Source organism: Qipengyuania sp. R86523, from assembly GCF_044596365.1.
Taxonomy (GTDB): domain Bacteria; phylum Pseudomonadota; class Alphaproteobacteria; order Sphingomonadales; family Sphingomonadaceae; genus Qipengyuania; species Qipengyuania citrea.
Map to the genome: position 1 here is coordinate 1,126,429 of NZ_CP138997.1, position 222,201 is coordinate 1,348,629.

Consider the following 222,201-nt stretch of genomic DNA (forward strand, 5'->3'; position numbering starts at 1 on the left):
TGGCGAAGGCGAATGGACCTTCGCCGATCCGGAAAATGTCTGCGTCGGTTAAGACGCGATAAACCCCAAGTCAGGACATAGATCATGGCCACCGCACCCGTACTCAACAAATCGCCCAACGGCACCATCAGCCAGGTTATCGGCGCCGTCGTCGACGTGCAGTTCGAAGGCGAACTGCCCGCCATCCTGACCGCGCTCGAAACGAAGAACGGCGACAACACGCTGGTCCTCGAAGTGGCGCAGCACCTCGGTGAAAACACCGTTCGCACGATCGCCATGGACGGCACCGACGGCCTCGTCCGCGGCCAGGAAGTCGTCAACACCGGCGCGCAGATCTCGGTCCCGGTCGGTCCGAAGACGCTTGGCCGCATCATGAACGTCATCGGCGAGCCGATCGACGAACGCGGCCCGGTCGGCGCCGACCAGACGATGCCGATCCACGCCGAGGCCCCGCTGTTCGTCGACCAGTCGACCGACGCGGCCATCCTCGTCACCGGGATCAAGGTCATCGACCTGCTCGCGCCCTATGCACGCGGCGGCAAGATCGGCCTGTTCGGCGGTGCCGGCGTCGGCAAGACCGTGCTGATCCAGGAACTGATCAACAACATCGCCAAGGGCCATGGCGGCGTGTCCGTCTTCGCCGGTGTCGGTGAACGGACCCGCGAGGGTAACGACCTCTATCACGAATTCCTCGACGCCGGCGTTATCGCCAAGGACGCCGACGGCAATGCCATCTCGGAAGGTTCGAAGGTTGCGCTGGTGTTCGGCCAGATGAACGAACCGCCGGGCGCACGTGCCCGCGTCGCACTGTCGGGCCTGACCATGGCGGAATACTTCCGCGACGTCGAAGGCCAGGACGTGCTGTTCTTCGTCGACAACATCTTCCGCTTCACGCAGGCGGGTTCGGAAGTGTCGGCACTGCTCGGCCGCATTCCTTCGGCCGTGGGTTACCAGCCGACGCTGTCGACCGACATGGGTAACCTGCAGGAACGCATCACCTCGACCAACAAGGGTTCGATCACCTCGGTCCAGGCCATCTACGTTCCCGCCGACGACCTTACCGACCCGGCCCCGGCCACCTCGTTCGCCCACCTCGACGCGACCACCACGCTCAACCGTGCGATCTCGGAACTGGGTATCTACCCGGCCGTCGACCCGCTCGACTCGACCAGCCGCGTGCTCGAACCGCGCGTTGTCGGCGAGGAGCATTACAACACCGCCCGCCGCGTCCAGGAAACGCTGCAGAAGTACAAGAGCCTCCAGGACATCATCGCCATCCTGGGCATGGACGAGCTGTCGGAAGAAGATAAGCTGACCGTGGCCCGTGCGCGCAAGATCCAGAAGTTCCTGTCGCAGCCGTTCCACGTCGCCGAGGTGTTCACCAACATTCCCGGCCAGTTCGTCCAGCTCGAAGACACGGTCGCCTCGTTCAAGGCGGTGGTCGACGGCGAATACGATCACCTGCCCGAAGCGGCCTTCTACATGGTCGGCGGCATCGACCAGGCGGTCGAAAAGGCCAAGAAGCTGGCCGAGGAATCGTAAGCACATGGCTCTCCGCTTCGAACTCGTCACACCGGCGAAGCTGGTCCGTTCCGAGGATGTCCACATGGTGGTCGTCCCCGGCTCGGAAGGCGAATTCGGTGTGCTCGAAGGCCATGCGCCGCTGATGTCAACGATCCGCGACGGCGCAGTGCAGGTCTACAAGACCGAAGGCGCCGAACCCGAGACGATCGAAGTCCGCGGCGGCTTTGCCGAGGTCGGCGAAAACGGGCTGACGGTCCTCGCCGAACACGTCGAAGGCTGAGATCGTTCGCACTTTCAATTCCCGCCCGCGTAAGCTTTTCAGACGAAAGCGCGTCGATCGGGATCGCTGCGTCCTGCAGGCTTTCCGCGCGCCGCTGCGCCGTCACGATGATCGTATTCAGGCCGCCCGGGACGCCTTCCGTTTCCGACAGTTCGGCTTCACGTTCAGCTTCCGTTTGCGTGGCCATGTCCTGCGCCATGGCAGGACTGGCGACCGCAACCGCGGCTATGGCACCGACAGCGCTTCCCAGCAGATAAACCTTCCGCATCCTCAATCTCCCAAATTTCATCTTTTGTTATTACCCGGCAGACTGCGCCTCACCTTATCATCAGTCCAATTTTTTGTTTTTCTGAATTGCTATCGATGATAGCGATGCATGATGCGGCTGGACAATTTCGATCTCAATCTGCTCGTCGCGTTCGAGGTTCTGCTCGAGGAGCGTAGCGTGACGCGTGCGGCCAAGCGCCTCAATGTGACGCAATCCGCGATGAGCGCCGCACTCAAGCGACTGCGGGAGAGTTTTCAGGATGAACTCCTGATCCTCCATGGCAAGAAGATGATCCCCACACAGCATGCGCTGACGCTGGCGCCCGAGGTCAGCACGACCTTGATGCGGCTCAAAACGCTCATCGCCACGGGCACCGGTTTCGATCCGGCGACATCGAAGCGGCGTTTCCAGATCAACGCATCGGATTACATCACCACGGTCTTGCTTGTGCCGCTGATCGAACATCTGCAGATCGAAGCGCCCGAAATCCGCCTGAACCTGTCACTACCCAGTGCGCAGAGTGCCCGGCGGCTCGAAGCAGGCGAAATCGACCTGTTGATGACACCCAACGAGTTCCTCGAAACCGATCACCCGCGCGAGCTGTTGTTCGAGGAACGCCATGTCGTCGTCGGCGCCAGGGACAATCCGTTCCTGCAAGGCCCCCTGTCGATCGAACAGTTCAACGAATGCGGCCATGTGGTCGTGCGCATATCGAACCAGGATACCTATATCGAGGCGATCCTGCGCAAGCTCGCCCCCGACCGGCGGATCGACGTGGCGGCGCAATCCTTCATCCAGGTGCCCTGGCTGCTGCGCGGGACGAACCGCCTGGCCGTTATGCACGAACGCCTCGCGCGCGTAACCCAGCCCGTCTTCGACCTCGCGATCGTCGACCTCCCCTACGACCTGTCGCCCATGCGCGAAATGATGCAGCACCACGTATCGCGTACGCGCGATGCGGGATTGACCTGGCTACGCCAGAAGATCCTGCAATTCGCGAAGGACAGTTGAACGGGGCGAAGGGCGGCGATGGCGCGCCCGAACGGCGCAACGCAGCGTCGCGTTCAATCGAACGCGATGCTGATCTTGATACTGCCGGGCGCGACGCCGAGTTCGTCTGCCATCGACTGGCGATGGCGCTCGACGACCTGGTTGAGCGATGGCTGAACCTTCCCGACCGGTTCGTCGTCTTCGGCGCGCGCTGCACCGTCGCCCATTTCCATTTGCAAGGCCTGCTTGAGATTGGCCAGGTTCTCTTTCGTCGGGCGGCTTTTTCCCGTTTCCCACGACCAGAGAGTGGGTCTGCTGACGCCAGCGCGCCGGGCGAGCTCGGCAGCGGAGAGGCCCGCGCTGCTGCGCGCGGCCCTTATCGCGATTGGCAGCTGGTCCGCCGACGCCCCGTCGATCGCCTCGCCGATCAGCCTTGGAACGGTCCAGAGCCGCGCTTCCTCGACGATGGTTTCGGGTATGGGCTGGAAAAACTGGCACCCGTACAGCGCGTTGCCGCCCCAAATGATCTTCGCCTTGTACCGCAGCTCGGGGTTCTCGTAGAATTCGATCTGGAGCGTTTCGCCCAGCTCAATGCGCCGTTCCGCTTCGATAAGGCACCCGTTCTCCGAAAGATCGAGGACCAGCGCATTCGAGGTTTCGTTCTCGAATGCGAGGTCGACGGGCAACACCAGGCGGTGACGCGGGCTCCGGCGAAGATCGACGCCCCGTCTTTGCTCCGGGTGATCCTCCCGATCCGATCCCATCACCGCGCTCCCGTGTTCGGCGTTCCAAAAGCCATACCCTGTACGCATCCCACCTCCTGTTCAAGTTAACGCCCCGAGGCGGAGGCCGGTATCAGCCGTCGACCTGAAAGGTGATCGTCAGGACATCCGAATACGTCCCGGCGGCCGCACCGTAATTCGGCTCGACCTCGATGCGGAACGGGACGATCGTTCGGTTCGAAAGATCCCCTGCGATCGCCTGGGTGAGTCGGTTGCTCGAGAGATCTATCCGATTGCCGCCGACCACCAGGCTGTACGGGATACCGGGCGCACTCGCCTGATGCGCCAGAAATCCCTTGTTCTGCGAGTTCGCACCGACGCGTATCGGGGCGTTGCTGCGCAGACTGAAATCGAGCACGCGGACGACGCCCGGAGCCAGATTGCCGAGGTCGATCTTCAGGGTATTGGCACCCGGGCCGGCATCGATACTATCGACCTCCAGCGTATCGGCCACCGGCGCCGTAATCGCGAAGGACGCCTGATCCATCAATTCGGGCGAACCGAAATGGTCGGCAAAAACGCGCAGCTGGACCTGGTCGGAATAGATCCCCCCGCCGACGTTCTGTTCGGGCGGGATCGCCACGTAAAGCACATATTGCTGCGCCCCGGCCCCATCCGGAAAGCGCCCATGAAGGCGTGTCAGTTCGTTGCCGGCGTAGTCAGGCGAGAGAAGCGATGGCCCGCTCGGTTGCCGCAGGACGTCATAGGCCAATGCGCCATAGGGCCCTGTGAGCAGATTCTCGTTGCCGCCCTCCTGGGGCATTCCGGTGAGGAAATAGTCACACGCCTGCCCTTGGTGGCGGACCACGACGCTGACCACCTCGTACAATTCTTCCCCGCTGAAAACCTCGTACCCCCGCCCCAGCTGGCCGCGCCAGTCGACGTTGTTGTCGACGGACAGCTCGAGCAGGCATTCGGGACCGCCTGCGGTTTCCTGCGCGAAGAGCGGAGGCGTGGCGACGCCAGCAGCCACGCTGCCTATCAAAAGCTTGTGAAGTAAACTCATTGCACTTCTCCCGGTGACAAGTCTCGCGGCCCGATGACTTCTGGATCTTCCAGCCGAAGTATCCCGACGGTTCCTTCGGGGATCGGCACGACCGTCTCGATGGTTTCGTCTTCGCGGCTGATAGTAAGTCGATAACTTGCCCCCGCGACCACGCCCTCGAGGAAGAACCGGCCCGAACCATTGGTAAACAGCGGAATTGGCGCATCCTCGTTCGAGCCGACGCGGACGGCTTCCCCGATACCGAAAACGATCGGTTCGCCATCCTGGTCTATCAGAGTTCCGAGCAGCGCGGCATTCGCTTCGCTGCCGACCTCTAGATGGTAGCCGCTACGGTATCCCGGTTTGATCGCGAAGACCTGCCCACCGAGCGAGATCCCCGCAGGCGCATCAGGGGCATCGACCTGCAGGCTGCGATTGAAATAGGGGGTGAGCGTAGGCACCACCGCGGGCCCCATCCAGTCGCTGTAGGCCGAATAGAGCGTCTTGCTGGAACCGAAGCCCGTCCTGGGTTCTACCGCGATACGATAGTCTTTGGCCTGTTCGTTCACGCTTACGATCGCGAAGCTGTTCGAAATCGGCCGGCCGACGGCCACGACGCCGTCCGCCATGGCCAGCGAACTGCCGAAGGTCAGCCGGGTCCTGAGATCGTGAAACCCGTCCGCGCCGGTTGCGCGCGCCTGCTCGACACCCGTTTCGAACCGGTTCCCGATGTAGGACAACCTGGCATACTGGCGATCGAAGTCGTCGCGCCGCTCGATCCCGGCGGCGGCGCCGATCGACCCTACGCCAAGCGCGGCGAGCCTGGTGTATTCGGCACGGGCGGCATTGTCCTGCGATGTGTAATTGGCGGACAGGTTCCCCGATCCGAGCGGCATCGAATAGGACAAGCGCACGACAGGACCCGAATCCTCGGGCGATTTCTGGTATTCGGCCCCGAAGGACAGCGTTCCGAAATCGAACTGGTGGGAAAGGTTGATCCCTGCGTAATACCGCTCTCCGAACGCGCGCGCTTCCTCGTATCCGGCATAGGCTTGACCGCGCCATTTCGGGCCGAATGACTGTCCGGCGCGAAACTGGCCGGACAGCTTCACGTTGTTGCCGCCGAAGATCCGGTTGAGGGTCTGATAGTCCTCGCCGGTCATCACGACCTGTGCGTCGATGGTCCTGCTCCGCGCGCGGTCGGTATCGCGCCACGAATACTGCAGCGCGAGACGGCTGCTCGACGGTTTGGGGTTCCGGATATTGGTGGCCGAATTGATCGCGAAGGAGCCGATCGGCGACGCCCATACAGCGTCGAACCCCACGGTATCGAAATCGCGATTGCCTTCCCACGTAAGGCCGGCTGTGAGCGTCGGACTCAAGCCTTTGCGGACGTAGCCGATGACGTTGTAATCGCCGTCGTCATAGACCCGCCGCCCATCTTCGTCGCGATAGGACACGCCCGCATTGAACCCGAAATCGACGAGACCCGGCTCGAGCAGTTCGATGTCGTAAAAAGCGGGGAAGGCCAGCACTTCGACGCGCCCGCTGGCATAGGTCAGGCGCAGTTCCACGTCGTTTGCCGCGGAGGGGACAAGCGGGATATCGCGCAGATTGTAACGCCCGCTGCCCAGTTCGTAGGTCCGCACCGGAGCACCGTTCAGATAGACATCCACCCGGGCGGGTTCATCGAGCTGGAACCCCTGCTCCGACACTGGGCGAATGTTACGATAGGGATCGATCGGGAATTCGCGATAGGCCGAGATGCCCGCGATCCTGGGGGCCAGTTGGAACGGCCGCCTGCCGACGCTCAGATCACCCAGTTCGTAGCGAATTTGACGCTCGACGTCGTCGTACGTCAATCGGACATCGCGGCGACTGAATTTGCGGGCCCGGCGCTCGTCATACCGAAACCGGCCCTGCAGCGCCACGCCGCCAATATTGACCCCCGTATCGATGTCGGCGACAAACCCTCTGAACCCTTCGCGCTGCGACGTCGACCTTTCCACCAGATCGAGTCCCGCGCGCACCGAAACGAAGGCGGAAGTGTCGGCCTGCCCCGCGAATTCCTGCGTCGCACGATTCCGCGCGCCTCGCAGAACCAACTGACGCGCATCGCGCCGTTCTGGTGGAATAGCCACGCGAAGGACCAGTTGTCCGGGGTCGAAATTGACCGCCATGTCCAGTGACCGAAGCTCGTCGAAGGACACGCGGGGTTGTTCCGCCAGGCGGCGAAGCGCCGCTTCGGTCTCGTCGATCGCGATCGGTATCAGCGCGGCGACCAGCAGGCGAGCGTCGACCGAACCTCCGTCGCGCTCCGGATCCATCCGGTATTCGCCGACATTGATGTTGTCGACGATGACGGAGTAGTCCCCGGCGGGCGTCAACGGCCGTTCCTTGCCGAAAACCTGCCGATAGATGCTGTCGGCATCGCGGTTTTCGGGCGCAATATATGCCGGGCTCCCGGGACGGTCCGCTTCTTCGGTGGCGACCTCCCCTTCCGGTTCGGTCCTCTTTCCTACCTCGTCCTGCACTTGCGCAGGGTCGGGTTGCTCGTCATCCCCGGCGATGGGGACATCCTGGGCGAGCAATGCACCCGCATGGGGCACGCCGGCGATGATACCGGTGGCGAAGCATCCCACGGCCGCTCTTCTGAAATTTTTCACGGAGCCGCCACCCTTACTGGAGAATGATGTAGCGGGTTTCCAACGTGCCAGTGAGTGGCCCGGCGAATAATTGCTGCGGGAGGGGGATTTGAACGCGGCGCTCGGCGCCAGGCAGGACGTTCAGCCCTTGTAGAGCCGCCGCCTCTTCTCCTTCGATCGTGTACGTGCTGCCGTCGCTGCCCGACAGGATGACGGAAGGTTCGTCCAGAATTGCGCGCATCGTGCCGTTGGATGCAATAGCCAGTTCCAGGAACTCGCTGCCATCTTCGCCCGTCACGCGGCTGACCGAAGTGAGCGCGGCATCAGGCTCCGCGCCATCCGGCATGATATAGAGGGCCGCTTCGTAGCGGTAGCGGACGGTCACGTCCGCAGTGCGTTCCCCGGCGGACTTCTTCTCGAACTTGATCGGCAACTGTTCGGTAACGATCCGGAACGCCAGTTCCCTGTCGACCACCGGTTCGCCGACCCAGCGTACCTGGAAACTCTGGCTGGTCTCGGGTGGGAGGACCATCTGCGGCGGGTAGATGAGCAGGTCCTCGTCCTCGGGCGTCAGTTCATCGTCGCCCGATGGCAGTTGCTTCCTGCGGAAAGCCTTGACCTCGATGGCAATGGGCACCGTGTGCGTGTTCGAAATGACCATTGTCTGGCTCGACCCCGGCCCGCTGGGCTCGAGTTGAACTACGATCGGTTTGAGATCGTAGGCCCACAGGCCAACAGGTGCCGATGCCAAGACCAGCGATCCGATCGCTGCGGCGCTCTTAAAGAATTTCAAAAACATTCCAGATCCCCCATCTGAAACCCCGCCCAAATGGTGAACCGGAGGAGCGAGAGCCCCTCCGGTTCTGACGCAAACACTTAGGCCGGGGAAGCTTAGTAGTTTGCGGCGAGTTCGATCGTCAGTTCGTCTTCATAGGTGCCGGCAACGGCATATTCGCTCAGCGAATTGAACGAGAGGTCGAGGTTGCCGGTGCGGGTGCCGCCGTTGACGAGGATGTTGGCCCAGTCATTGTCGGTGACGATCACGACCGGGCTGGCCTGCATCGATGCCGAGTTGGTCGAGGTCGCACCGAGACCGATACCCAGGAAGCTTGCTTCCACGTCGTAGTCGATCACGACCGCACCGCCGCTTTCGCTGTGGCGCATGCCGCCGTTCAGCGACTGCAGCGACACGGTGTAGGGCGAGTTGCACGAATAAGCGATCGTGAGGGCACCCTGGTTGCCGGTTTCGAGCATGTCGACGGCGAAGCTGCCGCTTCCTTCGGGAACGAGTTCGCAGTTGCTGTCGACCGAACCCGACAGGGCGAGTGTGAAGCTTTCAGCGTCCTGTGCGGCAACGGGAGCAGCGGCGAACAGTGCAGGAATGGTGGCTGCAGCTGCGAGTTTTGCAAAGGTATTCATTGTAATTCTCCATAGTCGATACTTCGAGACAATAGAGACCGTGCCAGCTGCAGGCAGACCGAACTTCGCTATAATACAATTGCGAATTCGTTTTACTGCGGCAGGCGTGCCCTCCGACAACAAGAATAGTCGGACCGAGGCGCATGACCAGCGCACTTAAGGCACCGAATCAGGGTTAAAAAGATGTTAAGAAAAGCGATTCCGTGACTCGCAAGCGCTAGATAGCGCCTCGTGAGCACGCAAAGGATTCTGTTTCCCAACTAAAGTTGCTGCGGCTTACCTAACGTTGTCTAAACGCATAATTTGTCGCTTTGTCGCCTCCCTACAATCCCGCTCTAGGACAGAGGCGTTAAACAAATGTTGTTGGCAGGCCGAATCGTTTAGACGGCGTTAGCCATACGGAAGCCGGGGGATGAAGAATGAACAGCTCGATCGAGGTGGTCGTCGTGTGCGTCACCGGGATGGTATGTGATGCCATCGCCGATGCTTTGGAATGCGATTCCATAAAAGTAAAAACGCGCGCCAGTACAATAGCCGATATCGACGCCGCCCAATTGAGGGATACGGTCGTCATCTATATCTGGGGGGGCGGTGATGACGAATTCGCAGCCGACGAGGCCACACTCATGGCCGATTGCGACGTCAAATCGTGGATCGTTCTCAGCCAAGACCTCGATAATCCCATCATCGAGAACCTGATTGCCGCGGAACGGCCGGTCTGCACCGCGCCCATTTCGATCTGCCGGGATGACCTGCGTCATCTTATCTGCCTGGCAGAGCGCAACGCGCGGGTGTGCATCGGCCCGGTTTCATACGAAAAGAACGCGCTGGCTACGCAAATGCTCAAGAACGCCAATCTCGGCCCTGATCATGTGACACTGCTGCGTTACCTGTCCGACGGATTGTCGAACAAGGAGATCGCGCGCGCGAAGGACTGCACCGAGGGTACGGTCAAGGTCCACATCCGCCAATTGATGCTGAAACTCGGCGTGGCCAACCGGACGCAGGCAGCCGTTCTCGCCGTCCGCGCCGGATTGTCGAGCGGGACCGCTTTCATCGACAGGATCGCCGGTTCCGCCCAGAAGTCCATGAACCGCGTCGATAGCAAATTCGAAGATCGCCCCTTCGCCGCCTCGCGTACGGCAAACTGGGAACGCAGCGCACCGCCGACGCTCAAATCGTTCGACAGAGGCCGGAAGGTTTCTGCTGGCGGGACCGCGCAGTCCGACGAGTATTAAGACGGCTTCCACCACCTTCGCGCCCCCCCTACCCAGTTTCTTTCTCTACAGCACAAGCTGGTCACCCCCGAAGGCTTGGCCGAACTCGGCAGTCCACAGCTCCCTGAAACTCTGGATGATCCGCTCAAGTTTCGGTTGCAGCATGCAACCTTCTTGCTAGGCATGGCGGTGAGAGGAGAGCGAGCGTGACCGAGCAGGATCCAGAGACCATTCCCGTTATTATCGGTGTTGGCCAGATCAACGATCGGCCCGAACAGCCGGGTGACGGCCTGGACCCCGTCGGGTTGATGGCCGAAGCGCTGCGGCGCGCGGATGCCGATGCGGGTGGCGGCGTACTCGAGGACTGCGATTCGCTGGCGGTTGTCGCGCAGCTGGCGTGGCCGCAACTCAATCCGGTGGATGGCAAGGTCGCCGAGGCGCTCGGCATCGATCCGTCGCATTGCATGCAGACGGCCATGCCCAACGGCGACAGCCCGATCCTGCTACTCAACGAGGCTGCCAATCGCATCGGTCGGGGAGAATCCCGGATTTGCGCGGTTACCGGGGGCGAGGCGCTGCGGACTGCGGGTCAGCTGGCTGCACTCAAGGCCCGCGATGGCGGCGAGAAACCCAATGCGCTGCGCGACGCATCGCACCGCGTGCGCAAGGGCTATGCGCAAAGCTATGGGCTTACGGTCCCGACCGATGTCTATCCGCTGTACGAGAACGCCGGCCGCGCGGCCTATGGCCAGACGCTCGCACAGGGGCAGGCCGAAAGCGGGACCATCTGGGAGGGCATGAGCGAAGTCGCGGCTGCTGGCGAGGGTGCGTGGATTACCAAGCCGGTGAGCGCGGAGGACGTCATCACGCCATCCGATCGCAACCGCCCGATCGCCTTTCCCTATACCAAGCTGCAGGTGGCCAATTCCTCGGTCAATCAGGGCGCGGGCTTTCTCGTAACTTCGCTCGCGGAAGCACGGCGGCGCGGGATCCCGGACGAGGCGCTGGTCTTCATCGGCTATGGCGCAGCGGCGCATGAAAGCGACAATTTCCTCGACCGGGACCGCTACGATGCTTCACCCAGCCTCGCGACATCGATCGAACGCGCGATGCAGTCGAACGCGGTCGGCACCGAAGATCTGGCCCATGTCGAACTTTACAGCTGCTTTCCCTGTGTCCCGAAAATGGCTCGCCGGGTGCTTGATTGGCCCCTCGATCGGCCGACGACGGTGTTTGGCGGACTAACCTTCGGAGGCGGCCCGATCGGCAATTACATGAGCCATGCGGTCGTCGCCATGGTGCAGAAGCTGCGCGGGACCGGGGATAGGGGCCTGCTGTTCGCCAATGGCGGCTATGCAACGCACAATCATACTATCCTGCTTGCGGGGACGCCCACCGGCGCTGCCTTCCCGCACGACTTCGACTATCAGGCCGAAGCCGACGCGCGCCGCGGCGCTGTCCCCCCGCTCGACCGGACCTACGAGGGGCCGGCGACGATCGAGAGCTATACGGTCCATTATGGCCGCGACGGTTCGCCCAAATCGGGTGTGATCGTGGCACTCACCCCTTCGCGCAGCCGCACCCTTGCCGGCGTCGCAGGAGACGATACCGCCATGATCGCGTTCCTGACGGACGGCATTCATGAACCGGTAGGCAGTGCCGGCAATGTGACCCGCGGCGACGGCGACCTGTCAATGTGGGTGCGCGGCTAGCCACCCGTTCAGAACAGCAGAGCGGATACCGTATTGCCTGCTTCCAAGCCGTCCTGGCCGGATGGGCAGCGGATCAGCCAGTCGGCGCGGGCGAGGCCGCCCTGCACTCCGCTGTCCTGGTTGCCCAGTACTTCGAGGCCTGCCTGGCCCCAATGCGCCCTGGCGAAGGTCTCGCGGTCACCCGTCGCAGGCAGCGGCGTGGCCAGCGGCATGTCGCGCCAGGCATGATACCCCTCGCCGCCCTGCAAGCGCTCGAGAATCGGAACGAGGAACAGCCGCGCGGCCACCATGGCCGAACTGGGATTGCCCGGGAGTCCGAGAACGAGCCGTGCGCCAGCCCGCCCGAGCCACACCGGCTTGCCCGGCTTGATCGCCAGCCTGTCGAAGACCAGCGCGAGCCCATGCGGGGCGAACATGGGTTTGGCGAAATCACGATCGCCGACCGATGCTCCGCCGATGACAATCACGATATCGGCACTCTCCAGCAATTCGCCCGCCTGTCGCTCGAGCGCGGGCAAATCGTCCTGTGCGCGGCACCGCGAAGTTACGCGGGCACCGGCATCTTGCGCCAGCGACGCGATTGCCAGCGAGGTCGTGTCCGGAATGGCGTAGGGTGCCAACTGCGCGGATCCCGGTTCGGCCAATTCGTCCCCGGTGGCGATGATCGCAATCGCTGGCTGACGATGCACGGTGATCTCGGCGACATCGGCGGCCGCTGCCGCCACCAGCGTCTTCGCATCAAGGCGGGCGCCCCTGCGCAGCAGGACTGCGCCTTCCTCAAAATCGCTGCCACGCTGCCGCACGTGTTTCGCAGGGCCGAACCCCGCGGCGAACCGTACCATGTCCGCATCGCGCTTCGCATATTCCTGCATGATCACGCAATCGGCACCGTCGGGAAGCGGTGCGCCCGTGAAGATGCGAACCGCCTCTCCCGCCGGCAGGACGCCGGCGAAAGGGGCGCCGGGCCGCGCTTCGCCCGCGACCTGGGCGGGTTCACCCCCAGCGATATCGCTTTCGCGCACCGCATAGCCATCCATCGCTGAAACGCTGTGCCGCGGAGACGGAATCGCCGCGCGAATATCTGCAGCCAGCACGCGCCCGGCGCCTGCGCTCAGAGGGACGGTTTCGATTTCCAGCGGCGCGACATGGGACGCGATCAGCGCCGACGCTTCACCGAATGTCTTCATAGCAGCCCTCATCGCGGGAGCTGCCAGGCGCCCGAAGCGCCGCCCTCCTTCTCGGTCACGCGGATTTCGCCGATGGTCATGCCCTTGTCGGCTGCCTTGAGCATATCGAACAGCGTAAGGCAGGCGACCGATACTGCAGTCAGCGCCTCCATTTCGACCCCGGTTCGCCCCTCGGTACGGACTACGGCTTCAACGATAAATCCGGGCAGGCTCAGGTCCATGGCGATCGCGACGTCGATCTTGCTGAGCGGCAAGGGATGGCACAGCGGGATCAGATCCGCCGTGCGCTTGGCAGCCATTACCCCGGCCAACTCAGCCGTTGCGATCACGCTGCCCTTGGGGGCCTTGCCTTCCTCTACCAACGCCAGCGTTTCGGCAGAACACGACAAGCGACCCTGCGCCCGCGCGCGCCGCGCGGTGACCGGCTTGTCCCCCACATCAACCATTCGTGCACGACCGTCCTGATCGAGATGCGATAGCTTGGGCAAATGCGGATCCTTGTCGGGTGAAGAAGAGTACCGCCGCTCTATCGCGTGAGTGTATCCGGCGACAACCCATCTCGCTGGGGAGAATTACCGCGATACGGACCATAGGACCTATATCTCAAGCAAGCTTTACCTTTGGAAAAGTGATGAGCCACTCTGACGGGCTCGCTGCAAAAATGAATGATGTGATGGCACGTGCGAGCGAGATGTCCCGAGCCCAACGCCGCCTGTTCGGCGGTGCTATTTCTCGCGCGTCAGCGGAAGCGGCCGCGCGGACGGTGCCAGCGCTTCCTGCCGGTCGAGTTCCCAGTTTGCGAGGCTGCGCACTTTCGTGCTGTGCGGCCAATGGTACTGTGCCAGCAGGTCCCGCGTGCCCTCTTCGTCGAGCGGATAGCCGAGGTGATAGCCCTGCCCGAACTCGGCACCAAGCTCGCGCGCGGTTTCCCGGTCGCCCGAAGTAGCGATGAATTCGGCGACGCTTTCGAGCTTCATCGCGGCAATCATCTTCACCACCCCGCGCAGCATGTCGCGCCCCTGAGGATGGCGCGCCCGCTTGATCAACGACCCGTCGATCTTGACCTTGTCGAAGCGAATTTCGCGCAGATAGACCAGCGAGGCGAAACCGGCGCCGAAATCGTCCAGCGCCACCCGACATCCGGCCTCGCGCAGCATGTCGACATTGCGCCTGGCGGTAGCGAAATCGACCAGCATGGCGGTCTCGGTGATTTCCAGTTGCAGGCGCTCGGCCGGGTAATTCTTCTGCTTGATCAGGGCGACGATTTCGCTCGCCGCGTCGCCGCCGCAAATATGCGCTGCGCTTAGATTGAACGACAGACGGCACGATGCCGGCCATTCGGCAGCGAAGTCCACTGCGCGCGAAAGCAATGCGAGAGTGATCGGCCGGATGCAGCCGATCCGCTCCGCGATCGGAATGAACTGCCCCGGGGATATATTGCCGAGCACCGGGTGCTCCCAGCGCGCCAGCGCTTCGAACGACGAGAGCTGTCCGGTCCGCAGGTTGAAGATCGGCTGGTAGGCCAGCGAAAGCTGATCCAGCGCGCCCTCCTCGAGCAGCGCGGTCTCGATCGCGTGGAGACGCTTGTTCTTGTCGCGAATCTCTGCGTCGAACAGCTTCGTCTCGATCATATCGTTGCGTTTGGCAAAATAAAGCGCTGCATCGGCATCGCGCAGTGCCTGGTCGACATCCGGGGCGTCCTCGCCAAGCAAGCGAGCGCCAGCGCACGCCCCGATGCTGACCTGCGCATTCGCCAGACGCATTGGTTTGCACAACTGCCTTAGCGCCTTGTCACACACATCGACCAATTCCCCCAGTTCGGCGAGGCAGGAAGATCCCGCGATGAATACGCCAAACTCGTCGCCGCCCAGACGGCCCACGACCGTTCCCTGGGGCAGAACGCGCTGAAGTCGAAGCGCGACCTGACGCAAGACTATGTCGCCCGCATGGTGGCCGTACAGATCGTTGATCGGTTTGAACCGGTCGAGATCGATCACCGCCAGCAGGCCGCACTGCCCACCGTCGAGCTTCGCCTCGATGTCGTGGATGAAGGCCAGCCGGCTACGCAATCCGGTAAGATTGTCGGTTTCCGCCTGATATTGCGCGTTGCGCCGCGCATCGGCCAACTCGGTATTGGTGCGCTCCATTCGCAGCAACGCCGCGTCCGCATCGTATTGGGCCTGGAACAGCCGCAACTGCGTCCGGTGACTGGTTTCGGCAATATAGAAATTGACGGCCGTAAGGACGACCGTCGCGACCGAAGCCGGGATATTGGATGCAGCGAAAAGATAGAGAACCGCGGCGACGACCGGCATGACGAAGCAGAAGAAAATCACCCTTGAGGCGAAAATGATCCCGGTGAGTGCGGCACCCTGCGTCAGTGCGGCTAGCAAACCCAGCGCAAGGATGGGCAACCAGCTCGGCGTGCCGCCGGCCATGCCGTCGAGATCGAAGGCAAGCGTAAGGTAGAACGCGGCCTGTGTGCAGGACAACAGCACCACCATAAAACCGGTCAGCCGGGCGGCGTTGCGATTGACGTCCTCGGTTTTCCCTTCGGGTACCGGAAGCATCCAGTGCCGGAAACGAAACGCGACGGCCAGCGCCAGAATGCACGCCACGATCCGGGTGACGAGGTGATCCCATGTTACCCAAGCCAGCCCGGCGTAAGGAGCAAGTATGGTGAGGTAGTAATAGTGAATTGTTTCGCGGACCGACTTAACGCGTTCGCGGCTGAACCTGTCAGCAATCTCGTCGTCGGATTCGAATCCGATCAACCTGTCGATGTGCTGCAACAATTTCACCCGATCCTCGATCATTCGGTCGCAGTGCCATGCACAGCCCAAATGATGGTTAAGTGATAGTCAGGGAAACTACTGTGCCACGTGACCTTCGATGTCATTCCCCGGTTCCCGAGCCTTTCCGAGTTTCGAACTCGCTCTACCATTGACTCATGTCCTTGGTGCTTTTCGCGGCTCGGCGAATAGGAAAAGGGGCCCCGCCGCTCACGCGGCAGGGCCCCTTTCTCATGGTTGCAGCGATGGCGCAGCGTTACCGCGATTAGCCGACGCTTTCCATATGGAGCACCTTGCCGACCCATTCCGGCGATTCCGCCGCATCGGCGAGCAATTTGGCGACATCCCCCCGGGCAGCCTCGCCCTTGGGGTCGACATTCTCGCCCAGGCGGACCTCGCCGGTCCCGCTTTCATCGGTCAGCGCGACCGGCCGCAGGATCGCATATTCGAGATCGGTCGCCTTGAGGTGTTCGTCCGCCTCGTGCTTCGCCTGCAAATAATGGCCCAGCTCGTGGTCGGGATCAGGGTCGCCCGCGCCGATACTGCTGAGCATGACGAACCGGCGCACGCCGTTCGCCACCGACAGGTCGATCAGCTTCTTCGCCCCGTCGCGGTCGACCTTGTCGGTCATTTCGGCCGAAGTGTCGCCGCCCGAACCGGCGGCAAACACGACGACGTCGCAGCCTTCGGTGACGTCGTCGGACAGGTCGGTGAGATCCGCCTGGCGCTGGACGACACCCTCGGGCAGGCCCGAGGTGTCCGAGCTTTCGCGGACCATTGCGACGGGGTTGAGCCCGCGCTCGTGCAGTTCGCGGACGAGGCGCTGGCCGGTGTTACCGGTTGCACCGGCTACCAGTACTTGCATCATAATTCTCCGAATTCCTTTTTGGGCGTGCGGGCGATTTACTGCTCAGGAAGGCAGGAAGATCGCCTTCGCATTGACGAATTCCTTCATGCCGAAGCCGCCGTGTTCGCGGCCGTAACCGGAATCCTTCACGCCGCCGAAAGGCATGTTCGGGTCGGCCGCGCCGAACGAGTTGATCCGGACCATGCCGGTGTCGAAATGGTCGCGGGCCAGGCGGACCGCTTTGTCTTCGTCCTTGGTAAAGATGCCTCCGCCGAGGCCGTAACGGCTGTCATTGGCAATCCGCATCGCGTCTTCGTCGTCCTTGGCGCGGATGACCGATGCGACCGGGCCGAAAAGTTCATCGTCATAAGCGGGCATGCCGGGCTTGCAGTCGGCGAGTACGGTGGCGGGGTAATAGCAACCGGCATCGTCTGCGGGATCTCCGCCGCAAAGCAGCGTGGCGCCCTGGTCGACGCTTTTGGAAACCTGCTCGACGATGGTGTCGAACTGTTCCTTGCTGGAAAGCGGCCCGAGCTGCGTGTCGTCCTTGGTCGGATCGCCCATGGTCACGCCCTTCATCCGTTCGACGAAGGCGGAAACGAATTCGTCATAGACCGCGTCGGTCACGATGAAGCGCTTGGCCGAGACGCAGGTTTCGCCATTGTTGTACAGTCGGCCCATGACGCAGGTCTTGACCGCGGTTTCGATATCGGCGTCTTCGAGCACGAGATAGGCGTCGTTCGAGCCGAGCTCGAGCACCGTTTTCTTGAGGTTCTTGGATGCCAGTTCGCCGATATGGCTGCCGGCGCCGTCGCTGCCGGTCATGGTCACCGCGCGGATGAGCTTGTGTTCGATCACCTTGTCCGACAGGTCATGACCGACGATGATGACATCGAACAAGCCCTTGGGCAGGCCGGCTTCCTCGCAAAGATCCCGCAGCAGCAGCCCACTACCGGTACAGATCGAGGCATGCTTGAGGATTACCGAATTGCCCGCGATCAGATTGGCAGCAAGCACACGGACCGGCTGGTAGAGCGGGAAATTCCACGGCTGCACGCTGTAGATCACGCCGATCGGCGAGAAGGTCACGATACCGCGCTTCTTGCCGCCGCTATGCGTCCGCTCCTGGTCGGCCAGCTCTTCCGGCCCCTTGTCGGCAGCATATTCGAACAAGCGCGCGCAAAGCTCGACTTCAGTCTTTCCGTCGCGCAGCAGCTTGCCCATCTCGCGCGTCATCAGTTCAGAGAAACGCTCCGAATTGTCGCGCAGCACTCCGGCGATCTTGCGGAGATAGGGTGCGCGCTCTTCATGCGACTTGCTTCGCCAGTCGAGGAACGCTTGATGCGCGTTGTCGATCTTGGCGAACACTTCCTGTTCGCTCATCACCTCATAGGTTTCGAGCACTTCGCCGGTGGCCGGGTTGCGGGTCTGTATCTGGGACATGGGGGGCCTTCTCGCTTGCATAGCGCCAACCCGCCCGGCGGATCCGGACGGCTGGCGCTGCTGATTGCATGTTCACCAGACTAACGGGACCCCCGCCCCGCCGTTCCTGTGTGACACGAGGAATGCCGCTCAGCGCGCCAGAGCGTGTGGGAAGCAGGACGGTGGCCGCAGGCGCGGCGTACGGTCAGGCGGTCTGCCGGCCGACAAGCTCGGGCGGAAGCACCACGCTCGCGGTGTTCTCGCCCCCCATCCGCCGCAGCAGGAGGTCGGCGAGGCGCGCGGCGCCCGCAGCGATATCCTGCCGGATGGTGGTCAGCGCCGGCCGGGTCTGCGAGGCAATGGGCAGATCGTCGAACCCGACGAGCTTCATCCCCCCGGGCACATCGATCCCGCGCTTCTGCAATTCGGTCATACAGGCAATCGCGAGCATGTCCGAGGCAGCGAATATTCCATCGATACCCGCCATATCGCTCGCCAGATGCGCTGCAATCTCGTCGGCGGCGTGTTCGGGGCTGAGATGGGTCGGCAGCGCACGGATCGGGACGCCCTTGTCATCGGCAACAGACTTCGCCCCCGCGTAACGGGCGGCAAATTCGATCGGGTCGGTTGATCCCAGAAAGCCGATCGTGCTGGCCCCCGCGGCGATCAGGCGTTCGGCGGCCAGCCGCCCACCGGCAAAATTGTCGGTCCCGACTACGCAATGGCGCTGGCCTTCCTGATGGTTGCCCCACACCACCATGGGCAGGAAGCGCGCCGCGGCAGCTTCTATTCGCTCGAACTGGTCCGACTGGCCGATCACGATAACCCCATCGACCATGCCCGACCCGACGAAGCGATCGAGCCAGTCCCCGTCGCGATCGGGGATGACCCGGCGCAGCATGAGGTCATAGCCGCGTTCGGTAAGCTCGTCCGCCAGATAACCGAGCAGCGTCATGAAGAACGCGTCCGAAATATGCTGCCGGCGGTCGTGTCCGAGCGGGATGGCGACGCCGATGACGCCGGTCTTCTGCCGTCGCAACCGGCTCGCCATCTGGTTGAGGCGAAAGCCATGTTCGCGCGCCAGCGCCTCGATCCGCTCGCGGGTCTTGGCGTTGACCAGGCTCTTGCCCGCAAGCGCGCGCGACACCGTACCGGGCGATACACCGGCAATCCTGGCGAGATCGGTGATCGTGCGCGCGCGCTCGGGCGGCGGCGCGAGCTCCTGCGCGGTTTCGTGCGTGGGTTCGGACATCGGGTTCTAGTTCGCCTCCGGCCGCAGGCTTTTGGGCACCGGGCGGCCCGCGTCAACGAACATTGTCGCGACCGCACCGACCAGCATCAGCACTCCGCCGAGCAGCAGCACATTGCGCGGATCGCTGCCGAGCAGCGGTTCGTAGAACAGCGGCATGGTCAGCGTCTGGATAAGCATCGGAATCACGATGAACATGTTGAAAATACCCATGTAAATGCCGTTGCGTTCGGGGGGGATGACATCGGCCAACATGACGTAGGTGTTGCCCATCATGCCTGCCCAGCCGATGCCGATACCCAGCATCAGCACGAACAGCGCGGCGGGTGTCTCGACCCCGGGGATGAGCAGCATCGCCGCGCCCGACGCGGTCAGGCAGATGGCATGCACCAGCCGCGCGCCCAGTTTGCGCACGATCGGGATCAGCAGGAGCGCGCCGAGGAAGGCGATGAAATTGTAGAGCGCCCCGGCCTGCTGCGTCGTCAGCGTCGCGTCCCTGAACGCCGCGCTGGAGGGATCGGAGGTATCGTAAATCGAACGGCCGACCGCGAAAGTGATGTACTGCCAATAGGCGAACATCGCATACCACTGGCACAGCATCGCCACCGACAGCTGCCGCATCGCCCTGGGCATGTCCTTGATCGCGCTGCCGATTTCACCAAGCGTCGCCTTGACGGTCATGGGCTTGCCGACAAGGTCCGCCTTTTCCTGCGCCGTCATCGGCAATTCGGGTACCCGCCAGACTGACCAGACAATAGTGCTTATCGAGAGGATCGCGCCGATGATGAAGGCAATCTTCACGATGACGGGAATGCCATTCGCATCGAGCACGTCCTTGGCAACGAAAGCAGTCAGCAGCGTCGGCGCAAGATAGGACAGGGTCTGCGCCAGGCCGGTAAACGCGCTCTGGGTCAGGAAGCCGGTGGCGCGCTGATCGGGCACCAGCCGGTCGGCGACATAGGCGCGGTAGGGTTCCATCGTGATGTTGTTGCCGGCGTCGAGGATCCACAGCAGGCTGGCGGCCATCCACAGCGCGCTGGAATAGGGCATCAGGAACAGGCTTATCGAACAGATGATTGCGCCGATCAGGAAATAGGGCGTGCGCCGGCCCCAGCGCGACTGGGTGCGGTCGCTCATTGCCCCGATGATAGGTTGCACCAGCAGGCCGGTCATCGGTCCGGCGAGCCACAGCAGCGGCATCGTCGCCTCGTCCGCGCCGAGGAAGCCGTAGATCGGCCCCATGTTCGCCTGCTGCAGACCGAAACTGAACTGCAAGCCGAAGAAGCCGACGTTCATCTCGATGATTCGTAGCAGCGAAAGCCGCGGTTTTCCTGTGACTTGCATATCCGGTACTCTCTCCCAGCCCCACCTGTAGCAGCGACGTCGAGCAAGTTGGTGTCACAAACAACGCCCGATTGCAAACGTTTGCATTTTAGTATTGCAAACGTTTGCACCAGCGGTATGTCTAAGGGGCGAATCGAAAGAATTCCATCTGGGAGAGCAATGATGAAACTTCGCAACGTGCTTGCTGCCGGGGTCGCGCTGTCGGCGATATCCGCCCCCGCCTTCGCTCAGGAAGGCGCACCCGCTGCCGATGGCGACCCCGTCCTCGGTGACAATGTCATCATCGTCACCGCGGTCGCACAGGGCCAGAACCGTCTGGAAAGCTCGGTCTCGGTCAGCGCGCTCGACGCGGAATTGATCGCCGATCTCAACCCCAGCTCTTCCGCCGATCTCATCCGCCAGATCCCCGGCATCCGTTCGGAAGCCTCGGGCGGCGAAGGCAATGCCAATATCGCGGTTCGCGGCATTCCGGTCTCGACCGGCGGCGCGCGCTATATCCAGCTGCAGGAAGACGGGCTCCCGGTCCTCGAATTCGGCGATATCGTGTTCGGCAATGCCGACAATTTCGTGCGCGCCGATCGCAATGTCGGCCGTGTCGAGGCGGTCCGCGGCGGCTCGGCCTCGACCTTTGCCTCGAACTCGCCGGGCGGGGTGATCAACTTCATCTCGAAGACCGGGCTCGAAGAAGGCGGCGCGGTTGCCGGCACGATCGGCATCGATCACGAAACCTACCGGCTCGACTTCGATTACGGCGGCGCGCTCGACGCAACCAGCTATTTCCATGTCGGCGGTTTCTACCGCACCGGCGAAGGCGTTCGCGACACCGGTTTCAACGGCAAGGAAGGCGGCCAGATCAAGGCCAACCTCACCACCGAATTCGACGGCGGCTACATCCGCGTACACGGCAAGTATCTCGACGACAGCACGCCGACGATCCTGCCGCAGCCGGTGGCCGTGACCGGGACCGACAGCGATCCGGATTATACCGCGATCGCCAATTTCGACCCGCGCACCGCGTCGCTCTACAGCCGGTACATCCCGGCGGCGCGGACGCTCGATGGCGACAACAACCCGACGACTTACGACATCCACGACGGCCTGTCGGTCAAGAGCGCTGCATTCGGCGTCGAGGCGGAAGTCGAGTTCGCCCCCGGCTGGACGCTGACCAACCGCTTTCGCTACGCCGACAACAACGGCAGCTTCGTTTCGCCCTTCCCCGCCAGCGTGGGCGATGCGCAGACGATTGCCGACGGGATCGGCGGCGCCGGTTCGAGCATCGTTCTGGCCAGCGGCCCCGATGCGGGCCAGACGGTCGCCAACCCGGCGACCCTGGGCGGCAACGGCCTGCTGACCAATGTCGTATTGTTCAACGTCCGCCTGAACGATCTCGACTACCTGGTAAACGATCTGCGGGTCGCCAAGGATTTCGATGTCGGCAGCGGCAGCGCGACCTTCACCGCGGGCTTCTATGGCAGCCGCCAGGACATCGACACCGACTGGCTGTGGACGTCCTATGTCCAGACGGTCGAAGGTGACGGCAATTCGGTGCTCGTCGATATCGTCGATGCCGGCGGCAACGTCGTCACCGATACGGGCGTGGCCGGTTACAGCGCCAGCTTCTTCGGCAATTGCTGCCGCCGCAATTACGATGTGCGCTACGACACCTATGCGCCCTTCGCCTCGCTGGCCTTCGATTTCGATCGTGTGACCTTCGACGCCAGCATCCGCTACGATTTCGGCAGCGCCAAGGGCACGATCACCGGCTCGGATACCGGTTTCGGTGCTGGCGTGACCGCATTCGACTTCGACAATGACGGGGTTATCAGCCCCGCCGAAGCGCAGACCGGCGTGCTCCCGCTCGGCAACGCCCGCCCGGTCGATTACGATTACGACTATTTCTCCTTCTCGGTCGGCGCCAGCTACCTGCTGACCTACGACCTGTCGCTGTTCGCCCGCTACAGCCAGGGTGGCCGCCATACGGCAGACCGCAGCCTGTTCTCCCCCGCGATCAGCGCGGTGGACGGCAGCCTGCCGGGCGACGACGACAACGGCGTGATTGCCTCGGTCGACCAGCTCGAAGGCGGGCTGAAATACCAGGGCGGCAATGTCGATCTCTACGCGACCGCCTTCTATGCCGAGACCGCCGAAACCAATGTCGAAATCGCCCCGCTGCGGCTGACCGACAACACCTATGAAGCCTTCGGCCTCGAACTCGAGGGAAGCTATTCGGTGGGTCCCTTCTCGCTGTCGGCCGGTGCCACCTGGACCGATGCGGAGATCAAGGAATCGCTCAACGCCGCGGTGATCGGCAACACGCCGCGGCGCCAGGCCGATCTCGTCTTCCAGGGGACCGCGCAGTACGAGAACGATGTCTTCACCGTCGGCCTCAACGCGATCGGCACCACGGACAGCTACACGCAGGACAACAACCAGCTGAAGCTGCCCGGCTATACGCAGGTCAATGCCTTCGTCGCCGTGCGTCCGATGGACCGGCTCGAACTGTCGCTCAATGCCAGCAATCTGTTCGACGTCTACGGTTACACCGAAGCCGAAGAAGGTACGATCCCGGGCAATGGCCTGGTCCGCGCCCGTTCGATTGCCGGACGCAGCATTCTCGCTTCCGCCCGTATCGACTTCTGACCCAGTGTCAGGACACCGGGCCGGCCGGGTCCCCTACCCCCGGTCGGCCCACCCTTTCCTCCCATCTGTGGACGCTGAGATGACAAGCGTATGGACACGCGAAGACGCCAGCAGGATCGACCCGCGTCCTGAGAACCGGATTTCCGAAATTACCCGGCCGCGCCGGAGCGACCTCGACCGCGACCGCGTCTATTGGGACATGTGGCCGATCCAGGACCGCGACGGGTGGATCGCCGATTGCCGCGGCCGCGAATTATGGATGGCGCTGACTGCACCCGATCGGGGCGATCCCAGCCTGCGCCATTTCGAAGCCAAGATCCGCCTGCTCGAACGCAAGCCGGACGGCTGGACCGATCTCGGCGACGTGCTGCCCGATCGCGCAGTGCCTTACGAACGCGAATGGGCGGGTTCGGCCGTTACCGATGGCACGACCGTCAGCCTGTACTTCACCGCCGCAGGCACTGCCGAGAAGCCCGGCGGTTACCAGCAAGCGCTCTATGAAACGCATGCGCGGATGCGCGAGGACGGGCTGCCGGTCGACTGGTCGGTTCCCGCCCCGTCGGTGCCGGTGATCACCGATGACTACCAGCCTGCCGACGCGCACGAAGGCGAGGCCGGGAAGATCAAGGCGTTCCGCGACCCCGCCTATTTCCGCGACCCCGCCGATGGCCGCGAGTATCTGGTCTTCACCGCCTCGCTCGCCAATGCGCAGAGCGAATTCAACGGCGCAGTGGGCATTGCCCGCAAGGATGGGGCGCAGTGGAACCTGTTGCCGCCGCTGGTCCATGCCGATGGCGTCAACAACGAGCTCGAGCGCGCGCATGTGGTGTTCCACGACGGGCGCTATCACCTGTTCTGGGTAACGCAGAGTTCGACCTTCGCCCCGGGTCTGCGGCATGCCCCCAACGGGATGTACGGCATGGTCGCAGACAGCCTGTTCGGCCCCTACCGCCCGCTGAACCACAGCGGCCTGGTGCTGGCCAATCCCAGCGACGAGCCGATGCAGAGCTACAGCTGGTTCGCCTCGCGCGAACTGATCGTGTCGAGCTTCGTCGATTTCTGGGGCATGGACGGGCGCGAATTGCCGCGCGACCATTCCCAGGTGGCCGACCGCTTCGGCGGCGTCCCCGCGCCGCTGCTGCAGTTGACGATCAAGCAGGACCGCTGCGAATTGTTGCAGACGATGGACGCATGACCGGCGCGCGGCCGCTGTTCGGCGGGATCGAGGCGGGCGGGACCAAGTTCGTCCTTGCAGTCGGCCATTCGCCTACCGAAATCCTCGCGCGCCACGCCCTCCCCACGCGCGCGCCCGAGGCCACGCTGCGCCAGACCGAAGCATGGTTTCGCGAACAGGGCCCGCTGGCCGCGCTCGGCATCGCCAGTTTCGGCCCGGCGGTGGTCGATCGGGCTGACGGCAGCTGGGGCCATATCGGGACCACGCCCAAGCCCGGCTGGTCGGGCTGCGACCTTGCCGGCCATTTCGCGCACGCATTCGATGTTCCGGTCGGCTTCGATACCGATGTGAATGGCGCCGCTCTGGCGGAAAGCGCTTTCGGGGCCGGCCGCGAGCTGACCTCGCTCGCCTATGTCACCGTGGGCACCGGGATCGGCGGCGGGCTGGTTGTCGATGGCCGGGCTCTGCACGGCGCGGCGCATCCCGAAATGGGGCACCTGTTCCCGCGGCGGCATCCTGCAGACGGCGACTTTGAAGGGATCTGTCCTGCGCATGGCGATTGCCTCGAAGGGCTGGCCTGCGGGCCGGCGATCATGCAGCGCTGGGGGGCCTCGCTGTCCGACCTGCCCGACGACCACGAAGCGCACGCGGTCATTGCGTCCTATCTCGGCCAGCTGTGCCACGCGATCTTCGCCATGACCGCCGCCGAAATCGTCGTGCTGGGCGGCGGGGTAATGCACACCCCCGGCCTGCTGGAGCGCACGCGTGAAGCGGCAGCGCGCCTCGATCGGGGTTACCTGCCCGGCGGGGCCCGCCACGCGATCGTGGCACCGGCGCTCGGCCCCAATGCGGGAATTGCCGGGGCGATCCTGCTTGCGCAGGCGGCCCGCGCGGAAAACAGCTAGGCGCCCACCGCACGCAGGCGGCGGGCGCCTTGACGCGCTTATTTCGCCTACGGCGTTCCGACCATCGCGGCCACGGCCTCATTGCCCTGTGCCAGCGCGACCGAAGCCGCGGTGTTGCCCTGGAGATCGACCACCCCGGCATCCGCGCCCGCCGCCAGCAGCAGTTCGATCTGACGTTCGCGGCCGAACATCGCCGCCATCATCAGCGCGGTCTGGCCCATCGCATTGGTCGCGTTGATATCGCAGCCGGTGGCGATCAGCTGGCTGGCGATCGCATCATGGCCGCGGAAGGCGACACCCATCAGCGCCGTATTGCCGCGTGCATCGCCGGGCTTGCAGGGATCCGCGCCGGCTTCGACCAGTGCCGAAACCATTTCGCCGTGACCGGCATAGGCCGCGAGGATCAGCGGGGTGAAGCCCTGCTCGTTCGTCGCGTCGAGATCGGCGCCCAGCTTGACGAGGCCGTCGACCAGATCGACCCGATTGAGCCGCGCGGCATCGAACAGCAACGCCTGCGCGCGATCCGGTCCGGGAAGTTCGGCCGAAGCCGCGGGTGCGCCCTCTTCCGCGGGCTGGGGGTGTTCATGCCCGTGGGCATGGGCGTGCGCATGTTCCTGCGCTTGCAGCGGCATCGCCGCGCAGGCCAGCGCCGCCAGCGGCAGCAGCCGCGTCGTGAATGTCATCATGGAATTGGTCTTTCGTGGAGGGAGGTGTGGCGGCACCGCGCCTGCCCGGAGAGGCCGGACGCGGTGCCGCGAGGTCTGGCGTCAGGGGCTCGGGAAGGTCTGCGGCGCCGCGGCGTTGAATTCGGCCACGGCCTGCATCACGTCCGGCATGGCCACATCGACCGCTCCGGCCAGCCGCGTGCCGTATTCGGGATCGGCCTGGTAGAAATAGCTCACCATGATCGTCCGCGTGCGGTCCGACACGACCTGGCCGAGGTCGCCCGACAGATTGGCGATGAGCTGCGCCTTGTCGGCTTCCGACAGCGACCGCCAGAAGATGCCGGGCTGCTCGAAATCGGGCGTCTTCTCGATCTGCTTCTGATCGACCATCGCCATGATCTCGTAATTCGAATAGCGCGCCCGCGCCGGGGTCTGCTTGGGAGCCATCGCCGAGGGGAAGTAGTTGACGTGGCTTTCGCGGCCCGAACGGTTGAGCTGGCCGTTCTGGTTGTTGTTGAGCGGCCCGTCGCCGGCCTCGGCCACGCGCGGCGCGTTCACTTCGAGATCGAACAGGTTGGCACCCACCCGGTAGCGCTGCGTATCGGCATAGGAGAACAGCCGGCCCTGCAGCATGCGATCGGGCGAAGGCTCGATACCCGGGACCATGTTGCTCGGCGCGAAAGCCGATTGCTCGGTCCATTCGAAGAAGTTCTCCGGCACCTCGTCGAGCGTCATCTCGCCGATCTTCATCCAGGGACGGTCGAGCCATTCCTTGGTGTCGTCGAACGGATTGTAGTCGAGCGACCCGATTTCGGCGACGGGGAGGACCTGCATCATCAGGTTCCAGCTCGGGTGGTCACCGCGCGAGATCGCGCCGTAGAGATCGTCGGTCAGGTAATTGAAGCCCGCTTCCTTGGCTTGCGCCGCGGTATAGTTCTTCACGCCCTGGTCGCTGATCCAGCGGAACTTGGCGAACACCTGCTCGCCCTCGTCGTTGACGAGGCGGAAGGCGTGCACGCCATTGCCGTCCATCTCGCGGTATGACGCGGGCGTGCCGAGATTGGTGTAGAGATGCGTCAGCATGTTCGTCGCTTCGGGAACATGGCTGAAGAAATCGAAGAAACGGTTGGGATCCTGCCGGTTGGTCACCGGGTCGGGCTTGAGCGAATGGACCATGTCGGGGAACTGCATGGCATCGCGGATGAAGAACACCGGCAGGTTGTTGCCCACCAGGTCCCAATTGCCCTCGTCGGTGTAGAACTTGGTCGCGAAGCCATGCGGATCGCGCAGATATTCCGGGCTCAGATGGCCGTGGATGACGCTGGAAAAGCGCACGAACACAGGCGTTTCCTTACCCGGCTGGAACAGGCTGGCCATGCTGTAGTCGGAAATGTCTGCAGTGGCACGGAACATGCCCTTGGCGCCCGTACCGCGGGCGTGGACCACGCGCTCCGGCACGCGCTCGCGGTCGAACCGCGCCAGCTTCTCGATCAGATGCGCGTCTTCGAGCAGCACCGGCCCCATGTCGCCGGCGGTCTTCGAATTGCGGTTGTCACCCACCGGCGCGCCATTGTCGCGGCGGTAGATCGGGGCCGCGCCCGTCGGCGTCTCGATCACGCTCATGGGGACGACTTCGACGCGCTCGGCGGTCTGCATGCGCGATGCGACCTGCGCCTGCTGCGGCGCGAGCTGCTGCGCGGCGGCGGCCGTGGCCAGCGACGAGATCCCCGCCAGCAGGGCGGTGCAACGTGCGAATGTAATGGAAGCAGTCTTGGCGGACATTCATTTTCCCTTTTACCCGCGGCGCACCAGCGCGCCGCTCGATTGAACTGTGTCGCGGGCTGGTGGCAGCAGAAGGGAAGAGAACGAAACGCGGAATATCGTTCACGACAATCGATATAATTGAATATGTTAGACGGGCACGCCGTCAATTGCGCGCCAACGCGGGGCACGGCGGCCGCCATGACACCCGCGTCCCCGCGCCGCGAAATGCGGATCACATGGCGCGCCCAGAGCATGCGGGGCGGGACCCGGCCTGGCCCCCGCGCGGCACCAATTCTCGCCGATGGCCCGCCGCCGGGAAGGAGCCCTCCCCCTCCCCGCCGCAGCGGCCGCGGGGTTCGTCAGAGGCTCTGCAGCGCCTTGTCCAGATCGGCGATGATATCGTCGACATGTTCGATGCCGACCGAGACGCGCACCACGTCCGGCCCTGCTCCCGCGGCGACCAGCTCGGCCTCGCCCAGCTGGCTGTGCGTGGTCGAGGCGGGATGGATGATCAGCGAGCGCGTATCGCCGATATTGGCGAGATGGCTGAACAACTCGACCTGCGAGACCAGCTTCACCCCGGCGTCGTAGCCACCCTTCAGCCCGAAGGTGAACACCGCCCCGCCCTTGCCGCCGAGATATCTGTCGGCGAGCGGCTTGTAGGCATTGGTCTCGAGCCCGGCATAGGACACCCATGCCACCTGCTCGTGGTTCTCCAGCCATTCGGCCACGGCGAGCGCGTTGGCGCAGTGCCGTTCCATGCGCAGCGCGAGCGTTTCCATCCCGGTCAGCGCCAGCCATGCGTTCTGCGGGGCCATGGCCGGCCCCAGGTCACGCAGGCCAAGCACGCGGCAGGCCGTGATGAAGGCGATCGGCCCGATGGGCTCCAGCGCATCGACGAGCACGGCCCCGTGATAGGATCCGTTGGGCTGCGTCAGGCTGGGAAACTTGTCCCCCGCCGCCTTCCAGTCGAACTTGCCCGAATCCACGATCACCCCGCCGACCGCATTGCCGTGACCGTTGAGGAACTTGGTCGTCGAATGCGTCACGATGTCCGCGCCGTGTTCGAACGGACGGCACAGCATCGGCGTGGCCATCGTGTTGTCGACGATCAGCGGGACGCCGTGATCATGCGCGACATCGGCAATCGCCGCGATGTCGGTGACCACGCCGCCCGGATTGGCGAGGCTCTCGACGAAGACGCAGCGCGTCTTGTCGTCCATCGCCGCGCGGACGTTGGCGGGATCGTCAGCATCGACAAAACGCGTTTCCCAGCCGAACTTGCGGAATGCCTCGCCCATCTGGTTGAGCGAGCCGCCATAGAGCTTCTTCGCCGCGACGATGTTGCACCCCGGTTCCATCAGCGTGTGGAAGGCGACCAACTGCGCCGCATGGCCGCTGGCAACGCCCAGCGCGCCGACCCCGCCCTCCAGCGCCGCGATCTTCTTCTCGAGCGCATCGTTGGTGGGGTTCATGATCCGCGAATAGATGTTGCCGAACTGCTTGAGCGCAAACAGGTCCGCGGCATGCTCGGCGCTGTCGAAGACGTAGCTGGCCGTCTGGTAGATCGGCGTGATCCGCGCATTGGTCGCGGGGTCGGGCTCGCACCCGGCATGCACGGTGAGCAATTCGAGTTTCAGATCTGTCATGGGGCATCCTGTCCGGTGGAATTGCCCCGAAGGGAGCAGCTAAGCCCGCCCCCCGTCAACCGCATTCTCATGCTCAGCGAAGCTTGCATTCGCATGGTCGGGACCTGTTCGCCGTCGCGCAAACTCAGCACCTCGACCCTGTCCGCGGTCATGGTAACCGAATGCTCGAATAGTGCAGACAGCTTTGCGTCCGCGGTGACCACAGCCCACCGATCGCATTTCCCCTGCTGACTAACGCGACTTAAGCAACTCACCGCAGGATGGGATGGGAGTGATCGCGTAGCTGCACCGTCGGCGCGCCTGATATGGCCCACTACTATTAACTTCGCCGGCCTGCGATACAGCAACCATATCGGGAAAATGGTAGCGGAGGAGGGACTTGAACCCCCGACACGCGGATTATGATTCCGCTGCTCTAACCACCTGAGCTACTCCGCCCCAAAGAGGCATGCCGGGGCAATAGCCCGCTCGGCAGGCGGCGCGTTTAGGGCGGTCGGGGCATGCGGTCAACCGCGCAAATGCGTATTGTCCGTGATTTCTTCAGGCGGTCGCGTTCGGGGGCCTGCGGGGCGCCGTTTGCCGCCGATGGACAGCGCATCGAACAGGCCGGGCAGCGCGCCATTTCCGGGGTGCCGCCGACACCTGACGCGCACCACCTGAGCGGCGATCGGCGGGCACGCTTAGGGTGCGGCGGTGCCGCGAAAGGCGAAGTCCCGCACCCGCTCCCACGGGCCGCCGCGGTAGCGAAACAGTTCGAGGCCGCGAAAGGCGAACGGCGCCGGGGCGATCGTCCCCGCCAGCTGCGCCTGCAGCGCCTTCGCTTCCTTGCCCGTGACCTTGTTCTGGATCGTGACATGCAGGCGCGGACGCTGCTGGTCCTGCTGCGTCAGCAATCCGTGGAAGTGATCGGCAATGATGCCGCGCAGATCGAGCATGGCGGGCGCAGAAAGCTTTATCGCGGTGCCCCGCCCCAGCGACATCAGCCCTTCGACCTGCCCCGGCACCGGCGCGAATTCCGCCGCCATGCGCTTGAGAACGCTGCAGGCTTCCGCCTCGCACATCGCCGGCAATGCGTGGAACAGCGTGACATGCGCTTCGAGATAATTGCGTTCGGGCGGGAAATGGGCAGTGCGCAGCGCGGTGAAACGCGCATGTAGATCGCGCGGGAGCTGCGCGGTGAGGATCAGCGGGGCGTCTTCCCCGCTCACATTTCCCCGCGCTGACGGCGGATTTCGAACCACTTGGCGACGTTGCGGTTATGCTCTTCCAGCGTCTCCGCAAAGGCATGGCCACCGGTACCATCGGCAACCATGTAGCGCGCGCTCGTTTCCGCCGGGTCCAGCACCGCCGCGATCGCCTCGCGCCCGGGATTGGTGATCGGACCCTTGGGCAGGCCGACCATCGTATAGGTGTTGTAGTCGTTGATCGCGGCGATTTCGGACTGGCGGATGCGCCGGCCCAGCGGCTTGCCCTTGGTCAGCGGGTAGATGATGGTGGGATCGGCCTGCAGCAGCATGCCGTCCTTGACTCGGTTCGAATACAGACCGGCGACCATCCTGCGTTCCCGTGCGACGCCGGTTTCCTTTTCCACGATCGATGCGAGGATCACGGCCTTCTGGACGCTGTCGACCGCAATATCGTCCGCGCGCTTGGGCCAGGCTTCGGCGAGATAGTTCTGCATCGCCGCCTGCATCCGCGCAAGCACTGCGCTGCGCGCCTCGCCGCGTTCGAAATCATAGGTATCGGGCAGCACCGAGCCTTCGACCGGCACCGGGATTTCGCCGGTCAGGTGATCTTCCGCCATCAGCCGTTCGTGGACGAGGATCGACGGCAGGCCTTCGGGGATGGTGACGAAGCGGCGGATCACCTCGCCATGCTGGAACGTGTCGAGGATCGCGGCGCTGCTGGCCCCGGCGGGGAGCAGGAATTCGCCGGCCAAGATCGGATCCGAGGAGCCGAGGATCTTGGCGCGCAGCAGGAATCCCTGCGGATCGGCGATCACGCCTTCCTCAGCCAGCTTTTCGGCGACCGAGGTCAGGCTCGCACCCGAGGGGACGATGAAATTCGTATCCTCCTCGATCTCGGCACTGCCCCACCAGCCCGAGACGAACCAGATCGCCGCGACGGCAAGGACCAGCGAGAGGACGCCTGCGAGGAGGCACCCGGCCTTTTTCACGTCAATCGACCTTCTGGACGATCAGCGAGGCATTGGTGCCGCCGAATCCGAAGCTGTTGTTCAGCGCGGCGCGCACTTCGCGCTGCTTGGCTTGCTTGGGCACGAGATCGACGCCTTCGGTGCCTTCGTCCGGATTGTCGAGATTGAGCGTGGGCGGCACGATCTGGTCGCGGATCGCGAGGATGCAGAAAATCGCCTCGACCGCGCCGGCGCCGCCGAGCAGGTGCCCGATCGCCGATTTGGTGCTGCTCATCGACGCGCCGCTGAGATCGTCGCCCAGCACGCGCTTGACCGCGCCGAGCTCGATCGTGTCGGCCATGGTCGACGTGCCATGCGCGTTGACGTAATCGATATCGCCGGGCGCGAGACCGGCCTTCTTCAACGCCATGCGCATCGCCAGTTCGGCACCCTTGCCCTCGGGATGCGGCGCGGTGACGTGATAGGCATCGCCCGACAGGCCGTAACCGGTGACTTCGGCGTAGATCGTCGCGCCACGCGCCTTGGCGTGTTCGTATTCCTCGAGCACCACCACGCCCGCGCCTTCGCCCATGACGAAACCGTCGCGGTCCTTGTCGTAGGGGCGGCTGGCCTCGGTCGGCCGGTCGTTCATGCTCATGTTGAGCGCGCGGGCCTGCGCGAAGCCGGCCACGCCCAGCGGGTTGATGGTGCCCTCGGCCCCGCCCGCCAGCATGACGTCGGCATCGTCGAGTGCGATCATCCGCGCGGCATCGCCGATCGAATGCGCGCCGGTCGAACAGGCTGTCACCACCGCGTGATTGGGGCCCATCAGGCCGTATTTGATCGAGACTTGGCCCGAGATGAGATTGATCAGCCGCCCGTGGACGAAATGCGGCAACACGCGGCCGGGACCGCGTTCGTGCAGCACGATGCTTTCCTTCTCGATCCCCGGCAACCCGCCGATGCCCGAGCCGATCGAGACACCGGTGCGTAGCTTGAGCTCGTCGTCCATGTCGACAAGACCCGCATCCTCGAGCGCCTGGCCCGCCGCGTCGATGCCATAGACGATGAACGGATCGACCTGCCGCTGGACCTTGTGATCGACGCGCTTGTCGGGATCGAAGCCGAATTCATGGTCCTTGGGCTTCACCTCGCAGGCGATGGTGCATTTCTGCCCTTCGGTGTCGAAGCGCGTGATTTGCGCGGCTCCGCTCTTGCCCGCGATCAGGTTCTTCCAAGAAGTCTCCACGTCCCCGCCGAGGGGGGTGACGAGGCCAAGTCCGGTTACGACCACACGACGCATGTAATTCTCCGCAGATAAGACAACAGGCCCGGCCCGCTATGGGGTCGGGCCTGTCCGGTCCCGCATATAGTGCAGGATTCGAAAAGCGCGAGCCTTAGCCCTTGTGCTCTTCGATATACTTGGTCGCGTCGCCGACGGTGGTGATCTTCTCGGCCGCATCGTCGGGGATTTCGACGCCGAATTCCTCTTCGAAGGCCATGACCAGCTCGACGATGTCGAGGCTGTCCGCACCGAGATCGTCGATGAAGCTGGCTTCCTGGGTGACCTTGTCGGCCTCGACGCCGAGGTGCTCGACGACAATTTTCTGCACGCGGTCGGCAGTATCGCTCATTTGTATCCCTCTCGAATTTGGGGGTTTCTGAATTGCCAATCGCCCTAATCAACGGAGCGGCGCAGCGCAAGGGCAACTCGCCGTGTACCCCGGACCCAAACGCGTTGCGGTTGATTTCCCCTGCATAGCACACACTGCAAAAAGGGAAATAAAACAATGGCTAGCACCGTTTTCAAGAGCCTCACCGACACCACTTTCAATTCCGTCGAAGGCTATCGCCAGGCGGCCGAAACCGCCAACAATCCGCAGCTGACGCAGGCCCTGCAGCAGCGCGGCCAGGAGCGCGGCCAGACGTTGCAGCAGATGAATGCCGAACTGCAGCGCCAGGGCGAGGAACTGGTCACCAAGGGCACGCTGACCGGCGAAGCGCACCAGATGTGGCAGAGCGTGACCGCCGCCTTCGAGAACAACGACGAAGCGGCCGCCGAGCGCGTCGAGGAAGGCGAGGACTACATCAAGAGCAAGTTCCAGCAGGCGCTCGAGAGCGACCAGCTCGAAGTGCAGGAGCGCGCGGTCGTCCAGCAGGCATATAGCGAGATTTGTGCCGGCGAACGCTTCGGCAACTTCGCCGCGACGCAGTTCGACTGACATATCGCTGAATAACGAAGAAAGGGCGCGGGATCCGGTCCCGCGCCCTTTTTCGTTCGCGCTGCGCGGCTTGTCGCCCTGCGCTTGCCGGTCAGTCGCCCGCGCGGTCGACGCGGGTCGCCTCTGCCCCCTGCGGCTTGGGCGCATCGACGGTCCGGATATGGACATCGCGCAACTGGCGCGGACTGACGAGGCTGGGTGCACCCATCATCAGGTCCTGCGCCTTCTGGTTGAGCGGGAAGGCAATCACTTCGCGGATATTGGGTTCGTCCGCCAGCAGCATCACGATCCGGTCGATCCCCGGGGCCGAACCGCCATGCGGCGGGGCGCCGAGCTTGAACGCCTCGATCATGCCGCTGAAGTTCTCGTCGACATCGGCCTGGCTGTATCCGGCCAGTTCGAAAGCCTTGTACATGATGTCCGGGCGGTGGTTCCGGATCGCGCCCGAGGACAGCTCGTAGCCGTTGCAGACGATGTCGTACTGCCACGCGAGGATGTCGAGCGGGTCCTTGGTTTCCAGCGCTTCCATCTCGCCCTGCGGCATCGAGAAGGGGTTGTGGCTGAAATCGATTTTCTTCTGTTCTTCGTCATATTCGAACATCGGGAAATCGACGATCCAGCAGAACTTGAAGCAGCCTTCCTCGATAAGGCCGAGTTCCTCGGCCACGCGGGTACGCGCGGCGCCGGCCAGCTTGGCGGCGTCCTTTTCCTTGCCCGCGGCGAAGAACAGGCCGTCGTTTTCGCCCAGCCCCAGCTCGGCATAGAGCTTTTCCATGCCTTCGGTGCCGTGGTTCTTAGCGATCGGCCCGCCGAACTCGCCGCCCTTGCGGGTGACATAGCCGAGCCCGGCAAAACCTTCGCGGCGTGCCCAGTCGTTCATTTCGTCGAAGAACTTGCGGCTCTTCTCATGCGTGCTCGGTGCGGGGATCACCCGGACCCGGCCGCCGCCGCCCACGATCTTCTCGAACAGGCCGAAGCCGGAGGTTTCGAAATGTTCGGTCACGTCCGAGATGATCAGCGGATTGCGTAGGTCGGGCTTGTCGCTGCCGTATTTGAGCATCGCTTCGGCATAGGGGATGCGCGGGAACTCGCCCGCGGGCGTGACGCTCTTGCCGCCCGAGAATTCCTCGAACACGCCGGCCAGCACGGGCTCGATCGTCTGGAAGACGTCTTCCTGCGTGACGAAGCTCATCTCGAAATCGAGCTGGTAGAATTCGGGGCTGCGGTCGGCGCGCAGGTCTTCGTCGCGGAAGCATGGCGCGATCTGGAAGTACCGGTCGAAGCCCGCCACCATCAACAGCTGCTTGAACATCTGCGGAGCCTGCGGAAGCGCATAGAAATGGCCGGGATGCAGGCGGCTGGGGACCAGATAGTCGCGCGCGCCTTCGGGGCTCGATGCGCCGAGGATCGGGGTCTGGAACTCGCTGAAGCCCTGCTCGATCATCCGGCGGCGCAGCGAGGTAATGACCCGGTTGCGCAGCATGATATTAGCGTGGACACGCTCGCGGCGCAGGTCGACGAAACGGTATTTCAGGCGCGTTTCCTCGGGATAGTCCTCTGCCGAATTGACGATCAGCGGCAGGTCATCGGCACGGCTCTGGACATTGACCGAGCGCGCGAAGACCTCGATTTCGCCGGTCGGCAGGTTGGCGTTGACCGCAGCGCCGTCGCGGGCCTTAACCACGCCGTCGATGGTGACCACCAATTCCAGCTTCATCTTGTCGAGGATCGGCAGTGCCTCGCTGTCCTCGTCGGCTACGATCTGGGTGATGCCGTAATGGTCGCGCAGATCGACGAACAGCACGCCGCCATGGTCGCGCTTGTTGTGGACCCAACCCGACAGGCGAACGGTTTCGCCGACATTGTCCTTGGTCAGCTGGGCGCAGGTATGGGTGCGGTAGGCGTGCATGAAAAGCTCGATCTTTCTGCCGGAATCGGATGGGACCGCGCGCGCATCCGGGCGCGGCGCGAAAGCGCGCCCCTAACAGCCATCGAGGGCTGTTTTGTCAAGATTTGTCTGGTCTGGAAGGTCAGGCAATTCGCGCGCGCCGCAGCGCCCGCAGCGCGGCCGCACGCAGCCAGGGTCGCGCCCCCGGCGCCGGCAAGCGCACGCGGTAGCGGCCAAGCAGGCCGTTCAGGGCCCAGGCATCGTCCTGCATCAGGCTGCTGTGCGAGCGCCAGGTTACTGAGAGCGAGATCGACGGTTCGGCCCCGACCGTGACCGTGTGCGGGGCCTTGAAGGGAACGTGGAGCGCATCGCCCGGGGCAAGGTCGAAGGGCCAGCCCTGAGCCGCCAGTTCGGGCCGCCAGTCGAGCAGATTGTCGCCGCTGCGATGGAAGCGTTCATTGTCCGACCGGGACGGCAGGCCGCAGGATGGCGGCAGGATCGTGAACCGTTTGCGGCCGGAGATCTGGAACAGGATATTGTATTCCGGATCGAAATGCAGCGGGGTGACAAGCCCCGGCGAACTGATGAACAGGAAGGCGGTGGGTTTGACGATCGCGCCGGTACGCGTTTCGACCACCGGCGCGACTGCCTGCAGGATATCGGCGACGAGCGGCGCGAAATCGGGCCATCTGTCCAGCTCGCGCAGCATGATCCAGCGCTTCGTGCCGTCGAGCCCATGCACCAGCGCCCGTAGATCCGCCGGGTGTTCGGGCAAAACGCGAAAGCGCTGCTGCGGCGTATCCTCGCGTATCTCGATCAGCGCGCGATCGGCTACCGCGATGGTATCGGCCAGCCGCGACCAGTCGAAGCACGGCTCGATGTCGAGCCTGTGCGAAAGCAAGTGCGCGGCTTCGGGATAGGCCCGCCACAGCGGGGCGCGGTCGAAGCCGGGCGTGCCTGCGACTGCATCGAAAGCATGCTGGAATTCCATGCGGGACATGGGGTGTACCATGGCACGCAAGCGTTAAGACCGCCTTGACCCGGCCCCGTGCAGGTCTAAAGCGGCGCGCATCGCGACGGTGCATAGCTGCATGGCCGCGATTGCAGGCAGCGCGCACAGCCCGCTAGCCTGCCCTTGCGGGATGACCCCGCGCATTCATGGGCCCCGGCCCGGGGGCGGTACTCCGCCCGACAGAAACGAAAAGATACGATGAAAATCCACGAACTTATAACCGAAACCGAACCGCTGGCGGAACTGTGCGAGCGGCTGGGCCAACACGAATTCGTGTGCGTCGACACCGAATTCATGCGCGAGAACACCTTCTGGCCCGAACTCTGCCTCGTGCAGATCGGCAATGGTGAAGAAGCCGCTGCGATCGACCCGCTCGCACCCGGGATCGACCTGGCCCCGCTGTGGGACCTGCTGTGCGACAATGACGACGTGCTCAAGGTCTTCCATGCAGGCGGACAGGACGTCGAGATCGTCTACAATTTCACCGGCAAGACGCCGCAGCCGATCTTCGACACGCAGATCGCGATGATGGCGATCAGCCAGTCCGAACAGATCGGCTATGCCAATCTGGTCGAAAGCTGGCTGGGACTGACGATCGACAAAGGTGCGCGCTTTACCGACTGGAGCCGCCGCCCGCTCACCGATCGGCAGATCGAATATGCGATCGGCGACGTGACGCATCTGGCGGACATCTTCCCGCGGATCCTCAAGAAGCTGATCAAGACCGGCCGCGGCGCATGGCTCGATGCCGAGATGGAGAAGCTGGCCGATCCGCAGAATTATGCCAACGATGCCGATCTCGCCTGGAAACGGATCCGATCATCGGGCCGCAATCCCGCAGTTCTAGGCCGCCTGAAGGCGCTCGCCGCCTGGCGCGAGAGCGAAGCGCAGCACAAGAACATCCCGCGCGGCCGGATCATGCGCGACGAAACGCTGGCCGATATCGCCAGCCATCCGCCCAAGCAGCAACCCGATCTCGCCAAGGTGCGCGGCTTGTCGAATGCGTGGAAAGACAACGATATCGGCAAGCGCCTGATGAAAGTACTCGAAAAGGCCGAACCGCTGCCGAAGGATGAAATGCCCGACAAACCCAAACGCGGTGCGCCGCTCGGCAAGGAAGGCGCACTCGTCGCCGACCTGCTCAAGCTGCTGCTCAAGATCCGTGCCCGCGAGATCGACGTCGCCTCGCGGCTGCTGACCCGCGCCGACGAAATGGAAGCGCTGGCCGCGGGCGCGCGCGACCTGAGCATCCTCAAGGGCTGGCGCTACGACGTGTTCGGCAAGGACGCGCTCGAACTGGTCGAAGGCCGCCTCGCCTTCGCCGTCAAGGACGGGCGGCTGCTGATGACCCATGTCGATGAACTGCACGCCGGCATGGTCGAAGCCCAAGCCGCCGAATAGCAGCCGGGCAGGAACCGAACCGCCATGTCGACCTATCTCCCCACCATCAAGCAGCTGCAGTATCTCGTGGCGCTGCACGAACACGGCCATTTCGGCCGCGCTGCCGAGGCGAGCTTCGTTTCGCAATCCACCCTATCGGCAGGCATCCGCGAGCTGGAATCGCTGCTCGGCGTGACCTTGGTCGAACGCAGCCGCCGCGTGGTGCGGTTCACACCGCTCGGCAATACGGTGGTCGAGAAAGCGCACCGCCTGCTGCGCGAGGCGGAAGAGCTGTCCGACCTCGTCCTCGCCGCCGGCAAGCCGCTGTCGGGCGAGCTGCGGATGAGCGTCATACCGACGATCGCGCCCTTCCTGCTGCCGCGGATCCTGCCCCGCCTGCGCGAGGAACGCCCCCAGCTGAAGCTGTTCCTGCGCGAGGAGACCACCGATCACGCGCTGGAATCGCTGCATCACGGCCGCGCCGACTGCGTGCTGATGGCGCTGCCCTTCGCCACCGGCGATGTCGCCAAGGCGACGATCCGCGAAGATGCGCTGTATGTCGCTTTTCCCAAAGACGATCCGCGCGATCCGCCCGCCGTCATTCCCGCCAGCATGATCGACCAGGGGCGGCTGCTGCTGCTCGAGGACGGGCATTGCCTCAAGGAACATGCGCTGGCGGCCTGCAACCGGCCCGAATTGCGCGCCAGCGCGACAATGATCGGGACCAGCCTGCACACGATGGTGCAGATGGTCGACAATGGCCTCGGCCTGACGATGCTGCCCGAAATGGCGATCGAAGCGGGCATCCTTCACGGCACCGATGTCGTGGCGCGCCCGCTCAAGGGCGACAACACCAGCCGCGAGATCGCGCTGATCTGGCGCACGAATTCGCCGCGCGAAGAGGAATTCAAGCTGCTGGCGGAAGAGCTGCGCGCAGGCTGATTTCGCCTGAGCCGCTGATGCCGAGCCGGCGCAAAGGCCTTCTCGCGCGCGTCAGTCCATGTGCTTGAGGCCGACGCGCAGATAATCCCAGCCGGTAATGACCGTCAGGATCGCCGCGCCCCACAGCGTCACCAGGCCGACCAGATGCGGGATATTGTGCAGCACCCCGCCCGCTGCGAAGTTCCATCCGGGCAGGCCCTGGCCGAGGATGAGTGAGCCCAGCGAGACCATCTGCAGCGTGGTCTTCCACTTGGCGAGCTTGCTCACCGGCACCGAGACCTGCAGCGGCCCGAGAAATTCGCGCAGGCCCGACACGGCGATTTCGCGCATCAATATGACCAGCCCGGCAACCACATGCATGTCGCCGACATAGGGTCCGCGCAGCACGCCTTGCGCCGCCAGCACCAGGATGACCGCCGCCACCATGATCTTGTCCGCGATTGGATCGAGAAAAATGCCGAGCTTGGACACCGTGCCGCTGGTCCGCGCGAGATAGCCGTCGAAATAGTCGGTGATCCCCATCAGGCAGTAGAGCCCGAAAGCGAGCAGGTAGCCCGCCGCCCAGCCCGGCCACCAGAGGAAATAGGCCAGCAGCGGAATCGCGAAAATGCGCGACAACGTCAGGATGTTGGGCAGCGTCAGCATGATGCCCGACTGCCTAGCGATATTCGGCCCATCGCAAAAGCCGCTCAATTCCCTTGTCCGCCATCACGATAGCTCTAAACTCGCGCGGGAGAATGGGTTTCGCCCGGGGGGTCATGCTTACATCCACGCATCTGCTGCGACGCAGGCAATTCCTGCCGCTGTTCGTCACGCAGTTGTTCAACGCGTTCAACGACAATCTCTACAAGACCACGATGGTCCTGTTCGTGGTCTACGCGGTCTACAATGACGAAAGCACGGAAGCTGCCTTCAGCGGGCTGGCATCGGGGCTGTTCATCCTGCCGTTCTTCCTGCTGTCCGCACTGGCCGGACAGCTTGCCGACATGCGCGACAAGGCGCGGATCATCCGCACCGTCAAGCTGTGCGAAATCGGCCTGATGACGATCGGCGCGGCAGGGCTCTACATGGCTTGGCAAGGCATATTGGTGCAAACGGTCGCCATCCCGCTGCTGCTGCTGGCGCTGTTCCTGACCGGGGTGCAATCGACCTTCCTCGGCCCGATCAAATACGCCATCCTGCCCCAGCACCTGAAACAGGACGAGGTCCTGGCCGGGACCGGGCTGGTCGAAGCCGGCACCTATATCGCGATCCTCGCCGGGACGATCCTGGCGGGGCCGCTGGCGGTCGAACACACCGGCTGGGCTGCGATCGGGATCATCGTGATCGCCTGTATCGGCTATCTGGTCAGCCGGCAGGTGCCCGCTGCCCCGCCCATGGGCGAGGTCGAGAAACTCGACTGGCACATTCTGCGCGCCTCGGTGAAACTGGTGCGCGACACGATGCACAACGCCGAAGTCTATTACGCCATCCTGGCGATCAGCTTCTTCTGGACGATCGGCGCGGTCCTGTTCATCCAGTTCCCGCCGCTGGCCAAGAACACCATCATGGCCAGCCCCGAAGTCGCCAGCCTGTTCCTCGTCGTTTTCTCCATCGGCGTGGCGATCGGGTCGGTGGCCATCAACGCGCTGCTGAAAGGTCGCGTCTCGGCGCGCTATTCGCCGGTTTCGGTGATCGTCATGGGCGCATTCGTGGTCGCCTTCTATGTCGTGGCGAAGCTGTGGGAAGCGGACCAGCCGCAAAGCCTGCTCGGCGTGGGCGCGTTCCTCGCCTGGCCGATGGCGACCGTGCTGCTCGGCTGCCTGCTGGGGATCGCGATTGCGGGCGGGATGTTCGTCGTCCCGCTTTACGCCTTTCTCACCACCCGCGTCGCGCCGCACAAGGCTTCGCGCACGATTGCCGCGAACAATATCGTCAATTCGGGCGCAATGGTGGCCGGATCGCTGGTCGCCATGGCGATGAGCGCAATCGGCATTCCGATCACCGAACAGGTGCTGCTGTGCGCGGCGATGTGCCTGGTGTCCGCCTGGCTCGGCAAGCGGCTGGTTGCCGCCGAGAACGAGGCCGCCGACCTCGCCGCGGCAATGCGCATCTAGACGATAAAGGCGAGCACGGCGGCGAGCGTGGCGAAATAGGTCGAGGCGGCACCGCGGACGTCCTGCGCGGTCAGGCGCCAGTCGACCGGGGCAACGGGAGCGATATCGGCGAATGCGCGGCGGCGCTGCGGCAGGCTGGCGCGGAACCAGTGGCGGCGGGACTCGGTCGAGAGGACTAGGGAGCGTCGCATAGGAAACGGTTAACGAATTCTTAAGGATGTTGTCTCCTGCTCCGGGGCGGTTGTCCCCCGCTGGTACGCCTCATTCCATGTCCGGCATTGCGCGGCGCCCTCGCGCGGCGCGATTGCACCCCGCGACCAGCCGGGCTAACCGCTGCAGCATGCAAGCGCCCGATACGCCCGCCGCCGCCAAACTCCTCATCGATTGCCTGGCCGAGCAGGGGTGCGACCGCATCTTCACCGTTCCCGGTGAAAGCTTTCTCCAGGTCCTCGACGGCCTTGGTCGGCAGGACGCCATCGACGTGGTGACGTGCCGTCAGGAAGGCGGGGTCAGTTTCATGGCCTGCGCCGATGGCGCGATGACGGGGCGTCCCGGAGTGGCCTTCGTCACCCGCGGACCTGGCGCCACCAATGCGAGCATCGGCGTCCATGTCGCGAAGCAGGATTCGCAGCCGATGATCCTGTTCGTCGGCGATGTCGACAGCGAGATGCGCGACCGCGAAGGCTTCCAGGAAGTCGATTTCGCTGCCTTCTTCGGCCCGATTGCCAAGTGGGCCGCGCGGATCAATTCCGCCGATCGCATCCCCGAGTATGTCGCGCGGGCCTATGCCACCGCGATCTCGGGACGCCCCGGCCCGGTCGTACTGGCCCTGCCCGAGGACATGCTCGGCCGCGAGACCGCCGCGACCCCGCGCGCACGGGTAGAACGCCCCGCGCAGGCCCCCTGCCCCGATGCCATGCAGGCGATGATGGCGCTGATCGGCAACGCCGCCGCACCGCTCGCCATAATCGGCGGCGCGGGCTGGAATGCGCGGGCACGCGCGCATTTCCAGGTGTTCGCCGAGCGGCTCGGTCTGCCGGTTGCAACCGCTTTTCGCCGCCAGGATGCAATCTCACCTTCAAGTAAGGTTTATGCCGGCAATCAGGGCTATGGCCCCAATCCCAAGCTGGTCGAGCGCGTCAAACAGGCCGACCTGATCCTGGCGATCGGCGCGCGGCTGGGCGAGGCGACGACCGATGGCTATACCGTCCCGCCCCCGACCGCGCCCGACAGGCAGCTGGTCCATGTCCATCCCGATGCGGACGAACTCAACCGCGTCTATCCCGCCGACCTCGCGATTTGCGCCAGCATGGACGAATTCGCCGAAAGCGCCGCGCTGTGGGATGATGGCGCGGTCGTCGATTTCGACGCCGGGGCCGAAGCGCATCGCGAGTGGGAGGAATGGGCCACCGCGTATCCCAATGGCCACAGGCTCGACTTGGGCCAGGCCGTGCAGTTCATGCGCGATACGCTGCCTGCCGACACCATCATCTGCAACGGCGCCGGCAATTTTGCCGGCTGGTGGCACCGCTACTGGCGCTATGAAGGCTTCCCCACCCAGTTGGCCCCGACCTGCGGGGCGATGGGCTATGGCGTGCCCGCGGCGGTCGCTGCCGCGCTGCGCCACCCCGACCGCACGGTCGTTGCCGTGGCGGGCGATGGCGATTTCCTGATGAACGGACAGGAACTGGCCACTGCCGCCCAGCATGGGGCGCAGATGATCGTCATCGTGGTCGACAATTCCGCTTACGGGACGATCCGCATGCACCAGGAACGCGAGTTTCCAGGCGAGGACCGGATCAGTGCGACCCGGCTCGCCAATCCCGACTTCGCCGCGCTGGCCGAGGCCTATGGCGCATGGTCGGCGCACGCTGCCACCACCGACGAGTTCAAGGACGCGCTCGTCGCCGCGCAGGGGCGCAGCGGCTTGCGCCTGATCCACTGCACGATCGATATCGAGCAATTGGCTGCCAGCGGTGCCAGCGTGAGCGGTTTGCGCGGGGCCTAGGCGGCGAGGCGGGTCAGATCCCCGCCATGGCGCAGATCACCGACCATTCGTCAGGCTTGATCTCTGCCACCGACAGGCGTGACAGCTTGACGAGTTCGCAATCGGCCAACTTGGGTTCGGCCTTGATCTGCTTGAGCGTGACAGGATGCGGCAGCTTGGTCTTCGGCTTGACCTTGACCGCGGCCCATTTGCCTTCGGGGTCGGTGGGATCCATGATCCCGGCCACGCTGACTTCGCAGATGCCGACGATCTCGAGCCCTTCGCGCGAGTGGTAGAAGAACACCTGGTCGCCCACTTCCATCGCCGCGAGGTTGTTCTTGGCCCGGTGGTTGCGCACGCCGTCCCAGGTCCCCTCCTCTTCTGCGACGAGATCGTCCCAGCTGTATTTGAAGGGTTCCGATTTCATCAGCCAGTAACGCATCGCGTAACCATCTCCATCTACTCATTCGCGTGCCTGCGCCGTTAGCCGCTGCAGCGAGAGCTGACCACCCTGCGCAGCGCCGGGTCCCCGCCTTGCGCGGTTAACCTGTTTTTAGGCGGCGCGCCTTAAGCAAGCGGAACTCAGCCAAGCCAGGGGGCGGGATTGACCGCGAACAAGACCACGACCAAGGACGCCCGATCCCCGCGAAAGGGCGTCCAGACGCGCCGCCGCGACCATGATGTCGTGACGCTGGGGATCGCTTTTGCGGCGATCATCCTGTTCGTGGGCACGGCCGGCGTGGTGCTGCCCAACCTGATCGAGGCATGGACGGGCGACAACCCCTCGCCAAATTCGGCGCTGACCAATGCCCTCCTGCTCAACATTGCGCTGATCCTGCTCGGCTGGCATCGCTACAAGGCGCTCACCGAGGAACTCAATTCGCGCCGCGAATCCGAGGAAGAGGCCCGCCGCCTCGCCGATATCGACCACCTCACCGGATGTCAGAACCGCCGCAGTTTCACCACTGCGCTGGGCGATCTTCTGCACGATCTGGAACGCCGCGAGGAAGCGCTGGCGGCGATCGCGGTGGATCTCGACAATTTCAAGCAGGTCAACGACCTCCACGGCCACCAGGCAGGCGACGAAGTGCTGCGCGTTACTGCCGGACGGATCCAGCGCCTGCTGCCCGAAGGCGGCATTCTGGCCCGGCTCGGCGGCGATGAATTCGTCTGCGTCGTCCCCTATCACCCGCAGGTGCCCGACCGGGTCGACCAACTGGCAACGCGGATGGTCGAGAACGTCGCGCGGCCGGTCGAATATGGCGACATGCCGGTGGATGTGACGATGTCGATCGGGATCGCCTCGAGCACGCAGATGGACAATGTGCGCGACGGGACCGCTGCCGCCCAGACGCTGATGCACAAGGCGGACATCGCCATGTATCACGCCAAGAAGCAGGGCAAGAACCGCTTCTACTGGTTCGAACCGCAGATGGAAAACGAATTGCGCTTCCGCAACGAACTGGAAGCGGGCATCCGGCGCGGCATCGTGAACGGCGAATTCCTGCCCTATTACGAACAGCAGATCGATCTCGACAGCGGCAAGCTGGTCGGCTTCGAAATGCTCGCCCGGTGGGAATCCCCCGAAATGGGCGTGGTCGGACCCGATATCTTCATCCCCATCGCCGAGGAAATCGGCGTGATCGGCGAAATGAGCGAGGCGCTGATCACGCGCGCGTTCGAAGATGCCAAGAAATGGGATTCGGACCTCTCGCTTTCGGTCAATATCTCGCCGGTCCAGATGCGCGACCCCTGGTTCGCCCAGAAGCTGCTCAAGCTGCTGGTACGCCACAATTTCCCCGCCAACCGCTTGGACATCGAGATCACCGAGAGCTGCCTGCACGAAAACGTCGGCATGGTTCGGTCGATGATTTCGAGCCTGCGCAACCAGGGCGTGAAGATCAGCCTCGACGATTTCGGCACCGGCTATTCGAGCCTGTCGCAATTGCGCGCGCTGCCGTTCGACCGGATCAAGATCGACCGTGCGTTCATTTCCGAACTCAAGCAGGAAGAGCACGGGGCCAAGCTCGTCGATGCGATCCTGACGATGAGCGACGGGCTGAACCTGCCGGTCACCGCCGAGGGGATCGAGAACGAAGTCGTGCTCGAAACGCTCAAGCGGATGGGAAAGATGAAGGGCCAAGGCTATCATTACGGCCGCCCGGAACCCGCCGCCAAGGTGCTCGAACGGCTCGACCAGCAGAACCTGCTGGCCAAGGACCGGCTCGACAATGTGACCGAAGTCGACTTCACCGCGCAGGAACATCGCCCCGGCGGCGGCAAACGCGCCGGCTGATCCGCACTGGACGCTCTGCGGGCGAATGCATAGATGCGCTGCACAATGCGCGTCGATTTCGTAAAAATGCATGGCTTGGGCAACGACTTCGTCGTGCTCGATGCGCGTGCGCAGGCCTTGCCGCCGCTTGGCGAGGGCATGGCGAGCGCGTTGGCCGACCGCCGCAGCGGCATCGGCTGCGACCAGCTGATCCTGCTCGAACCCAGCGGCGCTGCCGATTTCCGCATGCGGATCTTCAACGCTGACGGCAGCGAAGTGGGCGCCTGCGGCAATGCCAGCCGCGCGGTCGCCCTGCTTCATGGCAAGCCTGCGCGGGTCGAAACGGGCGGCGGCATAATTGCGGTCGAACCGCGCGGCAACGGGGCCAGCGTCGACATGGGCGAACCGCGCTTCGACTGGCAGGATATTCCGCTGGCCTATGGCATGGACACCGCGCTGATGCCGGTGAGCTGGGAGGGCCTGGACCAGCCGGGTGCAGTCAATGTCGGAAACCCGCATGTCATCTTTTTCGTCGCGGATTGCGATGCCGTACCGCTCGACCGGATTGGCCCCGAGATCGAAACCGATCCGCTGTTTCCCGAGCGCGTGAACGTCAACGTCGCGAGCGTGACCGACCGTGGGCACATCCGGCTGCGCGTGTGGGAACGCGGCGCCGGCCTCACCCGGGCCTGCGGCACCGGCGCCTGCGCCACCGCGGTCCATGCCATGCGCCGCGGCCTTGTCAAACGCGATGTGGCCGTGGCCCTCCCCGGCGGAACGCTGACGATCGCCTGGGGCGAGGACAACCGGATCCGCATGACCGGACCCGCGACCGAGGCCTATCGCGGCAGCTTCGAATGGGGCGATTTCGCGTGAGCGGCACGCAGGTCATCACGCTGGGTTGCCGGCTCAACCTGTCCGAAAGCGAACAGATCCGCGCGATGCTGGCACGCGAGGACGATCTCGTCGTGGTCAACAGCTGCGCCGTAACGAGCGAAGCGGTGCGCCAGACGCGCCAGGCGATCCGCCGCGCCCGCCGCGCCAATCCCGATGCGCGCCTGCTGGTGACCGGCTGCGCGGGCGATATCGAGCGCGACCAGCTGGCCGCGATGCCCGAAGTCGACGGTTTCGTCGCCAATACGCAAAAGCTCGATCCGCGCGCGTGGAACGCCCCGGCCAACGTACCGCCCACCCCGCAGGACCGCACGCGCGCCTTCATCGCCGTCCAGAACGGCTGCGACCATGCCTGCACCTTCTGCGTCATTCCGCAGGGACGCGGGCCGAGCCGCTCGCTGACCATAGGGCAAGTGCTGGGCGAGGTCGAACGCCATCTCGATCACGGTGCAGCCGAAGTGGTGCTGACCGGTGTCGACGTGACGTCCTGGGGGCATGACCTGCCCGACACTCCGCCGCTGGGCGCGCTGGTCGAGGCGGTACTGCGCCGCTTCCCGCAGCTCGAGCGGCTGCGCATGTCCTCGCTCGACGGGATCGAGATCGATCCGCTGCTGTTCGAGCTGTTCGCCGGCGAGCGGCGGCTGATGCCGCACCTGCACCTGTCACTGCAGCACGGGCATGACCTCATCCTCAAGCGCATGAAGCGCCGCCATTCGCGCGCCGACGCGATCGATCTGGTTACCCGGCTGGCAGCGCGGCGCCCCGACCTTGCCGTCGGCGCCGATCTGATCGCGGGCTTTCCGACCGAAACCGAAGAGCACCACGCGGCCAATCTGGCGATCATCCGCGAACTGCGGATCGTCCACGCGCATGTCTTCCCCTATTCGCCCCGCCCGGACACGCCAGCCGCGCGCATGCCGCAGGTCGATCGCGCCACGATCAAGCGGCGCGCTGCCGATCTGCGCGATACCGCGCGCACGACACGCGACGCGTGGCTATCCACGCTCGTCGAAAAGCCGCATGCGGTCCTCGCCGAACGCGATGGTACCGGCTACACCCCGCATTTCGCACGCGTCGCGCTGCCCGGCACGGTACCCGCGGGCACGATCACCACGGTGACGCCGTCCAAGCATGAGAATGGCCTTCTAGAATGACCGAGAAGCAGAGCTGGAGCGACCGGCTGTTCGGCGGGTTTCGCAAGACCTCCGAGAAACTGACCAGCAATCTGACCGAAGTGGTCGGCACGGCAAAGCTCGACGATGCCACGCTCGACGACGTCGAGGACGCGCTGATCCTGTCGGACCTCGGACCGGCCGCGGCTGCACGAATTCGTGCGAAACTATCCGAAAAGCGGTTCGGGCTGGAGATTACCGAGCAGGAACTGAAGGAAGCGGTCGCCGAAGAAATCGCCGCAATCCTGCGGCCGGTGGCCAAACCGCTCGAGATCACCGCCTTTCCGCGCCCGCAGGTGCTGCTGGTGATCGGCGTCAACGGCAGCGGCAAGACCACGACGATCGCCAAGCTGGCACACCTGTTCCAGGAAGACGATTACGCCGTCATGCTGGCGGCCGGCGATACGTTCCGCGCGGCGGCCATCGGCCAGCTGGCGACGTGGGCCGACCGTGTCGGCGTGCCGCTGGTGCGCGGACCCGAAGGCGGCGATCCTGCCTCGATCGTGTTCGACGCGGTGAAGAAGGCGACCGAAGCCGGCACCGACGCACTGATCGTCGACACCGCCGGACGGCTGCAGAACAAGCGCGAGCTGATGGACGAACTTGCGAAGATCCGCAAAGTCCTCGGCCGGCTCAACCCCGAGGCCCCGCATGACGTGGTGCTCGTCCTCGATGCGACCAACGGCCAGAACGCACTGTCCCAGATCGATGTGTTCAAGGAAGTTGCCGGGGTCACCGGTCTCGTGATGACGAAGCTCGACGGAACCGCGCGCGGCGGCGTGCTGGTCCAGGCGGCCGAACAATACAGCCTGCCCATCCACGCGATCGGCGTGGGCGAGAAAATCGACGACTTGCGGCCCTTCGATCCCGATCTGGTGGCGCGCGTGATTGCAGGAGTAGCCTGATGACCGAGAGTGCCAAACCCAAGCCAAAGACCGGCTGGCTCAACATCCTCGTCGATTATGGGCCGCTCCTCGTCTTCCTTGGCGTGTACAAGTTCTACCAGCCGCCCGAGACCTCGACCTTCGGGGAAATCGCGGCGGTTATCTACGGGACGATCGCCTTCATGATCGCGGCGGTCGCCGCGCTGGTCTTCAGCAAATTCAAATTCGGTCATGTCAGCCCGATGCTGATCCTCTCGACGGCACTGATCGTGGGGTTCGGCGGGCTGACCATCTGGCTGCAGGATGAAAAGTTCATCCAGATCAAGCCGACCGCGATCTACCTCTTGTTCGGCGTGCTGCTGATCGGCGGCTGGCTGCGCGGCAAGGCGTTACTCCAGATCCTGCTCGAGGCAGCTTTCGAAGGATTGAGCCGCGAGGGATGGCTCAAGCTGTCGCGCAACTGGGGCATTTTCTTCTTCTTCATGGCCGCCCTCAACGAAGCGCTGCGCCTGCAGCTGAGCTTCGAGAGCTGGCTCTGGGCCAAGCTCTGGGTCTTTATGCCGCTGAGCTTCCTGTTTACCTTCACACAGATCCCGATGCTGCTGAAACATGGCCTGGCGCTGGAGGAAAAGGACGAGGTGGTGACGGACGAGCCGCCGACGGCTTGAATTCTCTAAGCAGGGGCGACCCTGGCTAGCAGGACGATCGCGCACAGGGTCGCGACCACCCCCGCGTAGGTAGCGTTGATATTACTGGCGTACCGATAAGCCGAACCTATGGCCAAACCGGGCCGGATAAGCCCCAGATTGGCCACCAGAAGGGCAAGGAGATACCCTCCAAGCGTTAGGATGCCCCTAGTAGTTCCGGCCTCGACCAAGGCCATTGGCAGAAGCAACGTGGCGAAACTCGCGTTGCCCAACACAACACCCTTGGCGAACTCGCCTTCCCGTCTCTTGTTCTCACGCCTGACCTGAAGCCACTCAGGTTCGTTTTCGCGTTCTGGCGGAAGCTGCACTGGGCCTAAATTTCCACCTGGCTCCCGAGCTCGACCACGCGATTGGTGGGCAGACGGAAGAAGTCCATCGCAGTCGCGGCGTTGCGCAGCATCCAGGCGAAGATCTTCTCGCGCCAGATCGGCATGCCGGGCTTGTCGCTGGCAAGCAGCGTCTGGCGGCTCAGGAAGAAGCTGGTGTGCATCATGTCGAACTCGCCGCCACAGCGCTCCATCTCCTTCAGCCCCTGCGGAACATTGGTTTCCTGCATGAAGCCGTAATGCAGCACCGCACGGTAGAAACCATCGCCCAGATCGTGGATCTCGCACCGCTTGTCGCTGTCGACATAGGGACTGTCGGCAATCAGCACGGTGAGGATCACCACGCGTTCGTGCAGCACCTTGTTGTGCTTGATATTGTGCAGCAATGCGCTCGGCACGCCGGCGGTCTGGCTGGCCATGAAGATCGCGGTGCCCGGCACGCGGGTCGCCGAATTCTTCGCGCTCTTGGCGAAAATCTCGATCGGCAGCGCGGTCTCGCTCATCCGGTCGCGCATCAATTTGCGCCCGCGCGCCCAGGTCGTGAGCAGCGTGAATGCCACGAGACCGACCACCAGCGGGAACCAGCCGCCATCGGGGACCTTGGCCAGATTGGCCGCGAAATAGGCGCCGTCGACGATCAGGAAGAAGGCCACCACCGGCAATGCGATGAACCATTTCCATTTCCACACGCCGACGAACAGCACGCCCATCAGCAGCGTATCGATCGTCACCGCGCCGGTCACCGCGATGCCATAGGCTGCCGCGAGGTTCGACGAGGTCTGGAAGGTCAGCACCAGGATGATCACCGCGACCATCAGCGCCCAGTTGACCACCGGAATGTAGATCTGGCCCGCCTCGGTTTCGCTGGTGTGGCGGATCGACAGACGCGGCATGAAGCCCAGTTGCATGGCCTGGTGGGTAATGCTGAAGGCGCCCGAGATGACCGCCTGGCTGGCGATGAAGGTCGCCACGGTCGCCAGGATGACCAGCGGCAGGCGGAACTCTTCGCTGGCGAGCAGGAAGAACGGGTTGCGCACCACTTCGGCGGCCTGTTCGGGCGGAAGGCCAGCGATCATCGCGCCCTGTCCGAAATAGTTGAGCAGCAGGCACGGCATCACGAAGCCGAACCACGACAGACGCATCGGCCCGCGACCGAAATGGCCCATATCCGAATAGAGCGCTTCGGACCCCGTCACCGCCAGCACCACGGCGCCAAGCGCGAAGAAGGCCACCGCACCGTCGGTGACGAAGAACATCACCGCGTAATAGGGGTTCAGCGCCCACAGGATATCGGGGTTCTGGATGATCTGGTTGAGGCCGAGCCCAGCGATGGTGATGAAATAGACGATCATCACCGGCGCGAAGAGCGCCCCCACCTTGGCCGTACCCCGGCTCTGCAGCAGGAACAGGAAGATAAGCAGGACCAGCGCGATGGGGATCACGAGCGGGTCGAGCCCCGGATTGACCACGGTAAGCCCTTCGACCGCGGACAACACCGAAATCGCCGGCGTGATCATGCTGTCGCCGTAGAATAGCGAAGTCGCAAACACCCCGAGCAGGACGACCAACCAGCCATAGCTCGACTTGCCGATATGGCGGCTGAGCAGTGCAACGAGCGCGAGGCTGCCTCCCTGCCCCTTGTTGTCCGCGCGCATCAAAATTGTGACATACTGGATCGAGACGACGATGAGCATCGACCAGAAGATCAGGCTGACGACGCCCAGGACGTGCAGCCGGTCGATCGCAATATTCGCTGCCCCGGCGAAGGTTTCGCGAAAGGCGTATAACGGACTGGTGCCGATGTCGCCGAAGACCACGCCGACCGCGCCGACAGCCAGCGCCGTGCGCGAGCCGCTGTGGCGGTGGCCATGGCCGTCTTTCGACGGCACACCCTCGGGAACCGGGTCTTGCGCTAAGGCAGTATCGTTCATGTGGGATCGGTTTCCGACAACATCGTGTCACTTGGCCTGCATGGCGAAGTTGCGGGCGTTAGCAGCATCGCTTCGCACCCGCAACAAGCCGTACAAGCGCTTGTTTAATCGGGACTTTGCACGGCGCCGCCTACCGGTCCGGCGGCAAGGATAGCTTCCAGCCTGTCGAGTCGGGCGGCCAGCGGGGCGCGCCACTCCGCCTGTTCGGGAGCCGATTGCAGCAATTCGCGCCACAGCTCCAGCGTCCGTCCGGGCTCGCCGCCGCGCAAAAAGGCGAGTCCGAGGAAATAGGTCGGTGCCGGATTGTCGGGTGCCACCGCCTCAGCCTGCGAATAGGCGTAAAGCGCCGCGGCTGTCAGCTGGCCATCTGCATGTTCGACCAAGGCATTGCCCAGCGCCAGCCAGGCTTCGCTGTCAGCGGGGTTTTCCGCGACGGCGTTGCGCAGGAAATTCGCCGCCTGTTCGTGCTGGCCGCGCCGGGTGAAAGCATCGGCGGTGACCACGAAGCGCGAGGGGAGCCGGCCTTCGGGATAGAATTCGCGCCGCGCCACGACCATCATTTCACCCGTCTGCGCGGTCTCGTCGACCACCGGGTCGGCAGGCGCGCCGGGCTGTCCCGGATTACCATGCATGGCATAGCCGGCGAGGCCGAACAGCAGCGCCGAACCGAACAGCATCCACAGCGCGCGGGGCAGCTTGAGCAAATAGACCGCGAGCGTGAAGACCAGCGCGGCAAGCGCGATGATGGGAAGCCAGCTCATGCGCGTTTCCGGAACCGGCGCAGCAGGATCGCCCCCGCCACCGCGATCAGCAGCATCGGGATGGCGAACAGCGGCCAGGTCGTGGCGCTGACTGCCGGCTTATAGCTGACATAATCGCCATAGCGCTGGATCAGCCAGCTGCGGATCTCGTCGGGGCTCTCTCCCGCCGCCACCCGGATGCGCACCTGGTGGCGCATGTCGCCGGCCATCGGCGCGTCGCTGTCCGCGATCGATTGCGACTGGCACTTGAGGCAGCGCAAGGTCTCCATCAGCTCCTGCGCCGCCGCTTCCTGGGCGGGATCTTCGAGCTGGCGATAGGCGAAGGGCGCGGGCGGCATGGTTTGCTGCGCCGCCAGCGGCATGGCGAACGCGAGGCAGAAAGCGGCAAGTACGGGACGCGTCATCGGGCCTTCTCCAGCTCATCCAGCAGGATCGGCACGTCCCGTGCCCGGATATCGCCGATATGCTGGTAGCGGATGACGCCCTGCCCATCGATCACGAAGGTTTCAGGCACCCCCGAAGACCCGATCGCCAGCTGCACTTCGGACAGATCGTCGCGTCCGATATGGGTGTAGGGATTGCCATGCTGCGCGAGGAAGCCGGCAACATCCTCGGGGCGGTCGCGAATGGCGATGCCTACTATCTTCGCTCCCTGCTGCTCGAGGCTTTCGAGCTGCGGCGCCTCGGCGATGCAGGGCAGGCACCAGCTGGCCCAGATATTGAGCAGCCGCAACTCACCATCGGCAAAGGTGCCGCTCGCGACCCCTTCCACGCCGTCAATCGCCGGCGGAAGGTCGAAATAAGGCAGCGGCTGGCCGACCATCCCGCTCTGGACGAAATCGTCCTTCGGCTGGGTAAGCTGATAGGCTGCCAGACCGACAAAGGCGGCAAAGGCGAACAGCGGAACCCACAGACGCCAGCTCATGCCAGTGCCTCCCGGTCGGCGCGCCGTTCGGCGATGCGGGCGGCCAAGCGACGGTGGCGAAGGTCGGTCAGCACCCGGCCGATCAGCGCGAGCAATCCGCCCAGCGCGATCAGCAGGCCGCCGTACCAGATCAGCGTGACGAAGGGTTTCCACCACAGCCGCAGCTGCCAGCGACCGTCAGGCGACCGATCGCCGACCACGGCGTAGAGCTGGCCGTTCCAGCGTGTCGCCAGCGCGCTTTCGGTGGTCTGCTGCGGCGGAGCCCAGAAATTGCGCGACTGCGGTGTCAGCTCGCGCGCTTCGCCATCTCCATAGCGCGCGGAAAGACGGGCCTGGACCGCGGTCCAGTTCGGTCCGGCCACCGGTTCGACCCCTTCCAGGACGACGGTCCAAGGGCCCACCGTGGCGGTATCGCCCTGTTCGATCGCGGCGAGCCGTTCCTTGGTGAAGGCGCTTTCGCTGGCCATGCCGATCAGCGCGACCGCAATGCCGAAATGGGCGACGACCATGCCCCAGGTCGCCAGCGGTGTGCGTGCCAGGTTGCGCCCGCGCAACGGCAGCCAGCTGGCCACCGCCAGTCCGATCCCGAAAGCCAGTCCGAGCAGCGGCAGCAGACCGATTTCCGTCAGCAGGCTGGTCAGGACCAGCGCGGCCACCACCAGCGCCGCGGTCAGCGCCACTTCCTTGCCGATCCGGTCGATGCGATCCTCGCGCCAGCGCAGCAGCGGACCCACGGCCATCACCGCGAACATCGGAATGGCGAAGATTGCCCCCACCGGATTGAAATATGGCGGCCCCACCGACACGCGGACATCGAAGGCTTCGGTCAGCAGCGGGTACAGCGTGCCTAGCAGGACGATCGCCAGAATGGCACTGAGCATGACGTTGTTGAACACCAGCGCGCCCTCGCGGCTTGCCAGCGCAAACCGTTCGCCTTCGCTGATCGTGTTGGCGCGCAGGGCGAACAGCAGCAGCGCGCCGCCGATGAAGATGCCCAGCAAGACGAGGATGAACGTGCCGCGTTCGGGATCGACCGCGAAGGCATGGACGCTGGTCAGGATGCCCGACCGCACGAGGAAGGTCCCCACCATGCTCATCGAAAAGGCGACCACGCCCAGCATGATCGTCCATGTCCGCAAGGCGTCGCGGCTGGCGAGGACGCTGGCCGAATGCAGCAGCGCGGTGGCCGCCAGCCATGGCATGAGCGAGGCGTTCTCGACCGGGTCCCAGAACCACCAGCCACCCCAGCCAAGCTCGTAATAGGCCCAATAGCTGCCGGCAGTGATGCCGATCGTCAGCATGATCCAGGCGGCCAGCACCCAGGGCCGCATTGCGCGCGCGAAATCGGGAGTTACCTGCCGGGTCAGCAACGCGCCCACCGCGAAGCTGAAAGCGACCGACAGCCCAACATAGCCAAGATAGAGCGTGGGCGGGTGGAAGGCGAGACCGATATCCTGCAGCAGGGGGTTGAGGCCCATTCCCTCTGCCGCGGGGACCGGTAGCCGCTCGAAGGGGTTCGAACTGAGCAGCAGAAAGGCATAGAAGCCGAGCGAGACAACGCCCTGCGCCGCGAGCGTTGCGTTCATCGTCCGCTCGGGCAGGCGCCGTTCCACCAGTGCGATCAGCGCCCCCGCCAGGCCCATCACCATGACCCACAGCAGCATCGAACCTTCGTGATTGCCCCAGGTGCCCGATAATTTGAACACCAGCGGCTTCAGCGAGTGCGAATTCGATGCCACCAGCTTGACCGACAGATCGGTGATGGCAAACAGCCAGACGAGCATGGCGAAGGAGAAGGTCACCAGCACGCCCTGGACGATCGCCGCGGGGCGGATCAGCGCGGCCAGTTCACTCGCATTACCGGCGCGCAGAGCCAGGAAACCAGCGATCATCTGGAGCGCGGCAAGCGCGGCGGCAAGCCACAGGGCCGCAAGACCGAGCTCAGCGATCATTCGAGACCTACCGTCGTTTCTTCGGCCATTTCGGCAGCGCGGTGCTGCTCCATTTCCTGCAGCTCGCGCGGGACGTAGTTCTCGTCGTGCTTGGCCAGCAAATTATCCGCGATAAAGGTCCCGCCGGGACCGAGCCGCCCCTCCGCAACCACACCCGAACCCTCGACGAACAGATCGGGCGCAATACCGCTGAACCGGACAGGAACGCGCGCGCCATCGTTGCCCGTTACCGCGAATGTCAGCGTGACGCCGTCCGCCGCAGTCTGCAACGACCCCTCTTCGACCATGCCGCCGAGTCGCACCGCCTGGCCGGGTTCGGGCGGGTTTGCGAGCATCTGTTCGGGCAGGTAGAAATAGCTTGCCTGATTGCGCAGCGCATAAGCCGCCAGCAGTCCCGCCCCGATCAGCGCGACCAGCGCCAGGACGACAAGCACGAGCCGCTGGTGTTTGGGTTTCATCGCGCTCATTTCCTGCGGCTTTCGTCACGGCGCTTCTCGGCGCGTTGCATATCGAACCAGGCCCAGGCGACCATGCCAAGCGTGCCGATGACACCCACCGCATAAGCCGCGACGACGAAGTCCCATTGGTCGAGCGCTTCACGCATCACACAGCCTCCATCGCACGGCGGCGCAAGCGGGCTTCCGCCTGGATATCAGCAAGCAAGGCGCGCATCCGGGCCAGCACGACACCGCCGAACAGCAGCGAAAAGCCGAACACTGCGACCAGCAGGGGAATGAGGAATTCGGCATCGATCGCGCTCTTGCCAACGGTGATGCTGGGTGGCTGGTGCAGCGAATTCCACCATACCACGCTGCGGTTGATGATCGGGATATTGATTGCGCCCAAGAGCCCGAACAGCGCGGGAATGCGCGGTGACAGCCCTTCGCGCTGCGCGGCCTGCGCCAACGCGATATAGGCGGCATAGAGGAAAGCGAGCACCAGCATGCTGGTCAGCCGTCCGTCCCACACCCACCAGGTGCCCCAGGTCGGACGTCCCCAGATCGAACCGGTGGCCAGGCAGATGATCGTGAAGGCAAGGCCCGGAAGCGCCGCGGCGCGTGCCGCCAGCGCGGCCAGTGGATGACGCCAGACGAGAAACGCGAGACTGGACAATGCAATCGCCATCCAGCCCCCCATTCCCAGCCACGCGGCAGGAACGTGCAGGAACAATATGCGGACCGTTTCGCCCATCAACCGATCGGGCGGCACCTGGAACAGGCCCCAATACAGCGCCGCAGCACTCGTCAGGAGGCCGCCGATCAGCAGCGCCGGCGTAAGCCAGGCTGCAAGCGACAGGAACCGTTTGGGATTGGCGAAGCCATGCATTGAAATTTACCGTCCGGCACCGCTTTGGCAGCGCTCATCAGGCGTCGCAAGACCGCAGTTCAACGACCGATCAGTTCCTGCGCCATGCGGTCGGCAACCTGGTCGGGCGATACGCCGGTTTCGTCGCTCTGCCGCCAGATCTGTTCGAGCCGACCGGGGATCAGCGCGATACGCTTGCGCACTTCGTTGATGTCGCAAGGGGCATTGTCGCGGCGGCACAGATATTCGAGCGTTACCGAGATGATCCCGCCCGCGTTGATGACGTAATCGGGAGCGTAGAGAATACCGCGTTGCGCCAGCATCGGCCCGTGTTCGGGCCGCTTGAGCTGGTTGTTCGCGCCGCCGGCCACGATCTGGCAATCGAGCCGCGCAATTCCTTCGTCGTCGAGCACCGCGCCCAGCGCATTGGGGCTGAAGACATCGCAGGCGATCGACATCACCGCATCGGGAGCCGCGGTTTCGGCGCCGAGTTCGGCGGCCAATGCGGCCGCGCGGTCTTCGTGGATGTCGGACAGCGTCAGCCGGGCGCCATCCTTGGCCAGCAGCCGCGCGACGCCGCCGCCAACGCTGCCGGTGCCCTGCACCGCGACATGGACGCCAGCGACGCTATCCTTGCCCAGCTTGTGCTTGATCGCGGCCTTGATGCCCAGAAAGATGCCCAGCGCGGTAAACGGGCCCGGGTCACCCCCGGCAGCGCCCTCGCCTTCAACCGGAAGCCCCGAAACATGCTGGGTGCGCTGCGCGACCGCGGCCATGTCGGCTTCCGAGATGCCGACGTCTTCGGCCGTGACGTAGCGCCCGCCAAGCGCATCGACGGCATCGGCGAAGGCCGCGAGCAGTTCGGGAGACTTGGTCTTGTCCTTGTCCGCCAGGATGACGGCCTTGCCGCCGCCCATGGGCAGTCCGGCCATGGCGTTCTTGTAGCTCATGCCGCGCGACAGCCGCAGCGCATCGCGCATCGCATCGGCGGGATCGGCATAGTGCCAAAAGCGCGTGCCCCCGGCACCGGGGCCGAGATGCGTTGAATGCAGCGCGATAATCGCGGTCAGCCCGCTCTTGGCATCGCGCACCACATGAACCAGTTCATGGTCATCGAAATCCGCTTCGGTCCAGAAAGCCGTCATGCGTGCGCGCCCCATATGCTTAGGTGGACGGCTGGAAAACGGGCAAAATGGGGCGATCGACGGGGTTCGAACCCGCGACCTCCGGTACCACAAACCGGCGCTCTAACCAACTGAGCTACGATCGCCATATGCCCCCGGAACCGCCCGGGAAGGGGGCCTGATACGCATGCGGGTAACAGCGTCAAGCCGCCCTGCGCAACGGCGCGTGCCTGTTGCACAATGAAGTGCATATGGGAAGCGAAAATCGCAAGCCGGCGTCATACACGCAATTTTCTTTCGCGGTTGTGGTCGGGTCTTCGCGCGCTATCGTGTTACCCATGATCCGACCGGGCAAATCTTCAGCCGATACCCTGTTGAACCACCGCGGCATTCAGCGCGTGCCGAGCGATCGGATCGAGCTGTTCCAGTTGCGCGAGTTCATTGACGGCGACTTGCGCACCGAGCTGATCCGCCTGATCGAACAGGACCGCCGTCCTTCGACGCTCGCCGATGCCGGCGAAGACCGGTATTTCCGGACCAGCGAAACCTGTGACCTCGACGCCGGCGAACCCTGTGTGCGTGCGCTCGAGGACAAACTCGCCGCACTCAACGGCATCGATCCGGCGTATGGCGAACCGCTTCAGGGCCAGCGTTACGACGTCGGGCAGGAATTCAAGCCGCATTGCGACTATTTCAATCGCGGCGGAACGGACTGGGATAAATACTGTTCGGTCGCGGGGCAGCGCACCTGGACGTTCATGATCTATCTGAATGATGTCGAGGCAGGCGGTGCAACGCGGTTCAGGGTCATCGGCAAGACCTTCCAGCCCGAAGCGGGAAAGCTGCTATGCTGGAACAACCGCCGCCCTGACGGGACCGAAAACCCGTCCACGCTGCATCACGGCATGAAAGTCCGCAAAGGGCGCAAATACGTGATCACCAAATGGTACCGCGAGAAGCCCTGGGGCTGGTAAGCGAGCCCCGCGCAGAGTGTGGCGCAAACGCAAAAGGGCGGCCCCGCGGGACCGCCCTTGCATAAGCCTTGTGGCTCGCTGCGCTCAGTTCTTCTTGAGCGACAGACCGCCGAAGCGCTTGTTGAAGGCTGCGACCCGGCCGCCTTCCTGAAGCTGCTTGGTGCCACCGGTCCAGGCCGGGTGGCTAGTCGGATCGATTTCGAGCGCCAGCGTATCGCCTTCGCTGCCCCAGGTGGAGCGCGTCTGGAATTCGGTACCATCGGTCATCTTGACCGTGATCATGTGGTAATCGGGGTGACCTTCGGCCTTCATGATTTGCGTCCTTTGAGCTTCGGAGCGGTTCCGACCGATCCAGCTGTTTGTGGGAAAGGCGCGCGCCTAATCGGATTCCCTGCCAAAAGCAAGCCCGATCACGCGGCGCCGCTTGCGCCGTTCAGGCCGCGAAGGATCGCCCGCAGGCACACTCCGCAGCCGGATGCGGATCAGTCCGCCGGAGCGTCGGCGATCATGGCGGTGAACTGGACTTCGCAGGTCACCTTGCCGTCAACCGAAGCCTCGCCCGCGAACTTGCAGACCCGCGCGCGTTTCTGGACGAAACTGGCCTTGAGATCAAGCAGGACGCCGGGCGTCACCGGGCTGCGGAACTTGGCGTTTTCAATCGCCATGAAATATACCAGCTTGCCCGATCCGGCGAGCCCGAGGCTGTCGACTGCGAGCACGCCGGCGGCCTGTGCCAGCGCTTCGATCTGCAACACACCGGGCATGATCGGCGCGCCGGGGAAATGCCCCTGGAAGAAGTCCTCGTTGAAGCTGACCGCCTTCACCGCATGGATCCGCTCGTCGGGCACGAGCTCCTTCACGCGGTCGACAAGCAGCAGGGGATAGCGATGCGGCAAGCGCTTCAGCACCTCGACGACGTCGAAACCCGTATCGCTCATCACCCTGCTCCTTCGTTCAGGCTCAGCGGCCGGCCGGCTGCGCAGCGGGCTGCTGCTGCTGCGCCTGTTGCTGGGCGGCCTGCTGCTGCGCGACATTCATCAGGACCTGCGAGACGGTCTGCTGCGCGGCGAGAGAATCCTGGCGCGGGCGCCAGCCTTCGGGGGGCGTGATCTGGACGGTCGGCACGCGCTGGTCGAGCACGGCGACCAGATCGTCGGTCACGTTGACCGCTTCGGGGGCCCACTGGATCGCATCGGGGGTGAGCAGCAGCTGGATGTTCTTCTGCTGGACCACCTGCTGGCGGACGTTCTGGTAGTCGTTGATCAGCTGTTCGATGGCATAGGTCTGCGCCAGCACGATCGGCTGCGAAGCCTGGCCAAGCTGCTGTTCCTTCTGCTGGATCTGCTGGACCACGCCGGGGTTCGCCTGCAGTTCGGCCTGGCTCAGCTGGCCATTGCTGTCGGTGTCGAGGCTCTGCTGCAGCGTCTGCATTTCCTGGCGGAGCGTGCGGATCTGGCCGATCTGCGCCGCGAATTGCTGGTCGATCTGCTGATAGGCAGCGATCCGCGCCTGGCTGCGCACGATCACCGCTTCGGGGCTGCTGGTGGCGATGCCGGCCACCTGGGCTGCGGCGGGGGTGGCGATGGCCGCGGTGCCCGTGAGTGCGGCTGCGGCGATGGTCTTGGTGAAAAGTTTCATCAGAATTGCGTTCCTACGTTGAAGGAGAAGGTTTTGGTGTCGTCACCGACCTGCTTCTTGAGCACGCGAGACACGTCGATCCGGAACGGACCGAAGGGCGAGTTCCAGTTCACGCCTACACCGACCGAGATACGCGGCGCCGGGCTGTCACCGACGAAGACTTCCTTGAAGAAGGTCCCGGGAATGACGTTGCGTTCATTCTCGGTACCGTCGGGAGCAAAACGGTTGGTCACCGCCTGGATGATATCATTGCCCTGGTCGTCGACACCGGGCTGGAGATACAGCAGATTGCCGTTGCCGTCGGTGGCCTGCAGGCCATTGGGATAATCCTGCAACACCGGCTGGGTCACGCTGAACAGCGAACCCACGTCGAGGAAGATCGACGGGCGCAGGCCCATTTCGCGGGCCCCGCTGCCGAGCGGGATTTCGAGTTCGGCACGGCCGAGGTAATAGGCCTTGCCGCCCAGCGCATCGTCGACGCGCTGGTCGCTGGCGAGCGCTTCTTCGATCGTCTGCGGGACCAGCGGCGTCGCATCGTCGCCATCGTCGTTGAGGTACTGCAGGCGAACGATGCGGGGGCCGACACCGCGAATGTCGAAGCCGCGCATCTGCGGTTCACCGAGGAAATAGCGGTCGGTCAGGCGGACATCGTCCTGCCCGGCGACCGAATTGTCCTCGAGGCTGCGGATCCAGCCGCCTTCGCCGGTTACCGAGAAGATGAACCCGGCACCGACCGGCCAGTATTTCGCGGCACGCGCACGCGACCGGACATATTTCACGTCGCCGCCCAGACCGGCGAATTCGGTGGTCCAGCTGACGGTTTCGCCGCGCGATGGGCGCAGGCGGCTATTGAGCGTGTCGTAATTGAACGTCAGACCGACGATCGAGCTCGTGCGCTCGCCGATTGCTTCGCAGAGATAGCGGCTGGCAAGGATCGGATCGCAAGTGGCGATGCCGTCCCCATCGCGGTCGGAGAAATACAGCCCTTCGTCGAGCGACACATCGTCATAATTGAAGGTGTAGCTGCCGATCGCCGAAACATATTCGGTCAGCGGAACGCCGGCACGCACCTGCAGACCGGTGGTCGACTGTTCGAAGGTGGTGTTGCGTTCGTTGTTGCGGAAATTGAAGCTGTTGGTGTCGCGGCGATAGATATCGACCCCGGCAGAGATGTTCCGATCGAAGACATAGGGCTCCGAAAAGCTCACCTGCGCCGATTTCGAGTAGCGCGAATAATTGAGGCTCAGGCCCACGGTCTGGCCGCGCCCGCGGAAATTGCGCTGGCGGATCGAGCCGGCCAGGATGAAGCTTTCGAGGCTGGAGAAGCCGGCCGACAGCTGCAGTTCGCCGGTCGCCTGTTCCTCGACATTGGCTTCGAGCACGATCCGGTCGGGCGCGCTGCCCTCGACCTGGTTGATCTCGAAGTTTTCCTGGAAATAGCCCAGCGAATTGATGCGCGCGGTCGACCGCGCGACCGACAGCGAATTGAAGGCATCACCTTCGGCCAGACGAAATTCGCGGCGGATCACTTTGTCCTGCGTCAGCGTGTTGCCGTTCACGTCGATCCGCTCGACATAGACACGCGGCGCCTCGCGCAGGACGAAGCTCACGTCCATCGTCAGGCTGTCCTGGTTGCGGCTGAATTCGGGCGCGACATCGGCAAAGGCGTAGCCGAACGTGCCGGCCAGCTCGCTCAGCTGCTCGACCGTGTCCTCGACCTGCTTGGCGTCGTACCAATCGCCGCCCTGCATCGGCAGGCGAGCGGTCATCGAGGCGTCGTCGAAATCGCGGATCTGCGATTCGACATCGACTTCGCCGAATTTGTAGCGCTCGCCTTCCTCGACCACGTAGGTGATGATGAAATCGCGCTTGTCGGGCGTCAGTTCGGCCACTGCCGAAACCACGCGGAAATCCGCATAGCCTTCGGTGAGGTAGAACTGGCGCAGCTTCTGCTGGTCGAACGCCAGGCGATCGGGATCGTAGCTGGTGTTGGAGCTGAAGAAGCTGGTCAGCCGCGCCTGCTTGGTCAGCATTTCGCCGCGCAGCTCGCCATCGGAAAACGCATCATTGCCGATGATGTTGATCTGGCGGACCTTGGACTTGGGCCCTTCGCTGATCTCGAAGACGATATCGACGCGGTTCTGCGACAGCTGCACCATCTTCGGTTCGACCGTGGCGGCGAAGCGTCCCTGCCGCTTGTACAGCTCGATGATGCGAGCAACGTCGGCGCGAACCTTCGAACGCGTGAATATCTGCCGCGGCGAAAGCCGGATTTCGGGCAGGATCTTGTCGTTCTTGATCCGCTTGTTGCCCTCGAGGATGATCCGGTTGATGACCGGGTTCTCGACGATGGTGATGACGACATTGCCGTCGCGGTTGACGACGCTGGCGTTCGAGAACAGCTCGGTTGCGTAGAGGTCCTTGAGAACCGCGTCGCCCGCCGCCTGCGTCCACGTGTCGCCCGGACGAAGCTTGATATAGGACAGGATCGTCTGCGGCTCGAGCCGCTGCGCACCGCTTACCGCGATGGTGCGAACCACATCGGCTTGCACCGCTGCGGCAGACGCAGCCTCGGTCGCGGTTTCTTCCTGTGCGAAAGCGGCGACCGGAACACCGGCGAGCATGGTACCGGCCAAGAGGCCCACCGCCAGCCGTGTGGCGGAATTCCTGCGTCGCGAGGCGGCAAAAGCAAAATCAGTCATCGACAAGGAGTTTCCCGTCCTCGTTATACATACAACGTACCCGGCTGGTGGCGCCCCGATCCGGCAGAGGGTCGCAGCATGCGGGACGACCCTGCCGTCCCCTGCCCCAAGCGCCTGCGCCGATCAAGCTTTGCCACCGTATATCGCCGGTTTCCCGCTCCCTTTCCCCGGCTAATTCCCGAAAACGGGCAAGCTTACGAGGTCGTTGATCGTGACGAACACCATCAGCATGAGCACGAGGGCCACGCCGGCGCGGTACGCCACTTCGGTTCCACGGGGACCCACCGGCTTCCGACGGACAGCTTCTGCCGCGTAGAAAGCCAGGTGCCCGCCGTCGAGCGCCGGGATTGGCAGCAGGTTGATGAATGCCAAGTTAAGCGAAATGAGTGCGGCGAAATTGATGAATGCCATGGCGCCCAGGCTCAGCTGTTCGCCCGAAAACTTGGCAATCTTGACCGGCCCGCCCAGTTCCTGGACCGAGCGTTCGCCGGTGAAAATCTGGCCGATCCCGGTGACCATCATGTCGATGATACCGAGCGAGTGGTCGACCGCCAGACCGAGCGAGGCGATCATGCCCTGCGGTTCGAAATCGAAAGACGATGCGCCCGACGCGATCCCGATCAGACCGACTTTCGAGACGTTGCCGAAGCGGTCTTCCATCTCGACGCTGCGCACGGGCACCGCGAAGGTGCGTTCTGCCCCGTCACGGTCCACCGTGATGTCGAGCGTGCGGCCGGGGTAAAGCAGGATCGAATCCTGCACGTCGCGGAAATCCTCCATCCGCTCGCCCTCGACCGCAACGATCCGGTCGCCGATTTCAATTCCCGCGGCCCGCGCCGGCGAGACCTCGGCAAATTCGGCCACCGTCATCTGCTGCGCCGCATCGGCGGGAACCGGCTTGCCGTAAAGGGCGAAGAAGCCGGCGAAAATCGCCAGGGTCAGCAGGATATTTGTGGCTGGGCCAGCAAACACGATCAGCGCGCGTTTCCACAGCGCCGCATGATGGAAACTTCCGATCCGGTCCTCGTCGCTTGCCAGCGCAGCGGCATCGGCATCGGGAATGCTCGCGGGGTTCATATCGCCCTTGAACTGGACATAGCCGCCCAGCGGCAGCGCGCTGAGTTTCCAGCGCGTCCCGCGCCGGTCGGTGAAGCCCGCGATTTCCTTGCCGAAGCCGACCGAGAACGCCTCGGCATGGACACCGAACCAGCGCCCGACGAGGTAATGGCCCAGCTCGTGGATCGTGATCAGCGGCCCGAGCAACAGCGGGAAACCGAGCACGTAATACAGCCAGAGAGGAAGGTTCAATTCCACGGGTCAGGCAGGCTCCAATATGCGCGTCGCGCGACTGCGGGCATCCTCGTCCACCCGCAGCACATCTTCGAGCGTGCGGGGAGCTTCGGGCAATTCGCCTTGGTTGAGGACATCCTCCACCACTACGGCAATCCGGCTGAACGCAATCTTACGGTCGAGAAAGGCGGCCACGGCAATCTCGTTGGCTGCATTCAGCACCGCTGGCGCGGCTCCGCCCGCCTCCGCCGCCTCACGCGCGAGACGCGTGGCCGGAAAACGCGTTTCGTCCGGGGCGAAGAAGGACATCTCGCCGATTGCGGGCAGGTCGAGCGGTGCCATCGGCGTATCCATCCGCGCGGGCCAGGCGAGGCACGAGGCGATCGGCACACGCATGTCCGACGGTCCGAGCTGCGCCAATGTCGAGCCGTCGCGGTATTCAACCATCGAATGGATCACGCTCTGCGGGTGCACCACGATACGGATGCGATCGAGCCCGACAGGAAACAGGTGATGCGCCTCGATCAGTTCGAGGCCCTTGTTGAACATCGTCGCGCTGTCGACGCTGATCTTGGCGCCCATGTCCCAGTTGGGATGCGCGATCGCCTGTTCGGGCGTGACCGCGGAAAGGTCATCCACCGTTCGCAGCGGGCCGCCACTGGCCGTGAGCGTGATCGACCGGACATCCTCGATCCTGCCGCCGGCGAGGCACTGGAAGATCGCATTGTGTTCGCTGTCCACCGGCAACAGCGTTGCCCCGTGGCGGGCGACTGCGGCGGTCATCACTTCGCCCGCGGAAACCAGCGCTTCCTTGTTGGCCAGCGCGATTGTCCCGCCCTGTTCGATGGCAGCCATGACCGGTCCGAGACCGGCGCAGCCGACGATCGCAGCCACGGTCATGTCGACCGGGCGCGAAGCCGCTTCGCACAGGGCACCCCGCCCCGCGGCCGCTTCGATCCCGCTTCCGGCCAGCGCATCACGCAGCTCGCCGAGCCGGCTTTCGTCCGCCACCACCGCAACCTGTGCACCGAATTCGCGCGCCGAGGCTGCCAGGGCCGCGACGTTGCTGTTGGCCGTAAGCGCGACCACGTTCCACTCGGCCGGATTGCGGCGAACGAGATCAAGCGTCTGTTCGCCCACCGAGCCAGTGGCGCCGAGGATCGATATCGAACGCATCAGCGTGCCGCCCCGAGCAGGATACCGGCCAGCAGCACGACGGGGATCATCCCGTCCGTCCGGTCGAATACGCCGCCATGACCGGGGATCAGCCTGGAACTGTCCTTCACTCCGGCCTTGCGCTTGAGCCAGCTCTGCAGGAAATCGCCCGCCTGAGCGACGACGGCAACCGCCGCGCCCAAGCCCAGGATCTGGCCCGCTTCGGAGAGGTCGAAGAACATCGTCGTCTCGCCCGCAACGCTGCGCGCCACAACGTAGATCCAACCCGCAATCCAGACGGTCGCACCGACAATTCCGCCAAGCAGCCCCGCCCAGGTTTTCGACGGGCTGATTGCCGGCGCGATCTTCGGACCGCCCAGCGTGCGTCCGAAGAGATAGGCAAAACTGTCCACGAAAATGACCGCGCCGATCACCCCGACGACAATCGGCAGCGGGAAACGCGACAGCATGTAGCCGGCAACGCCAATGTAGATCGTGCCGGCAAGGATGCCCGCCAGGCGATAGGATATATTGGGTGTCGCCTTGACGACGAGCAGGACGAACTCGACCAGCGTGGCCAGAACCACGGCCAGCACGAACCAGCCGAACCACGGTTCGCCCGCGACCAGCGCGCCCACCGACAGCGCGATCATCACCAGCGCGGAAACGATCCGTACCGGCAAATCGGCATTCTTGCGCGCGGCTACGCCCGCTCCAGTCTCAGCGTCCACCAAATCGCCTCTCCCTCTCCGCGAACTCGGCCAGCGCCCCGGTTAGGTGGTCCGGGGTGAAATCCGGCCATAGCACATCGAGGAAGAGCATTTCCGCGTATGCTGCCTGCCACAAGAGGAAATTCGACAACCGCACTTCGCCGCTGGTCCGGATCAGCAAGTCGAGCGGCGGCAGATCGGCGCTGAACAGATGGCGTTCGATCAATTCCTGCGAGATTTCCCCTTCGGCCGCCGCCTTGCGCGCGGCTTGCGTGATTTCCGCATGCGCGCCGTAATTGAGCGCGACTGCCAGCGTGCGCGATCCTTGCGCGGTCTGCGCCAACGCATCCTCGAGCATCTCGACGATGTCCGGTGCCAGCGAACGCCAGTCGCCGAGGATATGCAGCCTGACGTCATTGGCGATGAATTCGGGCAGGTCCGATTTGATGAACTTGCGCATCAGATTCATCAGATCGTCGACCTCTTCCTCGGGCCGCTTCCAGTTCTCCGAACTGAAGGCATAGAGCGTGAGGCATTCGACCGGCGTATCCTTCAGGCTGCGCACCAGTTCGCGCACGGCCTCCACGCCCTTCCTGTGCCCCATTGCGCGGGGCAGGTGCCGGCGTTTGGCCCAGCGGCCGTTGCCGTCCATGATGATGGCAACGTGCCGCGCAGCTTTGTCAGGGGTGGTCACGAGTTCGTCCGATAGTGGCGGGCGCTGCAGGCGTGCGCGCGCGAACCGAAGGTCCGGCATCGCCCGCAGCGTACACAGATGCGGCGCGGGCCGCTCACTGCGTGAGGATTTCCTTTTCCTTCTGCGCGGCGACCGTATCGCATTCGGCGACATATTTGTCGGTCAGCTTCTGCACTTCGTCCTCGCCGCGCTTGCGCTCGTCTTCGGAAATTTCCTTCTTCTTTTCGTCTTCCTTGAGCGCTTCCATGCCATCGCGGCGCACATTGCGGATCGCGATCTTGGCCTGTTCGGCATATTGGCCTGCCAGCTTCGCCAGCTCCTTGCGACGTTCCTGCGTCAGGTCGGGCATCGGCAGGCGGACGTTCTGCCCGTCGATCATCGGATTGAGACCGAGGTTGGCCTTGGCGATACCCTTTTCGACAGCGGTGACATTGGCCTTGTCCCACACCTGCACGCTGAGCATGCGGGGTTCGGGCGCGCTTACCGTGGCGACCTGGTTGAGCGGCATCATCGAGCCGTAGACCTCGACCATCACGGGATCGAGCAGGCTGGTGTTGGCGCGACCCGTGCGCAATCCGCCAAGATCGCTCTTCAGGCTCTCGACCGCGCCGTTCATACGGCGTTCGATATCGGCTTTGTCATACTTGGCCATGGCGGCTTCCTCTGTCTTTTCGTTCAGTTCCTGACGATCGTCTGCACGCCCTGACCGCTCAGCACGCGGGCCAGATTGCCTTTCTCGCGGATCGAGAAAACGACGATCGGAATATTGTTGTCGCGGCACAATGCAACCGCGCTGGCATCCATGACCTTGAGATCATCGGCCAACACCTTGCCGTAACTTACGGTATCGAAACGCTTGGCGCCGGCATTCTTCTTCGGGTCACTGTCATAGACGCCATCGACGCTGGTGCCCTTGAGCAGCGCATCGCAATTCATTTCCGCGGCACGCAGGGCTGCGCCGCTATCGGTGGTGAAGTAAGGCGCGCCCACGCCGGCCGCGAAAATGACGATACGGCCCTTTTCGAGATGCCGCTCCGCGCGGCGCCGGATCACCGGTTCGCAGACCTGGTCCATCTGCACCGCGCTCTGCACACGGGTCTGCACGCCGAGCTGTTCGAGCGCGCTCTGCATGGCCAGCGCATTCATCACCGTGGCGAGCATGCCCATATAGTCGGCCTGCGCGCGGTCCATCCCCTGCGCCGCGCCCGCCATCCCCCGAAAGATGTTGCCACCGCCGATGACCAGGCAGATCTCGAGCCCGGTCTCCTTGGCTGTTTTCACTTCTCGCGCCAGTTCCATCACGAATGCCGGATCGATGCCGAACTGCTGATCGCCCATCAGCACTTCACCCGAAAGTTTCAGGAGGACACGTTTCATCGTCGAAAGGGGCATGGATTCTCGCTCGGCAGAAGTTGGCGCGGCTTTAGAGCGCATGAAGGGCGCTGCCAAGTGCGCGGGAGGTTTTGGAACACCAATGGGATACGCGGCCTTCCGGCCAGCGCGTGATTTGGCGCAGCGCTCCACGCGGGTTGCTTGCGCAGAATCACTGGCGTCCAATGGAAAGCGGCCGCCGAACCGAAGCCCGACGACCGCCCCCGAATACGGGTATTTCCTAGTAAGCGCAGGAAAAGGCTTTGTTCCAGCCTCTTACTGCGGCTCATGCACAGAATTATCCGGCAGCTGCAGCCGCAACTTCCGCGGCGAAGTCGGATTCTTCCTTCTCGATGCCCTCGCCCAGCTGGAAGCGGACATAGTCCACCAGCTCGACCTTGGCACCGACGTCCTTGCCGGCCTGCTCGACGACCTGCGCGATGGGGGTCTTGTTGTCCATCACGAAGACCTGGCTGAGCAGCGCGTTTTCCTTGGCGTACTTGCCGATTGCCCCTTCGACCATCTTTTCCTGGACGGCTTCGGGCTTGCCGCTTTCGGCAGCCTTTTCCTTGGCGATCGCGCGTTCGCGTTCGATCACTTCGGCGTCGAGGCCGTCAGCGGTCAGCGCCTGCGGGAAAGCGGCGGCGATGTGCATGGCCAGCTTCTTGCCCAGTTCCTCGAGCTTGGCGGCGTCGCCTTCGCTCTCGAGCGCGACGAGCACGCCGATCTTGCCGAGGTCGGGCGCCACAGCGTTGTGCATGTAGGGCACGATCACGCCATTGGTGACCGAAACGGTCTTCATGCGGCGGACCTGCTGGTTCTCGCCGATGGTCGCGACATTGTTCGTCAGCTTGTCGGCAACGCTGCCGCCATCGGGATAGTCAGCCGCCTTGAGCGCTTCGACATCGTCGGCCGAGGCTTTGAGCGCGACCTGCGTGGTCTTGCGGACGAAGTCCTGGAACTGGTCGTTCTTCGCGACGAAGTCGGTTTCCGAGTTCACTTCGACGGCAACGCCCTTGGTGCCTTCGACGGCAACGCCGACGAGACCTTCGGCAGCGGTCCGGCTCGACTTCTTCTGGGCAGTGGCGAGACCCTTGGCGCGCAGCGCGTCGACTGCGGCTTCGATATCGCCGTCCGCAGCTTCGAGAGCCTTCTTGGCGTCCATCATGCCTGCGCCGGTCTTTTCGCGCAGAGCCTTTACGTCAGCAGCAGTGAATGCAGCCATGGTGTTTTCCTTCTCGATATGATGTGCGGGCACCGGGCCAGCTAGGGAGCGGCCCGGCGCGTAACTCCGCTATATGACGGGCGCATGATGGCGCCCGTCAATGGAGGGCTCAGGCCCCGACGGTTTCCTCGGGCGGATTTTCCATCGCGCCGACATCGGCACCCGAATCCTGCACGCCGTCGCCCTTGCCGCTCTTGGCCGCATTGGCGACCGCTTCGCAGTAGAGGCGGATGGCGCGGGCAGCGTCGTCATTGCCCGGGATCGGGAAGGCGATGCCCTCGGGGTCGACATTGGTGTCGAGCACGGCAACCACGGGGATGCCGAGAACGTTGGCTTCCTTGATCGCCAGATCTTCCATGTTGGCGTCGATCACGAACATCACGTCGGGAATACCGCCCATGTCGCGGATGCCGCCCAGCGAAAGTTCGAGCTTGTCCCGCTTGCGGGTCAGGTCGAGGACTTCCTTCTTGGTCAGACCGGCAGTGTCGCCCGACAGGCGTTCGTCAAGCGACTTGAGATACTTGATGCGTTCGCTGATCGTCTTCCAGTTGGTCAGCATGCCGCCGAGCCAGCGATGGTTGACGAAGTGCTGGCCCGAAGCGAGCGCGGCTTCGCGGATCGCGTCCTGCGCCTGGCGCTTGGTCCCGACGAACAGCACCTTGCCGCCCGAACGGGCCGTCTGCTGGACGAAGTCGAGCGCGCGCGCAAACAGCGGCACGGTCTGCGACAGGTCGATGATGTGGATGCCGTTGCGCGCGCCGAAGATGTACGGCTTCATGCGCGGGTTCCAGCGGTGGGTCTGGTGGCCGAAATGCGATCCGGCCTCGATCAGTTCCTGCATCGTGACGGTAGGAGCCGCCATAGTAGAATTCCTTTCCGGTTATGCCTCTGGAAAGCTGGAACCCGAATGCGGTCATGTCCCGCGGCGGGCACCGGTATGTGCGCCTTCCATGTGGATTTGCCCGCAGCGCAACGACCGGGAATCGCCCGAATGCGTTGCAGACCGCGCGCCCCTAGCGCTGCGGCCGGACAAAATCCAGCATCAATTCCGGATGCGAGACGGAATTTACACGTCAGTTACCGCTTGACAGCGCAGAACAAAAAGAGAACAAATGTTCCAGCAATGGAACAGCCGCGTTGCAATGCTGGTTTTCCACACGGCTGGGCCCGGTCTGTCAACAGGTTTGTCGACAGGCATCTAGGGAGATTTAGAGATGTTCGCACTGGTCCTGATCACGTTGTTTGCCGGCATGACCGCGGCGACCGCGGCTGTTCTGGCCGACAGCGCGCTGCGCTGGTGGTCGGCTTTTTCAACTCTGCGCCGCGAACTCCCTGGCCAGGCGGACGGCGCCCTTCCCGCGCTGCGTCCGACCCCCGGCGCAGCGCGTCCCGCATTGCTCCGCCCTGCTGCACTGCGGACAGCGAACCGCGGCATCAGCCGCGCCGCTTGAAACGGGAGTAGCGCAGTAGCGAATAGGGTAGCAGCAGCAGGTAGCCGGCACAGATCGCGCTGAGCGTCCACCATGGCTCGACAAGCAGTGCGGCGAACAGGAGACCCACGAAAGCCAGCACCTCGAGCCTGATTCCCCTCCGCGGGCGCAGCGAGGTCCAGCTGGGAGTGGCGATGTTGGAGATCATGAGAACGGCTATCGTAGCCAGCCATATGCCGACGAGAATGGGATTGCGCAGCTCTTCCATTCCCGTTGCCATCCACAGATAGAACGGCGCGAAAGCGAGACCCGCCCCGATCGGCGCGGGCACGCCGGTGAGGAAGCCGAGCGATTTATGCGGCTGGTCCTCCACATCGATCTGCGCATTGAACCGCGCGAGGCGCAGCGCACAGCAGATCGCGAAAGCGAGCGCGGCAAACCAGCCGAGCCGCGGCTCCGCCGACAGCGACCACAGGAAGATTATGATTGCGGGCGCGGTGCCGAAGCTGAGCGAATTGGCCAGGCTGTCAAGCTCGGCCCCGAAGCGCGACTGCGCCTTCAGCGCACGCGCGACCCGGCCATCAACCCCGTCGAGCACGCCGGCAAGGATGACGGCGACGACCGCGGCACCCCAGTTCTCGTCGATCGCGAAGCGGATGCCGGTCAGTCCGGAACACAGCGCGGCGGCGGTAACCGCATTGGGGATCATCGCGCGCAAGGTCAGCGCGCGCGTGTGGATCTCGGCGGGCGGTTCGTCCTCGGTCGCTTTCGGCCCCAGGCGGACAGCCTTATCGTGTTCGGTCATTGTGCTACACCCTCAAGCAATTGCTGCGATCCGATTTCGGCCAGCACGGTTTCACCTGCGACGACTTTCTGGCCCAGCAGGACCTTGGGATCGGTTCCGGCAGGAAGATAGACATCGACCCGGCTGCCGAAGCGGATCAGCCCGATCCGCTGCCCCACGCCGACCGTGTCTCCGGGCTTGACGAAGGGTACGATCCGCCGTGCGATCAGGCCCGCAATTTGCGTGAAGCCGATCTTCAGCCCATCGGTCCTCTCGATCAGCAAGTGCTGCCGTTCGTTCTGCTCGCTCGCCTTGTCGAGACCCGCGTCGAAGAACTCGCCGGGGATATAGACAACCCGGCGAACCGTGCCCGCGATCGGTGCCCGGTTGATATGCACGTCGAAGACCGACATGAAAATCGAAATGCGTGTCACCTGCCCCGGGGTAAGCCCGGGATGGCCGGTGCCGTCGTCGACCATCATTTCCTCGGGCGGGTCGACCTGCGCGATCAGCGAAACGAGCCCGTCGGCGGGGGACAGGATCACCCGGTCATCCTGCGGCACCACGCGCTCGGGATCGCGAAAGAAAGCGAAGACGCCGAGCGAGAGGAGCAGGAGCGGCCAGCCGATGATCTCCCAGTCGAAACCGATCAGGAACACGAGGCTGACGAGCACCGCGACCGCGCCGAACTTGCGGCCTTCGGGATGAATCGGCGGCCATGACCAGCGCACGTCGCCGCGGCCACGATTGTCGAGAAGATCACCTGCCATCGCAAACACCTAGGGCCTGGGCCCCACGGTCACAAGGTGTCATCCCACCTTGCGCACGAACACCGCCCCCGCCGAGTATCCGGCGCCGAAGCTGCAGATCAGCCCCGTATCGCCGGCCGACAGATCTTCGTGGTGCTTGTGAAAGGCAATGATCGACCCGGCGCTGGAAGTGTTGGCATAGGTATCGAGTACCGTAGGGCTTTCGTCCGCACTGGCTTCGTGCCCCAGCACCCGCTGCGCGATCAGCCGGTTCATGCCCGCATTGGCCTGATGCAGCCACAGCCGGCGCAGCGCCTGCGGATCGATGCCAAGCCGCTCCGCTTCGGTCACGATCATTTCGGCGACCATCGGCACGACCTCCTTGAAGACCTTGCGGCCTTCCTGGACGAACAGCTTGTCCGGCTTCCCCTCGCCTTCGGGTGAAGCGCGGTTGAGGAAGCCGAAATTGTTGCGGATGTTGTTCGAGAATACGGTCTTGAGCCGCGTACCGAGGATATCCCAATGCTCTGCCGGGGCCATTTCGGCATCCTCGACAAGGACGGCGGTCGCCACATCGCCGAAGATGAAGTGGCTGTCGCGATCGCGCCAGTTGAGGTGGCCGCTGGTGACTTCGGGACTGACCACCAGCACGCTGCGCGCATTGCCCGCGCGGATGTAATCGGCAGCGGTCTGGATGCCGAAGGTCGCGGACGAGCATGCGACATTCATGTCGAAGGCGAAACCGTCGATCCCCAACTCCTGCTGGATCTCGATTGCCATCGCCGGATAGGCGCGCTCCATGTTGGACGCCGCGCACAGCACCGCGTCGACATCGGCCACGTCACGGCCTGCCCGCTCGAGCGCATCGCGCGCCGCCTTGACGCCGATCTCCGCCATCACCGAAGGTTCGTCGTTCGACCGTTCGCGCATCCGCGGCGCCATGGTTTCCGGGTCGAGGATCGGCGCCTTGGTCATTACGTGGCGCGCCTTGATCCCGCTCGCCTTTTCGATGAACTCTACCGAACTGGGCTGCAGTTCCGCGACTTCGCCCGCCGCAATCGCCTGCGCGTTGTCGGCATTGAATATCTCGACGTAGCGATTGTAGCTTTCGACGAGTTCTTCATTGGTTATGGTTTCGCCGGGCGTGAACAGCCCGGTGGAGGAGATGACCGCGCGCCCGGCCGAATTCTGGTTCTGGCTCATTGCGGCTGGTTAGTCTCGCTCAGATTTTCTCGCAACCGTCTAACCTGCCCCGCCCTGCCGTCCGGCCGCTGCGCCGCGAGACGCCGCAGGCCAGACCGATGCCCCCCCTTGGCAATGACACGGCGACTCGATACCGCAGCCGCATGCCCGAACTGTCCCTCAGCCGTCCGACCAGCTTCTGCGATGCCTGCGCGATCCGCAATCGTGCGATTTGTGCCGATCTCGATGATCGCGAGATCGGCCTGCTCAACGGCATTGGCCGGCGGCGCCATTTGGTCGCGGGCGAGCAGCTGATGTGGGAAGGCGACGAGGCCGTGCTGGTGGCCAACGTCATCGAAGGCATGCTCAAGCTCTCGACGCATCTGTCCGATGGCAAGGAACAGATCCTCGGGCTCGTCTATCCCTCGGATTTCCTCGGCCGGCCTTTCGGCGAAACCTCGCCCTATGGAGTTGAGGCGCTGACCGACACGGTCATCTGCGTCTTCGAACGGAAGGATTTCGAACGCTTCGCCAGGGATCACCCCCGGCTCGAACACAAATTGCTCGAACGAACGCTGACCGAACTCGATCGCAGCCGGCGCTGGATGTTGCTGCTGGGGCGGATGACTGCCGAACAGAAGGTCGCCAGCTTCCTCCTGGAGATCGGCGAACGGCTGGGCAACGCCAAAGCCCGCGCAGGCACCCACGTCCCGCTGCCGCTTTCTCGGCAGCAGATCGCCGATGTGCTGGGCCTGACCATCGAAACGGTGAGCCGGCAACTGACCCGGCTGCGCAATGCGGGCGTCATCGACTTGCCCTCGCGCCGCGAAATCGTCCTGCAGGATCTACCCGACCTCGAGGCGCGCGCGAGCTGACCGCCGAGCCCCGCGGGCCGGTTTGTCATTTAGTAGAGGGTGGCGGTGGTGGACAGGGCTGGATTGCTAAATTGTCCACGTAAAGCTTTTTAAAACAAGGGCTTATTTTTCCGACTGTGTGGCATTGTGTAGCATAAAAGTGCCGACACCCCAAACTATCTCGTTCAGACCTTGTCCTGCTCGGCGACTTCTTCGGAGATTATCCTCCAACTACCCCTGTGGACGGGAATTCGGCGCTCAATAAGAATTCTATCGACCGTGTCGAAGCTAGGGAAGTTGGGTGGATAGACTTCAGGAGGACGGCCGTCGGCAGCTTTGAGAAGCTTTCTGCCTTCTCGCACTATCTCTTTTCCAATCTCTGGGTCGCGGACGCTTCGCTCCTTCTGACTTCGCCAGTCCTTATCTCGTTTATCCCAAAGCATGCTGACTATGCCGTTGTGGTCGCGGGGGGGCTCTTTTACCAACGTAAAAATGCCTTGGGCACGCTGCTCCTCCGGGAGCTGTTGAAACCGGTCATTGAGAGTTGTGAGGTCCTTCTTGAGCTCCGGCCCCCACACAAAGGTTTGGTCAGATTCGGTAAAGAGCGGAACAGAGGCGCGGTGGAGTTTGTCGTTTGAAACGAACACACTCGCGAACGGCAGATAATAGAGATAGCCTATGTCCACCTTGTTGCTGGCGCGTTGGTCCGAGATAATGCCGTTCGATATCGCCAAATAGAAGTAGAACTCCACCTCAAGACAGAACGCGGTGTATTGGGCAAATTGAGGGAGTGGAGGAAATCCCGCTTTCTTCCATCGCTGCAAAATGGCTTTCTGGTCTTCTGCTGAAATATCAAACACTGCGAATGCCAACCTAACGGCTTGGATATTCTTGCCGCTGGACCACACAAAGGCCCTTGCCATTTCTCTTGCCTGTTGGTGGTTCTTCGGAAGGTCAGTCTTAGAAAGTGCGGCTTTGAAGGTCTTAGCCATTGAAGCCAAATCCAGTTTCCCCAAGTGGTCACGCCATGAAGCGGAGATTATTCGTTCAATCTCAGAGAACTCTCCGTCCTGCCACCGGGAAAACGCTTCATTCTCTGGCCCCTGCTTGAAAACAATCCCAGACTTTCCCTCCGACTGCACTGGTATACCCCCCGGCAAAGCGGGCCTACGCCTCATTTCGGTGGGCATGCCCAATAGCTCATTGACGATAAGACGACGGTGAAAAGCATTGGGATAGCTGTGAGCAATGGGCGACTTTTCAGCTAAGGAAGCGACTACGGCTTCTGGCCGCCTTCGGCCCGAGGATGCCTTAGCCAAGCCTCCTAGCGTCTCCGCAAAGAACAACGGAGTGATGATGCAGGTAAAGAGTTGGTCGAGAATTACCGCCTCATCAAGATTGAGGCTCTGCAAGAACGATTTATCAAAGAGGAGAGAGGGGCCCATCCCATTACAATAGCGATCTCTCCCCGCACAGCACCGAGTGCAACTTATCCAATCCCCAGAAAAAAGCAGGGCCTCAAGGCACCACGCATTATTTCAACGCTTCGTAAACACTACTGCGAGCAATGCCGAGCTCCTTGGCAATCGCACTTGCTCCCTTGCCCTCCGCCTTCATCTCGCGAACCCGGCCGACGGGCACAGAAGGCTTGCGGCCCTTGTAGACGCCCTTCGCCTTGGCTTTGGCTATCCCTTCAAGCTGACGCTCACGGCGGATGGCAGTCTCAAACTCTGCAAAGACGCCGAGCATTTGTAGGAACGCCCGCCCTGCCGGGGTTGAAGTGTCGATGGGTTGCTCCGTGGCCCTGAGGTGCGCGCCCTTCTCCCGCAGTTCCCCGACGATTTTCTCAAGGTCACCTAGAGACCGGGCGAGGCGGTCGATGCGGGTGACTAGGAGCGTGTCACCTTCTCGCAGGAAATCGAGGACAGTGGCGAGCTCTGTTCGACCCTTGGTGCTCGTGCCGCTCTTCCGCTCGCTGCGGATAAGGCCGGCACCGGCCGCCACCAGCGCCTCTTCTTGAATAGCGCAGTCCTGGTCCTCGGTGCTGACGCGGGCATATCCGATGATCTGAGACATAGTGCATTCCTGTCCGAATAGGGTCTAGAGACTCACCGACTAATGTCCGAAAAACCTACAGTCAATCCTAAATGCACAGAAACAGTGTCCGGCTATCGTGTCCGCTAGGAGTTTACCCAAAATGGAAAATCTTCGGTAAGCAATTGTTCGTCACCTGATGCTAACCGATATCAACCCGCACAGCGAACGCTCGCGGCCAAGCGCAAAAGGGCTCACCTACGCGGGTTTGTTTGAAGGGCAGCCAGTATGGATGAGCAACAAAAAGCGCGCCTGAGCAAGGCATACAAGGCGCAGAGAAAACGTGCCCGGCAACGAGAAATAGGCTGGCTGTTCACTTGGGAACAGTGGTTCTCTTTTTGGAAGAAAGGCGGACGTTGGAAGAAACGGGGTACTGGCCGCGATGATCTGGTTATGTCACGAAAAGGCGACAAAGGCCCCTATTGCCCTTCCAACGTTGTGTGCCAGACCCAGCGGAATAACGGACTAGAAGCCGCGGCCAAACGCGCTCGGGAAACATAGGGCCTGCGTCCCTCTCCACCCCCGCGGGGGACTGCGGCTATTGCGTTCTACGTTAACCCGCTTCAGATTTTCGCAGAAAATCAAACGGACCTACGCGGCGAACCAATGCGGTCTCCGCCGGACATACCTAAGGAGCTCTGCCGGCGGTAGGCGGTGCAGCGTCCGGCTCGCATTCACGAACCTCTGACGAAGCTCTGGGCACGTGATTGAGGCCGCTTGGCTAGCGAAGGGGTAGCAAGGCACTGTCGACCTCCTGCGGCAATTCTAGGGGCAGTGGAGGGGACCTGCGGGCCTGTTCCTCCAGCGCAGTCCAATGAGCGTAGCGGCGGCGGGCGTTCACCCGCTGCTCTTGCTTCTGAATGGCATGGCAGGAGCGACAGCGGGACTGCCGCACCGTCCGACCCCGGGAGGACCGCTTGGCAAACCTATCTAGCGGCAGCGCAGCGTCACAGCCGTGGCACCACTTGAGACCGGCGGGGACCGGGGGGGAGACCTTGTTTGCCATAGCGGGCTCCTTGGGTTAGCTTGTTATGTTCGGGGAAGTAGGGTGCCGATGGTAATGACTGTGAGGTCGCCATCGGTTTGCGAGTGCTCCCGCGTTCGCTCGGCAAAGTGAGCACTGCCGGGTCGGTAGGGGTTCGCGGGAGACGGGCGGGGCTTGCGACCCCGCCTTCTTCTCATCGCTCCGTTTCCTCAAACTTTCGGTATGCGTTAGCACGGTCGGCAACGCGGGCGGCGCGCACATCGGCCTTTGCCTGTGCTTGGGCCTCACGGTCGATTGCGGCTTCTTCTTGCAGCTTTTTAGCGTCCTGAACGGCCTGCCACTCAGCCCTTTGCAAGCGGCGCTGGCCTTCGGAGCCCTGCAAGAGCGCGATGCGCTGGCGAAGCTCCGACGCCTCGTACTCTGCCGCTGACCGGGCAGTACCTCCCAGCCGAAAGACCGGCTCGTCGTATTCTTCCCCGGTGCTCTCATCAACCTTGCGGTCGTGCCGAACAATTTCTTGAAGTGCGGTCAGACGCTCCGAGAGCTTGCGCTGCGCATCGAAGATTTCATGCTCGACGAGGAAGCGTTCTTGCTGAAAGGCGTTTGCGTTCGGACCGGGGCCACCCCAGACGCGGACGGCGTAGGCATACTGTTCCGCTTCTTCGAGGATGACGCGTTCCTCGGCAGCGGCGCGATTGACCTCGGGAAAGTCTGCTAGGCGCGCATCGACCCTTGCGCGCACATCGGTAGGCAGCATTTCGCGTGTAATTTTCTCAGGGAGCTTCACGGCTCCGACCACCGAGACCGGACCGGACAGGTCTCGAATAGGGTCTTGGTTTACTAGGCTGTCGGCAAGGTCCCGGTCTTCGGGAGCAATGTCGTAGCTCTTGGGGGTGTAGTTGGAGGAGCCGTCGCTTTCGAGCGCGGCGGGGGGAGTAGAATTGTCAGACACAGTGTGTCCTTTCGTTTGAGTGAGGTGCGGACATGCCGCGGCGGTTGCCCATGCGGGCGCTTCCGTGCCTCGCCGGTCATCGGCAGGAGCATCGAAACTGAGGAAGTGTGGCGGGGGCCAAGTCGCGTCCGACCGGCTTACCCCGCCACGGGCCTGCAAGCTGCGGTCAGTCAGCGAGGCCAAAAAAATGGGTTGGTAGATGGGAGCGCGTAGGAGCGGCGCGCTGCATAGGGATGGCGGGCGTGTATTGCCTCCACGTCCCGCTTTCGACCGATGTTCCATCTACCAAGAGAGGGCAGTAATAAGAGACTCGCACGGCGGGCCATAACTCTCACCGCGACTTCTCATCCAAAGGTGCACAGTAATTATCCGGCCCGGGCTGCAAGGATGTTTCCTACCCCAAAGATGGGCACTAATTGCGGATGGCCGGCAGGACCTCCCGCGTCACCCAGTCCTGAAACTTGCGGGCTTCCGGTTTGTCGGAGCGCATGATGAGCTTGTAGAGGCCGCTTTCACTAATGGCGGTTAGCTGAACCTCCGAGCCTTCAAACAAGCCTCCGCAATCTGGCAGGGGGATGGTCTGCCGCGTAAAGAGACGCCGCTCGTCGTCAGCCAGCTTCTTCAAGTGACGCCCCGCGCCGCCGTGTATGTCAAGGTTGAGGATACGGCACGCGTCCACCGCGACGAACCACGGGGTCCCGTCGAGGTCGATGGTGCGGAGGGATGCTTATGCTTCCTAGTAAGTACAGATGCGCGGTGCGGTTACCGAATGCGCTTACCGGATAACCGGTTCATCCACCTCCACACACACCCCACCCATGACCTCCTGATATGCCTTGGTCATGGAGAGGCGAAGGGTGCCGGAGTGGGATGATGGGACAAGAAAGCTGTCATGGACCGGCAGGCAACAGACGTCTCTCTCGGCCATGTCCAACAGCACTCGCTCAGCAATGTCGCTGTCGAGCCGCTGCAACTCCAGCCCCCGTCCCGAGCGAAACCAATCGCCGATGCGGCTGTGATGTTGCTCAACGGCGTCGAGGACATCCTTCCACCTCCTGCCCCGTATCCGCTGCAGGTTCTCTGGCCGTGTCCGGCGCATTTTAGGTCCAGCGTTCAACAGCCGGACCAATGCCTCCTTCACCCAAGCCCGACACTCGTCCCCCGTCCATCTTTCGACCTCATACGGGTCATCCTCCGGCTCCAGCGGCAGCCCCTCGATGGCGTAGATCATTCGGGGATGGAGGCTGCCGAAGTCCAGCTCCGTCACCGTCTCACCGTCTATTAACAGCTCAGCCCGCTCTCGCTTCGGCATGGCAATCCACGGCCCTCCGTAAAAGCGACCGCCGTGGCCGAAACTGCCACGATTAAATACGCGATAGAGGCGGAACGGGGGGAGCGGAATATATCCGCCACCATCGGCTGGCTCGGAAACCTGATAGAGCTGGAGAGCCTCATTGATGCGCTTGAGGTTCTCGCGCATCCGCAGGGTCTCCGCCGTATCCTTATACTCCAACCTCCGCCCCGACCTCTCGCCGGGCTCCTTCCCGTCTCGTAGGATGATGGTTTCGGTCCTGTCGCTGTAACCCACGTCCTGCGAACTCATGCCGAGCTCTGCTAGCCGCTCCACAAGCTTCGCGGTCGCGCCGATGCGAGCCATCTGGCCGGAACCACCGGGGCCGCCAAAGGGGTTCTTCTCGAAGTAGCCGCCCTGCCCCTCCGCATAGCCAGAAGCGAGAAGCCAATCTGCGACAGTAGTGACGGCCTTCAACGACACGCTCCCGGGGCGGTTGTAGCGGGAGAGGCCGGGATAATGGTCTCGTCCCCTGCTGTAGCTCCGCCAGCCCCCTTTCGGGTCGGTGGAGGCCGCGAAAAGCGCACAGACCATCGCCTCCATTGCGTTCTCCAGCCGTTCCCTGTCGGCGGGCTTGCGGACTCGCTTTCGGTCCTCGGACGCCTCCAGCGCATTTACTAGGTCGCATAGGGCTAGCCGTGCGGCCGCTGTGAGAGGAACGCGAGTCCACTCAAGCGGCGGTGCTTCACTGACAGCGCGCATGGATGGGCTCACGGGTAAAGGTGCGACAGGTCGAGGCCGGGGTAGGCAATTTTGGCAATCGCCTCTGCCTTGAGGCGCGCTGACAGCCCGGCCCCATAAACCTTGCCGGACCCCGGCTCTCCTCGCCTAGCCAAAGCAAGCGCGGTCCTCTCGGGAAGCTCAGCCTCGCGCAAGCGGTCCTCAAAGCAATGGCGGAACGAGTGCATCCCCAGCTTGCGACCTTCCAAGCCCAGCCGCTTCACCAGCTTGCTAAACCGCTCGCCGATTTTCGCTCCCACTTGCCCCCGGCTATTCATTGCTCCCTCTGGAAACAGCAATTCCTTCCCGGTCCCGCGCCGAACTTCCACATATCGCAGGAAGCCTAGCCGGACCAACTCGGGGTGTAGAGCGAGCGTGCCCCGGCTTCCCTTTGTCTTGAGTTTGCGGGTTCCGTAAGGCTGGAGCCGGATGACGTGGATGCCTTCCTCTTCACCCACATCCTCCACTCTCAGCCCTGCCGCCTCGCCATTGCGGAGACCGTGAAATAGGCAAAGGAGGGGGACCCAATAGTCACCCGCCTTGCCCTTCCCTTCCCTCCAAGGCTCTTGCCAAGCTGCGGAGGTGAACACCGTTTGTAGTTGCGAGACCGTGAAAGGGTCCCGGCGGTCTTCATCGTCTACTGGGTCGAAGACCGACAGGCCTTCGAAAGGATTGGCGGAGACCCATTGCTCCTTCCGGGCCCAATTGAAGAGGGAAGCGATGTGGAGGAGATAGCCGTCATTAATGGTCTTGGGCTTGATGGTCGGCAGCCCTAGCTTGGCGGCCTTCTTCACGGCCTCGGGCACCGTCATCCCCTCCAGCGCCTTCTTTCTGCCCATGTTCACGGGCAGGCCCTCCAGCAGCGTCACCACCCCACGCGCCTCCTCACGGGTGATGCTGTCGACCCCCCTGCCGGGGAACACGTCTCGCACGAGGCGAAAGACGGGTCTCACGGCCTTCTTGGTCGACCCGCTCCACCCCGGCGCCTTGTCCGCCTCATATCTATCTATCAGCTGCTCGACCGTGCGGGAGGCAGGAGCTCCCTCGGGGGCCGCGGGAACTTCGCGGATTACTGGGTCACGCGGAGTGTAGCCGGGATTGCCCGACAGGTTCGCCGCCGCGACCTCGTGGAGCTCCACAAAGGCGCGCATGAGCATTCGGTGGAGAGGCTCCCAAGCTGGCGCGTCATCTGGCAGCGAGAGCCCCGCCTGACTAGCGAGGACCTCCGCAACCCCGGCAACCGGCGAAAAGTCATTGCGGCCCAGCATGGCCCGCGCGGTCTCAAGGCTACTGCGGGTCTCGGCTAGGAGACGTTTGTGGTCTGCGGGGTGGACCGGGCGGCTAACGATGTAGCGCGGCAGCATATCTCGATAAAACTCGGCAGCCATCCGGTGCGCTTCTGCTTCAGAAAGTTCCTCCCTCGGAGCTTCTGCGAGCTTGGCGCGGGCCTCTGCCACTAGCCGCTCATATTCGGCCGCCATGAAAGGGAGTTTGGCCTGAGCGGCCTTTCTGTCCTCCTCCCCCGTCGATTTCACGAACCCCTCACCTCGGAGGATAGGAGCGACATCGGACGGCCAACGCTTGCGCACCTGCCATCTGGCGGAGCCCTTTCGCCGGGTGAGTTTGAACATCGTTTCCATGCCTTCCGTGTAGCAACTCTGTGTTACAGTCGGAAGGTGAAAACCCCTGTTTCTCAATGATTTCCGGGGCCTAAGTGGCGGTGGTGGACAGGGCTGGATTCGAACCAGCGTACGCTTGCGCGGGCAGATTTACAGTCTGCTGCCTTTAACCACTCGGCCACCTGTCCACACGGGCCATTTCACTGAGGAAATCGAGGGATCGGATAGTCCGACCCCGTGCCGAGAGGCGCCCCTTTGGCGAAGCGGCGCTTGCCTGTCAATGCCCTCGCTGGCACAGGCCCATGCAAAGTTACAGACAGGACGTATTCGATGGCTAAAGGCGAACGCAAACGCGCACTCAGGGGCCGTGCGGGCCGAATGAAGGGCGGCCGGGGCAGCGGCCGCGCGGGATCGGGGCAGGTGCGCCTGTGGGGCCGGCACGCGGTGGAAGCCGCGCTCAAGAACCCCGACCGGGTGCATCGCAAGCTGTGGGCGACGCGCGATGCGATCGATACGCTCGATGGCGAATTGCCGGCGGATTTCCCTCTCGAATACGCCGAAGCGACCGATCTGGCGCGGCTGGTGGCCAAGGATGCCCCGCACCAGGGACTCGTGCTCGAATGCGCGCCGCTGGAAGACACGCATCTCGACGAGGTACTGGACGGAGACCCGGCGCGCCCGATCGTGGTGCTCGACCAGGTCACCGATCCGCACAATGTCGGCGCCATCATGCGTTCCGCGGCCGCATTCGGCGCCGCCGCGCTTGTCACACAGGATCGCCATGCCCCGCCCGAAGGCGGCGTGATCGGCAAATCGGCCTCCGGCGCACTCGAAGTGCTGCCCTGGGTCCGCGTCGTCAATCTGGCACGCGCGCTCGAGCAGATCGCCGAGGCGGGATACTGGCGCATCGGTCTGACCGGCACTGCCGATGCGACGCTGGGCGAAACGCTGGCCGCAGGACCCATCGCGCTGGTGCTCGGGGCCGAAGGCGAAGGCATGCGGCAGAATATCGAATCGCATTGCGACGTGCTCGCGAAACTGCCGATCGGAGACCAGATCGAGAGCCTCAACGTGTCCAACGCGGGAGCGATAGCGCTCTACGCGGTCGCCACGCGCTAGCCCACTTCAACACGGGGGAACCGACATGAACCGCATCCTTATCGCGCTGTCCGCATCGTTCGCGCTCGGCGGATGCCTGTTGTCGCCGGGGACGTTCAGCAGCGAGCTGCATCTGTATTCCGACGAAAGGTTCTCCTTCGCTTATGACGGCGAGATCGAGATGCTCGCCCTCAGCCAGCTGGCACAGATGAGCCGGGCGAGCGAAGAGCGCTTCGAAGCCGAATGCTATGACGAGGATTACGAGGTCCGCGACTGCAGCGAGGCCGAGATCGCTGCGCAGCGCGCGGAATGGGAAGAGACTGCCGGCGAACGCGCGGCAGAGCGCGTACGCGAAGCGGAAATGCTGCGCCAGTTCGTCGGCAGTATCGATCCGTCCGACCCCCAGGCCGCGCAGGAGATCGCTACGCGGCTGGAACGCCAGCGGGGCTGGGAAAAGGTCGAGTATCGGGGTGACGGCCTCTTTGATGTGAGCTTCGTCACTGCCGGGACACTGACGCACGATTTCGTCTTTCCCACGGTCGAAGGGATGCCGGGGGCCAATGCCTTCGTGAGCATCAACCTGCGCGACGGCGGCGAAGTGCGCGTCGATGCCCCCGCCTTTGCTGCAGGCAAGGAAGAACCGTCTTGGGGCACGGCGTCTTTCGCCGCCCTTGCTGCCATGGCACAGGCCGAGGAAAGCGGCGAAGCCCCGCGAATTGTCGTGCCCCAGGGCACATTCACGATCGTCACCGATGGACGGATCTTGGCGAACAACACCGATGAAGGCCCCAAGCCGCACGCACGCGGGCAGTCGCTGAGGTGGAATGTAGGGCCGTCGACGCAGCAGCCGCCCACCGCGCTGGTGGCATTCGACTGAACGATACGAAAACGCCGCGCCTCCCGGGATGGAAAGCGCGGCGCAGTTCGGTTCCATCCGCGCGTCAAGCGCGCGGATGCGGAAATCGTGCTTAGTTCACGGCGTCCTTGAGGCCCTTGCCGGCCTTGAACTTGGGCTGGTTCGAAGCCTTGATCGTCATCGGCTCGCCAGTGCGCGGGTTACGACCGGTCGAGGCCTTGCGCTTGGCGACCGAAAACGTGCCAAAGCCCACCAGGCGCACTTCGTCGCCGCTCGACAGCGACTTGGTGATGGCGTCGAAAACGCCTTCGACCGCGCTCGAAGCGTCGCTCTTGGAAAGGCCGCTGGAGTCGGAGACTGCGGTGATCAGGTCGTTCTTGTTCATTCTGGGAAACCCCCTTGTTTTGTCTTCGGGTGGGAATGGCTGAATCGCCTCGGCGAAGACGGAGGAATTGAGAGTTTTTTAGGCGCGCTGTCAAAGGCATTTTTGGCTGAAAACAGCGGATTTCAGGGCAAGACAGCGGAAAACTAGGGTGAACCGCGAATTCACCAATCAATCTGGCGAGTGGTCACGCGACATGGTCCGCGAAACCGAGTCCGCGGACCATGCGAGTTGCTGCAATGCAGCACATCAATTGTTAATGCGCAGTCTGTGATGCCACTCTTTGTGCGTGGTCGGGCTGGGCTGCGAGATCGTCGGCTTCGGTCCATTCGATCGGGTCCGGCACGCTGCACAGCGCATGCGCGAGCACTTCGTCGACATGGGCCACCGGAACGATTTCCAGCCCGTCCTTCACATTCGCGGGGATTTCCGCGAGGTCCTTGACGTTTTCCTCGGGGATCAGGACTTTGCCGATCCCGCCGCGCAGTGCGGCGAGGAGCTTTTCCTTCAACCCGCCGATGGCGAGAACGCGGCCCCGCAGCGTGACCTCGCCGGTCATGGCGACATCGGGCCGTACCGAGATCCCCGACAGCGTCGAGACGATCGAGGTGACCATCCCCACGCCAGCGCTAGGGCCATCCTTCGGGACTGCCCCTTCGGGCAAGTGAATGTGGATGTTGCGGCGCTGGAACAGGCTCGGCTTGATCCCGTAATGCGGCGCGCGCGCCTTCACGAAACTGAACGCCGCGGCGACGCTTTCATTCATCACTTCGCCGAGCTTGCCGGTGGTCTTGATCTCGCCCTTGCCCGGCGTGGTGACGCTTTCGATCGTCAGCAGTTCGCCGCCGACCTCGGTCCAGGCGAGCCCGGTCACTGCACCGACCTGAGGTTCTTCCTCGCTCATGCCGTGCTTGAACTTGCGCACCCCGGCAAACTCGCTGAGGTTGTCAGGCGTAATCGTGACGCTTTCGACCTCGTTTTCGAGGATCTTGCGCAGGCTCTTGCGAGCCAGCCGGGCGAGTTCCCGCTCCAGCGTGCGCACGCCCGCCTCGCGGGTGTAATAGCGGATCAGGTCGCGCAAACCTTCTTCGGTCAGCTCGAATTCGCCTTCCTTGAGGCCATGTTCCTCGATCTGCTTGGCAAGCAGGTGGCGCTGGGCGATTTCGACCTTTTCGTCCTCGGTATAGCCTTCGAGCCGGATGATCTCCATCCGGTCGAGCAAGGGCTGCGGCAGGTTCAGGCTGTTCGCCGTCGTCACGAACATGATGTCCGACAGGTCGAGGTCGAGTTCCAGATAGTGGTCCTGGAACTTGCTGTTCTGTTCGGGGTCGAGCACTTCGAGCAGCGCCGAAGCGGGATCGCCGCGGAAGTCCTGGCCCAGCTTGTCGATCTCGTCGAGCAGGAACAGCGGGTTGATCTTGCCCGCCTTCTTGAGGTTGGTGACGATTTTGCCCGGGAGCGAGCCGATATAGGTGCGCCGGTGCCCGCGGATTTCCGCTTCGTCCCGCACGCCGCCGAGCGACTGGCGCACGAATTCGCGTCCCGTCGCCTTGGCGATGCTCTTGCCCAGCGAGGTCTTGCCGACGCCCGGCGGGCCGACGAGGCACAGGATCGGCCCCTTCAGCTTGCGCGTGCGCGCCTGCACCGCGAGATATTCGATGATCCGGTCCTTGACCTTCTCGAGCCCGTAGTGATCGGCATCGAGCACCTGCTGCGCCTTACCGATGTCTTTCTTGACCTTGCTCTTCTTGCCCCAGGGCAGGTCGAGCAGCACGTCCAGATAATTGCGGATGACCGTCGCTTCGGCGCTCATGGGCTGCATGGCCTTGAGCTTCTTGAGCTCGGCTTCGGCCTTTTCGCGGGCTTCCTTGCTGAGCTTGGTCTTGGCGATCTTTTCGGTCAGTTCGGCGATTTCGTCGCTCGCGTCGTCGTCGCCGCCCAGCTCGTTCTGGATCGCCTTGAGCTGTTCGTTGAGATAGTATTCGCGCTGGGTCTTTTCCATCTGCCGCTTCACGCGGCCACGGATCCGGCGCTCCACCTGCAGCACCGACAGCTCGCCTTCCATGAAGGACATGACCATTTCGAGCCGCTTGAGCGGGTCGCGCTCGACCAGCAGCGCCTGCTTGTCCGACACCTTGGCGTTGATCGCTGCGGCAATCGTATCCGCGAGCTCGCCGGCATCGTCGATATCGCCCAGCTGGTCCGCCGCGTCCTCGCCCAACTTCTTGTTGAGCTTGGCATATTCGCCGAATTGTTCGACCACCTGCCGCATCATCGCGACCACTTCATTGCCCGAAGCGGTTACCAGATCGCTCGACGAAACCACCGCTTCGACGAATTCGCCGCGTGGTTCGAGCGCTTCGAGCGATGCCCGCGCCGCCCCCTGAACCAGCACACGGACGGTGCCGTCGGGCAGCTTGAGCAGCTGCAGGACCTGCGCCACCACGCCGACATCGAACAGATCGTCGCGCTCGGGATCGTCGCAGCCCGGGTCGAGCTGCGCGAGCAGGAAGATGTCCTTGCTTCCTTCCATCGCCAATTCGAGCGCGGCGACCGATTTGTCACGTCCCACGAACAGCGGCACCACCATGCCGGGGAACACCACGATGTCACGCAGGGGAAGAAGGGGGTAGCTCTGGGTCATCAATCAATTCCATTGGGGCCATTGTCGGCCGTTCCCGAGGAATATGGTGAGCCATGTCCCGCAACGCAACGCCGCCGGTCAAAGTCATGTGGATGGCTGGTGACGCGCTTCACACGCGTTTAATGTCGCTTAACCATACACCGACTCGGTGCCAAGACGCGTTCTGCAGTGGGAGGGCTAGCGATGCTGGGTTCAATGGTCTGCAAAATCCGCGGCCATCGCGTGAACCGTCGCCATGTCTGGGACGATGGGATGAATTTCCGGACGAATTGCGCGCGGTGCGACGCGGCTTTGATCCGTGACCGCGAGGGCTGGCGCACCTTCGACAACAACCGCGATCTGGACGAACGGCGACGACCGCATCCTCGGCAGGACTGATATGCCATGGCCGGAGCGCTTCTGAAACGCCCCGGCCAGGGAAGTGCACATTGGCGGAAAGGCCGTGTTTGGCCCGCTGAGAGCGCGCACCGACCCGGCGCGCACCCCGATCTTACATTCCGGGCAGCTTGAACCCGGCGGGAAGGCCGGCGCCCTGCTGGATCTTGTCCATTTCCTGACCCGATACGCGATCGGCGCGATCGCGCGCGTCGTTGAACGCCGCCGTCACCAGATCCTCGAGCATCTGCTTTTCTTCGGGCTTCATCAGGCTGTCGTCGATCGCAACGCCAACGATCCGGCCCCGCGCGGTCGCGCGCACCTTCACGAGGCCGCCGCCGGCCGATCCTTCGACTTCGATTTCGTCGAGCTTGGCCTGGGCATCGCTCATCTGCTTCTGGATCGTTTCCGCGGCTTTCTGCGCCTGCGCGAGCATTTCTTCCATGTTCATGCTTTTCTACTCCAAGGGATTTCGCGGCGCTGGGAGGATGCGCCGCCGTCTTCAATCAATTCCGCTTCGGGGAAGGTGTCGAGCGCAGCCCTGACGAGCGGATGCGCGCGTGTTGCTGCGGCGGCCGCATCACGCTCGGCCTCGGCCACTTCGACCAGCGAGGGCGCGCCGTCCCCGCCCGGCACTTCCTCGACCGTCCAGCGCTTGCCGGTATGGCGGTGCAATGTCTCGCGCAGGACCGGCGCGATATCTTCGGAATATTTCGCATCGCGCCCGTAGCGCAGGGTACCGTCGGTGAACTCGACCACCCGCACCTGCAGGCGCATGACGCTGGCCTGCTGCATCATCCCCGAAGCGTCGATCGCATCGACCGTTTCCTTCCAGTCCAGCGCCGCCTGCGGGGCCGCCTCGCCCCCGCCTTCCGGTGCGGGGGGAGATGCTGGCGCAGGTCCACGCTCGGAAAAGGTTTCGAGCTTCCTGGCCAGCTTGCCCGGATCGGGCATCTGTCCGGCATGCAGGGTGCGCAGCAGCGCCATGCGCAGCGCAACCAGCGGATCGGGCGCAAGCCGGACTTCCTCGTGCCCCTTGAGCAGCAATTGCCACAGACGGTGCAACTGGCCGGTGGGAATCCGCGCAGCCCATTCCGTCAGCTGCTCGCGCTCGTCCGCGCTTACCCCTTCGGGCTCGTTGCCGGAAACCTGTGCCACCGTGATCCGGTGGGCCACATCCATCTGCGCACGCAGCAGCGCCAACGGCTCTACGCCCAGTGCATATTGTTCGTCGACCGCCTCGAGCAGGGCCTTGCCCTCGCCCTCCAGCATGTGGCCGAACAGGCGCCGCTGTGCGCTCTTGTCGGCCAGGCCCAGCATGTCGCGAAGCCGCGCTGCGGTCACCTTGCTGTTGGTATCGAGATCGGCATGCGCGATGGCCTGGTCGAGGATCGACAAGCCGTCGCGAACCGATCCCTCTGCCGCGTTGGCAACGATGTGCAGCGCCTCGGCTTCCGCCTCGACGCCTTCCTTTTCGCAGATCGACGCAAAATGCGCTTCGAGCAGTTCGGAAGGGATGCGCCGCAGATCGAACCGCTGCGTGCGGCTGAGCACTGTCACCGGAAGCTTTTCGACCTCGGTGGTGGCGAACAGGAACTTCACATGTGCGGGCGGTTCTTCCAGCGTCTTGAGCAAGGCGTTGAAAGCGTTGCGCGACAACATGTGGACTTCGTCGATAATGTAGATCTTGTAGCGCGCCGAAACCGCCGCGTAGCGCACCGCTTCGATGATCTCGCGCACATCGTCGACGCCGGTATGGCTGGCGGCGTCCATCTCGATCACGTCGATATGGCGCCCCTCGGCAATCGCGCGGCAGGGTTCGCACACGCCGCAGGGGCTGATGGTCGGGCCGCCCTGCCCGTCGGGTCCGACGCAGTTCAGGGCCTTCGCGATAAGCCGGGCGGTCGATGTCTTGCCCACCCCGCGAACGCCCGTCATCAGGAAGGCATGCGCCAGCCGGTTGCGCGCGATCGCATTGGCCAGCGTACGCACCATCGCTTCCTGCCCGATGAGTTCGGCGAAGGTCTGCGGCCGGTACTTGCGCGCGAGAACGCGGTAGGGCTGTGCGGGATCGACCGGCGCCGGATTGGCGGCATTTACAGTTGGCGGAGGCGATGCTTCTGCCGGGCCATCGGCATGCGGCGCCGCAGGCGCGGCAGGCTGCGGTGCAGCACCGCCGAACATCTCGTTCCTGCCCCGCTTCCTCGAGATCCGCCGCACTGGGCGTATCGACCTCTTGCGCGGCGCCGTCCCACGGGGGGCTGTCAGGATTGTCCGGTGAATCACCCATCGCCGACTAGGTAGGCACTACCGCGGCAAAAGTCATGCCGTCACGATTACGAATTGTGGGTGAAAGAGGAGCCGGCCGACCCGCCGCAATTCACCTGGGCTGCTTCCTTCCGGACCTGACCCGGTGAGCGAACGCAAACGTCCGACCGACTCCCGGCGCGCCATATGGTGAGGTTGGCGGGTTTTGTCCAGCCCCTAGGCCGGGCATTCGCGGCAGCGCTATCAGCCAATGGTTATCCCGCTGAAGGACGAACTGCGCTCAGCGAAAATTGTCGGCGTAGGCCTGCAGTTTGAGGCTCTTGGGCGGCGTAGCATGGACGCGGGCAACGATATCGTATTTGCGCGCATAGGCCTGCGCCTCTTCCTTTGTCGGAAAAGTCAGCTGAACCTGCGCCTGCGTATCGCCGCTGCCGGTCCACCCCATCAGCGGATCGGGACGCCGCGCCTCGGACTGCTCGAATTCGAGCACCCATTCATCGGTCCGGGCCCTGCCCGACTGCATGGCGTTCTTCGGTCGCTGATAAATTCGTGCTGCCATGGGTGCGCCCTTAAGTCAGCCGCTGGTTTTTGAAAAGGCGTTCTTGGTTTTCAAACTCGGCTTTTCCGCCCAGGGCTGCTCGGGCCAGCGGTGCTTGGGGTAACGGCCCTTCATGTCCTTGCGCACGTCGGCCCAGCTCCCCCGCCAGAACCCCGGCAGGTCGCGCGTCGACTGGATCGGACGCCCCGCGGGACTCGTCAGCTTGAGCAGCAAGGGCGTGCGTCCGACCAGCGGATGGCGTTCCAGCCCGAACAATGCCTGTACGCGCACTTCGACGCTCGGTGCATCGTCCCCCGTATAGTCGATCGCATGCGTCGTGCCTGCAGGCGACGCAAATACGCGGGGAGCTGCGCTGTCGAGCGTCTGGCGGCTATCCCAATCGAGCTGGCCCAGCACCGCATCGACCAGTCTGCCCTTCGGTATGTTCAGATCGCGCCGCCCCTCGACCAGCGGCAGCAGCCAGAGGTCTGCGGTCTGCGCCAGGGCCTCGGGTGAAAGCGCTTCGATCCCGGCATAGCTTGCACGCGCAAGCAGATCCGCAGGAAGGAGTTTTGCTGGATCCCGGCGCGCCTTTTCCAGCAGCAGCGTAGCGATGGCCTGTGGGTCCGGCGAAGGGTCGGGTCCGCGCGCGAGAGTGACCGCGCCGAGCCTGCGCTCGAGCAGGGCCTCGACCCGTTCCCCATTCCATCGCAGGACCTGCCGGCGTTCGATCCGCTCGGGCAACCAGCGTTCGATATCGCTTTCGGCCAGCGCGATTGCCGAAGTGATCCGCGCCCCCTTGGCCTGCCCCTGCGCATCACCGATGACGAGATAGTCGGCGCGTGCGAGCGGCGATGCCGGGTCGAGGACGAAACCGCGCCCGCCGGCGGCGATCCAGCTCTCTCCACTCGCATCGCGGCGCCGGGCAATGAATTCGGGTCGTCCGGCTGCGAGGAGGATGCCGGATGGGGGCCGGTTGGCATCCGCGCTCGCCGAAACGAGGTTGCGTGCGGTTTTCGCCCAGCGGCCCGCCAGCCTGCGGTTCGCTTCCGCACGCGCGCCCCGGTCCGCGTTCCAGCGAGCGAGACGCGCTTCCAGATCTTCGCCCTGCCCGCCGAGCCCTCGTTCCTGGAGCAACAGGGCGAGCCGCGCCGCATCTTCTGCTACGCCGTGTTCGGCACCGAACAGCACGCACGCCGCTCCCTGCGGGTCGAGAGGGAGCTTGGCGAGCTTGCTTCCCGTCTCGGTAATGCGCCCTTCGGCATCGAGTGCCCCCAGTGCTGCCAATGTGCTGCGTGCCGCGGCGATCGAAGCGGCAGGCGGCGGATCGAGCCATGCCAGTTCGCCGGGATCGCCCGTGCCCCATTGCGCCAGCGCCAGCACCAGTGGAGCAAGATCGGCGGTTTCCATTTCGGGCGGATCGAATGCGGGACGGCCCGCGTGACCGGCTTCTTCCCATAGCCGGTAGGCGACACCCGGGCCCTGCCGCGCGGCGCGGCCTGCCCGCTGCGCGGCAGCCGCTTGGCTCGCGCGATGTGTGACCAGCCGCGTGGTCCCGGCCGCGCGGTCGAATTCCGCGCGGCGGGACAGGCCAGCATCGACGACGACCGAGACGCCGTCGAGCGTGAGCGATGTCTCGGCGATGGCAGTTGCCAGCACGATCCGCCGACGCCCCTCGGGATCGCGCCGGATCGCGGCGCGCTGGCCCGCCGGATCGACTTGCCCGTGCAGCGGGAGGACGAGCGCATTCGGCAAGCGGCCTTCCAGCCGTTCGCGCGTGCACTCGATCTCGCGCACGCCTGGCAGGAAGGCAAGGATGTCGCCCGCCTGTTCGCGCCAGGCCGTGCCGATCGCCTTGGCGACCGCGTCTTCCACCGGGATTTGCGGCATCGCGCCCAGCCATTCGATCTGCAGCGGGTGCGCGCGCCCCGCGCTTTCGATCATGCGCGCATCGTCACCGAGCAGCGTGCGGAAGCGCGCGCCGTCGATGGTCGCCGACATGACCAGCACGCGCAAATCCTCGCGCAGCACCGCCCGGCTTTCGAGCGCGAGCGCAAGCCCCAGGTCGCTGTCGAGGTGCCTTTCGTGCGCTTCGTCGAACAGTACCGCCGAAACGCCTGCCAACTCGGGATCAGCAAGCACGGTGTTGACGAAAATCGCCTCGGTCATGACCAGCACGCGCGTTCGTGCGGATCGCTTCGTGTCGAGCCGGGTCAGATAACCGATCGTTTCGCCGGGCTTTTCCCCCAGCGCCTGCGCCATCCGCTCGGCCGCGGCCCGCGCTGCAACGCGTCGGGGCGAAGTGAGGATCACGGTGCCATTGCACCACGGCTGGTCCAGCAGTGCGGGCGCCACCGCGGTCGTCTTGCCTGCGCCCGGCGGCGCGACCAGCACGGCCCCGCTCTGCATGCGCAGCGCGTCAAGCAGATCGGGCAGGACCGCGTGGATGGGTAGATCGCTCACGCCCTGCCCCTAACCCCGTCGTCCGCATGAAGTCGAGACGGCTTGGGCAACCGCTGCCCGGCCAGACCCATCCGGATGTGGTCGTTAGCCTGAAGCCGCTCAGTACCCGCGTGCGACAGAGAACAGCGCAGCCTGCGTCATCGCCTGCCGCGCGGTACCGTCGGGAAAAATCGACAGTGCATCGATCGCGCACTGCGCAAAGTGACGCGCACGTGCCTTCGTGTCCGCCACCGCATTGTGCCGATCGATCAGTTCGATCGCATGGTCGAGATCCGCATCGCTGGTCTTGAAGCCGCCGATGGCTGCCTTCCAGAATTCACGCTCTTCCGCGCTACCCCGCGCATAGGCCAGAATGACCGGCAGCGTCATCTTGCCTTCGCGGAAATCGTCGCCGCGGTCCTTGCCCATGGCGGCCGCATTCGAATCGTAATCCATCGCATCGTCGACGAGCTGGAATGCCACCCCGAGATTGCGGCCATATTCGTCGAGTGCCTGCTCCTGTTCCTCGCTGCACTCCGCGACCACGGCCGCTATGCGGCTGGCCGCGGCGAACAGCGCGGCGGTCTTCGCGCGAATGATATGGAGGTAGCGTTCCTCGCTCGTGTCGATCTTGCGCTGCGCGGTGAGCTGGTCGACTTCGCCTTCGGCAATGATCGCCGATGCGCCCGACAGGATCTTGAGAACCTTGAGACTGCCGTCTTCGGTCATCAGTTCGAACGAGCGGCTGAAGAGGAAATCGCCCACCAGCACGGTCGCCGGGTTGCCGTAGATGATATTGGCGGCCGCCTTGCCGCGCCGCAGGTCGCTGCCGTCGACGACGTCGTCGTGGAGCAGCGTCGCGGTGTGGATGAACTCTACCGCCGCGGCGAGCTTGTGCTGCCGGTTGCCCGTGTAACCGACCAGCTCCGCACCCGCGAGCGTCAGCATCGGGCGCAGGCGCTTGCCGCCGCCCGAAATCAGGTGACCCGCAAGCGCCGGGATCAACGGCACCTCGCTTTGCATCCGGTCAAGGATGACCTGATTGACCTGATTCATGCCCGGAGCGGTGAGAGCCAGCATCGGCTCGATCGATCCTTCGGGCTCCTTGCGCGGCAGGGTAAGTACGTCGGCAGACATTTCGGCTTGGCCATGGTCTGCGCAAGCTTTCTTGGCAAGCGTACATTTCTTGTTAGCGTACCCAGAATGTCCGATAACGCCCCGCCCGATCCCGTGCTCGCCGGCTTTCGCAAGAGCATCGACAACATCGACGCCGCCCTGATCCACATGCTGGCCGAACGGTTCCGCATCACTCAGGCCGTGGGCGAATACAAGGCGAAGGCCACGCTGCCGCCCGCCGATCCCTCGCGCGAACAGGCGCAGATCGCACGGCTGCGGAACCTGGCCGAGGAAAGCGAACTGGACCCCGAATTCAGCGAGAAATTCCTGCGCTTCATCATCGATGAGGTCATCCGCCACCACGAACGCGCTGCCGGCCGCTAACTGGCAGCCGCGCGCTACGGCGCACTGCGCGGCAGCGTCAGGCGAACCAGCAAGCCGCCCAGGTCCTCGCTTTCGCCGAGATCCACCGAACCGCCGTAGATCTGGACGACATCGCGGACGATGGCGAGGCCGAGCCCCGTGCCGGGCTTGCCCGTGTCGAGCCGTGCACCGCGGTCGAAGATTTTCGCGCGCGCGCTTTCGGGGATGCCCATACCGTCATCCTCGATCCAGATCGTGCAGTCCTTCGCCGCGCGCACGGCATCGATCGTCACAAACACGCTGCCACCTCCGTATTTGGCAGCGTTCTCGATCAGATTGCCCAGTATCTCGTCGAGATCCTGCCGTTCCATCGCGACTGCGGCATCGCGGTTGCCATCGAGGTCGAACCGGGTGTCCTCGTAAATCCGGGTTACGGCGCGCAGCACGCTTTCCGCGCTCGGCCAGACTTCGGCGCGCGCATGGCCGCTGGCCCGCCGGCCCACGGCACGCGCACGGGCTAGATGATGCTCGACATGGCGCTGCATCGTCTTGGTTTCGCGGCACACCAGATCGGACAGGCGCGGATCGTGCGCTGTCGCGGCGTTGGTCAGGACGGTGAGCGGGGTCTTGAGCGCATGCGCCAGATTGCCGGCATGCATGCGGGCTTCCTCGGCCTGCTGCTCGGTATGGGCCAGCAGCGCGTTGATTTCATCGACCAGCGGTTCGACCTCGAGCGGGAGCGGCGCGGTGATCCGGTTGGTGCCATGTGTCCGCATCGCTAGGATCGCCTCGCGCACCCGGCGCAGCGGCGACAGGCCGTACCAGCTCTGCAGCATCGCCATCGTCAGCAAACCAAGCCCGAGCGCGGCGAAACTCCAGACCAGGATCGAACGGATCCGCGTGATCTGGTAATCGAGCTCGTCGCGAGCCGAGGCCACCGCGAAGGTCCAGCGCGTGTCGCTGTCGGGCAGGATGACCGTGCGTTCGACGATCCGCAGCGGTTCGTCTTCGAACTGGTCCGAATCGTAGAAATGGGGTTCGTTGTCGAAGTGATCGCCCTGTACCGTCAGGTTGCGATCCCACAGGCTGCGACTGGGGAACGGCTGGTGCCCTTCGCCGGTCACCTGCCAGTAAACCCCGCTATTGGGTTCGAGGAACCGCTGGTCGCCGAGAGAGCGATACAGCTGCACATCCCCGAAGCTGTCGATTTCGGCCGAAGTGATCAGCGCGGTCTGCACATATTCGAGCTGTTCGTCGAAATTGTCCTCGACCAACCGGACCAGCGTCCGATCGAGCGCGAAACCGCCGCCGAGCAGCAGCACGCCGATCCACAGCGCGGCAATCGCCATCATCCGCCGCGCCAGGCTGCGTTTGGCGGGCGGCGGCGTGGCCACGGTCACCGGATTTTCGGCGGCAGGATTCGCCGGCGGGGATTTCCCGACCTTCGCAACCGCGCCGGACGCCCCGTCAGGCGCGCGGCTGGTCGGCGGGGTCGTCGAGGCTGTACCCGAGTCCACGGATCGTCGTAATCACTTCCGCACCCAGCTTCTTGCGAATGCGGGTGACGAAGACCTCGATCGTGTTCGAATCGCGGTCGAAATCCTGATCGTAGATATGCTCGATCAGTTCGGTGCGGCTGACGACCTTGCCCTTGTGGTGCATCAGGTAGCTCAGCAGCTTGTATTCCTGCGCGGTCAGCTTGACCGGTTCGCCCTGCAGCGTCACCCGGCCCGACCGCGTATCGAGGCGGACCGCACCGGCAGTCAGCTCGCTCGACGTATTGCCCGAAGCACGGCGGATGAGCGCGCGCAGGCGGGCAATCAGCTCTTCGGTCTGGAACGGCTTGGCAAGGTAATCGTCGGCTCCTGCGTCGAGGCCGGCGACCTTGTCGGACCAGCTGTCGCGCGCGGTCAGCACCAGGACGGGGAACTTGCGGCCTTCCTTGCGCCACATGCCGAGCACGGTCAGCCCATCGATTTCGGGCAGGCCGAGATCGAGGATCACTGCATCGTAATCCTCGGTGCTGCCGAGAAAATGGCCGTCTTCGCCATCGGTGGACAGATCCACCGCATAGCCATTCTGTTCGAGCGTCGATTTCAGCTGCTCGCCCAGCGTGGGCTCGTCCTCGACGATCAGGATACGCATATAAGTCCGTCCTCGGATAGTTTACGCCGCGTTTCGTTCATGTCGGTTAACGCGTCAACCGCGCCCGCGTTTCGGCGCCCGGTCAGCGGCTGCGCCGCAGCACCTTGCCGGTGCGCGCATCGACATCGACATACATCACGCGGCCATCCTTGATGAACTTGAGCCGGTAGGCCATCGCAGTCGAATCGTATGCGGGCCCGAGATATTCGGCCCCGCGCATCGACGGCAGGATACGCGCCTCGATATCGCGCAATTCGAGGATGTTGCCGGCGCTCATCTCGCGCCGCGCCTCGCCCTGTTCGGAACGGCGCTGCTGCGCAGAAGCAGACTCGGCCAGAACGGGGCCCGCAACGAGCCCGGCGGCCAGCAATAAGGTCAGAATGCGTGACATGATGCGTGTCTGCCTAGCCGCAGGGCATTGAACAAGGGGTGAATGTGCGCGGAAGCGATGGTTCGACCTAGCGCGTCATCTCGAATTTCACCGTCAGTGAAACCCGCGTGCCGACCAGCCCCGGCTCGACGGGGGTCGGCGCATCGGCAACCTTCATCGCCTGCCGCCCGGCCGATTCCTCGAAGGCGATCGGCGAGCCGGCGGCCACGGATTCGCTCACTTCGAGCAGCCGTACGCTGGTGAAGCCCGACCACTGGGCATATTGCTGCGCCTGCGAGCGCGCATTGTCGAACGCGACCTTGCGGGCCTGCGCGCGCGCGGCATTGTCATCGTCCAGCGAGAAGCGGGGACCGCCGACGTTGTTTGCCCCGGCTGCAACCAGCGCATCGAGCACTTCACCGGCGCGGTCGACATCGCGCAGCGTCACGCTGACGCGATTGGAGGCCTGATAGCCGCGAAAGACCTGTTCGCGCGTCTCCTGGTCGTAGTCGTACTGCGCATTGAGATCGATGCCCGCGGTCTGGATATCGTCCGCGTCCACGCCCAGCGCCTTGATCCGGTCGATCACGGCGGTCATCTCACGCGCGTTGATCCGCATGGCCTCGACCGCGGTGCGCGCCTGGCTGGTCACGCCCGCGCTCAGATCGACGATATCGGGCTTGGCGTCGACCACTTCGCTAACGGTGAGTTCGACGACCGGGCCCTGCGCCTGGATCTGGACTTCGGCGGCCTGCGCAGCGGAAGCGAAGGTGGCTGCCGCTAGGGCGGGAATTGCGAAACGGATCATGGCTTTGCTCCTCATAGGTCGAACGGATTATCCGTTTGGCTGCTTTACGGCTTGCTGAACGGGAATGTTCCCGCTTTCCTCGGACCGTGGCAGCCGCTAGCCACCGTCGCGGACTTCAGGGGGTATCTATGAAAGCTTGGACATTGGCACTCGCGGCGCTTGCCGGACTGGGGGGGCAGCCGCTCGCCGCGCAGATGGAGCGCGTGCCCGATCGTCCCGCCGGCGAAGGCGAAGGCCCCTTCGACAGACTGCTTATCCGCGGGGCTACCGTGATCGAGGGCAGCGGCGCGCCGCCTGCCGGACCGGTCGATATCGTCGTCGAAGGCAACCGCATTGCCGCACTCTATCCCGGCGGGGCCCCGGCCGCAGAGGCGCAAACTGCCCAGCGCGTGGTCGATGCGCAGGGCATGTACGTCCTCCCCGGTTTCGTCGATGTCCATGGCCATAATGGCGATGCGTCGAAGGCGCCGCAGCCATCCTATGGCTACAAGCTGTGGCTTGCGCATGGCGTGACGACGGTCCGCGGCGTCAGCTTCTACTTCGGTCCCGATACGCCCGATATCAGCGACACGCGGCGCAGCGCCGCCAACACCATCACCGCGCCGCGCCTGATCCCCTATGCCGTGTTCGGCAACAAATGGGGCCGCGGCACCCCCGAAACGCCTGCCGCTGCGCGCGAATGGGTGCGCTGGGCGAAGGCGCAGGGATACTGGGGGGTGAAGTTCTTCAACGGCTATTCCCCCGCAGTCTTCCAAGCGGCTTTCGACGAAGCCGAGAAGCTGCAGATGGGCACTGTCGCCCATCTGGCGCAGACGGGCGTTGCCGAAGTCAACGCGCGCACTGCGGTCGAGCTTGGCCTCGACGACGTCACGCATTTCTACGGCCACTTCGAAAGCCTGCTCAAGGCCGGGCTGCCGCACTATCCCGGTGACTACAACTACTTCGACGAGCAGTCGCGCTTCGCCTGGGTGGCACGCCTGGCCCCGCAGGCGGTCGAGCCGGGTAGCGAGAAGTGGGAAGACTATGTCGACCTGCTGATTGACGAGGACATGACGCTCAGCCCGACCTTCAACATTTATGCCGCGAGCCGCGATGTCATGCGAGCGCGCGGTTTCGACTGGCACGCCAAGTACACGCTCCCCTCGCTCGGCGATTTCTACGCCCCCAGCGCGACCAATCACGGCAGCTATTACAAGGACTGGACCAGCGAGGACGAGGTCGCGTGGCGGAACTTCTACGCCAAGTGGTTCGAACTGACGAAGGACTTCCACGACCGCGGCGGGCGCGTCACCGCAGGCTCTGACCCTGGGTACATCTACCAGACCTGGGGCTTCGCCTATATCGGCGAGCTCGAGATGCTGCGCGAAGCGGGCCTGTCGCCGCTGGCGGTCATTCGCGCCGCGACGCTCGACGGCGCGCGCTCCTTGTACGAACCGCTCGGGCAGGAACCGCCGATGGGGCGCATCGCGGTGGGGCAGCTCGCCGATCTCGTGATCGTGCCCGAGAACCCGCTCGCCAATCTCAAGGTCCTCTATGGCACCGGGCATACGCGGCTGAACCGGGAAACCGGGGCGATCGAGCAGGTCGGCGGAGTGCGCTGGACGATCAAGGACGGGATCGTCTTCGATGCCCATGCGCTGCTCGCCGATGTCGCGCGGATGGTCGAAGAGCAGCGCCAGGCCCGCTGACGGCTTGCGGCGGGGGCCAAGCGCGCCTACCTCGCGCGGCCTATGGCACAGCCCCCCATCCTCAGCCTTGAAGGCATCGCCCTGCAGCAGGGCGGCAAGTGGCTGTTCGGCGGGCCCGACCACGAGCCGCTGGACCTGCACGTCGGCCCGCGCGACCGGATCGCGCTGATCGGACGCAATGGCGTGGGCAAGACCACGCTGTTCCGGATGATCGACGGCCAGGTCGAAACCGATGCCGGCGAGCGCAAGATCAAGCCGGGCACGCGGATCGTGGTGCTCGAGCAGGACCCCGACCTGACCGGTCATGCCACGCTGATGGATTGGGCGCTGGCCGGTGCCGGCGCCCCGCAGGAACACGAGGTCGACGCCATCGCGGGCCAGCTCGGCATCGACATGACGCGCGCCACCGAAGGCGCGAGCGGCGGCGAGAAGCGCCGTGCGGCCATCGCGCGTGCGCTGGCGCAGGACCCCGACCTCCTGCTGATGGACGAGCCGACCAACCACCTCGACCTGGGCGCGATCGACTGGCTCGAAGGCTGGCTCGAACGCTACAAGGGCGCCTTCCTGGTCATCAGCCACGACCGCACCTTCCTCAAGCGGCTGACGCGCGCGACGCTGTGGCTCGACCGGGGGATCCTGCGCCGCAAGGAAGTGGGCTTCGGCGGCTACGAGGCGTGGGAAGAGCAGGTCTATGCCGAAGAGGCCCGGGCCGCGGACAAGCTCGACGCCAAGCTCAAGCTCGAAGCACACTGGCTCGAACGCGGCGTCACCGCACGGCGCAAGCGCAACCAGGGCCGGCTCGAGAAGCTCTACCAGATGCGCGAACAGCGCGCCTCGATGATCACCGCGGGCGGCACGGCCAAGCTGCAGCTCGCGACCGAGGCTTCGTTCAAGTCCAAATCGGTCATCGTCGCCGACGGGATCAGCAAGAGCTATGGCGAACGCACGATCATCAAGCCCTTCAGCCTGCGCATCCAGCGGGGCGACCGCATCGGTATCGTCGGCGCCAATGGCGCGGGCAAGACCACGCTGCTGAACATGCTCACCGGCGAGCTCGAACCCGACAGCGGCAGCGTCGAGATCGCCAAGACGCTGACGGGCGTGATGATCGACCAGCAGCGCCAGCTGCTCACTGCCGACAAGACCGTCCGGCAGGTGCTGGCCGAAGGCGGCGACTGGATCGACGTGCGCGGCAATCGCAAGCATGTGCAGGCCTATCTCAAGGACTTCCTGTTCGACCCCAAGATCGTCGACATGAAGGTCAGCGTGCTGTCGGGCGGTGAACGCAGCCGCCTGCTGCTGGCGCGCGAGTTCGCCAAGGCGAGCAACCTGCTGGTGCTCGACGAGCCGACCAACGACCTCGACCTCGAAACGCTCGACCTGCTGCAGGAGGTCATCGCCGACTACGAGGGCACGGTGCTGATCGTCAGCCACGATCGCGACTTCCTCGACCGGACGGTGACGATCACGCTCGGGCTCGACGGGACCGGGAGGGTCGACGTGGTCGCGGGCGGTTACGAGGACTGGCAGCGCAAGCGCCGCCAGACCATCGCCAGCAAGGCAAGGGCGGACAAGCCGGGCGGCAAGGCTCCGTCCGCGCCCCCGCCCCCGCCGCCTGCAAGGCCCGCCAAGCTGTCCTACAAGGACCAGCGCGACCTCGAGCTCCTGCCGGCGCGAATCGAGGAGCTCGAAGCGGCGATCGCCAAGGGCGAGGCGATCCTGTCCGATCCCACGCTCTACACCGCCGATCCGCAACGCTTCGCCAACATCTCGCAAGGCATCGAGAATGCCCGCGCCGAGAAGGATGCCGCCGAGGAACGCTGGCTGGAGCTCGCCGAGCAAGCCGAAGCGTGAGCCCCGAGGCAGAGCTGCGCGCGGCGATCGCCAGCTGCCGCACCTGCGCGGCGCATCTGCCGCATGGTGTGCGCCCGGTGACGGGGTTTTCGGCAACCGCGCGGTTGCTTATCATTGGCCAGGCACCCGGGTCGAAGGTCCATGCCAGCGGAATCCCGTGGGACGATGCCAGCGGCGACCGGCTGCGCGAATGGACCGGGCTGACCAAGCAGCAGATGTACGACCCTGCGCAGGTGGCGCTGGTGCCGATGGGCTTCTGCTATCCCGGCAAGGCGAGCGGCGGCGACAAGCCCCCGCGCCGCGAATGCGCGCCGCAATGGCACCATCGCATCCTCGACCTGCTGCCCGAAGACCGGCTGACCCTGCTGGTGGGGACCTATGCGCAGGGCCATTACCTGCCCGGTGCGCGCAGGCTGTCGATGACCGAGCGCGTGCGCCGATACCGCGAATTCCTGCCGCACTTCTTCCCGCTGCCGCATCCCGCTTGGCGTTCGACGATCTGGATGCGGCAGAACCCGTGGTTCGAGGCCGAAGTCCTGCCCGAACTGCGCGAAGCGATTGGCCGCCATATCTAGGATTGCCCCGGCACCATCCCGACAGCATGCGGGAGACATGGACCGCATGGACCACGGTCCTGAGCGAAAAAGCCCGAGCATACGCAGCATCAACTAAGGCGATAGAAATCGGCCACTCGGTCGAGCGCCATGCCGAGCACCAGCTTGCCGCTGCGCGCGGGCCAGGCCAGCGCCTTTTCCGCCGCCGGCACGCCCTCACCCCAACAGGCGACACGCCAGAGGATATCGTTCAGCCCCTGCCCTGCCGCCGCCATCGCACCATCGAAGCGCGCTTTCGCCGCAAGCTGCCGCTCGCTTGGCGTGAGCCCGTCCCCGCCGCTTCCTGCGCAATCGACCCGCACCGGATTCCACCGCATCGTGACCGACGGCGCCAGCTGCGCCTTTTCGTAATCCAGCCGCAACCGCTCGGCGGCATCGAACCGGCGGTCGGACAAATGTCCACGCGCATGCAGCCAGGACAGCGGGCTTTCCGCCAGATTGACCGTCACGCTGCGCCGTGCGGGCCGTGCCCCCCTGCCACGGCGCGGGCCTTCCTCGGTAAGTTCACGTTCGACAAGCTTGCGGCGCATCGGCATTTCTCCTGCGGTGGGTGGGAGTTTGCCCTTGCTTCCATCTGGTTCCTGTAGGAAAGATGGAAAACCAATTTGGTTATTCCGGGAATTGGGCAGTGATCAACCGCATCCGCGATATCCGCCGCCAGAAGGGACTGACGCTGGCCGATCTGGCTGCTGCGTGCGAGCCGCCCACCACTCCGCAAACGGTGGGCCGGCTGGAAACGGGCATGCGCAACCTGTCGCTCAAATGGATGGAACGGATTGCCGCGGCGCTGGGGGTCGAACCCGAAATGCTGGTGCGCAGCGAAAGCGGCGATCACCCGCAAGTCGTTGCGACGCTCGAACAGGCGGGGCCGGAAGCGCGGGCCGCCCCGCGCGACGCCATCCTCGCCACCGATCTCGGCGGGGGCGGATCGCTGATGGTGCTCGATATCGCATTCCCGCATGGCGAATACCGACCCGGGGACCAGTTGTGGCTGCGCCGGATCGCGCCCGAGGAGGCTGCCCGCGCCATCAACCGCGACGTGCTGGTGCCCCGCAAGGGTGGGCGCTTCGCGTTCGGGCGGCTGATCGACCGACAGGGCAGCATGGTTGGGCTGTTGCCTCCCGGGCATGGCGAAAAGCAGCAGGTGGTCGACAATCCGGCGTGGATCGCGGTGGCGGAAATGCTGGTACGGCGGCTGTGACCGTGGCGAAAACCCGCCGGGTCCTGTCGCTGTCGACCCTGTTCCCCAACACGGCGCAGCCGCGCTTCGGGATCTTCGTGGCCAAGTCGCTCGAAGCGCTCCAGCGCGACACGCATTGGGACACGGCGGTCATCAACCCCATCGGCCTGCCGCCGCTGGCGCTGGGCCGCTATCGCGTGCTGTCGGAGGCTGCTTGCGACACGCAGGAATTCGGCATGACCGTGCATCGACCGGTATTCCGCCTGCTTCCCAAAATCGGCGGGCGGCTCAATCCGGGGCTGATCGCCAGGGCGGTCCTGCCGCTCGCGCGCGAACTTCACGCGCAGCAGCCGTTCGATCTGGTCGATGCGCAGTTCTTCTATCCCGACGGTCCCGCCGCAATGGCCGTCGCGCGCGATCTGGGCCTGCCATTCTCGGTCAAGGCGCGCGGCGCGGACATCCATTTCTGGGGCGCGCGCGCCTATGGCCGCGATGCCCTGCTGGAAACCGCCGACGCCGCCGCAGGCGTGCTGGCCGTGTGCGAGACGCTGGCCGACGACATGGCAGAGCTGGGAATGGCGCGCGACAAGATCACGGTGCATTACACCGGGCTCGACCGCGACCTGTTTCGCCCGATGGATCACGTGGGCCTGAAAAAGCGCCTCGGCGAAAGCTTCGGCATCCCGCTGGCCGCGTCGGACACGGTGCTGGTCACGGTGGGCGCGCTGATCGAACGCAAGGGGCAGGCCTTCGTGATCAAGGCGCTGGCCGATCTGCCGAATGCACGTTTGCTGCTGGTCGGTGCGGGGGCGGATAAAACCAGCCTGCGCGGACTGGCGAGGCAGGTGGGCGTGGCCGACCGCGTGCATTTCCTCGGCAGCCTCGAACCTGCGTTGCTCCCCCCCATCCTGAGCGCGGCCGATGCCATGGTACTGCCGTCCGCCAGCGAAGGCCTCGCCAATGCCTGGATCGAGGCGCTGGCCTGCGGCACGCCGATCGTCATCACCGATGCGGGCGGCGCGCGCGAGGTGGTCACCTCACCCGCGGCGGGCGTCATCGTAGCGCGGACGTGCCGTGCGGTGCGCGAAGGGATCGACGAGGTGACGCGCAACCCGCGCCCGCCCCAGGCGGTGGCGGCGACGGTGGAGCGGTTCAGCTGGACAGCGAACGCCGCCGCGCTCGCCGCCCATTACGACGCGGTCGCCTAGACCAGGCCGCGCGCCTTCTTTTCCTGTTCGTCGGCGACGCTTTCGGTCGGCACGAAACTGTCGCTGGTCACGCCCAGCCAGACCAGGATCGGCGCTGCCGAATAGACCGAGCTGTAAGTACCCACGAAGAGGCCCAGCGTGATCGCGGCGACCATGCCGAACAGGCTGGCGGGGCCGAACAGCAGCAGCGGCAACAGCGCCACCAGCAGCGTGAGCGAGGTCATCACCGTCCGCGCCAGCGTTTCGTTGACCGACAGGTCGAGCAGCGCGGGAAGTTCCATCTTGCGGTATTTCTTCAAATTCTCGCGGATGCGGTCGTAGATGACGATCGTGTCGTTGAGCGAATAGCCGATGATGGCAAGGATCGCGGCGATGATCTGGAGGCTGAATTCCAGCTGGAACAGCGCGAACATGCCCAGCGTCAGGCTGACGTCGTGGAACAGCGCGAACAGCGCGCCCACACCGAACTGCCATTCGAACCGGATCCAGATGTAGAGCGCGATCGCCCCCATCGCGGCCAGCAATGCATAAAGCGCGGTCTGGCGGAATTCGCCCGAGACCTTGCCCGACACATTGTCGTTCCCGTCGAGCCGGAAATCGTCATATTCGGCCTGCAGCGTGTCGACGATATCGTTGGCCGCCTGCTGCGCGGCTTCCTTGTCGGCGGAAACCTCGTCGGGCAGGCGCACGCGGATCGAAACCTGGTTGTCTTCGCCGAAGCGCTGCACCACCGGCGATCCGTAGCCGAGCGCTTCGACCTGGTCGCGCAGCTCCACCACCGGCGCTTCCTCGCTTTGCGTGAAGGTGGCGCGCACTTCGAGACCGCCGGCGAAATCGACGCCGTAATTGAGGCCCTTGGTCAGCACCAGCGCCCAGCTGACCGCAATCAGCAGAACGCTGATGGCGAAGAAGGGCACGCGCCACTTGAGGAAGCTGATATTGGTGTCGTCGGGGACGAGCTTGAGCAGTTTCATATCGTCGCCCTCCTTACAGTACGATGTCTTTGGGCTTGGCCTTGCGCAGCCAGCCGGCGACCCACATGCGGGTCAGGGTAACGGCGGTGAAGACGCTGGTGAACAGGCCGATGATCAGCACCACGGCAAAGCCGCGGATCGGACCCGAGCCAAACAGGAACAGCAGCACACCGGCGATGAAGTTGGTGATGTTGGCGTCGTAGATCGCGCGGCTGGCTTCGTGATAGCCGTTCTCCACCGCGGCGATGACCCGGCGCCCGCGTTTGCGTTCCTCGCGGATGCGTTCGTTGATCAGCACGTTGGCGTCGACCGCCGCACCGATGGTCAGCACGAAGCCCGCGATGCCCGGCAGCGTCAGCGTGGTGTTGAGCGCGGCCATGATGCCCAGCAGCATCGCCACGTTGATCCCCAGCGCCGCGGTCGCATAGACGCCGAAACGGCCATAGCTGACGATCATCAGCGCGATGACGAGCAGCGAACCGACACCCAGCGCGAGCATGCCGCGCTTGATCGAATCGGCGCCCAGATCGGGCCCGACGGTGCGTTCCTCGATCACGGCGAGATCGACCGGCAGCGCACCCGAACGCAGCGAGATCGCCAGCTGGTTCGCGGTTTCGACCGAGAAGCTGCCCGAAATCTGCGCGGAGCCGCCGCGAATGGGTTCGTTGATATTGGGCGCGGACAGGACCTTGTCGTCGAGAATGATGGCGAAGGGCTTGCCGACATTGTCGGTGGTCAGCTTGGCGAAGCGGCGTCCGCCGTCGCTGTCGAACTGGATATTGACGACCGGTTCGTTGGTCTGCGGATCGAAGCTCTGCTGCGCCCCGGTCAGATTGTCGCCGCGGATACCGCCGAGCCGGCGGACCGCCAGCGAGGTGCCTGCGAAATCGGAGGTATCGACATAGGGGAAGATTTCCGATCCCGGCGGGGCGAGGCCCTGTTGCACATCGCTGGGCAGCGCGTTCTGGTCGACGAGCTTGAATTCGAGCTTGGCGGTCTGGCCGAGCAGCGCCTTGAGCTGGTCGGGATCCTGCAGGCCGGGCACCTGCACCACGATCCGCGTATCGCCCTGGCGGATGATCGTCGGTTCGCGCGTGCCCAGTTCGTCGATCCGCTTGCGGACCACTTCGGTGGCGCTTTCCATCGCATCGCTGACAGCCTGGTCGGTGCCTTCCTGCGTGGGGGTGAGGACCATGCGGTTGCCGTCCTCGACCGCCATGTTCCATTCGCGCACCAGCCCGGTGCCGTTCATCGCGGGAAGCAGCAGTTCGCGGGCGCGGTCCACCTGGCCGGGATCGTCGAGCATGAAGCTGAGCCGGCCGTCGCGAGTGGAAACGTCGCCGATGCGGATTCGCGGATCGGCGCTGCGCATGGTGTTGCGCACGTTTTCTTCCATGTTCTCGAGCCGCTGCGCAGCGACCTGCGCGGCATCCGCTTCAAGCAGGATATGGCTCCCGCCGGCGAGATCGAGGCCGAGATTGACCATCGGCTGCGGCAGGGCATCGGGCCAGCGGATGCTGGTGGCCGACAGCAGCGAGGGCAGCGCGGCAAAGACGCACAGGCCGGCGATCAGCCATAGCCAGATCTTACGCCAGGTGGGGAAATCGAGCATGAAGTGGTGCGCCCCGTCCTAGTCGTTTGCGGCAGGCTTGTCGCGCGACGACAGCACTTCGCCGATCGTGTTGCGCACCGCCTTGACGGTCATGCCCTTGGTCAGTTCGACATGGACGTAGTGGTCTTCGACCTTGGTGATCTTGCCGACCAGTCCGCCGGCCGTGACCACTTCGTCGCCCTTGGCGAGACCCGCGACGCGTTCGCGGTGCTGCTTCTGCTGGCGCATCTGCGGGCGCAGGATGAGGAACCACAGGATCAGCAGCATGCCCAGCGGCAGGACCCAGCCCGTCCATGCGGGCGGCTCGGCTGCGGCGCTACCGGCGGCGGCGAGAAGATCGATCATCGATGAAATACCTGTCGGAAATTGGCGTTGTGTCGAATTCGCAATTGGAGCGCGCGGGCGCCGTGTTCAAGCCGCCTGCACCACCCTTCTTGCGAAAGTGCGGCGCGGTTAGCAGCAATGCGATGCCGGGGCAACGAATTGCCTGCGAACTGTGCTTGCCATGCTCAAACACCCGCCCTATAGGGCCGCCTCCACTGGTTTCGGGATGTAGCGCAGCCTGGTAGCGCACCATACTGGGGGTGTGGGGGTCGCTGGTTCGAATCCAGTCATCCCGACCAGTGGACTTCCCTCATATCGCAGCAGCCATGACGATCCGCGCGGTCCCGCGCCGACAGTCACGCGCCGACGTTCGCGTTTTCCTACACGAACCATTCTGGTTATCCGATTCGGTCTCACCAACCGGAGACGCCCCATGCCGTTCATCGAATCGCTTATCGGCCCGCTTGCCTCGATCATCGACAAGGTGATCCCCGACAAGGACGCACGGGCGAGGGCGAAGCTCGAACTGCTCGCGCTCGAAGGCACGCAGGAATTGAAGCAGATCGAGGCGCGCCTGTCCGCCATCGTCGCCGAAGCGCAAAGCGCCGACCCCTGGACCAGCCGCGCCCGCCCGAGCTTTCTTTACGTCATGTATGCGCTGATCCTGTTCAGCGTGCCGATGGGCGTGATCGCCGCTTTCGACCCCATCACTGCGCGCGCCATCGGCGAAGGCATGACCCGCTACCTCGCCGCGCTTCCCGAAGCACTCTACGCGCTCTTCGGCACCGGCTACCTCGGCTACACCGCGGCGCGCCAATGGGGTAAGGTCAAGGGCGTGGATCAGTAGGTCTCACGGAGAGAGCGTTCTCAGCCCGCGTCGGCTTTCTGGCGCCAGGGCAGGCGCCCTTCGATTTCCGTCTCGAGACTGAAGCTCAGGAAGGTTCGGATCAAAACGATTCCCGCCAGAACGGCAACGCTTTCCAATGTCGGTTCGATGGCGACCGTGTTGATGATGTCGGCCGCGACGAGGAATTCGAGCCCCAGCAGGATGGCCCGGCCGAGGCTGGATCGCAATTTCTGCACGGCCTCGTTGCGGTCGTACCCGCAGACCAGCCGGTACATGAACAGGGCCAATGTGGCGAAGCCGCCGATCGTAATGATGGCGATCCCGGTCAGCTCGATGATCCGGGTGGCGTGATTGGCAATTTCGATCGCGAGAGTGTCTAGCATACGCGGGACCTCCTTTCCCCTGACACAAGACCCTCGAACGGCCAGAGCTGTTCCGAAAACCTCGCTCAATACGCCAAGCATCGCGGCCCTTCCGCGGCCTGCCGATTGCCGCTAACCCTTTCCCCATGACCGACACCGTCTTCGTCCTGAACGGCCCCAATCTCAACCTGCTCGGCACGCGCGAGCCGGAGATCTACGGCTCCGATACGCTCGCCGATATCGAGGCGATGCTGGGCGAGAAGGCGCGCGAGCTCGGCCTCGAGATCGACTTTCGCCAGACCAATCACGAAGGCGTGCTGGTCGACTGGCTGCACGAGGCGCGCAGCACCGGAGCGAAGGCGGTGCTGCTCAACGCCGCGGCGTATACGCACACTTCGGTCGCGCTGCTCGATGCGATCAAGGCGATCGGGGTGCCGGTGATCGAAGTGCACCTGTCCGACCCCGCGACACGCGAGGGTTTCCGCCATCTTTCCTATGTCGGCATGGCCGCAGTTGACGAGGTGAAAGGCCTAGGAGCGCGCGGCTATGCCGTAGCGTTGGAGAAAGCCGCCGCGCTCTAATTTGCGCCCTCACCCCTTGCCCAAACGCCGCGCGGGTAGCATAGGCGGCGCAAACAATACGCAAGGGGTTCCATGGCCGATCGTAAAGGCAGCACCGGCAAGTCCGGTATGAATGTCGACACCGCTCTCGTTCGCGAGCTCGCCGAAATGCTGGGCGACACCGGACTGACCGAAATCGAAGTCGAAGATGGCGAACGCAAGATCCGCGTTGCGCGCGGCGGCGTGGCGATGGCTGCGGCACCGGCCGCGGCGCCCGTCCCTGCGGCAGCGCCCGCCCCGAGCGCCGCGGCACCGACGCCCGAGGCATCCGCTGCCGACATCGATACCGCCGGCGCGGTCAAGTCGCCGATGGTCGGCACGGTCTACCTCGCATCCGAACCCGGCGCGGCGAATTTCGTCAAGCCGGGGGACAGCGTGAGCGAAGGGCAGACGCTGCTGATCGTCGAGGCGATGAAGGTGATGAACCCGATCACCGCCGACAAGGCCGGGACGGTCAAGTCGATCCTGGTCGAGAACGCCCAGCCGGTCGAATTCGACCAGCCGCTCGTCGTCATCGGCTGAGCGCGCCCGTGAGTATCTCCCGCATCCTGATCGCCAATCGCGGCGAAATCGCGCTGCGCATCCACCGCGCCGCCCATGAAATGGGTATCGAGACGGTGGCGGTGCATTCCACCGCCGATGCCGATGCCATGCATGTGCGACTGGCCGACCACGCAGTCTGCATCGGCCCGCCCAGCGCGACCGACAGCTATCTCAACGTGGCCAACATCATTTCGGCTGCCGAAGTCAGCCATGCCGACGCGATCCATCCCGGCTACGGCTTCCTGTCCGAAAACGCCAAGTTCGCCGAGATCGTCGAAGCGCACGACATCGCCTGGATCGGGCCCAAGCCCGAACATATCCGCACGATGGGCGACAAGGTCGCCGCCAAGCGGACCGCGGGCGCGCTGGGCCTGCCGCTCGTTCCCGGGAGCGACGGCGCGGTCAGCGAGATCGGCGAAGCCCGCGCGATCGCCGCCCAAATCGGCTACCCCGTCATCATCAAGGCTGCCAGCGGCGGCGGCGGGCGCGGGATGAAGGTCTGCGAAAGCGAAGACCAGCTCGAAACGCTGATGCAGCAGGCCGGCAACGAGGCGAAAGCAGCCTTCGGCGATGCCACCGTCTATATCGAGAAATACCTCGGCAACCCGCGCCATATCGAGTTCCAGGTATTCGGCGATGGCAAGGGCAACGCCATCCACCTGGGCGAACGCGACTGTTCGCTCCAGCGGCGCCACCAGAAGGTGCTCGAGGAAGCCCCCTCCCCCGTGCTGGGCGAGGAAGACCGCATGCGGATGGGCGAGGTCTGCTCGAAGGCGATGCGCGACATGGGCTATCGCGGTGCCGGCACGATCGAATTCCTGTGGGAAAACGGCGAGTTCTATTTCATCGAGATGAACACCCGCCTGCAGGTCGAACACCCGGTCACCGAAATGATTACCGGGATCGACCTCGTCCGCGAACAGATCCGTATCGCAGCGGGCAAGCCGCTGTCGGTTACGCAGGACGAAGTCGAGTTCAAGGGCCACGCGATCGAATGCCGGATCAACGCCGAAGACCCGTTCGATTTCACGCCCAGCCCCGGCAAGATCACCTATTACCACGCGGCCGGCGGGATGCATGTCCGGGTCGATAGCGGGCTGTACGCCGGCTATTCGATCCCGCCCTATTACGACAGCATGATCGCCAAGCTGATCGTCTACGGCCGCGACCGCGAACGCTGCATGATGCGGCTCAAGCGCGCGCTCGAGGAAATGGTGGTCGAAGGCGTGAAGACGAGCATTCCGCTGCACCAGGAACTGCTCCAGCAGGACGATGTGAAGAGCGGCAACTACTCGATCAAATGGCTCGAGGAATGGCTCAAGACGCGCGACGCCTAACAGAAGTTCGGCCAGTTTCGGTATAATCGGCAGGTTCGCGACTGCTCGGTGGGTTCAGCGCCTAGGTTTCGTCGCTCATGGCCGCAAATCGCGCGACCAGCGCCCGTACCTCGTCGTGATCGCACGGGGTGATCCGAAACCGCTTCCCGGCCACCGTGCGGATGTGCAGTTGCATCGCACCGAACCGCTATTCCGCACGGATGTGGCGAACTTCGTCCCAGCCCAGCGGATCTTTCCTGATGGAGGGGTGAAACCGCAATCCCTCGTCATCGGCCAGCACCGCGGTTTCATCGATCCAGCGACGGGCCATTTGACCGAGATTGTAGGTGACCGCCGCGGCGAAGAGCACCAGCGGTATGCTGATGCCCTCCCAACGGAATTGGGCGAGATACGCAATCACCTCGCTGCCCCGGGCCGAGGACGGTTCCACTTCGATTGCCGGGATCAGCGCGATCAGCGCCACGGAGATCGCGCCTACAGCCCCTGCCAGCATCACGATGGCCAGGTATCCGCCGGAGAACCGAACTCTGGTTGGTGGCACGCGGCGACGTCCGTCAGTTGAATTTGAAACCCGCCGCCTCGGCCTCGGCGATCACCTCGGCGCCGGTCTGGCGGGGGTGGTCGCCTTCGATGCGGCACCAGTCGGCGCGTTCGTCGACGAAAATTTCCTTCTCGATCGCATGTTTGGCAGCGGCATCGAACAGGCCCGCGGAGAAGCTGCGGCCCCCCGTAGGCAGGAAGCGGAACCACAGATTGCTGCCGCAATGAGCGCAGAAAGCGCGTTCGGCCCATTCGCTCGAGCGGTAGATGGTGGCACTGTCCTCGCCCGAGATGCGGACGGATTTGCCGGTCTGCGCGCTGTAGAACGAACCCGCCCAGCGGCGGCACATGTTACACTGGCAGATCTCGATATGCTGCGCCGGATTGTCGAGCGCGATGGTGACCGCGCCGCACAGGCAATGGCCCTCGATCCGCGCGGCACCGCTCACAGCGGGACGCCGGGCTCGAGCTTGCTGGTGCGGATGGTGAGCGAGGTTTTCACGCTTTCGACATTGGGTGCCGGGGTCAGCTTGCTGGTCAGGAACTCCTGGAAGCTCTGCAGATCTTCGCTGACGATCTTGATGATGAAGTCGATTTCACCGTTGAGCATGTGGACTTCGCGCACTTCGGGCAGGTCGCGCATCGCCACTTCGAATTCGCGCAGCGCGTCCTCGGCCTGGCTCTTGAGGCTGACCATCGCGAAGACGGTGATCGAGAAGCCCAGCTTGGACGGATCGAGCTCGGCATGGTAGCCGCGGATCACGCCCTCTTCTTCCAGCGCGCGGACGCGCCGCAGGCAAGGCGGGGCCGTCAACCCGACCCGGTGTGCCAGTTCGACATTGGTGATTCGTCCTTCGGACTGGAGTTCCCCCAGCAGCCGCCGGTCGATATCGTCGAGATTGGCCATACTCATTGCCCCTGCTACCCTTACGCCGCGATGTGGCATCGCGAAACTTCCACGAAATGTTAACAACGCGACACAGGCGTCTTGGCTAACATTATTAGTCTTGCCAGCAATTGTCCCGCTTTGCAACGCGCTGGCAACTTTCCGTTCATTGTAAGTTTTACAGCGGTAGAAACCCTGGCCTGCTATGGGGTAACTGTCGCAAACCCTCGCCACCCCCGGAGAATCCATGCATTTCGACGATCGCCTTGCCACTGTGCTGCGCCACCGCGCCGCCGGCGAGCGCGCGGCGAAGACGCAGTTCCGGCAGTTGCTCGACCTGCTGGGTGAACGGCCGCAGGGTGGCGGCGACCCCGCGCTCAAGGCGGCGGCCTATCTCCGGCTGATCGCGCTGGCCGACATGATCCCGACTGCCGAACGCGCCGCGATCGTGGGCGAAAACGGCTGGCGGTTCCGCAATCCCGAACTGGTCCGCTGGTTCGGCGAGGCGCATCCCGCGATCGCCGCGGCGGCTTTGCAGCGCGCCGATCTCACGGGCGAGGAATGGGCCGGGATCATTCCCACGCTGCCGATCCGGACGCGCGGCTTCCTGCGGCATCGCCGCGACCTGCCGTCGGCTGCCGTGCGTGTGCTCGACCGGCTGGGCGTATCCGACCGCGCGCTGCCGATGCCGAAGACCGTGGCTGCGGAAGAGCCCGCAGCACTGCCCGCGGAAGCCGAGGGGCCCGCGGACACCGGCGCTGGCATGCATGGTCCCGCGCCCTTCACGCTGCGTCCGGCGCAGGCGCAGGCGCCGGACCCCGCGCCGCCCCCGACCGAAGCGGCCGAGCCCACCAGGCCCGTCGAACCCGAAGGGCCGCCGGTCGCCCCCGAACTTGGCGAGCCCGTCGGTCCTGTCGAACCCGTGCCTGCTCCCGCCGCGCAGGATCCCGACAAGTCCGACGGCATTCGCGCGCTGGTCGAACGGATCGAAACCTTTCGCAAGGCGCGTGCGCCGCGCACCGCCCCAGGCGATGCGCCGACCCTGCCAATGGCCGAGCTCGAGCAGCCGGTTGCCCGCAAACCGATCAATTCCTTCAATTTCGGCACTAATTCCGAGGGCCGGATCGACTGGGCCGAACCCGCGATTGCCCCGCTGGTGGTCGGGATCGACCTGTCGCAGCGCCGCGCCCATGCGCCGCTGGGCGGCGATTTCGCCGCCGGTTTCGCCAATCGCCAGCCGCTGCGCGACATGCCGATCACGCTGCGCGGGGCCGAGGCGATCGAGGGAGACTGGATCGTCGATGCCGCGCCGCGCTTCACCCGCGGCGACGGGCGCTTCCATGGCTATGTCGGTCGCTTCCGCCGCGCGATTGCGGCGGTCGACGACCGCGCCCAGCGCGGTGCCGACCGACTGCGCCAGCTGCTCCACGAACTGCGCACGCCGGTCAATGCGATGCAGGGCTATGCCGAAGTCATCCAGCAGCAGGTGTTCGGCCCGACCCCGCATGAGTACCGCGCGCTGGCCGCCTCGATCGCGGGCGACTCGGCGCGCATCCTCGCGGGTTTCGACGAGCTCGACCGGCTGGCGCGGCTCGAGACCGGCGCGCTCGATCTCGAGGCGGGCGAAAGCGATTTCGCCGCCATCGTCCGTGCCCAGGTCGACCAGTTGCAGAGCGTCCTCAGCCCGCGCGTGTCCCGCTTCGAAGCAGAGCTTGCCGCCGATACCGCACCATTGGCGCTGGCCCGCGAGGAAGCCGAGATGCTCGGCTGGCGCGTGCTGGCAACAATGGCCGGCGCAACCGCTGCGGGCGAACATGTCGCGCTGGCGATGGTGCAGGATGGCAAACAGGTCGCGCTGCGGATCGCCTTGCCCGCCAAGCTGGCCAAGGCCGAGGATATCTTCTCTTCCGATGTCCGCGCGGGCGGCAGCACGCTGAGTTCGGGCATATTCGGCGCCGGTTTCTCGCTCCGCCTCGCCCGCGCCGAAACACGCGCCGCGGGCGGCGAACTGGCGCGCGAGGGCGATGCACTGGTCCTCAGCCTGCCGCTCTTGACCGCTGCCGAGCCGCTGCCTGGCCCCGTCGATGCGCCCGATCGCGCCGCCGGCTAGGACACGCCCACCATCGCACATGCCAACCTCCTCGACCCGCCCGTACCCTCGCAGCAGGTCCGGTTTGCCGAAGGGTTCGGCCAGCGATCGCTGCTGACGGTCGACACCGAGGAGGAATTCGACTGGAATGCCCCTTTCCGTGCCGATGGCTACGGGCTGAGCCACGTCCGCGCGATTTCGGGTTTCCAGGAATTCTGCGAGGGGATCGGCGTGGTGCCGGTCTATCTGGTCGATTGGCCCATCGCCACCGACCCGCTCGCGCGCGAGATCATCGGCGATGCGGTCCGCGCGGGCACGGCCGAGGTGGGCGTGCAATTGCACCCGTGGGTCAATCCGCCGCATACCGAACAGGTCAACGCGCATCACAGCTATGCCGGCAACCTTCCGGTCGAACTGGAAGAGGCCAAGTTCCGCAAGCTGCGCGATACGATCGAGGAAGGCTTCGGCACGCTTCCGCGGATCTACCGCGCGGGCCGCTACGGGCTGGGCCCGCAGACTGCCAAGTTGCTCAGCGAAACCGGGATCGCGATCGATAGCTCGGTGCGCGCGCGTTACGACTATTCGGCGACGCAGGGGCCCGATTATGCCCGCCACCCGGTCACGCCCTACTGGACCGATCCCGACCACAAGCTGATCGAACTTCCGCTGACCACGGTGTTCTGGGGCCTGCTGCGCCAGCAGGGCGGCCACGTTTTCCCGCTCACGACGAGGTTCCCCCGGCTCGGCGGGGCGCTGTCCCGCCTCGGCCTGCTCGAGCGGATCGGCCTGACCCCCGAAGGCGTGAGCATGGACGAAGCGCTGCGCGCGATCGACATCGCCATCGACGACCAGTTGCCCGTGCTGGTGCTGAGCTTCCACAGCCCGTCGCTCGCCGCGGGTCACACCCCCTATGTCCGCACCGAGGCCGACCTCGATGCGCTCTACGACTGGTTTCGCGGGGTCTATGCCTATCTCGACACGCGCGGCGTGCGACCGACCACGGTCGAAGAAATCATGGCATCGGTCGACGCCTAGCGCTTGCCAGCCCATCGCCGCGCGGCTAGGCGCGCTGTTCCGCACGACGTGGCTGGGGGCCTGTAGCTCAGTTGGTTAGAGCTGGCCGCTCATAACGGCTAGGTCGCGGGTTCGAGTCCTGCCGGGCCCACCAAGCTCGGCGTCTTGCGGGAAAACCGGTCGGGGAGTGGCGCAGCCTGGTAGCGCACTTGTTTTGGGTACAAGGGGTCGCTGGTTCGAATCCAGTCTCCCCGACCAGTTTTTCATCGCCAGACGGCCCGGTGGCCGCTTCGGCCGGCCGAACGACCCGGCCCCGCGTGTGAGGAGCAAGGCCTGACACCCTCCGCACCATCGGCTGTCGATCCGCGGCTCATCTGGGCCATCGCGCTGCCCGCGATGGTGACCAATGTCGCCACGGCGCTGATCGGCGTGGGTGACATGTGGATCGTCGGGCAATTGGGCGATGCCCCAACTCAGGGCGCAGTCGATATCGGTGCCAAGCTGTTCGCCGCGCTGTTCACCGTCATGAACTTCCTCAAGACCGGCACCACCGGCCTCGTCGCGCAGGCGGGCACGCGCGTGGGCCAGCACGCGCAGGCGCAGGTGCTGGTCAAGGGCGTGGTGGTCGGCCTCGCGATCGCGGCGATGCTGCTGCTGGCCAAGCCGGTCCTGCTGCCGCTGATGCTCGATGCGCTGGGCGCCGAAGCGCGCGTCCGCACGGCAGCCGTCGTCTATGCGGACATCCGCTACTGGAGCGCGCCGGCAGTGCTGGTGAATTTCGCGCTGATCGGCTTCCTCGTCGGGCGGCGGCGGATGCGCGAAGTGCTGGCGATCGAAATCTTCTACAATCTGCTCAACATCGCGCTGGGCCTGTGGCTGGCGCTGGGGCTGGACTGGGGCATCGCCGGCATCGGCTGGTCGAGCTTCATTGCCGAGTTCGCCAAGCTGGCGGCGACCGGCGCGCTGATCTGGTATCTGGCGGGGAATGATCTGCGGGCCGCGCTGGCAGACCGCGCGAACATGTCCCTGCGCGCGCTCAGGCCGTTCCTGGCAATCAACCGCGACCTCTTCCTGCGAACGGTGGTGCTGATGGTGGCGATCGCGATGCTGACCCGGCTGGGGGCGGAACGCGGCGCGGTGACGCTGGCGGCCAACGGCATCGTCTACCAATTGTTCGTGCTCGCCGCACTGCTGCTCGACGGGTTCGAGAACGCCGCCCAGGTACTCAATGGCGAGCGGGCGGGCGATGGCGACCGCGCCGGGTTTACCGCGCTGGTCCGGGCGATCCTGTGGCGCTGTCTCGGCGTGGCGATCCTGCTGTCGGCGGCCTTCGCCTGGGCGGGCGGGACGATCACCGACAGTTTCGCGGCGACGCCCGCAGTCGCGGCCGAAGCGCGCACGCTGTGGCCGTGGATCGTGGCGATCCCGCTGGCGGGATTTGCCGGGTTCGTGCTCGACGGGGTGTTCGTGGGTGCCAGCTGGACGCGCCCACTGCTGCTGTCGATGGCGGGCGCCGCGCTGGGCTATGGCGTCATGCTGTGGCTGACATGGCCGCTGGGCAATCACGGGCTGTGGGCCAGCTTCATCGGCTTCCTGGTGCTGCGCGCCGGATTGCAGCTGGCGCTGATGCCGCGGTTGCTGCGCCGCGAAATGGCCTAGACGCGGGCGCGGCGCATGTCGGGGCCCTGCCGATGCGGCCCCATGGCAAGCAGCATCCCCTCATCCTGCGACACGATGCGGTTACGGCCCGCCTGTTTCGCCCGATAGAGCGCCGCATCGGCGCGCGCGAACAGCCGGCCGTAACCTTCGTCGGGTTCCCACTGCGCAATGCCGAAACTGGCGGTCAGGCGGACGCCGTCGGAAATGCCCTCGATCTGCATGTGTTCGAAGCGGGTCCGGATCCGCTCGGCGAGTTTGCGCGTCGGCCCGGCGGGGCAGTCCCACACGAACAGGCAGAATTCCTCGCCGCCGACCCGTCCGGCAATATCGGTCGACCGGATCGCCGAACGCAGCAAGTCACCGAAACCGGCAATCGCACTGTCACCGACCTGGTGCCCCCAGATATCGTTGACCCGCTTGAAGTGATCGATATCGGCTACGATCACGCTGATCGGGACATCCTCCTCCCGCGCGCGCTGCAGCATGGCGATCGCCTGCGTTTCGAAGGGGCCGCGCACTTTCAGACCCGTCAGCGTATCGCGCTCCGCATCGTCGCGCACCGCCTTGGTCTGATCGGTCAGCGCGGCCCCCAGCAGGATCAGGGCCATCAGGACCGCAGCCAGCGCGAGCCAGACGACCATCACGGCGTAGAACGGGGTCTCGCGGTATTCCACGGCGGTCATCTCGCCCTGGACCATGATCGCGACCAGCGGGCGGACGAAGAACTGGAAGGCGCCCATCGCGAGCAGGAAGAGGATCGCCTTGTCGAGCAGTTCACTGCCCGCCTTGCGGGCGATCGCCTGCGTTCCCAGCGCAAGGATCAGCCCATAGCTGGCGTTCGCGGCGTAGAGCCGCGCGTTGTAATCCGCCCCGAAGCTCGCGCCCACCATCATGACGAGGCCGAGCCCCGCGATAAACGCGTAGAGGCGGTGCGGGATCAGCTGGCCGTAGCGCGTGCCGATACCCCAGACCATGGCGATGGTGCCCAGGGAATAGAACAGGTGCATCGCCACGACCGCCGGGATGCCGTTGGGATCGGGCGTAAGGTGGAAGATGAAAAAACCAGCCGCGCTTGCGAAATAGCTTACGGATATGATCGCGATCCAGCTGGCGCCGGGTTCGCGGCGCCACAATATCAGGAAGGCGATACCGAACACCATGTTGAGCATGGGGTTCGCCAACGCGAGAATATTCTCTGACATGCTGCACCTCGACCCTTCACCCCCTGCTTAGGTGATAACAGTTAAAGGTGGTTAAAGAATACCGCTTTTACTGGTGGATACCGCGTATGACGCCAGCGATGACATGGACCGGCCGCGCCGGAAACTGCGGTCAGGCGTTGGCTTCGTGCCGCTTGTCGGCCAGTTCGGCAATGGATGTCACGACCCCGCGCTTCTTGCCCTCGCCGTCGCGCACGATGCAGTTGCGGCCATTTTCCTTGGCCGCATAGAGCGCCCCATCGGTGCGTGCGAACAGCTTGCCATAGCCTTCGCCCTCGCCGCGTCCGGCAACGCCGAAACTGGCGGTCAAGCGCTGGTCGCCGGGCAGTCCTTCGATCTGCGCCTGCGCGAACTTGCGGCGAATGCGTTCGGCAAGCGAGACCGCGGCCTGTTCATCGCAGTTCCACGCGAGGATGCAGAATTCCTCGCCGCCGATGCGCCCGGCAATATCGGTTTCGCGAATGGTCCCGCGAACGATCTCGCCGAACTGGGCGATCGCCTTGTCGCCGGCCTGGTGCCCCCAGACGTCGTTGACCGCCTTGAAGTGGTCGATATCGGCAACCACCAGCGACACGGGCGCGCATTCCTGATTTGCCCGCTCGAGCAGCGTGACCACGCCCTGTTCGAAGGCCCGGCGCGTGCGCAGCTTGGTCAGCCCGTCCAGATCGGCCTGTTCGCGTACGGCCTTGATCTGGTCGTAGAGGCAGGCGCCGACCAAGACCATCGCGCTCATCAGCGCGATCAGCGCAAGCGACAGATTGAGGACCGAGTAATAAACCGACTGCCGGTAGACGCTGGCCGGGATCGACTGTTCGATCAGCAGCGTCAGGACCGGGCGGATCATGAATTGCGCGGCCAGAACCGAGTGCGCGGCAATGATCAGCTTGTCGATCGCTTCGTGCCGCGGACCGCCCAGCAGCGACATCAGGCACACGAGATACATCGCGCCATAGCCGACATTGACGATGATCAGCCGCGAGGAAATATCCGGGCTGGTCAGCACCGCCACCGCCAGCGTGGCCGCCGACAGGCCGTAGATGACCAGCAGCACCCCGAGATAGGGCGGCTGTCCGGCACGCTTGGTCAGCGCCCAGATCGCGGTCGCCGTGCTGAGCGAATAGAAGAACTGGGTGATGTGGAAGACGTAGGGGGAGCCCGTGTCGAACAGGTGGGTCGTCCCGAAACCGATCGCGAACAGCAGATAGGCCGACGCGAAGCCGAGCACGTAATTGCCCATCTTCCCGCGCCACCACATGATGAGGAAGACCGCGAAGAACACGATCGACATCGTCGGGGTGATCATGCCCATAATCTGTTCGCGCATGGACTGTCCCTACCCTTCCTGCCGGCATTTTAGGGGCGCCCTGTTAATAGAACGTATAAGGGAATACCCCAATCGGCGCTCCCATCGTGTTTCGCGGTTGAAAAGTCCAGCCGCCAATCGACCGGGGCTGCGCCAGTTGCCGCGGTTCGCCCGCACCCGCCCCATATGGCATTCCCCATGCTTGCCCCGTGGCGCCGGTGCGACTATCTGCGCGGCAAAGCTTGCGGGCCGCCCGTGCCCGTCATCCCAAACCGATCCGAAGGACCCCGCCCATGGCCGCCCAGTACGCATTCGTCATGAAGGACATGACCAAGACCTTCCCCGGCGCTTCCAAGCCGGTGCTCAGCAACATCAGCCTGCAGTTCTACCAGGGCGCGAAAATCGGCATCGTCGGCCCCAACGGGGCGGGCAAGTCGACGCTGATCAAGATCATGGCGGGGATCGACACCGATTTCACCGGCGAGGCATGGCCGGGCGAGAACATCACCGTCGGCTATCTCGAACAGGAGCCCGAACTCGACGAGAGCAAGACCGTGCTCGAAAACGTCAAGGACGGCGCACGCGAGATCGCCGACAAGGTCGATCGTTTCAACGCCATCAGCGCGGAAATGGGCGATCCGCAGGAGGACACCGATTTCGATGCCCTGATGGAAGAGATGGGCACGCTGCAGGAGCAGATCGACGCGGTCGACGGCTGGACGCTCGACAACCAGCTCGAAGTCGCGATGGAAGCGCTGCGCTGTCCGCCGGGCGACTGGGCGGTGACCGACCTTTCGGGCGGTGAAAAGCGCCGCGTGGCGCTGACCCGCCTGCTGATCCAGAAGCCGTCGATCCTGCTGCTCGACGAACCGACCAACCACCTTGACGCGGAGAGCGTCCAGTGGCTGGAAAACCACCTCAAGGAATATGCGGGCGCGGTGCTGATGATCACCCACGATCGCTACTTCCTCGACAATGTAGTGGAATGGATCCTCGAGCTCGATCGCGGGTCGTACTATCCCTACGAAGGCAATTACTCGACCTATCTCGAGAAGAAGGCCAAGCGCCTCGAGCAGGAAAGCCGCGAGGAAAGCGGGCGCTCCAAGGCGCTGTCGCGCGAACTCGAATGGATCCGGCAGACGCCCAGCGCGCGCCAGACCAAGTCGAAGGCGCGTATCCGCAAGTTCGAGGAACTGCAGGAAGGCCAGAAGGACCGCAAGCCGGGCAAGGCGCAGATCGTTATCCAGGTCCCCGAACGGCTCGGCGGCAAGGTGATCGAGGCCAAGAACATTTCCAAGGCTTATGGCGACAAGCTGCTCTTCGAAAACCTGTCCTTCATGCTGCCCCCGGGCGGCATCGTCGGCGTGATCGGCCCCAATGGCGCGGGCAAGTCGACGCTGTTCAAGATCCTCACCGGCAAGGAAGAACCCGACAGCGGCACGGTGGAAATCGGTTCGACCGTCCATCTCGGCTATGTCGACCAGAGCCGCGACCATCTCAATCCGAAGAACAACGTCTGGGAGGAAATCTCCGACGGGCTGGATTACATGAAGGTCAACGGCCACGACACCAGCACGCGCGCCTATGTCGGCGCATTCAACTTCAAGGGGGCCGACCAGCAGAAGAACGTCGGCAAGCTGTCGGGCGGTGAACGCAACCGCGTCCACATGGCCAAGATGCTCAAGGAGGGCGGCAACGTCCTGCTGCTCGACGAACCGACCAACGACTTGGATGTCGAAACGCTTGCCGCGCTCGAGGAAGCGATCGAGAACTTCGCCGGCTGTGCGGTGGTCATCAGCCATGACCGCTTCTTCCTCGACCGGCTGGCGACGCATATCCTCGCATTCGAGGGCGACAGCCATGTCGAATGGTTCGAAGGCAATTTCGAAGCCTATGAAGAAGACAAGCGCCGCCGCCTCGGCGATGCGGCGGATCGTCCCACGCGCCTAGCGTACAAGAAGCTGACCCGGTAACCACCGGCCTCGGCCATCTAGGGCTGCGGCGCGCAGGTGCTCCGCAGCCCGGTCGGACCTTTCGGCATCGCGCGCATGGCTGCGCGCCAGGTTTGCGCTGTCCCGTGGGCGCTCCGGGCCGACTGCGTTTGACTAGTGCAGGCCGAGTTGCGACAATCGCGGGCAAGGCGCTCTGCAATGGGCGCGTCCCCGCGCGGCGCATCGCCGCCGCCACACCAAATCTCGAAAAGGACAGTCATGACAACTCCCAACAACGGCGACACCGTATCGATCGACTACGTGCTGCGCAGAGGCGACGGCGAAGTCGTCGGCACGACCCAGGAAATGGGTCCGCAGGACATCGAACTGGGCAGCGGGCAGATCTTCCCGCAGATCGAACAGGCGCTGACCGGCATGGAAGTGGGCGACGAAGAAACCGTCGAAATCGCTTCGGACAGCGCTTTCGGGCCCCGCCGCGACGAACTGGTGATCGACATTCCGCGTGAAAACCTGCCGCCCGAGCCCGCCCCGCAGCCGGGCATGGCCATGCAGGCCCAGTCGCCCGACGGCCAGCCGCTGACGCTCTATATCGTCGAAGTCGGCGAACAGACGGTCAAGGCCGACGGCAATCATCCGCTGGCAGGCGAGGACATCAGCTTCGCGATCACGCTGCGCGACATCAAGCAGGCGGCCTGACGATGTCCGGGCGGGCGGGCGGCACGTATCGCGGATCACCCGCGGCGTGACGACCGCCCGCCGCCTCATCGCACGCGGACGCGTCCAGGGCGTGTTCTACCGCGACTGGACGGTCGAGACCGCTGCCGCGCTGGGCCTCGCCGGCTGGGTCAGGAACCTGCCCGACGGCACCGTCGAAGCGCATGTCGAAGGGCCGCAGGCCGCGGTCGACCGGATGATCGCCGCCATGCATGACGGCCCGCCGCGCGCCGCACCCGACACTGTCGATGCAGAGCAGACAAGCGCGCAGGGATACGATCGCTTCGAACGGCGCTGACAGACGCCGCTAGGGCGAGATCCACTGGCCATCGCCGGGAGTCAGCACTGCGCGCCGGTGCCCGGTATGCGCCAGGCTGAACCAGTCCGCCTGCTCCACCTGGACCAGCAGCACGGCGAAGTTTTCGCGCGCGACCTGCACTTCGTCGTCGGTTGGCTCAACGCCTTCGAAGCGCGCCGGCAATCCCGAAGTGGGATGATCCGCCGCCACGCCCGGTCCCTCCCCGAGATAGCATCTCCGCGCGAAGTTGTTGCTCTGCGACCAGGCTGCATCGGCAACCAGCCCGGTCCGTTCGATGCGGCCGGTGCCGCGAAGCCGCAACTGGATCTTCGCCTGCCTGTCATAGGCGAGAACCCCGATGCGAGGATCGGCTTCGATGACCGCAACCTTGGGCGACCGGGCATCGGTATGGAACCGCAGCAACCAGCTGTCCGCATCGAATGCGCGCAGTACCATCACCCGCGCATCGGCATCGGCCGTCGCCACGACGGGGCTATGCATCGCCGATCTGCGGTCGTTGGCCGCGGCCGAAAGGCGTGCGGCGATATCTGTGCGGACTTCATCGAGCGTGTCGTACATGCCCATGGCAATGCCGGTATCGAACGATCGTGCCAAGATTCAGTGCGTTCATGTTTCGCCAACTAAACATGAACAACAACCTGACCAACCGGTTCAGTTTCGCGTCAGGCCGTTGTGATACAAAGTGCGACATCGGTGCCGCAGGTGGTGGAGCGGCTTCAAACGCAAGCATGAGGACAAGCTCCATGAACCTGACCAAGCTGATGAAAGGCACGGCCCTGAGCGCGCTTGCCGCGGCGATGGCCATCACTGCCCTGCCCGCCCCGGCGGAAGCACAATCGCGCGAACGCGGCGAACGGGCCCAACGCGACCGCGGCGATCGGAGTGAAGCGCGTCAACAGCGTGCCGCACGCGAGCGCATGCGCCAAATGGATGCCCGCGAATTCCGCAACGTGCGCAGCGAACGGCGATCGGTTCAAGTCGATCGCGGCGACAACCGCGCCGACATCCGGCGTGCACGAACGGAAAGCCGGCGCGGGGAAGCGCAACGCGCAGAACGCGCCGCAGCCCAGCGCCGCCAGGCAGAGCGGCAGGAACGCAGCGAGCAGCGCCAGCGTGTGCAGCGCGACGCCGCACGTGATGCCCAGCGTGCGCAGCAACGGCGCGAGGCACGCCGCGATGCCAGTTCGCGTCAGAACGCCTATCGCAGCGAACGGCGCCGCGACGCGCGCGAGGATCGTCAGCTCAGGCAGGAGCGTTACCGTGCCGAACGCCGCCGGGATGCACGCCAGGAACGCCGGTACAGGCAGGATGTGCAGCGCAGCGCGCGCCAGGATGCCCGCCGCGCACGCTATTACGACGGCCGCCGCTGGCACAGCTACAATCGCTGGGACCAGCGCCGGTGGCGCGACAATCACCGCTACGACTGGCAGCGGTACCGTCTGGGCAACCGCAGCATCTTCCGGCTCGGCCGCTATTACGCACCTTATCGCGACTACCGCTATCGCCGGCTGAGCATCGGGGCACGCATCGGCAACCTGTTCTTCGGCAGCCGTTACTGGATCAACGATCCCGGTCGCTACCGTTTGCCCGCCGTCTACGGCCCCTATCGCTGGGTGCGCTATTACGACGACGTGTTGCTGGTCGATATCTACAGCGGCGAGGTCGTCGACGTCATCCACGACTTCTTCTGGTAAGCCATACCGCCAGCCAGCTTTCGAGAGTGGGCTGGACGGTGACAGAGCCCCCGCCAAGCGATTGGCGGGGGCTTTTTCGTCCCTGGCCCAGGACAGAAAGCCGGTTTGTCAGGCCCGGCCGAAGGGCAGCATGCGGAAGATCCCCCCGCTACGGTCGACGAAAGTGTGTTTGAGCGCGCCGAGGACATGCAGGACGATCAGCGCCAGAAAGACCGTCCCGCCCAGCGCATGGGCATCGAAGATGCGGCCCGCCAGGTCACCGTTCTCGCCCACCGGCAGCGGCGGAATGGTGAACAGGCCGAAGATATCGATATCGCGGCCGCTGAGCGAATTCGCCAGCCAGCCGCCCAGCGGCAAGCCGATCAGCAGGACGTAGAAAACGACATGGACCGTGCGCGCCAGTGCGGCTTCCCAGCCGCTGATCGTGGCTGGAAGCGGCGGTACCGGATGCGTAAACCGCCACAACAAGCGACCCAGAGTCAATACGAGGATCATGATCCCGACGGCCTTGTGATAACCGAACATCTCGATCTTCGCCGGCATGTCCAGCGCTTCGGCGCGTTCGGCGATCTGCCAGTTCGCGATCACGAGGACCGCGATAACCCAATGAAACACCATGGCCCCGGTCGAATAGCGGCGCGCATTCGTATCGCTCATCATTCCTGCTCCTGCTTTGACCCGGCCCGATCCTAGCGTGCACATGCCGTGCGACAAGCGCCTTACTTGAAGCCTCCGGCACGGTTGCTAACAGGAGCGCATGAGCAAGACTGCGAGTGTCCCCGATCAGGATGCCCTCAAGCGCGTCGGTGCGCGGGTGCGCCAGCGCCTCGAGAGCGATCCGCAAGCCTACAAGGTGCCCACCGACGCGGCCGAGATCTACGCCATCGGCGATTTCCTGTCCGGCGAGGAATGCAGCCGGCTGACGCATATGATCGATGCTGTCGCCCGGCCGAGCGAGCTGCACGAAACCGCCTATGTCGCCAAGTTCCGCACATCCTATTCGGGCAATTTCGACCCCCACGATCCCTTCATCAAAGCGATTTCGCGCCGCATCGACGATGTGCTGGGTCTGCCGGCCAATGTCGGCGAGAACATCCAGGGCCAGCGCTATCTGCCCGGGCAGGAATTCAAGCCGCACAACGACTGGTTCTATACCGACCAGGAATACTGGAAACTCGAACGCAAGCGCGGCGGGCAGCGCTGCTGGACCGCGATGGCCTTTCTCAACGAAGTGGAGGAAGGCGGGCACACGCATTTCGTCGAGATCGGCGCCTCGATCGAGCCCAAACCCGGCGTGCTGCTGGTGTGGAACAATGCCACCGTTGAAGGGGTGCCCAACGAATACACGCTGCATGCGGGCACCCCCGTGATCAGGGGGCGGAAATACGTGCTGACCAAGTGGTACCGCACGCGCAAGCACAGCTGACCCGGTCAGTTCGCCTTGCGCGAACGCGTAGGCACTCGGATAACTGCCTTCAGCCCTTCGGGCTCGAAACGAACGTCCACGCTGCCGCCGAGACCGCGAATGACCCCGTCGATCAGCCGCGTACCCGAACCGGTGCCCTTGATCTCGGGCTCATGCGCCAATGTGTCGGCACCTTTTTCGCGGCGTTCGATCCACTCGACCACCAGCATGTCGCGGCTGACCTGCCATTCGATATGGACCTTGCCGTCCTCATGCGAAAGCGAACCGTATTTAAGCGCATTGGTCGCCAGTTCGTGCATGGTCAGCCCGATCGGGGTGACATGCTGACGGGGTAACCGGGTCGGTTCACCGCCGAGTTCGATCCGGTCGGCATAAGCGTTGCGGTATGGCCGCATGACGGATTCGACCAGGGTCAGCAGATCGGTCTGATCGTGCTCGAGCGCCTCGCTCGACAGCGAGGCGCGGTGCGCCCCGGCCAATGCCTCGATCCGCCGCTCGACTTTCCCGGCGAGCTCGGCGACATCGCTCGAACCGCGCGCGGACAGGCGGACGATCGCGGTCAGCACGGCGAACAGATTGTCGGTGCGATGCCGCAGTTCCTTGGCCACCCGCTCGCCTTCGACGATCGTCTCGCGCGCGGCGAGCAGCTCGGTGATGTCCCATTGCGACCCGAAGAAATAGGCGAGTTCGCCCTGTTCGTCGTAGATCGGCCCGACATGCACCGCGTTCCAGAAGGCCGTGCCATCCTTGCGGTAATTGAGGACGTCGACGACGGTATATTCCGCCGTGCGCATCGCGTCGCCCAGCCGCTTCGTCGCCGACTGCCTGGTCGCGGGCCCCTGCAGGAAGCGGCAGTTGCGGCCGATGACCTCGTCGCGGGCATAGCCGGTCAGGTCGAGAAAGGCCTGATTGCAATACACGATCGGGCAGTCGTCCTGGTGCGGGTCGGCGATGCACAGCGCCATCCGCGTCTGTTCGGTGGTCTGGAGGAATAGCTGCGACGAGCCGATCTTGAGATCGGCGAGCTGGCCGACGATCTGCGCGTTATGCGCAGCCTCGTCGATGGCATCATCCAGGGGGCCGGCGCCCTTATTTTCGGTGTCCTCTGAGTCCATGGCCCGCCCCATGGTGTGTCCCCTGTCGTATCAAACGCCTGCTGTCGCGCAAAGACTGTCGCCAACCGCGCACGATGGCAAGTCCGAAGAGGGACTTAGACGAAGCGGACGCCCGGCGGCCTTGCCGCCCGCTCGCTTTTATTGACGCGCGAGCGCCTCGGCGATCAGCTGCCGGGTGTTGGCGACGCCGTACAGCGCGATGAAGCTGCCCATGCGCGGGCCCTGGTCGCTGCCGAGCAGCGTCTGGTAGAGCGCCTTGAACCAGTCGCGCAGCGAGGCGAAACCGTATTCCTCGCGCTTGCCGATCTCGTAAACCTGCGTCTGCAGGTCTTCCGCACTGGTGTCCTCGGCGGCTTGCGCCAGATAGCTGTCGAGCGCTCGCAGCGCCTCGGCCTCGTTCGTGCTGGGGGCACGCTTGTCCAGCGTGGGGACGATGTAGTCGCGCGTATAAGTCACCGCCGTGGCGATGAGCACTTCGAGCTCGGGCGTGATCCGGCCATCGCCGATATAGCTGGCGAGGTAATCGCGCAGCGATTCCTCGCTCGCCTCGGCGCCCAGCACGCTGGCGAGGTTGAGCAGCAGGCCGTAAGTCACCGGCAGGCTGTCACCCGCGCCCGGAGCTTCCGCCGCTTCGAAACCGCCATTGGCCCGCGTGAGGTGCCACACCGGATTGCCGAGCTGCTTGTCGAGCTCCTGCTCGGCCAGCCGCTCGCGGAACTGCCAGTAATCGTCCACCGCACGCGGGATCACGCCGACGTGCAGCTGCTTGGCGCTCTTGGGATTGGGGAAGATGTAGAAGCCGAGGCTCTCTTCCGACCCATAGGTCAGCCATTCGTCGATGGTCAGCCCGTTGCCCTTGGACTTGGAAATCTTCTCGCCGTTCTCGTCGAGGAACAGCTCGTAGATCAATCCTTCGGGCTTGCGCCCGCCCAGCACCTGCACGATCTTGCCCGACTGCACACCGCTGTCGGTCAGATCCTTGCCGTACATCTCGTAATCGACGCCCAGCGCATACCAGCGCATTGCCCAGTCGACCTTCCACTGCAGCTTGCTCATGCCGCTCAGCGCGCTCTGCTCGACGACGGTCCCGTCCTCGTCGGTGAAGCGGATCGTGCCCGCCTCGGCATCGACCACCTCGACCGGCACCTGCAGCACGCGTCCGGTCTGCGGGCTGACCGGCAGCACCGGCGAATAGGTCTGGCGGCGTTCCTCGCGCAGCGTCGGCAACATGATGTCGAGGATCTGCCGGTTCTTGCGCAGCACCTGCCGCAGAGCTTCGTCGAAGGCACCCGAATTGTAGCGATCGCTGGCCGAGACGAATTCGTACTGGAAACCGAAGCGGTCGAGGAACTCGCGCAGCATCGCGTTGTTGTGCGCGGCGAAGCTGGCGTGCTCACTGTCGAAGGGATTGGGCACCCGGCTCAACGGCAGGTGCAGATTGTCCTGCAACAGCTGCTGGTTGGGCACGTTGTCGGGCACCTTGCGCAGCCCGTCCATATCGTCGGAGAACGCGATCAGCCGCGTCTTGCCGTCTTCGGGCTTGGCGCCGATCAGCGCTTCGAAGGCGCGGCGCACCAGCGTGGTGCGCAGAACTTCCTGGAACGTGCCGATATGCGGCAGCCCGCTGGGGCCGTAACCGGTTTCGAACAGGACCGGCGAGCCGTCGGGCTTGGCGCCGTCGGGATAGCGTTTGAGCAGGCGCTGCGCCTCCTGGAACGGCCAGGCCTTGGACACGCGTGCGGCGGCGATCAGATCGTTCATGCTCATGCGCCCGCCTCTCGCCAAATTGCCGCAACGACGCAAGCCGCAAATTGCGCGGCGGGAATGGTCCATATCCGTTCGATGTTTTGCGCATGGCGGGCCGCGAGCGCCCGATTTGCAAGCCGATGCTGCCCCATGGTGGAGCGAGTTCCAGTCGAAAACGATGCCGGGAAAGCGGACCATTGCCCTGCGGCCACAAGGCGCCGCAGGTCACTCAGACATCGGAGTTGAAAATGGCAGACTATCCTGGTTTCGACGAAGAAAAGGTCCAGCATGCGCTCGACGCGGCCCAACGGCACAATGACGCTGTCGGACTGCAGAAATCGGACGGCGGGCCCAACATCCTGGCCGGCGGAGAATTCGCGGTACAGGCGCAGTGCATCAGCGTCACGGTGAAGAACAACAAGGTCTGCCTCAACCTGCCGCTGGGCATCGGTTCGGTCTGCCTGCCGATCCCCGTTTCGATCCCCGACGGCACAGCCGCCGAAGCCTGTCTCAGCATCTGCACCACCTGGGGCATACCCACCGGGGTCAAGGTGACGGTCTCGGTTGCCGGGCACACCATCGTGACGAAATCCTTCGGCAAATGCTGATCACCTGACCGCAGCACCGGGCAGCCGGTGCCGGCGTCCGGAATTCCCTCTCTGGCCGGACGGGTAGGGGCGCTTTCCCCGCGAGCGCCCCTATTGCCGCAGCCCCCCTCCCCGATCGATCGGCGCGGCCCGCAAGCCAGCCCTTTCGGCATGGCGGCTGCGCGCTCTGTTTACTTTTCGTTCCTGCCCCATCATGGTCGCGCGGTGAGCCAGCTCCTGCCCCTCCCCGCCCTGCACGCCAGCCACGCAGGCACCTGGCTGCGCGATGCCAATGGCGCCACGCGCGGCTGTTCGAAGGGCGAAGCCGTGATGGCCGCCGCCGATACGCCGCAATTGCTGATGAACGCGCCGCTGGTGGCCAGCCGTCTGGGCTATCCCGACCTCTCGGGGCTCGATCTGCTCGAACTGTTCGCCTTCGTTTATCCCGCCCGTTTCTGCGTGCCCACGCCCAAGGGCCTGGCGCATGCGCTGGGCCTCGAAGAACCGGCGGACGACGCGGCAGTGCCGCTCCTGCTGCAACGCGCCGCGGGCGCTCTGGTCGCGACCTGCGAAAGCAACGACTGGGCCGAACGCGAAGGCGCGTGGTCGACGCTGCAGTCGCTTGCGCGGTTGCGATGGCCCTGGGCGGGTGTGCTCGCGCCGCATGTCCGCCGGCCCGAGCGGGCCGAGAAGTGGCTGTTCACGCGGCTCCCCGAATGGGAGGAAACCGCCGAACGGCCGCAGCCGGCGCAAGTGCTCATCGACGAACCCGAAATCGAGGCCCAGCTCGAGCGGTTGACCGGCGAAGGCGCCGAACGGCGTGAAGGCCAGCGGCTGTTCTCGCGCGATGCAGGGCATGTCTTCGGGCCGCGCGACCGGCAGAAGCGGCCGCACGTCCTGCTGGCGCAGGCCGGCACCGGCATCGGCAAGACGCTCGGCTACCTCGCCCCCGCCTCGCTCTGGGCCGAACGGTCGGGCGGGACCGTGTGGGTATCGACCTATACCAAGAACCTGCAGCGCCAGCTGCGCCGCGAAAGCCGCAGCGCGTGGCCTGCCGCACGCGCCGATGGTTCGCCTCCCGTGGTGGTGCGAAAGGGGCGCGAGAACTACCTTTGCCTGCTCAATCTCGAGGACGCGTTGCAGGGTGGTTTCGCAGGCCGCCCCGCAATCCTTGCGCATCTGGTCGCGCGCTGGGCCGCCTATTCGCAGGATGGCGACATGATCGGCGGCGACCTGCCCGGTTGGCTGGGCACGCTGTTCCGCAAGCGCGGGATTGCCGCGCTCACCGACCAGCGCGGCGAATGCGTCTATGCCGGCTGCCCCCATTATCGCAAATGCTTCATCGAACGCAGCGCCCGCAATGCGGCGCAGGCCGATCTGGTGATCGCCAATCACGCGCTGGTGATGGTCAACGCCGCACGCGGCCGCGATCCTGCCAGCCGCCCGACGCGGATCGTGTTCGACGAAGGACACCACGTGTTCGACGCCGCCGACAGTACCTTTTCCGCTGCGCTGACCGGGCAGGAAGCGATCGAGCTGCGGCGCTGGATTGTCGGCCCCGAAAAGAACAGCCGCGGACGCCGGCGCGGGCTTGCGGCCCGGCTGGCGGATGTCGCCAGTTACGACGATGCGGGCGGCGAAGCGGTCGAAGATGCGGTCGTTGCCGCGCAGGCGCTACCCTCGGACGGCTGGCTTGGCCGCCTCGCCGAGAACGCCCCGCTGGGCCCGCTCGAACATTTGCTGGCAGCAGTGCGCGCGACCACTTTCGCACGCGACGAAAGCGGTCTGGAGATGGGCTATGGCATCGAGACCGAAACCGCCCAGCTACCCGGCGAGCTGGTCGAGGCGGCAGGCACTGCGGCGCAGGCGCTGGCAGCCATCCGCACACCCTTGCTCAAGCTTGCCGGACGGCTCGAAGCGATCGTCGAGGACGCGCCCGACTGGCTGGATGGGCAAGGCCGTGCACGCATCGAAGGCGCGCGCCACTCGCTCGCCTGGCGGATCGACCTGATCGCGGCTTGGGAAGCGCTGCTGTCGCGGCTCGGCGGGCCCGCCGATCCCGAATTCATCGACTGGCTGCAGGTCGACCGCAACGATTCGCGCGAATTCGATGTCGGGATCTATCGCCACTGGCTCGATCCGATGAAGCCCTTCGCCAAGGTCGTGCTCGAACCCGCGCACGGGGTCATGCTGACCAGCGCCACGCTGACCGACCGCGACGAGACCGGGCCCGACTGGCCGCATGCCATCACCAAGAGCGGCGCGCCGCATCTGGAACTGGCGCCGAAGACCGCTGAGGCGCAAAGCCCCTTCGATTACGCGGGCCGTGCAGAAGTGCTGATCGTCACCGATATCCGCAAGGGCGATATCCCCGCGCTGGCGGGTGCCTATGCGCGGCTGATCGAGGCGAGCGATGGCGGCGTGCTGGGGCTGTTTACCGCGATCCGGCGGATGCGCGCGGTCTATGGCCGGATCGCCGACCGCCTCGCGCGCGCCGGCCTGCCGCTCTATGCGCAGCATGTCGATCCGATCGATACGGGCACGCTGACCGACATCTTCCGCGACGATCCGCGCGCCAGCCTGCTGGGCACCGATGCGCTGCGCGACGGGGTCGACGTGCCCGGCCGGAGCCTGCGCTGCGTGGTGATGGAAAGCGTGCCGTGGCCGCGCCCGACCATCCTTCACCGCGCGCGCCGCGCCGCCGCGGCGGATCAGGAAGGCGGCGCCAAGCGCTATGACGACCGCATCATCCGCGCGCGACTGGCGCAGGCCTTCGGGCGCCTGATCCGCACGCGCGAGGATGCCGGCCATTTCGTCGTGCTTTCGCCCGCTTTTCCCAGCCGGCTGCTGTCCGCCTTTCCCGAAGGCACCCCCGTCACGCGGCTGACGCTCGAAGAGGCTTTACAGCGCGTGGCCAACGGTGTTGTTAGCGCCGACCTTTCGACAGCGGAGATCCTGCCCCAGTGATGACGCACGCATGAAGATCCTCGGCCTGCTGCGTCATGCCAAGTCCGACTGGGGACAGAGCGACAAGCGCGATTTCGATCGCGGGCTCAACGATCGCGGCCGGCGCGGAGCGCAGGTGATCGGCGACCACATTCGCGCGCATGGCGTCACATGGGATCACCTGCTCGCCAGCCCGGCGCAAAGGGTCAGGGCCACGCTGGCCGAAGCGCTGCCCGACATGGCCCCCGAGTGGGACGAACGGCTCTATCTCGCGGGAACCGATACGATCATGGAAATCATCCGCGAAAAAGGCGGTGATGGCGATGCGCTGCTGCTGTCGGGCCACAATCCCGGCCTTGGCGACATGCTGTTCGAACTGGTCGCGCCCAAGCAGGAAAACGCGCTGTACGACGAGGCCAAGGTCAAATTCCCCACCGCTGCCTATGCGGTGTTCGAGCTCGATATCGACGACTGGAGCGAATTGCGCACCGGTTGCGGCGTACTCGCCCACTTCGCCCGCCCGCGCGATCTCGATGCGGAACTGGGGCCGGAGTACTGAGGCGACTTGCCCGGCCGGGAACGGCCTCGAGGGATCAGATCAGGCCGGCGTCCTTTAGCTGCGCAGCGCGCCCGCGAGCCACGGGCACCCTGAGGCCGGTTGCCAGCACGATCTTGGTGTCCCTGCCGTTCTTTTCGCTCCCCGCGATAGCCGATTGCGCCACCCACCAGCTGCGATGGACGCGCAACCCCGCTCCCGGCGGAACCAGTTCGGCGGCCTCCGACAGCGACATCAAGACCATTTCGCTGCGCCCGTCGCCGATCACCTTCACATAGTGATCCTCCGCCGTCATCGCGATGATGCGCGGGAAACCCTTGGGCAAGCGGCCGTGCATGGCGGTCTCGGTCAAAGCGGATGCACCATCGCCCGGCGCGTCACCGCGCGGCGCCGACATCTCGCCTCCCGTTCGCCTTTCGCTGCGGCGATAGGCAAGGAAGAACAGCACAAAAAAGGCGACAGCGATGAGCATCGACATCGGCCAGGCAAACGCAAAGGCGGGGCCGAACGCACCGCTGGTCCCGCCCGTCAGCCAGAGTATGGCCCAGGTGATGACGACCGATCCCACGGGAATGGCAAAGGCATAGCCCCACAGTTCGTCCAAGCCGAGCATGCGCGCCGATGCGGCACCGATCAACGACAGCCCGCGCATGACCGCCCAGCCGGCCAGGCATCCGCCGATACCGAAAGCCATCTGCATGCCGAGCGATGCCTCTGACGCAGGCGGGAATCCGATCAGGGCGAGGAAGACACCGCCAAGCGCCACGATGCCGACTTCGGCGAGCATGCGCTCGCGCGAACCGGGGCGGCGATTCGGCCGGCCTGACTGTTCCGGGAGAAGCTGGTCGGTCACCGCCGAATGTCTTCCCGGACAGTTCGCGCGGCAGCGGCGACCGTCCACGTGTTTGCCTGACCGTTCACGTAGTTCCTCTTTGTTTTGCTGCGGCTCCGATCAATCCGGAAGTTCCTTTGAACGAAAAACCGAACCGACGGAACATCACCATGCCCAGAACCGCAAGCCGCAACAGGCCGAACGAAACCACGACGGGCGCGGCAAAGCCGCCCTCGATCCTGTCGACCGCTGCGATCACAATCGCGGCGACCGTGGTCATGACCGGAATATCGATGGTATTCGGCGGGTTCGGATCGCAGGATGCCATGCAGACATCGCGCGGGATCAGCTTGCCGATCGTCGTCCATCTGGCGACGGTGCTGTCCGCGCTGTTGCTGGGACCCGTCGTCCTGCTGCGCCGCAAGGGCGATCGCTGGCACCGCCGGCTCGGCCGGGTCTGGGTCCTGTTGATGGTCGTGACCGCGCTGGCATCGGCCTTCATCCGGTCGCCGGGGGCGGGTCTCTTCGGGACCGGCTTCAGCGCGCTCCACCTGTTCACCGTGTGGACGCTCATCTGCGCGCCGGTCGGTGTCTGGCTGGCATGGAAGAAGCGTATTGCAGCGCACCAGAGCGTGATGACCGGGCTCTATATCGGGCTGGTCCTCGCCGGATCCTTCACGCTGATACCGGGCCGGCTGCTGGGGAGTATGGTGTTCGGGTGACAACCGGTCGGAGCCGGTGCAGAGCAGCTGATCAATCCGGCCACGGCAGACCGGCGGCTAGCGCAGAACCCGCGGTCCCGGCCCGGCTTCGGCCGCCATGTCATCGGGATTGTAGAGCTTGCAGGTCTTGAGGCTGAGGCAGCCGCAGCCGATGCAGCCATCGAGATTGTCGCGCAGCCCCTGCAATTGCTCGATCCGGCGGTCGAGGCTTTCGCGGATTGCCTCGCTGATCTTCCACCAGTCGAAGCTCGAGGGGGTGCGGCCCTGCGGCAGGCTGCGCAGATGTTCGCCGATATCCTCGAGCGACAGGCCGAGTTTCTGGACGATGAGGATAAAGCTCAGCCGCCGGATATCGCTGCGCAGGAACCGCCGCTGGTTGCCTGCGGTGCGGATCGAATGGATCAGCCCCTTGTCCTCGTAGAAACGGATCGCCGAGGCGGAAAGGCCGGTGCGGCGCGCAAGATCGCCGATGCTGAGCTGGTCGTTCGCATTCATCGATCAGGCTGATAGATTATTTCGAGCTTGACCTCAAGTGAAGTTGAGGTTGCATAGGGCTGTGCATCGCAACCGGCGGGCGGCCATCCGGCCCCGCCTAACAGGAGATGCAAGATGACGACAGGACGGCTCGAACACGCCAATATCTCGGTGACCGACCCCGAACGCTGCGCCGCGCTGCTCAGGGACTTACTGGGCTGGGAGGAGCGCTGGCGCGGTCCGTCGCAGAAATATGGGCGTTCGGTCCATGTCGGGGGACGGCACGATTACATCGCGCTCTACACTGGCGAGCATGTGCGCGGGGGTTATGCCAAGGGCCACCCGCTCAACCACCTGGCTTTCTCCGTGGACGATCTCGAGGCCGCGGTGACTGCGCACGGCCTCGAACCCTTCGGGCATGACGATTACGAACCCGGGCGGCGGTTCTACTTCTTCGACTGGGACGGGATTGAATTCGAGGTGGTCAGCTATGAATGAGCCGATGCACCGCGCGTCGCTGTTCGCGCCATCCCCGCGCCGGCCGGTGCGCCCTGGAACCCGGCCATCGCCCCGAGGGGAACCTCCTCGAACCGGCCGAGCCAGCGGCGCGCCATCTTCGCCAGCGGCACCGGGTTGAGATAGTGCCGCTTGCAGCGCCCGTCGCGTTCGGAAGCGACCAGTTCGGCCGCTTCGAGCACGGCGAGGTGCTTGGCCACCGCCTGGCGGGTCATCGGCAGGTCTTCGCTGAGATTCGCCAGCGTCAGGCCGCCCTCCTCGCTCAACCGGTCGAGCAAGTGCCGCCGTGTCGGATCGGCCAGCGCTGCAAATGTGTCGGTCATGCGAACATGGTTACGAAGATCTTGCCGAGTTGCTCAAGCGCGCGGCGTCCGCGTGGGCCGGTTTGTCCACGGTCGAGCCTCAACCGGGCAGCGTACCCGTCTGCCGCTGCGCCTCGGCCAACGCGATCGCGGCGCTCGTCGCGACATTGAGCGAGCGGACCGCGGGACGCATCGGCAAGCGCACCTGCGCATGGCTGGCTTCCACGACGGTATCCGGAACGCCTGCGCTTTCCTTGCCGAACAGCAGCACATCGTCGGCGCGAAAGGCGAAGTCGTAGGCCGAGTGTGTCGTCTTGGTGGTGAACAGCACGAGGCGGCTGTCGCCCAGGCTGGCTCGAAACGCCGCGAACCCCGCATGACGCGTGACCGTGACATGGTCGATATAGTCCATCGCCGCCCGCCGCACCCGGCGATCGTCCCACGCGAAGCCCAGTGGCTCGATCAGGTCCACCCCCGCGCCCATGCATGCGCCCAGCCGCAGCACGGCGCCGACGTTTCCGGCGATCTCGGGCTCGAACATCGCAATCCGCATGTCAGAGCAGCCTGGCTGTCGCTGGTGCGCCGCCCGCCCATGGCTGATCGGTCCGGTCGAGGACGAGCGGCCCCTCCCATGGACGGCACAGCGCGTGGGCGGTTTCGGCGGAACCCTGCGTCCACCGACCGTGGTCTTCCCGCGCCAGCAACACCGGCATGCGCGCGTGGCAATCGGCAGCGACCCCGCAGGCCTCGGTCATCACCATTGCATAGCAGCGCCCCCATTCCGCCGATTCGCGCCACACCCCGGCGATAGCGAACACCTCGGCATCGGGGCGGCTCAGCCAGCTTCGCGTCTTGCTTCCTTTCGCGCCTTCCGCCTCGGCCCAGGCAGTGACCGGGATCAGGCACCGGCGCGATTCGAAACTGGCGCGCCAGAAGGGGCTGCCAAGCTTGTCGGTGCGAGCATTGTTGACCGGCTTGGGCTTGAGCGGCTGTCCCTTGCTGCCCTTGAGCACCAACGGGAAACCCCAGCTCATCTGCGTGAGCCGGCCTTCCGCCACCACGGCGCCGGGATAGCCGGGGAACACTTCGGCACCGAAATTCGCGCCTGCCAGGTCGTCGATCGCATCGAACCACTTGGCGACCTCGTCCTTGTTCTTGGTCATGCGGTACAGATTGCACATCAGGCGTTGCCCACGACGAAGCAGGCCGCCGCGACCAGCGCCCCGGCCCAGCGGTTGGCGCGGAACCGGGCAAGCGGATTGCTGGCATCCTCGGCATCGAGCGTGGCGACCTGCCAGGCCAGATGTGCGGCGGCAGGCAACAGCGCCAACAGGGCGACCCAGTCCGCGCGGTAAAGCCAGAAGGCCAGCGCCCACAGCGTGACCGCACCGGCATAGAACAGCGCCACCCCGCCCTGCACATGCCCGCCGAGACGCAGCGCGCTCGACCGAATGCCGACCAGCGCGTCGTCCTCGCGGTCCTGCAACGCATAGATCGTGTCATAGCCGATCACCCACAGCGCTGCGCCTGCATACATCGCGGCGAGCGCGTCCCAATTGTCGGCGCGCAGCTGCGTCCATCCGACCAAGAGCCCCCATGTGAAAACCAGTCCGAGCCAGGCTTGGGGCCACCAGGTGATCCGCTTCATGAACGGGTAGGCCGCGACCAGCGCGAGGCTGCCCAGTGCCACCCCCTGCGCCAGCGGGCGCAGTTGCAACAGCACCAGCAGCCCGGCTGCGCACAACGCCAGCAGCCATGCCCATGCGAGCTTCTTCGAGATACGCCCGCTGGCGACCGGGCGCGAAGCGGTGCGGGCGACTTTCCGGTCGAGCTCGGCATCGACGATATCGTTGTAGACGCAGCCCGCACCGCGCATCGCGACAGCCCCCAGCAGCAACCACGCGAGCAGCGCCAGCTGCCAGCCCGCGCCGGTCAGCCACACGCCCCAGACGCAGGGCCAGAACAACAGCCACCAGCCGATCGGCCGGTCGAACCGCGCGAGTTGCGCCAGGTCACGCGGCAGTTGCGGGAGGCGCGCAACCAGCCCGCGGTGTTCGCTGTCGGGGACGACGGTTTCATTCATCGCGCCGGCCCTATCAATCTCGCCATCGCAGCGAAAGCGGGGATCGCCGTGGACCTTCTTTAGGAAAGCACCCCGATCCCGGCTTTCGCCCGTATGGCGGATGTGATTAGAGGGGCCATGCCCGCTACCCCCGCCTGGCCGCCCAAGAGCGCTCCGCGTCTGTTCGTCAAGCAGGAGCTGTCGGCCGATACGCCTGTCACGGTCGAGGGCAATCAGGCGCACTACCTGTCGAAGGTCATGCGCGTCGCCCCCGGCGATGCGGTGATCCTGTGCGACGACATGACGGGTGAATGGGCCGCCGAAGTGATCGAAGCAGGCAAGCGCCGCATCGTGCTGCAGCCGCGCGACCACCAGCGGCCGCGCGAAGCGGTGCCCGATTTCTGGCTGTGCCCGGCCTTGCTCAAGAAGGACCGCTTCGACGTCGTGCTCGAGAAAGCGACCGAACTGGGCGCGGCGCGGATTGCGCCGGTGCTGACGCGGCGCTGCGTCGCCGACAAGCTCAATGCCGAGCGCGCGGCCACGATCGTGACCGAGGCGGCCGAGCAATGCGCACGCACCGCGCTGCCCGAAGTCGCGGCCCCGGCCCGGCTCGATGCCTTGCTGCGTGACTGGCCGCAGGATCGCCACCTGTTCTTCGCTGACGAGGAAGGCGGCGAGCCGGCCGCCGATGCCTTCTGCTATGCCGAGGGGCCCGCCGCGCTGCTGGTCGGCCCCGAGGGCGGGTTCGACGACGCCGAGCGCTCAGCCATCCGCGCGCATCCCGCATCGGTCGCGATCAGCCTCGGCCCCCGCATCCTGCGCGGCGAAACTGCGGCTATTGCCGGCATGGCGGTGTGGATGGCCGAAGCGGGCGACTGGCTGGACGCAGATTAATTTCCTTTTCACGCACGGCCGCCTTGCCTATCGCCACGCGCCATGAGCACGCGCGAGACATCGGGGGCACAGGACCCCATTATCGAAAGCCGCGACCAGCTGGTTGCCCCGATGCAGCGCGGCGAAAAGCCGAAGGCCGACTGGCGGATCGGTACCGAGCACGAAAAACTGGTCTATGGCAGCAAGGACCACCGCGCGCTGTCCTATGAAGAAGAAGGCGGCATCCGCGACATCCTGCTGTCGCTGCGCGAGTTCGGCTGGGAGCCGATCGAGGAAGGCGGCAAGGTCATTGCCATGCGCGGTTCTGACGGAACCGTCAGCCTCGAGCCCGCGGGCCAGCTCGAACTGTCGGGCGCGCCACTGGAAAACCTGCACGATACCTGCGCCGAGACCGGCCGCCACCTCGCGCAGGTGAAGGAAATCGGCGAACGGTGCGGGGTTGGCTTCCTCGGCCTCGGCATGTGGCCCGACAAGACCCGCGAGGAACTGCCGGTCATGCCCAAGGGCCGCTACGACATAATGATGCGGCACATGCCCAAAGTGGGCAATCTGGGCCTCGACATGATGCTGCGCACCTGCACCATCCAGGTCAATCTCGACTATTCGAGCGAGGCCGACATGGCGCAGAAGTTCCGCACCGGGCTGGCCTTGCAACCGCTGGCCACCGCGCTGTTTGCCAACTCCCCCTTCACCGAAGGGAAACCCAACGGTTACCTGTCCTATCGCAGCCATATCTGGAGCGATACCGATCCGCACCGGACCGGCATGCTGCCCTTCGTCTTCGAAGACGGCTTCGGCTATGAACGCTGGGTCGACTACATGCTCGACGTGCCGATGTATTTCGTCTTCCGCGACGGCAAGTATCTCGATGCCGCCGGCCTCAGCTTCCGCGATTTCCTCGACGGGAAACTGGAAATCCTGCCCGGCGAAAAGCCCACCGAAAGCGATTGGTGGGACCATCTGTCCACCGCCTTCCCCGAAGTGCGGCTGAAGAGTTTTCTCGAGATGCGCGGCGCCGATGGCGGTCCGTGGAGCCGGATCTGCGCGCTGCCCGCCTTCTGGGTCGGCCTGCTTTACGACCAGTCCGCGCTCGATGCCTCGTGGGACCTGGTCAAGCACTGGACGATGGAAGAGCGCGAGGAACTGCGCAACGCGGTGCCGCGGCTCGCGCTCGATGCGCCCATCCCCGGTGGCGGCAAGCTGCACGATCTGGCGAGGGAAGTAATGGCAATCGCCCGTGCGGGACTCGCCGCGCGGGGCCGTCTCAATTCATCGGGCGACAACGAGACCGGCTTCCTCGAAACGCTCGACGAAATCGTGGCCACGGGCAAGGTTCCGGCGCAGGTCATGCTCGACCGCTACAACGGCGAATGGGGCGGCGATATCGACCGCATCTACAAGTACAGCTTCTGAGAAGCGTGGGAGAACAGCGATGATCCAGATCAACGGTACAATCAGGCTGGGACGCTCGATCGATGCTGCCACGCGCAAGGCGATCGTCGAAATGGTCCGCGCCAGCCGCGCCGAGGACGGCTGCATCGACTATGCCTTTGCCAGCGACCTCGCCGATCCCGACACGCTGATCCTGTTCGAACGCTGGCGCGACCAGGCGGCGCTCGATGCGCATGGCAAGTCCGACCACATGGCAGCGTTTCAGGAGTTCATGGGGGCGAACCCGCCCGAGGCCAGCGATCTGCGCATCTACGACACCGACGAGGGACAGCCGCTGCGCTGATTACTCCGCCGGTTGCGGCGCGATTGCGGGCTGCGGCCTGACCCGGTTCCATATCCGCGTCAGCGGCGCGGTCAGCAGCCCGTTCTGCGCCATCCATGCGTGGTATTCGCGGTATTTGGGATCCTCGGCCAGCAGGTGGGCTTCCTCGGTCTTGGCGCGCCAGAAATAGATCGCGTTGACCACCACAAGGAAGAAGCTGTTGCGGATTGCATCGACCGGCGAGCCGCTGGTCACGAGGAACGGCAGGACCGCGGCCCACCAGAACAGGTTCTTCGACACATAGGCCGGGTGGCGGGTGAACCGATACGGGCCATTGGTCAGCACCCCGCGATAGGTGAGGTTGGAAAACCGCAGGCCGAAGGCGAAGGTCGCCCATGCGTAGACCCCGGTGAGCGCGACCAGCACGGCGCCCCATAGCGCCAGCAGCGTGTCGTTCCCGGCCATCCAGTGCACCCAGCCTGCGGTGTTCTGTTCGTAATTGATCGCCCGGCCATTGCCGAGGATGCCCCAGACGATCGGCGGATAGCAGATCAGCGCCGCCACCCAGCCCGCCAGCAGCGGGTTGCCCGAGCGGATATGCGCGTCGAGCGGGCGCATGGTGACGATATAGCCCACCGTCCCGATCATGACATCGATCATGAACATCGCTTCGATAATGGTCAGCGCGATGCGTTCGGGACGCGCGGCAACTTCGGCGAAATCGGCCGTCACGATGGTATGGAAGGCAAAGGGCACGATCGAGACCATGAAGGCCGTGAAGAAGGCCTTGATGATCCATACGCGCCAGTGACTGAGGACTTCTCGCGCGTCCCAGCCGGGACGCAGCAACAGCATGGCGCCAAAGTGCCAGGCATGATCGCGCGGCTCGACCAGCGCCCTGTCGAGCCACGGGACATAGAGCAGCGAGAGTACGACCAGCGGAATGGCCGCGTAGGCCAGGACCTGCATCGAGAAGAGATATTGCCCGTCCCAGTACCAACGGCACAGGCAATAGAGGCCGGCGATGATTGCCCAGGTCGCCCACAGGCCGGCCAGCTTTACCCAGGTCACCGCGCGGTCGGGCTCGCGGCGTGAGGGCAGCGACCAGTCGAGACCCGTCGAGGGGCGCAGATGCACCTTTTCGACGAAGATCGACCACGCCGCCATGGGCAGCGCTGCGGCCAGCAGGCCGACCAGCGCCGAGCTGCGCCCGCCCAGCGTATCGCGCGGGACCGCCCAGTCGAAGGTTTCGGCGATCGCCGGAAAGGCGCGCGCGAAAGCGACCCAGGCCAGCAGCCCGGCGAGGCCAACAAGCCCCACGGCCGCGGAGACATCGCTCTTCGGCCGCGCGGCGGGTGCTGTTGCAGGCGCGCTCATGACCTCCCCTCGTTAGCCCGGAATGGTTAACAGGCGGGTCATGCTAGCACGACGATCAGCGGAACGCAGTGATCCTTCCGCTGTCGTCGAGGATGTAGAGCGTGTTGTTCGCTACGATCGGGGCCAGCGAAACCGGCTCGTCGAGGTCGGTGAACAGGCTGGCCGAACCTTCCGCACTGCTGATGCGGTAGACTTCGCCTTCCGAGCTGACGGCCCACAGATTGTTCCCGGCAAGCACCGGTCCCGACCAGAAGATCGGGCCCTTCTTGTCCTTCTCGTCGCGCCAGCGCGGCAGTTGGGTCAGCCAGCGTACCTTGCCGGTCGAACGGGCGATGGCGAGCAGGCGCGCATCGTCGGTCAGCGTGAAGATCCACTCGCCCGCGATTGCCGGAGTGGAAATGCCTGCGAGGTTGAGTTCCCAGATCCGCTGCCCGGTCACCAGTTCGTAGGCCGCCATGCGGCCGCCCTGCCCCAGTGCGTAAACGCGGCCATTGTCGATGATCGGATCGGCATCGATATCGGTCAGCGAACCGACCTGCGTCGAGATCGAGGTCAGCGCGAGCGCATCGGCCCACAGCGTCCGGCCATTTTCGTACCGGTGCGCGATCAGTTCGCCCGAACTGTAGCCCGCGATCACCGTGCCCTGCGCGGCGGCAGGCGCAGCCACGCCGAACACGCCGGCCTGCGTCGAGGAACCGGTGTCCTGCCACAGTACCGATCCATCGGCGGCATCGAGCGCGAAGATCTGGTCGTCCTGCGTCATCACGAAGACCGAGCCGAACGCCACCGTGGGCGATCCGCGCAGCGGGCCCGAGGGGCGCACCTTCCACACCACCGATCCGCTAGCCGCATCGAGCGCGGCCACATCGCCCACGCCGTCGGTCATGTAGACCTTGCCATCGGCATAGCTGACGCCGCCGCCGAAAGCAGAATCTCTCAGCGCACTCTCGACGCCAGGGTTGTAGCTCCAGCGCGCCGCGCCGGTCGCCGCGTCGAAGGCCGACACCACGCCGTCGCTGCCGACCGCGAACAGCATGCCGCCGCCAACGACCGGTGCCGCGCCGAAACGGCGGCGCTGGCTGGCGCCTTCGATATCGACGGTAAAGGCACGCGACGGGTCGCTCGCCAGGGCCAGATGGCCATAGGACTTGCCCGCATTGCCGCCCGCCTGCGCCCAGCTGTCATTGACCTGCGCCGGGGGCAGGACGATCGACACGGTGGCCAGCGCCGGGTCGACCTTGGCGCCGGTCTCGATCCGCGACAAGATCGGCTGGCGATCGCCCAGCGTGGGGGTGACCTTCTTGTCGCCGCCGCCGAACAGGCCGCCGCTGCAAGCACCCAGCGCGAGTGCCAGGGCAGCGGCGCATGCCGTACGCGATAGGATTGTGCGGTTCATCTGTGTCCTCGTTCCGTATCTGGTGGCGGGCCGCAGCCTGCCTTATTCGGTTGCGACCGCGGCGTCTTCGCCTGCGGCACTTTCGCGTTCGACCCCTTGCTCTGCGAGCAGCGCTTCGACGTCCTCGATCGCATCGACACCGAGCACGCCGGCCATCTGGCGGGCGCGCGACCGCACGCTTTCGGGCGCGGTCTGATCCTTGGCGATCTGCGCGAACAGGGCACCGGCTTCGGCGCGCTTGTCCTGATCGAGATAGGCATGTGCGACCAGCTCGCCAGCGCTGGCGAAATACGGCTTGCCGGGGGTCGCCAGCGGCTTGAGCGCAGCGACGATGTCGGCGCTGTCCATCGCGTCGTAATTGAGCGCCACATCGCGCAACCGCGCAAGGTCGCGCATGGCGGGCGCCGCACCGTCGTCGGCGGCGATCTGCTTGAATAGCGCCGAGGCCTCGTCGGTATCGCCGCGCTGTTCGGCAATGCCTGCACGCATCAGCTTGGCTGCAACCGCCGCGCCGCTGCCTTCGCCCGCGGCGAGTTCCTCGAGGCGGTCATAACCGCTGTCGAGATTGCCCGCCTGGATCTGGTCGAGCGCGCCGACCAGCGTTTCGGAATCGCGTTCCATCGCGGCTTCCTGGCGGCTGTCCCAGTAGAGATATCCGGCGAACGCCACCAGCGCGAGGATGATCAGGCCCAGCAGGGGCTTGCCCCACCGGTCGAGGAACGCTTGGGCGTCGCTCTGGCGCACGGCGTCGTCGACTTCGCGCAGCAGCGCTTCCTGCTGTGCGCTTTCCTGCTTGGCGCGCTTTTCTTCGCGGGACAGTTCGTTCTTGGGTGTCAGGGCCACAGCGGCGGGCTCCATCTGGAAAGGGGTCGGTTTGCGCGGCTCTTTACGGACAGGCGCGGACAAGGGCAATGGTCGGGACTGCCTGTCCCCGCCCGCGTGAACGGCGGCTTAAAGCGCCTAGAGCTCAAGGCCCATCGCGCTCGAATAGAGGCGGCGATAGGTCGCGACCATCTTGGCTTCGTCGAACTGCGCCACTGCCTTGGCGCGGTTGGCTTCACCGACCTCGCGGCGCAGGTCCTTCGACACCGCCAGCTGGACCAGCGCCATGCGCAATTCCTCTTCATTGCCTGGCGGCGCGATGAATTCCGCATTCGCCTCGGACACCATGTCGGCAATGTCGCCCACTGCAGGCGCGACCACCGGCAGGCCCGCGGCCATCGCCTCGACCACCGACAGCGGGAATTGCTCGGAATCACTCGACAGCGCGAAGATGTCGAACAGGCCGATGACCCGCGCCGGATCGCTTACCGGCCCGGGCACATGGACCCGGTGGTTGATCTTCAACCGATCGGCTTCGGCCAGGATCGCATCGCGCGCCTCGCCCTCGCCCAGAATCACCAATTGCCAGTTTTCGGGCAGATCGTTGAACACCCGCACCAGCCGCGGCAGGTTCTTGACCGTTCGCAGTCCCGCCAGCGTGCCGACCCAGTGTTCGCCCGGATGCTTGATCAGCCGCAGTGCATCCTTCTTCGGACGCATGGCGAACCCCTTGGTGTCGATGCCATTGGGAATGCGTTTCACCCGGCCCAGCGGTTGCTGCCAGTCGACCAGCGCGATTTCCTCGAGCCGTTCGGAAGGAACGACGAGCCCCGATGCACGCCCCAGCGCGATCCGGCGGAACCAGGTGCGGCTGGTTTTCAGTTTCTTCAGCTCGCTTTCGTCGAAGCCGTCCTCGTGATGGATCAGCGGCGGCAGACCATGCACATCCTTGAACAAGGTGTGCGCCATCACCGCATCCATCGCACCCCAATTGTAGGTGCAGACCAGATCATAGCCCTTCATCGCCCGGGCGATCTTCTGCAGGCGGCCCGGCAGGGGCCAGCCTTTCGGGCTGGGGAATTCCGGCTGGATGCGCACATCGCATCCCTTCGCGATCCGTGCGGCCGCGCCCAGCTGCGCAGGTTCGGCGGAAACGATCGTGTGCCGCGCCTTGCCACCGAAGGCATTGATCAGCTGGACGGTGCGCAATTCCTTCCCGCCCGGGGCGAAGGTCGAGTGCAGATGGAGGATGTGCGGCACCACGCCGCGGCGCGCCCGGTTCATGCGAGGCGGGCCAGCAATGCATCCACCACGGCGCGCGCCTCGGGCTCGTCGAGCGTGGGTGCGTGGCCGACCCCGGGCACCGTGGCCGCGATTGCCTGCGGGGCGCGCTGCTGCATGGCGGCGAAGGCCTGCGCCGACAGCAATTGCGACAATTCGCCGCGCAGCAGCGCGAGCGGCTTTTGCGCCAGCCGGTCGTAGGCCGGCCAGAGATCGGGCGGAACCGCCGCATCGTCCGCCGCGAGGATCGGTTCGGCGATCTTCATGTCGTAATCGAATGCGATCCGGCCGTTGTTGCACAGCGTCAGCGTGCGCTTGGCCATCGCGATCCATTCCTGCGTGCCATAGCCCGGAAAGGCGGGCCCGTGCACTTCCTCGAGCGCGCGCGCGGCATGCATCCAGGTGGGGAAGCTGCGGCCCTGCCCAATATAGGACTTGATCGCATCGAGACCCGCGGTCTCGATAACGGGCCCGACATCGTTCAGCAGCGTGCCCGCGATCCGATCGGGTTGCTGGGCTGCCAGCGCCAGCGTGATGAGCCCGCCCATCGAGGTGCCGACCGATACGAAACGATCGATCGCCTCGGCCTCGAGCAGCGCCAGCAGGTCGGCGGTGTATGTCGGGATCTGGTAGCTGGCGGGTTCCTCGGCGTAATCGCTGTCGCCACGTCCGCGCATCGTCGGCACCAGCACGCGCCAGCCCTGCGCCGCGATATGCGGGGCCAGGTCCTCGAAATCGCGCGCATTGCGCGTCAGCCCGTGAAGGCAGATTACCGGCGGACGCCCGGTAGCGCTGCCGTAGTCACGGAAGCGGAGGGTGAGGCCGTCGGGGCTCTGCCAGTGACGGTCGGTGTAGCTGTTATCCATATGGGGCGGAGAAAACCTTGGTCGCTTGGCGTTGGTGCCCTTGTATCGGGCCGACATGCCGCCCACTATCGCTGGATGCGCGCCGAACCGCAAGCCGCGAGCTATCGCCCCGACACGCCGATCAAAACGCTGGCCGACTGGATCGGCGATGCAGTCGAACCGGCGGATTTCCCGAAGACCGAACTGCGTTTCCGCAACGAGCGGTATGCCGCGACCGTGGGACTGGACGACTTGTCCGACGCCGAGTGGCTCCGCCATTTCGGCCGGTTCAAACCGCTGGCCGGCAACTTGCCGCAGCCGCTGGCGCTGCGTTATCACGGCCACCAGTTCCGCGTGTACAACCCCGAGATCGGCGACGGCCGCGGCTTCCTATACGCGCAGCTGCGTGATGCCGATGGCCGGTTGCTCGACCTGGGCACCAAGGGTTCGGGGCAGACGCCGTGGAGCCGCCGGGGCGATGGCCGGTTGACGCTGAAGGGCGCGGTCCGCGAAATCCTTGCCACCGAGATGCTCGAAGCGCTGGGGGTCTACACTTCGAAAACCTTCAGCGTGGTCGAGACCGGCGAGGCGCTGACCCGCGGCGACGAACCCAGCCCCACCCGCTCGGCAGTGATGACGCGGCTGAGCCACGGCCACATCCGGATCGGCACCTTCCAACGGTTGCTTGCCCTCGAAGAGCGCGCCCACATGGCGCAGCTGGTCGACTACTGCCTGGCGCAATTCCCCGGCCCGCCACCGCCTGAAGACGCCCCCGGGCGCGAGGACCCCGCAGTGCGGCTGATGCATCTGGTGGTCGAACGGCTGGCAGATCTCGCCGCCAGCTGGATGGTCGCGGGCTTTGTCCACGGCGTGCTCAACACCGACAACATGAACATCTCTGGCGAGAGCTTCGACTACGGCCCGTGGCGTTTCCTGCCGCGATGGGATCCGGGTTTCACTGCGGCCTATTTCGACCACCAGGGCCTCTACGCCTTCGGCCGCCAGCCCGAGGCGCTGCACTGGAACTGCGGCCAGCTGGCGGTGGCCTTGCGGCTGCTTGCCGATGCGCCGCCGCTGATTGCCGCGATGGAACGCTTCGGCCCGCTCTACATGGAAGCGATCGGGCGGCGCTGGTGCTGGAGGCTGGGCGTCGCCAGCCGCGGCCCCGAAGCCGACGGCCGCCTCGTCGCGGCCTGCGAAAAGGCGCTGAGCGACAGCAGTACCGCGCCCGATGCGTTCTTTTTCGCGCACCGCGGGGGCCGCGGGGCAGAGGGATCGCTGGCCGAAGCGTTCGCAGGCTACGAGCCGGTCGCTGGCGCGCACCCCTATTGGAATGGCGGCGGTCCGCAATCGATGCTGATCGAGGAAGTCGAGACCATCTGGGCCGCCATCGCCGAAAACGACGACTGGCAACCGCTGGCCGACAAGGTGGCCGCGCTGCGCGAAATGGGCGCCGCGCATGGCCCACCCCCGCAACCCGCAGGGCATCGCCCGGCCGAGAGTGCAACTTGAATTGACGCAGCGCCCGCAACCTCCCACCTAGGGCACATTCCGAGGCGCAGAACAGGATAAGCATACGCCATGACGACCGAACTGGTCTCAACCGAACCCGCGACCGGCAAGGAAATCTGGCGCGGCCAGGCGGGCAATGTCGACGAGACGATCGAGCGCGCGCGCAAGGCGCTGCGGCAATGGTCGCGCGAACCGCTGGGCCGCCGGATCGAATTCGTGCGCCGCTTCGCCAATGAAGTCCGCAAGCACGGCGATGCCTTCGCCGAGCTGATCGCGCGCGAGACCGGCAAGCCGCTGTGGGAAGCGCGCACCGAGGTCGAAGCGGTCATCGGCAAGGTCGAGATCTCGATCACCGCCTATGCCGAGCGCACCGGGCAGAAAAAGCTCAACAGCGCGCTGCAGGGCACTGCCGCGCTGCGCCACAAGCCGCATGGCGTGATGGCCGTGCTGGGGCCGTACAATTTCCCCGCCCACCTGCCCAACGGCCACATCGTGCCCGCGCTGATCGCAGGCAATGTGGTGATCTTCAAGCCGAGCGAGAAAACCCCGGCAGTGGGCGAATTCCTCACCCGCTGCTTCCACGAGGCCAAGGTGCCCGAAGGCGTGGTGCAATGCATCCACGGCGGGGCCGAGGTCGGGCAGGCACTGGTCGAGCACTGGATGGTCGATGGCGTGCTGTTCACCGGTTCGGCACGCGCGGGCATCGCGATCAACCGCAAGCTGGCCGCCGATCCGGGCAAGATCGTCGCGCTGGAAATGGGCGGCAACAACCCCATCGTCATGCTCGATACGCCCAAGATCGAGGATGCGGCGGCGACGATCGTCCAGTCCGCCTTCACCACCGCCGGCCAGCGCTGCACCGCAGCGCGCCGGCTGATCGTGGTCGATTCGATGTTCGACAAGATCGTGCCCGCGGTAAAGGCGCTGACCGAGAAGCTCATCGTCGACGAGCCTTTTGCAGAACCCCAGCCCTTCATGGGCTGCGTGATCGACAATTCCACCGCCGACCTGCTGTCCGAAAGCTTCGTCGCGCTGATGAGCCGGGGCGGCACGCCGATCATGCACATGAAGCGGCGCGACGAATTGCTGCCCTTCCTGTCGCCCGCGATCCTCGACGCGACCGAGATCCACGACCGGCCCGACATCGAATTGTTCGGCCCGTTGCTGCAGGTGATCCGCGTGCCCGATTTCGACGCGGCGATCTATGAAGCGAACAATACGCGCTACGGCCTTTCAGCCTCGCTGATCGGGGGCAAGCCTGCCGATTTCGAGCATTTCTGGACCGAGATCCGCGCCGGCATCGTCAATTGGAACCGCCCTACCAACGGGGCATCCTCATCCGCGCCGTTCGGCGGCGTCGGCCTGTCGGGCAACCACCGGCCCGCGGCGTTCTATGCGGCGGACTATTGCGCCTATCCGGTCGCCAGCAACGAGATGGAGCAACCCCGTGCGAGCATCGGGGTCGGTATCCGGGAAAGCTGACCGCGCTGCGGTCAGTCGGTGGTGACGAGGTCGATCTCGGTCACGCCCTGCGGCAGCCGTCGCGCATAGACCACATAGGCCGAACGCCCCTTGGTCCCGCTGAGGATGTTGTCGCCCGCGCTCTTGGTGTGTTCGGCATTGTAGCCGGCGGCGCGTGCGCGCGTGTAGTAGAAGGCGAGCACTTCCTCGAGCGCAACCGGCGTCAGGAAGGACACCACGCGCAGCGCGCACTGGCCTTCGTCGGTTCCGGCCGCTTCCTGCGTGTTGCCGCGCGGATAGACGGGAAAAGCGGCGGGCAGCTTGGCCGCCCAGGCAGAGGTGTAATCGACCTTCTCGCCGCAATTCTCGCCGCCCGGCGAAACCGCGGCGCGGGCGGCGGCGACCATCGCCGCGCTCGGTGCATTGTCGTCGCCCAGCGTCTTGGCGGTCGGCGGCGAAACCAGTTCGCTGCGCCCGCCTACCAGTTCGGCGGCGCGGCTGCGCGCAGCCTCGATCGCGCGGGGCGACTTGTCGATATTGGGGATCGCGGCATTGCCGGTGCCCGACAGCGCGGCATTGGCTTCGTTCCGTCCGGCCAGATCGGGATCGGACGACAGCTCGTCGTTCAGCGCCTGTTCGCTCGCCGGGTCCATGGCGTCGCCTGCCGCCTCATCCTCGTTCGTGTCACCACAACTAGCCAAAAGGGCAACAGGAACGAGAGAGACGAGCAGGCGACGGTTCATCGATAGACCTCAACTTGGGAACGCGACTGTCCTACGCTGCAATTGCCGCGCTTTGCCAGCCGTCCGGAGGCGCTGCACCATAGCGGGACATGCCGGCTTGAAAAGCTAAAGGGCGCCGCCCGCCTCCCCGCAAGGGAAGGACAGACGACGCCCGCACGGCCCGGTGGCGAGCCGCGCTGTCCGGCCGTGGGTGGGCACGGCCGAAACGCAAATTCACATCAGCCGCAGCGGGTCTGCGAACGGTCGATCGACCGGCCAAGCAGTGCGCCCGCCGCCCCGCCGAGGATGGCGCCAAGCGTGCGATCGCCGCCCTGGCCTGCGACTTCGTGCCCCAGCAGTGCGCCGACGCCCGCGCCGACCAGCAGGCCGGTGGTGCCATTGTCGCGCTTGCAGTAATACCGCCCGTCGTTTCCGCGCCAGACGCGGGTGTTGGCGCGGACCGGCTGGCCGTAGCCGCGATCGTAACCCATGTAATAGGGACGCGACTGGCCGCCGCGATAGTCACCCCCGCCCCGGTAATCACGGTAATCGCGGTAATCGCGATCCCGGTCGTGCCGATGCCCGCGCTGGCGCTTGTGATCGAAGGTCAAGTCTCCGGTAACCGCTGCGTGCGCGCCGCTGTTGGTGTGCATCGCCGGCGCCGCACTGGCCGGCATGGCGAAGGCGAGGCCTGCCGCGGCGATGGCCATCGAAGCATTCCGGAAAGACTTGAGCATGGTTTATTCCTTTCTGAGCGCAGAGGCAGGAGGGGAGGCCCTGCGATGCCGTTAAGCTTTAGGCCGCCAAACCTGAACCGTATGCAACCATGCCGTCAGCTTTCGAAAAATCCGGCAGGCCGACGCTTCCGCGTCGACGAATTGCCGCTTGCGGGCGTGTTCGCGGGGGCCTAGCGCGCGAAAATGAACGCGAGCGCCCCACCCCAGACCGACCGCACGGGCCTTGCCGCGGCGTTCAGCGCCTATGTCATCTGGGGCTTCCTGCCACTCTACCTGATCCTTGTCCGCAGCGTCCCGGCGTTCGAATTCGTCGGCTGGCGAATCATCTGGACCCTGCCGCTGTGCCTGCTGATTGTGCTCGCCCGCCGTCAGGGCCCCGACCTGCGCGCCGCGCTGGCCAATCGCCGGACTCTCGCCCTGCTGGCGCTGAGCGCGACGCTGATCGCAGTGAACTGGGTGGTCTATGTCTGGGCGATCCAGAACGGGCAGGTCTATGCCGCCAGCCTCGGCTATTACATCAACCCGCTGGTCAACGTGCTGCTGGGCACCGTCTTGCTCGGTGAGAAGCTCTCGCGTCCGCAATGGGCCGCGGTGGGTCTTGCCGGGATCGGTGTCTCGCTGCTGGCCGCGGGCGCGCTCACCACGCTGTGGATTAGCCTGACGCTGGCGCTGAGCTTCGGTTCCTACGGGCTCATCCGCAAACAGCTCGATGTCGGTTCGGTCCCCGGGCTGACGATCGAATTGGCGCTGCTGTTGCTGCCATCGCTCGCGATCGCATGGTACTACGCGCAGACGCAGGGATCGTCCTTCGCCGTTTCGACCGAACTCAGCCTGGCGATCATGGCCGGCGGCGTGGTGACCGCCTTCCCCCTGCTGCTGTTCGCGATTGCCGCGCGCAAGCTACCCTATTCGATGCTCGGCTTCATCCAGTTCCTCGCTCCCAGCATCGTCTTCGTCCTGGGACTGACCGTGTTCGGCGAAGAGTTGAAGCCCGTCCAGGCCGCCTGCTTTGCCTGCATCTGGGCGGCCGCAGCGATTTTCGTGTGGGACCTCGTCGCGCGGACTAGGAAGCCAGCCGCCAGCTGAGCGTCTCGCCCGCGTGGAAGGGCACGATCCGCGCCTCGCCGCCATCGACTTCCCCCGGCACTTCCACCGGCGCCTTTTCCAGCGTGATCCGTTCTTCGTTCGGTGCAAGGCCGTAGAAAGCGGGGCCGTTGAGGCTGGCGAAGGCTTCGAAATGGTCGAGCGCGCCCTCGTCCTCGAACACCTGGACATAGCTTTCCAGCGCAAAGGGCGCGTTGAAGATGCCAGCGCAGCCGCAGGCGGTTTCCTTGGTATGCCGGTGGTGCGGCGCACTGTCGGTGCCGAGGAAATACTTGGCCGATCCGCTGGTCGCCGCGCCGCGCAGCGCCAGCCGGTGCTGTTCGCGCTTGGCTACCGGGAGGCAATAGAGATGCGGACGAATACCGCCGACGAGGATGTCGTTGCGGTTGATCTGCAGGTGCTGGGGGGTGATGGTCGCCGCAATATTGGGACCCGCGCTTTCCACGAAGCCGACCGCCTGCATGGTGGTGATATGCTCGAAGATCACGCGCAGCGTAGGCAGCCGATCGACCAGCGGCTGCAGCACGCGGTCGATGAACACCGCCTCGCGGTCGAAGATGTCGATATCGGGCGTGGTCACTTCGCCATGGACGCACAGCGGCATGCCGATATCGGCCATGCGTTCGAGCACGCCCATGATGTTGGCGACGTCGGTAACGCCGTGCGCGGAATTGGTGGTGGCACCGGCGGGATAGAGCTTGGCCGCGGTCAGCACGCCGTCGGCATGGCCTGCGGCGAGATCGTCCGCGTCGCTCTCGTCGGTCAGGTAAGCGGTCATCAGCGGAGTGAAATCCAGGCCCGCGGGCACTGCGGCTAGGATGCGGTCGCGATAGGCCGCGGCGAGCGCGGTGGTGGTCACCGGCGGCGCAAGATTGGGCATCACGATGGCGCGGGCGAACTGGCGCGCGGTCTGCGGGACCACGGCGCGCATCGTGTCACCATCGCGGAAATGCAGATGCCAGTCGTCGGGGCGGCGGATTGTCAGCGATTCGACCATGTGGTTGCCTATGGCGTCGGGCGGCCTATCTGTCACCCATGACTGCCACCCGCCTGTTCGACCGAGCCATCGTCCGCCTCACCAGCGAAGACCCCGACGAAGACGTCATTGCCTTCCTGCAGGGGCTGGTGACGAATGATGTCACGGGAACCCTGCCCGCCTATGCCGGCCTGCTGACGCCGCAGGGCAAGACGCTGTTCGATTTCCTCGTATGGCCCGGCGCCGCCGGGGAAGTGCTGATCGATTGCGAAGCCGATGCGGCCGAGGATCTGGCCAAGCGGCTGTCGCTCTACCGCCTGCGCCGCAAAATCGCGATCGCGGTCGATGCAGGCGTGGCCGTGCACTGGCAGGCTGAGATGGGCGATGGCGGTGCTGCCGACCCGCGACTGGCCGCGCTCGGCCAGCGCTGGCTGGCGCCAGTTGCCGACAGCGATGAAGCAGCGGACGCCGACTGGCGGGCGCACCGCCTCGCGCTGGGCGTGCCCGAAGGCCGGGCCGAACTGGGCGACATCCTGTGGCTGGAAACCAACGCCGCCGAACTGCACGGCGTCAGCTTCGGCAAGGGCTGCTATATCGGGCAGGAGAACACCGCCCGGATGAACTGGCGCAGCAAGGTCAACCGGCGGCTGGTGGTGGTCCCGCTCGAGCGTTCCGACGACAAGCGACGCAAGGCGGATTACCCCGATCTCGGCCTGGCGGTGGACCATCTGCGGGTGGATGCAATCGACGCGGACAGCGCGCCGGAATGGATGCGCGACGCGCTCAGCCCTGCGGCAGAGTGATATCCATCGACCGGGTGAGCATGCGCTCGGCCCGGTCGCGCGCGGCTGTTTCGGGAAGCCCGAGCGAGCGTGACAGCGCGGTGCCGATCAGCGCATCGCCCATGGCCATCAGCACCAGCGCCAATGTCTCTTCATGCACCTGCGTCGGGGCAGCGCCATGCGCGGCTTCCTCGGGCGCGATTTCATCGACCAGCTGATGGATGGTCTCGACGATCGGGGTCAGCGCGTCCTCGTTGCCGGTCAGGATCATCCAGCTGGCGAGTGCGCCAGCGCCTTCCTTGTCGAATGCGTCGAACGCCAGGTCGACCACCTCGCGCGGCGATCCGAGACCCGCGCGGCTTGCCCGGACCGCCTCGATGATCGTGTCGCACACCGTCTTGGCAAGATGGCCGGCCAGCGCCTTCTGCAGACCCGCCGCCGATCCGAAATGGTGCAGCAGATTGGCATGGGTGCGGCCGATGCGCGCGCCCACCGCCTTCAACGTCACCGATTGCGGCCCCGCTTCGATCAACAGCACGCGTGCCGCCTCGAGCGCTGCAAGTCGCGATTCCTCGGGCGATAGTCGTTTGCGCGTGGCCATTGACCGGTGCGGTAACCCATTGCGCAGGGCCGCGAAAGGCGTGACGCCAATTTATTGACAGCAATGTAAGTAGGCCTTACTTACATCAATGTCAGTTAATCCCGAGGAGCTTTTGATGAACGCCCCCGTTATGATCGATACCGACTTGCGTGACGCCGCGCCGACCCCGGCCGATCTGACCATCACCGTGCGCGACGAGCGCTTCAATCGCGGCACCAGCCCGCGGCGCTGGTGGGCGGGCGAACCGTTCGGCACTGCCTGGCACAATGCCCTGTCGGCCACCTTCCCTCGCGGCGAAGCCTTCTTCATCGAGGCGGTCAAGGCGCATCGCGAAGGCGCCAATCCCAAGCTCGAGAGCGAGATCCGCGCGTTCGTGAAGCAGGAGATTAACCACACCCGCGAACATATCGCCTTCAATCGGCTGGCCGAGGACGCGGGCTACGACATCAAGACGATCGACGCGCGGGTGGCGGAACTGCTCGCGCTGACCAAGGGGCGCCCGGCTATCGCGAACTTGGCAGTGACCATGGCGCTCGAGCATTACACCGCGATGATGGCAGCCGAATTCCTCGCCAATCCGAAGCATTTCGCCGCCGCTGACAAGGAAGTGCGCGATATGTGGCGCTGGCATGCGGCCGAGGAGATCGAGCACAAGGGCGTCGCTTTCGACACCTGGAACCACGCCACGAAGGACTGGACCGCAGGCAAGCGCTGGCGCGTGCGCAGCCTCGTCATGCTCACGGTTACCGCGCGCTTCTTCAAGAACCGCTGGGCCGATGCGCTCGCTCTGCTCGAACAGGACGGCATTACCGGCTGGAAGGCGAAGTGGGGCCTGTTCAAATATCTCACCGTCAGCCCGGGCATCGTGCGCCGGATCTTCCCCGCGTGGCTGGCCTATTTCAAGCCGGGCTTCCACCCGTGGGATCACGACGACCGCGAGTTGATCAAGCTGTACGAAGGCGATTTCAGCGACGCGCTGATGCCCGCTGAGTAAGGCTTCGTAGCTGAACGAAGAAAGGCCCCGCAGGTACAGCGCCTGCGGGGCCTTTCTCTTGCCTGGCTTCAGGCGGCCTGCGGCCGCGCGCGGGCATCGGCGCGCAGGTCGAGGCTGAAGAGCTTGCAGGGTGCTTCGCCGCCCCGTGCACGGCTCGCTCGGGGCGCGACCCGGCCGGTGGGCAGGAAGCCGATCTTGCGCAGCACGCGGCCCGATGCCGGATTGTCGACGAAATGCCCCGCCTCGATCCGCTGGTGGCCGAGAAGGCGCGCCACTTCGAGCGCGCCGCGGCCCGCTTCGCTGGCGTAGCCCTGGCCCCAATGGGGCCGTGCGATCCAGTAGCCGATCTCGGCATCGGCGCTGTCGCAGGGATCGATGCCGATGCAGCCGATAACTTCGGAGCCGCTGCCCGTGGGCAGGGTAACGAGGAAGACCGGATAGCGCGGGTCGTGCTGGCGCATGACGAATTCGCGGGCGTGTTTGGGGAGATAGGGCCACGGCGCGCTGGCAAGATTGCGGACGATCGCTTCATCGGCGATTCCGCCCAGCAGCGCTTCGGCATCTTCGGGCCATGCCGGCCGCAACAGCAGCCGTTCGGTCACATGGAACATAGGTAATCTCCCCTTCGGTCCACGCTCCGGGCTCCTAGGCCGGACGCGTGACAATTGCGTGATGGCGAAAGAAAATTTCGCCGCGGAATTGAAGAAGGAGAAACGACAAGAGGGAGACGGGTCGGCCCCATCTCCCTCTTCGGTTGCCGGATCGTGGACCCGGCTGGGACCGTCCCGTTTGGACGATCCCGTTATCGGAGCGTCCGGTTTACTCGGCGGCTTCGGCCATCATGTCGACCGAGACGAACTGGCGGTCGAGCTTGCCCTTGTGGAAGCGGACCTTGCCGTCGGTAAGCGCGAACAGGGTGTGATCCTTGCCCATGCCGACATTGCTGCCCGGATAGTACTTGGTGCCGCGCTGACGCACGATAATGTTGCCGGCGATGACGTTCTCGCTGCCGAACTTCTTCACACCAAGGCGACGACCGGCCGAATCACGACCGTTACGCGACGAACCGCCTGCTTTTTTATGTGCCATCGTCCGCGCTCCTTACTTCTTGGCTTCAGTCGTCTTGGCAGCGGCCTTCTTGGGCGCAGCCTTCTTGGCAGGAGCCTTGTCTTCCGCGGCATCGGCCTTGGGAGCGGCTTCCTTCTTCGGCGCGGCCTTCTTGGCCGAACCGGCACCGACGTCGGTGATCCGCAGCAGCGTCATCTGCTGGCGGTGACCGTTCTTGCGGCGATAGTTGTGACGGCGACGCTTCTTAAAAACGATCACCTTTTCGCTCTTGGCCTGTGCGATGATCTCCGCCGAAACGGTAACCTTGCCGGCATCCGAAAGCGAATTGCCTTCGCCTGCGAGCAGGACGTCGCCCAGCGTGATGGTATCGCCGGCTTCGCCAGCCAGCTTCTCAACCGCGATCTTGTCTCCGGCGGCAACCCGGTACTGCTTGCCGCCCGTGCGCACTACTGCGAACATGGTGGTTATCTCTCGTTCAAATTGCTGTGCCGTGATCTTGCGATGCACGGCGCGCCCGTCAGGCTACATGAAGCAGCCCCGGAAAGAAGCGTGCCGTTAAGCGATAGGTTGCCGCAAGTCAACGCTCGCCGCGAGGAATTTTGCATCCCCGCTGGTGCGCTGCGGCCTGCGTGATATGGAAGACAGGATGATCGATCGCAAGCTTTTCGCCCTCCCCCTCGCCATATTCCTGCTGGCCGGCTGCGCGGGCACCGCGTCCGAACGCTACCCTTCGCTGGCGACACGCGATGTGGAGCGCGCCGAAGGCACGTTCGAGGCCGTCCCGGGGCGACTGCTGGAGGTTCCACAAGTTCCGGTAACGATGTCCGGCAGCCTTGATGAGCGGCTTGCTGCACTGGTCGAGCAGGCGCGCGGGGCGCATGCCGAGTTCACCGGTGCCGTCCCGGCAGCCGAGCGCAGGGTCGGCGCCGCCGCCGGCAGCGCGATCGGCAGCGATAGCTGGGCGACGGCGCAAGTAGCCCTCGCCGATCTCGATTCGGCGCGCAGCATTGCCGCGACGGCGCTGGGCGATCTCGATATCCTCTATACCGCTGCGACCGTCCAGGCGCAGGACAGCGCCGCGATCGCAGCAGCGCGGGAGACCGTCATCGCGCTGGTGCGCGAGGAAGACGACGTGCTGGCCAGGCTGCGCGCACGAATCCGCTGATCGCGCATACGAAAAACGCGGAGCCGGTTGCCCGGCCCCGCGTCCCCCCACCGGAAAGGTGCCTATACGAAGGCGGCAATCGTCACCGTGGCAATGCCCCAGCAGAAGATCAGCGCCGGCAGGATCAGCATCTGGACCGCGGCGTCCCCCGCCTTCACGCGGCCCGTATGCGTGACGATTCCCTGGCTTACGAGCTTCGCCCAGCTCATGTTGCGCCCGCGATGCTCGGGACCGATCCGTGTCCACAGCGCGGGCAGGCCGAAGCCGGCGACGATAAACAGCGTGAAGATGACCATCGGGATGATCAGCCCCGGCGTCGAAAGACCCGCAGCCATCACTGCGAGAAAGCCCAGATACAGGCCCACCGTCGCGATATAGAGACCCTTGGGCAGTTCGAAACTGCGGTCGGTCTCGGGCATGGTCTTGGGCGCCGCAACGATGGCGGCTTGTTCGGCAACGAATTCGCGAGTGAAATGCTTGGACATGGCGGGCTCCTTTGTTGGAGCCTTGATGCGCCCGAGCAGCCGGCGATTCCTTGATCTCGATCAACGAACGGAATTTATTTCCAGCGCTTCAGATCGGCATGATCCTGTTTCCGCGGCTCGATCCAGTGCCATGCATCGCCGCGTTTCTCGCGTTTCCAGAACCACGCCGCCGATTTGAGATGGTCCATCAGGTAATCGGCACCGGCAAATGCATCGCGCCGATGCCGTGCTGCGGTAGCCACCAGCACGATCGCCTCACCCGGTGTCATCACCCCCACGCGGTGCCAGGCAAGCGCGCCTTCGAGCCCGAAGCGCACCTTTGCCGCCTGCGCCAGATCCAGCATGCCGCTATGCGTAAGCGGTTCGTAGTGCGTCAGTTCGAGCGCCTTTACGTTGCCGTCCGGCCGGACCTTGCCGCAAAAGGAGACCACCGCCCCGGCCGCGCCCTGCGCCGCGTTGAAGGCGGCCAGCGCCTCTCCCACGGACAGCCCCTTCTCGAGCACGCGGACATCGAGCGGCGTTTGGAGAACGAGCCTAGCCACCGCTCACCGGCGGCAACAATGCAACCTCGTCGCCATCCCGCGCCGACAGCTGGGTCTTGTCCGCCAGCACCTTGCCTGCGCAAGCCAGATTGACCCGCGCCTCGCGCAGCTGTTCGGCAACCGCGGGGTTCACCGCGGCCAGCAGACCGTCCCAACCGAGCGGCGCTGCGACTTCGCATTCCGTCTGCCCGGCTAGATCGCGCAACGGACCGAGGAAAAGGATACGTACGCCCATGGCTCAGGCTTCCAGATATTGGCCGGTCACGCCCGGCGCCGTTGCAAGGTAGCTTTCGATCGCGGCGAGCGCCGCGCCTTCCCCCGCGATCATGTTGATCCGGCGCGGCGCATGCTTGCGCGCCAGGGCGACAACGATCGCCCGCCGCCATTCGCGGTGGGTGTGATCGGCCGATGGTAGGACGAGGACGGCATCATCGCCCCCGGCCAGGGCATCCTCCGCCAGCGGCAGCCATTGTCCGTGGAACAGCGCCGCAGCCGCAAGCGGATCGCCGGGCAGGCCGTCCACCGCGATCTGTTTCATTCACGCCGCTCGCGGTGGAGCGTGATGCCGATCTTCTCGTCCGCCTCCGCAATCGCCAGCTTGACGATCTTGACCGTCACAGCGGTAATGCGCCGGTCCTGCAGGAACAGCGTTTCACAGACATGGTCGGCCACCGCCTCGATCAGCTTGAAATGAACGCCTTCGGGCAAGGCTTCCGATGCGGCGAACTTGAGATCCATGTAGTTCTTCGAATGATCGAGCGAAGTGTCGGGATCATAGCGGCGCAGGGGCTTCATCTGCGCCTGGATGGTAAAGCGCAGCGGCTGCGGCCGGCCGGTTTCTTCGGAATAGATGCCGGTGAGCACGTCGTGCTCGAAATCGGCCACTTCGAGGATCAGCGAATTGTCCATGGGCAGCGTCCTAGCGCGGATTCGACCAGCGCGCGAAGATCGCGGTGGGCAACAGCCGTCCGCTGCCATCCTCCTGCACCGCCAGATCGCCATGTTCGATCGTGCCCGGCAGTTCGGCGAACAGTTCCTGAAGCAGGCCGGCCAGGCTGAGGCTGCTCATGCGAACGGCATAGACGGTCAGGAAAAGGAACCGGCTGTCGGCATCGAGCAACTGGCGGCAATCGGACACGAGCTCCGGCAGGCCCTCCTCGAGCCGCCACACCTCGCCATCCGGCCCTCGTCCGAACTTCGGCGGATCGAGAATGATGCCGTCATAGCGGCGTCCGCGTCGCACTTCGCGTGCCGCGTACTTCATCGCATCCTCGACAAGCCAGCGGATGGGACGCTCATCGAGCCCCGCCATGGCGGCGTTCTCGCGCGCCTGGGCGACCGATTTCTTGCTCGCATCGACATGCGTCACACGGCCGAAGCGGCTGAGCGCCTGCGTGCCCACGCCGGTATAGCCGAACAGGTTCATCGTCTCGGCATCGCGTGCATCGCCGAGTTGCCGGCCCATCCATTCCCACACCGGGGCCATGTCGGGGAAGAAGCCGAGGTGCCGGAACGGCGTGCATTGCGCCGTGAAGCGCGCTTCGTCGCCCCAGCGCAGCGTCCAGCCATCCGGCGGCACGTCGCGCGCAAACTGCCAGCGGCCACCGCCGTCCTCGTCGCTGCCGGGGACGAATTCGCCATGCGCGTCCCATTCGGGCATGCGCGGCGACCACATCGCCTGCGGTTCGGGGCGGATGAAGCGGTAGTCACCATATTGTTCGAACTTGCGCCCGTGCCCGCTGTCGAGCAGGCGATAGGCGTCCCAGCCTTCGCCGACCATCAGCACCGGATCGCGCCGCAATTGGGCCATCAGGCCGAATGCCCCACGATATGGTCGCGCACGGCTTCATAGGTACCGGGAAGTTCGCGATAGGCTTCTTCGCGCGCGAACAGATCGCCGACCCGGGCCGGCAGCCCCGGCCGCGTGCCCGTCGCCCGTTCGACCGCATCGGGGAACTTCGCCGGATGCGCGGTCGCCAGCGTGACCACGGGGACGTCATGCGGCAGTTCGGCCACGCGCGCCGCATGCAGACCGATCGCGGTATGCGGATCGACGATTTCCGCGCAATCCTCGCATGCCCAGCGCATGGCCCGCGCCATGTCGTCCTCGTCGGCGCGCATGCTGGTGAACAGCGCACACGCGCCTTCGCGCTGCGCATTGGTAAGCTGCATCGCGCGCTTGCTCTCGAACCCGCGCATTTGCTCGGCCAGAGCGATCCCGTCGCGCCCGCCGACATCGAACAATAGCCGCTCAAAATTGGAACTGACCTGGATGTCCATGCTGGGTGCGGCGGTGGGTGTCACATCCCCGGCCGAATAATCGCCGGCGCTGAGCGCGCGGTGCAGGATGTCGTTGACGTTGGTCGCCACGATCAGCCGCTCTATCGGCAGGCCCATCTGCGCTGCGACATGGCCGGCGAAGACATCGCCGAAATTGCCCGTCGGGACGCTGAACGCCACCTTGCGGTCGGGCCCGCCCAATTGCAGCGCGGCGGCGAAGTAATAGACCACCTGCGCCATCAACCGCGCCCAGTTGATCGAATTGACCGCGCCGATCCGGTGGGTGTCGGTCACGTTGGGATCGGCGAAGATGCGCTTCACCATTGCCTGTGCGTCGTCGAAGCTGCCATCGATCGCGATGTTGTGGACATTGGGCGCGCGCACGGTGGTCATCTGGCGGCGCTGCACATCGCTGACGCGGCCCTTGGGATGCAGCATGAATATCTCGACCCGGTCGAGCCCCGCCACCGCATCGATCGCGGCGCTTCCCGTATCGCCGCTGGTAGCCCCGACGATGGTCAGGCTGCCATCCTCGCGCGCGAGGAACTCCTCGAACAACAGGCCGAGCAATTGCAGCGCTACGTCCTTGAAGGCGAGCGTGGGGCCATGGAACAGTTCGAGCAGCCATTGCCTCTCGTCGAGCTGGGTCAGCGGGGTCACGGCCGCATGGGCGAAGCGGCCATAGGCCTTGGCGGTCAGTTCGCGCAGCCGCTCGGGCGTCAGGCAATCGCCGACGAAGGGCTGCATCACCCGCGCGGCCAGTTCGCTGTAGGGCAGACCGCGCATCGCGGCGATTTCGTCATGCGTGAAGCGCGGCCACTGTGCCGGGACATAGAGCCCGCCATCGCTGGCCAGACCGGCGAGCGTGACGCCGACGAAATCGAGCGACGGAGCGCTGCCGCGGGTGGAGACATATTTCATCGGGATAGGCGGTTAGCGGGGCATGCAGGGGCGGGCAAGCAAGCGGCTCTTTAAACGTCCCTAGCCCGCGTGGCACGGCGCCGGAGCGCGAGGATGTAGATGATCAGCGCAGTGAGCGCGAAAAAGAACCACTGGCCCGCATAGGCAAGGTGGTTGTTGGGCAAATCGCGTGGATCGGGCGGCGCCAGCGGGGCAAGACCGGCCACGCCTTGCGAGGCGACGATCCGGCCGCCCGGCGCAATGGTTCCGCCAACCGCCCCCCCTGCCCATTCGACCGGCGCGGGATTGCGCGAAAATCCCAGGTCGATGCGGACCTGTTCGCCGCTGGGCAGCGCGCATGTCGCGCGGTGGGCGACGCCCTTTTCGCCGCGCAGGCTGGTCCCGGCGACGGTGTTGATCCCGACCACCTCGGCACAGGTCACCTCGGTCCGGCGATACAGCAACTCCTCCGCCCGGGCCGGATCGCCTGGATAACCGACCGGCTCCGCCATCTCCAGCGACCGTTCGGCGCGCTGGATCAGCGCGTCCTTTTCCTCCATCCGGCCGAGCTGCCAGAAACCCAGCGCGATCATGACCGCAATGGCGGCGGCTACGATGACCGTGGCGAATATCGGAATGCGTCTCACAGCGCGCTGCTCTCCGGGATCACGGTGCGACTATTTCCGCCCGTGAAGGATTTCAGGGTCGGCATTGGTTTATCCACCGTGGGGCACGAACCAAGAAGGGCAGCCACGGCGGTGCCGGGCTGCCCTTCGCGTTGTTCGAGCCTGTCGGCAGCCATCAGTGGACGGCCGCGCCCCAGCCACCCCAGACGTAGACGGTGATGAACAGGAACAGCCACACCACGTCGACGAAGTGCCAGTACCATGCCGCAGCTTCAAAGCCGAAGTGCTGGCGCGGGGTGAAGTGGCCCTTGTAGGTCCGCACGAGGCAGACGATCAGGAAGATCGTTCCGACGAGGACGTGGAAACCGTGGAAGCCCGTCGCCATGTAGAAGGCCGAGCTGTAAGTGTTGCCGCCGAATTCGAACGGCGCTGCGGCGTATTCGTAGGCCTGGATCGCGGTGAACACGGCGCCCAGGATGATCGTGAGCCACAGGCCCTTCTTCAGTCCATCGCGATCGCCGTGGATCAGCGAATGGTGCGCCCAGGTGACGGTGGTGCCCGAACACAGCAGGATCAGCGTGTTGAGCAGCGGCAGGCTGAAGGGATCGATCACGTATTCGATGGCAGCAGGCGGGAAAGTCCCGCCCACGACATCGGACAACTCGCTCGGGAACAGCGCGAAATCGAACCAGCTCCAGAACCAGCCGACGAAGAACATCACTTCCGAGGCGATGAACAGGATCATGCCGTAGCGCATGTGAAGCTGGACGATCGGCGTGTGGTCGCCGCGTTCGGCTTCCTTCACGATGTTGCTGAACCAAGCGAAGAAGGTCGCGATCAGGCCGGCAATGCCGAGGCCGAGCACGAGATGCGCGCTGGCCATTTCGTGCATGTAGAGCACCATGCCGCTGGTGAAGGTCAGCGCCGAGAACGAGCCGACGAAGGGCCAGATATCGGGTTCGAGGATGTGATATTCGTGATTGACGTTGCCAGCCATAGTACTCGCGTCCTGGGTTTCGCTTTGCGGGTGCCCTTAATGCGCCAATGCGCTGGGGTCTAGGGGCTACTCGGCAGATTCCAGCGCTCGGTGGAAAGTATATGACAGGGTAATCTGCTCCACCCCGTCCATGTTGGGATCGTCGAGCGCCTTCGGATCGACGAAATAGAGCACCGGCATGCGCACTTCCTGCCCCGGCTGCAGCACCTGCTCGGTGAAACAGAAGCACTGGATTTTGTTGAAATAGGCCCCGGCCTGCTCGGGTTCGACATTGAAGGTCGCGGTCCCGGTGATGGCCTCGTCGGATTCGTTCTTCGCGAGGTAGATAGCCATGTCGCGCTGACCGATCGTCACGGTGTCGGTGACCTGTTCGGGGCGGAAGCTCCAGGGCACATCGCCCGCAGTCGTCCCGTCGAAACGGATCGAGATCGTCCGCCCGCCGGCACTGGCGCCAAGACGTTCGGCGATGACCGCATCGCTCTCGGTCGCGCGCTGCGTCGTACCGCCGAAGCCGGTAACCTGGCAGAACAACTGGTAGAGCGGCACTGCTGCGTAGCCCAGACCGAGCATGGCCAGTGCACCGACGAAAGCGAGCAGAGCGGTGCGGTTCTTGCGGGTATCGAGAGTAGCAGCGGTCATGGCGAAGCTCACATCCTAGCGATGGTTATCACATAGAAAAGAACGGCGAGGAACAGCAGGATACCGCCAACCACGAGGTTGCGGCTCTTCTGCCGGCGCTTGAATTCGGTTTCTTCTTCGGGCGTCATGCGATCCATCCCTGATTGGCCATTACCCGGTCGGCCACCAGCGCGGCGAACAGGGCGAACAGATAGATGATGCTGAAAGCGAACAGGCGCTTTTCGGGCTTCATCGTGTCATTGGTACCAGTCTGCCGAAAAGCGACCGGAACCGAAAGCGCAAGGAAGGCAAGCGACAGCGCAAGCGAAGCAACACCGTAAAGGTGAGCCGTCCCGCCGATGAACCACGGGGCGGCCGCGACCGGCACGAGCAATACGGCATAGGCGAGGATCTGCCGGCGTGTCGAGGTTTCACCCCGAACGACCGGCATCATCGGAATGCCGACATTGGCATAATCGGTCTTCACGAACAGCGCGAGCGCCCAGAAATGCGGCGGCGTCCACATGAAGATGATGAGGAACAGCAGCACCGGCATCAGCGTGATATCGCCGGTCACCGCGACCCATCCGATCAGCGGCGGAAAGGCCCCCGCCCCGCCACCGATCACGATGTTCTGCGGCGTGCGCGGCTTCAACCAGACCGTGTAGATGACCGCGTAATAGAACACGGAAAACGCCAGGATCGCGGCCGCCAGCCAGTTGAGCGCTAGGCCCATAATCATCACCGAAGCGGCAGCGATCAGGACGCCGAAGTCCCGCGCATCGGTGCGGTTCATCCGCCCCGCGGGCAGCGGGCGGGCTGCAGTGCGCTTCATCCCCGCGTCGATGTCGGCTTCCCACCACTGGTTCAGCGCTGCTGCCCCGCCCGCACCCAGCGCGATGCAGAGCACCGAGGTAAAGCCAAGGATGGGGTTGATAGTGCCCGGCGCGGCGAGCAGCCCGCACAGGCCGGTGAAGATAACCAGACTCATCACGCGCGGCTTGGTCAGCGCAAAGAAATCGCGCCATTCGGCGGGGAGCTGGGTGGGGACGGTCTGGGTCATGGGATCGGGCGCCATATAAAGCGTTACAGGCGCTTTAGCCAGTCAATCAGGATCGTATTTACCGCTTCGGGCCGTTCCTGCTGCGTCCAGTGACCGACGCCCTCGAGCACGTGACCTTCGATGCGCGGTGCGAACATGCGGATGAGCGCCACCGGATCCTCGATCGCGCCGAACAGGAAGGTGGCGGGATCGCGGGTTCCGCCGATGAACAGGGCGGGCTGCTCGATGCGCTTGCCGTTCCACTGCTGCAGCCATTCGAAATCGGTTTCATGGTTGCGATAGCGGTTGAGCGGTCCGCGAAAGCCCGACGCGCGAAATTCGGCCTCGTAGAAATCGAGGTCGTCCTCGGTCAGCCAGGCTACCGGCGCGGGATCGGGCAGCCCCTCGAGGAAAGTCGCACCCAGCGGCTTGTCCCAATAGTCGCCCGGCGGCACATCGCCGCTGATCGAATACATCATCCGCTGCACGAAATCGCGGGGGTCGCGTTCCGCTTCGGCCTCGCCCACCCCCGGCTCCTGGAAATATTCCTGGTAGAAGAACTTGCCCTGGCTGGTGAAATGTTCGCGAAAGACTTCGGTGAATGGCCGGTTCGGCACGCCGGCGAACGGGACCGACAGCCCCGCCACCGCGCGAAAATGACCGGGATGCGTCAGCGCGGAATTCCACACGATCGGCGCCCCCCAGTCGTGGCCGACAAGCACCGCCGGGGCGCCGGGCGAAAGGGCTTCGCGCAGGCCCACCAAATCGCCGACGATATGTTCCATGGCATAGGCGCCAACCGGCTCTGGCTTGTCCGATCCGCCGTAACCGCGCACGTCGATCGCGCAGGCGGTGAAACCCGCGTCCGCGACGGGGCCGATCTGGTGCCGCCAGCTGTACCAACTCTCGGGAAAGCCGTGGACCATGATGACCAACGGGCCTTCGCCTTCGACGGCGCAGCGCAGGCTGACTGAACCGGTATCGATGGTACGCATCTGGGGCATTCGCTCAGGCTCCGGGCAAGCAAAGAAAAACGGCCGGTCCACCATGGGACCGGCCGCTCTTTCGTGTCCAGTCTTTCGCAGCTGCTTAAGCGGGCTGCGGCTTGCTCATGTGATCGTGAGCGGTGTGATGGTCCTCGATCACCGGCAGCGTCTCGAACTGATGGAACGGCGGCGGGCTGCTCAGCGTCCATTCGAGCGTGGTGGCGCCTTCGCCCCACGGATTGTTGCCGACCTTCTTGCCCGCCACGAAGGCGTAGACGATGTTGACGAAGAAGAAGACCATCGAAGCCGCCATGATCATGTAGCCGATCGAGCTGATCTCGTTCCAGTAGGCATAGGCCTCGGCATAGTCGGGATAGCGGCGCGGCATGCCCTGCAGGCCCAGGAAGTGCTGCGGGAAGAAGATCACGTTCACGCCGATGAAGAATACCCAGAAGTGCAGGTGCGACAGCAGTTCGGAGTGCATCCGGCCGCTCATCTTGGGGAACCAGTAATAGAACCCCGCGAAGAGCGAGAACACGGCACCCATCGACAGCACGTAATGGAAGTGCGCGACCACGAAATAGGTGTCATGGACAACATCGTCGACACCGCCATTGGCGAGGTACACGCCCGTCACACCGCCGACGGTGAACAGGAAGATCATCCCGATCGCCCACACCATGGGCGATTTAAATTCGATCGACCCGCCCCACATGGTGGCGATCCAGCTGAAGATCTTCACCCCGGTCGGCACTGCGATGACCATGGTGGCGGCGGTGAAGTACATCTTCGTGTTCACGTCGAGACCGACGGTGTACATGTGGTGCGCCCACACGACGAAGCCGACCACGCCGATGGCAACCATGGCATAGGCCATGCCGAGGTAACCGAAGACCGGCTTGCGGCTGAAGGTCGAGACGATCTGCGAGATCATGCCGAAGCCCGGCAGGATCATGATGTAGACTTCGGGGTGACCGAAGAACCAGAACAGGTGCTGGTACAGCACCGGGTTGCCGCCACCGGCCGGATCGAAGAAGGTCGTTCCGAAGTTGCGGTCGGTGATCAGCATGGTGATTGCGGCTGCAAGCACCGGCAGCGCGAGCAGCAGCAGGAAGGCGGTGACCAGCACCGACCACACGAACAGCGGCATCTTGTGCAGGGTCATGCCCGGCGCACGCATGTTGAAGATGGTGGTGATGAAGTTGGTCGCGCCAAGGATCGAACCGGCACCGGCAAGGTGCAGCGAGAAGATCGCGAAATCGACTGCGGGGCCCTGCGAGCCGGTGGTCGAAAGCGGCGCATAGACGGTCCAGCCCGTACCTGCGCCCGGCCCCGTACCGCCCGGCACGAAGAGCGAGAACAGCAGCGACACGAAGCCGGCAACGGTCAGCCAGAAGCTGACGTTGTTCATGCGCGGGAAGGCCATGTCGGGCGCGCCGATCATCAACGGCACGAACCAGTTGCCGAAGCCGCCGATCATGGCGGGCATGACCATGAAGAAGACCATGATCAGGCCGTGGGCGGTGATGAACACGTTCCACATGTGCAGCGAGGTATCGAAGTCCGACGTGCCGCCCATGAATTCGGCCCACCACTGCAGATACTGGATGCCGGGCTCGGCCAGTTCCAGACGCATGATGCCCGAAATCGCACCACCCACGATCCCCGCGATAATCGCGAAGATCAGGTAGAGCGTCCCGATGTCCTTGTGGTTGGTGGACATGAACCACCGCGCGAAGAACCCGGGCACATGATGGTCGTCATGCGCATGGTCTTCGGTGTGGGCCTGGAAGCTGTCGGCGGTGGTAGCCATCGTGCTATACTCTCGAGCTAAACGTAAATCTTAGACGGTCGGGGCTGCGCCGGCACCGGCGGCACCGGGAACCGCGCTTTCGGGTTCCTGCAGGGGCGCGGCGGCCGGATCGGCTGCGATACCGGTATCGGCTGCACCTGCGATCGTCCCGCCCTGGGCAAGCACCCATGCGTTGTACTGGTCCATCGGCAGCGCCTCGACCGCGATCGGCATGTACCCGTGACGCGCGCCGCAAAGCTCCGAACACTGGCCGTAATAGACGCCGGGTTCGTCGATCTGGAGGATCTTCTCGTTCAGGCGACCGGGAATGGCGTCGAGCTTGAACCACAGGCTGGGCACGGCGAACGAGTGGATCACGTCGGCAGCGGTCGTCTGGAAACGGATCGGGACACCCGCCGGCACGACCATGCGATTGTCGACCGCGAGCTGGTGCGGTTCGCCCCGCGCAGCGGCCTCTTCCTCGGTCAGCATGTTCGAGACGACTTCGAAATCGCCATTGTCGGGATAAGCGTAGCCCCAATACCACTGGTAACCGATCGCCTTGACGGTGATCGCATCCTTCGGCGGCGACTGGTATTGTGCACTCAGCAGGCCGATCGACGGCACGGCGATACCCAGCAGGATCAGCGCGGGAACCACGGTCCAGATAACTTCGATCGTGGTGTTGTGGCTGGTCTTCGACGGCACCGGATTGGCGCGCTTGTTGAAGCGCAGGATGACGTAGACGAACAGCGCCAGCACGAAGAGGCTGATCAGCGCCATGACCCAGACGAGGCCGATATGCAGCGCATTGGCCTGCTGGCCGATGGGCGAGAACTGGTCCTGCACATCGATGCCCGCAGCCACCGGCATACCCTTGCCTTCGGTCGGCTTCATCGGGACGTAGGCGCTCGAACCGGCGGCCACGTCTTCGTTCGAGGCATCGGCAGCCACGGCCGGATCGACAGCTTCGAGCTGTGCGGTAGCCGCATCCTGCGCGATTGCGCCCGGTGCGCCGAAGGCCAGCGTAGCGGCCATGGCCAGGCTGGCTGCGATCCGTTGGAACCCGTTGAGGGAGCCGAGAATTTTCATCGTCTTGGCACTCTTTCGTGTCGTGTCTCGATACGGGCCCGCCGGCGCGGTCAAATCCCGCCTGCATGGCGGAAACGCCCTCGTTTTGGGCCCGATTGCGCCCGCCTATAGGCAGGGAATGCAGATGCCTCAAGCGGGTGGCCGATAAAAATGTGCAACCAGCTTTGCCTCTTGCGCAATCGGGCGCGAGGCGCTTTGGACCGATGCATCATGACCGAAGAAGAAATCCTCCACGAATTCCGCGCCAGCGAAGCCCTGCTCGAAGGCCATTTCAAACTGTCGAGCGGGAGGCACAGCGGCCACTATCTGCAATGCGCACGCGTGCTGATGAACCCCGATCGCGCCGGGCGGCTGGCGTTTGCGCTGGCGCAGAAGATCCCGCGCGAAACACGGAGCCAGATCGATGTCGTGATCAGCCCGGCGATGGGCGGCATCATCATCGGCCAGGAAATGGGCCGCGCGCTGGGCAAGGACGCGATGTTCCTCGAACGGCCCGATGGCGAATTCCACTTGCGGCGCGGGTTCCGGCTCGAGCCCGGGGCCAAGGTGCTGATGGTCGAGGATGTGGTCACCACCGGCCTGTCGAGCCGCGAGGCGATTGCCGCGGTTGCGCGCGAAGGCGGCGAGGTGGTCGCCGAAGTCGCCCTGATCGATCGCAGCAATGGCACGGCCGAACTCGGCGTGCCGTTCTATCCCCTGATCGACATCAATTTCCCGACCTATGCCGATGACGAGCTGCCCGAGGAACTGGCGGCCATCCCCGTGACCAAGCCGGGGAGCCGCAAGGCGTGAGCGAACGGCTGCGCCTCGGGGTCAATATCGACCACGTCGCCACCATCCGCAACGCACGCGGCGGCGATCATCCGGACCCGGTGCGCGCGGCCGAGATCGTAGCCGCGGTCGGCGGCGACGGGATCACCGCCCACTTGCGCGAAGACCGGAGGCATATCCGCGACGACGATCTCGAACGGATACAGAAGGCTACCGACCTGCCGCTGAACCTGGAAATGGCAGGCACGGAAGAGATGCTGGCGATCGCGCTTGCGCACAAGCCGCATGCCGCCTGTATCGTGCCCGAGAAACGCGAGGAACGCACCACCGAGGGCGGGCTCGATGCGGCCGGCCTGCACAACCAGCTCGCGCCGATCGTGTGGAAGCTGGCCGACCACGGCATTCGGGTGTCGCTGTTCATCGAGGCAGACGAACGCCAGCTCGAAGCAGCGCAGCGGCTGCGTTCGGCAGTGGTCGAATTCCACACCGGCGAATATGCCCATGCCGGCCTCGACGGCGACAGCGAGCGCGCCGCGCGCGAACTCGAACGGATCGCCCGCATGTCGAAACTCGCCCGCGAAATGGGTATCGAACCCCATGCCGGCCACGGTCTCACCTACGAGAATGTAAAGCCCATCGCCGCCATCCCCGAACTCGCCGAACTCAACATCGGCCACTATCTGGTGGGCGAAGCGGTCTTCGTCGGGCTGGAAGCTGCGGTCCGGCGGATGCGCGACCTGATGGACGAAGCACGCGCATGATCATCGGTCTCGGTTCCGACCTCTGCAATATAGAGCGCATCCAGAACTCGCTCGACCGCTTCGGCGAACGGTTCGAAAACCGCGTCTTCACCGAGATCGAACGCGCCAAGGCGCGGCGGCGCCCGTTCACCATTGCGGGCACCTATGCCAAGCGCTTCGCCGCCAAGGAGGCGTTCTCCAAGGCGGTCGGCACCGGGTTTCGCCGCGGGGTCTTCATGAAGGACATCGGCGTGGTCAACGCGCGCTCGGGCGCTCCGACGCTGTCGCTGACCGGGGGCGCGGCGATCGTGCTTGCGGAAATGGTGCCGCCCGGCCATGAGACGCGCATTCATCTTACCCTCACTGACGACCATCCATGGGCGCAGGCCTACGTCATCATCGAGGCCCTCCCCCAGTGACCAGCGGCACGGCAGCAGTGAAAACCAAAACCGACACATCCGACGACAAGGTCGACTGGATCGCCGAAATCCGCGGGCTGGCCGTGATGCTGCTCGCGGTGTTCGCCTTTCACAGCTTCATCGCCAAACCGTTCTACATCCCGTCGGAATCGATGATGCCGAACCTGCTGGTGGGCGACCGGCTGGTGGTGAGCAAATATCCCTATGGCTGGAACTGGAGCTCGGTCAGCTTCCACCTCGCCCCGCGGGGCGACTGGCGGGTGATGGGATCGACACCCGAATATGGCGATATCGTCATTCCCGTGCATCCCGAACGCGACGAGGATTACATCAAGCGCGTGGTAGCGTTGCCGGGCGACCGGATTGCGGTCCAGAACGGGCGCATCATCCTCAACGGCGCACCGGTGGAACAGAAGGTCGAGCCCGCGATCGCACTGCCGCTCGACGCCAATTCGCGCTGCGACGGCTTTGGGTTCGACGATTTCCGCGCGCAGAACGCTGCGGGGGACGACATCTGCCGCGTACCGGTCCTGCGCGAAACGCTGCCCAATGGCGCCACCTATCTGGTGATCGACCACCAGAACCAGCAACTCGACAATTTTGCCGAGATCACGATTCCCGAAGGCCATGTCTTCGTGATGGGCGACAACCGTGATCACTCTTCCGACAGCCGCGAACTTGCGCATCCGCAAGGCCTGCTGGGCCCCGTTCCGCTGCAGAATATCGGCGGGCGCGCGGAATTCATCACCTTCTCGCTCGACGGCACGACCTCGCTCAATCCGGTGACCTGGTGGACGAGCCTGCGCGAAGGCCGCGCGTGGTCCACCCTGCGCCCGGCGATCGCGGAACGAAAACCCGCTGCCGAGCGCTAGGGTCCTGACCACACAGGGGAAGCGTATGGCCGACGACACGCAGGATTTCCGCGACAACGATCTCGGTACCAGCCCTTCGCGGATCGACGATCCACGCATTCGCCACGAAGTCTCGCGCGCGATGGTCTGGGTCGGCATCGTCGGCGCCGCGGTGCTCGCGGTGTGGATCGCGCGGCCGCTGCTGGTGATTTTCGGCGCGATGGTGTTCGCCTCGATGATCGAGGGCGGCGCGCGCCTGCTTGCCCGCGTCCTGCCGATCGCCCGCGTTTGGCGCGTCGCCATCGTGCTGGCGGGAACGCTCGCCTTCCTGGTGTGGCTCGGTTATTTCGCCGGCTCGACCATTTCGCAGGAAGCTGCGCAATTTCCCGCCATCATCGAACGCCAGATCAACGAGCTGTTCGCCTGGGCCCGTACGCAGGGGTTCGCGATCGAAGAGGCGCGGCTGCAGAACTATCTCGGCAATATCGGCAGCGGCATCAGCACCGTCACCCGGGCCCTGGGCGGGATACTCGGCGGGGCGGCGACGATCCTGCTGATCTTGGTCATCGGGATCTATGTCGCGGTCGATCCGCAGCTTTACGAACGCGGCGTTGCCTGGATGCTGCCGCGCGAACACCGCGACCGGTTCTATGTCACGGCGTCGAAGATGGGCAGCACCATGCGGCGGCTGATGGCCGGGCGCCTGCTCGGCATGGTCGTGGAAGCGGTGTTCACCTACATCATGCTGGCCTGGGTCGCGCCGCTGATCGGAATCGGCGCAGTGCCGATGGCCGCGCTGCTGGCGATCCTTACCGGCCTGCTTGCCTTCGTCCCCAATCTTGGAGCGATCATCTCGGGCGCGTTGATGGTGCTGGTCGGGTTCTCGGGCGGGGTGGAGATGGGGATCTACACCATCGCGGTCTATTTCTTCGTCCAGAATTTCGACGGCTATGTCGTCATCCCGATGATCGCCAAGAAAACGGTCGATCTGGCGCCCGCGCTGGTGCTGGCATTCCAGCTGATCATGGGAATCCTGTTCGGCATCCTCGGCCTGTTCCTGGCCGACCCCCTGCTCGCGATGATCAAGGTCGCGCTCGAACGCAGGGCCGAGAGGACCAACGGCGAAAAACGTGGAGAGGAAGCCGTAAATGGCACGTAAGTTCCTGTATTTTATAGCCGTATGCATCGTTCTCGTGATCGTCGGATCGATTGCGCTGACCATCTGGTCGCGCGAGGCGACCGAGATCGCCTTCGTTCCGCGCGGCGAATTCGTCGAGCAGGACCCGCTCGCCGCCAACGCCTACCAGGACCCGCAAATGTGGTATTCGCGGCCCGGACTGGGCACGGGCGACCCGGCGCGCTACCAGCCGGCGATCGCCGAGACCGCACCCGATCCGGCGGCCCGCACCCCCTCGCCCGATGCGCCCGCCGCCGAACAGAGCCTCGACCGGAATGATCCGCTCGCCACCACGGGTTCGGTCACCGGCGAACCGGCCGATCCGCAGGCATTGCCCGAATTCGCCGTCTTCTTCGTCCCGCCGACCAGCTATATCCAGGCGGGCGGCGACTGGAACGCGGCGCTGGGCGACGCGACGACTGACAACCGTGCCCGCCTGTTCCTGCGCGGGCTTGCCAGCCCCTTCAACCGCGCCGACGAGATCTGGGCTCCCAAGTACCGGCAGGCCGCGGCGGGGGCCTTCCTGACCGACCGACCCGAAGCGCAGCAGGCAATCGATGCTGCCTATGCCGATGTTGCGCAGGCGTTCGACTATTTCCTCGACAGCATCGCTGCCGACAAGCCGATCGTGCTTGCCGGGCATAGCCAGGGCGCCTCGCATATCCTGCGGCTGCTGCAGGAAAAGGTGGCGGGCACGCCGGTCGCAGAACGGGTTGCCGCGGTCTATGCGCCCGGCTGGCCGATTTCGGTTGAACACGATCTGCCCGTCCTGCCGTTCCCCGCCTGCGCCGCACCCGGGCAGCCGCAATGCCTGCTGGCGTGGTCGGCCTTTTCCGACGACGGCGATGCGGACATGATCATGCGGCGTTACGAAGCGACCGTCGGCTATGACGGCGAGCCGCGAGGCGACGGGCCGATCCTGTGTGTCAATCCGATCACCGGAGGCACCAATGGCGCTGCGCCCGCCAGCGCCAATCTGGGGACGCTGGTCCCCGACGACACGCTGTCGAAGGGCGAACTGGTGACCGGTGCGGTGCCCGCGCGCTGCGGCGATAACGGCCTGCTGTATATCGGCAACCCGCCCGAGCTGGGTCAGGGCGTGCTGCCGGGCGGCAATTACCACGTCTACGATATTCCGCTGTTCTGGAAGAATGTGCAGGAGGACGTCATCGCACGGGTGAGAGCATGGGCGACGGCACGGGCCTCGTAAGCGACAACGCGCTCGATTACGGCGATGCGCTGCCCGATGGCGGCGCCTTGCTCGGGCTGGATCTGGGCACGAAGACCATCGGGGTCGCGACATGCGATGCCGGATGGCGATACGCGACTGCCGGAAAGACGCTCCCCCGCAGCAAGTTCAGCAAGGATTGCGGTGCCTTGCGCAAACTGGTTGCCGAACGCTCGATTGCCGGCGTGGTGATCGGTCTGCCGCGCAACATGGATGGCAGCGAAGGGCCCCGCGCGCAGGCCAGCCGCGCCTATGCCCGCAATCTGGCGGAAGCGCTCGACCTGCCGGTCTTGCTGTGGGACGAGCGTTGGTCCTCCGCCAGCGCCGAAGCGGCGATGATCGGGCAGGACATGAGCCGCGCCAAACGCGCGGCGCGGATCGACAGCCATGCCGCGGCCGTGATCCTGCAAGGCGCGATCGATACGCTGTCGGGCGGCGGTTTCTAGCGATTCGCTGAAAACGCGCCCGCCCCCTTGGCGCACAAGCAGGGCCGCCGGTTCACGGTTCGAGCGCGGCGCGCTGCTGGCGCGCTTCCTGCGCGACCATCAGATTGCCTGCCGCCTCTGCCTCGCGCCAAAGCGCATCGCGGTGGTTGTCGTCCGCCATGCGCGCCGCTCGCGCCTCGAAACAGGCGAGCCGCATGCGGCCGCTGGGATGATGGCGGCCGAACTGCTGCGCCAGGTCGAGCGCTTCGTCCTCGCCCAGCGCGACGGCGCAGCGCAGGAATGTCTCGCTGGCACCGGGATTGAGAACCCCCGTCACGCGGTGCCGCTGCAGATCGAAACCATATTGGTCATACCAGCCCTGCCCCGCATGCATATGCATCAGATTAAGCGACACCGAAGTCGTCTCGGGCGGATATTGCGCATGCACATCGCGGTGGGCGCGGTAATGTAGCAGCCGCCCTTCATGCAGCGTGCTGGATTCGACGAACCGCAGCGCAGCGCGTTCGCCCCTCCAGCCGGCGATCTCGCAATAGTCGATCTCAAAATATTCGCTGCGATAGCCTGGGCCGAAATAGCCCACGGTGAGGAAATCGAAATTGTGGTCGTGCGCGGTGCCGTAATCGAAGCTGCCAGCCCCGCTCGTGCGGAAGCAGCTTTCGCCTTCCCCCGGCCAGATATTGGCGCGAAGGAAGCTTCCCCCGCTCGGCGCCGACAGGACGATCACCTGCGGGCCATAGGCAGCTGCTTGCGTATCGCGATACCCCTCCCGCAATTGCGCGATCAGCAGATCGCCGAGGAAATTGCGGTTGTTGCCCAGCCGTTCCAGACTGGCGGCGGCATCGAGCAGGCTGGTTTCATCCTGCGGATCGAACCCCTGCGCCACTGCTTCGACCGTTTCTTCGAGCGTGGCCGCGCCGTCCTGCGTATTCGCAATCACGCGGGGCATAGGGCGTGCCCCTTCCTGTCCAGCTGCGGATAGGCCGCATCCAGCTGCGCTCGCAAGCTCGACGCGGGACCGAACAGCGGGTCCGCGCGATCCGCTGCCATCCGCTCGAGCGCGACCACGCCAAGGGCGCTGTCGAGCGCGAGGCATTCGCGAAGCGCCTGCCAGCGCAGATGGGGGCTCCCCGCCAGCGTCGCCTGCGCAAGCGCCGGTGCGGCATCTGCGCGACGCATCCGGCCCAGCAGCGCGAACATCAGCTCCTGTCGGCTCTCGCTGCGATCACCATGCGCACGGTGCAGCAGCTTGCCGGTGGAAATGGCGAACTGGCGCGTCGGAAGCGGCCTCGCCGCAGTCCTTACCAACCGCAGCATGACCAGCGGACGGTGCACATGGCGCAGGATCCGCGCCTGTCGATGGCCCGCGAGTATCATCCGTGCACCGGATGCGACGCGTTTCGCGGTGCGCCCGATCCTAGCTTGCGATCCGTTCTCCGAGCGGATTTCCAGCAGTTCGACTTCGGCCTTCCCGCCGATCACAAGCTCGTGCCGCTCGGCATCGGGGAAAGCCGCAACATCGCAGCGACCCGCCTCCGGCGCGCATTCGTGCACCGCCAAGCCAAGCGTCACCTGCCCCGGCCTCGCCAGTTCGAGCGAATGGTAGCCCCGCGCCGACTGGTGCCGCATGCCCAGTTCGACCAGCGGGAAACGGCGCTGCAGCGCAGTCAAATGCGCGATATACGGGCGCAGGAATGCGCGGGCTGCCCGCTCGCTGGCGAGCGCGTCCGCAAGCGCAGGGCAATCCGCCAGGCCATCGCCAGCCGCATAACGGTCGAGCGCCGCCAAGACGCTGCGAACGGCTTCGTCGCTGCGGCACCGCCGGACCGCACGCGTAGCTGCCTGGCGCATGACCTGCTGCATCCCATCGTCGGCACGCAGCCCGGCAATCCGCGGATCGACCAGCATCCCCCCACCCCCTTAGAGCAGCATATCGACCATCATGTGATCGAAGAGATAGATCATCACGCTGACGACCGTATCGCCTCCGCCCGATGCGGGAATGCTTCCGAAAACCCCCATTGCGGTGTCGAGTTCGGGCAGGCTTTCGAGGTCGATCTTGGGAAATTCCATGCGTGTCTCCATCCATGCAGCGGACCGTGTGAGGATCACCCGATCTGCAGGACCGGAAGCTGGCGCATTGCGGTGAGCGGTTGAAATTAAAAGATTGTAAGACCGCCAGCGGCCCGGCTATCGCAGCGCAAGATGAGCGAACAGCCGCGAAAATTCGATCCGTCCAAGGCGACGTCCTTCTTCACGGGACGCGGCCATCCCGGATGGCTGGGGCTGCAATATTCCGACCATGGCGACGATTGGGTCGAACTCGAACTGCCCTGGCGCGAAGACCTGCTGGGCGAAGAAGGCCAGCGCGTGCTCGCATCGGGCCCGATCCTCAGCCTGATGGACATGGCCAGCGGCATGGCGATCTGGCGCGCGATGGACGAATTTTCGGCGATCGCAACGCTCGACCTGCGGGTCGATTACGTGCGCTCCGCGCGCGAGGGCGCGAGCGTATTCGGGCGGTCGCAATGCTATCGCCTCACGCGCAGCGCGGCGTTCGTCCGGGGCCTCGCGCATGATGGCGATGCCGGTGATCCGGTGGCGCATATCCAGGCGGTCTTCATGAAGATCGCGTCGACGGCGAGGCTGTGAACATGGCGGACATTTCCGACATCGATGCGCTGACGCCCTATGCCCGTTCGCTCGGTATTGCGCTGGAAAGCTGGGAAGACGGCATCCCGATCCTGTCGGTGCCGTTCGACGAATTGGTCGAGGGCCGGCCCGATCACTACCACGGCGGCGCGACCGGCGGCCTGCTCGAAACCGCGGGCTATGCCGTGCTACGCGCAGAGCTCGCACGGCAACAGCGCGCGGCAATTCTAAAACCCATCAATATCACCGTGCAGTATCTCGCTGCCGGGAAAAGCCGGACGAGCTATGCTGCGGGGCGCATCACCAAGCTGGGCAGGCGCAGCGCGAACCTCACCGTCGAGGCGTGGCAGGACGATCGCAGCCGTCCGATAGCAACCGCTGTGATGAACGTCCTGATGGCCGAGCCTGCCAGCTAGTTGCGCGCATCCTCCAGCTCGCGAAGCCGCTCGTCGCGCCGTTCGCGAATGGCTTCGTAGCGACGTTCGTCCGCCCGTCGCCGCGCTTCCTCGATCGCCGCTTCATCCACTGCGACACCCTGGTCGCCGATGCTGATGTCGACGGGTATGCCGTCGATCTCGGTCGAGAGAATGGCTTCGCCATCACGGATGCGCAGCCGCGAATTGCCGTCGCCGAGCGGAATGTCGCCCAGGTCCGGCACGTCGAGCGGTTCGATCGGTCCGCCCGGATCGGTCTGTTCTCGCGGGGCCGGCTGGCTTTGCGCGGGAGCGGCGTTCAGCGCCCGGTTCATGAAGTCGCGCCAGATGCGCGCGGGCAGGCCGCCACCGCTGATCGCGCCCGCAAGCGGCGAATTGTCGTCATTGCCGATCCATACGCCGACCACCAGATCGCCCGCATAGCCGACGAACACCGCATCGCGGTTGTTCTGCGTGGTTCCGGTCTTGCCGAAATTGGGGCCGCGCAGCATCGCCGCCCGGCCGGTGCCCGAATTGATCGCCGAACGCAGCATCTGTTCCATGTCCGACTGCGTCGAGGATGACAGGCTCGAGGGGCCGTCCCACAGGTTTTCGAAGAAGCCGCGTTCCTCGCGCGCAAAGGCATGCGGTTCGACAGGCAGCGCATTGGCGGCCACCCCGGCATAGGCGGAGGTGAGTTCGAGCAACGTCATCGTCGAAGTGCCCAAAGCCAGGCTCGGATCGCCCTTCGCCAGCGGCGAGGTGACGCCCAGATCGCGTGCGGTGGCGATGACCTTCTCGCTGCCGACCTCGCCCAGCAACCGCACCGCAGCGACATTGCTCGACTGCGCAAAGGCCTGCTCCAGCGTGAGGCTCTCCGAATAGCTTCCGCGCGCATTCTGCGGGCGGTAACTGCCTTCGGCAATCTCGGTGTTGGCGATCCTGTCGTCGGGATCCCACCCGGCGCGCAGCGCTGCCAGATAGACGAACAGCTTGAAGGTCGAGCCCGGCTGTCGCTTGGCCTGCGTCACCCGGTTGAACGGGGATTTCGCGTAATCCTTGCCGCCGATCATCGCCACCACTTCGCCATTGCGGCGCATCGCCACCAGCGCGACCTGCGCTTCGCCCAGCGGGGCAGCAGCGGTCACCTGCCGGGCGATATTCTGCAGGCGGCTGTCGAGCGTCGTGGTCAACGTCTGGCGCGCATAGCCCTGCTCGGTCAGCGCGCGCGCCTCGGGGAGCGCCCAGTCGGCGAAATAGGTCCCGGTGGGCAAGTCGTTGCGCGTCCGCACGTCGAGCGCGGGCGGCTTCATCGCGCGCGCTTCCGCCGTGGTCAGATAGCCGGCGTCGACCATCGATTGCACGACGATCCGCATGCGCCGTTCGGCGCGGTCGTAATGCCTTGTCGGGGCATAGGCGCTGGGCGCCTGAAGCAGACCCGCGAGCATCGCGGCCTGGTTGGGTTTGAGGTTTTCCGGCTTGCGGTAGAAATAGTGCAGGCTGGCTGCACGTAGCCCGTACACATTGTCGCCGAAATAGGCGTTGGACAGGTAGCGGCCGAGGATCTCGTCCTTGGTCAGCCAGCCTTCGAGCCAGAAGGCAATCAACGCCTCGCGCGCCTTCCGCGTCAACGTGCGTTCAGGGGTCAGGAAAGTGAATTTCGCCAATTGCTGCGTGATCGTGCTGCCACCGCCGGTGCCCGTCAGCGCCGCGCGTGCGATACCGCGCGGATCGACACCCCAGTGCGAATAGAACCGCCGGTCCTCGGTCGCCAGGAACGCCTCGATCACATGCGGCGGCAGTGCCGACACGGTGACCGGTTCGTCAGTGATCGCCCCGTTGCGCGCGATCGGCGTCCCGTCCGCCGCGAGCAGCGTGATCTGCGGGGCCGCGATCGGCTCGAGCGACTTGGACAGCGGCGCGGTGATTGCGAGCCACGCGGCGAGCACGATGAACAGGGCAAGGATGGCAGCGAGGATGCGCAGCGCCCACCAGCGCTTGCGCCGGCCGGTCCAGTGCTCGCGCTGCCACCAGCGCGTGCGCTTCTTTTCTTCGGCATCCAGCACGCTGTCGAGCCGGTCGAGCCGGCTGTCCCAATCGTCGTAATCGAGCGCATCATGCGTCGCGTAATAACCACGATGCCCCGGTGGATCGGGCAGCGGCCCGGGCTTGCGCCGGAAGGAATCGAATATGCCCATCGCCTGCTGTATTAACTTAACAATACAGCGATGGATAGGGGAGCGCGGATTAACCCCGCTTTACGCAGATTTTCCAACCACGCTCTCGGGCAGGTCGTCGCCGAACACGCGCTGGTAGTATTCGGCCACCAGCATGCGCTCTTCCTCGTCGCATTTGTTGAGGAAGGACAGGCGGAAGGAGAAGCCGACATCCTTGAAGATGGCGTAGTTCTGCGCCCAGGTGATGACCGTCCGCGGGCTCATCACGGTGGAGATATCGCCATTGATGAAGCCCTGCCGCGACAGATCGGCGACCTTGATCATGTCGGCGAGGACCTTGGGATCGATATCGGGGTTCTTCGCCTCGACGATCTTCTGCTCAGTTTCGGCGGGCAGGTAGTTGAGGCCGACAACGATGTTCCAACGGTCCATCTGGCCCTGGTTGATCTGCTGCGTACCGTGATAGAGACCCGAGGTATCGCCCAGCCCGACCGTGTTGGCGGTGGCGAACAGGCGGAAATTGGCATCGGGCCGGATCACGCGGTTCTGGTCGAGCAGCGTCAGCTTACCCTGCTGTTCGAGCACGCGCTGGATCACGAACATCACATCGGGGCGGCCCGCGTCATATTCGTCGAACACCAACGCCACCGGGTGCTGCAGCGCCCACGGCAACAGGCCTTCGCGAAATTCGGTGACCTGCAACCCATCGCGCAGCACGATCGCATCGCGCCCGACAAGGTCGATCCGGCTGATGTGCGCATCGAGGTTGATGCGAATGCACGGCCAGTTGAGCCGCGCGGCAACCTGTTCGATATGCGTCGACTTGCCCGTGCCGTGATAGCCCTGCACCATCACGCGGCGGTCGTGCGCGAAGCCTGCCAGGATCGCCAGCGTCGTGTCCGGGTCGAACACGTAGGATTCGTCGAGATCGGGCGTGCGCTCGTCCGGCTTGGAGAAGGCGGGCACCTGCCAGTCAATATCGATCCCGAAGGTTTCGCGCACGTCGACGGTGGTGTCGGGCGCGGGGAGGACGGTCTTGGCGGAAGCGTCGAAGCTCTTGTCGGTCATATCGTTCATCGCGTGTGGCGGGGTAGCGGGATGGATAGGTAGCTGCAAGCAACGAAATTGCACCCCAGCCCAAGCATCCCTCGACTCCCCTTGCAAGCGGCCGCATAGTCGCGTCGATGCCGCCGATCCCCTTGTCCGAACGCCTGCGCCTTAAGCTCGTCGAGCAGGTGCGCGGCGTGTTCAACGACGTGGAGAGCGGGCAGCAGCCGGTACCGCCGTCGGACGAGGCACTGTTCGCCAGGGACACGCCGATCCGGATGGTCCATGCCGATATCGTGGCAATGATGGTCGGGGGGATCCGCGGCCTGCTGCTGCAGATGCTGCATCCGCATGCGCTGCAGGGCGTGCTCGACCATTCGAACTTTCGCAGCGACATGCACGGACGGCTGCGCCGGACCGCGCGGTTCATCGCGGTAACGACCTTCGGCCACCGGGACGATGCGCAGGCGGCGATCGACCGCGTCAACCGCATCCACGGCGCAGTCGGCGGGACATTGCCCGACGGATCGCCCTATTCCGCCAGCGATCCGCGCGTGCTGGCGTGGGTGCATGTGGCCGAAGCGACCAGCTTCCTCGCCGCCTATCTGCGCCACGTTCGACCCGACATGCCGGGCGCCGAACAGGACGAATACTATCGCCAGTTCGCGGTGATCGCACTGGCGCTGGGCGCCGATCCGGTGCCGACGAACCGCGCCGAAGCCGAAGCGATCTTTCGCGAATTGCGCGGCGACCTGTCCGCATCGCCCGACGCGCGCGAGGTCGCCGATCTGGTGCTCGGCCAACGACCAAAAGGCGCCCCGCCCGCGGTGCAGGCTCTGCTCGGCGCCGAAGCGGTGGCCCTGCTGCCACCCTTTGCGCGCTCGATGCTCGGTCTCGAACGGCCCGGGCTGGCGGCGATCCCCGCGCGCGCGGCGACTTGGGGCATGGGAAAGACGCTGCGCTGGGCGTTTCGCCAGACCTGATCGCCGCCCGCCATCCGACTGGCCGGCAAGCCTACTTCGCACCCGAGACGAATGCGCCCGATTTGCGCAGCAGCTGGTAGGCTTCGACCACGCGGTTGAGGCGGGCTTCGTGCTGGCGGTCGCCGCCGTTGCGGTCGGGGTGGTAGCGACGCACGAGTTCGGAATAACGGCGGCGCAGACCGCGCAGATCGACTTCGAGGCCCAGCCCCATGGTTTCAAGCGCCTTGGCCTCGGCCGTGCTGAAGCGGCCGTCCATTGCCATTTCGGCTTCGCGGCGCGCCCGGCTCTTTATACCGCTGGCTCGCGCGGAGATCGCGTCGAGTGGATCGGTGAAGTCGGACCAGCGCGGCATGCCGTCGACCCCGCCGGTCGGACGGAAACTGGGGCTTTCGGTGCGCCAGCCCGCGCCGGGAGCCTGCGCGGCGAAGATTTCCTCGGCGCTCATGCCCTCGAACCAGTCATAGCCGGCATTGAATTCGCGCACGTGGTCGAGACACAGCCAGCGCCATTCGGCCGGGCCATCGAAACCATGGCTCTGCCCGCTGGGTGCGCGGAACTCGCCGGGCTCCTCGCATGTGGGGTGGGCGCAGACCCGGCCGGTGCCTGCGTACTGTCCGTGAAACTTTGTCTGGCGCATTCGTTCTAGGATGGGGAGCGAATTGCGCTAAGAAAACCCCCGAGAGGAGAAACCTACCCGTGACAGGATCCGTGCAGCAGGAAATGGAGCGCCTATTGACCGCGGCCTTCGCGCCGACCCGGCTCGAGGTAATCAACGACAGCGCGAAGCATGCTGGCCATTCGGGCGACGATGGCAGCGGCGAATCGCATTTCACCGTAGTGATCGAAGCCGCCGCCTTTGCCGACCAGAGCCGACTCGAACGCCAGCGGATGGTGAACCGGGCGCTTGGCGACATCCCTGGCGAACGCGTCCACGCGCTGGCCATCCAGGCCTCGGCCCCAACCAGCTAGGAGGTTCGTGACTATGAGCCAGATCGACCAGGTCCTTGTCCCGACTACGCACGATCTCGGCCAGTTTACGGTCCGCCGCGTGCTGCCCGCGCGCCAGCGCAGCATGGTCGGGCCATTCATCTTCGTCGACCAGTTCGGCCCCGCACAGCTCGATCTTGGCGCGGGCATGGATGTCCGCCCGCACCCGCACATCAATCTTGCCACGGTGACCTGGCTGTTCGAAGGCGCGATCGACCACCGCGACAGCCTCGGTACGTTTTCGACCATCCGGCCCGGACAGGTCAATCTGATGACCGCCGGCCGCGGCATCGTCCATTCGGAACGCTCACCCGATGCGGAACGCAGGGGCGGACCGAAACTGTACGGTATGCAGACCTGGCTGGCGCTGCCCGACGGGCGCGAGGAAATCGATCCCGCCTTCGAAGCGATTACCGAACTGCCGGTGATCGAGGACGGGCGCGCCACGGCCATCGTCATCATGGGCGAACTGTGGGGCGAACGCGCGCCGACGACCACTCACGCAGCGACGATCTATGCCGAAATCGTGCTGGGCGCGGGCGGCGCGATCCCGCTTGAAGACGATGCCGACGAACGCGCGGTCATGCTGGTCGGCGGCGACGCGAGCGTCGATGGCCGTGCGCTGAAGGAATTCGAGCTCGCCGTGCTGCAGCCGGGGCGCGACATGACGCTGGCGAGCAAGGGCGGTGCGCGAGTGATGCTGATGGGCGGCGAAGCATTTGCAACCGAGCGCCATGCCTGGTGGAATTTCGTCAGTTCGAGCCGCGACCGGATCGAACAGGCCAAGGAAGACTGGCGCGAACAGCGCTTCGACAAGGTCCCGGGTGACGAGGAGGAACGGATTCCGCTCCCCGAAGGCGCGCCGAAGACCGTAACCTATCCTTGAGGGGGGAGAATAATGAGTTTCGAAGGCAAGACCGCCTGGATCACGGGCGCGAGCAGCGGCATTGGCGCGGCGCTCGCGCGTGAATGGGCGGCACGCGGCGCGCGCATCATCCTGTCGGGCCGCGACGAGGCGCGGCTGACGCAGGTCGCCGGCGGTATAGACGGCGAAACGCTGATCCTGCCCTTCGACGTGCGCGACGAAGCCGCGATGACAGCGGCAACGAAGCAAGCGGTCGACTGGCATGGCGGAGTGGACATCTTTGTCGCCAATGCGGGTATTTCGCAGCGCAGTGCGGCGGTGGATACCGACATGGCGGTATACCGCGAGATCATCGACATCGACCTCACCGCGCAGATCGCCGCGACACAGGCGCTGCTGCCCCATCTCGTCGCGCGGCAGAGCGGCACGCTCTTGTTCATCAGTTCGATCGCCGGCAAGGTCGGCGTGCCGATGCGCACCGCCTATTGCGCGGCCAAGTTCGGGCTCATCGGTTATGCCGACGCGCTGCGGGCCGAGCTGTCGCAGCAAGGCGTTTCGGTGCATGTCGTGTGCCCGGGATCGGTCGCCACCGATGTCAGCCGCAATGCGCTTACCGCCGATGGCAGCAAGCGCGGGCGCAGCGACAAGATGATCGACAACGGCATCGCCCCGGACGAAGCCGCCAAACGGATCGTCGACGCGGTGGAGGCCAACCAGCGCGAGATCATCGTCGCCGAAGGCGTGGAAGAGGCCATGGGCGAACTGCGCCGGACACCCGATCAACTGCTCGACCAGGTCGCGGGTATGGTCGCGGCCGGATATATGGACAAGATGAAGGCGGACAGTTGAGCATGCCGCTGCAGCAGAAGCGCGTGGTGCTAGCGAACGGCATCGAACTCGATGTGGTGGACGAAGGTCCGCGCGATGCGCCCGTGCTGATCTTCCTGCACGGCTTTCCCGAAAGCCACCGCACCTGGCGCAACCAGATCCCGCATTTCTCCGGCCGGTTTCGCTGCATCGCGCCCGACCAGCGCGGCTATCGCGGGTCGTCCAAGCCGCAGGAGGTTGAGGCCTATACGCCCGACAAGCTGGTGGGCGATGTGTTCCTGCTCGCCGATGCGCTGGGGGTCGAGACTTTCACCATCGTCGGTCACGACTGGGGCGGCGCGATCGCCTGGGGCGTGGCCTATGGCGGCATGGCGAACGGCCGCGTCACGCGCGCTATCATTGCCAATGCGCCGCATCCGGTGCTGTTTCCCAAGCTCCTCTACACCAATCGCCAGCAGCGCGAGGCGAGCCAGTACTTCACGACCTTCCGCGATCCGGCGAATGATGCCCTGGTGCGCGAGCATGGGCTCGCGCCACTGCTGATGAAGGCGTTCGAAGGACAGGTGATGGCGCGCGTCGAAAAGGACGAAGCCGCGGCCATGCTGAAGGACTGGTCCGATCCCGATGCAGCATTCGGAATGCTGAACTATTACCGCGCCAGCCCGATGACGGTTCCGCCGCCCGATGCACCCTACGCACTGCCCGAAGATTACCAGCCCCACCCGCTGCCGACCTTGGCGATACCCACGCTGGTGATCTGGGCGATGGACGACGAAGCGCTGCCTTCCGCCAATCTGGACGGGCTCGACCAGATGGTTGCCGACCCTGAAGTGGTGAAGGTCCCCGATTGCGGACACTTCGTTCAATGGGAAGCACCCGAAGCGTTCAATGCGGCGGCCGACGCGTTCCTTGGCCGAACCGGCTGATCAGCCCTTCCATTCGATCCATGCGCCATGCGGATGGGCGGTGGCAAGATTGCGCCTCAGATCGCCGGCGGGCCAGTAGCTGGCGGTCAGCTCATGCCGGTGCGTATCGCGGTTGGCCTCCAGGCTGACCCAGGCGAGCGGCGTCTCGGAGTCCGCGCGCTGCCCCGCGGCTTCCATCAATTCGACGATCTGGTCGCGTTCGTCGCGCGGAATGTATTGCCAGACCACCGAATGCATTAGCACCCGCGTAGTCCCTCGTTCCTGCGGACGTTCCAGCCGATCGCGGAGGAAATCGACCGCCCGCCGGCGCTCGATCTCCGGCGGGAAGGTATGCGCCGCCGCGATCGCCGTCTCCAATCGGGCGAAGCGGTCGGTAAATTCGGGCCAGATATAGGCCTTCAGGCGCGCGACCTGCCCTTCGTCGGTCAGGTCGATCGGCGACACGTCGCAGCCCTGTGCACCGACGATGTCGAACCCCTGGTCCGGCGGGGACGCGCCGCGCCATTCGGGCGCAATCCGCATGCGCGCATTCTTGGGCCCAACGCAGACGCCGCCGAGGTCATAGCGATATCGCCGCATCATCAAATTGACGCCCGCGCTGGAGCCGATCTCGAGCAGGTCGAAATGGCCGGGAAGCCCCTGTTCCACCAGCCACAGGAATGCCGCCGCGAAACTGGCCGACCGGCCGGCTTCGTTGGTCTGGGGCGGACCGTCGAGCCACGGCATAAGGAAGGCTTCGTGCCGTTCGATCGCCGCAGCGACGAGTTCGGCGGCATTGTTCGGGCCCAGTCCTTCGTAGATCGGCGACAGGCCCGGCTCCTCCCCGCTCTGGTGCAGGGCGTGCAGTCCCCCCGCTACACGTAGAGGCAGTGCATCGGGCAGCGGCGGACCGGCCCAGCGGCGCACCCGTCGCATGAAGGCGCCGCCGCGGTCCGTATCGAGCAGGTCGCCAACCGCCTGGCAGACCAGCGCGGTGACCCCCGCGCGGTTGTCGCGGCAATAGGCCACCTGGTTTTCGAAAGCGCGTGCCACCGCCGCCGGGCCGGTGGCCCCCGGCGTGGTCACGACATATTTTGCCTTGTCGATCGCCATTGCCCTTTGCACCCTCGCTGCCTATTTGCGCATCCAATGAACGAATGCCTCACCTTCGCCGTTCCAAAGGGCCGTATCCTTGACGAAGCGCTGCCAGTCATGGCGCGTGCCGGGGTCGTGCCCGAAGACGCTTTCCACGACAAGGCGAACCGCTCGCTGACCTTCGCAACCACGCGCAATGACATGCGCCTGATCCGCGTGCGCGCCTTCGACGTCGCGACTTTCGTGGCCCATGGCGCAGCGCAGATGGGTATTGTCGGTTCGGACGTGATCGAGGAATTCGACTATGCGGACCTTTACGCGCCCGTCGATCTCGACTTCGGGCACTGCCATCTTGCGGTGGCCGAGCCGGTAGAAGGCGCGGAAAGCATCGACGGTGCCAGCCACCTGCGCGTCGCGACCAAATACCCCAACCTCACCCGCCGCCATTTCGAACGGCAGGGCATCCAGGCCGAATGCGTAAAGCTGAACGGGGCGATGGAAATCGCGCCCGCACTCGGCCTTGCCGGGCGGATCGTCGATCTGGTCTCCACCGGCACGACGCTGCGCGAAAACGGCCTGGTCGAAACCAGCCGTATCCTCGACATTTCGGCGCGCCTCATCGTCAACCGAGCCGCGCTGAAGACCGATCCGCGCGTGGCCGCGCTGGTCGAAGCCTTCCGCGCCGACGCGGCACAGCGCGAGGCCGCCTGATGCAATTCCTGAAAACCGTCGACGCCGGGTTCGAAAGCGCTTTTGCCCGGATCGTGCGCGATCGCCGGGAAAGCGATACGCAAGTCGGGCGCGATGTCGCCTCGATGATCAACGAAGTGCGCGAACGCGGCGATGCCGCGCTGGCCGAATACACTGCGCGCTTCGACAGCCACCGGCTGGCGCAAGACGATGACTGGTGCATACCGCTGGCCGCCTGCCGCGAAGCCTATGATGCGCTCGACCCCGACTTGCGCGATGCGCTGGAAACCGCGGCCAGCCGCATCCGCGCATATCATGAGGGCCAGCTTCCCGAAAACCGCGACTATAACGACGATATCGGCATGCGGCTCGGTGCGCGTTGGAACGCGGTCGAAGCCGCTGGGCTGTATGTCCCCGGCGGACGCGCATCCTATCCCTCGTCGCTGCTGATGAACGCGATCCCCGCGAAAGTCGCAGGCGTGGAGCGGCTGGTCGTCACCACGCCTACGCCGGGCGGCGAGACCAACGCGCTGGTTCTCGCCGCTGCCCATATCGCGGGCGTGGATGAAATCTGGCGGGTCGGCGGGGCGCAAGCCGTGGCCGCGCTGGCCTATGGCACCGACCGGATCGGCAAGGTCGATGTCATCGCCGGGCCGGGCAATGCCTGGGTCGCCGAAGCGAAACGCCAGCTCTACGGCGTGGTCGGCATCGACATGGTCGCCGGGCCCAGCGAGATTCTCGTCATCGCCGATGGCAACAACAATCCCGAATGGATCGCCGCCGACCTGCTGAGCCAGGCCGAGCACGACCCGACCAGCCAGTCGATCCTGATTACCGACAGCGACGCGCTGGCTCGGCAGGTCGAGGACGCAGTCGACCTCGCGTTGATGAAGCTGCCCACCGGCAAGACGGCCAAGGCCAGCTGGGACGCACATGGCTTGATCGTGGTGGTTGGCAGTCTCGATGAGGCACCCGCCCTGTCGGACCGTCTGGCAGCGGAGCATGTCGAGCTGATGGTCGACGAACCGCAGGGCCTATTCGACCGGCTGCGCCATGCCGGCAGCGTCTTCCTCGGCCGGCACACGCCGGAAGCGGTGGGCGACTATATCGCCGGCCCGAACCACGTCCTTCCCACCGGGCGCCGCGCGCGTTTTGCCAGCGGCCTTTCGGTGCTCGACTTCATGAAGCGCACCAGCTTCATCGACGCCTCCGAAGCCGCGCTGGCCGCGATCGGCCCGGCCGCGGTCAGGCTGGCGGAGGCCGAGGGGCTTCCCGCGCACGCGCTGTCGATTTCCACGAGATTGAAATGAACCAGAATTCGAAGTCCCAGGCCCGCAGCGCGGCCCGCCTCGGTGCCGTGCAGGCGCTCTACCAGCAGCATATGGAAGGCACCGCCGTGACCAGGCTGCTGAACGAGTTCCACCAGCACCGGCTCGGCCGCGTGATCGAAGACGAGGAATATGCCGAAGCCGACGTCGATTTCTTCGACGACCTCGTCACGGGCGTGGATGCGCGCCGCGCGGAGATCGACGACAAGCTGACCGCGCGGCTGGCGCAGGGCTGGACGCTGGCGCGGCTCGACAAGACCATGCTGCAGATCCTGCGTGCGGGCACTTACGAACTGATCGCCCGGCAAGATGTCCCCAAGGCCAGCTCGATCAGTGAATATGTCGATGTCGCCAAGGCATTTTTCGACGATCGCGAGGCAAAATTCGTCAACGGCATCCTCGACGCCGTGGCGACCGAGGCCGGACGCTGAACGAAAGCGCGTTCGTCGCCGCTCTCAAGGCGCTGGCGGACACCCCCGCCGCACGCGGTCTCGAGGATGATGCCGCAGTTCTGAATGTCGGCGGCCAGCAGCTGGTCCTCACCCACGACACGCTGGTCGAGGGCGTCCACGTCCGCGCGGACGAGGACCTTGCCGACGTTGCATGGAAGCTCGTCGCAGTGAACCTGTCCGATCTGGCAGCCAAGGGTGCACGGCCCCTCGGCGTGCTGGTGTCGCATATGCTGGGCGATTCCGACGCGCGCTTTATCGAGGGCTTGCGTGAAATCCTCGGCGAATACGACGTGGCGCTGCTGGGCGGCGATACCGTGCGCGCCGAAGGCCGCAGGGTCTGGGGATGCACCGCGGTCGGCAAGGCAACGCATACGCCCGCGCCCGACCGCCGCGGCGCGCGGGCAGGCGATGCGGTGTTCGTTACCGGCACGCTCGGCTATGCCATGCTCGGCCTCGGCGACCGCGCCAGCGGCAGCCGCGCAGACCTCGCCTATCGCCGCCCGCGCCCGCTGGTGGCCGAAGGAATCGCGCTGGCCCCGCATGTAACGGCGATGATGGATGTCTCCGACGGCTTGCTGCTCGACGCCTGGCGCCTCGCGCATGCCAGCGGCGTCGAACTGGCGCTCGACAGCGCGCAGGTCCCGGTGGCCGATCCGCAGAAGGCGGGGGAATGCATGCGATGGGGCGACGACTACCAATTGCTGTTTACCGCGCCCGCCGATGCTGCCCTTCCCGTTGCCGCTGCACGTGTCGGGACGGTGACCGGTGGCCCCCCCGGACTATCGCTGGACGGCGAGATTTTCCCCGATGCCGAAGGGCTTGGCTACCGCCACTGATTGCTTGCGCGCAGGGCCGTGCGCGGCGAAATATTGCTACGTAATTCCACCTTGTCACGTAACGGATGCCGCTTATACCTTCGCTAAGCCTCGGCGTTTCCCGCGCCGGAGCGCAGAAAGATATAAACATAGCGGGAGGGGGAAATTTCGTGGACCTAGTTCTCATAGCAATACTGCTGGGACTGCTGGCCGTCGTGTACGGCTTCGTCACCAGCCGCCAGGTGCTTGGCGCAGGCGCCGGCAACGAACGAATGCAGGAAATCGCCGGCGCAATCCAGGAAGGCGCACAGGCCTATCTGAAACGCCAGTATACGACGATCAGCGTGGTCGGCATCGCGGTAGCAGTGCTGGTCTTCGCCTTCCTCGGCATCGTGCCGGCGGTCGGCTTCGTGATCGGGGCGATCCTGTCGGGTGTCGCCGGCTTCATCGGCATGAACATTTCGGTGCGCGCCAACGTGCGTACCGCCGCTGCCGCGCAAAGCGGGCTTCAGCAAGGCCTGACGCTGGCCTTCCGTGCGGGCGCGATCACCGGCATGCTGGTGGCAGGCCTCGCCCTGCTCGCGATTGCGGTGTTCTTCTGGTACCTTGTCGGCCCCGGGGGACACGCCCCCAACAGCCGCGAAGTGATCGACGGGCTGGTCGGCCTGGCCTTCGGCGCCTCGCTGATATCGATCTTCGCGCGTCTTGGCGGCGGGATTTTCACCAAGGCCGCCGATGTCGGTGCCGATCTGGTCGGCAAGGTCGAAGCCGGGATCCCCGAGGACGATCCGCGCAATCCTGCGGTCATCGCCGACAATGTCGGTGACAATGTCGGCGACTGCGCGGGCATGGCTGCCGATCTGTTCGAAACCTATGTCGTCACGGTCGGGGCCACCATGGTGCTGACCGCGCTGCTGTTCGGTGAAACGCTGGGCGATCTGCTGCTGCCGATGATGGCGCTGCCGCTGCTCATCGGCGGGGCCTGCATCGTGACCAGCATCATCGGCACCTATTTCGTGAAGCTGGGCAAGAACAGCACCAATGTGATGGGCGCGATGTACAAGGGTTTCATCGTCACCGCTGTTCTCGCAATCCCGCTGATCTGGCTGGTCATGAGCCAGGTTCTCGGCGGCATGGGTACCGAAATCGGCGGCAGTATCGCCGGGATCGACCCCGGGGCGCCGCTGGCCGAAGAAGGCACTGCCGAACAGGTCCGCTCGTTCAGCGGCTGGGACCTGTTCTGGTGTTCGGTCATCGGGCTGGTCATCACCGGCCTCATCATCTGGATCACCGAGTATTACACCGGGACCGGGTTTCGCCCGGTAAGGTCGATCGCCAAGGCTTCCGAGACCGGACACGGCACCAATGTGATCCAGGGACTGGCTATCAGCCTTGAATCGACCGCGCTGCCGACGATCGTCATCGTCGCGGGGATCATCGCCACCTTCCAGCTCGCCGGGCTCATGGGCATCGCCTATGCCGCAACGGCCATGCTGGCACTGGCGGGAATGGTCGTCGCGCTCGATGCCTATGGTCCGGTGACCGACAATGCCGGCGGGATCGCCGAAATGGCTGGTCTCGACGACAGCGTGCGCGAGAAGACCGATCTGCTCGATGCAGTGGGCAACACCACCAAGGCGGTGACCAAGGGTTATGCCATCGGTTCGGCAGGTCTGGGCGCACTGGTGCTGTTCGCGGCCTATACGACCGACCTCGCGGAGTTCTTCCCCGATGCGGACGTCGATTTCAGCCTCGAGAACCCATACGTGATCGTAGGTTTGCTGCTGGGCGCACTGCTCCCGTACCTGTTCGGTGCGATGGGCATGACCGCGGTCGGCCGCGCTGCGGGCGATGTGGTCAAGGACGTGCGCGAACAGTTCGCGGGCGATCCGGGGATCATGGCGGGCACCAGCAAGCCCGACTATGCGCGCACCGTCGATCTCGTCACCAAGGCCGCGATCAAGGAAATGATCGTACCCTCGATGCTGCCGGTCCTGGCTCCCATCGTGATCTATTACGCGATCTACTTCCTCGCCGGTCAGGAAAACGCCTTTGCTGCGCTTGGGGCTTTGCTCCTCGGCGTCATCATCGGCGGGATCTTCGTGGCCTTGTCGATGACCGCCGGTGGCGGCGCATGGGACAATGCGAAGAAGTATATCGAGGACGGCCATCACGGCGGCAAGGGCAGCGAAGCCCACAAGGCCGCAGTTACCGGCGATACGGTCGGCGATCCCTACAAGGACACAGCCGGTCCGGCGGTCAACCCGATGATCAAGATCACCAATATCGTGGCGCTCTTGCTGCTTGCCGCGCTTGCGGGCGGCTGACGACGCGTCCGGGTGAAGGCGGTGGTGGCATGGACAGACGTGCCGCCACCGTCCTTCTCGACGCATTAACCCAGTTTAAGCGCTTTTTTCCTATGCTTGTCGCCCGATGGGGAATGCAGTGGCGCATATCGATGAACTCACGACCAGCAACCGGCTCGGTCCCGGCGGCGAGCACGAGGGCCGCTTGCAGGGCACCAGCACGCGCAGCGGCGTGGCCGGCCTGAGCGAAGGGTTCTCGGTCGCGTCATGGCGCGATGCGGATAACGCCCGTTTCATCGAGAAATGGCGTCGCCTGGCACTTGCCAGCGCGACGCCCAATCCCTTCAACGAAGCATGGTTTCTGCTGCCATCGCTGCGCCAGTTCGACCCCAAGGGCGAGGTCATGCTCGCCACCCATGTCGTGCGCGGAGAACTGGTCGGGCTGATGCCCATGCTGCGCGACCGCGACTATCACGGCAGGCCTCTGCCGCATCTCGCCAACTGGCTGCATTCCAACGCCTTTAGCGGCGAACCCCTGGTCAGGGCCGATCATTGCGCGTCATTCTGGCAGCACATGCTCGACTGGTGCGATCGTCACGCGCACGGCAGCCTGTTCTTCCACCTTTCCGGAATCCCGGCCGATGGCGCTGCCTTGGCGGCGCTGCGTGATATCGCCGGAAAACCGGATCGCGGCCTGCGCATCGTCGAAACGATCGAGCGCGCCGTGCTGCACGGCGGACGATCCCCGCAAGACCATTTGCGCTTGGCGCTCGACAAGAAGCGCCGCAAGGAATTGAACCGCAAGCGGCGGCGGCTGGAAGAACTCGGCGAGCTGGTGCTGACGCGCCACGACGATGACACCGGGCTTGGGAGCTGGATCGACCAGTTTCTCGAACTCGAACAGGCAGGCTGGAAAGGCGCCCAGGGCTCGGCGATCTCCAGCGCGACGAATACCGAGGCCGTGTTCCGCGAAAGCCTGGAAGCGGCGGCCCGGCTGGGAAAACTCGAGCGATTGGCCTTCCACCTGGACGGACAACCGATCGCCATGCTCAGCAGTTTCGTCTGCGAGCCCCACGCCTTCGGGTTCAAGACCACATTTGATGAAAGTCTGGCAAAACTTTCCCCCGGCATGCTGCTGCAGGTCGAAAATCTCGCCATTCTCGAACGCAGGGGCGTAACCCTGTCGGACAGCTGCGCAGCACCCGACCACCCGATGATCGGCCAGATCTGGCCCGACCGGCGCGAAATCGTCAAACTGTCGATCCCCATCGGCGGCCGTCTGCGCCGCGGCATCGGGCGCGCGCTGACCGCGCTTGAACTGCGCCGGGGCAGGAACCGCAAATGACCAGGCATGACGGCACCCCATCTGTTTCGCACCACCGGGTCTTTCCCGCGCAATCTTTGGCGGCCTTCGCTCGCGCCTATCCGGAAACGCCGCATGTCCTGCGTCACGGGCTCGAAGCCGATTTCCGGCTGTCGCTCGATTCGCTGGCGCAATTGGGCGAAGCGTTGCCGGGCAGCTCGGTCGAATACAATCGTGGGGACCTGCCGATCGGGGTCGACGGCAAACCCGGCGCCACCGGCCTGACAATCGGGGATACCATCCGCAACATTGCCACCTGCCGCAGTTGGGCGGTACTCAAGAACATCGAGCAGCAGCCCGAATACCAGGCGCTGCTCATGGGGCTGCTCGACGAATTGCGCCCCGCAATAGAAGCAACCACGGGCGAATTGCTGACTCCCCAGGGGTTCATCTTCGTCTCGAGCCCCAACGCCGTGACGCCGTATCACTTCGATCCCGAACACAATATCCTGCTGCAGCTTCGCGGGACCAAGGTCATGACGCAGTTCCCCGCCGGCGATGCCCGCTTTGCACCCGATCGTGTCCACGAAAGCTATCACCTCGGCGGGCCGCGCGAGCTGCCGTGGGACGATGCCTTGCTTGCAGACGGCACGCCCTTCGCGCTCGAGCCGGGCGAGGCGGTGTACGTGCCGGTCATGGCACCGCATTTCGTCCGCAACGGATCCGAACCCTCGCTCTCCCTATCGATCACCTGGCGCAGCCAATGGAGCTATGACGAGGCCGGCGCGCGCTGCTTCAACGGCCTTGTCCGCAAAACCGGCTATCGCCCCGCCGCGCCCGGACGCTGGCCGGCGCGCAATCGTACAAAGTCGCTGGCCTTTCGCGCCTGGCGCAGGGTTTTCGGTAGTCCGAACTGATACGCCCCCCGAGAGCATGACAAGCGACCAGCAGCACGGCGATGACGCAGCGCAGTTCGACGCGCTGGCGCAGGATGGTCCGCAGCAGCGGGCGTTCCTGCGCAGCCGGTGGTTCGGTGCCTCTCCCGCCCCGCCCGACCGCATGGTGCTGCGCGGCGAAGAGGGCATGGCGCTTGCTGCATTAGGACTGGCCATGCGCCGCCGCGGCCCTTTCCGGCTGCGCGAGATTGCCGGGAGCTACTGGCCCTTCCGCGGAGTTCCGCTAGCCCCCGGCATCGACGAGGCGGTTCTCGCCGACGCGCTCGGCCGGCAGCGCAAGCGGCTTGGCTCGATCTGGCGGCTCGGCCCGGTGGAAGCCGGCGATCCCGAACTCAAGCGGCTACGCCTGGCGCTGCGCCAGGCCGGGTGGCACGCGCTGGCGCGTCCGCTAGGCCAGGTGTTCGAGATCGATCTCGCAGCCTTGCGGCAGGACGGCGCCTGGCCGTCGACCAAGACGCAGCGCAAGAACCGCTGGCGCAAGCGGAGGCTGGAGGAAGAAGGCGGCGCGGTCTCGGTCGAATTCTTTAGCGGAAGCGACTGGACTGCGCGGCAGCGCGACGCATTGGCTCAGATCGAAGCGGAGAGCTGGCTCGGGACGCTTGCCGATGGCGGGGACACCAAGTTTCGCGACCCCGAGATGCGGCGCTATTGGGAGGATATCTGCACCGACCCGGTGCTGGCAGCCATGCTATTCGGAAGCCTGATGTGGATCGGGGACACACCCGCCGCCTTCACCTTCGGGATCGAGGCCGGACCGGTGCGCTATTACATCGCCAACAATTACGACCAGCGCTTCAACCAGTTCGGTGCCGGCCGCGTCCTGCTCTATGACGATTTTGCGCGGGCGGGCGAGCGCGGCGTGCGGCGCATCAGCTGGGGTGTCGGCGATGCCGGGTACAAGAGCGAGATGGGCGCCCAGCCCGGCGCGCATCTGGTCGACCTGTTGTTCGTCCGCAACGCCGTGCTCGCACGCTTGCTTTCGCCGTGGTGGGAACGCGCGGCGTGATCGCGCTGCGATCCCCCGTCATCCGCAGCGCGCTGCTCTGGTGCGGTTTCATGATCGCGGCCGCGGCGTACGAACAAATCGTGCTCGGCTGGCATTTTGCCCGCGAGGAAGCGCCAATCCACGATGGCTGGCACTGGATGCGCACCGCGGGAATAGCCGTGCTGAGTTTCCTGCTCGTTGCAGCCCTGGCGCAATCGCAGGTTCGCCGCGAGCAGGTGAGCGTACACGCGGGAGCGCTCGCCTTCGCGGTCGCGCTGCTTTCGCTCGCAGCGATCGCCCTGCTTGCCGAAAGCCCTGGTGCCTTTGCGCAGATCGGGGCCGAGGACAGCACGATCGAATGGCTTTCCGCCGTGCTGCTGTTCGGCGCCGCGGGCCTGATGGGATGGCGGCTGCGGGATCGTACCCGGCGGCAACCCGGGCATGGCCAGCGCTGGGTTCCGATGGTGGTCAGCCTGGGCTTTGCCGCACTCTTCGGACTGATGGCCTTCGAAGAAGTCAGCTGGTTCCAGCGGCAGATCGGCTTCGCCACGCCCGAAGCGATCGCCGCGCGCAACTGGCAGGGTGAATTCAACCTGCACAATTTCCATACCGATATTACCGAACTGGCGCTGTATTCGGGCACCGGCGTTTTTCTCCTGTTGCTGCCGCTGCTGCGCGAAAGCGATGTGGCGCGTTGGCCGATGGTGCGCGTTGTGGCGCCATTCCTGCCCGACCGCACCGTTGCCGCCGTGTCCGCGCCGATGCTGGTCTTCACCTACAGCCATTGGACGCTGCTGCCCGTGCAAGCCGCCTTCTGGACCGGGCTGGCCGTTTGCGCGGCCTTCGCGCGCAGCAGCGCCACGCGGCGGGAGACGCTCTTGTGGAGCGCGCTCGCGATCTGGGTCGGCATGGGCCAGCTTACCATGCTCGCACTCGGTCCCACCAAGCTGATGGTCTTCGACAGCTCCGAATACCGCGAACTGTTTATGAGTATCGGCCTCGCGATGTACGCTTTTCGGCAATCACGTACGTGCAGTGCTTGACGCAAACGTAAAGCACCCGCAAACCGGCACCCGTGAGCATTGAAAAGACACCGGAAGAACTCGTCGCAGGCTTCGTTAGCCTGCTGTCCGTCACACGCGAAGGTGATGACGCTTTCAGCGGGCTAAAGCAGCCCAATGGGGTGGGCCGCGTCTTTGGCGGGCAGGTCATCGCGCAGGCATTGCAAGCGGCGCAGGCGACGGCGCCCGAGAGCCTCGAAGCGCATTCGCTGCATGCCTATTTCCTGCGCGGCGGCAAGGAAGGGCTCGACATCTCTTACGACATCGCGCGCGATTTCGATGGCCGCAGTTTCGCCAACCGGCGGGTGGTCGCCAGCCAGCAGGAGGAAGGCGGGGACAAACGCCCGATCCTGAACCTGACCGCCAGCTTCCAGCGCCCCGAAGACGGCCTGTCGCACGACGATGTAACCATGCCCGAAGTGGAACCGCCCGAGGACCTGCGCGGCGACATGGAAATGCGGCGCCAGATGGTCGAACGCATGGGCGAACGCATGAGCGAGCAGCAGCGCAATTTGGTGCTGCGCCCCCGGCCGATCGAAATGCGCACGGTCGACCGGCTGCACTGGATGAACAGCGAACCGCGCGAGCCACGCGCGCACAGCTGGTTCCGCACCGTCGCGCCGCTGCCCGCGATCGAAGACAATCCCGCGCTGCACCGCGCGGTAATCGCCTATGCCAGCGATTACACGTTGCTGGGCACCAGCGCGCTACCGCATGGCCTGTCGTGGATGCGCGGCGAACTGGTGGGGGCCAGCCTCGACCACGCGATCTGGTTCCATCGGCCCGCGCGCGCCGACGAATGGCTGCTCTATGCCACGGATGCGCCATGGAGCGGCGGGGGCCGCGGCTTCAACCGCGGGCGCATTTTCAACCGGCAGGGCGAACTGGTCGCCAGCGTTGCGCAGGAAGGCATGATGCGCAAACGCGTCCCGCGCGGCAGCTGAGCCGCCCAGCAGGACCTGAACGCGGCCCTGCATTTTTCCCCATTCGCGACGAACCGCTGAACGGGCAATTCCGGCGGCGCATGGCGCTGCCCTGCTCCAAATCCGACCGCGCGATCGGGGTTTTGGTTGGACGTGCGCACACGCGCACACGAACGGGCCATCGCGGGCACTCTGGCGGGCAGATAACCGCGCAGATCCAGACTGGCCTTGCTAATGCGAGTGACTCTCATTACCAGCGCGCCGAACAAACATTCAGAACAAGGGATTCGTCGATGAAGGCTATTCTGGCCACCACCACTGCCACGCTCGCACTTACGCTGGCCGCCCCCGCTTTTGCCCAAGACGCGCAAGCCGACACGGACAATGAGACCGCCCAGGCGGATGCCAGCGCCATCGTGGTGACCGGGACGCTGAGCGAATTCGGCGCGATCAAGTCGGATACTCCCATCGTGGAAGTCGCGCGCTCGATCTCGATCGAAACGCAGCAGGACTTCGTCATCAAGGGCGCGCAATCGCTCGACGATGCGCTGACCTATACGGCTGGCGTCACGGCGGAACCGTTCGGATTTTCCACCCGCGGCGATTTCGTCCAGGTCCGCGGCCTCGATGCACCGGAGTATCGTGACAACCTCCAGTATCTGTTCGGTTTCTACAACAACACGCGGCAGGACCTCTACACGCTCGAACAGGTCGAGGTGCTCAAGGGCCCGGCCTCGGTGCTCTATGGCGCGGGCGCGCCCGGCGGCATTCTCAATGTGGTGACCAAGCGCCCGCATGGCGAAAGCGAAGGTCAGCTGCGCGTCGATTACGGCAGCTTCGATCGCAAGCAGATCGCGACCGATATCAATGTCGCGATCCCCGGCGCGGAGGACGAGGCCCAGTTCCGTTTCGTCGGGCTATACCGCGATGCCGATTCGCAGATCGAGGAAGTCTCGGACAACAAGCTCGTCCTCGCGCCGTCCTTCACCGCGCGTCCTGCTTCCGGCACCGAAATCACCGTCCTGGCCAATTACTCGGATCAGGAATCGGACACCGCGCACCAGTTCCTGCCGGTCACCGGCACACTTCTGCCCGCACCCGGAGGGCAGAAAATCGATCCCTATGTCTACCACGGGGCCCCGGGCTTCAACGCATACGACACGCAGAGCTTCGCGCTGTCGCTGATCGTCGAACAGGAACTGAGCCAGGCATTCTCGCTCGAAGGCATCGGTCGCTACATGCGTTCGGATGCCGAATACCGGCAGGCGTGGATCGCCTTCGCGGGCAACGGAGTGCCGCGGCTGGACGCCGATGGAAACGGGCTGTGGACCTATTACCTCGCCGACAACCGCAGCGAACAGATGGCCTTCGACGTGCGCCTGCGCGGCGAATTCGACACCGGGCCGATCGAGCACGAACTTCTCGCCGGCGTCCAGTATCAGGATGTCTTCACCGACAGCGACACCGCCTACATCTTCAACGGGGGTGTCCTTAATGCCTTCGATCCGCAGTACCAGAACGTGCTCAGCGTGGACGAAGTGCGGCAGGCACAGGGCAATGGCCCGCGCAACTTCATCGATACGACGGGCTACTACATCTCCGACACGATGACGCTGGGCAATCTCGTAGCCACGGCGGGCATCCGTTTCGACGAAGTGACCAATGCGGTAGAGAACGGTACAACGCAGGAAGATGATGCGACCAGTGTCAGCTTTGGCGTATTGTATCGCGGCCCGGCAGGCATTTCGCCCTATGCCAGCTATGCCGAGAGCTTCCAGCCGGTTGTGGGCATCGACACGATAACCAACCAGCAGCTCAAGCCGCAGGAAGGTCGCCAGTATGAGGTGGGGATCAAATGGCAGCCGCGCGGCGTCAATGCGCTGGTTACGGTTGCGGCATTCGACATCGAAATTTCCAACCTGCCGAACCCCAATTCGCTGTTTGGCGCCAACAGCCAGCAGGAAGGCGTATCGAAGGTCCGCGGTGTCGAGTTCGAGGCCAACGCGCTGCTGGGCGGACTGCGGCTCGACGCGAATGCCAGCTATCTCGATGCCGAAGACCCCAACGGCCTGCCGCTCTCGTCGATTTCGGACTGGCAGGCCTCGCTCTTCGCCATGTATGATTTCGCTGGCGCGCTCGACGGCTTCAGCTTCGGCGGCGGCGTGCGCTATGTCGGCGGCAACGAAAGCAGCGGCATTTCGGCCCTCGACGGGAATCTGCTGACCTACCGCGTCGACGGCCGTACGGTCGGTGACCTTTCGGCGGGCTATGATTTCGGGCCCTTCGAACTGCGCGTGACCGCCCGCAATGTCACCGACGAGGACTATTTCTCGGTCTGCCTCGTGCGCGGCGACTGCTTCCCCGGCGAACGCCGGTCGATCAACGGCTCGCTGGCGTTCAACTTCTGATGGTCAGCCCGGAGCTTATCTGGCTGGCGGGTGCGCTGGCGGTGATGGGTATCGCCTTGCTGCGAATGTCTTGGGGCCGGCCCGGCCGGGCTGCAGGGCTCAACGCCCTGGGCTGGGCTGCGCTGGCCATCGGCGTCGTCATCGGCGGGGCCGTGGCGGGCGCCTGGGGGATCGCGGTCACGTCGCTGTTCGCGGTCGGGACTGCGATAGCGATCCTCGCGAAAGCGGTGTTCGAACACCCGCGCCGCCAGCGACCCGCGCGGCCGCTGCGTGAAACCGAAGCGTTGAACGGCGTCGGCGGCACGCGGATCGGGCAGGCACTGGCGACCTTTGCGATCGCCGGGCCATTGGCGCTCGTCGTGTCGGTCCTGTTCGCACTTGCGGCGCGCCTGGCGCTGATCGCGGCAGGCGCGGGTGAAGCCAATGGCAATGTCGCCGTTCTCGGGCTGGTGCCACTGGCGTGGCCGATACTGGCTTTTGTCCTGCTGATCACCCAAACCCGCGGGAAGCAATTGCTACTCACCAGCGCGGTTGCGATAGCGGCGCTGGCGCTGGCCGTTCTTGTGGGGGGATTTTGATGAGCCTCGAATTTGCCAAGGAAACCGTTCGCAAGGGCCTTGCCGCCCACACCGCGCTCGGCCTGGTGTGCTGTGCGCTGTTGTACCTGATCTGCGCGACCGGCACGGCGATTGTGCTGTACGAGGAATGGCAGCGGTTCGAGCAGCGGGATGCGCCCGAAATGACCGCGATCGAACCTGCGGCGGTCCAGCGCGGGATCGAGAACGTGCTGTCGGTCGAAAACGATCGCGCAACCACCACCCACCTCTTCGTGCACATGCCGACCGATGCGCTGCCGCGGACGACGATCACCACCGATACGCAGGCATTCCATGTCGATGCCGACGGCACCATCGTGATGCCAGAGGAGAACGCCTGGTCTGAATTCCTGCTGGCGCTGCACTACCGGCTCAACCTCCCCGCGATTTACGGCATGACGCTGGTGGGTGCATTCGGCGCGATGATCGTCGCGCTGTCGATCTCGGGTATCGTCGCTCACCCGCGCATCTTCCGCGATGCCTTCCGCCTGCGCGCGCGGCGCCGCGACGCGGTCGCCACGGTCGACTGGCACAACCGGCTGGCCGTGTGGACCCTCCCCTTTGCCCTCGCCATATCGCTCACCGGCGCCATGATCGGCCTGTTCTACGTCTCCGGCGGCATTGTGGCCGAAACCGCCTATGGCGGCGACAGCGAGGCAGCGCTGGCCCCCATTTTCGGCGAGGAAGCCCCGCAAAACCCCGCCAGCGCTCCGGTCGCCGACGCGCGCCCGGCGCTGGCGCATATGGCGCGCGCCTATCCCGAGGTGGAGCCCTATTACGTCATCCTGCATGATCCGCGCACGGCCGGCCAGCACATCCAGATCGTGGGCGAGCATCCGCGCCGGCTGATTTTCGGCGAGTATTACGCTTACGGTCCGGACGGCGAATTCCACGGAACCACCGGCCTCGCCGATGGGACGATCGGGCAGCAACTGGCAGCCTCGACCTACAATCTGCACTTCGGCAATTACGGCGGGTTGCCGGTCAAGATCGCCTATATCGCCTTCGGGCTCGCGCTGACCGCGGTGGTGGCCACCGGGACCTTCATCTGGCTTAACAAGCGGGCCCGCCAGGGCCGCCCCGCCCCGCGCACGAGAGCGGTCTGGTCGGGCTTCGTCAGCGGTGTGCCGATAGCGCTGGTGACCACGCTGTTTGCCCGCCTGCTGATCGGTAATGGCGCACCTTTTGTCGCACTGTTCTGGGGCACGCTGGCACTGACCGTGGCGGTTGCACTGTTGCGTTTGCAGCGCGACCGCGAGGCCGCGTCCGGACCGGCGCTCGCTCCCGCTGAGTAACCGGCCCGGACCGGGTCGCCGGTATCAGTCGCCCAGCGCTTTCTCGATCGCGCCAAGCGGCACCAGTTTGAAGTTCTGCGCCCGGCCGTCGTTCACGCCGTCCTGCGCGATGAACAGCCCGCCGGGGAAGTTCGGGCCGAAGTCACCGCGCTGCGCCTCGATCCCGTCGGTTTCCTCGGTGCTGCCATATTGCCCTGCGGCGATACGGAAGCGGCCTGCGGGGGTCACATCCGGCAGCGCGTAACGCATGTAGGTGTTGTCGCCCTGGCTCGAGGCATAAAGCCAGCCGCCCTCATCGCCCTCCGGAATCAGGGCAAGACCTTCGAGATCGGCCACGATCTTGCGCCCATCGACCGCGGCGACGAGTTCGCCCGCCGTCGCACCGCTGCGGAAGCGCCAGATTCCGGCCGCTTCCTCGCCGATATAAAGCGTGCCATCGCGGTGATCGACGGCGCAGCCTTCGGGCTGCGAAGGAACCTGCATCGTGCGCAGTTCGCGCGCGGTCGGGGTATCACTCAGCGTGATTTCCCATTCGCCGATCCGGCCGCTCTTGGGGGCGGTATAGACGATCAGCCGGTCGCCGCGCCGAGTCCCGCAGATGCCGTAGGCCTCGCCGGGTCCGGACGCGACGCTGCCCAGTTCGACAAGCGATCCGCTGGCCGTGTCCAGCCGGAACAGTGCGATCCGCGCCTGTGCCAGATCGCTCCGGTCGCTGGCGAAGACGACAATGCCCTGGTCCCCCATGTCGACCAGATCGACATTGTTCAGCGCCGCATGGGCAGTGAAGCTCTGCGGCTGGCCGCCGAGATCATAGACATAGAGCCCCGCTTTCTTGTCGGTCGCAACGATCAGACTGTCGGCGGGCGCAGCGGCGTTGCGCCAGATCGCCGGGTCGTCCGCCGCATCTTCATTGGCTGTCACCACCGGCTGGGTTTCCGCCACCGCGTAAACCGGCACGGCGGGGTCGCCCGGCGCGGGTACGGTGGCGCAAGCTGCGGTCAGGCCGATCCCGGCAAGTGCGAATATACGAAAATCCCTGCGCATCAGAAAGTCACCCTCACGCCGCCCTTCATGGTCCAATTGTACTCTTCATATTGATACAGGTTACGCCCGCCGCCAAACCTATTATAGGCGAAGTACTTGGCATTGTTGATGTTCACCCATTCGTAGAACAGCTGAACGGAATCCGTCACGCGGTACTTGGCCGACAGGTCGAGCTGGAAATGGTCGTCGACATAGCGGTCGAGATCGCTCGTGTCCGACAGCTCGTCGAGATACTTGTCGCGGTATGTGCCCGACAGCCGGATATCGATCGGGCCCTTGTCGTATCCGACCGAGAAATTGGCGGTGTGTTTCGCCGTCGCAGGCAGCGGGATCGATCGCGGTCCCTCGCTGGCCAGCGTGGTCACCGTGCCATCGGCATCGGTGAAGGTGTAGTTCGCCTGCACCACGAAGCCGTCGAGCGTGCCGGTAAAAGCCTGCGAAAAGCCCAGTTCGATACCGAAAATGTCCGCTTCGTCGCCGTTGCGGGCGATCGTCGCTTCGTCGAAGGCGATACCGCGGAAGCTGCCCGCGACATCGGTGTTCACATCGACGATGAAATTGTCGAGGCTCTTGTAGAAGACCGACGCGTGCAGCGCGCCGGTCGCGCTCATGTAATACTCGGCCGCAGCGTCGAAATTCCAGGCTTCGGTAGGCAGCAGCGCGGGGTTGCCGAATTCGCCGCTGCGTTCGCCGTCATCGGCTTCCTCGACCGCGAAATGGGGCGCCTGCTGGAACGGCGATGGCCGCACGATCGAACGGTAGAAGCCGGCGCGCAGCACCAGATCGGTTTGCGGTTCGTACCGCAGGTTGAGGCTAGGCAGCCAGTGATCGTAATTCTTGTCGATCGAGACCGGGGACACGAGGACCGTGTCATCAGTCGCGATCGACCCGTCGGGCAGTGTCCCGTCTTCTTCGACCAGCAGGACGTTGTTGCCCACCAGCGTGTTGTCCGTGTGCTCGTAGCGCAGGCCATAGATCACGCGCAGGTCCGCGCTTTCCCAGCGGCCGAGCAAATAGCCGGCCATGATTTCTTCAGCGACTGCAAAATCCTCGACCGTGCTGTCGAACGCGCTGTCAACGTCCTGCAATTCGAAATCGCTGAAGTTGGCACGGAAGAAGTCGGACCCTTCAGTGAAACCTGCAACCGGCCCGATACCGGTCAGGCGATAGGTCTGTCCTTCGCCCAGCGCGTCGTTCAGCGTCATGGCGTCGTTTTCGTAGAACTCGACGTTCGCGTCATAAGTCTTGTCGCGCCAGCGGCCCTTGAAGCCGACCTGTACGGTGAACTCGCCATTGTCGGCGGCGAAGCGGCGTCCCAGGTCGAACTTGGCGGCCCATTCCTCGTCCTGCGCATCCGACAGCGCGACGAATTCGATATCGTTCAGCGCATAGGCACCGGGGTCGGTGAAATCGCCCGTCGGATCGCTGACGCTGTAGAGCGGGATGCGCGGATCGGCGAAGTCGAGAGCGACGCCGAACCCTTCTTCCTCATATTCGCGTTCGAATGCGATGGGATCGAGGCTGCCGTTCTCCCGCTCGCTCGATTTTGCCCAGCTCGCCGAATAATTGGCGAACCAATCACCCCAATCGCTTTCGCCGCCGAAAACGAGCGAACGGATCTTCTGCGATTCGAAGCGGTCCTTGACATCGCGCTCGACGGTAATCGCCGCGTCCTCGTCGGGGTCGGGATCGGTGTCGCTGTAACCGACCGTCCTGCCTGCACCCGTAACGATCGCATCGCCGAGATCGAAGATCAGGCGCCGGCGGCTCTCCTGGTCGTCGAACTGGCTGTAGACGCCGCGGGCATACAGTTCGGTGCTGTCGCCCGCGCGAAGGTCGAGGCCGAGCGTCGCACTGATACGTTCGCGTTCGACATCGTAATCGCGGTATTCGAGATCCTCGGCATAGATGACGCCGTCGTCCTCCTCCCACCCGTCGGCTTCGATATTGTCGGTCTCGAACGTGCGGCGGTAATAGCTGACGCCGCCCGAAATGCCGAAATTGTCACCGATGCGGGTGGCGAAATCCAGGCTGCCCTTGGGGCTTATCTCATCGGCGTAATCATTATAGCTGCCTTCAACCTTGGCGGTCAGCAGGCGCGTCTTGCGGTCGAACGCGCTGGTGGTCTCGATCTCGACCGACGCGCCGATCGTGTCGGCATCCATATCGGGCGTGAGCGATTTCTTCACTTCGATCGATTCGATGATGTCCGAAGATACGACGTCGAGCGCGACCGCGCGAATATCGGCCTCTGGCGACGGCAGGCGCACGCCGTTGAGCGATGACGAGACGAGATCGGGCGACAGGCCGCGGACCGATACGAAGCGGCCCTCGCCCTGGTCGTTGAGGACATTGATGCCGGGCAGGCGGCGCAGGCTTTCGGCGACGTTCTGATCGGGAAACTGGCCGATCGCGTCGCGTGTCAGCACGTCGGACACGCCATCAGCTTCCTTCTTGCGCGACAGGGCGCTCGAAAGGTTCGCGACCTGGCCCACGACCAGGATTTCATCGTCGCCAAAGCCGGTCATCGCGATCTCTGCGCGCACCGTGCCGGTGGCCGGGACGGTAATCGCGCGCCTGACCGTTTCCGCCCCGACATAGCTGATTTCGAGCGTGTAATCGCCCGCCGGAACGTCTGCGAAGAGGAACGAGCCATCGCGCTCGGTCGCGGTCACGCGGTCGATCTCGACAATGCGCACCTGCGCGCTGCGCAGCGCGATGGTGTCGGTGGCATCGGATACGGTGCCGGCAAGATCGCCGGCCTGCGCCATGCCGGGAAGTGCCAGCGCCGCAATGGCAGCCCCGGCAAGAAGCGTATTCCTGATTCTCATTATTGCCCTCCGCTATCGTTGAGAGCCGCCTAGGCGCGCAGTTTGACTGCGATATTTCCGCATCGCGTCGGTTTGCGGACAATTGCGCGTGCGCTGACGCGGTTGCGTCACAAAGCGCGAGGGGCGTGACGCGCGCCATTTCGGCCTGCGCAAGAAAGTGCGGGCCAAACGCTCCAATTGCGTGTAGGGGCGCCTCCGACTGCGGGCAGTGCCCGCGCCGCGACCAGCCGGGCACCCCCCGCCCGTGCATACGCGCAACCGAAAGAATACCATGCCCCTTTCCAACCTCCCGCCGGTTATCGGCGAGGCTTTGAGCGCCCGTGGCTACGACGCGCTTACCCCCGTCCAGCAGGCCGTGACCGAATCCGAAGCGCACGGCCGCGACATGGTTGTTTCCGCGCAAACCGGGAGCGGCAAGACCGTGGCCTTCGGCCTGGCGCTTGCTCCCGAACTGCTCGACGCGGTTGGCGGCACGCCCCTGTCGGAGAAGCCGCTGGCACTGGTGATCGCGCCGACGCGCGAGCTCGCGCTACAGGTCAGCCGCGAACTCGGCTGGCTCTATGCGGGTGCCGGACTACGCATCGCCACCTGCGTCGGCGGGATGGATGCCAGCAAGGAACGCCGTGCATTGCGCGCCGGTCCGGCGATTGTCGTCGGGACGCCCGGCCGCCTGCGCGACCATCTCGAGCGCGGCGCGCTCGACCTGTCGGGCCTGGTCGGCGTGGTGCTCGACGAAGCCGACGAGATGCTCGACATGGGGTTCCGCGAAGATCTCGAGGAGATCCTCGATGCGACTCCCGATACGCGCCGCACGCTGCTGTTCTCCGCCACCATGCCGCGCCCGATCGAACGGCTGGCCGAACGCTACCAGCGCAACGCACTGCGCCTGTCGCTTGCCGGCGAGACGCGCGGGCATGGCGACATCGCCTATCAGGCAATCACCGTCGGCCCGTCGGAGATCGAGAACGCGGTGGTCAACCTGCTGCGCTTCCACGAGGCGGAGACCGCGATCTGTTTCTGCGCCACGCGCGAAAGCGTGCGCCGCCTGCATGCCACGCTGCAGAACCGCGGCTTCGGCGTCGTCGCGCTGTCGGGCGAGCATTCGCAGAGCGAGCGCAACCAGGCGCTGCAGGCGCTGCGCGACCGGCGCGCGCGGGTCTGCGTGGCCACCGATGTCGCCGCGCGCGGGATCGACCTGCCCACGCTCAGCCTGGTGATCCATGTCGAGATCCCGCGCGATGCCGAGACGTTGCAGCACCGTTCGGGCCGCACCGGCCGGGCGGGCAAGAAGGGCACCGCCGCGCTGGTGGTGCCGTACAACCGCCGCCGCCGGGTCGAAGGCATGCTGCGGGGCGCGCAGATCGAGGCCGAATGGCTCGACGCACCGACCCCCGAGGCGATCCGCGCGAAGGACCGCACGCGGCTGATCGAGCGGCTGACCGAACCGCGCGAGTTCGATGAATACGAACGCGAGCTCGGCGCCCAGCTGATGGCGAAGATGTCGCCCGAGGACATCGCCACCGCTCTGGTCCAGACGCTGCGCGCCGAGATGCCCGCACCCGAGGAGCTGATCGCCAACACCCCCGAGGCGCGCGACCGGGCGAAGGCCGAACGCCACCGTCCCGGCTTCGAGGACGTGGTGTGGTTCCGCATGAGCATCGGCCGCCGCCAGAACGCCGAACCGCGCTGGCTGCTGCCGCTGATCTGCCGACGCGGGCACATCACCCGCAACGAGATCGGCGCGATCCGCATCGGCCAGCACGAGAGCTGGTTCCAGGTCCCGCGCCCGATCGCCGCCAAGGTTGCCGAGACCGTCACCCGCACCGCCTCGCCCGAGGACGAGCAGGACGAGATCATGATCGAGGAGGCCCCCGACGGCCCCCGCATCGAGGCCCGCGAGAACCGCCGCAAGCACGCCGATGGCGGCGGCCGGGTCGATCCCCGCCCCGCCGGCCGCGGCCCCCACCGCAAGCCCGGGGGCAAGCCGCCCTTCAAGAAGGGCAAGCCCGGCACCGGCAAACCCGGCGCAGGCAAGGGCGCGGGCGCGGGCCCGGGCGCGGGCGGCAAGCCCTTTGCCGGAAAGCCCAAGTTCAAGGGCAAGCCGAAAGGCAAGGGCAAACCCGCAGGTCCGCGCGGCGACTGACCCGCGGACCCGCCGGGGTTCAATTGGTCATCAGCAGGGGAATGCGCACGTCGGACAGCATCCGGCGTGTCGCCCCGCCGAAGATCCGTTCGGTCAGCCGCGTGCGGCCATAGGCGCCCATCACGATCAGCCCCGCCTTGCGCGCTTCCGCCGCGCCCAGCAGCGTCGCCGCGACATCCTTGTCGCCGCATTCGAGCTCGACCATCTCGCAGGCGATCCCGTGCCGCGAGAGGTAGTCCGCCCCCTTCACCGGCGGCAGGTCGAGCGCATCGGCCGACTTGCCCGTTTCGCCGACCGTGGCGAGATAGACCGCCCCCGCTTCGCGCAGCAGCGGCAGCGCCGCCTTGAGCGCATGCGATGCCTCGGCCGATCCATCCCACGCGACCAGTGCGGGCGCACCGGTTTCGAAGCGGGTGCAGGTTTCTGGCAGGACCAGCACGGGGCAATCGGCGGTCAGCGCCAGCTCGCCCGCGGTGAAGGACGGCGTGCCCTTGGCGGTATGCGCATCGCGCGCGCTGATCACGATGAGATCGCTGAGCGAGGATTCGCGCAGCATCGCCAGCGCAACCGGGCCGGCGGATTCGACCCAGTTCCACGACACGCCCTCGTTCGCGAGGTCGGTCAGCGTCCGCTCGCGCAGCTTCGCGGCTTCCTCGCGCCAGACGGGGACCATGGCGGCGAAGGCGGCGCCGTGGAAGTCGATGGTCGCCGCGGCTTCATAGGGCATGGCGTGCAGCAACGTGAGATGCGCATCGAACTGTCGCGCCAGATCGAGCGCGGCATCGAGCCGGCCGGTGAACGCCTCGTCATCGGCGGCGTTGAACAGGATCGTCTTCATTGATCGTCTCCCAGCTTGCGGTCCGGCCGGTGGGCCGAGTCCCCGCTTGATGCGGCCAGTATAGCAGCTGTCCGACACCGCTCCTTGATCGAGATCAATTCGCGCGCATTCATGGACCGCGAAACGCGCGCCCGAAAAGCGTGACCTTCGCCGCGTATCATGCCCGCCCCGCAGCCGCGCGCGTGCGCGAGAGCAGCGCGAGAAGCGCGGTTTCATCGGGCTTGCGGACCACGCCGGCATAGCGCCCGCCGCGCAGCATGACCTGCCACAGCCCGGTCGCCACCCGCCATTCGAGCTCGGGGATCGTGACCTTCCGATCGGCCTGCCTCGCCGCGCGCGCGGCCTCCAGCGCCGCCTCGAGCCGCGCCCGCCCCGCCTCCGAACGCACCGACCCCAGCGCCACGTCCCACGCCGCCGCAAAGCCTTGCGCCCCGGGCCGCGCGCGCAGGCGATAGGCGGTCTCGCGCGCCATCGAAACGCCGCGCGCCGCCGCCGCGACCGAACGCGTCGCGGCGAGATGTCCGATGAACTCCGCCTGCCGCACGGGCGTCCACCCGTCGGCGCGATGACGCAGCGGGACGGCATGGAACGGCGGGATGGTAACAGAGGGCCTGCGCGGCCGGGCGGAGCGCGGTGGGTAGTGCTTCATCCGCGAGGGTAAGGCATGGAAGTGGGTGTGTAGGAAAGCCCTGCCACCACGGCGTCAGCCCAGCCCACTTCGTCATCCCAGCGAAAGCTGGGATCGCCCGCAATCAAAGCACCACGTCGAACAGATCGTCCCACGCAGGGTTCACGCCCTCGATCAATTCGATCTTCCACGCACGCTTCCACGCCTTCATCGCTTTTTCGCGTGCGATCGCATCCTCGATGCTGTCATGCTCTTCTGCATAAACGAGCCGCTTAAGCCCGTACCGGCGGCAGAAGGCCGAGCCCTTCCCCTCCCGATGCTGAACGATTTGCCGAGAGAGGTCGGCGGTCAAGCCGATATAGAGCACGCCATCCTCGCGGTTGCTCATGATGTAGACCCACGCGCTCATGCGCCCCGAAAGCTAGCAGCGCGCGGCGAGCGATCCCAGCTTTCGCTGGGATGACCGAGTTTGGGGTGGAATGCCCACATTGCGCCAAGGCCTTTTCCAAGGCATCTTGGTCGCGTGAAGCATCCTGAAGCGCAATTCGTGGTCGAAGTGACACCGGACGATGAGATTGTCTGTCGAGCGCCCAAGCAGGCCGAGCAGCGCATCAAGCTGGCGGATCTTGCTGCTGTTTATATTGAGACAAATGACGATGGCCCTTGCGGAGCAGACGTCTGGTGGCTTCTCAATGACACCACCGGCCAAACGAGGGTCGCCTTTCCTCAGTTGGCGACCGGCGAGACGGAGGCACTCGCTCGGCTGCAACAACTGCCCGGCTTCGCAATAAGGGGAATGAACTCGACCGAGAATGCGCGTTTCGAATGCTGGCCATCACCCATCGAGTGAACGTCCGCAATGAATTGTTAGCGGCCACCCCGCCCTCACCCCCCCGCGTGGTAGAAATCGTACACCTGCTGCGCCACGCCCGCGCTGATACCGGGCGCGCGTTTCAAATCATCCAACGCGGCCGCCCGCACCTTCCCCGCGGTGCCGAAATGCAGCAGCAGCGCGCGTTTGCGCGACGGGCCGATGCCGGGAATCTCGTCGAGCGGTGAGGCGGTGATCGCGCGGCTGCGTTTGGCGCGGTGGGCGCCGATGGCGTAGCGGTGGACTTCGTCACGCAGCGTCTGGAGGTAGAACAGCAGCGGCGAATTGACCGGCAGCGTCTTTTCGCGCCCGTCGGGGAAATGGAACACCTCGCGCCCCTCGCGCCCGTGATGCGGGCCCTTGGCGATGGCGATCAGCGGGACATCCTCGATCCCCATTTCCTCCAGCGTGTCGCGCACGCTCGACATCTGCCCCTTGCCGCCATCGATCAGCACCAGATCGGGCCAGATCGCCTCGTGCCCCTTGCCCTCGGTGCGCGCGTCGAGATCGCGGCCCGCTTCGGCCAGCTTGCGGAAGCGGCGTTCCATCACTTCGCGCATCATGGCGAAATCGTCATTGGTCTGCGCGGTCTTGATGTTGAACTTGCGGTACTGGCCCTTCTCGAAGCCTTCGGGGCTGGCGACGACCATTGCGCCCAGCGCCTTGTCGCCCTGGATATGGCTGTTGTCGTAAACCTCGATCCGCTGCGGGACCTCTTCCAGTTCGAGGAATTCGGTGAGGTCGCGCAGGACCTTCGCCTTGGTCCCGGTTTCGGCCAGCCGCCGCTCTAGCGCCTCGACTGCATTGCGGCTCGCCTGCTGCATCAGCTTGCGCCGCGTGCCGCGCTGCGGGATCGAGATCGCGACGCCGTGCCCCGCCTTCTCGCACAGCGCTTCGGCAACGAGGTCCTGTTCGGGCAGCGCGCGGTCGACGAGGATGGTGCGCGGCGGCGGCACTTCCTCGTAGAATTGCAGCAATACGTCGGAGAGCACCTCCTCCTTCTCGAGCTCGCCCGTATTGCGCGGGTAGAAGGTACGGTGGCCCCAGTTCTGCCCGCCGCGGATGAAGAAGGCCTGCACCCCGACCTGTCCGCCCTTGGCGGCGAGCGCGAAGACATCGGCATCGCCCACGCCTTGCGCGTTGATCGCCTGGCTGCCTTGGATGAAGGTCGCCGCGCGCAGCCGGTCGCGCAGGATCGCGGCGGTCTCGAAATCGAGATCCTCCGCCGCCTTCGCCATCTGTTTTTCCAGATCCTGCTGCACCGCGCTCGACTTGCCGCCGAGGAAGTCCTTCGCCTCGCGCACCAGTTTCTCATACCCCGGCTCGTCGATCCGGCCGACGCAGGGCGCGCTGCAGCGCTTGATCTGGTACAGCAGGCAGGGCCGGTCGCGATTGTTGAAGAAACTGTCGGTGCAGCTGCGCAGCAGGAACAGTTTCTGCAGCGCGTTGAGCGTCTTGTTGACGCTGCCCGCGCTGGCGAAGGGGCCGTAGTAATTGCCCTTGGCCTTGCGCGCGCCGCGATGCTTGGTGATCCGCGGGAAGGCGTGGTCGGCGCGCAGCAGGATGAAGGGAAAGCTCTTGTCGTCGCGCAGCAGCACGTTGAACGGCGGGCGGTAACGCTTGATCAGCTGCGCTTCGAGCAGCAGCGCTTCGGCCTCCGAATTGGTGACCACGATTTCCATCGCGCGGCACTGGCTGATCATCCGCTGGATGCGGTTGGTGAGGCCCTTGATCTGCGTGTAATTGGCGACCCGCGCCTTGAGGCTCCGCGCCTTGCCGACATAGAGTACGTCGCCGCGCGCATCGAGCATCCGGTAGACGCCCGGGCGCGGCTTGAGCGTCTTTACCGTTTCGCGGATCGCGGCGATGCCCGCTTCGAGATCGGGCTGCGCACCGGCCACGGTCTTGGTGGCGCGGTCCTCGTGGAACCGCTCCTTGCCTCTCGGATCATGCGGGGAACCGGCTTTCGTGCGCGACATGCAAGGGGAGATAGTGCGCCGCATCGGCTTGTGCAAAGCCGGTTTTGCCGCCATCCCCCGGGCGATGGACCCAACCAAAATTGCACCGCCGCGCACGGTCGGCTTCTGGGGGACCTCGCTGTTCCCGCTCAACGGGATGATCGGCGCGGGGATTTTCGCGCTGCCCGCAGTGCTGGTGGCGGCAGTGGGCAACTTCGCCCCATGGATGATGCTGGTCGGCGGGATCCTCTTCCTGCCGCTGGCGCTGTGCTATGCCTGGATGGCCACCCGGTTCGAGCATAGCGGCGGATCGGTGCTTTATGGCGAGGCCGCCTTCGGGCGCTTCGTCGGCTTCCAGGCCGGCTGGGCGCGCTATGCCAGCGCGATCGTGACCGCGGCGGCGAACATGCATGTGATGGTCGCCTATCTCGCCGCGCTGTTCCCCGAACTGGCGGGGCCGGTCGCCTCGCCCGTCGCGGTGGCGGTGGGGCTGGCGCTGATCACCGCGATCAATCTCTACGGCATGCGCGCATCGGTCGGCGCGCTGGGCGTGATGACCGCGATCAAGCTGCTGCCACTGGGCGCGCTGATCCTGTCGGCCTTCTTCGCGGGCGGCGAGATGGGGGCGGTGACGCTGCCGCAGTTCAGCCAGGTCGAGACGGTCATCCTGCTGACCTTCTATGCCTTCATCGGCTTCGAGGGCGTGGTCGAGGCGGCGGGCGAGTTCAAGCATCCCAAGCGCGACGTGCCGTTGTCGATCGTGACCATGGTGAGCGGGGTAACGCTGCTCTACATGGCGATCATCTGGGCCTTCATCGCGATCGGCCCCCAGTTCGCGGGCGAGGACAATGCGCTGGCGGGCGTGGCGGGTGCCTCTATGGGGCAGATCGGGTCGCTTGCGATCGTCGTCGCGGCCAGCTTCAGCATCGGGGCGAACAATTTCGCCAGCGGGGTGGCGCAGCCGCGGCTGATGTACGGCATGGCCGAGCGCGGCATGCTCCCGCGCTGGTTCGAATATGTCCACCCGCGCTTCCTTACCCCGTTCAACGCGATCCTGTTCTACGGCGTGGCGGCAATGCTGTTCGGCCTGTGGGAAGGCTTCGAAGTGCTGGCGATCGCGGGCACGCTGGTGCGGCTGGTGACCTATGTCGTGACCAGCTGCGCGCTGCCCGTGCTCGAACACCGCGAGGGGCGGATCGACCCGCTGCACCTGTTCTGCGTGGTCTTCGCGGTGGCCAGCTCGCTGTTCATCGCCGCGCAGGCGCAGACGCAGTCGTGGCTGGTGTTCGGCGGGCTGCTGGTGGTGGGCACGCTGCTCTATTTCGTCGCGGCGCGCCAGAAGCCCGAGTATCCGCTCGACGAGGCATAGATGGCCGAGGATTTCGATGCGATCGTCCTGGGCGCAGGCGCGGCGGGGCTGATGTGTGCGGCGCGTGCGGGGCAGCGCGGGCGCCGCGTGCTGCTGCTCGAACGCGCGGCGACACCGGGCAAGAAAATCCTGATCTCGGGCGGCGGGCGCTGCAATTTCACCAATATCGGTGCGGGTCCGGCCAATTACCTGTCGGCCAATCCGCATTTCGCCAAGTCGGCGCTGGCGCGCTACACCGCGCGCGATTTCCTCGCACTGGTCGAAAGCCATGGCATCGCCTGGCACGAAAAGACCCTCGGCCAGCTGTTCTGCGACGGGTCGGCCAAGCAGATCGTTGCCATGCTGCTGGAGGAATGCGCGAAGGGCGAGGTAGACCTGCGCTGCGGCGAGGAAATCGCCTCGGTCGAACAGGCCGGCGGGTTCACCGTCACCACGCCATCGGGCCGGTTTCGCGCGCCTTCGCTGGTGATAGCCACCGGCGGACCCTCGATCCCCAAGATGGGCGCAAGCGGCTATGCCTATGACCTCGCGCGGCAGTTCGGTCTCAAGGTGGTCGAGCCGCGCCCGGCGCTGGTGCCGCTGACGCTGGGCGGCGAGGAAGTGCTGTTCCGCGACATCTCCGGGGTTTCCGCGCCGGTGGTGACCAGCGCGGGCAAGGCGCGCTTTGCCGAGGCGGCGCTGTTCACGCACCGCGGACTGTCGGGACCCGCGATCCTGCAGGCGAGTTCCTACTGGCGTCCGGGCGAGCCGCTGTTCGTCGATTTCCTGCCCGACGAAAGCGGCGATTTCCTGCTCGACGCCAAGCGCGCCGCGCCCAGATCGACGCTGCGCGCATGGCTGCGCGAACGCCTGCCCGCGCGGCTGGCCGATATCCTCGCCGAGCGGCTGGGGCTGGAGGTCGAGTTCGGCAACGCGCCCGACAAGGCCTTGCGCGGGGCGGGCGAACGGCTGAAGCGCTGGACGTTCCAGCCCAACGGGACCGAGGGCTTCGCCAAGGCCGAGGTCACCGTCGGCGGGATCGCCACCGCCGAGCTCTCCTCCAAGACGATGGAAGCCAAGCGCGTGCCCGGCCTTTACGCGATCGGGGAGGCCGTCGATGTCACCGGCTGGCTGGGCGGCTACAATTTCCAGTGGGCCTGGGCCAGCGGCGTGGCGGCGGGCGAAGCGCTCTAGCCGGATTGCCCGCCGCGCTCCGCCCGTCGCGGGCAATCAGAAGACCTTGCGGAACTCGATCTCGAACGTCCGGCCGAGCGGGTCGACCAGCCACGGCTGGTAGCTCAGCGGGACCGTGCCGGTTTCGTCGGTCACGCGCTGCTGCGCGTCGAACAGATTGTCCACTCGCAGCGAGAGCCGTGCGCCCTTGAGGAAGCCGGGATTGTCGCCCGCCAGCCACTGCTGCTGTTCGAGGTTCATGAACAACCGCAAGTCGAAGGTCGCAAGGTCGTGGAAGCTGAGGTTGTCGACCTGCGATCCGCTGGCGTAATTGGCCGCCAGGCGCGCGCCGAGGCCGTTGTGGAACAGCCCGCCTTCCATCGTGACATTGTGCCGGTTCACACCGCTGCCGCTGAGCGCATCGCCGTCCAGCAGGTCGAGCTGCGGGATGCCGTTGGCGATGACCGCGTAATTCTCCAGCTCGATCGTGTGATAGACCGAAAGGTTCCAGCGTCCCTGTCCGCCACCGGGGCCACCAGAACCACCGCCACGACCGCGCCCGCCGCCGCCGCGCGTTTCACCGCCCGCAGCCGGCGATTCGCCCGCGTCGCTGCCCTCACCGCCGGGACCGCGTTCGCCGCCGGGGGCTGCACAGACGCGCGCACGAAGCTGGTTGAGCCGCTCGGGATCGACCTGGCCGTCGGGGCCCGCCAGCCGCTCGCGCACGCGTTCCGGCAGAGCCGCGAGGTCGACCGGAGTCGAGGCGGCGGGATCGGCCGGATTCCAGCCGGTGCACAGCCGTATGCGCGCGGCCTCCATCTCTTCGCGGGCCTGCATCCCGTCGGCGCTGCAAATCCGCTCGCGCGCCTGTGCGACACGCTCCGGGTCGACCTCGCCATTCTCGCCGCGCAGGCGCTGCTGCATCCGTTCAGGCAGTTGCGAGATATCGGGCTGACCCTCGGATGAGCAGAACTGTTGGCGCAGCTGCTGGAAGCGCGCGCGATCGCTGGTCCCGCCTCCCGGCCCTTGTCCCTGCCCCTGACTTTGTGCGCCCGAACCTGCGGCTGCGGACGCGATCCGCGCCATCATCCCGCCGCGCCCACTGCGCGAGCCGCCCTCCGATTCCGAGCCGACGCGGCCGAAGAAATTGAAGCCATACCGGATGCGCGACGAGCCGCGCTCGGCAAAGGTCACTGCGCGCCGGTCAAGCTCGACCAGCTGGCCGCTCTCGCGCGTCACCCGATCGGGGAATGCCGCCTCGATTGCGGGGGTGAGCAGCGGGAAGCTTTCGGTCACGTCGTCCGACCGGTTGCGGACATATTCGACGCGGAAGTTCGACCGGTCGAACAGGTCGAAATCGTAGGAGGCCGCCAGCTTGATGTCGCGCTGAGTCTCCGCCAGCAGATCGGGATTGCCCCCCGTGACCACATTGGCGAGCACGGTGTCACCGGTCGTGAAATCGTAGACCGGGACGTTCAGGTCGACGATCTGCGGATTGCCTAGCTGCGCGATCCCCGGAGCCTGTTCGCGCACGCTGTAGCTGGCCTGCAGCGAGAGGCTGTCGGATGGGCGCCAGTTGAGCCCCGCGTTCCAATTGGTCAGCAGCCCGAAGTCCGACAGGTCCTCGACCCCGCCGCCGAGATCGAGCGTCAGCTCGCCCAGCGGCGCGAGGAAGCCCTCACGCGCGCTGGCGAGCGGGATGGCCAGGTTGAGCCCCGCCAGCAATTCGCGGCGATCGAGCGAGGTTTCGACGCCGGGATTGCGCGTGTCCTCGCTGTCGATCCCGTCGAGGTTGAAACCTGCTTTCGCGGTGACGTTCACCTCGCCGCTGGGCAGCAGGATCGGTCGCCCGGTCAATGTCAGGAGGCTGTCGAGCGTGTAGGTCCTGCTGTCGGCCTGCTCGATACCGCCGCCCGCCAGCGGACCGAGATCGCCCGCAATGTCGATTTCACCCGCGGCGGCAGCCGCAACAAGCGCGGCGGTATCGCGTCGCTGATCGGTCCACGTGGTGTTCCACCCGCGGGTCGCATCCACCGTAAGCGCGAGATCCCAATCGTCGATCGGGGCGTTGAACGAACTGCCGAGCGAGGCGGTGGTCGACCTGGTCCGCCGCGTGATCGGGTCGTCGTCGATCGCGCGCAGCTGCGAATTCCCGTCCGGATCGGTCAGCAGGACCGTATCGAGACCCGAGAGCGAGCGCGAGAAACTGCGGTCGAGATTGGCGTTGACCGACAGGCTTGGCACGCGTGCGCCCTCGCCGAAGGTGGTGTTCCAGGTGGTTTCGAGTTCGATGCCCTCGCTGTCGGAGGCGAGGCTGCGGAACTCGGCCGGATCGGGATCGCTCGCTACGGTGGGCGTGTTGCTTGTGGTCTGGATGATATCGCGCTCGGCCTCGGACAGCAGCGACGAGCTGTTGAATTCGGCACCGAACAACAGGCGGTCTCCGCCATTGATGGTCAGCTGCGAATATTCGACCTCGCCGTTCGACCGGCCTCCCCGCGTCGGCTGGCCGTATTCGAGTTCGACCTCGCGGCTGGAAAAATTGTCCTTGAGGATGAAGTTGATCACACGCTGGTCGGCAGGATAGCCATATTGCAGCGCGACCTCCTCGGGGAAGACCTGCACCTTCACGATCGCCTCGGGAGGATAGCGGCGGAATTCGCGAAAGCCCGAGACACGGCGACCGTTGACGAGGAACACGGGACGCCCGCTACCACGGCCGCTGGCCGAACCGGTCTGCGGCGCCAGCTGTTCGACCAGATCGGCCAGCGAATCCGCGCCATAAGCGGCGATATCGTCTTCATCGAGTTCGACCACCGGCGGAACCTCGGTTTCGACTTCGCCGCGGATGCGTTCGCCGGTCACGATGATCGCGTTCTCGGGCAGCGCCTCGCCCCCGGCGCCGCCCTGGCCGGTGGCGGGCGCCGCGTCCTGGGCATGGCCCGGCGCGGCAAGGGCGATGGTCAGCGCAAGTACGGATATGCGGGTGAGAAATTGCATGGCAGGTTTCGCGGTCCTCAATCGTGGTCTCGTGTCCGCCCCCTCACCCGGTCCTGAAGCAGCTCAGGCGGGTGAGCAACAATCCTTGCGTAACAAAGTGTCGCAGCAGACTTGCACCGCGATTAACGTCTGCCACTTCCCTTTCTCACCCACTGAGGCTATGGGCGCGCGATACAAATCGTCCAACGACACGATCCAAGGAAATACATGGCGAAAGAAGAACTTCTCGAAATGCGCGGCAAGGTGGTTGAACTGCTGCCCAATGCGATGTTCCGCGTCGAGCTCGAGAACGGCCATGAAGTGCTCGGCCACACGGCCGGCAAGATGCGCAAGAACCGTATCCGCGTGCTGGTGGGCGACGAAGTGCTCTGCGAACTCACGCCCTACGACCTGACCAAGGCGCGCATCACCTACCGCTTCATGCCCGGTCGCGGCGGCCCCGGCCCGCAGTAACGGCACGTGGGCCAGCCCACACTCATCCTCGCATCGGCCAGTCCCCGCAGGCGCGAACTCATCGCGCGCCTCGGCGTGGAGCCGGCTGCGATCAATCCTGCCGATATCGATGAAACCCCGCTCGCTGGCGAACTGCCGCGCGACTATGCCACCCGCATGGCCCGCGAAAAGGCCGCAGCCGCGGCCTCGGACGATGGCCATGTCCTGGCCGGGGATACGGTGGTCTGCGCCGGTCGGCGGATCCTGCCCAAGGCAGAGGACGAAGCGACCGCGCGGCGCTGTCTCGAACTGCTGTCGGGCCGCCGCCACCGCGTGCTGTCCGCGATCGCGCTGCGCGCCCCCGACGGCAGGCTGCGCGAACGGCTGAGCGAGACGGTGGTGATCTTCAAGCGCCTCTCGACCGACGAGATCGACGCCTATCTCGCCAGCGGCGAGTGGGAAGGCAAGGCGGGCGGCTATGCCATCCAGGGGATCGCCGAAGGGCTGATCCGCCGGATCCAGGGCAGCCATTCGGGCGTGGTCGGCCTGCCGCTCTACGAAACGCGCACGCTGCTCAAATCCGCCGGGTTCGACCTTGCCTGACTGGCTGGTCGAGCATGGCATCGGCGAAAGCCGTGCCCTGCTGGTCGAAGGCGATGACATCCTCGCCGCCAGGCTGCGCTGGCCGGGCGATTTGCCAGTCGGCAGCCGGGCACAGGCAGTGCTGGTATCCAAGCCCGCCGGCCGCAGCCGCGGCCTCGCGCGGATGGCCAATGGTACCGAGCTCATGGTCGACCGCATTCCCGCCCATTGCAACGAAGGCGCGGCGGTGCCGCTGGTCGTCACGCGCGCGGCGATCGCCGAACGCGGACGGTTCAAGCGTGCGCAGGCGCGGGTGGTCGAGGACACGGACAACAGCCCTTCGCAACAGGCGGACGATGTTTTCGCGATGGGCGATACGGTCCGCCGGCTGCCTGCTGGCGCGTGGGAAGAGGTATGGCACACTGCGTCTGCGGGCGAGGTCGCGTTCGCCGGCGGCGCGCTGCTGTTCAGCGTGACGCCCGCCATGACGCTGATCGATATCGACGGCGACCGCCCGCCGCGCGAACTGGCCCTGGCGGCGGTGCCCGAAATCGCGCGCTGGCTGCGCCTGTTCGACCTCGGCGGTTCGATCGGGATCGACTTTCCCACGCTGGCAACAAAGGCCGATCGCAAGGCCGTGGATGCCGCGCTCGATGCCGCGCTGGGCGGCTGGCCGCACGAGCGGACCGCGATGAACGGCTTCGGTTTCGTCCATATCGTGGCGCGGCTCGACGGGCCCTCGCTGCTGCACCGCTTTGCCACCGCGCGAATCGGGGCGGCGGCGCGCATGGCGTTGCGACGCGCCGAACTGGTCGAAGGGCCGGGCGCGACGCTGCTCACCGTCCATCCCGCGGTAAAAGCGAAGCTTAAGGCCGAGTGGCTGGCGGAGCTAGAACGGCGGACCGCGCGCCGGGTGCGGATAGAGATCGATCCGGGCCTTGCGATCGAGGCGGCCACCGCCCAGATCGTGGCGCATGACGACTAAACCCCGCCCCTGCCCCATCTGCAAGAAACCGCGCAGCGAGGAGCACACGCCGTTCTGTTCCGCGCGCTGCCGCGATCGCGACCTGTCGCAGTGGTTCGGCGACGGATATTCCGTGCCCGGCCGCTCCGCACTGCCCGAAGAAATCGCGGTTGCAGTGACGCAAGGTTCGGAAGACTGAAATTCCCCCCTTGCCAAGGCGTGCCAGCTTCGCCATAGGCGCGCTCTCATTGCTCGCGGGGCTGTTCAGGCCCCTCCGCCGAAGCAGTGTGCCCGGGTAGCTCAGTGGTAGAGCAGACGACTGAAAATCGTCGTGTCGGTGGTTCGACTCCGCCCCTGGGCACCACTTCGCCCCGATAGCTTCCCCTGCTTCCCCGCCCGCGCTAGTCAGCCGGGATGCATGACACCACCAGCACCGCGCTTTCCGCCTTCGACATCGCCGCGATCCTCGTGGTCGCCTCCGCGCTGCTCGGCTGGTTCAATCACCATTTCCTCAAGCTGCCGCATGTCATCGGGCTGACCGTTATGGGCGCGCTGGGGGCAATCGGCCTGACGGTGGCCGATGCCTTCATCCCCGGCGTGACGCTCGACGACTGGGTCGCCGACACGCTGCAGCAGCTCAACTTCACCGAGACGCTGCTGCAGGGCATGCTCAGCTTCCTGCTGTTCGCCGGCGCGCTGCATGTCGATCTCGACCGCCTCAAGGTCGCGTGGCTGCCCGTGCTGCTGCTCTCCACCGTGGGCGTGATGATTTCGACCGTGCTCGTCGGGCTCGCCATGTGGGGCGTGGGCATGCTGCTGGCGCTGGGGATCGCGCCGATCTGGTATTTCGTCTTCGGCGCGCTGATCGCCCCGACCGACCCGGTTTCGGTGCTCGGCGTGCTGCGCGAGGAAAAGGTCCCGCAATCGCTGCAGAGCGCGGTGGCGGGCGAGAGCCTGTTCAATGACGGTGTCGGCATCGTGGTGTTCATCATCCTGCTCGGCGCGGCGGTGAGCGGGAACGACTTTTCGTTTGCCGAGGGCGCACGGCTGTTCGCGATCGAGGCGGGCGGCGGCATCCTGATCGGGCTCGTCGCGGGCTATGTCGGCTACCGCGCGCTGGCGGGGATGGACGAATACACGCTCGAGGTGCTGGTCACGCTGGCGGTGGTGATGGGCGGCTATGCGCTGTGCAACTACCTCACGCTTTCGGGTCCGCTGGCGATGGCGGTGGCCGGCCTGCTGATCGGCAACCACGGCGTTACATATGCGATGAGCGACGTGACGCGCGATTACCTCGTCAAGTTCTGGGAGCTGGTCGACGAATTGCTCAATTCGGTGCTGTTCCTGCTGATCGGGCTGGAAATGATCGTGCTGGTCGCGGGTTTCGACGAACTGGTGCTGGCGCTGGCCGCAATCCCGCTGACGCTGGCCGCGCGCGGGGTCGGTATCTTTGTCTCGACCAAGGCGATCCCCGCTGCACGGCTGCAGGACAAGGGCGCGGGCCGCGTGCTGTGGTGGGGCGGGCTGCGCGGCGGCATTTCGATCGCGCTGGCGCTGTCGCTACCCGCCGGCGAAACGCGCGACCTGATCCTTGCCGCGACCTTCGCCGCGGTGCTGTTCAGCGTCCTCGTCCAGCGCGCCACGCTGGGCCGGCTGATCGAGAAGCTGAAACGCGACCACGCCCCCGCGGTCGAAGACGCTGCCCCCGCACGCGAACCGACTGTTCGTTAGTCGGCGGCGATGGCGTCCGCTGCGGTGCCGATCTCGGCCCAGATGCGCGCCAGGTCATCGTCTTCGATGCAATAGGGCGGCATGACATAGACGGTGTTGCCAAGCGGGCGCAGCAGCAGGTCCGCCTCGCGGAACCGGCGCAGCAGCTTCGGCCCGAGGTCGGACAGATAGCTGCCGCCCGGCTCGCCCAGCTCCAGCGCGGCAATCGTCCCGCAGCGCCGCGCGTTGCGCACCATCGCGTGATCCGCCAGCGTATCGAGATGCGCCTGCTGCTTCGCTGCCAGCGCCGCGATCCGCTCAGGCACCGGTTCCTCGCGCCAGATCGCGAGATTGGCATTGGCCGCCGCGCAGGCCACCGGGTTCGCGGTATAGCTCGACGAATGGTAGAAGGTACGCGTGCGGTCGGTCGAATAGTGCGCATCCCAGATCGGCTCGCTCGCCATGGTCACCGCCAGCGGCATCGCCCCGCCGGTCAGCCCCTTGGACAGGCACATGATATCGGGCACGACATCGGCCTGTTCGCAGGCGGTCAGCGTGCCGGTGCGGCCCCAAGCGGTCATCACCTCGTCGGCGATGAACAGCGTGCCGTGGCGGGCGCAGATCGCGCGCATCTCGGCCAGCACTGCGGGCGGATACATCAGCATGCCGCCCGCCCCCAGCACCAGCGGTTCGACGATGAACGCCGCCGCCCCGCCCGTGCATTCGGCTTCGAGCGCGTCGAGAGTGGGCTGCGGATCATTCCCGGGAAAGGGCACGCGCCCGACATCGAACAGCAACGGCGCATAGGCGGCGTTGAACACCCCGCGCGCACCCACCGACATCGCGCCGATCGTATCGCCGTGATAGGAGTGCTCCATCACCACGATCCGGCTGCGGTCCTCGCCGCGGTGAGTCCAGAAGCCGAGCGCCATCTTCAGCGCGACCTCGACTGCAGTCGAACCGCTGTCGGAAAAGAACACGCGGGTCAGCTCATCGGGCAGGATCCGGCACAGTTCGCGCGCGAGATCCTCTGCCGGTTGGTGCGTCCAGCCGGCGAAGATCATCTGGTCGAGCCGCTGCGCCTGGTCGGCGATTGCCGCCATGATCCGCGGGTGACAGTGGCCATGCGTGGTCACCCACCAGCTCGAGATCGCGTCCACCACGCGGCGGCCGTCTTCGGTGTGCAGCACAGCGCCTTCGGCATGCGTGACCAGCGGAACCGGATCGCCCAGCCCGTGCTGCGTGAAAGGATGCCATACGGGCGAGTGGGTCATGCGAAATCCGCCATATCGAAATTGTCGGTAAAGGCCCGGCCAAGCGACGCCGCGTCGAGCGTGCCGAGCAGCGGCAGGCGGCCAAGCCGCTTCACCGCGCCGAGCCGGCAGATCGTCGCCTCGCTATCCTCCACCGCGTCGCCGACAAAGGCCACGCCGTGGATCGCTACCCCGCGCGCGCGCAGCGCTTCGATCGTCAGCAGCGAATGGTTGATCGTGCCCAGCGCAGTGCGCGCGACGACGATCGCAGGCAGGCCCCAGCGCGCGAACATGTCGGCGTAGAGCAAGGCCCCGCCAAGCGGCACCAGTGCGCCGCCCGCCCCCTCGACCACCAGCGGACGCTGCGCGGGGAGTGCCAGCCGCTCGGGATCGATGGCGACCCCGTCGATCTCGGCTGCGCGGTGCGGCGAACAGGGCGTCGCCAGGCGATAGACCTCGGGCAGCACGCGGGTTTCGGGCAGACCCGCGAGCTTCGCCACCTGCGCCCGGTCGCCGCCCTCATCCAGCCCGGCCTGCACCGGCTTCCAGTAATGCGCATCGAGCGCGCCGGTGAGCGCGGCGGCGAAGACGGTCTTGCCCACATCGGTATCGGTTCCGGTGACGGTGAATGCATTCATGCGAGAATCTCTGAAAGCGTGTCGGCCAGCGCGTCGATCTGTGCCCGGCCGATATTGAGAGTGAGCGAGATGCGCAGGCGGCTGCTGCCCGCAGGAACGGTGGGCGGGCGAATGCCGCGGATATCGAAGCCCGCGCTGCGCAGCGCCCCGGCAATCTGCATAGTCCGTGCTTCGTCACCC

At 65.0% G+C, this 222,201-nt stretch carries 223 protein-coding genes, 7 tRNA genes and 1 other RNA gene (2 of these 231 cut by a window edge); 98 read left to right on the forward strand and 133 right to left on the reverse strand.

The window, feature by feature from the left end; all coding sequences use genetic code 11:
* From SJY12_RS05550 to SJY12_RS05565, 4 genes are all read left to right on the forward strand, one after another.
* Positions 1-52: the 3' end of a hypothetical protein gene (locus SJY12_RS05550; RefSeq protein WP_050600270.1), read on the forward strand. 284 nt of this gene lie to the left of the window's left edge; the window shows 52 of its 336 coding nt (coding positions 285-336); the start codon falls outside the window, past its left edge; the stop codon is at positions 50-52.
* Positions 53-84: 32 nt separating this feature from the next.
* A complete protein-coding gene (gene atpD / locus SJY12_RS05555; protein WP_050600269.1) occupies positions 85-1,542 on the forward strand; it encodes a F0F1 ATP synthase subunit beta in 1,458 nt (485 codons plus the stop codon).
* A 4-nt stretch (positions 1,543-1,546) separates the two neighbouring features.
* A complete protein-coding gene (locus SJY12_RS05560) occupies positions 1,547-1,804 on the forward strand; it encodes an ATP synthase F1 subunit epsilon (RefSeq protein WP_050600268.1) in 258 nt (85 codons plus the stop codon).
* A gap of 376 nt (positions 1,805-2,180) precedes the next feature.
* Complete coding sequence (locus tag SJY12_RS05565) at positions 2,181-3,083, forward strand: LysR family transcriptional regulator (protein ID WP_228135231.1); 903 nt, start codon at positions 2,181-2,183, stop codon at positions 3,081-3,083.
* 53 nt (positions 3,084-3,136) lie between these two features.
* On the opposite strand, the gene SJY12_RS05570 is transcribed toward SJY12_RS05565, so the two are convergent.
* The 5 genes from SJY12_RS05570 to SJY12_RS05590 all read right to left on the reverse strand — a co-directional run bounded on the left by SJY12_RS05570 (position 3,137) and on the right by SJY12_RS05590 (position 8,893).
* Entirely contained in the window at positions 3,137-3,874 is a 738-nt protein-coding gene (locus SJY12_RS05570; protein ID WP_397506360.1) for a PilZ domain-containing protein, read from the reverse strand.
* 43 nt (positions 3,875-3,917) lie between these two features.
* Positions 3,918-4,850 (reverse strand): hypothetical protein, encoded by a 933-nt coding sequence (locus SJY12_RS05575; RefSeq protein WP_397506362.1) that lies wholly within the window; start codon positions 4,848-4,850, stop codon positions 3,918-3,920.
* A complete protein-coding gene (locus SJY12_RS05580; RefSeq protein WP_397506364.1) occupies positions 4,847-7,495 on the reverse strand; it encodes a fimbria/pilus outer membrane usher protein in 2,649 nt (882 codons plus the stop codon). The genes SJY12_RS05575 and SJY12_RS05580 overlap by 4 nt, the downstream gene beginning before the upstream one ends.
* Positions 7,496-7,508: 13 nt before the next feature.
* Positions 7,509-8,273, reverse strand: a complete 765-nt coding sequence (locus SJY12_RS05585; RefSeq protein ID WP_397506366.1) for a fimbria/pilus periplasmic chaperone — start codon at positions 8,271-8,273, stop codon at positions 7,509-7,511.
* Between the two features lie 92 nt (positions 8,274-8,365).
* On the reverse strand, positions 8,366-8,893 hold the full coding sequence (locus tag SJY12_RS05590; protein ID WP_397506368.1) for a hypothetical protein: 528 nt from the start codon (positions 8,891-8,893) through the stop codon (positions 8,366-8,368).
* A 419-nt stretch (positions 8,894-9,312) separates the two neighbouring features.
* Here SJY12_RS05590 and SJY12_RS05595 point away from each other — a divergent pair, with 419 nt between their 5' ends.
* Together SJY12_RS05595 and SJY12_RS05600 are read left to right on the forward strand one after the other, a co-directional pair.
* Positions 9,313-10,131 carry a response regulator transcription factor gene (locus SJY12_RS05595; protein ID WP_397506370.1) on the forward strand — a complete coding sequence of 273 codons (819 nt, stop codon included), beginning with the start codon at positions 9,313-9,315 and terminating at the stop codon, positions 10,129-10,131.
* Positions 10,132-10,316: 185 nt separating this feature from the next.
* A complete protein-coding gene (locus SJY12_RS05600; protein ID WP_397506372.1) occupies positions 10,317-11,822 on the forward strand; it encodes an acetyl-CoA acetyltransferase in 1,506 nt (501 codons plus the stop codon).
* Positions 11,823-11,830: 8 nt separating this feature from the next.
* On the opposite strand, the gene SJY12_RS05605 is transcribed toward SJY12_RS05600, so the two are convergent.
* The 7 genes from SJY12_RS05605 to SJY12_RS05635 all read right to left on the reverse strand — a co-directional run bounded on the left by SJY12_RS05605 (position 11,831) and on the right by SJY12_RS05635 (position 20,663).
* A complete protein-coding gene (locus tag SJY12_RS05605) occupies positions 11,831-13,009 on the reverse strand; it encodes a molybdopterin molybdotransferase MoeA (RefSeq protein WP_397506374.1) in 1,179 nt (392 codons plus the stop codon).
* A gap of 8 nt (positions 13,010-13,017) precedes the next feature.
* Positions 13,018-13,497 (reverse strand): cyclic pyranopterin monophosphate synthase MoaC, encoded by a 480-nt coding sequence (gene moaC, locus SJY12_RS05610; RefSeq protein WP_160767098.1) that lies wholly within the window; start codon positions 13,495-13,497, stop codon positions 13,018-13,020.
* A gap of 237 nt (positions 13,498-13,734) precedes the next feature.
* Positions 13,735-15,825, reverse strand: a complete 2,091-nt coding sequence (locus SJY12_RS05615; protein ID WP_397506376.1) for a putative bifunctional diguanylate cyclase/phosphodiesterase — start codon at positions 15,823-15,825, stop codon at positions 13,735-13,737.
* Between the two features lie 241 nt (positions 15,826-16,066).
* Complete coding sequence (locus SJY12_RS05620) at positions 16,067-16,669, reverse strand: SDR family oxidoreductase (protein WP_397506378.1); 603 nt, start codon at positions 16,667-16,669, stop codon at positions 16,067-16,069.
* 42 nt (positions 16,670-16,711) lie between these two features.
* Positions 16,712-18,091 carry an NAD-dependent succinate-semialdehyde dehydrogenase gene (locus tag SJY12_RS05625; RefSeq protein WP_397506379.1) on the reverse strand — a complete coding sequence of 460 codons (1,380 nt, stop codon included), beginning with the start codon at positions 18,089-18,091 and terminating at the stop codon, positions 16,712-16,714.
* Between the two features lie 184 nt (positions 18,092-18,275).
* Positions 18,276-19,322, reverse strand: a complete 1,047-nt coding sequence (locus SJY12_RS05630) for a LacI family DNA-binding transcriptional regulator (RefSeq protein WP_160767101.1) — start codon at positions 19,320-19,322, stop codon at positions 18,276-18,278.
* Positions 19,323-19,328: 6 nt separating this feature from the next.
* Positions 19,329-20,663, reverse strand: coding sequence for an MFS transporter (locus tag SJY12_RS05635; RefSeq protein ID WP_063506432.1), 1,335 nt, complete (start codon positions 20,661-20,663; stop codon positions 19,329-19,331).
* 162 nt (positions 20,664-20,825) lie between these two features.
* Between SJY12_RS05635 and SJY12_RS05640 the strand changes: the two genes are divergently transcribed.
* The 3 genes from SJY12_RS05640 (at position 20,826) to SJY12_RS05650 (ending at position 25,382) form a co-directional block, all read left to right on the forward strand.
* Positions 20,826-23,303 carry a TonB-dependent receptor gene (locus tag SJY12_RS05640; RefSeq protein WP_397506382.1) on the forward strand — a complete coding sequence of 826 codons (2,478 nt, stop codon included), beginning with the start codon at positions 20,826-20,828 and terminating at the stop codon, positions 23,301-23,303.
* 79 nt (positions 23,304-23,382) lie between these two features.
* Positions 23,383-24,498 (forward strand): glycoside hydrolase family 68 protein, encoded by a 1,116-nt coding sequence (locus tag SJY12_RS05645; RefSeq protein WP_397506384.1) that lies wholly within the window; start codon positions 23,383-23,385, stop codon positions 24,496-24,498.
* Positions 24,495-25,382 carry an ROK family protein gene (locus SJY12_RS05650; protein ID WP_397506386.1) on the forward strand — a complete coding sequence of 296 codons (888 nt, stop codon included), beginning with the start codon at positions 24,495-24,497 and terminating at the stop codon, positions 25,380-25,382. Before SJY12_RS05645 ends, SJY12_RS05650 begins: the two co-directional genes overlap by 4 nt.
* A 47-nt stretch (positions 25,383-25,429) precedes the next feature.
* Here SJY12_RS05650 and SJY12_RS05655 read toward each other — a convergent pair whose 3' ends face one another.
* The 8 genes from SJY12_RS05655 to SJY12_RS05690 all read right to left on the reverse strand — a co-directional run bounded on the left by SJY12_RS05655 (position 25,430) and on the right by SJY12_RS05690 (position 33,228).
* Positions 25,430-26,068 carry an ankyrin repeat domain-containing protein gene (locus SJY12_RS05655; protein WP_397506388.1) on the reverse strand — a complete coding sequence of 213 codons (639 nt, stop codon included), beginning with the start codon at positions 26,066-26,068 and terminating at the stop codon, positions 25,430-25,432.
* Between the two features lie 81 nt (positions 26,069-26,149).
* The gene (locus SJY12_RS05660; RefSeq protein WP_397506390.1) at positions 26,150-27,829 is read right to left on the reverse strand and encodes a catalase; all 1,680 of its coding nucleotides are present in this window, start codon (positions 27,827-27,829) and stop codon (positions 26,150-26,152) included.
* Between the two features lie 341 nt (positions 27,830-28,170).
* Complete coding sequence (locus SJY12_RS05665) at positions 28,171-29,460, reverse strand: O-acetylhomoserine aminocarboxypropyltransferase (RefSeq protein ID WP_397506392.1); 1,290 nt, start codon at positions 29,458-29,460, stop codon at positions 28,171-28,173.
* 361 nt (positions 29,461-29,821) lie between these two features.
* A tRNA-Met gene (locus SJY12_RS05670) sits at positions 29,822-29,898 on the reverse strand.
* 242 nt (positions 29,899-30,140) lie between these two features.
* The gene (locus SJY12_RS05675) at positions 30,141-30,668 is read right to left on the reverse strand and encodes a 2'-5' RNA ligase family protein (RefSeq protein WP_050599982.1); all 528 of its coding nucleotides are present in this window, start codon (positions 30,666-30,668) and stop codon (positions 30,141-30,143) included.
* Positions 30,665-31,636 (reverse strand): endolytic transglycosylase MltG, encoded by a 972-nt coding sequence (gene mltG / locus SJY12_RS05680; protein WP_397506394.1) that lies wholly within the window; start codon positions 31,634-31,636, stop codon positions 30,665-30,667. Before mltG ends, SJY12_RS05675 begins: the two co-directional genes overlap by 4 nt.
* Before the next feature lies 1 nt (position 31,637).
* Positions 31,638-32,897 carry a beta-ketoacyl-ACP synthase II gene (fabF, locus tag SJY12_RS05685; protein ID WP_397506396.1) on the reverse strand — a complete coding sequence of 420 codons (1,260 nt, stop codon included), beginning with the start codon at positions 32,895-32,897 and terminating at the stop codon, positions 31,638-31,640.
* 94 nt (positions 32,898-32,991) lie between these two features.
* Positions 32,992-33,228 carry an acyl carrier protein gene (locus SJY12_RS05690; protein ID WP_006834437.1) on the reverse strand — a complete coding sequence of 79 codons (237 nt, stop codon included), beginning with the start codon at positions 33,226-33,228 and terminating at the stop codon, positions 32,992-32,994.
* 156 nt (positions 33,229-33,384) lie between these two features.
* On the opposite strand from SJY12_RS05690, the gene SJY12_RS05695 reads away from it, so the two are divergent.
* Complete coding sequence (locus tag SJY12_RS05695; RefSeq protein WP_397506397.1) at positions 33,385-33,816, forward strand: PA2169 family four-helix-bundle protein; 432 nt, start codon at positions 33,385-33,387, stop codon at positions 33,814-33,816.
* Positions 33,817-33,907: 91 nt separating this feature from the next.
* On the opposite strand, the gene aspS is transcribed toward SJY12_RS05695, so the two are convergent.
* Together aspS and SJY12_RS05705 are read right to left on the reverse strand one after the other, a co-directional pair.
* Entirely contained in the window at positions 33,908-35,725 is a 1,818-nt protein-coding gene (gene aspS, locus SJY12_RS05700; protein ID WP_397506399.1) for an aspartate--tRNA ligase, read from the reverse strand.
* A gap of 121 nt (positions 35,726-35,846) precedes the next feature.
* Positions 35,847-36,695, reverse strand: a complete 849-nt coding sequence (locus SJY12_RS05705; protein WP_397506401.1) for a cupin-like domain-containing protein — start codon at positions 36,693-36,695, stop codon at positions 35,847-35,849.
* 219 nt (positions 36,696-36,914) lie between these two features.
* Between SJY12_RS05705 and rnd the strand changes: the two genes are divergently transcribed.
* Both rnd and SJY12_RS05715 read left to right on the forward strand, forming a co-directional pair.
* Positions 36,915-38,117 (forward strand): ribonuclease D, encoded by a 1,203-nt coding sequence (rnd, locus tag SJY12_RS05710; protein WP_397506402.1) that lies wholly within the window; start codon positions 36,915-36,917, stop codon positions 38,115-38,117.
* A gap of 24 nt (positions 38,118-38,141) precedes the next feature.
* Positions 38,142-39,038: a hydrogen peroxide-inducible genes activator gene (locus SJY12_RS05715; RefSeq protein WP_050599989.1), complete on the forward strand. Its 897-nt coding sequence runs from the start codon at positions 38,142-38,144 to the stop codon at positions 39,036-39,038.
* A 51-nt stretch (positions 39,039-39,089) separates the two neighbouring features.
* Here SJY12_RS05715 and pgsA read toward each other — a convergent pair whose 3' ends face one another.
* A complete protein-coding gene (pgsA, locus tag SJY12_RS05720) occupies positions 39,090-39,683 on the reverse strand; it encodes a CDP-diacylglycerol--glycerol-3-phosphate 3-phosphatidyltransferase (RefSeq protein WP_050599990.1) in 594 nt (197 codons plus the stop codon).
* A gap of 113 nt (positions 39,684-39,796) precedes the next feature.
* Here pgsA and SJY12_RS05725 point away from each other — a divergent pair, with 113 nt between their 5' ends.
* On the forward strand, positions 39,797-41,134 hold the full coding sequence (locus SJY12_RS05725) for an MFS transporter (protein ID WP_397506405.1): 1,338 nt from the start codon (positions 39,797-39,799) through the stop codon (positions 41,132-41,134).
* Here SJY12_RS05725 and SJY12_RS05730 read toward each other — a convergent pair.
* Positions 41,131-41,325, reverse strand: coding sequence for a hypothetical protein (locus tag SJY12_RS05730; protein WP_050599991.1), 195 nt, complete (start codon positions 41,323-41,325; stop codon positions 41,131-41,133). The genes SJY12_RS05725 and SJY12_RS05730 overlap by 4 nt on opposite strands.
* 149 nt (positions 41,326-41,474) lie before the next feature.
* On the opposite strand from SJY12_RS05730, the gene SJY12_RS05735 reads away from it, so the two are divergent.
* Positions 41,475-43,142, forward strand: coding sequence for a thiamine pyrophosphate-binding protein (locus tag SJY12_RS05735; RefSeq protein WP_397506407.1), 1,668 nt, complete (start codon positions 41,475-41,477; stop codon positions 43,140-43,142).
* 13 nt (positions 43,143-43,155) lie between these two features.
* On the opposite strand, the gene SJY12_RS05740 is transcribed toward SJY12_RS05735, so the two are convergent.
* Positions 43,156-43,563, reverse strand: a complete 408-nt coding sequence (locus SJY12_RS05740) for an EVE domain-containing protein (protein WP_050599993.1) — start codon at positions 43,561-43,563, stop codon at positions 43,156-43,158.
* A gap of 162 nt (positions 43,564-43,725) precedes the next feature.
* On the opposite strand from SJY12_RS05740, the gene SJY12_RS05745 reads away from it, so the two are divergent.
* The 5 genes from SJY12_RS05745 to SJY12_RS05765 are packed head-to-tail and all read left to right on the forward strand — an operon-like array spanning position 43,726 to position 49,014.
* Positions 43,726-45,417, forward strand: a complete 1,692-nt coding sequence (locus SJY12_RS05745) for a putative bifunctional diguanylate cyclase/phosphodiesterase (RefSeq protein WP_397506409.1) — start codon at positions 43,726-43,728, stop codon at positions 45,415-45,417.
* Between the two features lie 45 nt (positions 45,418-45,462).
* A complete protein-coding gene (gene dapF / locus SJY12_RS05750; protein WP_397506410.1) occupies positions 45,463-46,272 on the forward strand; it encodes a diaminopimelate epimerase in 810 nt (269 codons plus the stop codon).
* On the forward strand, positions 46,269-47,444 hold the full coding sequence (locus tag SJY12_RS05755; protein WP_397506412.1) for a MiaB/RimO family radical SAM methylthiotransferase: 1,176 nt from the start codon (positions 46,269-46,271) through the stop codon (positions 47,442-47,444). Before dapF ends, SJY12_RS05755 begins: the two co-directional genes overlap by 4 nt.
* Entirely contained in the window at positions 47,441-48,367 is a 927-nt protein-coding gene (gene ftsY / locus SJY12_RS05760) for a signal recognition particle-docking protein FtsY (protein WP_397506414.1), read from the forward strand. The genes SJY12_RS05755 and ftsY overlap by 4 nt, the downstream gene beginning before the upstream one ends.
* Positions 48,367-49,014: an inner membrane-spanning protein YciB gene (locus SJY12_RS05765; protein WP_397506416.1), complete on the forward strand. Its 648-nt coding sequence runs from the start codon at positions 48,367-48,369 to the stop codon at positions 49,012-49,014. Before ftsY ends, SJY12_RS05765 begins: the two co-directional genes overlap by 1 nt.
* A 352-nt stretch (positions 49,015-49,366) precedes the next feature.
* On the opposite strand, the gene SJY12_RS05770 is transcribed toward SJY12_RS05765, so the two are convergent.
* From SJY12_RS05770 to SJY12_RS05815, 10 genes are all read right to left on the reverse strand, one after another.
* The gene (locus tag SJY12_RS05770) at positions 49,367-51,310 is read right to left on the reverse strand and encodes a potassium transporter Kup (RefSeq protein WP_050599998.1); all 1,944 of its coding nucleotides are present in this window, start codon (positions 51,308-51,310) and stop codon (positions 49,367-49,369) included.
* A 104-nt stretch (positions 51,311-51,414) separates the two neighbouring features.
* On the reverse strand, positions 51,415-52,071 hold the full coding sequence (locus tag SJY12_RS05775) for a tetratricopeptide repeat protein (protein WP_397506418.1): 657 nt from the start codon (positions 52,069-52,071) through the stop codon (positions 51,415-51,417).
* On the reverse strand, positions 52,068-52,475 hold the full coding sequence (locus tag SJY12_RS05780; protein ID WP_397506420.1) for a cytochrome c-type biogenesis protein: 408 nt from the start codon (positions 52,473-52,475) through the stop codon (positions 52,068-52,070). Before SJY12_RS05780 ends, SJY12_RS05775 begins: the two co-directional genes overlap by 4 nt.
* Positions 52,472-52,996, reverse strand: a complete 525-nt coding sequence (locus tag SJY12_RS05785) for a redoxin family protein (protein WP_397506422.1) — start codon at positions 52,994-52,996, stop codon at positions 52,472-52,474. Before SJY12_RS05785 ends, SJY12_RS05780 begins: the two co-directional genes overlap by 4 nt.
* Positions 52,993-54,948 (reverse strand): heme lyase CcmF/NrfE family subunit, encoded by a 1,956-nt coding sequence (locus SJY12_RS05790; RefSeq protein ID WP_397506424.1) that lies wholly within the window; start codon positions 54,946-54,948, stop codon positions 52,993-52,995. Before SJY12_RS05790 ends, SJY12_RS05785 begins: the two co-directional genes overlap by 4 nt.
* Complete coding sequence (ccmE, locus tag SJY12_RS05795) at positions 54,945-55,406, reverse strand: cytochrome c maturation protein CcmE (RefSeq protein ID WP_197458277.1); 462 nt, start codon at positions 55,404-55,406, stop codon at positions 54,945-54,947. The genes SJY12_RS05790 and ccmE overlap by 4 nt, the downstream gene beginning before the upstream one ends.
* Before the next feature lie 5 nt (positions 55,407-55,411).
* Positions 55,412-55,552 carry a hypothetical protein gene (locus SJY12_RS05800; protein WP_197458278.1) on the reverse strand — a complete coding sequence of 47 codons (141 nt, stop codon included), beginning with the start codon at positions 55,550-55,552 and terminating at the stop codon, positions 55,412-55,414.
* Entirely contained in the window at positions 55,552-56,274 is a 723-nt protein-coding gene (gene ccmC, locus SJY12_RS05805) for a heme ABC transporter permease CcmC (protein ID WP_397506426.1), read from the reverse strand. Before ccmC ends, SJY12_RS05800 begins: the two co-directional genes overlap by 1 nt.
* Positions 56,275-56,333: 59 nt before the next feature.
* Positions 56,334-57,398 (reverse strand): Glu/Leu/Phe/Val dehydrogenase dimerization domain-containing protein, encoded by a 1,065-nt coding sequence (locus SJY12_RS05810; RefSeq protein WP_348345909.1) that lies wholly within the window; start codon positions 57,396-57,398, stop codon positions 56,334-56,336.
* 48 nt (positions 57,399-57,446) lie between these two features.
* Positions 57,447-57,523: transfer RNA gene (locus tag SJY12_RS05815), tRNA-His, on the reverse strand.
* Positions 57,524-57,715: 192 nt separating this feature from the next.
* On the opposite strand from SJY12_RS05815, the gene SJY12_RS05820 reads away from it, so the two are divergent.
* A complete protein-coding gene (locus tag SJY12_RS05820) occupies positions 57,716-58,351 on the forward strand; it encodes a prolyl hydroxylase family protein (protein ID WP_397506428.1) in 636 nt (211 codons plus the stop codon).
* An 84-nt stretch (positions 58,352-58,435) separates the two neighbouring features.
* Here the strand turns inward: SJY12_RS05820 and rpmE are convergent, their stop codons facing one another.
* The 12 genes from rpmE to rpsB all read right to left on the reverse strand — a co-directional run bounded on the left by rpmE (position 58,436) and on the right by rpsB (position 69,998).
* Positions 58,436-58,663: a 50S ribosomal protein L31 gene (gene rpmE / locus SJY12_RS05825; RefSeq protein WP_050600006.1), complete on the reverse strand. Its 228-nt coding sequence runs from the start codon at positions 58,661-58,663 to the stop codon at positions 58,436-58,438.
* A gap of 170 nt (positions 58,664-58,833) precedes the next feature.
* Positions 58,834-59,289 (reverse strand): 3-hydroxyacyl-ACP dehydratase FabZ, encoded by a 456-nt coding sequence (fabZ, locus tag SJY12_RS05830; RefSeq protein ID WP_050600007.1) that lies wholly within the window; start codon positions 59,287-59,289, stop codon positions 58,834-58,836.
* Between the two features lie 22 nt (positions 59,290-59,311).
* Positions 59,312-59,989, reverse strand: coding sequence for an OmpH family outer membrane protein (locus SJY12_RS05835; RefSeq protein ID WP_397506431.1), 678 nt, complete (start codon positions 59,987-59,989; stop codon positions 59,312-59,314).
* Positions 59,989-62,691, reverse strand: a complete 2,703-nt coding sequence (gene bamA, locus SJY12_RS05840) for an outer membrane protein assembly factor BamA (RefSeq protein ID WP_397506433.1) — start codon at positions 62,689-62,691, stop codon at positions 59,989-59,991. Before bamA ends, SJY12_RS05835 begins: the two co-directional genes overlap by 1 nt.
* 171 nt (positions 62,692-62,862) lie before the next feature.
* The gene (gene rseP / locus SJY12_RS05845; RefSeq protein ID WP_050600102.1) at positions 62,863-63,999 is read right to left on the reverse strand and encodes an RIP metalloprotease RseP; all 1,137 of its coding nucleotides are present in this window, start codon (positions 63,997-63,999) and stop codon (positions 62,863-62,865) included.
* A gap of 9 nt (positions 64,000-64,008) precedes the next feature.
* Positions 64,009-65,157 (reverse strand): 1-deoxy-D-xylulose-5-phosphate reductoisomerase, encoded by a 1,149-nt coding sequence (gene dxr / locus SJY12_RS05850; RefSeq protein WP_160767129.1) that lies wholly within the window; start codon positions 65,155-65,157, stop codon positions 64,009-64,011.
* Complete coding sequence (locus SJY12_RS05855) at positions 65,157-65,867, reverse strand: phosphatidate cytidylyltransferase (RefSeq protein ID WP_397506435.1); 711 nt, start codon at positions 65,865-65,867, stop codon at positions 65,157-65,159. The genes dxr and SJY12_RS05855 overlap by 1 nt, the downstream gene beginning before the upstream one ends.
* Positions 65,857-66,498: a polyprenyl diphosphate synthase gene (gene uppS / locus SJY12_RS05860; protein WP_397506655.1), complete on the reverse strand. Its 642-nt coding sequence runs from the start codon at positions 66,496-66,498 to the stop codon at positions 65,857-65,859. The genes SJY12_RS05855 and uppS overlap by 11 nt, the downstream gene beginning before the upstream one ends.
* 136 nt (positions 66,499-66,634) lie before the next feature.
* Entirely contained in the window at positions 66,635-67,192 is a 558-nt protein-coding gene (frr, locus tag SJY12_RS05865) for a ribosome recycling factor (RefSeq protein ID WP_348030446.1), read from the reverse strand.
* Between the two features lie 23 nt (positions 67,193-67,215).
* Positions 67,216-67,932, reverse strand: a complete 717-nt coding sequence (gene pyrH / locus SJY12_RS05870) for a UMP kinase (RefSeq protein WP_050600014.1) — start codon at positions 67,930-67,932, stop codon at positions 67,216-67,218.
* A 277-nt stretch (positions 67,933-68,209) separates the two neighbouring features.
* Complete coding sequence (gene tsf / locus SJY12_RS05875) at positions 68,210-69,136, reverse strand: translation elongation factor Ts (RefSeq protein WP_050600015.1); 927 nt, start codon at positions 69,134-69,136, stop codon at positions 68,210-68,212.
* A gap of 109 nt (positions 69,137-69,245) precedes the next feature.
* Positions 69,246-69,998 carry a 30S ribosomal protein S2 gene (rpsB, locus tag SJY12_RS05880; protein WP_050600016.1) on the reverse strand — a complete coding sequence of 251 codons (753 nt, stop codon included), beginning with the start codon at positions 69,996-69,998 and terminating at the stop codon, positions 69,246-69,248.
* Positions 69,999-70,350: 352 nt separating this feature from the next.
* On the opposite strand from rpsB, the gene SJY12_RS05885 reads away from it, so the two are divergent.
* On the forward strand, positions 70,351-70,587 hold the full coding sequence (locus tag SJY12_RS05885) for a hypothetical protein (RefSeq protein WP_397506439.1): 237 nt from the start codon (positions 70,351-70,353) through the stop codon (positions 70,585-70,587).
* On the opposite strand, the gene SJY12_RS05890 is transcribed toward SJY12_RS05885, so the two are convergent.
* From SJY12_RS05890 to SJY12_RS05900, 3 genes are read right to left on the reverse strand one after another with little or no spacing between them, the layout of a single operon-like run.
* Positions 70,571-71,371, reverse strand: a complete 801-nt coding sequence (locus SJY12_RS05890; protein ID WP_397506441.1) for a CDP-alcohol phosphatidyltransferase family protein — start codon at positions 71,369-71,371, stop codon at positions 70,571-70,573. The two genes, SJY12_RS05885 and SJY12_RS05890, sit on opposite strands and share 17 nt — an antisense overlap.
* Positions 71,368-72,120 (reverse strand): phosphatidylserine decarboxylase, encoded by a 753-nt coding sequence (locus SJY12_RS05895; RefSeq protein ID WP_397506443.1) that lies wholly within the window; start codon positions 72,118-72,120, stop codon positions 71,368-71,370. Before SJY12_RS05895 ends, SJY12_RS05890 begins: the two co-directional genes overlap by 4 nt.
* A gap of 39 nt (positions 72,121-72,159) precedes the next feature.
* Positions 72,160-73,302, reverse strand: coding sequence for a beta-ketoacyl-ACP synthase III (locus tag SJY12_RS05900; protein WP_160767132.1), 1,143 nt, complete (start codon positions 73,300-73,302; stop codon positions 72,160-72,162).
* A gap of 143 nt (positions 73,303-73,445) precedes the next feature.
* Between SJY12_RS05900 and SJY12_RS05905 the strand changes: the two genes are divergently transcribed.
* Positions 73,446-74,156 (forward strand): Crp/Fnr family transcriptional regulator, encoded by a 711-nt coding sequence (locus tag SJY12_RS05905; RefSeq protein WP_050600021.1) that lies wholly within the window; start codon positions 73,446-73,448, stop codon positions 74,154-74,156.
* A gap of 164 nt (positions 74,157-74,320) precedes the next feature.
* Here the strand turns inward: SJY12_RS05905 and SJY12_RS05910 are convergent, their stop codons facing one another.
* Both SJY12_RS05910 and SJY12_RS05915 read right to left on the reverse strand, forming a co-directional pair.
* Positions 74,321-75,580 (reverse strand): hypothetical protein, encoded by a 1,260-nt coding sequence (locus SJY12_RS05910; protein ID WP_397506445.1) that lies wholly within the window; start codon positions 75,578-75,580, stop codon positions 74,321-74,323.
* An 88-nt stretch (positions 75,581-75,668) separates the two neighbouring features.
* On the reverse strand, positions 75,669-76,211 hold the full coding sequence (locus SJY12_RS05915) for a recombinase family protein (protein ID WP_397506447.1): 543 nt from the start codon (positions 76,209-76,211) through the stop codon (positions 75,669-75,671).
* Between the two features lie 246 nt (positions 76,212-76,457).
* Here SJY12_RS05915 and SJY12_RS05920 point away from each other — a divergent pair, with 246 nt between their 5' ends.
* Entirely contained in the window at positions 76,458-76,730 is a 273-nt protein-coding gene (locus SJY12_RS05920; RefSeq protein WP_397506449.1) for a hypothetical protein, read from the forward strand.
* A 677-nt stretch (positions 76,731-77,407) separates the two neighbouring features.
* Here SJY12_RS05920 and SJY12_RS05925 read toward each other — a convergent pair.
* From SJY12_RS05925 to SJY12_RS05945, 5 genes are all read right to left on the reverse strand, one after another.
* Positions 77,408-78,166: a hypothetical protein gene (locus SJY12_RS05925; protein WP_397506451.1), complete on the reverse strand. Its 759-nt coding sequence runs from the start codon at positions 78,164-78,166 to the stop codon at positions 77,408-77,410.
* A 412-nt stretch (positions 78,167-78,578) separates the two neighbouring features.
* Positions 78,579-78,878: a Bro-N domain-containing protein gene (locus SJY12_RS05930; RefSeq protein WP_397506656.1), complete on the reverse strand. Its 300-nt coding sequence runs from the start codon at positions 78,876-78,878 to the stop codon at positions 78,579-78,581.
* Positions 78,879-78,941: 63 nt separating this feature from the next.
* Entirely contained in the window at positions 78,942-80,231 is a 1,290-nt protein-coding gene (locus tag SJY12_RS05935; RefSeq protein WP_397506453.1) for a hypothetical protein, read from the reverse strand.
* The gene (locus tag SJY12_RS05940; protein ID WP_397506455.1) at positions 80,228-81,868 is read right to left on the reverse strand and encodes a site-specific integrase; all 1,641 of its coding nucleotides are present in this window, start codon (positions 81,866-81,868) and stop codon (positions 80,228-80,230) included. Before SJY12_RS05940 ends, SJY12_RS05935 begins: the two co-directional genes overlap by 4 nt.
* A gap of 90 nt (positions 81,869-81,958) precedes the next feature.
* Positions 81,959-82,044: transfer RNA gene (locus SJY12_RS05945), tRNA-Tyr, on the reverse strand.
* 142 nt (positions 82,045-82,186) lie between these two features.
* On the opposite strand from SJY12_RS05945, the gene rlmB reads away from it, so the two are divergent.
* Together rlmB and SJY12_RS05955 are read left to right on the forward strand one after the other, a co-directional pair.
* Positions 82,187-82,975, forward strand: a complete 789-nt coding sequence (gene rlmB / locus SJY12_RS05950; protein WP_341859425.1) for a 23S rRNA (guanosine(2251)-2'-O)-methyltransferase RlmB — start codon at positions 82,187-82,189, stop codon at positions 82,973-82,975.
* Between the two features lie 25 nt (positions 82,976-83,000).
* The gene (locus SJY12_RS05955) at positions 83,001-83,831 is read left to right on the forward strand and encodes a hypothetical protein (protein ID WP_397506457.1); all 831 of its coding nucleotides are present in this window, start codon (positions 83,001-83,003) and stop codon (positions 83,829-83,831) included.
* Positions 83,832-83,922: 91 nt separating this feature from the next.
* Here the strand turns inward: SJY12_RS05955 and SJY12_RS05960 are convergent, their stop codons facing one another.
* Positions 83,923-84,195, reverse strand: a complete 273-nt coding sequence (locus SJY12_RS05960; protein WP_050600063.1) for an HU family DNA-binding protein — start codon at positions 84,193-84,195, stop codon at positions 83,923-83,925.
* 253 nt (positions 84,196-84,448) lie between these two features.
* Positions 84,449-86,836 (reverse strand): endopeptidase La, encoded by a 2,388-nt coding sequence (gene lon / locus SJY12_RS05965; protein WP_397506460.1) that lies wholly within the window; start codon positions 86,834-86,836, stop codon positions 84,449-84,451.
* Between the two features lie 183 nt (positions 86,837-87,019).
* On the opposite strand from lon, the gene SJY12_RS05970 reads away from it, so the two are divergent.
* Positions 87,020-87,214: a hypothetical protein gene (locus SJY12_RS05970; protein WP_397506462.1), complete on the forward strand. Its 195-nt coding sequence runs from the start codon at positions 87,020-87,022 to the stop codon at positions 87,212-87,214.
* A 112-nt stretch (positions 87,215-87,326) separates the two neighbouring features.
* Here SJY12_RS05970 and SJY12_RS05975 read toward each other — a convergent pair whose 3' ends face one another.
* The 6 genes from SJY12_RS05975 to SJY12_RS06000 form a co-directional block, all read right to left on the reverse strand.
* Positions 87,327-87,662, reverse strand: coding sequence for a YbaB/EbfC family nucleoid-associated protein (locus tag SJY12_RS05975; protein WP_063505538.1), 336 nt, complete (start codon positions 87,660-87,662; stop codon positions 87,327-87,329).
* The gene (locus SJY12_RS05980; RefSeq protein WP_397506464.1) at positions 87,659-89,395 is read right to left on the reverse strand and encodes a DNA polymerase III subunit gamma/tau; all 1,737 of its coding nucleotides are present in this window, start codon (positions 89,393-89,395) and stop codon (positions 87,659-87,661) included. The genes SJY12_RS05975 and SJY12_RS05980 overlap by 4 nt, the downstream gene beginning before the upstream one ends.
* A gap of 167 nt (positions 89,396-89,562) precedes the next feature.
* An RNA gene (gene ffs / locus SJY12_RS05985) (signal recognition particle sRNA small type) lies at positions 89,563-89,657 on the reverse strand.
* 102 nt (positions 89,658-89,759) lie between these two features.
* Positions 89,760-90,038, reverse strand: coding sequence for an ETC complex I subunit (locus tag SJY12_RS05990; RefSeq protein ID WP_063505540.1), 279 nt, complete (start codon positions 90,036-90,038; stop codon positions 89,760-89,762).
* Between the two features lie 15 nt (positions 90,039-90,053).
* Positions 90,054-92,480 (reverse strand): ATP-dependent helicase HrpB, encoded by a 2,427-nt coding sequence (hrpB, locus tag SJY12_RS05995; RefSeq protein ID WP_397506466.1) that lies wholly within the window; start codon positions 92,478-92,480, stop codon positions 90,054-90,056.
* 99 nt (positions 92,481-92,579) lie between these two features.
* On the reverse strand, positions 92,580-93,596 hold the full coding sequence (locus tag SJY12_RS06000; protein ID WP_160767137.1) for a polyprenyl synthetase family protein: 1,017 nt from the start codon (positions 93,594-93,596) through the stop codon (positions 92,580-92,582).
* A 66-nt stretch (positions 93,597-93,662) separates the two neighbouring features.
* Between SJY12_RS06000 and SJY12_RS06005 the strand changes: the two genes are divergently transcribed.
* Positions 93,663-93,959: a chorismate mutase gene (locus tag SJY12_RS06005; RefSeq protein WP_050600071.1), complete on the forward strand. Its 297-nt coding sequence runs from the start codon at positions 93,663-93,665 to the stop codon at positions 93,957-93,959.
* Positions 93,960-93,973: 14 nt separating this feature from the next.
* Here the strand turns inward: SJY12_RS06005 and SJY12_RS06010 are convergent, their stop codons facing one another.
* The 4 genes from SJY12_RS06010 to SJY12_RS06025 form a co-directional block, all read right to left on the reverse strand.
* Entirely contained in the window at positions 93,974-95,455 is a 1,482-nt protein-coding gene (locus SJY12_RS06010; RefSeq protein ID WP_397506469.1) for a sensor histidine kinase, read from the reverse strand.
* On the reverse strand, positions 95,406-96,083 hold the full coding sequence (locus SJY12_RS06015; RefSeq protein WP_050600073.1) for a response regulator transcription factor: 678 nt from the start codon (positions 96,081-96,083) through the stop codon (positions 95,406-95,408). The genes SJY12_RS06010 and SJY12_RS06015 overlap by 50 nt, the downstream gene beginning before the upstream one ends.
* An 82-nt stretch (positions 96,084-96,165) precedes the next feature.
* Positions 96,166-96,474, reverse strand: coding sequence for a PepSY domain-containing protein (locus SJY12_RS06020; protein WP_397506471.1), 309 nt, complete (start codon positions 96,472-96,474; stop codon positions 96,166-96,168).
* 67 nt (positions 96,475-96,541) lie between these two features.
* Positions 96,542-97,261, reverse strand: coding sequence for an SIMPL domain-containing protein (locus tag SJY12_RS06025; RefSeq protein WP_397506473.1), 720 nt, complete (start codon positions 97,259-97,261; stop codon positions 96,542-96,544).
* A 128-nt stretch (positions 97,262-97,389) separates the two neighbouring features.
* Here SJY12_RS06025 and SJY12_RS06030 point away from each other — a divergent pair, with 128 nt between their 5' ends.
* From SJY12_RS06030 to SJY12_RS06040, 3 genes are read left to right on the forward strand one after another with little or no spacing between them, the layout of a single operon-like run.
* A complete protein-coding gene (locus SJY12_RS06030) occupies positions 97,390-98,949 on the forward strand; it encodes an amidohydrolase family protein (protein WP_397506475.1) in 1,560 nt (519 codons plus the stop codon).
* A 42-nt stretch (positions 98,950-98,991) separates the two neighbouring features.
* Positions 98,992-100,803 (forward strand): ABC-F family ATP-binding cassette domain-containing protein, encoded by a 1,812-nt coding sequence (locus SJY12_RS06035; protein ID WP_397506478.1) that lies wholly within the window; start codon positions 98,992-98,994, stop codon positions 100,801-100,803.
* Entirely contained in the window at positions 100,800-101,378 is a 579-nt protein-coding gene (locus SJY12_RS06040; RefSeq protein WP_063511749.1) for a uracil-DNA glycosylase family protein, read from the forward strand. Before SJY12_RS06035 ends, SJY12_RS06040 begins: the two co-directional genes overlap by 4 nt.
* Positions 101,379-101,467: 89 nt before the next feature.
* Here SJY12_RS06040 and SJY12_RS06045 read toward each other — a convergent pair whose 3' ends face one another.
* Complete coding sequence (locus tag SJY12_RS06045) at positions 101,468-101,947, reverse strand: DUF6456 domain-containing protein (protein ID WP_397506480.1); 480 nt, start codon at positions 101,945-101,947, stop codon at positions 101,468-101,470.
* 98 nt (positions 101,948-102,045) lie between these two features.
* Here SJY12_RS06045 and SJY12_RS06050 point away from each other — a divergent pair, with 98 nt between their 5' ends.
* Both SJY12_RS06050 and SJY12_RS06055 read left to right on the forward strand, forming a co-directional pair.
* Positions 102,046-102,618: a helix-turn-helix domain-containing protein gene (locus SJY12_RS06050; protein ID WP_160767143.1), complete on the forward strand. Its 573-nt coding sequence runs from the start codon at positions 102,046-102,048 to the stop codon at positions 102,616-102,618.
* A 2-nt stretch (positions 102,619-102,620) separates the two neighbouring features.
* Positions 102,621-103,805: a glycosyltransferase gene (locus SJY12_RS06055; protein WP_397506481.1), complete on the forward strand. Its 1,185-nt coding sequence runs from the start codon at positions 102,621-102,623 to the stop codon at positions 103,803-103,805.
* Here SJY12_RS06055 and secF read toward each other — a convergent pair.
* From secF to yajC, 3 genes are read right to left on the reverse strand one after another with little or no spacing between them, the layout of a single operon-like run.
* The gene (gene secF, locus SJY12_RS06060; protein WP_063506008.1) at positions 103,802-104,779 is read right to left on the reverse strand and encodes a protein translocase subunit SecF; all 978 of its coding nucleotides are present in this window, start codon (positions 104,777-104,779) and stop codon (positions 103,802-103,804) included. The two genes, SJY12_RS06055 and secF, sit on opposite strands and share 4 nt — an antisense overlap.
* A 13-nt stretch (positions 104,780-104,792) precedes the next feature.
* On the reverse strand, positions 104,793-106,391 hold the full coding sequence (gene secD, locus SJY12_RS06065; RefSeq protein ID WP_397506483.1) for a protein translocase subunit SecD: 1,599 nt from the start codon (positions 106,389-106,391) through the stop codon (positions 104,793-104,795).
* Positions 106,392-106,409: 18 nt separating this feature from the next.
* The gene (yajC, locus tag SJY12_RS06070; protein WP_050600083.1) at positions 106,410-106,736 is read right to left on the reverse strand and encodes a preprotein translocase subunit YajC; all 327 of its coding nucleotides are present in this window, start codon (positions 106,734-106,736) and stop codon (positions 106,410-106,412) included.
* Between the two features lie 201 nt (positions 106,737-106,937).
* Between yajC and SJY12_RS06075 the strand changes: the two genes are divergently transcribed.
* Positions 106,938-107,014: transfer RNA gene (locus SJY12_RS06075), tRNA-Pro, on the forward strand.
* Between the two features lie 134 nt (positions 107,015-107,148).
* Positions 107,149-107,562 carry a holin family protein gene (locus SJY12_RS06080; protein ID WP_397506485.1) on the forward strand — a complete coding sequence of 138 codons (414 nt, stop codon included), beginning with the start codon at positions 107,149-107,151 and terminating at the stop codon, positions 107,560-107,562.
* Between the two features lie 20 nt (positions 107,563-107,582).
* Here the strand turns inward: SJY12_RS06080 and SJY12_RS06085 are convergent, their stop codons facing one another.
* The gene (locus tag SJY12_RS06085) at positions 107,583-107,945 is read right to left on the reverse strand and encodes a DUF1622 domain-containing protein (RefSeq protein WP_397506487.1); all 363 of its coding nucleotides are present in this window, start codon (positions 107,943-107,945) and stop codon (positions 107,583-107,585) included.
* A gap of 125 nt (positions 107,946-108,070) precedes the next feature.
* On the opposite strand from SJY12_RS06085, the gene SJY12_RS06090 reads away from it, so the two are divergent.
* The 3 genes from SJY12_RS06090 (at position 108,071) to accC (ending at position 110,424) form a co-directional block, all read left to right on the forward strand.
* The gene (locus SJY12_RS06090) at positions 108,071-108,505 is read left to right on the forward strand and encodes a type II 3-dehydroquinate dehydratase (RefSeq protein WP_050600086.1); all 435 of its coding nucleotides are present in this window, start codon (positions 108,071-108,073) and stop codon (positions 108,503-108,505) included.
* A gap of 72 nt (positions 108,506-108,577) precedes the next feature.
* Positions 108,578-109,066 carry an acetyl-CoA carboxylase biotin carboxyl carrier protein gene (gene accB, locus SJY12_RS06095; RefSeq protein ID WP_397506489.1) on the forward strand — a complete coding sequence of 163 codons (489 nt, stop codon included), beginning with the start codon at positions 108,578-108,580 and terminating at the stop codon, positions 109,064-109,066.
* A gap of 8 nt (positions 109,067-109,074) precedes the next feature.
* Positions 109,075-110,424 carry an acetyl-CoA carboxylase biotin carboxylase subunit gene (gene accC / locus SJY12_RS06100; protein ID WP_397506491.1) on the forward strand — a complete coding sequence of 450 codons (1,350 nt, stop codon included), beginning with the start codon at positions 109,075-109,077 and terminating at the stop codon, positions 110,422-110,424.
* Positions 110,425-110,611: 187 nt separating this feature from the next.
* Here the strand turns inward: accC and SJY12_RS06105 are convergent, their stop codons facing one another.
* From SJY12_RS06105 to SJY12_RS06115, 3 genes are all read right to left on the reverse strand, one after another.
* Positions 110,612-110,887 (reverse strand): hypothetical protein, encoded by a 276-nt coding sequence (locus tag SJY12_RS06105; protein WP_397506492.1) that lies wholly within the window; start codon positions 110,885-110,887, stop codon positions 110,612-110,614.
* Between the two features lie 91 nt (positions 110,888-110,978).
* Positions 110,979-111,413: a GFA family protein gene (locus tag SJY12_RS06110; protein ID WP_397506493.1), complete on the reverse strand. Its 435-nt coding sequence runs from the start codon at positions 111,411-111,413 to the stop codon at positions 110,979-110,981.
* Entirely contained in the window at positions 111,410-111,871 is a 462-nt protein-coding gene (locus SJY12_RS06115; RefSeq protein ID WP_050599282.1) for an Lrp/AsnC family transcriptional regulator, read from the reverse strand. Before SJY12_RS06115 ends, SJY12_RS06110 begins: the two co-directional genes overlap by 4 nt.
* A 226-nt stretch (positions 111,872-112,097) precedes the next feature.
* Between SJY12_RS06115 and SJY12_RS06120 the strand changes: the two genes are divergently transcribed.
* The 5 genes from SJY12_RS06120 (at position 112,098) to SJY12_RS06140 (ending at position 116,612) form a co-directional block, all read left to right on the forward strand.
* Positions 112,098-113,960 carry a sensor histidine kinase gene (locus tag SJY12_RS06120; RefSeq protein WP_397506495.1) on the forward strand — a complete coding sequence of 621 codons (1,863 nt, stop codon included), beginning with the start codon at positions 112,098-112,100 and terminating at the stop codon, positions 113,958-113,960.
* A gap of 210 nt (positions 113,961-114,170) precedes the next feature.
* Complete coding sequence (locus SJY12_RS06125) at positions 114,171-114,974, forward strand: polysaccharide deacetylase family protein (RefSeq protein WP_369814687.1); 804 nt, start codon at positions 114,171-114,173, stop codon at positions 114,972-114,974.
* 56 nt (positions 114,975-115,030) lie between these two features.
* Positions 115,031-115,107: transfer RNA gene (locus tag SJY12_RS06130), tRNA-Ile, on the forward strand.
* A 27-nt stretch (positions 115,108-115,134) separates the two neighbouring features.
* Positions 115,135-115,211: transfer RNA gene (locus SJY12_RS06135), tRNA-Pro, on the forward strand.
* 141 nt (positions 115,212-115,352) lie between these two features.
* On the forward strand, positions 115,353-116,612 hold the full coding sequence (locus tag SJY12_RS06140; RefSeq protein WP_397506497.1) for an MATE family efflux transporter: 1,260 nt from the start codon (positions 115,353-115,355) through the stop codon (positions 116,610-116,612).
* On the opposite strand, the gene SJY12_RS06145 is transcribed toward SJY12_RS06140, so the two are convergent.
* Positions 116,609-117,814 carry a GGDEF domain-containing protein gene (locus SJY12_RS06145; RefSeq protein ID WP_160767153.1) on the reverse strand — a complete coding sequence of 402 codons (1,206 nt, stop codon included), beginning with the start codon at positions 117,812-117,814 and terminating at the stop codon, positions 116,609-116,611. The genes SJY12_RS06140 and SJY12_RS06145 overlap by 4 nt on opposite strands.
* Positions 117,815-117,944: 130 nt before the next feature.
* The gene (locus SJY12_RS06150) at positions 117,945-119,156 is read right to left on the reverse strand and encodes a GGDEF domain-containing protein (protein ID WP_050599287.1); all 1,212 of its coding nucleotides are present in this window, start codon (positions 119,154-119,156) and stop codon (positions 117,945-117,947) included.
* Positions 119,157-119,428: 272 nt separating this feature from the next.
* Here SJY12_RS06150 and ettA point away from each other — a divergent pair, with 272 nt between their 5' ends.
* The 3 genes from ettA to SJY12_RS06165 all read left to right on the forward strand — a co-directional run bounded on the left by ettA (position 119,429) and on the right by SJY12_RS06165 (position 122,099).
* Positions 119,429-121,108: an energy-dependent translational throttle protein EttA gene (ettA, locus tag SJY12_RS06155; RefSeq protein ID WP_050599288.1), complete on the forward strand. Its 1,680-nt coding sequence runs from the start codon at positions 119,429-119,431 to the stop codon at positions 121,106-121,108.
* 237 nt (positions 121,109-121,345) lie between these two features.
* Positions 121,346-121,783 (forward strand): peptidylprolyl isomerase, encoded by a 438-nt coding sequence (locus SJY12_RS06160; RefSeq protein WP_397506500.1) that lies wholly within the window; start codon positions 121,346-121,348, stop codon positions 121,781-121,783.
* Between the two features lie 46 nt (positions 121,784-121,829).
* A complete protein-coding gene (locus tag SJY12_RS06165; protein WP_050599290.1) occupies positions 121,830-122,099 on the forward strand; it encodes an acylphosphatase in 270 nt (89 codons plus the stop codon).
* 9 nt (positions 122,100-122,108) lie between these two features.
* On the opposite strand, the gene SJY12_RS06170 is transcribed toward SJY12_RS06165, so the two are convergent.
* On the reverse strand, positions 122,109-122,714 hold the full coding sequence (locus SJY12_RS06170) for a pyridoxamine 5'-phosphate oxidase family protein (RefSeq protein WP_397506502.1): 606 nt from the start codon (positions 122,712-122,714) through the stop codon (positions 122,109-122,111).
* A gap of 149 nt (positions 122,715-122,863) precedes the next feature.
* Between SJY12_RS06170 and SJY12_RS06175 the strand changes: the two genes are divergently transcribed.
* Positions 122,864-123,814 (forward strand): RcnB family protein, encoded by a 951-nt coding sequence (locus tag SJY12_RS06175; RefSeq protein WP_397506503.1) that lies wholly within the window; start codon positions 122,864-122,866, stop codon positions 123,812-123,814.
* Positions 123,815-123,922: 108 nt separating this feature from the next.
* On the opposite strand, the gene SJY12_RS06180 is transcribed toward SJY12_RS06175, so the two are convergent.
* Positions 123,923-124,471 (reverse strand): cytochrome b, encoded by a 549-nt coding sequence (locus SJY12_RS06180; protein ID WP_063505465.1) that lies wholly within the window; start codon positions 124,469-124,471, stop codon positions 123,923-123,925.
* 100 nt (positions 124,472-124,571) lie between these two features.
* On the opposite strand from SJY12_RS06180, the gene SJY12_RS06185 reads away from it, so the two are divergent.
* Positions 124,572-125,240 (forward strand): prolyl hydroxylase family protein, encoded by a 669-nt coding sequence (locus SJY12_RS06185; protein ID WP_397506505.1) that lies wholly within the window; start codon positions 124,572-124,574, stop codon positions 125,238-125,240.
* 5 nt (positions 125,241-125,245) lie between these two features.
* On the opposite strand, the gene SJY12_RS06190 is transcribed toward SJY12_RS06185, so the two are convergent.
* Entirely contained in the window at positions 125,246-126,355 is a 1,110-nt protein-coding gene (locus tag SJY12_RS06190; protein WP_397506507.1) for a PAS domain-containing protein, read from the reverse strand.
* Between the two features lie 138 nt (positions 126,356-126,493).
* A complete protein-coding gene (locus SJY12_RS06195) occupies positions 126,494-128,122 on the reverse strand; it encodes a lysine--tRNA ligase (protein WP_397506509.1) in 1,629 nt (542 codons plus the stop codon).
* A 227-nt stretch (positions 128,123-128,349) separates the two neighbouring features.
* On the opposite strand from SJY12_RS06195, the gene SJY12_RS06200 reads away from it, so the two are divergent.
* The 3 genes from SJY12_RS06200 (at position 128,350) to SJY12_RS06210 (ending at position 132,193) form a co-directional block, all read left to right on the forward strand.
* Entirely contained in the window at positions 128,350-128,709 is a 360-nt protein-coding gene (locus SJY12_RS06200) for a hypothetical protein (protein ID WP_050599295.1), read from the forward strand.
* Positions 128,710-128,913: 204 nt separating this feature from the next.
* Complete coding sequence (locus SJY12_RS06205; RefSeq protein WP_397506511.1) at positions 128,914-131,655, forward strand: ATP-dependent DNA helicase; 2,742 nt, start codon at positions 128,914-128,916, stop codon at positions 131,653-131,655.
* Positions 131,656-131,665: 10 nt separating this feature from the next.
* Positions 131,666-132,193, forward strand: a complete 528-nt coding sequence (locus SJY12_RS06210; RefSeq protein ID WP_397506513.1) for a SixA phosphatase family protein — start codon at positions 131,666-131,668, stop codon at positions 132,191-132,193.
* Between the two features lie 34 nt (positions 132,194-132,227).
* Here the strand turns inward: SJY12_RS06210 and SJY12_RS06215 are convergent, their stop codons facing one another.
* Both SJY12_RS06215 and SJY12_RS06220 read right to left on the reverse strand, forming a co-directional pair.
* Positions 132,228-133,043 (reverse strand): LytTR family DNA-binding domain-containing protein, encoded by an 816-nt coding sequence (locus SJY12_RS06215; protein ID WP_397506515.1) that lies wholly within the window; start codon positions 133,041-133,043, stop codon positions 132,228-132,230.
* 64 nt (positions 133,044-133,107) lie between these two features.
* Entirely contained in the window at positions 133,108-133,302 is a 195-nt protein-coding gene (locus SJY12_RS06220; RefSeq protein WP_160767161.1) for a hypothetical protein, read from the reverse strand.
* On the opposite strand from SJY12_RS06220, the gene SJY12_RS06225 reads away from it, so the two are divergent.
* Positions 133,301-133,744 (forward strand): DUF2306 domain-containing protein, encoded by a 444-nt coding sequence (locus tag SJY12_RS06225; protein WP_397506517.1) that lies wholly within the window; start codon positions 133,301-133,303, stop codon positions 133,742-133,744. The two genes, SJY12_RS06220 and SJY12_RS06225, sit on opposite strands and share 2 nt — an antisense overlap.
* A 57-nt stretch (positions 133,745-133,801) precedes the next feature.
* On the opposite strand, the gene soxR is transcribed toward SJY12_RS06225, so the two are convergent.
* Positions 133,802-134,239: a redox-sensitive transcriptional activator SoxR gene (gene soxR, locus SJY12_RS06230; protein WP_050599300.1), complete on the reverse strand. Its 438-nt coding sequence runs from the start codon at positions 134,237-134,239 to the stop codon at positions 133,802-133,804.
* A 114-nt stretch (positions 134,240-134,353) separates the two neighbouring features.
* On the opposite strand from soxR, the gene SJY12_RS06235 reads away from it, so the two are divergent.
* A complete protein-coding gene (locus SJY12_RS06235; RefSeq protein WP_397506518.1) occupies positions 134,354-134,716 on the forward strand; it encodes a VOC family protein in 363 nt (120 codons plus the stop codon).
* Here SJY12_RS06235 and SJY12_RS06240 read toward each other — a convergent pair.
* From SJY12_RS06240 to ubiA, 4 genes are all read right to left on the reverse strand, one after another.
* On the reverse strand, positions 134,707-135,057 hold the full coding sequence (locus SJY12_RS06240) for a helix-turn-helix transcriptional regulator (protein ID WP_063505664.1): 351 nt from the start codon (positions 135,055-135,057) through the stop codon (positions 134,707-134,709). The genes SJY12_RS06235 and SJY12_RS06240 overlap by 10 nt on opposite strands.
* A 79-nt stretch (positions 135,058-135,136) precedes the next feature.
* On the reverse strand, positions 135,137-135,589 hold the full coding sequence (locus tag SJY12_RS06245) for a tRNA (cytidine(34)-2'-O)-methyltransferase (protein ID WP_348030532.1): 453 nt from the start codon (positions 135,587-135,589) through the stop codon (positions 135,137-135,139).
* Position 135,590: 1 nt separating this feature from the next.
* The gene (locus SJY12_RS06250; protein ID WP_050599302.1) at positions 135,591-136,217 is read right to left on the reverse strand and encodes an SOS response-associated peptidase; all 627 of its coding nucleotides are present in this window, start codon (positions 136,215-136,217) and stop codon (positions 135,591-135,593) included.
* A complete protein-coding gene (gene ubiA / locus SJY12_RS06255) occupies positions 136,217-137,119 on the reverse strand; it encodes a 4-hydroxybenzoate octaprenyltransferase (protein ID WP_397506521.1) in 903 nt (300 codons plus the stop codon). Before ubiA ends, SJY12_RS06250 begins: the two co-directional genes overlap by 1 nt.
* Before the next feature lie 117 nt (positions 137,120-137,236).
* Between ubiA and SJY12_RS06260 the strand changes: the two genes are divergently transcribed.
* Genes SJY12_RS06260 through SJY12_RS06270 form a run of 3 tightly spaced genes read left to right on the forward strand, consistent with a single transcriptional unit; the run spans position 137,237 to position 139,727 of the window.
* A complete protein-coding gene (locus SJY12_RS06260; protein ID WP_397506523.1) occupies positions 137,237-137,992 on the forward strand; it encodes a 16S rRNA (uracil(1498)-N(3))-methyltransferase in 756 nt (251 codons plus the stop codon).
* Between the two features lie 42 nt (positions 137,993-138,034).
* On the forward strand, positions 138,035-139,405 hold the full coding sequence (locus tag SJY12_RS06265) for a glutamate--cysteine ligase (protein ID WP_050599305.1): 1,371 nt from the start codon (positions 138,035-138,037) through the stop codon (positions 139,403-139,405).
* 19 nt (positions 139,406-139,424) lie between these two features.
* A complete protein-coding gene (locus SJY12_RS06270; RefSeq protein ID WP_050599306.1) occupies positions 139,425-139,727 on the forward strand; it encodes a putative quinol monooxygenase in 303 nt (100 codons plus the stop codon).
* Here the strand turns inward: SJY12_RS06270 and SJY12_RS06275 are convergent, their stop codons facing one another.
* The 5 genes from SJY12_RS06275 to SJY12_RS06295 form a co-directional block, all read right to left on the reverse strand.
* Positions 139,728-141,083 (reverse strand): methyltransferase family protein, encoded by a 1,356-nt coding sequence (locus SJY12_RS06275; protein WP_397506526.1) that lies wholly within the window; start codon positions 141,081-141,083, stop codon positions 139,728-139,730. It lies immediately after the preceding gene.
* Positions 141,084-141,138: 55 nt separating this feature from the next.
* The gene (locus tag SJY12_RS06280; protein WP_050599308.1) at positions 141,139-142,479 is read right to left on the reverse strand and encodes a PQQ-binding-like beta-propeller repeat protein; all 1,341 of its coding nucleotides are present in this window, start codon (positions 142,477-142,479) and stop codon (positions 141,139-141,141) included.
* Positions 142,480-142,521: 42 nt separating this feature from the next.
* Positions 142,522-143,322, reverse strand: a complete 801-nt coding sequence (locus SJY12_RS06285; RefSeq protein WP_197462514.1) for a tetratricopeptide repeat protein — start codon at positions 143,320-143,322, stop codon at positions 142,522-142,524.
* Positions 143,323-143,439: 117 nt separating this feature from the next.
* Positions 143,440-144,585 (reverse strand): glycosyltransferase family 4 protein, encoded by a 1,146-nt coding sequence (locus SJY12_RS06290; protein ID WP_397506528.1) that lies wholly within the window; start codon positions 144,583-144,585, stop codon positions 143,440-143,442.
* Complete coding sequence (locus SJY12_RS06295) at positions 144,582-145,448, reverse strand: alpha/beta fold hydrolase (protein WP_050599311.1); 867 nt, start codon at positions 145,446-145,448, stop codon at positions 144,582-144,584. The genes SJY12_RS06290 and SJY12_RS06295 overlap by 4 nt, the downstream gene beginning before the upstream one ends.
* A gap of 75 nt (positions 145,449-145,523) precedes the next feature.
* Between SJY12_RS06295 and SJY12_RS06300 the strand changes: the two genes are divergently transcribed.
* Together SJY12_RS06300 and astD are read left to right on the forward strand one after the other, a co-directional pair.
* Positions 145,524-146,939 carry a protein adenylyltransferase SelO family protein gene (locus SJY12_RS06300; protein ID WP_397506531.1) on the forward strand — a complete coding sequence of 472 codons (1,416 nt, stop codon included), beginning with the start codon at positions 145,524-145,526 and terminating at the stop codon, positions 146,937-146,939.
* A 69-nt stretch (positions 146,940-147,008) separates the two neighbouring features.
* Positions 147,009-148,421 carry a succinylglutamate-semialdehyde dehydrogenase gene (gene astD / locus SJY12_RS06305; protein ID WP_397506533.1) on the forward strand — a complete coding sequence of 471 codons (1,413 nt, stop codon included), beginning with the start codon at positions 147,009-147,011 and terminating at the stop codon, positions 148,419-148,421.
* 11 nt (positions 148,422-148,432) lie between these two features.
* Here astD and SJY12_RS06310 read toward each other — a convergent pair whose 3' ends face one another.
* Together SJY12_RS06310 and SJY12_RS06315 are read right to left on the reverse strand one after the other, a co-directional pair.
* Complete coding sequence (locus SJY12_RS06310; RefSeq protein ID WP_063506557.1) at positions 148,433-149,143, reverse strand: hypothetical protein; 711 nt, start codon at positions 149,141-149,143, stop codon at positions 148,433-148,435.
* Between the two features lie 218 nt (positions 149,144-149,361).
* A complete protein-coding gene (locus tag SJY12_RS06315; RefSeq protein ID WP_063512572.1) occupies positions 149,362-149,859 on the reverse strand; it encodes a glycine zipper 2TM domain-containing protein in 498 nt (165 codons plus the stop codon).
* A gap of 183 nt (positions 149,860-150,042) precedes the next feature.
* Between SJY12_RS06315 and rarD the strand changes: the two genes are divergently transcribed.
* On the forward strand, positions 150,043-150,945 hold the full coding sequence (gene rarD / locus SJY12_RS06320) for an EamA family transporter RarD (RefSeq protein ID WP_397506535.1): 903 nt from the start codon (positions 150,043-150,045) through the stop codon (positions 150,943-150,945).
* On the opposite strand, the gene pyrC is transcribed toward rarD, so the two are convergent.
* Complete coding sequence (pyrC, locus tag SJY12_RS06325) at positions 150,923-151,960, reverse strand: dihydroorotase (RefSeq protein ID WP_397506537.1); 1,038 nt, start codon at positions 151,958-151,960, stop codon at positions 150,923-150,925. The two genes, rarD and pyrC, sit on opposite strands and share 23 nt — an antisense overlap.
* Positions 151,961-151,998: 38 nt before the next feature.
* Here pyrC and SJY12_RS06330 point away from each other — a divergent pair, with 38 nt between their 5' ends.
* Positions 151,999-152,742: a YgfZ/GcvT domain-containing protein gene (locus SJY12_RS06330; RefSeq protein WP_397506539.1), complete on the forward strand. Its 744-nt coding sequence runs from the start codon at positions 151,999-152,001 to the stop codon at positions 152,740-152,742.
* Here SJY12_RS06330 and SJY12_RS06335 read toward each other — a convergent pair.
* Complete coding sequence (locus SJY12_RS06335) at positions 152,723-153,322, reverse strand: TetR/AcrR family transcriptional regulator (protein ID WP_050599318.1); 600 nt, start codon at positions 153,320-153,322, stop codon at positions 152,723-152,725. The genes SJY12_RS06330 and SJY12_RS06335 overlap by 20 nt on opposite strands.
* A gap of 115 nt (positions 153,323-153,437) precedes the next feature.
* On the opposite strand from SJY12_RS06335, the gene SJY12_RS06340 reads away from it, so the two are divergent.
* Positions 153,438-154,316 (forward strand): metal-dependent hydrolase, encoded by an 879-nt coding sequence (locus tag SJY12_RS06340; RefSeq protein ID WP_397506540.1) that lies wholly within the window; start codon positions 153,438-153,440, stop codon positions 154,314-154,316.
* A 68-nt stretch (positions 154,317-154,384) separates the two neighbouring features.
* Here the strand turns inward: SJY12_RS06340 and SJY12_RS06345 are convergent, their stop codons facing one another.
* The 3 genes from SJY12_RS06345 to rplU form a co-directional block, all read right to left on the reverse strand.
* Positions 154,385-154,927, reverse strand: a complete 543-nt coding sequence (locus SJY12_RS06345) for a GNAT family N-acetyltransferase (protein ID WP_160767181.1) — start codon at positions 154,925-154,927, stop codon at positions 154,385-154,387.
* Positions 154,928-155,135: 208 nt separating this feature from the next.
* Positions 155,136-155,405: a 50S ribosomal protein L27 gene (gene rpmA, locus SJY12_RS06350; RefSeq protein WP_050599321.1), complete on the reverse strand. Its 270-nt coding sequence runs from the start codon at positions 155,403-155,405 to the stop codon at positions 155,136-155,138.
* A gap of 12 nt (positions 155,406-155,417) precedes the next feature.
* Positions 155,418-155,843 (reverse strand): 50S ribosomal protein L21, encoded by a 426-nt coding sequence (rplU, locus tag SJY12_RS06355; RefSeq protein ID WP_397506542.1) that lies wholly within the window; start codon positions 155,841-155,843, stop codon positions 155,418-155,420.
* Positions 155,844-156,018: 175 nt separating this feature from the next.
* On the opposite strand from rplU, the gene SJY12_RS06360 reads away from it, so the two are divergent.
* Positions 156,019-156,549 (forward strand): hypothetical protein, encoded by a 531-nt coding sequence (locus SJY12_RS06360; RefSeq protein ID WP_397506544.1) that lies wholly within the window; start codon positions 156,019-156,021, stop codon positions 156,547-156,549.
* A gap of 62 nt (positions 156,550-156,611) precedes the next feature.
* Here the strand turns inward: SJY12_RS06360 and SJY12_RS06365 are convergent, their stop codons facing one another.
* The 14 genes from SJY12_RS06365 to coxB form a co-directional block, all read right to left on the reverse strand.
* Positions 156,612-157,034, reverse strand: a complete 423-nt coding sequence (locus SJY12_RS06365; RefSeq protein ID WP_397506546.1) for a hypothetical protein — start codon at positions 157,032-157,034, stop codon at positions 156,612-156,614.
* Between the two features lie 74 nt (positions 157,035-157,108).
* The gene (locus SJY12_RS06370; protein ID WP_397506548.1) at positions 157,109-157,576 is read right to left on the reverse strand and encodes a molybdenum cofactor biosynthesis protein MoaE; all 468 of its coding nucleotides are present in this window, start codon (positions 157,574-157,576) and stop codon (positions 157,109-157,111) included.
* Positions 157,569-157,811: a MoaD/ThiS family protein gene (locus SJY12_RS06375; RefSeq protein WP_397506549.1), complete on the reverse strand. Its 243-nt coding sequence runs from the start codon at positions 157,809-157,811 to the stop codon at positions 157,569-157,571. The genes SJY12_RS06370 and SJY12_RS06375 overlap by 8 nt, the downstream gene beginning before the upstream one ends.
* 3 nt (positions 157,812-157,814) lie before the next feature.
* Positions 157,815-158,114 (reverse strand): Rossmann fold domain-containing protein, encoded by a 300-nt coding sequence (locus SJY12_RS06380; RefSeq protein WP_397506551.1) that lies wholly within the window; start codon positions 158,112-158,114, stop codon positions 157,815-157,817.
* Complete coding sequence (locus tag SJY12_RS06385; protein ID WP_397506552.1) at positions 158,111-158,485, reverse strand: dihydroneopterin aldolase; 375 nt, start codon at positions 158,483-158,485, stop codon at positions 158,111-158,113. Before SJY12_RS06385 ends, SJY12_RS06380 begins: the two co-directional genes overlap by 4 nt.
* Before the next feature lie 10 nt (positions 158,486-158,495).
* Positions 158,496-159,386 carry a class I SAM-dependent methyltransferase gene (locus SJY12_RS06390; protein ID WP_397506554.1) on the reverse strand — a complete coding sequence of 297 codons (891 nt, stop codon included), beginning with the start codon at positions 159,384-159,386 and terminating at the stop codon, positions 158,496-158,498.
* Complete coding sequence (gene thrC, locus SJY12_RS06395) at positions 159,386-160,777, reverse strand: threonine synthase (RefSeq protein ID WP_397506556.1); 1,392 nt, start codon at positions 160,775-160,777, stop codon at positions 159,386-159,388. The genes SJY12_RS06390 and thrC overlap by 1 nt, the downstream gene beginning before the upstream one ends.
* Before the next feature lie 50 nt (positions 160,778-160,827).
* Positions 160,828-161,403 (reverse strand): SURF1 family cytochrome oxidase biogenesis protein, encoded by a 576-nt coding sequence (locus SJY12_RS06400; RefSeq protein WP_397506558.1) that lies wholly within the window; start codon positions 161,401-161,403, stop codon positions 160,828-160,830.
* 154 nt (positions 161,404-161,557) lie between these two features.
* Positions 161,558-162,379, reverse strand: a complete 822-nt coding sequence (locus SJY12_RS06405) for a cytochrome c oxidase subunit 3 (RefSeq protein WP_050599332.1) — start codon at positions 162,377-162,379, stop codon at positions 161,558-161,560.
* A gap of 66 nt (positions 162,380-162,445) precedes the next feature.
* Positions 162,446-163,018 (reverse strand): cytochrome c oxidase assembly protein, encoded by a 573-nt coding sequence (locus SJY12_RS06410; protein WP_397506559.1) that lies wholly within the window; start codon positions 163,016-163,018, stop codon positions 162,446-162,448.
* Between the two features lie 124 nt (positions 163,019-163,142).
* The gene (locus SJY12_RS06415; RefSeq protein WP_397506561.1) at positions 163,143-164,060 is read right to left on the reverse strand and encodes a heme o synthase; all 918 of its coding nucleotides are present in this window, start codon (positions 164,058-164,060) and stop codon (positions 163,143-163,145) included.
* A gap of 23 nt (positions 164,061-164,083) precedes the next feature.
* The gene (locus SJY12_RS06420; RefSeq protein ID WP_397506563.1) at positions 164,084-165,043 is read right to left on the reverse strand and encodes an alpha/beta fold hydrolase; all 960 of its coding nucleotides are present in this window, start codon (positions 165,041-165,043) and stop codon (positions 164,084-164,086) included.
* An 85-nt stretch (positions 165,044-165,128) separates the two neighbouring features.
* Positions 165,129-166,838 (reverse strand): cytochrome c oxidase subunit I, encoded by a 1,710-nt coding sequence (gene ctaD, locus SJY12_RS06425; protein WP_397506565.1) that lies wholly within the window; start codon positions 166,836-166,838, stop codon positions 165,129-165,131.
* Between the two features lie 30 nt (positions 166,839-166,868).
* Entirely contained in the window at positions 166,869-167,909 is a 1,041-nt protein-coding gene (gene coxB, locus SJY12_RS06430; RefSeq protein ID WP_050599335.1) for a cytochrome c oxidase subunit II, read from the reverse strand.
* A gap of 210 nt (positions 167,910-168,119) precedes the next feature.
* Between coxB and pyrE the strand changes: the two genes are divergently transcribed.
* Genes pyrE through ruvX form a run of 7 tightly spaced genes read left to right on the forward strand, consistent with a single transcriptional unit; the run spans position 168,120 to position 173,541 of the window.
* Positions 168,120-168,701: an orotate phosphoribosyltransferase gene (gene pyrE, locus SJY12_RS06435; protein WP_050599336.1), complete on the forward strand. Its 582-nt coding sequence runs from the start codon at positions 168,120-168,122 to the stop codon at positions 168,699-168,701.
* Positions 168,698-169,441 (forward strand): pyridoxine 5'-phosphate synthase, encoded by a 744-nt coding sequence (locus tag SJY12_RS06440; RefSeq protein WP_160767190.1) that lies wholly within the window; start codon positions 168,698-168,700, stop codon positions 169,439-169,441. Before pyrE ends, SJY12_RS06440 begins: the two co-directional genes overlap by 4 nt.
* Positions 169,438-169,839: a holo-ACP synthase gene (gene acpS, locus SJY12_RS06445; RefSeq protein WP_050599338.1), complete on the forward strand. Its 402-nt coding sequence runs from the start codon at positions 169,438-169,440 to the stop codon at positions 169,837-169,839. Before SJY12_RS06440 ends, acpS begins: the two co-directional genes overlap by 4 nt.
* Complete coding sequence (gene lepB / locus SJY12_RS06450; RefSeq protein ID WP_397506567.1) at positions 169,797-170,711, forward strand: signal peptidase I; 915 nt, start codon at positions 169,797-169,799, stop codon at positions 170,709-170,711. Before acpS ends, lepB begins: the two co-directional genes overlap by 43 nt.
* A 25-nt stretch (positions 170,712-170,736) precedes the next feature.
* On the forward strand, positions 170,737-171,849 hold the full coding sequence (locus SJY12_RS06455) for an AI-2E family transporter (RefSeq protein ID WP_050599340.1): 1,113 nt from the start codon (positions 170,737-170,739) through the stop codon (positions 171,847-171,849).
* Positions 171,839-173,077: a DUF3089 domain-containing protein gene (locus SJY12_RS06460; protein ID WP_397506569.1), complete on the forward strand. Its 1,239-nt coding sequence runs from the start codon at positions 171,839-171,841 to the stop codon at positions 173,075-173,077. The genes SJY12_RS06455 and SJY12_RS06460 overlap by 11 nt, the downstream gene beginning before the upstream one ends.
* Positions 173,053-173,541 carry a Holliday junction resolvase RuvX gene (ruvX, locus tag SJY12_RS06465; protein ID WP_160767192.1) on the forward strand — a complete coding sequence of 163 codons (489 nt, stop codon included), beginning with the start codon at positions 173,053-173,055 and terminating at the stop codon, positions 173,539-173,541. The genes SJY12_RS06460 and ruvX overlap by 25 nt, the downstream gene beginning before the upstream one ends.
* Positions 173,542-173,593: 52 nt before the next feature.
* On the opposite strand, the gene SJY12_RS06470 is transcribed toward ruvX, so the two are convergent.
* The 3 genes from SJY12_RS06470 to SJY12_RS06480 are packed head-to-tail and all read right to left on the reverse strand — an operon-like array spanning position 173,594 to position 175,611.
* The gene (locus tag SJY12_RS06470) at positions 173,594-174,487 is read right to left on the reverse strand and encodes a transposase (protein ID WP_397506571.1); all 894 of its coding nucleotides are present in this window, start codon (positions 174,485-174,487) and stop codon (positions 173,594-173,596) included.
* Complete coding sequence (locus tag SJY12_RS06475; protein WP_397506572.1) at positions 174,475-175,446, reverse strand: hypothetical protein; 972 nt, start codon at positions 175,444-175,446, stop codon at positions 174,475-174,477. The genes SJY12_RS06470 and SJY12_RS06475 overlap by 13 nt, the downstream gene beginning before the upstream one ends.
* A 12-nt stretch (positions 175,447-175,458) precedes the next feature.
* Positions 175,459-175,611: a hypothetical protein gene (locus SJY12_RS06480; RefSeq protein ID WP_156488935.1), complete on the reverse strand. Its 153-nt coding sequence runs from the start codon at positions 175,609-175,611 to the stop codon at positions 175,459-175,461.
* Positions 175,612-175,743: 132 nt separating this feature from the next.
* Here SJY12_RS06480 and SJY12_RS06485 point away from each other — a divergent pair, with 132 nt between their 5' ends.
* Positions 175,744-176,190: a PaaI family thioesterase gene (locus SJY12_RS06485; protein WP_397506574.1), complete on the forward strand. Its 447-nt coding sequence runs from the start codon at positions 175,744-175,746 to the stop codon at positions 176,188-176,190.
* A gap of 2 nt (positions 176,191-176,192) precedes the next feature.
* Positions 176,193-176,606 carry a PaaI family thioesterase gene (locus tag SJY12_RS06490; protein ID WP_397506576.1) on the forward strand — a complete coding sequence of 138 codons (414 nt, stop codon included), beginning with the start codon at positions 176,193-176,195 and terminating at the stop codon, positions 176,604-176,606.
* On the opposite strand, the gene SJY12_RS06495 is transcribed toward SJY12_RS06490, so the two are convergent.
* Positions 176,603-178,801, reverse strand: a complete 2,199-nt coding sequence (locus SJY12_RS06495; RefSeq protein ID WP_397506578.1) for a transglycosylase domain-containing protein — start codon at positions 178,799-178,801, stop codon at positions 176,603-176,605. The two genes, SJY12_RS06490 and SJY12_RS06495, sit on opposite strands and share 4 nt — an antisense overlap.
* 60 nt (positions 178,802-178,861) lie before the next feature.
* A complete protein-coding gene (locus SJY12_RS06500) occupies positions 178,862-179,857 on the reverse strand; it encodes an AAA family ATPase (RefSeq protein ID WP_063510593.1) in 996 nt (331 codons plus the stop codon).
* Positions 179,858-179,964: 107 nt separating this feature from the next.
* On the opposite strand from SJY12_RS06500, the gene SJY12_RS06505 reads away from it, so the two are divergent.
* Positions 179,965-180,810 carry an oxygenase MpaB family protein gene (locus tag SJY12_RS06505; RefSeq protein ID WP_063535108.1) on the forward strand — a complete coding sequence of 282 codons (846 nt, stop codon included), beginning with the start codon at positions 179,965-179,967 and terminating at the stop codon, positions 180,808-180,810.
* 31 nt (positions 180,811-180,841) lie between these two features.
* Here SJY12_RS06505 and SJY12_RS06510 read toward each other — a convergent pair whose 3' ends face one another.
* A complete protein-coding gene (locus tag SJY12_RS06510; RefSeq protein WP_050599350.1) occupies positions 180,842-181,447 on the reverse strand; it encodes a J domain-containing protein in 606 nt (201 codons plus the stop codon).
* A gap of 59 nt (positions 181,448-181,506) precedes the next feature.
* Between SJY12_RS06510 and SJY12_RS06515 the strand changes: the two genes are divergently transcribed.
* The 4 genes from SJY12_RS06515 to SJY12_RS06530 are packed head-to-tail and all read left to right on the forward strand — an operon-like array spanning position 181,507 to position 184,416.
* On the forward strand, positions 181,507-181,779 hold the full coding sequence (locus SJY12_RS06515; RefSeq protein WP_228135184.1) for a BolA family transcriptional regulator: 273 nt from the start codon (positions 181,507-181,509) through the stop codon (positions 181,777-181,779).
* 13 nt (positions 181,780-181,792) lie between these two features.
* Positions 181,793-182,683, forward strand: coding sequence for a pirin family protein (locus SJY12_RS06520; RefSeq protein WP_397506581.1), 891 nt, complete (start codon positions 181,793-181,795; stop codon positions 182,681-182,683).
* Between the two features lie 12 nt (positions 182,684-182,695).
* Positions 182,696-183,511, forward strand: coding sequence for an SDR family NAD(P)-dependent oxidoreductase (locus SJY12_RS06525; protein WP_397506583.1), 816 nt, complete (start codon positions 182,696-182,698; stop codon positions 183,509-183,511).
* A 2-nt stretch (positions 183,512-183,513) separates the two neighbouring features.
* A complete protein-coding gene (locus SJY12_RS06530) occupies positions 183,514-184,416 on the forward strand; it encodes an alpha/beta fold hydrolase (protein ID WP_397506658.1) in 903 nt (300 codons plus the stop codon).
* Here the strand turns inward: SJY12_RS06530 and SJY12_RS06535 are convergent, their stop codons facing one another.
* Positions 184,417-185,508, reverse strand: coding sequence for a DUF2332 domain-containing protein (locus SJY12_RS06535; protein ID WP_397506585.1), 1,092 nt, complete (start codon positions 185,506-185,508; stop codon positions 184,417-184,419). It abuts the gene before it with no gap.
* Between the two features lie 36 nt (positions 185,509-185,544).
* On the opposite strand from SJY12_RS06535, the gene hisG reads away from it, so the two are divergent.
* The 13 genes from hisG (at position 185,545) to SJY12_RS06600 (ending at position 200,608) form a co-directional block, all read left to right on the forward strand.
* Positions 185,545-186,201 carry an ATP phosphoribosyltransferase gene (gene hisG / locus SJY12_RS06540; RefSeq protein WP_063506448.1) on the forward strand — a complete coding sequence of 219 codons (657 nt, stop codon included), beginning with the start codon at positions 185,545-185,547 and terminating at the stop codon, positions 186,199-186,201.
* Positions 186,201-187,490 carry a histidinol dehydrogenase gene (gene hisD, locus SJY12_RS06545; RefSeq protein WP_397506587.1) on the forward strand — a complete coding sequence of 430 codons (1,290 nt, stop codon included), beginning with the start codon at positions 186,201-186,203 and terminating at the stop codon, positions 187,488-187,490. The genes hisG and hisD overlap by 1 nt, the downstream gene beginning before the upstream one ends.
* The gene (gene nusB / locus SJY12_RS06550) at positions 187,487-187,939 is read left to right on the forward strand and encodes a transcription antitermination factor NusB (protein ID WP_050599356.1); all 453 of its coding nucleotides are present in this window, start codon (positions 187,487-187,489) and stop codon (positions 187,937-187,939) included. The genes hisD and nusB overlap by 4 nt, the downstream gene beginning before the upstream one ends.
* Positions 187,936-188,796, forward strand: a complete 861-nt coding sequence (thiL, locus tag SJY12_RS06555) for a thiamine-phosphate kinase (RefSeq protein WP_397506660.1) — start codon at positions 187,936-187,938, stop codon at positions 188,794-188,796. Before nusB ends, thiL begins: the two co-directional genes overlap by 4 nt.
* Before the next feature lie 149 nt (positions 188,797-188,945).
* Positions 188,946-191,102: a sodium-translocating pyrophosphatase gene (locus SJY12_RS06560; RefSeq protein ID WP_063505877.1), complete on the forward strand. Its 2,157-nt coding sequence runs from the start codon at positions 188,946-188,948 to the stop codon at positions 191,100-191,102.
* Positions 191,103-191,220: 118 nt separating this feature from the next.
* Entirely contained in the window at positions 191,221-192,426 is a 1,206-nt protein-coding gene (locus SJY12_RS06565; RefSeq protein ID WP_397506589.1) for a GNAT family N-acetyltransferase, read from the forward strand.
* Positions 192,423-193,301, forward strand: a complete 879-nt coding sequence (locus SJY12_RS06570) for a cupin-like domain-containing protein (RefSeq protein WP_397506591.1) — start codon at positions 192,423-192,425, stop codon at positions 193,299-193,301. Before SJY12_RS06565 ends, SJY12_RS06570 begins: the two co-directional genes overlap by 4 nt.
* Before the next feature lie 16 nt (positions 193,302-193,317).
* Positions 193,318-194,346 carry a GNAT family N-acetyltransferase gene (locus SJY12_RS06575; RefSeq protein WP_397506592.1) on the forward strand — a complete coding sequence of 343 codons (1,029 nt, stop codon included), beginning with the start codon at positions 193,318-193,320 and terminating at the stop codon, positions 194,344-194,346.
* Positions 194,325-195,368: a hypothetical protein gene (locus tag SJY12_RS06580; protein ID WP_397506594.1), complete on the forward strand. Its 1,044-nt coding sequence runs from the start codon at positions 194,325-194,327 to the stop codon at positions 195,366-195,368. Before SJY12_RS06575 ends, SJY12_RS06580 begins: the two co-directional genes overlap by 22 nt.
* 32 nt (positions 195,369-195,400) lie before the next feature.
* Complete coding sequence (locus SJY12_RS06585) at positions 195,401-196,330, forward strand: acyl-CoA thioesterase (RefSeq protein ID WP_397506596.1); 930 nt, start codon at positions 195,401-195,403, stop codon at positions 196,328-196,330.
* A gap of 272 nt (positions 196,331-196,602) precedes the next feature.
* Entirely contained in the window at positions 196,603-198,717 is a 2,115-nt protein-coding gene (locus SJY12_RS06590) for a TonB-dependent siderophore receptor (RefSeq protein ID WP_397506598.1), read from the forward strand.
* Complete coding sequence (locus tag SJY12_RS06595) at positions 198,717-199,295, forward strand: hypothetical protein (protein ID WP_397506600.1); 579 nt, start codon at positions 198,717-198,719, stop codon at positions 199,293-199,295. The genes SJY12_RS06590 and SJY12_RS06595 overlap by 1 nt, the downstream gene beginning before the upstream one ends.
* Entirely contained in the window at positions 199,295-200,608 is a 1,314-nt protein-coding gene (locus SJY12_RS06600; RefSeq protein ID WP_397506602.1) for a PepSY-associated TM helix domain-containing protein, read from the forward strand. The genes SJY12_RS06595 and SJY12_RS06600 overlap by 1 nt, the downstream gene beginning before the upstream one ends.
* Positions 200,609-200,632: 24 nt before the next feature.
* Here SJY12_RS06600 and SJY12_RS06605 read toward each other — a convergent pair whose 3' ends face one another.
* Together SJY12_RS06605 and SJY12_RS06610 are read right to left on the reverse strand one after the other, a co-directional pair.
* Entirely contained in the window at positions 200,633-201,652 is a 1,020-nt protein-coding gene (locus SJY12_RS06605; protein WP_397506604.1) for a phytase, read from the reverse strand.
* Positions 201,652-204,483, reverse strand: coding sequence for a TonB-dependent receptor (locus tag SJY12_RS06610; protein ID WP_397506606.1), 2,832 nt, complete (start codon positions 204,481-204,483; stop codon positions 201,652-201,654). The genes SJY12_RS06605 and SJY12_RS06610 overlap by 1 nt, the downstream gene beginning before the upstream one ends.
* 271 nt (positions 204,484-204,754) lie before the next feature.
* Between SJY12_RS06610 and SJY12_RS06615 the strand changes: the two genes are divergently transcribed.
* Positions 204,755-206,626, forward strand: coding sequence for a DEAD/DEAH box helicase (locus SJY12_RS06615; RefSeq protein ID WP_397504835.1), 1,872 nt, complete (start codon positions 204,755-204,757; stop codon positions 206,624-206,626).
* Positions 206,627-206,645: 19 nt separating this feature from the next.
* Here the strand turns inward: SJY12_RS06615 and SJY12_RS06620 are convergent, their stop codons facing one another.
* The 3 genes from SJY12_RS06620 to SJY12_RS06630 form a co-directional block, all read right to left on the reverse strand.
* Positions 206,646-207,464, reverse strand: a complete 819-nt coding sequence (locus SJY12_RS06620; protein WP_050599370.1) for a universal stress protein — start codon at positions 207,462-207,464, stop codon at positions 206,646-206,648.
* A gap of 157 nt (positions 207,465-207,621) precedes the next feature.
* Positions 207,622-208,113, reverse strand: coding sequence for a hypothetical protein (locus tag SJY12_RS06625; RefSeq protein WP_397504836.1), 492 nt, complete (start codon positions 208,111-208,113; stop codon positions 207,622-207,624).
* 103 nt (positions 208,114-208,216) lie between these two features.
* Positions 208,217-208,501: a GIY-YIG nuclease family protein gene (locus SJY12_RS06630; protein WP_397504837.1), complete on the reverse strand. Its 285-nt coding sequence runs from the start codon at positions 208,499-208,501 to the stop codon at positions 208,217-208,219.
* A 114-nt stretch (positions 208,502-208,615) separates the two neighbouring features.
* On the opposite strand from SJY12_RS06630, the gene SJY12_RS06635 reads away from it, so the two are divergent.
* Positions 208,616-208,942, forward strand: a complete 327-nt coding sequence (locus tag SJY12_RS06635; protein WP_082847565.1) for a hypothetical protein — start codon at positions 208,616-208,618, stop codon at positions 208,940-208,942.
* Positions 208,943-208,977: 35 nt separating this feature from the next.
* On the opposite strand, the gene uvrC is transcribed toward SJY12_RS06635, so the two are convergent.
* Entirely contained in the window at positions 208,978-210,942 is a 1,965-nt protein-coding gene (gene uvrC / locus SJY12_RS06640; protein WP_397504838.1) for an excinuclease ABC subunit UvrC, read from the reverse strand.
* Positions 210,943-211,006: 64 nt separating this feature from the next.
* Here uvrC and SJY12_RS06645 point away from each other — a divergent pair, with 64 nt between their 5' ends.
* Both SJY12_RS06645 and SJY12_RS06650 read left to right on the forward strand, forming a co-directional pair.
* The gene (locus SJY12_RS06645; RefSeq protein ID WP_397504839.1) at positions 211,007-212,290 is read left to right on the forward strand and encodes an APC family permease; all 1,284 of its coding nucleotides are present in this window, start codon (positions 211,007-211,009) and stop codon (positions 212,288-212,290) included.
* Positions 212,291-213,463: an NAD(P)/FAD-dependent oxidoreductase gene (locus SJY12_RS06650; RefSeq protein ID WP_397504840.1), complete on the forward strand. Its 1,173-nt coding sequence runs from the start codon at positions 212,291-212,293 to the stop codon at positions 213,461-213,463.
* Positions 213,464-213,499: 36 nt separating this feature from the next.
* On the opposite strand, the gene SJY12_RS06655 is transcribed toward SJY12_RS06650, so the two are convergent.
* Positions 213,500-216,442 carry a TonB-dependent receptor plug domain-containing protein gene (locus tag SJY12_RS06655; RefSeq protein WP_397504841.1) on the reverse strand — a complete coding sequence of 981 codons (2,943 nt, stop codon included), beginning with the start codon at positions 216,440-216,442 and terminating at the stop codon, positions 213,500-213,502.
* Positions 216,443-216,649: 207 nt separating this feature from the next.
* Between SJY12_RS06655 and infA the strand changes: the two genes are divergently transcribed.
* From infA to SJY12_RS06685, 6 genes are all read left to right on the forward strand, one after another.
* Complete coding sequence (infA, locus tag SJY12_RS06660) at positions 216,650-216,895, forward strand: translation initiation factor IF-1 (protein ID WP_047806247.1); 246 nt, start codon at positions 216,650-216,652, stop codon at positions 216,893-216,895.
* Between the two features lie 6 nt (positions 216,896-216,901).
* Positions 216,902-217,477 carry a nucleoside triphosphate pyrophosphatase gene (locus SJY12_RS06665; protein WP_050599788.1) on the forward strand — a complete coding sequence of 192 codons (576 nt, stop codon included), beginning with the start codon at positions 216,902-216,904 and terminating at the stop codon, positions 217,475-217,477.
* Positions 217,470-218,441, forward strand: coding sequence for a ribonuclease E/G (locus SJY12_RS06670; protein ID WP_397504842.1), 972 nt, complete (start codon positions 217,470-217,472; stop codon positions 218,439-218,441). Before SJY12_RS06665 ends, SJY12_RS06670 begins: the two co-directional genes overlap by 8 nt.
* The gene (locus SJY12_RS06675) at positions 218,431-218,619 is read left to right on the forward strand and encodes a DNA gyrase inhibitor YacG (protein ID WP_397504843.1); all 189 of its coding nucleotides are present in this window, start codon (positions 218,431-218,433) and stop codon (positions 218,617-218,619) included. Before SJY12_RS06670 ends, SJY12_RS06675 begins: the two co-directional genes overlap by 11 nt.
* Positions 218,620-218,709: 90 nt before the next feature.
* Positions 218,710-218,784: transfer RNA gene (locus SJY12_RS06680), tRNA-Phe, on the forward strand.
* 50 nt (positions 218,785-218,834) lie between these two features.
* Complete coding sequence (locus tag SJY12_RS06685) at positions 218,835-220,151, forward strand: sodium:proton antiporter (protein WP_160767219.1); 1,317 nt, start codon at positions 218,835-218,837, stop codon at positions 220,149-220,151.
* Here the strand turns inward: SJY12_RS06685 and SJY12_RS06690 are convergent.
* The 3 genes in view from SJY12_RS06690 to SJY12_RS06700 are tightly spaced (each overlapping or abutting the next) and all read right to left on the reverse strand, a layout consistent with a single transcriptional unit that may run on beyond the window.
* Positions 220,148-221,404 (reverse strand): adenosylmethionine--8-amino-7-oxononanoate transaminase, encoded by a 1,257-nt coding sequence (locus tag SJY12_RS06690; protein WP_397504844.1) that lies wholly within the window; start codon positions 221,402-221,404, stop codon positions 220,148-220,150. The two genes, SJY12_RS06685 and SJY12_RS06690, sit on opposite strands and share 4 nt — an antisense overlap.
* A complete protein-coding gene (gene bioD / locus SJY12_RS06695) occupies positions 221,401-222,021 on the reverse strand; it encodes a dethiobiotin synthase (protein WP_397504845.1) in 621 nt (206 codons plus the stop codon). Before bioD ends, SJY12_RS06690 begins: the two co-directional genes overlap by 4 nt.
* Positions 222,018-222,201: the final stretch of an 8-amino-7-oxononanoate synthase gene (locus SJY12_RS06700; protein WP_397504846.1), read on the reverse strand. Its footprint extends 962 nt past the window's final position; the window shows 184 of its 1,146 coding nt (coding positions 963-1,146); the start codon falls outside the window, past its right edge; its stop codon occupies positions 222,018-222,020. The genes bioD and SJY12_RS06700 overlap by 4 nt, the downstream gene beginning before the upstream one ends.

What these genes read in the sequence shown, in the direction of transcription:
- rarD (WP_397506535.1), top strand. Translation starts at nt 150,043, where the DNA reads ATGAACGCGAGCGCCCCACCCCAGACCGACCGCACGGGCCTTGCCGCG.
- SJY12_RS06510 (WP_050599350.1), bottom strand. Translation starts at nt 181,447, where the DNA reads ATGCGCCAGACAAAGTTTCACGGACAGTACGCAGGCACCGGCCGGGTC.
- bioD (WP_397504845.1), bottom strand. Translation starts at nt 222,021, where the DNA reads ATGAATGCATTCACCGTCACCGGAACCGATACCGATGTGGGCAAGACC.
- SJY12_RS06655 (WP_397504841.1), bottom strand. Translation starts at nt 216,442, where the DNA reads ATGCAATTTCTCACCCGCATATCCGTACTTGCGCTGACCATCGCCCTT.
- SJY12_RS05655 (WP_397506388.1), bottom strand. Translation starts at nt 26,068, where the DNA reads ATGATGACATTCACGACGCGGCTGCTGCCGCTGGCGGCGCTGGCCTGC.
- SJY12_RS06300 (WP_397506531.1), top strand. Translation starts at nt 145,524, where the DNA reads ATGCGCGCCGAACCGCAAGCCGCGAGCTATCGCCCCGACACGCCGATC.
- SJY12_RS05765 (WP_397506416.1), top strand. Translation starts at nt 48,367, where the DNA reads ATGACCGAGAGTGCCAAACCCAAGCCAAAGACCGGCTGGCTCAACATC.
- ruvX (WP_160767192.1), top strand. Translation starts at nt 173,053, where the DNA reads ATGGGCGACGGCACGGGCCTCGTAAGCGACAACGCGCTCGATTACGGC.
- SJY12_RS06090 (WP_050600086.1), top strand. Translation starts at nt 108,071, where the DNA reads ATGACCGACACCGTCTTCGTCCTGAACGGCCCCAATCTCAACCTGCTC.
- SJY12_RS06470 (WP_397506571.1), bottom strand. Translation starts at nt 174,487, where the DNA reads ATGCCCCGCGTGATTGCGAATACGCAGGACGGCGCGGCCACGCTCGAA.
- SJY12_RS06015 (WP_050600073.1), bottom strand. Translation starts at nt 96,083, where the DNA reads ATGCGTATCCTGATCGTCGAGGACGAGCCCACGCTGGGCGAGCAGCTG.
- SJY12_RS06005 (WP_050600071.1), top strand. Translation starts at nt 93,663, where the DNA reads ATGTCCGATAACGCCCCGCCCGATCCCGTGCTCGCCGGCTTTCGCAAG.
- rnd (WP_397506402.1), top strand. Translation starts at nt 36,915, where the DNA reads ATGAAAATCCACGAACTTATAACCGAAACCGAACCGCTGGCGGAACTG.
- SJY12_RS06480 (WP_156488935.1), bottom strand. Translation starts at nt 175,611, where the DNA reads ATGGAATTTCCCAAGATCGACCTCGAAAGCCTGCCCGAACTCGACACC.
- SJY12_RS06330 (WP_397506539.1), top strand. Translation starts at nt 151,999, where the DNA reads ATGACTGCCACCCGCCTGTTCGACCGAGCCATCGTCCGCCTCACCAGC.
- SJY12_RS06675 (WP_397504843.1), top strand. Translation starts at nt 218,431, where the DNA reads ATGACGACTAAACCCCGCCCCTGCCCCATCTGCAAGAAACCGCGCAGC.
- fabZ (WP_050600007.1), bottom strand. Translation starts at nt 59,289, where the DNA reads ATGAGCGATACGGGTTTCGACGTCGTCGAGGTGCTGAAGCGCTTGCCG.
- SJY12_RS06630 (WP_397504837.1), bottom strand. Translation starts at nt 208,501, where the DNA reads ATGAGCGCGTGGGTCTACATCATGAGCAACCGCGAGGATGGCGTGCTC.
- dapF (WP_397506410.1), top strand. Translation starts at nt 45,463, where the DNA reads ATGCGCGTCGATTTCGTAAAAATGCATGGCTTGGGCAACGACTTCGTC.
- SJY12_RS06145 (WP_160767153.1), bottom strand. Translation starts at nt 117,814, where the DNA reads ATGTCAGAGAATATTCTCGCGTTGGCGAACCCCATGCTCAACATGGTG.
- secD (WP_397506483.1), bottom strand. Translation starts at nt 106,391, where the DNA reads ATGCTCGATTTCCCCACCTGGCGTAAGATCTGGCTATGGCTGATCGCC.
- SJY12_RS06375 (WP_397506549.1), bottom strand. Translation starts at nt 157,811, where the DNA reads ATGGGCGTACGTATCCTTTTCCTCGGTCCGTTGCGCGATCTAGCCGGG.
- SJY12_RS06455 (WP_050599340.1), top strand. Translation starts at nt 170,737, where the DNA reads ATGGCCGACGACACGCAGGATTTCCGCGACAACGATCTCGGTACCAGC.
- SJY12_RS06520 (WP_397506581.1), top strand. Translation starts at nt 181,793, where the DNA reads ATGAGCCAGATCGACCAGGTCCTTGTCCCGACTACGCACGATCTCGGC.
- SJY12_RS06385 (WP_397506552.1), bottom strand. Translation starts at nt 158,485, where the DNA reads ATGGACAATTCGCTGATCCTCGAAGTGGCCGATTTCGAGCACGACGTG.
- SJY12_RS06415 (WP_397506561.1), bottom strand. Translation starts at nt 164,060, where the DNA reads ATGACCCAGACCGTCCCCACCCAGCTCCCCGCCGAATGGCGCGATTTC.
- SJY12_RS06645 (WP_397504839.1), top strand. Translation starts at nt 211,007, where the DNA reads ATGGACCCAACCAAAATTGCACCGCCGCGCACGGTCGGCTTCTGGGGG.
- accB (WP_397506489.1), top strand. Translation starts at nt 108,578, where the DNA reads ATGGCCGATCGTAAAGGCAGCACCGGCAAGTCCGGTATGAATGTCGAC.
- secF (WP_063506008.1), bottom strand. Translation starts at nt 104,779, where the DNA reads ATGAAACTGCTCAAGCTCGTCCCCGACGACACCAATATCAGCTTCCTC.
- SJY12_RS05835 (WP_397506431.1), bottom strand. Translation starts at nt 59,989, where the DNA reads ATGAAACTTTTCACCAAGACCATCGCCGCAGCCGCACTCACGGGCACC.
- SJY12_RS06590 (WP_397506598.1), top strand. Translation starts at nt 196,603, where the DNA reads ATGAAGGCTATTCTGGCCACCACCACTGCCACGCTCGCACTTACGCTG.
- SJY12_RS06360 (WP_397506544.1), top strand. Translation starts at nt 156,019, where the DNA reads ATGGAAGACAGGATGATCGATCGCAAGCTTTTCGCCCTCCCCCTCGCC.
- yajC (WP_050600083.1), bottom strand. Translation starts at nt 106,736, where the DNA reads ATGATCGATCTTCTCGCCGCCGCCGGTAGCGCCGCAGCCGAGCCGCCC.
- rpmA (WP_050599321.1), bottom strand. Translation starts at nt 155,405, where the DNA reads ATGGCACATAAAAAAGCAGGCGGTTCGTCGCGTAACGGTCGTGATTCG.
- SJY12_RS06270 (WP_050599306.1), top strand. Translation starts at nt 139,425, where the DNA reads ATGATCCAGATCAACGGTACAATCAGGCTGGGACGCTCGATCGATGCT.
- SJY12_RS05730 (WP_050599991.1), bottom strand. Translation starts at nt 41,325, where the DNA reads ATGCGACGCTCCCTAGTCCTCTCGACCGAGTCCCGCCGCCACTGGTTC.
- SJY12_RS06600 (WP_397506602.1), top strand. Translation starts at nt 199,295, where the DNA reads ATGAGCCTCGAATTTGCCAAGGAAACCGTTCGCAAGGGCCTTGCCGCC.
- SJY12_RS05585 (WP_397506366.1), bottom strand. Translation starts at nt 8,273, where the DNA reads ATGTTTTTGAAATTCTTTAAGAGCGCCGCAGCGATCGGATCGCTGGTC.
- SJY12_RS06200 (WP_050599295.1), top strand. Translation starts at nt 128,350, where the DNA reads ATGGCAGACTATCCTGGTTTCGACGAAGAAAAGGTCCAGCATGCGCTC.
- pgsA (WP_050599990.1), bottom strand. Translation starts at nt 39,683, where the DNA reads ATGCTGACGCTGCCCAACATCCTGACGTTGTCGCGCATTTTCGCGATT.
- lon (WP_397506460.1), bottom strand. Translation starts at nt 86,836, where the DNA reads ATGACCCAGAGCTACCCCCTTCTTCCCCTGCGTGACATCGTGGTGTTC.
- SJY12_RS06280 (WP_050599308.1), bottom strand. Translation starts at nt 142,479, where the DNA reads ATGAACCGCACAATCCTATCGCGTACGGCATGCGCCGCTGCCCTGGCA.
- SJY12_RS06345 (WP_160767181.1), bottom strand. Translation starts at nt 154,927, where the DNA reads ATGTTCCATGTGACCGAACGGCTGCTGTTGCGGCCGGCATGGCCCGAA.
- atpD (WP_050600269.1), top strand. Translation starts at nt 85, where the DNA reads ATGGCCACCGCACCCGTACTCAACAAATCGCCCAACGGCACCATCAGC.
- SJY12_RS05620 (WP_397506378.1), bottom strand. Translation starts at nt 16,669, where the DNA reads ATGATGCAAGTACTGGTAGCCGGTGCAACCGGTAACACCGGCCAGCGC.
- thrC (WP_397506556.1), bottom strand. Translation starts at nt 160,777, where the DNA reads ATGAAATATGTCTCCACCCGCGGCAGCGCTCCGTCGCTCGATTTCGTC.
- SJY12_RS05800 (WP_197458278.1), bottom strand. Translation starts at nt 55,552, where the DNA reads ATGCGTGAAGCGCTCGACCAATGGGACTTCGTCGTCGCGGCTTATGCG.
- ftsY (WP_397506414.1), top strand. Translation starts at nt 47,441, where the DNA reads ATGACCGAGAAGCAGAGCTGGAGCGACCGGCTGTTCGGCGGGTTTCGC.
- acpS (WP_050599338.1), top strand. Translation starts at nt 169,438, where the DNA reads ATGATCATCGGTCTCGGTTCCGACCTCTGCAATATAGAGCGCATCCAG.
- SJY12_RS06390 (WP_397506554.1), bottom strand. Translation starts at nt 159,386, where the DNA reads ATGGCCCAATTGCGGCGCGATCCGGTGCTGATGGTCGGCGAAGGCTGG.
- SJY12_RS06530 (WP_397506658.1), top strand. Translation starts at nt 183,514, where the DNA reads ATGCCGCTGCAGCAGAAGCGCGTGGTGCTAGCGAACGGCATCGAACTC.
- SJY12_RS06595 (WP_397506600.1), top strand. Translation starts at nt 198,717, where the DNA reads ATGGTCAGCCCGGAGCTTATCTGGCTGGCGGGTGCGCTGGCGGTGATG.
- SJY12_RS05810 (WP_348345909.1), bottom strand. Translation starts at nt 57,398, where the DNA reads ATGACGGCTTTCTGGACCGAAGCGGATTTCGATGACCATGAACTGGTT.
- SJY12_RS06185 (WP_397506505.1), top strand. Translation starts at nt 124,572, where the DNA reads ATGAGCAAGACTGCGAGTGTCCCCGATCAGGATGCCCTCAAGCGCGTC.
- SJY12_RS06030 (WP_397506475.1), top strand. Translation starts at nt 97,390, where the DNA reads ATGAAAGCTTGGACATTGGCACTCGCGGCGCTTGCCGGACTGGGGGGG.
- SJY12_RS05690 (WP_006834437.1), bottom strand. Translation starts at nt 33,228, where the DNA reads ATGAGCGATACTGCCGACCGCGTGCAGAAAATTGTCGTCGAGCACCTC.
- SJY12_RS05895 (WP_397506443.1), bottom strand. Translation starts at nt 72,120, where the DNA reads ATGGCAGGTGATCTTCTCGACAATCGTGGCCGCGGCGACGTGCGCTGG.
- SJY12_RS05565 (WP_228135231.1), top strand. Translation starts at nt 2,181, where the DNA reads ATGATGCGGCTGGACAATTTCGATCTCAATCTGCTCGTCGCGTTCGAG.
- SJY12_RS06020 (WP_397506471.1), bottom strand. Translation starts at nt 96,474, where the DNA reads ATGTCACGCATTCTGACCTTATTGCTGGCCGCCGGGCTCGTTGCGGGC.
- SJY12_RS06420 (WP_397506563.1), bottom strand. Translation starts at nt 165,043, where the DNA reads ATGCCCCAGATGCGTACCATCGATACCGGTTCAGTCAGCCTGCGCTGC.
- SJY12_RS06210 (WP_397506513.1), top strand. Translation starts at nt 131,666, where the DNA reads ATGAAGATCCTCGGCCTGCTGCGTCATGCCAAGTCCGACTGGGGACAG.
- SJY12_RS05640 (WP_397506382.1), top strand. Translation starts at nt 20,826, where the DNA reads ATGAAACTTCGCAACGTGCTTGCTGCCGGGGTCGCGCTGTCGGCGATA.
- rpmE (WP_050600006.1), bottom strand. Translation starts at nt 58,663, where the DNA reads ATGAAGGCCGAAGGTCACCCCGATTACCACATGATCACGGTCAAGATG.
- SJY12_RS06625 (WP_397504836.1), bottom strand. Translation starts at nt 208,113, where the DNA reads ATGAAGCACTACCCACCGCGCTCCGCCCGGCCGCGCAGGCCCTCTGTT.
- soxR (WP_050599300.1), bottom strand. Translation starts at nt 134,239, where the DNA reads ATGAATGCGAACGACCAGCTCAGCATCGGCGATCTTGCGCGCCGCACC.
- SJY12_RS05615 (WP_397506376.1), bottom strand. Translation starts at nt 15,825, where the DNA reads ATGATCGAGGATCGGGTGAAATTGTTGCAGCACATCGACAGGTTGATC.
- SJY12_RS06025 (WP_397506473.1), bottom strand. Translation starts at nt 97,261, where the DNA reads ATGATCCGTTTCGCAATTCCCGCCCTAGCGGCAGCCACCTTCGCTTCC.
- SJY12_RS05900 (WP_160767132.1), bottom strand. Translation starts at nt 73,302, where the DNA reads ATGAGCCAGAACCAGAATTCGGCCGGGCGCGCGGTCATCTCCTCCACC.
- SJY12_RS06460 (WP_397506569.1), top strand. Translation starts at nt 171,839, where the DNA reads ATGGCACGTAAGTTCCTGTATTTTATAGCCGTATGCATCGTTCTCGTG.
- SJY12_RS06045 (WP_397506480.1), bottom strand. Translation starts at nt 101,947, where the DNA reads ATGCGCCGCAAGCTTGTCGAACGTGAACTTACCGAGGAAGGCCCGCGC.
- SJY12_RS06605 (WP_397506604.1), bottom strand. Translation starts at nt 201,652, where the DNA reads ATGCGCAGGGATTTTCGTATATTCGCACTTGCCGGGATCGGCCTGACC.
- SJY12_RS05785 (WP_397506422.1), bottom strand. Translation starts at nt 52,996, where the DNA reads ATGAGCTGGCGTCTGTGGGTTCCGCTGTTCGCCTTTGCCGCCTTTGTC.
- SJY12_RS06405 (WP_050599332.1), bottom strand. Translation starts at nt 162,379, where the DNA reads ATGGCTGGCAACGTCAATCACGAATATCACATCCTCGAACCCGATATC.
- ccmE (WP_197458277.1), bottom strand. Translation starts at nt 55,406, where the DNA reads ATGAAACCCAAACACCAGCGGCTCGTGCTTGTCGTCCTGGCGCTGGTC.
- rpsB (WP_050600016.1), bottom strand. Translation starts at nt 69,998, where the DNA reads ATGGCGGCTCCTACCGTCACGATGCAGGAACTGATCGAGGCCGGATCG.
- rplU (WP_397506542.1), bottom strand. Translation starts at nt 155,843, where the DNA reads ATGTTCGCAGTAGTGCGCACGGGCGGCAAGCAGTACCGGGTTGCCGCC.
- SJY12_RS06195 (WP_397506509.1), bottom strand. Translation starts at nt 128,122, where the DNA reads ATGAGCATGAACGATCTGATCGCCGCCGCACGCGTGTCCAAGGCCTGG.
- SJY12_RS05715 (WP_050599989.1), top strand. Translation starts at nt 38,142, where the DNA reads ATGTCGACCTATCTCCCCACCATCAAGCAGCTGCAGTATCTCGTGGCG.
- SJY12_RS05790 (WP_397506424.1), bottom strand. Translation starts at nt 54,948, where the DNA reads ATGATCGCTGAGCTCGGTCTTGCGGCCCTGTGGCTTGCCGCCGCGCTT.
- infA (WP_047806247.1), top strand. Translation starts at nt 216,650, where the DNA reads ATGGCGAAAGAAGAACTTCTCGAAATGCGCGGCAAGGTGGTTGAACTG.
- pyrH (WP_050600014.1), bottom strand. Translation starts at nt 67,932, where the DNA reads ATGCCCCTTTCGACGATGAAACGTGTCCTCCTGAAACTTTCGGGTGAA.
- SJY12_RS06610 (WP_397506606.1), bottom strand. Translation starts at nt 204,483, where the DNA reads ATGAGAATCAGGAATACGCTTCTTGCCGGGGCTGCCATTGCGGCGCTG.
- hisG (WP_063506448.1), top strand. Translation starts at nt 185,545, where the DNA reads ATGAACGAATGCCTCACCTTCGCCGTTCCAAAGGGCCGTATCCTTGAC.
- SJY12_RS06295 (WP_050599311.1), bottom strand. Translation starts at nt 145,448, where the DNA reads ATGGATAACAGCTACACCGACCGTCACTGGCAGAGCCCCGACGGCCTC.
- fabF (WP_397506396.1), bottom strand. Translation starts at nt 32,897, where the DNA reads ATGCGTCGTGTGGTCGTAACCGGACTTGGCCTCGTCACCCCCCTCGGC.
- SJY12_RS06525 (WP_397506583.1), top strand. Translation starts at nt 182,696, where the DNA reads ATGAGTTTCGAAGGCAAGACCGCCTGGATCACGGGCGCGAGCAGCGGC.
- pyrE (WP_050599336.1), top strand. Translation starts at nt 168,120, where the DNA reads ATGACCGAAGAAGAAATCCTCCACGAATTCCGCGCCAGCGAAGCCCTG.
- SJY12_RS06485 (WP_397506574.1), top strand. Translation starts at nt 175,744, where the DNA reads ATGAGCGAACAGCCGCGAAAATTCGATCCGTCCAAGGCGACGTCCTTC.
- frr (WP_348030446.1), bottom strand. Translation starts at nt 67,192, where the DNA reads ATGGCCAAGTATGACAAAGCCGATATCGAACGCCGTATGAACGGCGCG.
- SJY12_RS06190 (WP_397506507.1), bottom strand. Translation starts at nt 126,355, where the DNA reads ATGGACTCAGAGGACACCGAAAATAAGGGCGCCGGCCCCCTGGATGAT.
- SJY12_RS06575 (WP_397506592.1), top strand. Translation starts at nt 193,318, where the DNA reads ATGACAAGCGACCAGCAGCACGGCGATGACGCAGCGCAGTTCGACGCG.
- SJY12_RS05695 (WP_397506397.1), top strand. Translation starts at nt 33,385, where the DNA reads ATGGCTAGCACCGTTTTCAAGAGCCTCACCGACACCACTTTCAATTCC.
- SJY12_RS06570 (WP_397506591.1), top strand. Translation starts at nt 192,423, where the DNA reads ATGACCAGGCATGACGGCACCCCATCTGTTTCGCACCACCGGGTCTTT.
- SJY12_RS06150 (WP_050599287.1), bottom strand. Translation starts at nt 119,156, where the DNA reads ATGCGCGAACAGATTATGGGCATGATCACCCCGACGATGTCGATCGTG.
- SJY12_RS06275 (WP_397506526.1), bottom strand. Translation starts at nt 141,083, where the DNA reads ATGAGCGCGCCTGCAACAGCACCCGCCGCGCGGCCGAAGAGCGATGTC.
- SJY12_RS06260 (WP_397506523.1), top strand. Translation starts at nt 137,237, where the DNA reads ATGCCCGCTACCCCCGCCTGGCCGCCCAAGAGCGCTCCGCGTCTGTTC.
- SJY12_RS06265 (WP_050599305.1), top strand. Translation starts at nt 138,035, where the DNA reads ATGAGCACGCGCGAGACATCGGGGGCACAGGACCCCATTATCGAAAGC.
- SJY12_RS05770 (WP_050599998.1), bottom strand. Translation starts at nt 51,310, where the DNA reads ATGAACGATACTGCCTTAGCGCAAGACCCGGTTCCCGAGGGTGTGCCG.
- SJY12_RS05605 (WP_397506374.1), bottom strand. Translation starts at nt 13,009, where the DNA reads ATGAAGACATTCGGTGAAGCGTCGGCGCTGATCGCGTCCCATGTCGCG.
- SJY12_RS06535 (WP_397506585.1), bottom strand. Translation starts at nt 185,508, where the DNA reads ATGGCGATCGACAAGGCAAAATATGTCGTGACCACGCCGGGGGCCACC.
- SJY12_RS05635 (WP_063506432.1), bottom strand. Translation starts at nt 20,663, where the DNA reads ATGCAAGTCACAGGAAAACCGCGGCTTTCGCTGCTACGAATCATCGAG.
- SJY12_RS06085 (WP_397506487.1), bottom strand. Translation starts at nt 107,945, where the DNA reads ATGCTAGACACTCTCGCGATCGAAATTGCCAATCACGCCACCCGGATC.
- SJY12_RS06290 (WP_397506528.1), bottom strand. Translation starts at nt 144,585, where the DNA reads ATGAACCGGGCGCGCCGCGGCGTGGTGCCGCACATCCTCCATCTGCAC.
- SJY12_RS05625 (WP_397506379.1), bottom strand. Translation starts at nt 18,091, where the DNA reads ATGTCCCAGATACAGACCCGCAACCCGGCCACCGGCGAAGTGCTCGAA.
- tsf (WP_050600015.1), bottom strand. Translation starts at nt 69,136, where the DNA reads ATGGCTGCATTCACTGCTGCTGACGTAAAGGCTCTGCGCGAAAAGACC.
- SJY12_RS06690 (WP_397504844.1), bottom strand. Translation starts at nt 221,404, where the DNA reads ATGACCCACTCGCCCGTATGGCATCCTTTCACGCAGCACGGGCTGGGC.
- SJY12_RS06650 (WP_397504840.1), top strand. Translation starts at nt 212,291, where the DNA reads ATGGCCGAGGATTTCGATGCGATCGTCCTGGGCGCAGGCGCGGCGGGG.
- SJY12_RS05590 (WP_397506368.1), bottom strand. Translation starts at nt 8,893, where the DNA reads ATGAATACCTTTGCAAAACTCGCAGCTGCAGCCACCATTCCTGCACTG.
- rlmB (WP_341859425.1), top strand. Translation starts at nt 82,187, where the DNA reads ATGGCTAAAGGCGAACGCAAACGCGCACTCAGGGGCCGTGCGGGCCGA.
- SJY12_RS06220 (WP_160767161.1), bottom strand. Translation starts at nt 133,302, where the DNA reads ATGACCACGGTCGCCGCGATTGTGATCGCAGCGGTCGACAGGATCGAG.
- SJY12_RS05705 (WP_397506401.1), bottom strand. Translation starts at nt 36,695, where the DNA reads ATGGAATTCCAGCATGCTTTCGATGCAGTCGCAGGCACGCCCGGCTTC.
- SJY12_RS05885 (WP_397506439.1), top strand. Translation starts at nt 70,351, where the DNA reads ATGTTCGCACTGGTCCTGATCACGTTGTTTGCCGGCATGACCGCGGCG.
- bamA (WP_397506433.1), bottom strand. Translation starts at nt 62,691, where the DNA reads ATGACTGATTTTGCTTTTGCCGCCTCGCGACGCAGGAATTCCGCCACA.
- SJY12_RS06335 (WP_050599318.1), bottom strand. Translation starts at nt 153,322, where the DNA reads ATGGCCACGCGCAAACGACTATCGCCCGAGGAATCGCGACTTGCAGCG.
- ettA (WP_050599288.1), top strand. Translation starts at nt 119,429, where the DNA reads ATGGCCGCCCAGTACGCATTCGTCATGAAGGACATGACCAAGACCTTC.
- SJY12_RS05560 (WP_050600268.1), top strand. Translation starts at nt 1,547, where the DNA reads ATGGCTCTCCGCTTCGAACTCGTCACACCGGCGAAGCTGGTCCGTTCC.
- SJY12_RS05910 (WP_397506445.1), bottom strand. Translation starts at nt 75,580, where the DNA reads ATGGGCCCCTCTCTCCTCTTTGATAAATCGTTCTTGCAGAGCCTCAAT.
- SJY12_RS05990 (WP_063505540.1), bottom strand. Translation starts at nt 90,038, where the DNA reads ATGGCAGCACGAATTTATCAGCGACCGAAGAACGCCATGCAGTCGGGC.
- SJY12_RS06035 (WP_397506478.1), top strand. Translation starts at nt 98,992, where the DNA reads ATGGCACAGCCCCCCATCCTCAGCCTTGAAGGCATCGCCCTGCAGCAG.
- SJY12_RS06115 (WP_050599282.1), bottom strand. Translation starts at nt 111,871, where the DNA reads ATGGCCAATCTCGACGATATCGACCGGCGGCTGCTGGGGGAACTCCAG.
- ctaD (WP_397506565.1), bottom strand. Translation starts at nt 166,838, where the DNA reads ATGGCTACCACCGCCGACAGCTTCCAGGCCCACACCGAAGACCATGCG.
- SJY12_RS05780 (WP_397506420.1), bottom strand. Translation starts at nt 52,475, where the DNA reads ATGACGCGTCCCGTACTTGCCGCTTTCTGCCTCGCGTTCGCCATGCCG.
- SJY12_RS06180 (WP_063505465.1), bottom strand. Translation starts at nt 124,471, where the DNA reads ATGAGCGATACGAATGCGCGCCGCTATTCGACCGGGGCCATGGTGTTT.
- SJY12_RS05775 (WP_397506418.1), bottom strand. Translation starts at nt 52,071, where the DNA reads ATGAGCTGGCTTCCCATCATCGCGCTTGCCGCGCTGGTCTTCACGCTC.
- SJY12_RS06495 (WP_397506578.1), bottom strand. Translation starts at nt 178,801, where the DNA reads ATGGGCATATTCGATTCCTTCCGGCGCAAGCCCGGGCCGCTGCCCGAT.
- SJY12_RS06120 (WP_397506495.1), top strand. Translation starts at nt 112,098, where the DNA reads ATGCATTTCGACGATCGCCTTGCCACTGTGCTGCGCCACCGCGCCGCC.
- SJY12_RS06340 (WP_397506540.1), top strand. Translation starts at nt 153,438, where the DNA reads ATGAACGCCCCCGTTATGATCGATACCGACTTGCGTGACGCCGCGCCG.
- coxB (WP_050599335.1), bottom strand. Translation starts at nt 167,909, where the DNA reads ATGAAAATTCTCGGCTCCCTCAACGGGTTCCAACGGATCGCAGCCAGC.
- SJY12_RS06245 (WP_348030532.1), bottom strand. Translation starts at nt 135,589, where the DNA reads ATGCGGATTGCGATGTTCGAGCCCGAGATCGCCGGAAACGTCGGCGCC.
- SJY12_RS06160 (WP_397506500.1), top strand. Translation starts at nt 121,346, where the DNA reads ATGACAACTCCCAACAACGGCGACACCGTATCGATCGACTACGTGCTG.
- SJY12_RS05960 (WP_050600063.1), bottom strand. Translation starts at nt 84,195, where the DNA reads ATGAACAAGAACGACCTGATCACCGCAGTCTCCGACTCCAGCGGCCTT.
- hisD (WP_397506587.1), top strand. Translation starts at nt 186,201, where the DNA reads ATGCAATTCCTGAAAACCGTCGACGCCGGGTTCGAAAGCGCTTTTGCC.
- SJY12_RS06380 (WP_397506551.1), bottom strand. Translation starts at nt 158,114, where the DNA reads ATGAAACAGATCGCGGTGGACGGCCTGCCCGGCGATCCGCTTGCGGCT.
- SJY12_RS06685 (WP_160767219.1), top strand. Translation starts at nt 218,835, where the DNA reads ATGCATGACACCACCAGCACCGCGCTTTCCGCCTTCGACATCGCCGCG.
- SJY12_RS05650 (WP_397506386.1), top strand. Translation starts at nt 24,495, where the DNA reads ATGACCGGCGCGCGGCCGCTGTTCGGCGGGATCGAGGCGGGCGGGACC.
- SJY12_RS06500 (WP_063510593.1), bottom strand. Translation starts at nt 179,857, where the DNA reads ATGAACGATATGACCGACAAGAGCTTCGACGCTTCCGCCAAGACCGTC.
- ubiA (WP_397506521.1), bottom strand. Translation starts at nt 137,119, where the DNA reads ATGAATGAAACCGTCGTCCCCGACAGCGAACACCGCGGGCTGGTTGCG.
- SJY12_RS06615 (WP_397504835.1), top strand. Translation starts at nt 204,755, where the DNA reads ATGCCCCTTTCCAACCTCCCGCCGGTTATCGGCGAGGCTTTGAGCGCC.
- SJY12_RS06240 (WP_063505664.1), bottom strand. Translation starts at nt 135,057, where the DNA reads ATGACCGACACATTTGCAGCGCTGGCCGATCCGACACGGCGGCACTTG.
- pyrC (WP_397506537.1), bottom strand. Translation starts at nt 151,960, where the DNA reads ATGGTCGAATCGCTGACAATCCGCCGCCCCGACGACTGGCATCTGCAT.
- SJY12_RS06410 (WP_397506559.1), bottom strand. Translation starts at nt 163,018, where the DNA reads ATGACCGCTGCTACTCTCGATACCCGCAAGAACCGCACCGCTCTGCTC.
- SJY12_RS06505 (WP_063535108.1), top strand. Translation starts at nt 179,965, where the DNA reads ATGCCGCCGATCCCCTTGTCCGAACGCCTGCGCCTTAAGCTCGTCGAG.
- SJY12_RS05920 (WP_397506449.1), top strand. Translation starts at nt 76,458, where the DNA reads ATGGATGAGCAACAAAAAGCGCGCCTGAGCAAGGCATACAAGGCGCAG.
- SJY12_RS05575 (WP_397506362.1), bottom strand. Translation starts at nt 4,850, where the DNA reads ATGAGTTTACTTCACAAGCTTTTGATAGGCAGCGTGGCTGCTGGCGTC.
- uppS (WP_397506655.1), bottom strand. Translation starts at nt 66,498, where the DNA reads ATGGACGGCAACGGCCGCTGGGCCAAACGCCGGCACCTGCCCCGCGCA.
- aspS (WP_397506399.1), bottom strand. Translation starts at nt 35,725, where the DNA reads ATGCACGCCTACCGCACCCATACCTGCGCCCAGCTGACCAAGGACAAT.
- dxr (WP_160767129.1), bottom strand. Translation starts at nt 65,157, where the DNA reads ATGCGTTCGATATCGATCCTCGGCGCCACTGGCTCGGTGGGCGAACAG.
- SJY12_RS05955 (WP_397506457.1), top strand. Translation starts at nt 83,001, where the DNA reads ATGAACCGCATCCTTATCGCGCTGTCCGCATCGTTCGCGCTCGGCGGA.
- ccmC (WP_397506426.1), bottom strand. Translation starts at nt 56,274, where the DNA reads ATGCATGGCTTCGCCAATCCCAAACGGTTCCTGTCGCTTGCAGCCTGG.
- SJY12_RS05660 (WP_397506390.1), bottom strand. Translation starts at nt 27,829, where the DNA reads ATGTCCGCCAAGACTGCTTCCATTACATTCGCACGTTGCACCGCCCTG.
- SJY12_RS05980 (WP_397506464.1), bottom strand. Translation starts at nt 89,395, where the DNA reads ATGTTCGGCGGTGCTGCACCGCAGCCTGCCGCGCCTGCGGCGCCGCAT.
- SJY12_RS06365 (WP_397506546.1), bottom strand. Translation starts at nt 157,034, where the DNA reads ATGTCCAAGCATTTCACTCGCGAATTCGTTGCCGAACAAGCCGCCATC.
- SJY12_RS06620 (WP_050599370.1), bottom strand. Translation starts at nt 207,464, where the DNA reads ATGAAGACGATCCTGTTCAACGCCGCCGATGACGAGGCGTTCACCGGC.
- SJY12_RS05915 (WP_397506447.1), bottom strand. Translation starts at nt 76,211, where the DNA reads ATGTCTCAGATCATCGGATATGCCCGCGTCAGCACCGAGGACCAGGAC.
- uvrC (WP_397504838.1), bottom strand. Translation starts at nt 210,942, where the DNA reads ATGTCGCGCACGAAAGCCGGTTCCCCGCATGATCCGAGAGGCAAGGAG.
- SJY12_RS06175 (WP_397506503.1), top strand. Translation starts at nt 122,864, where the DNA reads ATGAACCTGACCAAGCTGATGAAAGGCACGGCCCTGAGCGCGCTTGCC.
- SJY12_RS05740 (WP_050599993.1), bottom strand. Translation starts at nt 43,563, where the DNA reads ATGCGTTACTGGCTGATGAAATCGGAACCCTTCAAATACAGCTGGGAC.
- SJY12_RS05975 (WP_063505538.1), bottom strand. Translation starts at nt 87,662, where the DNA reads ATGAACATGGAAGAAATGCTCGCGCAGGCGCAGAAAGCCGCGGAAACG.
- lepB (WP_397506567.1), top strand. Translation starts at nt 169,797, where the DNA reads ATGGGCGCAGGCCTACGTCATCATCGAGGCCCTCCCCCAGTGACCAGC.
- SJY12_RS05595 (WP_397506370.1), top strand. Translation starts at nt 9,313, where the DNA reads ATGAACAGCTCGATCGAGGTGGTCGTCGTGTGCGTCACCGGGATGGTA.
- SJY12_RS05725 (WP_397506405.1), top strand. Translation starts at nt 39,797, where the DNA reads ATGCTTACATCCACGCATCTGCTGCGACGCAGGCAATTCCTGCCGCTG.
- SJY12_RS06475 (WP_397506572.1), bottom strand. Translation starts at nt 175,446, where the DNA reads ATGCTGGTCGATCCGCGGATTGCCGGGCTGCGTGCCGACGATGGGATG.
- SJY12_RS05970 (WP_397506462.1), top strand. Translation starts at nt 87,020, where the DNA reads ATGCTGGGTTCAATGGTCTGCAAAATCCGCGGCCATCGCGTGAACCGT.
- SJY12_RS06490 (WP_397506576.1), top strand. Translation starts at nt 176,193, where the DNA reads ATGGCGGACATTTCCGACATCGATGCGCTGACGCCCTATGCCCGTTCG.
- SJY12_RS05665 (WP_397506392.1), bottom strand. Translation starts at nt 29,460, where the DNA reads ATGACAGATCTGAAACTCGAATTGCTCACCGTGCATGCCGGGTGCGAG.
- SJY12_RS05820 (WP_397506428.1), top strand. Translation starts at nt 57,716, where the DNA reads ATGATCCGACCGGGCAAATCTTCAGCCGATACCCTGTTGAACCACCGC.
- SJY12_RS05890 (WP_397506441.1), bottom strand. Translation starts at nt 71,371, where the DNA reads ATGACCGAACACGATAAGGCTGTCCGCCTGGGGCCGAAAGCGACCGAG.
- SJY12_RS06225 (WP_397506517.1), top strand. Translation starts at nt 133,301, where the DNA reads ATGACCGGAATATCGATGGTATTCGGCGGGTTCGGATCGCAGGATGCC.
- SJY12_RS06080 (WP_397506485.1), top strand. Translation starts at nt 107,149, where the DNA reads ATGCCGTTCATCGAATCGCTTATCGGCCCGCTTGCCTCGATCATCGAC.
- SJY12_RS06310 (WP_063506557.1), bottom strand. Translation starts at nt 149,143, where the DNA reads ATGAACCGTCGCCTGCTCGTCTCTCTCGTTCCTGTTGCCCTTTTGGCT.
- SJY12_RS05570 (WP_397506360.1), bottom strand. Translation starts at nt 3,874, where the DNA reads ATGCGTACAGGGTATGGCTTTTGGAACGCCGAACACGGGAGCGCGGTG.
- SJY12_RS06235 (WP_397506518.1), top strand. Translation starts at nt 134,354, where the DNA reads ATGACGACAGGACGGCTCGAACACGCCAATATCTCGGTGACCGACCCC.
- SJY12_RS06250 (WP_050599302.1), bottom strand. Translation starts at nt 136,217, where the DNA reads ATGTGCAATCTGTACCGCATGACCAAGAACAAGGACGAGGTCGCCAAG.
- SJY12_RS06000 (WP_160767137.1), bottom strand. Translation starts at nt 93,596, where the DNA reads ATGTCTGCCGACGTACTTACCCTGCCGCGCAAGGAGCCCGAAGGATCG.
- SJY12_RS06315 (WP_063512572.1), bottom strand. Translation starts at nt 149,859, where the DNA reads ATGCTCAAGTCTTTCCGGAATGCTTCGATGGCCATCGCCGCGGCAGGC.
- SJY12_RS05645 (WP_397506384.1), top strand. Translation starts at nt 23,383, where the DNA reads ATGACAAGCGTATGGACACGCGAAGACGCCAGCAGGATCGACCCGCGT.
- SJY12_RS05735 (WP_397506407.1), top strand. Translation starts at nt 41,475, where the DNA reads ATGCAAGCGCCCGATACGCCCGCCGCCGCCAAACTCCTCATCGATTGC.
- SJY12_RS05905 (WP_050600021.1), top strand. Translation starts at nt 73,446, where the DNA reads ATGCCCGAACTGTCCCTCAGCCGTCCGACCAGCTTCTGCGATGCCTGC.
- SJY12_RS05940 (WP_397506455.1), bottom strand. Translation starts at nt 81,868, where the DNA reads ATGTTCAAACTCACCCGGCGAAAGGGCTCCGCCAGATGGCAGGTGCGC.
- astD (WP_397506533.1), top strand. Translation starts at nt 147,009, where the DNA reads ATGACGACCGAACTGGTCTCAACCGAACCCGCGACCGGCAAGGAAATC.
- nusB (WP_050599356.1), top strand. Translation starts at nt 187,487, where the DNA reads ATGAACCAGAATTCGAAGTCCCAGGCCCGCAGCGCGGCCCGCCTCGGT.
- SJY12_RS05630 (WP_160767101.1), bottom strand. Translation starts at nt 19,322, where the DNA reads ATGTCCGAACCCACGCACGAAACCGCGCAGGAGCTCGCGCCGCCGCCC.